This is a genomic window from Burkholderia sp. AU18528, from assembly GCF_002223215.2.
GTDB lineage: Bacteria > Pseudomonadota > Gammaproteobacteria > Burkholderiales > Burkholderiaceae > Burkholderia > Burkholderia semiarida.
Genome location: NZ_NKFC02000006.1, coordinates 1,257,242 through 1,485,886 on the forward strand (window position 1 = coordinate 1,257,242; position 228,645 = coordinate 1,485,886).

The window sequence follows — 228,645 nt, forward strand, 5'->3', positions numbered from 1 at the left end:
TGGACGGCACGCGCTACGCGATCGCGGAGCGTGACATCGACAAGCTGCCGAACGCGCCGTTCCGGATTTCAGACGCGCAGGGCAAGCCGCTGCCGAACGGCGTGATCACGCGCGACCTGTGGCATCGCTTCTACCAGAACCAGATGCAGATCGCGGGCGGCCGCAACAACCAGTTCGCCGCGTGGGCCGATTCGGGCGGCCTCGTGATGGGCCATTACCGCAATTCCGCCGACACGCTGCGGCTGTGGAATCTCGCACGGCAATACACGCTGTGCGACAACTTCTTCATGGCGGCCTTCGGCGGCTCGTGGATGAACCACATGTTCCTGATCTCCGCGCAGCCGCCGCTGTATCCGGACGCGCACAAGCATCCGCATGCGGCGAAGCTGTTGTCGAAGGTCGAAGGCGACGATCCGGCCGGCACGCGCCTGAAGCTCGCCGACGATTCGCCCGCGTCCGCGCTCGACGGCCCGCCGAAGTTCGCGGTCGACGGCCCGCTGACGCCGGACGGGTACGGCGTGAACACGATGGCGCCGCCGTACCAGCCGAGCTACGTGCCGCCGCCCGATCCGGGCAACGCCGCGTATGCGGATCCGGCCGACCATCGCGTGATGCCGCCGCAGGGCTACGCGACGATCGGCGACCGCCTGTCGGAGAAGAACATCGACTGGGCGTGGTACAGCGGCGCGTGGCAGTACGCGCTCGATCATCGCGACACGGGCACGGTGCCCGACTTCCAGTATCACCACCAGCCGTTCAACTACTTCGCGAACTACGCGCCCGGCACCGAAGCCCGCCGCAAGCATTTGCGCGACGCGGGGCTCGGCGACGAACCGTCGACCAACCACTTCATCGCCGACATCGACGCGGGGCGCCTGCCTGCCGTCACGTTCTACAAGCCGCAGGGCAACCTGAACATGCACGCGGGCTATGCGGACATCGAATCGGGCGACCGCCACATCGCAACCGTGATCGACCATATCCGGCGCGGGCCGCAATGGGAACACACCGTGATCGTGATGACGCACGACGAGAACGGCGGCTGGTGGGATCACGTCGCGCCGCCGGTCGGCGATCGCTGGGGCCCCGGCTCGCGGATCCCGGCGCTCGTGATCTCGCCGTTCGCGAAAAAGGGCTTCGTCGATCACACGCTGTACGACACGAACTCGATCCTGCGCTTCATCAGCCGCGTGCACGGCCTCGCGCCGCTCGACGGCGTGGTCCGGCGCGACAACGCGTTCGCCGCGCGTGGCGCGACGCCGCCGGGCGATCTGACGAACGCGCTCGATCTCGGCTGACAACCGGTCGACCGCGTGAAACGACGACGCCCCGGGCCACGCGACGGTGGCCCGGGGCGTTCATGGCGCTTGCAGAGCGGTGACGTCGATGCCGCTCGTCAGCCGCCGATACGCTGCTCGATCTTCTTCATCGTGTCGGTCATCTCGGCGGGCAAGCGCAGCTTCAGCATGTCGAACAGCGCCGCGTGCAGCTTCAGCTCCTCGCGCCATTCGTCCGCGTTCATCGACGTCACCGCATCGAACTGCTCGCGCGTGAAATCGAGGCCGTCCCAGTGCAGGTCCTCATACGCGGGCGACACGCCGAACGCATGCTCGCCGCCACCGCCGGTGCCTTCGAGACGGTCGAGCATCCACTTCAGCACGCGCATGTTCTCGCCGAAGCCCGGCCACACGAACTTGCCGTTCGCATCCTTGCGGAACCAGTTCACGCAATAGATCTTCGGCAGCGTCGCGCCGGCGGCCTCGAGCTGCCGGCCGAGTTTGAGCCAGTGCGCGAAATAATCGCTGACGTTGTAGCCGCAGAACGGCAGCATCGCGAACGGATCGCGGCGCACGACGCCCTGCTGGCCAACGGCCGCCGCGGTCGTCTCGGAGCCCATCGTCGCGGCCATGTACACGCCTTCGACCCAGTCGCGCGCTTCCGTGACGAGCGGCACCGTCGTCGAGCGGCGGCCGCCGAAGATGAACGCGTCGATCGGCACGCCGGCCGGGTTTTCCCAGTCGTCGTCGATCGACGGGCACTGCGCGGCCGGCGCGGTGAAGCGCGAATTCGGATGCGCGGCCTTGCGGCCGGTTTCCTTGCCAATCTCGGGCGTCCACGGATTGCCCTGCCAGTCGGTCAGCTTCGCGGGCGGCGTGTCGGTCAGCCCTTCCCACCACACGTCGCCGTCTTCCGTCAGCGCGACGTTCGTGAAGATCACGTTTTCCTTCAGCGTGGCGATCGCGTTCGGGTTGGTCTTCACGCCGGTACCCGGCGCCACGCCGAAGAAACCGGCTTCCGGATTGATCGCATACAGGCGGCCGTCGCGGCCCGGCTTCAGCCACGCGATGTCGTCGCCGATCGTCGTGACCTTCCAGCCGTCGAAGCCCTGCGGCGGGATCAGCATCGCGAAGTTGGTCTTGCCGCACGCGGACGGGAACGCGGCCGCGACGTGATACTTCTTGCCGGCCGGCGACGTCACGCCGAGGATCAGCATGTGTTCCGCGAGCCAGCCCTGATCGCGGCCCATCGTCGACGCGATGCGCAGTGCGAAGCACTTCTTGCCGAGCAGCGCATTGCCGCCGTAGCCCGAGCCGAAGCTCCAGATCTCGCGCGTTTCGGGAAAGTGCACGATGTACTTCACCGGATTGCACGGCCACGGCACGTCCTGCTGGCCGGCTTCGAGCGGATGGCCGACGCTGTGCACGCATGGCACGAAATCGCCGTCCTCGCCGAGCACGTCGTACACGTCGCGCCCCATGCGCGTCATGATCCGCATGTTCACCGCGACGTACGGGCTGTCGGACAACTCGACGCCGACGTGCGCGATCGGCGAGCCGAGCGGGCCCATCGAGAACGGCACGACGTACAGCGTGCGGCCGCGCATCGCGCCGCGGAACAGACCGTTGAGCGTCTCGCGCATTTCGGCCGGATCGATCCAGTTGTTGGTCGGACCGACGTCGTCGCGCGAAGCCGCGCAAATGAACGTGCGATCCTCCACGCGCGCGACGTCAGACGGATCGGATTGCGCGAGATACGAGTTCGGGCGCTTCGCCGGGTTCAGGCGCGTGAGCGTGCCCTGGTCGACCATCGCCTGGCACAGCGCGTCGTATTCTTCCTGCGAACCGTCACACCACACGACGCGCTCGGGCTCCGTGAGCGCCGCGATGCGCGATACCCAGTCGATCAGCTCGCGATGCTTGACGAAGGCCGGCGGAGCGATCAGCGGGCCATGTGTTGCTTCGGCCAAAGTGTTTTGCGACATGGGGATGTCTCCAGATTATTGGGCGGGGGATGGGGGATGCGGGGTGAACCCGCGAGATGGGAATGCGTGCGGAGCGCAGGGAGCGGCAGCGCGCAGCAGAACGGGACGCGCGAGCGGAGCGCGCGTCGATGCCGCGATGCGGGCGAGAGAAGGTGATGTCTCGTATATAAGCGTGCGAACGCGAGTTTCGCCATGCAAGCAACCTGCCATACAACTCCATGTCGGCCAGCATACCATCGCCGTTATTGGGCGGGCGTTGCGTTGCAGCAAGAAACCCGCTGCGCCGGCGCGCCGGCATGCGCGTTGCAGGCAGGTTCTTTTTACGGCGTCGTCGCACGCGCTTTGGGGACGAAACGCGTGTGACGACCGCCCTGCAAGGGTTTCGTACGAGCGGCAATTTCAACCTGCCGCTTGGGCAAACGAACAACGCGAACGCACGCCGTGCGAATCAGCGTTTTCGCTACTCAGGCAAACCCTGAATCAGTTGCGTACACAAACATCCTGTTCGAATCGCGATAGACACCCCCGCTCGAAACGAGGTGCCGGGCAATCACGCGCTCCACGCGTCGAATGAAAAAAAGCCAACCCGTCACGGATTGGCTTTCTGCCGCGGATATGACGATTACGCGAACTGGTTCATCGTGTTGTCCTTGCCCGCTGCCTTCAGCGCCGCTTCGCCGCTGAAGTATTCCTTGTGATCGTCGCCGATGTCCGAACCGGACATGTTCTGGTGCTTCACGCACGCGATGCCCTGACGGATTTCCTTGCGCTGCACGCCGGCCACGTAGCCGAGCATGCCCTGATCGCCGAAGTATTCCTTGGCCAGGTTGTCGGTCGACAGCGCGGCCGTGTGGTACGTCGGCAGCGTGATCAGGTGGTGGAAGATGCCTGCTTCACGCGATGCATCGGCCTGGAACGTACGGATCTTCTCGTCGGCGAGCTTGGCCAGTTCGGTGTCGTCGTATTCGACGCTCATCAGTTGCGCGCGGTCGTACGCCGACACGTCCTTGCCTTCGGCCTTCATCGCGTCGTACGCCTGCTGACGGAAATTCAGCGTCCAGTTGAACGACGGGCTGTTGTTGTACACCAGCTTCGCGTTCGGGATCACCTTGCGGATCTCGCTGACCATGCCGCCGATCTGCGCGATATGCGGCTTTTCGGTTTCGATCCACAGCAGGTCGGCGCCGTTCTGCAGCGACGTGATGCAGTCGAGCACGCAACGCGCTTCGCCCGTGCCGGCGCGGAACTGGAACAGGTTGCTCGGCAGGCGCTTCGGACGCAGCAGCTTGCCGTCGCGCTTGATGACGACGTCACCGTTGCCCAGCTGATCGGCCGACAGCTCCTCGCAGTCGAGGAACGAGTTGTATTGGTCGCCCAGGTCGCCCGGCTGGTTCGTCACGGCGATCTGCTTGGTCAGGCCGGCGCCCAGCGAATCGGTACGCGCAACGATGATGCCGTCGTCCACGCCCAGCTCCAGGAACGCGTAGCGAATCGCGCGGATCTTCGCGAGGAAGTCCTCGTGCGGCACCGTGACCTTGCCGTCCTGGTGGCCGCACTGCTTCTCGTCCGACACCTGGTTCTCGATCTGGATGCAGCACGCACCCGCTTCGATGAACTGCTTGGCCAGCAGGTAGGTCGCCTCCGCGTTGCCGAAGCCGGCGTCGATGTCGGCGATGATCGGCACGACGTGCGTGACGTGGTTGTCGATCTTTTCCTGGATCGCGGCCTTGGCAGCCGGGTCCTTCGCGGCATCCAGCTCGCGGAACAGGCCGCCCAGCTCACGGGCGTCGGCCTGGCGCAGGAACGTGTACAGCTCGCGGATCAGCGCGCTGACCGAGGTCTTTTCGTGCATCGACTGGTCCGGCAGCGGGCCGAACTCCGAGCGCAGCGCGGCGACCATCCAACCCGACAGGTACAGGTAGCGGCGTTCGGTGCTGTTGAAGTGCTTCTTGATCGAGATCATCTTCTGCTGGCCGATGAAGCCGTGCCAGCAACCCAGCGACTGCGTGTACTTGGACGGATCGGCATCGTACGCGGCCATGTCGGCGCGCATGATCTTCGCGGTGTACTTCGCGATGTCCAGGCCGGTCTTGAACTTGTTCTGGGCACGCATGCGGGCCGCATACTCGGGGCTGATGGCGTTCCACGCGCTGCCGTGGTTTTCCTTCAAGCCAGCCACTGCCTTGATGTCGTCTTGATATTGGGACATGTCTATCTCCTGGGAACGAAGCGCATTTGAGTAAAGAGTTCAGCGTGCCCGCCGCGTGTGACGAAGCGAACTGCATGGACTCAATAGTAATCCCGTCCGGCAACATTTCGGTCAAGTCTTATATAAGACATAAGATATAAATTTTTGTTGTTTTTCAATGAGATAGCCAAGCGTTTTTGCGATGCAAAACACGGTTTCAAGCGGCGGTAAAACGCGGCGGCGGGAAACCGATGCGAATTCCGCGATATGAAATCTCCTTTCGGCTGCTGGAGAACGGGCCGCGTCGGCAAGGCCGGACAGCGACGACCGCTCTCGCCTTTGTCAGGGCTGCGACAAAACGTCTATACTTGGACAATTCTTTAATCCCAGCGCGTCTGCGCCTCTGCCTGCCTCCCGGAGCGCCATGAACGACTCTCCCGTTTTCGACACGCTTTGCGACCTGCTGACTACCGCCGGCGCGCGTTTCCGCGTGCTCGAGCATCCGGCGGAAGGCAAATCCGAGGCGATTGCCGCGCTGCGCGGCACGCGCCCCGAACAGGGCGCGAAGGCGATGCTCTGCACGTTCAAGGACGGCGGCGACGCCACCGCGCTCGCGGTAATTCCCGGCCACCTGAAGATCGACTTCCGCAAGGTCGCCGATGCGGTTGGCCGGCGCAAGGCGACGCTCGCCTCGCCCGACCTCGCGGCCGCCGTCACGCGCTGCGTGATGGGTGCCGTGCCGCCGTTCGTATTCGATGCGAACGTGACGCTCGTCGTCGATCCGGCGCTGGTCGAGCGCAACGCCGAGATCGCGTTCAACGCGGGCCGCCTCGACCGCTCGGTCGTGCTCGACGCGGCCGACTACGTCCGGATCGCGCGCCCGCTGCTGGCCGACATCACGCGCCCCGAGACGACAGACGCCCCCGCCCCGCAGGAGCACGCATGAGCACGAACCGCAAACCACTGCTGTCGGAACAGGCATCGCTGATCGAGCAGGTGCAGCGCATCGCCGAAGGGCTCGGCGAGATGTTCGCGCCGTTCACCGAGGTCGTCGTGCACGACCTGCGCACGCCCGAGCACGCGATCCTCGCGATTCACAACAACCTGTCCGGGCGCGCGGTCGGCGACCCGGCGACCGAACTCGGCCTCGCGCGCATCGCCGACGACGATTTCCCGCAGGTGCTCGCGAACTATCCGAACCGCTTCGCCGACGGCCGCACCGCCAAAAGCACGTCGATCGGCATCAAGGATTCGACCGGGCGCTACGTGGCCGCGCTGTGCCTGAATGCCGACGTCACGCTGTTCCGCGGCTTCCAGGGCATGCTGAGCCAGTTCTGCCGCACGGACGGCGAAGCCGTCGTCGAAACGCTCGACCCGGCCGGCGCGGACGCGATCCGGCAGCGCATCGACGCCTTCGCGACACGCCTCGCGACGACGCCGCGCGAGCTGAAGACCGACCAGCGCCGCGAGCTGATGCAGACGCTGAAGGCGGACGGCTTCCTCGAGGTGCGCCGCGCGATGGAGATCGTGTCGCAGCATCTCGGCGTGTCGCGCGCCACCGTCTACAACGATGCGAAGTGACGCGGCGCGCCCCGCATTCCAGTTGACTGACTTTTTCGACCCCGAGCGACCATGAATTCTCCGACTCTCCCCACGTACGACGACGTCGCCGCCGCCGCGGCCCGGCTCGAAGGCCATGCGCACCGCACGCCGGTGATGACGTCGCGGACGATCGACGACGCGCTCGGCGCACAGGTGTTCTTCAAGTGCGAGAACCTGCAACGCATGGGCGCGTTCAAGTTCCGCGGCGCGTTCAACGCGCTGTCGCGCTTCAACGCGGAACAGCGCCGCCACGGCGTCGTCGCGTTCTCGTCGGGCAACCATGCGCAGGCAATCGCGCTGTCGGCGCGCATCCTCGGCATTCCCGCGACGATCGTGATGCCGCAGGACGCACCGGCCGCGAAGATAGCCGCGACGCGCGGCTACGGCGGCAACATCGTGACCTACGACCGCTACACCGAGGATCGCGAGCAGATCGGGCGCGAGCTCGCGGAAAAGCACGGGCTCACGCTGGTTCCGCCCTACGATCACCCGGACGTGATCGCCGGCCAGGGCACCGCGGCCAAGGAACTGTTCGACGAAGTCGGCCCGCTCGACGCGGTGTTCACGCCGCTCGGCGGCGGCGGGCTGCTGTCGGGCACCGCGCTCGCCACGCGCGCGCTGTCGCCGCACGCGAAGCTGTACGGCGTCGAGCCCGAAGCCGGCAACGACGCGCAGCAATCGTTCCGGTCCGGCACGATCGTGCACATCGACACGCCGCGCACGATCGCCGACGGCGCGCAGACGCAGCACGTCGGCAACCTCACGTTCCCGATCCTGCGCCGCGACGTCGACGACATCCTGACCGCGACGGACGCGGAGCTGGTCGACTGCATGCGCTTCTTCGCCACGCGCATGAAGCTCGTCGTCGAGCCGACCGGCTGCCTGGCGTTCGCCGCGGTGCGACGGATGAAGGACGCGCTGCAGGGCAAGCGCGTCGGCGTGGTGATCAGCGGCGGCAACGTCGATCTCGAGAATTTCTGCGCGCTGGTGTCGGCACCGGCCTGAGCGTCGCGGCGCGCATGAAGATCCTGTCATGCGCGCACCGCCCCGCCTCCACGTCGCGCCAGGTTTCGCGCCCCGGACTGATTACGTCGTCGTCCCGAAGTCGGTCATGAAGGCGTCTTCATGAATACGCGCGCGATCGCCGCCGCCCGGGCGCGACGGCATGCGTTGGAACCCGACCATTTCTTCAGACCTGAAACGCCGCCCGGGCACCTCGAACGCAAGCATCCGGAAAGCCGACACCGGGTAATGACGTTTTTTCGCATCCGCGCGCCCGGACGATTGACGTGCCCGACCGCGCGCCATTACCCTTGCGCGCTGATGGTTCCCAGGGATGGGATCAAAAGGGAACGCAGGCGAGGCGACGTCTCGAATCTGCGGCTGCCCCCGCAACTGTGAGCGGCGAATCCGTGCCTCCGCATGCCACTGGGAAACCGGGAAGGCCCGCACGGATGGCGACCCGCGAGCCAGGAGACCTGCCATCGACCCGAGGTCCAGCAGCCGCACCGGGCGGGGTGTCCCGATGTGCAAGCACCGCCGTTGGCGGCCGCCCGTTGCATGGACGACCCGACCTCAGGATCCGTCAGATGTCCATCGTTCCCGAATCCGCTTCCCGGCCGGAAGCGTCGCCCCGACGCGCCGTCGGCATGCATCCCCTGCCGGCCCCCGGCTCACGATCGCCGTACACGTCACACGTTTTGTCCCGCTGTCTCATGAACCTTCGTCACCTGCTTGCCACGTCCGCCGCCACCGCGCTGCTTTCCCCGCTCGCCCATGCGGCCGGCGACGCGGCGCCTGCGCAGCCCGCGGCGCCGGCGTCAGCCGCGGACCTGCCCACGATCAGCGTAACCGACACGCGGCACCTGCCCGAATCGTTCGACCGGCGCTATGCGTCGACGCAGGTGCTCACGCGCGAGGATCTCGACCGGCTGTCGCCGGCCGACCCGAGCATCACGCAGGCGCTCGCGACGCTGCCGGGCGTGACCGTCTCGCAAAACGGCGGGCCCGGCTCGTCCGCGTCGGTCAGCATCCGCGGCTCGTCGGCGAGCCAGGTCGCGGTGTTCATCGACGGCATCCGGATCGGCTCGCCGACCACCGGCATCGCGCCGTGGGCCGACCTGCCGACCGAAGCGTTCGAGCGCGTCGAGGTGATCTCCGGCCCGGCCGCCGCATCGTTCGGCAACAACGCGATGGGCGGCGTCGTGCAGCTCTTCACGCGCCGCGCCGCCAACCAGCCGAACCAGACCACCGTGTCGTTCGGCGGCGGTTCGAACAAGACGTTCGACACGCAGTTCCGCACGTCGGGCACGGTGCCGTCGACGGGGCCGCTGGCCGCGCTCGGCGGGCTCACCTATTCGCTCGGGCTGCACGACTACAACACGGCCGGCATCGATGCGACGCGGCCCTTCTTCTACGGCCACGAAGACGGCCGCAATCCGTATCACGCGCAGGATCTCGACGCGCGGCTCGGCTATGCGCGCGACAACTGGTCGATCTCGACGTTCGCGCTGTACCACCGCTCCGATCTGTCCTACGACAACAGCGGCTACGCGAATCGCGAACGCGATCACCAGTTGACGACCGGCGTCGCATTCCATCTCGACATCACGCCCGATACGCAGTTCGACCAGTCGTTCGGCTATGCGAACGATCGCCAGTTCATCTACGCGGACAACCCGGCCCTCGCGACGGACCAGATCAATTCGCAGCGCATCAGCACGTCGACGTCGCTGACCCATCAGGCGCACGGTTTCCACCTGTTCGGGCTGCCGCTGTCGGGCGAATCGAAGCTCGCGTACGACTTCACGCGCGAACAGGCGTTCCTGCCGGTCGACATTCCCGGCGGCGTGCCGACGCGCAACGATTCCGCGTTCTCGCTGCACCAGTCGGCGACGCTCGGCAACGTGACGATGTTCGTCGCCGGCCGTCACGAGATCATCGCCGGGCAAGCGGTGAACACCGGCAACGCCGCGCTGTCGTGGGCGATCACGCCGGTCTACACGGCGCGCGTGTCGTACGGCAACGCGTTCCGCCTGCCGACGTTCAACGACCTGTACTACCCGGGCTACGGCAATCCGAACCTCAGCCCGGAACGCAGCACGTCGGTCGAGGCCGCGCTCGACGCGAACACGGCGTACGGCACGTTCACCGCGGCGATCTACGACACGCGCGTCAACAACCTGATCGCGTACAACCCGGCGACGTTCTCGCCGATGAACATCGGCCGTTCGCACATTCGCGGCATCGACCTGTCGTACAAGGGAACGATCGGCCGCTCGACGCCGGTGAGCGTCGCGGTCGGGATCCTGAATCCGCAGGACGAGACCAACCAGACCTGGCTCAGCCGCCGGCCGCGCCAGACGGTCAGCCTGAACGTCGACCACACGTGGGACGAACTGAAGCTGCACGCGCTGAGCACGGGCGCGTCGCTGCTGTACGGCGGCTCGACGTTCGACGACCCGGCCAACCGGCAGTATCTGGCGTCGTACCTGACGGTGAACCTGCGAGCGTCGTACCGGATCAATTCGCACCTGACGGTGTCGGCGTCGCTGTCGAACCTGTTCGACCGGCAATACATGACCGCGTACGGCTACAACACGCTCGGGCGCACCGCGTTCGGCAAGGTGAGCTATACGTTCTGACGGCCGCACGCAGCGGCGCGACGCACCACACCGGCACGCGCGGAAAATTGACAGCGCGGCAAAAGCTAATAGAATTAGTTCTTTGACTAACCCGCATAGTATTCGTCATGGCACGCGCCGGCATTACCGTGGACAAGCTCGTCGAAGCCGGCGCGCAGCTCGCCGATGAAACCGGCTTCGAGCAACTCACCGGCGCAGCGCTCGCGCGGCATTTCGACGTCAAGCTGGCGAGCCTGTATTCCCATGTCGCGAGCTTCGACGATCTCAAGAGCCGGATCGCGCTGTTCGCGCTGCAGGAGCTGGCCGAGCGCGCCGCCGACGCGCTGGCCGGCCGCACCGGCAAGGACGCGCTGGCCGCGCTCGCCAACGTCTATCGCGACTACGCACGTGCGCATCCGGGCCGCTTCGCGGCCGCGCGCCATCCGGTGAGCGGCGGGCGCGCCACCGCAAGCGCGGGCGGGCAACTCGTCAGGATGACGGCGGCGGTGCTGCGCAGCTACGGCTTGCCCGATAGCGAACAGGCGCATGCGATCCGCCTGCTCGGCGGTTTCTTCATGGGCTACGTGACGCTCGAAAGCGCCGGCGGCTTCTCGCACAGCGCGCCGGATTCGGACGTGTCGTGGGCACGCAGCCTCGATGCGCTCGACGTGATGCTGCGCCACTGGCCTTCGGCCGCCTGACGTACCGAACGGAATCCAAGCAATGAAAGACAAACCCGACGGCGTCGTGCTGCCGAGCCGTGTCGTGCCCTTCCCGACCTCGATCAGCGACGAAGCACGCGCCGCGCTGCAACGCCTGACCGGCGACGACGGGGTGCCGCTGAATGCGTTGCACGTGATGCCGGCGCCGGACGACATCGACGCATGGATGCGCGTGAAGGCCGGTGCCGACGCGCATTACACGGCCGCGGTCGAGCAACTCGCCGGCTATTTGCGCTCGAGCGTCGAGACGATCCGCGTCGGCGATGCGGACGTGCATGTCGCGACACCCGACGCCGCGGCTTCCGGCGCCTGCGCCTACATCGATCTGCATGGCGGCGCGCTGGTCGTCGGCGGCGGCGCCGCGTGCCGCGCCGGCGCGCAGATGCAGGCCGACCGGCTCGGCATCCGCTGCTACGGCGTCGACTACCGGATGCCGCCGGAACACCCGTATCCGGCCGCGCTCGACGACTGCATCGCCGCCTATGCTTACGTGCTGGCGCATCACGCACCGGAAAACGTCGTCATCGGCGGCCGCTCCGCCGGCGGCAATCTCGCCGCCGCGATGGTGCTGCGTGCCCGCGACGAAGGCTTGCCGCTGCCTGCCGCGCTCGTGCTGCTGTCGCCGGAAGCCGACCTGACCGAATCCGGCGACAGCTTCGAGACCAACCGGCTCGTCGATGTCGTGCTGCCGGCGCCGCTGATGGCGAACAACCTGCTCTACGCGAACGGCGCCGATCTCGCGCATCCGTACCTGTCGCCGCTGTTCGGCGATTTCGCTGCCGGCTTCCCGCCGACCTTCATCCAGAGCGGCACGCGCGACCTGTTCCTGTCGAACGCCGTGCGCCTGCATCGCGCGTTGCGGCGCGCGCAGGTGCCGACGGAACTGCACGTGTTCGAGGGCATGCCGCACGGCGGGTTCATGGGCGCGCCGGAGGACATCGAGCTGAGCCAGGAAATCGCGCGCTTCGTGCATGCGCATTTGCACGGGTCGAATTGAGCCGGCGATCGACGGACGGGCACACAAGGACGACAACGGCATCGGCCGGATCGCTGGCTCCCCGGATCGAATGCGGCAAATCCCGCGGGTGACGCGATCCGGTCGCCCCGCGCCGCGCCGTGCACCTAGATCAGCCCGCGCACGCCCGCGGCGAGCTGGATCGCGCCGAATGCCGCGACGACGGCCGCCGACGCGCGCGACAGCCCGTGCATGAACGCGAACGACAGCTTCGTGCGCAGCGCGGCGGTCGCGCTGCTCAGGCACAGCCACCACGTGGCCGAGCCGACGAACACGCCGGCGACCATCCACGCCACCGTCGCCCACATCGCGCCTTCCCGTGCCCCCGGCAGCGGGCCGAGCGCCGCGAAGATCCCGACGAACGACACGATCGTCATCGGGTTCGACAGCGTGAGGCCGAACGTCGTCAGGAAATCGCGCAGGACGGTCGTCCGCGGCACGTCGCGTGGCCCGGCCGGTGCGGCCGGCGCCTGGCGCGCGATGGTCCACGCGAGCCACACGAGAAACGCGCCGCCGCCGATTTTCAGGCCGACGGTCAGCATCGGAAATGCGGTGACGATGCCCGCGACGCCCAGCGCGCCGAGCAGGCCGTAAATCGCGTCGGCGCACGCGGCGCCGATGCCCGTCGCGAATCCCGCCTGGAAACCGCGGCTCAGGCTGCGCTGAATGCACAGCATGCCGATCGGGCCGACCGGCACCGCGATCGACAGCCCCATCACGACGGATTTGATGAACAGCATCGCCTGCTCCTTGCGACATTCGGTGGATCGAACAGGCATCGTAGGGAAAGTCCGGCCCTCGCTGAATGCGGTTTTTAAGGAAGAATGGCGGCTCTACCTTAAAAACGCCCGCCGCGATGGACGATCTGGACTGGAAGATACTGGCGCTGTTGCAGGACAACGGGCGCATCAGCTATACGGAGCTCGCGCGCCAGGTTCACCTGTCGGTGCCGGCGGTGACGGAGCGCGTGAAGCGTCTTGAAGCAGCCGGCGTGGTCGAAGGCTATACGGCCCGGATCAATCCGTCCGCGGCCGGCTATCCGGTGAGCGCGCTGATCGGCATTACGGTGCCGCAACCGGCGAAAGCGAAGTTCCTCAAGCTGCTGGAGACGATTCCCGAAGTCGTCGAATGCCATCACGTGACGGGCGCGGATTCGTATGTGATGCGGTTCGTCGCCGTCAGCATGGCCCATCTCGAACAGTTGATCGAACGCATCAACCTGTACGGCGAAACGCGCACGTCGATCGTGATGTCGACGCCGCTGCCCGCGCGCGGGCTGGCACGGCCGGCGGCAAGGGCCGATATCGTCAGGAAATGAACGAGCGCGGGCCGCCCCGCCGCCCGCGGCGGTCCCACGACCGTTGACCACGGTCGCCGGTGTGGCACCGACGACACGGGCGACCATGCCGGAAATCGGCGCTGCGCTGGCCCTCGGTTACGTAGCACGTGCAGAGAAAAACCGACGGCGTCGCTCCGTGCACGCGCCGCATCCTCGTCACTGCCGCCTCGCCAGCTTCACGATCGTCAGCGTGCCGTCGACGTTTTCCACTCGAACCCGGACCTTGTCGCCCACATGCAGCGGCGGGATCATCGCCGCGTCGCCGGCCTTGAACGTCATCGTCATCGGCGGCATCCCAAGGTTGTCGAGCGCGCCGTGCTTCAGCGTCACGAGCCGTCGCGCGGCATCGATGTGCTTCACCTCCGCATCGGTCAGCTTCGTGTCCGGCGCGGACATGGTCGTGTCGCGCAGGTTCATGCCGGACATGTCGCCGCCCGCGAGCGCCGGCATGACAACGATCGCCATCGCGCACGACACGGCAACGGCATGAAAGCAGGTCTTCATCGAGCATCTCCCGTCCGGCTCGACATGCTTCTTCCGCGGGCAGGCGCCGCACCTCACACGATCAACGTCACACCGGCCCACGCGATCAGCACGACACCCAGCACACGGCCGATACGATCGCCGCCGGGCAGGACCTTTTCCACGAACACGAACAGCGACAACGCGACGATCCACACGACGTTCATCACGCCGCCGACGAACAGCAGCGCCATCAGCAACCAGCAGCAGCCCACGCAAACCGCACCATGCCGCGCGCCCAGCAGGAAACTGCCGGCAACGCCCGGGCGCCAGTGCGCGACCAGGAACGCCGCCGGCGCGCGGCATTGCCGCAGACACGCGCGTTTCAGCGGCGAGAATTGATAGAGCCCGGCCAGCGCCAGCACGAGGGCGGAAAGAAGCGCGCTCTTCGACCACAGCATCATCGCGGAGATCAGGCCAGCCGGCTGCAGCAGCGCCTGAAGCAGCGCGGCGCCGATCGAGAACGCCAGCCACGTCGTCAGATAGCCGGCCAGCAGCGCCATGGACGTGAACGCCGATCCCGCCGCTCCGTCGCCGTGCTGCCGCAGCACGCGCCGGTACAGCATCACGAGCGGGGCGGCGCCGGGCGTCATCATCGCGATCATCATCACCCACCACATCGCGATCACGGTCGGCAGCGACGGATCCATGCTGCCCATGCCGTCCGCCAGCCGATGCGGAAACAGCGCGACGGTCGTCATCTCCCGCGCCGACATGCCGGTTCCCGCACCCGTCCACAGATAGAACCAGCACAGGCCGACGAGCGCGGCCATACCGAGCAGCGTGACGACTCGCTCGCGCGCGAGCCAGGTATCGACCGGCGTCATGCCGCGGCGCGATGCCGAACCAGCCCGTGGTTGTTCAGATGCAGCCGCGCGAATTGCGCATAGGTTCCGTCGAGATTCAGCGCGATGTTGCCCTGCGAGCGCCCCGTGCCCGAACCGATCTCGGCCAGCTCGTATTCGAAACCGTGCGGCAGGTCGATCCGCACGCGGTGCTCGTCACCGGTCACCGGATTGCGGATGGGTTCGCCGGCCGCGTCGAACACGCCGTCCACGTGGATCCGGCCGCGCCGCGCATCGACATCGACGTCGAAATCGATCTTCGTGAAGATCGGCTCGAACGCGTGCTCGAGCGTCGACGCATACACGGAAAACATCGTCGCGAATGGATCGGTATCCTGACCGGTCATGATCTTCAACACGGCGTCGCGCTGCGCCGGACTGGCGCGCTCGTCGACGATCGGCTGGCACTTGCCGTGGCCTTCGTGAACGGCGCCCGGCCACTGGAACACCACCGCGATCCTGACGCCGTCGAGCACCACGTCGCCGTAATGTCCGCTGTCGATCGAAATCGCGCCCATCGCTTCGCAGTTGCCGTTGGTCGGCAGCGCATTGAACTGGCAAGGGCAACCGTATGAGCAATTGCAACTGATCATTTCGGTGCCCTGAATCTCCCACGGCGTCATGGCTCCACCTCGCGCTCTGAAACAAACGAACGCTTCGAATCTAGTGCACGCAATGGGGGAAAGCAACGCGGTCATGGCGGCGTGAAAACCCTGCGTTCCGGCCTCACGTAAGACGTTTCGGGAGGCGCTCGCCGGGCTGTTGCGAAAACCGTCGCGCCGCCCCGCTCTCACACGAACAGCGACGCGACGATCGCACACCACACCGCACCCGCGCCGCACAGAAACACGCGTCGCGCGACGAACATTCGCGACTCGTCGTCGGACGTTTTCATCGGCGATGTTGCGAGAAACGGCACGCTGGCGAGGCACGCGAAACCCGCCAGCGCGGGCACGATCACGACGAAGTCGCCGAATCGCCAGGGCAGCGCTTCGTGCAATCCCCAGTAGCCGAGAAACAGCATGCCCATCGAGAACATCGTCGCCGCGGCCGAGCTGAGCGCGACCACCGATCCTGTCGGAAATTGCACGTGAACCTCCCCTCGCGCAGTGCGCGATGCGACGCCTGTCGCCGAAGATCGCCACGATGTCGCCCGACGGCCGCGGAATCAGGCGTTCGTTTCGGGCCCGAATGCGTCGAGCGCGCCGGCTTCGCTCGCGAGCCCATGCGCGTTGTCACGAATTGACAGATTCGATCCGGTCGAGCGGGATGTCGAGCCTGCTTGATCGAGCAGCACGTGCATGACGTCGCTAACCCGGCTTCTTCGCGCCCTGCGCAACGGAAATCCACCCGACCACCGCCGCGGCGACCCAGCAACAGGTGATCATCAGGTCCAGATCCATCCAGCCCTCGAAATTCGTGCTGTTTTCGAAACTGCAGCGCTGATGGCCCCTGACCCACATGCAGCCGCTGATCAACTGCTGGATGTGCATGTAGACGCTGTACACGGCAACGGCCGAAGCGATGACGGCGACCCGCAGGCTTATGCTCTTTTTCATTGACGCTGAAGGCGTGGGATGATCTCGCGACGATCTTAAGCCAATGGCGAGGCGCGACGCAATCGATCCGGTATCGGCGCCGGTGGTGTACGCGGTGTCATGCATGCAATCGGCAGCGTACGGCGAAATCGTCGCCACGGAGTCGTTGCGCGCGATCGAGCCGGTCACGCTCGGAAACATCGACGCATTCGCTGAAGCACGATTGCGCACCCGACGGCAATCGCGCATCGGTGTTCATCAAAACCGATGGGCTCGGCGATTATCTTGCCTGAGTACGCGGACAACCATGCCGATGAAAACGCTCGTCGTGGTATGCGACCGGATGAGGTAGAAGCAGGCCGTTGACGCACTCGCGATCCTGAACGCGAGTGGCGACCGGAGCGTATGCGCAGGTGCGGGCATGGCGCTTGCATCGCGTGGTGCCCTCGCCTGCTGACATGACGCTGGCAGCGGGCCGCGCTCAAGGTTGAACGATCGCCTGCCGAGGAACGCCGCCATGACCGATACCGCCGCACTCGCCGACCACGCCCCCAAACGCCGCGGCGTGACGCTGCTCACGCTATGCATCGCCGTGCTCGTCGCCCAGGTCGATACGGCCGTCGTCAATCTCGCGACGCGCGCGATCGGCGCCTATTTCCATGCCGGTGTCGGCGCATTGCAGTGGGTCGTCGACAGCTACAACCTCACGTACGCGGTGCTGCTGCTGACGGGTGGCCTGCTCGCCGACCTGTACGGGCGCCGCCGCATCTTCATGGCCGGCACGACGATCTTCACGATCGCGTCGCTGCTGTGCGCGCTGGCGCCGTCGGTGTCGGTGCTGATCGCCGCACGCGCGCTGGCCGGCGTCGGCGCGGCGCTGTTGCTGCCGGCATCGCTTGCGATCGTGCGCGTCGTGTGGCGCGACCCGGTCGAACGCGGACGCGCGCTCGGCATCTGGGCCGCATGCAATGGCGTCGCGATGGCGATCGGCCCGACGCTCGGTGGCGTGTTGATCCGGCACTTCGGCTGGCGCAGCATCTTTTTCGTCGTCGTGCCGCTGAGCATCGCCGCGATGCTGCTCGCGATCCCGGCCGTGCCCGAGTCGTCCGATCCGCACGGCCGGCATTTCGACGGCGCCGCGCAAGTCGCGGGCGCCCTCGCGCTCGGCGCGCTCGCGTATGCGGCGATCGTGTTCCGCGAAGCGCCGGCCGCCTGTGCGATCGCCGGCTGCATCGCGGTTGCGTCGTTCGTCGCGTTCGTGGCGATCGAGCGCCGCCACGGCGAAGCCGCCCTGGTGCCGCTCGATATTTTCCTGATCAGTGCGTTTCGCGGCGCGATCGCCGCGACCACCGGCATGACGTTCGGGATGTACGGCGTGCTGTTTCTGCTGCCGCTGACGTGGCAGAGCATCGGCCGCCTCGATTCGACCGGCGCGGGCCTTGCGCTGTTGCCGATGGCGCTCGTGTTCGTCGTCGTATCGCCGTGGTCGGGGCCGCTTTCCGAGCGCATCGGCGCGCGCGCGACGACGGCCGGCGGTGTCGCCGTGATCGCAAGCGGGCTCGCCGCGATCGGCGCGTCGGCGGACGCGTCGAGCCTGTTCGGCGCAGAAATCGGCCTCGCGCTGACGGGGCTGGGGATGGGAATCGCGACGGGCCCGTTGATGACCGTTGCGGTCGGCGCCGTCGACGCGGCGCGCTCGGGCACCGCCAGCGCGCTCGTCAACGTCGCGCGGATGACTGGCGCGACGCTCGGGATCGCGGTGCTCGGCACGGCGTTCGCCGCCATGCACGGCGGCGCGACCGGCCTGCGGGTGGCGATGTTCGCCGGCGCGGCGGTTCAATTGACGGGCGCGGCGGTGGCGGCAGTTGCCGTACAGCGGTCGGCATGACGCGTGACATGCGCGCTCGGCACACGCGGCGCCGGTAAAGGCGGGAGAAACAGAAGAAGCCGCGGCGCGACAGCGCCGCCGACTACCGACGAACGGCACGCCGCGTGCCGTTCATCCGGTTCGTCCGGCCACGAGACCGGACGGGGAACGATAGGTGCGCGCTGCGCACCTATCGTGGCCGCTTAGCGGCGCGGCTGGCCGCTTCGCGGCGGACGCGGGGAATTCGCGTCCTTGTGCCGGAAGTTGATGCGGCCCTTGGTAAGGTCGTACACCGACAGTTCCAGCGTCACGCGATCGCCCGCGAGAATGCGGATGTGGTTCTTGCGCATGCGGCCCGACGCGTACGCGCCGACCACGACACCGTTTTCCAGCGTGACACGGTATTTGCTGTCCGGCAGCACTTCGTCGACGATTCCGTCCAGTTCCAGCAGTTCTTCTTTTGCCAAACCAATTCCTCCAGACAAGGTGATTGACCGCGGCCGCGGCGACTGCCCGGCGCCGGCTCCCGCAAACGGGACGGCGGCCGGCAAGCGGCCGGGATCGGTTCGTTCAGACGGGCCTCGGGCCAGTCTTGCGATCGGTGCCCGGCGCGTTGCGACGTTCGGGCGGTCGGTGGCTGCGGCGCCAGCGGCGCCGCGCAAGTCGGGACCGCGCCAGCTACGGCATGGCGGCGGTCTGCTCGGGTTGATGCGTTCAAGCGGTGATGCGCTCGCGAAACGGCATGCATTTCACGAGGGCGTTGCGTCGCATGCGGTCAGGCATGCGATGAGGGAGGCGTCACGACCGATGCATCGTGATTGTCGCGATGCATCGGTCGTGCGCATCGGAACGCACAGGCTGCCGTCGAGCGGCGCCCGCGCGATACGCTATCCGGCAGCGGCCCGCTATCCGGCAGCGGCCGCCGATGGGCGACCGATGCCGATGCGGCTTACTGCGGCGTGATGTTCGACGCTTGCAGACCCTTCGGGCCGCGCTTCACTTCGAAGCTGACCTTCTGGCCTTCGGCCAGGGTCTTGAAGCCCGTGCCGCGAATTTCCGAGAAATGGGCGAACAGATCGTCGCCGCCGTTGTCCGGGGAAATGAAACCAAAGCCCTTGGTTTCGTTGAACCACTTGACGGTACCGGTATCCACAAATACTTCCTTAATACAAATGACGAATGATGAAGATGCGCCCGCGACGGGCACAGAAAGAATCAAAGAGGGAGAGACCAACGACTGCCGCACGGTGTGCGGCCAATGATGAGCAATCGAACTTCTTGACGACTTCGGTCTCGGACACTACGCGGTCGCGGCCGTTTCGTCAAGTTCTTTTGGTGCAGCGCACAAGCGCGGACCCTCGGGCGCTGCACGGGATGCCGGCCGGCGAAGGGCGCTACATCGTCTGTTGGGACGGGGGGACCGCCCCTGCGACGCTAGTCGAATGGATTCAGCAGCCGGACGCCGGTGCGAGCGAAATCGTCGACGTTGCGCGTGACGACCGTCAGATCGTTGATCAGCGCGGTGGCCGCGATCAGCTGGTCGAGCTCATGCGTCGGATCCGGCACGCGCAAATGCCCCCACATCTGGCTGGTCTCGACATCGACCGGCAGGATGTTCGGCGCATAGCCGGACAGGATCATCGCCACCCAGGCCTCGAGCGCCGACGCCTGACTGTGATCGCCGCGATGACGGATCAGGTCGACACCGCGCCGCAGCTCGGCCACCGTCACGACCGACAGGTAAAGTGGGCTTGCGTCGGCTTCGGCCTGCCTGAAGAACGCCCGCACGCCCCGGTTGGTTCGCTTGCCCTTCCTGATTTCGCTGATGACGTTCGTATCAATCAAGTAGGCCGGGCGATCAGACGTTTTTTCTTTGGTTTTCAATGGTCTTAGGGTCCGGTTTCGGCCAGAAATCGAGTGCAGAAGTGTGCCTCATGCGGCCAGTCGAATCAACGACTTACAGTAGGGTTCCGAACAGGCTCACCGGTCCGCGTCGCCGTGCCGGCTCGCCCCGCACAGGTTCGCCAAGCAAAACATCCGACTTGCCATTCTGTACCCAATTGGGTACAATTTTGGCATGATTACTTTGCAGCGGTCAGACGAATTTAACGAGTGGCTTGCCAACCTACGCGATCAGCGCGGCAAGGCCCGAATCGCCGCCCGCCTGGTTAGCGCGCAGCTCGGCAATTTTGGCGAGTACCGCATGCTCGACGAAGGGGTCTGCGAACTGAAGATCGATTTCGGGCCGGGCTACCGCGTGTATTACGTCCGTCGCGGCGAAGTGGTCTACCTCCTTCTGTGCGGCGGCGACAAGTCGACGCAGAAGAAGGACATCAAGCGCGCGGTGCAGATGGCGCGCGAACTGACGGAGTAAACCATGACCAACTACACCGAGTTCGATGCGGCCGACTACCTCGACAACGATGAGGCGGTCGCGGAATTCCTCGCCGTCGCGGCCGAGGACCCAAATCCTGATGTGTTCCTCGCTGCCGTCGCGGCTGTCGCGCGCGCGCGCGGCATGACGAAAGTTGCAGCGGCCGCCGGCGTCGGCCGTGTCGCACTTCACAAAGCGCTGACGCCCGGCGCACACCCGCGCTACGAAACCATGCAGAAGATAATCCGGTCGCTTGGCCTTCGCATGAGCTTCACCGTCGCACACTAACAAAGAGAGAGAAGATGAGCCGATTTGAAGTTCCGAAAGAAGAATACGACCGCGTGAGTTACCACCTTGCGCAGTTGGCCAGCGAGTTCGACCGCCCAAACAAGGCCGACCAGAAAGTACGCGACAAGGCAATCTCACTCGGTGAAAAATACTTCACCGATCCGCGGAACACGACGCCGGCTGACATTTCGCAAGCCAGGGAATTTCTCAGGGGGCACAACCGCAATCCGGACGCACCGATTCCCCCGATCAAGCTGATTCAACCTGTGCCTATGCCCACTGACGACTGGATCAGCGTCGGCGATCAGCTGCCGACGATCTCGGAGAATGTCAACGAAGCGCCGGTCAAAGTTCAGCTTCTCGTGGATGACGAAGTGGTGGAATTGAATGCTTTGTTCATCAACGAGCAGTCCGGCTACAACATGTTCGACAAGCCGTGCTTCGTGATGCTCGGTCGTCGCATGGATCGACTCAATCTGGATAGCGGCGCGCCGCTCATTGCCGAATTTATCGAGCCGACCCACTGGCGCCCGCGCGAGGCGTAACGCCGGTTACGTGCTCTCGTCGGCGCCTCAATCGGCCGACGCCGATTCAGTGCCCGCGTCGCGAGCAGTTCTAGATACTGCTGCCCGAGAATCCCAAAGACGGCCCCAATACCTGTCACCGCCAGTGGCGGCAGGTCGGGGAACAACGTCAGCGCCGCGCCGGCGGCGACGCTCAGGCCGGATCCGACGATCGTACGCCCGATGATAATGCGGACCCCGGGCCGCTTCGGTTCGGCCATCATCTTCCCAAACGCGATCACGCCGCCGATCGCCGCCAGGCCGCTGACTTCCTTCCACACCTTCCAGATTTCGCTTTCGGTCGTCATACGCCCGCCGTGTACGTCGTCTTCACGCCGACCTTCCGCGCCGTGAGTGCCTGACGCCGCGGCGTCGCGCCTTCGGCCGGCACGCTGATATGCTCCCACCGGTCGTATTCGTTGATGATCTGATCGAACGGTAGTCCCGACGCAGCGATCGCACGCGCGATATCGCGCGGTGCCCCGAACCCCGAGCACTGAAAGTCGGCCGCGCGGCCTGTCAGGTGGTCGCTGTTCGGCACGCCGCCGACCGCACGATTCACGACCTGGTTGCGATAACCAGACGTGATCCGAATCGGCTTCGAGCCGAGCATCACGCGCACCTGTTCGAGCACCGGCGCGAGCCTGCACAGATTGTCCACGGCCGCCGCCGTCGGCGTGTTGTCGATCTTCCGGTCGCGTGCCGTATCGCTGCGCGTGAGTTCTTCGAGCGTGAATTGTGGGGTGAGCTGCATCGGTCCTCCTGATCGTCACGCGCCCGATCGCGCGATAGCGGCGTCGATCAGCGCGCGCAGCGCGACAAGGCCCACGCGCGCGGCCGCCGTGTCGCCGCCATTGGAAAAATCGACGATCGGCACGATCGCCGTAACGTCGCTGACGGCCGCGCCCGTGTCGCTGTCGACGACATGCTCGATCGTGCGCAGCGACACCGCGTCGACCGCGCCGGCAGCGTCGAGCTGCACGATGTAGTGCGACGGCTTCGTTACCTTCTGAAATGCCATGCCTCTCTCTAATTCACATGCGCTTCGAGCGCAAAACTCACCTGACCGCCGGGGCTCGACGGGTTGATGCAGCGGTATTCGAACTGCACGTTCGTGTCGTCGACCTGCCGCACACGCCAGTACGAGAACTGCGCTGGTGCGACCGATAGGCCGGTCATCGTCAGCCGCACGTCGCGGCGCCGGCACGGCCACAGCAGCCCATGCGCGACCGTCACCTGTTGCGCGACATCGGTATCGACCGGCAGCGCCTCAATCTCGGCGACGAAGTGCATGCCCTTCGGCCCGGTCGGCAAGCCGTTCGCCTGAATGTCGAACACGTCGCGGTCTGGAATCGGCGCGTTGCCGGCGACGTACACGGTGCCGGCGTCCGTCTGGTAGATGCGCAGCTCGACGCGGTTCGCCCCCTGATAGACGTCCGTCGGCCGCGTGTAGCTGAAGCCCGTCAGGCAGCGCACCAGCAGCCCACGCACGCGGTTCTGCGATCCGGTGATCGTCAGGCCAACGCGGCATTCACGCGCGATCAGGTCGTTGATCGAGTTGCCGACGCCGGAAATCACCACGCCGTCGAAACGGTTCAGCGTGCCGATCACCTGCGACGTGCCGACCTGGTTGTAGTTGCCCGAGATACGCAGCACAGTGCTGCCCCCGCGAAACGCCGTCGTTTCGCATGATCCCGTAGTGAGTCCCGATCTTGATATCGTTGCCCGACAGGATCAGCGAGTCGCCACCCTGCCCGCCGAAATACTGCTTCACGATGCCGATCAGGGTGCTGCTGCCGCGGATCTCGCACTGGCTGCCGTCAACTACAAGCAAGCTGCAGGACATGTTCGTGCCGATGTACATGTTCCGGCGCGCGCGGTCGCTGTCTTGCGTCCATTTCATGTCGTTCGAGTAGCAGTGGATCGGCCCGTACAAGGATCGTGTCGTCGGCGTGCATACCGGCGCGAAGCAGTCGACCGGCCGCAACTACAACCTGCGCGCGAAGGCGTGGCGCGGCGCCCGCGACTACCTGGCCGACGGCCCGGTGAGCATGCCGCCCGATCCCGAACTGAAGGCGCAGCTCGCGTCGGTGAAATACAAGTTCCGCGACGGCGCGCTGCTGATCCAGTCGAAGAAGGAATACAAGGCCGAGTTCGGCAAGTCGCCGGACCGCGCTGACGCCTTCATTCTGACGTTCCTCGCACCGACCGAAGAAGCCCGCAAGCCGCAGAGCGCGCCCGTCGCGCGCGTGCCGGCGCCCTCGAACCTCGCATGGATGGCCTGATGGCGACGAACGAAACCCTCGACCGTGATGACGTCGCCGACGTGCGCGATGAAGTCGTCGAGCGCGCGCAGCGCCGCTGGAAACGGTGGGACGAACGCGAGAGCGAGAACCGCGCGCGCAGCACGGCCGACCTGAAGTTCTGCGGCGCATGCTCGCGCTCGTCGTAGCCATCGGGCTGCAGCTCGGCCGGCAGCATGGCGATGAACTGGCGCACCTTCCACAGCAGCGACTTCGGGTCGCCCGCCTTGTCCACGTAGTCCTCTTTCCGGCTGCCGAAGCCAACGACGGTGCCGGCGTGAAACAGCCACATCCAGACCGCAACGCCGACGCACAACCACGACGCGCCGACGCCTTACGCTGGACACTTTCCTGACGATTCTGGGAGAGGCGCCGAAGGTGTCGTCGTGGCTGGAAAACGCGATGCTGCTCGCGCTGGTATCCGGTCAGGATCGGTCGACCTGCGGGCGGTGGGAGCGGTCGTGGACGCGAAACGGTTTCTCGCGCGTGACGAGGCAGAAAACCGGCGTCGTCGTCGAGATTCCCGTCTCGCTTCGGCTGGATGCGATCGGCCTATCGCTCGACGACGTGATCGCCCGCTGCAAGCGGACCGGCGTCATCAGCAAATACCTGATCCACTACACCGGCCGGAAGAATGGCACCACGCCCGGCGCGCAAGTAAGTCTGGCGACAATTTCCGCAGCGTTCGCGCGGGCACGGAAACGAGCCGGCATCGCTGACGAGAACGCGCCCTCGTTCCACGAAATCCGCAGCCTGTCGAAGCGCCTGTACGACAAGCAAGGCGGCGTCGACACGAAGGTTCTGCTCGGCCACATGTCCGACACGTCGGCTGCGCTGTACGCCAACGCGCGCGGCGTCGAACCGCTCCGCGTGCGCGTGAGTTCCTAACGAATTCTGAACAAGTTCTGAACACGCCCTTATGCGACAAGGGTTTCCGGGCGATCGAATGTTTCAATCAAAAACACGCCCGACCTCGCCTGAATCCTGAACACGTTGGAAATCCGCGTCTTCGCCAACCTCCGGCATGCTCATCAACACTTGCGCGAATGTCCGCCGCTTCGGCCGGCCGAGCGCTTCGGCCAGAATGGCTCGATGTTCGGCCTCGGCGCTCCTGCCGTTGGCCGCTGCCTGCTCACGCAGGCTTTGAACGATAGTGTCATCCACGTTACGCACCAGAAGATTTGCCATGAGTACCTCCATCCAGGTTTGCTATCAATGATAGCGTCACGAGGGTAAATTGCAAGCATTGCTATCACCCTTGTGACCGGATGGACACGGGAGCCGGCGCGAACCGGCGGCAACGGACGGCGAGCATCCGCCCCCTTTCGCCGCTGGTCCGACGCATCGACCTGCTGTCGCTCAAGGTAAGCCCGAGCGGGACGATATGGAAGCCGGCCGAACGGCCAATCTGGCACCCATCGATCACGACGCACGTCGGCCGGCGAGGAACTCAATTTGCGGCGCGGCCTAGTCGGTGACATGCGCCAAGACCGCGGGCGTCGCGTCGATTCGCGCTGAAACATCGTGTTGCATAACCGGCCGCGGGCATCGCTATCGTTTGATACCATCAGACCACAAGACCGGCGATCGAACACCGTGCGAAGCGCGCAGAAGACCTTGCATCGACGCGGACCCTCCGTGCCTGAAAATCCCGATCCAAGACACGAGACGCTCTTCAGTGGACCTTGTTACGCCAACGCTGGAAACCCTCTTCTCCCCGACACCCGACAAACTCTACTTCCCGGCCTGCCTTGCGGCCGTGGCGATCATCGCGTGGCTCGTCGCCCGACACGTACCGTTCTACCGATCGGCCGTCGACAAGTCGCTGTCGATGCGCTATCGCAATCTCGACGGTTTCCGCGGCATCCTGGCCACCTCCGTGGTCTTTCATCACTTCGCGTGCAACCAGGCGTTGCTGTCGACCGGCGCCTGGGGCGCCGGCACCGAATTCCTGCGCAATCTCGGGACGATCCCCGTCGCGATGTTCTTCATGGTCACCGGGCTGCTGTTCTGGGAACGCGCATGCCGAGGCACGCTCGACGTGCGGACTTTCTTCGTCGGACGCGTGCGGCGCCTCGCGCCGCTCTATCTGTTTTACGCGGCCGTCATCGTCGCATGCACGCTTTACTGGTTTCCCCGCAACGCCGTCGGCGCACCGACGCAGTTGCTGGCCGACCTGCTCAAGACCGTTTCGCTCGGCTGGTTCGGCGCGTTCCCGATCAACGGAGCGGAGCGCACGCCGTATCTGAGCGGCGTCTGGTGGACCCTCGCCTACGAATGGCGGTTCTACGTCGCCGTTCCGTTTCTCGCGTGGTTCGTCGCCACGCGTGCGTGGCGCAAGCTGCTCGCGCTCGCGATCGTCACGGCCTGCGCCGCGCTGTACGGGCCGCCGGGCGGCATGGCGCTGCTGTTCGCGTTCGGCGCGGTGGCCTACGAGGTGTCGCGACATCCCGCGATCCGTGCGCGGCTGGCCACGAAACCGGCGGCAACCGTCGCGCTGCTGATCCTCGCGACGTCTCCGTCCCCGGCCGAACGCTATTCGATCGAAGGCGCGCTGCCGCTGCTTCCGGTGTTTCTCTGCATCGCCAGCGGAAACACGTTCTACGGCGTGCTCAAGACCCGGCCGCTCGCGCTGCTCGGCACCACCAGTTTCAGCATCTACATGATCCACATGGTGATCGTGTACATGATCATCCATGCGTTCAACAAGTTCGTTTTCCCAATCAATTCGGCCGGCAACTCGGGCATCTGGGCGCTCGCACTCGCATGCGCGCTGATTGCCGTCTTGTGTGCGCTGCTGACTTACCGCTACGTCGAGCATCCGTTCATCGCCACGCGCAACGACGCACGCCCGGCGCGCCGCGCGCCCGAGCGAACGCGCGTCCGCCGCGTCGAGCACCGTCCGTCCGACGATGAACATGTCGTCGATGCAGTCGGCGAAACCGCTTCCCGATGACGAGCGGAATCGGTACCATCGGGCGATCGAAGTCCAGCGGCCGCCGTGCGACCATGAGGCGGCGCCGCTCACGCCGGACTTCCGTACCACCGATTTCGCCATGTCCCGGGAACCCACACATTCCGCGCTGCTCTGGATCGTCGCCGCTGCCTTCTTCATGCAGTCACTCGATACGACGATCGTCAACACGGCACTGCCTTCGATCGCCCAAAGCCTGCATGCGTCGCCGCTCGCGATGCAGCCCGTCGTGGTCGTCTACACGCTGACGATGGCGATGCTCACACCGGCATCCGGCTGGCTCGCCGACCGGTTCGGCACGCGCCGCGTGTTCTCGGTCGCGATCCTCGTGTTCGTGCTCGCGTCGATCGGCTGCGCGGCGTCGCACACGCTCGGCCAGCTCGTCGTCGCGCGCGCCGTGCAGGGCATCGGCGGCTCGATGCTGCTGCCGATCGGGCGGCTCGCCGTGCTGCGCCGCGTGCCGGGCGAACAGTACGTCGCGGCCATCGCGTTCGTGTCGATCGCCGGGCAGCTCGGCCCGATCGTCGGGCCGACGCTCGGCGGCTGGCTCACACAGGCGATTTCGTGGCACTGGGTGTTCATCGTCAACGTGCCGGTCGGTGTGGTCGGCTTCATCGCCGTGCAGCGCTACCTGCCGCACGACCAGGCGACGCAGCCGCCGCCGTTCGACTTCGTCGGCTGTGCGCTGCTGTCGGCCGCGATGATCGCGCTGTCGCTGGCGATCGACCCGCCGATGTCCGCGCATCGCGCCGCGTGGGCGGCCGCGCTCGCCGGGCTCGGGCTGGCGAGCGCGCTTGCGTACCGGCCTCACGCGCGGCGACGCACGCAGCCGCTGTTCCGCCTCGGGCTGTTCCGCGAGCCGAACTTCGGGGCGGGGCTGCTCGGCAACCTGCTGTGCCGGATCGGCACGAGTTCGGTACCGTTCATGCTGCCGCTGCTGATGCAAGTGCAGCTCGGCTATACGCCGCTGCAGTCGGGGCTGATGATGCTGCCGGCCGCGATCGCGGGCGTCATCGCGAAGCGGTGGATCGCGCCGCTCGTGAAGCGCTTCGGCTATGCGGCGTTTCTGGTCGTGAATACGGGGATCGTCGGCTGCGCGATCGCAGGGTTCGCGCTGGTGTCGGCGCGGCCCGCGCCGGTGCTGGAAGGTGCGCTGCTGATCGTGTTCGGCGCCGCGAATTCGATGCAGTTCGCGGCGATGAACGGCGTGACGCTCAAGGGGCTGTCGCATGCCGACGCCGGCAGCGGCAACAGCCTGTTCACGATGATGCAGATGCTCGCGATGGGTTTGGGCGTGTCGATCGGCGGCGGGCTCGTCAACCTGTTCGCCACTTATCGGGGCTCGACGGCGCACGGGTTCATGCTGTCGTTTGCCTGCATGGGTGCGGTGACGCTGCTGTCGTCCGTCGTGTTCCGGCGGATCGATACGGCCGCGCCGGCGGCCGGTACCGCGGCGCGCCGTTCCGCGTGATCGCGGCCGTCAGTTCACCTGGCGGCGCTCGACGACGCGCTTGAGCACCCAGCGGATCGACGAAGCGTCGGCCGGCGGCCGCGCGACGCGGTATTCGTCGACTTCGAGCGTGTACAGGTAGCCGGGCTGGTACGCAAACCCCTCGATTCCCGCGTACCACAGGCTCCATGGTTCGCCCGGGCTGCTGCGCACCTGCAGGCACTCCATCGGCGCGACGCCCGTGCAGCGCGCGGACTGCGGCGCGACATAGACGGTTTTGGTCACGGGCTTGCCGTCGGCCGCGCGAGCTGCATTCGGCGCGGTGGCCGCCGCGTCGGTCTGGCATCCGGCGACGAGCATGCTGCCGGCAATGGCGGCCGCGCCAAGCAGCGTTCGGGTCTTGTGAATCATCTGGCATGCCTCTGGAAGCATTGGAGGGCCAATTAGACGAGCCACGCGGCGAGAAGGTTCACCAACACCTTGCAGAACGCGTTCGGCCATTCCGGTTTGTCGGATGTCGCGTGCGAGCCGATACGTTACCGTCTCCCGGGCCCGCGGCGTGCATCGTCCCCGGCCACGCGATCGCAATCGACGGCCGCTTCACCGGATAGTGATCGTGTACCATCGACGCTTCCCGATACGCTTTGGCGCGCTGCCTTCGTTCGCCCGGCCACGCCCGCGCGGCTCGCGCGGCGCGTTTCCTTCGCATGACCTCATCCGCTTCGTCCGACACCGCGCTGCGCCCGCTGCCGATCGATACGCTCGCCGTGCCGGCCGCACTCGACGGACGCACGGGCACCAACCGCTCGGGCAGCGCGCATCCGCAGATCGCCGCGACCAACGACCTCGACGCCGTGCGCGCGTGGCTCGCGCGCTTCGTCGATACGCCGACCACGTTCCAGAACTACCGCAAGGAAGCCGAGCGCCTGCTGCTGTGGGCCGTGATCGCGTGCGGCAAGCCGCTGTCGTCGCTCACGCACGAGGATCTCGTCGTCTACCGGCAATTCCTGCTCGCGCCCGCGCCGGCCGAGGTGTGGTGCGCGAACGGCGGCCGCAAGCATCCGCGCGACGATCCGCGCTGGCGGCCGTTTTACGGGCCGCTGTCGGCGGCCAGTCAGCGACAGGCGCTGGTGATCCTGAACGTGATGTTCTCGTGGCTCGTGCAGGCCGGCTATCTGGCCGGCAACCCGCTCGCGTTGTCGCGACAGCGGCAGCGCCGGCCCGCGCCGCGCGTCACGCGCCATCTCGGGCAGCCGCTGTGGCAATCGGTGAAGGACGCGATCGCCGCGATGCCGCGCGACGATGCGCGCGCGTGCTTTCATGCGGATCGCGCGCGCTGGCTGTTCACGCTGCTGTATCTCGGCGGGCTGCGCATCACCGAAGCGGCCGATACGACGATGGGGCAATTCTTCTGCCGGCGCGACGCGAACGGGCACGAGCGCTGGTGGCTCGACGTGACAGGCAAAGGCGGCCGGCAGCGGCTCGTGCCGGCCACCGACGAGATGATGGCCGAGCTGTCGCGCTACCGGCGTGCGCACGGCCTGCCCGCGCTGCCGTTCGACGGTGAGCCGACGCCGCTCGTGCTCCCGGTCGGCCAGACGCGCAAGCCGCTCACGCGCGCGGCGCTGCACCGGATCGTGAAGCAGGTGTTCCGGTACGCGGCCGATCGGCTGCGCGCGAACGGCGAAGCCGGCGAACAGGCGGCGCGCGTGCTCGAACAGGCGTCCGCGCACTGGCTACGCCACAGTGCAGGCTCGCACATGGCCGACGGCCGCGTCGACCTGCGGCTCGTGCGCGACAACCTCGGGCATGTGTCGCTCACGACGACGAGCCAGTATCTTCACGCGGACGACGACTGGCGGCATCGCGAGACGGAAGAGAAGCACCGGATCGGGTGGGACTGAACACCTGGCCGGCGCACCGCGACTCGGTGAACGAGGTCGAGCCCGCCCCAAACGCGTCGTGGTTGCACTTCGCACGATTGCTTGCCGCACGCATGTCGAGCTCGCCGCGCGACGCGTCGACACGCGTGCCGTGTCAGTACACGGCGACCCAGTGCCCCGGCACCCACGCCCAGTGATTGCCGGCCCACCGGTAATGCCCCTTCGCCCACCGATAGCCGGGCGCGGGCGGCGGCGGCGCCACCTCGACGACGGGCGCGGGCTGGGGTGGCCGCACGGGCTCGACCACGCAGGCGGACATCAGCGCGGCACTCGCGCTCACCAGCATGGCCAGCGAAACGGATCGGATCTTCATTGTCGATTTCTCCCTGTTGTGTAATGAGTTGATCGGGCCGCGCGCGGCATGCACCGCGTCACGCGACCCCGCGAATCAGGCCGCTCATCGGCCGTGTCGCGCCGCTTTCCGCGAACAACGCGGACGCGGTGCGGCCCGGATCGAGCCGCAGGCTGTCGGCGGCCGCGCCCGCGATCAGCGCGTCGAGCGACGCGGTCGGCTTCAGGTCGCGCCCTTCGTACAGGTCGCCGGGCCGCAGCCCCGGCCAGTCGGCGATCACACGCCCGCCTGCGACCGCGCCGCCCGCGAGCATCGCCACCGACGCCTGCCCGTGATCGGTGCCGCCCGTGCCGTTCGCCGCAACCGTGCGGCCGAACTCGGTCGCGACCAGCACCGTGGTCTGCTGCCATGCCGGCCCGAGGCCGTCGCGCAGTGCGGCGAGCATCGTATCGAGCGCCTTCAACTGATTCGCGAGCCGCGCGTTCTGCGCGCTGTGCGTATCCCAACCGCCCGTCTCGATCATCGCGATCCGCGGCCCGTCGTCGCGCGCGAGAAACGTCGCGGCGAGCTTGCCGACGCCGGCCGGGTCCTGCCGCGCATGCGCGTCGCCGGCGAGGCCGCGCGCTTCCATCGCCGATTGCCACAACGGGCCGAGCTGTGCGTCGGCTTCGTAGAGCGCCGACACGCGCGTGAGCAGATCGTCCGGCGCGGCCGGCAAACCGGACGGCGCATACGACGCGGCCTGCACCGTGCCGCGCAGCGCAAGCGGCACGGTCGGCGCGAACGCGATTGCGCTGTCGCGCGTCGCCGGCAGCAGCGCGGCGAGCCGGTTCAGCCAGCCGTCCTTCACCTGGTACGGCGCACGGCCGCCCGTTTCGAGCACGTTCTGGCCGTCGAAATGCGAGCGGTCGCGATACGGCGACGCGATCGCATGGACGAACAGCGCGTGGCCGTCGCGGTACAACTGCGCGGTCTGCGCGAGCGACGGATGCAGCGCGAACGTGCCGTCGAGCCGCGTCGCCGCCGTGTCGATCGCGAGCGGGCCGCGCAGCGACGCATACGCGGGCTCCGCATACGGGACGACGATGTTCAGGCCGTCGGCCGCGCCGCGCTGGATCACGAACACGAAGCGCCGGTCGGTTTCGACATTCGCGAATACGATCCGCGGCGCGACGAGGATCGCGCCCGCGCCGGCGGCGGCAACGCTGAGGAATTGTCGGCGGGACAGTGCCATGGTCATCTCCGTTGGAAATCGGGCGACACGAGCAGCAGCGCGAGCGACGTCGTCGCGCTTTCGGCGCGCGCGAGCGCGGTCGCGGTCGGCGCGCTCATCGAACCGGCGAGCAGCGTGTCGCCGAGCGTGCGCGGGTCGAGCCGGTCGCCCGTACGCGCGGCGAGACGCTGCGCGATCTCGACGCGGCGCACGAGCGCGTCGGGCGCGGCCCAGCTCGCGGCGACGTCGTCGTAGCCGGCCGGCGAGCCCGGCCGCCACACCGGCTGGCCGAGCTGCGCGAGCAGCGGCGCGGCCTCGAGATCACCCGTGTCGCGCCACCCGAGCCCGCGCAGCGACGATACGGCCCACTCCCACGGCGTCTTGAACTTGCGGTTGACCGGCGCCCACGCATCGGGCGCATCGACAAGCGCGCGATAGACGGTCGGTAAATCGCCGCCGCTCGCGGCGAATGCGCGCGCGAGCCGGTCGGTCAGCGCGGGCGGCGGGTTGTCGGCAACGAAATGACGAGCAAGCTGGAACGCGATGTGCCGGCCCGTCGCCTCCGAACACGCGAGGTCATGCAGGATCGCGCGCGCCTGCGCTTCGCCCGGTTGATCGTAGGTGCGGCCCATCACCGTGCGCGTGCCCGGTTCGTGCAGATTCGGGCGAAACACGAATGCGCCGGGCGCCGCATCGCCCGGCTGCGGCCCGCGCCCGCCGGCGATGCTCCAGCCGGTCAACGCACGGGCGAATTCCGTCACGTCGGCTTGCGTGTAACCGGTACGCACGCCGAGCGTGTGCAGTTCCATGATTTCGCGCGCGAGGTTCTCGTTGAGCCCGCGCTTCGCCGACGGATTGCGTGCCTGCGCACGCAGCGCGGCCGGGCTGTCGGGGCCGACCGAGCGCGCCTGATCGAGGAACACCTGCATCGCGGGATGCTGCTCGACGGCGACGAGCATGTCCTCGAACCGGCCGAGCACGTGCGGACGGATCGCGTCGCGTTCGAACGCGCCCGCATATGCGGCCACCTGCCCCTTGTCGACCGATACCGCGAAATGGTTCGCCCAGAAATGCACGAGACGTTCGACGAACGGCGCGGACGTGGTCAGCGCGCTGTTCATGCGCGCGGCGACGGCGCTGCGATACGCGTCGTAGCCGTCGCGGCGGATCGATTGCGCGGTCGCGCGCTTCGCGGCCGCGTCGTCGCCCGTCATCGCGTTGCGGATGTTCGCGAAGCGCGTGGCAAGCGTGACCGCGTCCGGCTCGCCGGCCCATGCGGCGGGCCGCGCGTCGTAGCGGTCGAATTGCGCGACGAGTGCCGCCTTCGGCTCGGCGGGCGGTGCTTCGTCGGCCCGTGCGCCGAGACCGAAACGGTTCAGCGCGATCACGGCCGGCGTGGCGTCGTTCGGATGGTCCATGACGGGCTCTCTTGCGGTGCGTACTCACGTTCAACGCAAGCGCACCGGGAAATCCGTCGCGGGGCGGGAAAATATTTCTCGTGATCGGGGAAACGCCGGGCGGAAATCTCGCCGCACGGCGGCGCACATCGTCGACGGACAACGCCCGGGCGATGCGCCGGAACCGGCACACGCATGACGCGCGAGCAATACGCGGAGTCGCGTGCCGCCCGCGCGCGGCTTACTCGCTCGCCGATGCGTCCGGCTTCTTCCGCAGCTTCGGCGGCAGACGCCAGTTGCCGCTGTGCTGCAACCCGTCGACGAACTTCACGCGCTCGTCGGGCGTCAGCGTCGCCGCGAAATCGACGACGCTGCGCTCGACCTGCGCACGCATCGCGGTGTCGGCCGCGCGCGTGCGATCGAGCGCCGCATCGATCGCTGCGCGATCGAGTTGTGGCGCGGCGAGCAGGTCCAGCACGGTGATTCGGCCGTCGCGCCCTTCGCGCGCGAAATCGCGGCCGCTCTTGCGCGCCGCCTTCAGCGCGGCGGCGAACTCGCGCTGCCGCGCATCGGGCAATTCGTCCGCCGCGAAACGCAACGCCGTGCGCTGCGCGGGCGTGCCGCCCGCATGCAGGTCGCGATGCGTCGAGAACCATTGATATGCGCCGCCGCCGATCGCGCCGAGCATGAACACGTTCAGCACGACCGAGCCGACGAGGGTGAGTTTCCAGCCGCGTTCGGTCATTCGTCGCTCCCGTCCACGCTCGGGCTGCCGAACGTCGTCGTCAGATAGCCCGGCTCGTGCGGCGCCGGCGGCGCGCTGCCGAGCATCAGCATCGACACGGCCACCGCGCCCGCGAGCGCACCGGCCAGGCCGACGCCCGCGAACGCCGCGCCCGACCACCATACGGCGCCGCGCCGGCGTGCGCGCCGCGGCGCGGGCGCCGTCGCGACGATGCGCTCGACGAGCGACGGCGCCGGCGGCTCGACCGTATCGCACGCGAGCCACGCATCGAGGTCGGCCGCATCGTCGAGCGCCAGCAGCGCGTCGCGCGGGTTCGCGTGCGCCCACGCCTCGGCGGCCGCGCGCTCGGCGGCCGGCCAGCGCCGCGCGTCCGAGCCGTACGCGGCGACGATGGTGCGAAATCGTTCGGGTGTCATCGCTTGTCCTCGCTAGGTGGGTCGCCGGCCAGTTGCGCGCGCAGATTGCGCCGCGCACGGGCGAGCAGGCTTTCCAGCGCATCGACGGTGATGCCCATCAGGTTGGCCGCTTCCACGTTCGACATTTCCTGATAGTACTGGAGCACCAGCGCTTCCCGCTGCCTCGGCGGCAATGCAGCCAGGGCCTGGCGCACGCGCGCGTCGCGCGAACGCAGTTCCGCATGCGCGGCCGGCTCCGGTTGCGTGTCGGGCACGTCGGGCAGCGTATCGACGGGCTCCTCGCGCCGGCCCCGCAACCGGTCGTAGCACAGGTTCAGCACGACGCGATGCAGCCACGTGTCGAAGCGGGCTTCGCCTTCACGCCAGCGCGGCGCCTGATTCCAGATTCGCAAGAACGTCTCCTGCGCGACGTCCTCGGCTTCGTTCCGGTCGCCGAGCATGCGCGTCGCCAATGCGAGCAGCCGCGGCAGCTTGCGCGCGACGAGCACGCGCACCGCCGATGAATCGCGCGCGCCGACGCGCGCGACGAGTTCCGCGTCCGGATCGCGGTCGCCGCGATCGCTCAACGCCGCCGGCTCCGTCGAGCGGCGCGCGAGCGCTGCACTGTCACGGCAGAGGGAACCGCCGCCCGGCTGAAGCTCATCGTGGTGCTCTCCTTGCATGCGTCGGGCCGGCGCCGGACGGCGCCATGCCGCCCGTTCGTCAACGCCGCGCGCGTCGCGCCCGACATGGCACACGGTGTCGGCCATATCCGTTTCATCGACGTCCGGTTCGCGCCGCATGTCGATCCCGTCAGCCGGCCGCGCGAGCGTCGGCCGGCGCGCTCAATATACGACGACCGGCGCGGGCCGGTAATACACCGGACGGGCCGGCACCACGACGCAGCCGGCCAGCACGATGGCTGCGGCCGCCACGATTACGATGGTTCGAAAAGGCATCGCTTCGGCTCATGATATTGCGTGGAAAATCCGCTGCGCCGGCATCGCATGCCGGGCGGCGGCCTGCGCGTCAGGCCCAGTGACCCGGCACCCAGCGCCAGGCCGGGCCGCGCGCGGCCCAATGCCCGGGCACCCAGTGGTAACCGACGCGCACGACCTGCCAGTGTCCCGGAATCCACACGTAACGGCCTTGCCGCCAGTGCCAGTGGCCCTGGTCCCACACGTAACCGGCACGGGGCGCCGGCATCACTTCGACGCGCGGCGGTGGCGGCGCGTAAGGCGCGACGATGACGGCCTGCGCGAATGCCGCCGACGCCGCAAGCGCGGCCACGCATCCGGCAGCCAATCGCAACTGAACGGAAAGTTTCATGAAAGACTCCGAAATAACGGGCATCGACCAGAAGCGGTCGTTCATGCGTTAAACGGAGCAGGCAGAAGAAATCCGTCGCGGTGTCGGCAAATAAATTTCGGGTGCGCCCCGGCACCGATGGTGACTGGAGGCGCACAACGCGCGGTTGTCCGCACCGGCCACCACGCATGCCGGGTCGCGGTACTGTCACACCGCGGCAAAACTGCCCTTCGACAATGCATGCGACCGGGATCCCGCTCGTTTCCGGCCCAGGCCCCGGCCGTGCTCGCGCATGGCCGCACGGTTCCCCACCTCGCGCCCCATCAACGAAAACACCGACCATGTCGAACCAGGACACTCTCCCTGACCAGCCGAACGAGCCGGCCGCGTCCGTGTCGCGTCGCGGCTTCCTGAAACTCGCCGGCGTCTCCGGCCTCGCCACCGCCGCCGGCGGGCTCGCGGCTGCCCGCGCCGGCGCGTCGAACCCGGACGGCACGCCCGAACAGGTTCACCTGACGTGGGGCAACGACCCGACGTCCGAAGTCGTGATCTCGTGGGCGTCGCTCGCGCCGGCCGTGAACCCGCGCGCGCGCATCGTCGCCGACGGCGAGCCGGCGCGCACCGTGCACGGCGTCCAGCGCCTGTACACCGACGGCCTGAACGGCGAAACGGTGTTCACGTACCACGCGCGCGTGCACGGGCTGAAGCCGGATACGCGCTACCGCTACGAGATCACGGCCGACAACGACAGCCATGCCGCGCAGCCGTTCTCCGCGAATTTCTCGACCGCGCCGCGCGGCCGCGCACCGTTTCGTTTCACGAGCTACGGCGACCTCGCGACGCCGAACGGCGCGTGGGTGCTGTCGTCGCCGCAGAGCCGCTTCGCGGTGCAGGCGGTCGAGCAGTTCCAGCCGCTGTTTCACCTGCTGAACGGCGACCTCTGCTACGCGAACCTGAACCCCGCGCACCAGCCCGACGTCTGGCGCGATTTCGGCAACAACAACCAGACGTCGGCCGCGAATCGCCCGTGGATGCCGTGCCCCGGCAACCACGAGATCGAATTCAACAACGGTCCGCAGGGGCTCGACTCGTACCTCGCCCGCTACACGCTGCCGGAGAACGGCACGCACTTCCCGGGCCGCTGGTACAGCTTCCGCGTGAGCTCGGTGCTGTTCGTGTCGCTCGACGCCGACGACGTCGTGTACCAGGATGCCGCCGCGTTCGTCGGCGGCCCGGCGCCGCTCGTGCCGGCCGCGAGCACCGGCCGCCCGCCGATCGAGCCCGGTACGTCGTTCTATGTGCGCGGCTACAGCAACGGCGAGCAGACACGCTGGCTCGAACGCACGCTGCGGCACGCCGCGCATGACGACGACATCGACTGGATCGTCGTGCAGATGCACCAGGATGCGCTCAGTTCGTCGAAGACGGGCAACGGGTCCGACAAGGGCATTCGCGAAGCGTGGCTGCCGCTGTTCGACCGCTACGGCGTCGATCTCGTGCTGTGCGGCCACGATCACGACTACGAGCGCAGCTATCCGGTGCGCGGCTGCAATCACCGCGCGGGCGTCGATGCGAAAACCGGCGAAGTGGTCGAAACGCTGCAGCCGCGCCCGGTCGGCTCGAACGATCCTGACCGCACGACGTTCGACACGAGCCACGGCACGATCCACCTGATCCTCGGCGGCGGCGGCACCAGCGCGCCGCTCGACGTGTACGGCGAAAACCCGTCGACCGGCTTCGCGCAGGCGAAGGTGTTCACGAAGCCGAACCGGCCGGTGCCGGGCACCGCGCCGAACACGTTCGTGCGCCAGCCGGCCGATGCGCTCGAGGATGCGATCTGGTCCGCGCGCCGCGATACGGGCACCGGCTACGGGATCGCGGTGTTCGACCACGATCCGGGCAAGCCGGGCGGCCACACGACGATCACGATGCGCTACTACCACGCGCCGGGCGCCGACCAGCAGCCAACCGCGCAATACGAACTGTTCGAGACGATCGAGCTGAGCAAGAAGCGGCACGAGCGGTGATCGACGCGTCGGGCGCCCGCTGCGGCGGACGTCCGACGCGTTGCCGTCGAGAACGGAATACCCCGGCGCGGGTTAGACTGCCCGCCTCGCACACCGCCCCATGCAGATGAGTTTCGAATACCGCATTCACACGCCGCCTTCGGCCGCCGCATTCGATGCCATCGCCATGTGCCGCGACAAGCGCATGGCGACGTCGACGTCGATCCACACGAACGGCGGCTTGAAGTTCGCGATGCGGCCGGCGGCTGGCCGCTGATCGATCTGTCGATCGACGAAGCCGGTTTCCTCCTTGTCACCACGCTCGGCCCGATGCGGAACGCGATGCTCGACTCGATCGACCCGCGTTGTCGGAAATTGGCGCACCGTGGCGCATCGACGACGCGTGATCGGTTCGCGCGACCGAATCCGTCATACATGCCCGTGCGGCTGCAACGCCGCAACGGCCGCGCCCCCGTAAAATGCGCGTTTCCGGCGGAACCTTCGCTTGGTACCGCTGCTCGCGACAACAGCACGCGCGAGCCGACCCGAATCATCCGAAATCGAATGGGCATGTTGAAACACGCAGCAAGCATGAAACGCAAGAACCAGGCAACGCTCCTCGGGCTCGGCGCGGTGCTGTTATGGGCGTCGGTGGTCGCGCTCGTTCGCGGGGTCAGCGAAAGCCTCGGCGCGACCGGCGGCGCGGCGATGATCTATACGGTGGCGTCCGTGCTGCTGCTGTTTTCGATCGGCTTCCCCGACCTGAGCCGATTCCCGAAAAACTATCTGCTCTGGGGCGGGCTGCTGTTCGTGTCGTACGAGGTATGCCTGTCGCTGTCGATCGGCTATGCGCGCAACGGTCAGCAAGCGATCGAAGTCGCGATGGTCAACTATCTGTGGCCGAGCCTCACGCTGGTCGCCGCCATCGTGTTCAACAAGCAGCGCGCGAACCTGCTCGTCGTGCCGGGCGTCCTGCTGTCGATGCTCGGCATCTGCCGGGTGCTCGGCGGCGACCAGGGGCTCGATCCGGCCGGCATGCTGCGCAACGTCGCGGACAATCCGCTGAGTTACGGGCTGGCATTCTTCGGCGCGCTGATCTGGGCCGGTTATTGCACGGTGACCGCGCGCATCGCCGACGGCAGGAACGGCGTCACGCCGTTCTTCATGCTGGTCGCCGCGGTGCTCTGGATCAAGTTCGCGATCGAAGGCGGCGGCGCCATGACGTTCAGTTTGCACGCGGTCGCGTATCTCGTGCTGGCCGCGTCGGCGCTCGGCTTCGGCTATGCGGCCTGGAACACCGGCATCATGCACGGCAACGTGACGGTCATCGTCGGCGCATCGTACTTCACGCCGGTGCTCGCCGCCGCCCTCGCCGCGATGCTGCTCGATGCGCCGCTGTCCGCCGAATTCTGGCAAGGCGCGTCGATGGTGTGCGGCGGGTCGATCCTGTGCTGGCTCGCGACACGCGGCCGGCGTCGTGACAAGGCCAAGCCCGTGCGGACCAGCAAGCAGGCCGAGAGCAATTGCCACGGGTGACGATGGCCGGGCATTGACGGCAGGCCGGATCGCGGCTGGCCATGCGCCGAACCGCGGCCACCGCGCGCTAACTTTGCGATTCCATCGCGATCCGCATCGCCAGCCCGGCCAGCACCGTCCCCATCAGCCAGCGCTGAACCGCCGCCCAGAGCGGCCGCCCCGCGAGAAAGCCCGCGATCGAACCGGCCGCGCACGCGATCAGCGCGTTGACGCTGACGCTCACCGCGATCTGCACGCAGCCGAGCGCGAGCGATTGCGCGAGCACGCTGCCGTGCCCCGGCACGATGAACTGCGGCAGCAACGACAGGTACATCACCGCGATCTTCGGGTTCACGAGGTTCGTGATGAAGCCCATCGCGAACAACCTGATGCGGCTGTCGTGCGGCAACTCCCTGACCTGAAACGCGGAGCGCCCGCCCGGCTTCAGCGCCTGCCACGCGAGGTAGGCGAGATACAGCGCGCCGGCAACGCGCAGCGCATCGTACGCATACGGCACGGTCATCACCAGCGCGGTGATGCCCACGGCCGCGCACACCATGTAGAACACGAATCCCAGCGCGACGCCGCCGAGCGACACCAGCCCGGCGCGGCGGCCCTGGCAGATCGAGCGCGAAACCAGGTAGATCATGTTCGGTCCGGGCGTCAGCACCATGCCGAGCGACACGAGTCCGAACGCAAACAGGGTGGGCAAGGCAGGCACGGCACGCTCCTTCAGGGCGACGATCACGAGGTGCGAACAATGTATTGCATCGCGGCCATCGTCGGCATGAATAAACTGCAAGCGGCCCATGAGCGCCGCTCATCTTGCGGCCGGCCGCTACCTGCCTTTTTTCGCGCGCGTGCGAATCGTCTTTTCCGCTTTCGCACGTTGCGCGTCGACGAGCCGCACGAACGCGTCGGCGACCGCGTTGCCGGCGGTATTCCACGCCAGCCGCACGGACCGATGCAGCCGCGGCGACAGGGCCAGCACGCGGCCGCCGAACGGTGTGTACGTGAGCGTGATGCGCGGCACGATCGACACGCCCATGCCGGCTTCAGCCATCGACAGGATGGTGCGCATCTCGACCACGTTGAACGCCGCCCGAAGCGGCGCGCCGCCGCGCGCGAAGTAATCCGCGATCACCGGCCCGCACCCGGCCTTCGAGAAGATGAACGGCGCCGCGGCCAACTGCCTGGCCGACACGCTCTTGCGGCCGGCGAACATGTCGGCGGCCGCCACCGCGACGAAATCCTCGTCGAGCAGCGGCAGGTTGTGCGCGAACGTCTTCGTGCCGGCCACCACGCCGACGTCGGCCGTCCCGTCGTCGATCCACCCTTCGACTTCGCTGTCCGTGCCTTCGAGCAGCACCGCCGATACGCCCGGGTGCATCGCCTTCAACGCCTCGAGCGCGGGAACGACGAACGCCAGCGACACGCTCGGCAGCGACGCGACCACCAGCTTTCCTTCGAGCTTGCCGCGCGCCAGGCTGAACTGCTGACGCAGCATCTGCGCTTCCCGCACCACGCTCTGCACATACGGCCACAGGCGTTCGCCGGCCGCCGTCAGGACGACCGGCTGGCGGTCGCGCCAGAGCAGCTTGACCTGCGTGATGTCCTCCAGCTCCGTCAGCGCGTGGCTGATCGCGGATTGGCTACGGCTGAGCCGGTCTGCCGCGGCCGTCAGCGAGCCGAGCTCGACCACGGCAGCCAGGGCCTGCAACTGGGCAAGCGTCATCGGGTTTCCTTGTTCGAGGGCATGTATTCCGTGCATGGTATGCCGCGTTCTCTTGAATTATATTGAACCGGCCCTGCGGTCAGGCAGCGGACAGCCACGCGTCGCCACGCCGCACCATTCGATGATGCACTTCAATCCGACTGAAGGACTGCCACGCCCGGCGCCGCCGGCGTCCGGCACCACGCCCTGCTTCATTCCCGAAGACGCGCTAGACTAGCCGGATGGAACAATGCCGTTATTGCCAGAGAATCCGCGATGAATGGGATTGCCACGGCGACGAGTGCCGCCGGGCAATCGCCAAGGCGCTGCGCCGGCAGCGCGCGGGCCTGCCGATGGTCCCCGATCGCATCCGCAACGAGTTGCCGTCCGGCGCGCCGACCCAGCAGGTGATCGCGGTGCTGTCGCGGCAGCGGCTGCGCGCGCGTCGCGGCAACGAGGAACGCCGCGAGCGCAAGGAAATCGACGACGACGGGGTCTGATCCGGCCGCCCGGGGCGAGCCGTGCCGCCGCGCGACGGGCCGGCCCTTCGCCGCCCGGGCGCCCGCGCCCGCGTGACATCCCGCCCTTTCACTCTCCCGCCACTCCGTTCAATCCGCCCTCATACAACATGGGGACAGAAGACGTTCGGCCGCGACATTGTTACCGCGAAAGCAACGATCTTTCACTCAAACTCACGTTTACCCTAGGTGACCCGGCGCCTACGATGTATTCAACCGCTGACGACATGGCGTCGCATGCGGAAAGCCAATAAACATCGGAGGTCATCATGAAATCGCTCGTTTCCGCAGTCGCAGCCGCCGTCGCCCTGTCCGCCTCGTTCGGCGCATTCGCACAAAGCACCGTGACCCGCGCCCAAGTGCGCAACGAACTGGTCCAGCTCGAAAAGGCCGGCTACAAGCCGAGCCAGTCGAGCCCGTACTATCCGGCCGACGTCCAGGCCGCGGAAGCCCGCGTGCGCGGCGTCGACAACAGCGGCTTCGGTTCGCAACCGGCCGCCACCGGCGAGAGCGGCGCACCGGCCGTGCGGGTGCAAAGCCGGCACGACTCGGTCTACTTCGGCCATTAAGCGCGCCGCCGCGCGCCCGGCGCGCGCAGCCCGCACGTCGACGAGCCCGTCCCGCGACGGGCTCGTCGCGTTTCGGCCCGCCGTCAGCGGCCGCCCGACGCGACGCGACCGGTCTCGTCCGGCGCGCTGCCCCGAATCAGATCCTGGTAGCGCACGCATGCGCACTGCGCGGACGCCTTGGCCGCGTACATCGCCGCGTCGGCCTTGACGAGCAGTTCCTCGGCCGACGCGCCGTCCGCGGGGAACTCGCTGACCCCGATGCTCGCCCCGACGGCCACGCGCCGTTCGTCGAACTCCAGTTCCTCGGCCATCACGATCTGGATGCGCGTCGCGACATCGCCGATCACCGCCGGCGAATGCACGTCCGAGAGCAGCACGATGAATTCGTCGCCGCCCAGCCGGGCCACCATGTCGCCGCTGCGCAGCACGTGGGTCAACCGCTTCGCAACGGTGACCAGCGTGCGATCGCCGGCCGAGTGTCCGAGCTGGTCGTTGATCTGCTTGAAGCCGTCCAGGTCGACGAACATGACGGCCAGCCCTTCGCGTACCGCGGCCGCGTGCCGGATCGCGGCGTCCAGATGCTCCATGAACAGCATACGGTTCGGCAGCGCGGTCAGCGGATCGTGCCCGGCGAGATGCGTGAGCTCCTGCTGCTTCGCGCGCAGCATCGCGACCTGCGTGCGGATCTCGACGCGCATGCTTTCGAAACAGCGCGCAAGCACGCCGATCTCGTCGGCACGCGCGACCGGCAGCCGCTCGGCGGCCGGATCGTCGAACACATGCGTCGCCGCGCGCGCAAGCGTCTGCAACGGCCGCGTGATCGCACGCGCGAACAGGATCGCAAGGATCACCGCGAGCATGCTCGATACGAGCACCATCCTGACGATCCGTTCGCCCAGCATGCCGGCCGGCGCGAGCACGTCGCCCAGCGGGCGGGCCATCCCGAGCACGACGAAGCGATTGCCCTCGTCGTGCCCGAACGGCGTACGCACGAACGCGAACATCTGGCCCGGCGCCTCGTCGGGTTGCGCGAGGCCGTTGAGCGTCACGTTCGTGCGCGCACTGTCGAACAGCGCGTGCGTGGCGGCGAAGCGATCCTGCATCAGCACGCGCCGGCCGCGATCGAAGCCGAAGGTCTGTGACGAATCGGGATGCACGAGAAAGTCGCCCCACTCGTTCGCGAGATAGACCCCATAGTCTGGCGGCAGATCGCGTTCGAGCCGGTCGAACACGCGCGACAGCTCGACGTCGACGACGAGCGCGCCGACCGTCTGGCCCGACGCGTCGACCACCGGTGTCCCCACGCGCAGGATCGGCAGCCCTTGCGCCGCATGCGCGCCCGTCTCGTGATTGATCGCGATCGGCGACAGGTAGATATGACCGGGCGCCATCGCGAGCGTATCGAATACGTAGGAAAACTGTCCTTTCTCCTGGAATACGCTTTCCGGCAGCACGACGATGCCGCGCGCATCGCGATCGAGGCGAATGCGTTCGATCCCGAAATGCCCGCTCGCGATCAGGCGGATCTGCAGGTATTCCGGATGATTCCTCATGAAGCTGTAATACACCTGCTCGAGCCGCATGCGGCTCGCGTTGTCCGGGTGGTCGGCGCCCGCGACGAACGCGGACGACGGCAACTGCGCGAGCACGAGCGCATCGTCGGCCACGTCGGCGAGCGCGGTCGTGAAGCGCTGCCCGAGCAGTTGCGTCGACATCAGCAGGCTGTGCTGCGCTTCCTGCACGAGCATCGCGCGGTTGGCGCGATACGCGTAGTAGCCCGTCGTGCCGGACGCGATCACACCGATGCATGCGAACAGCACCGACAGCTTCGACGTGAGCCCGAGCCGGATCATTTTCCGAACTGCTCCGGCCGGTCGCCCGACACGATGCGGCTCCACAGCGATTCGCGGCGCGCGATGTCCTCCACGGGCTGAATCCAGACGAGATGCTGGCGCCCGGTCTCCACGCCGCGAGGCGGCTCGAGCGTGTTCGCGAGGCCCTGGCGCTCGGTGAGCAGCGTGCCGATCGCCGGTTCGAGCATGTAGTTGATCCACGCGAACGCGAGCTCGGGACGTTGCGCGCCGCGCGTGACGGCCCAGCAGTCTAGCCATGCCAGCGCGCCTTCGTCCGGGATCACGTAGCCGACGTCCGCGCCGGCGCGACGCAACTGCTCGACCTGCTGCGTGCCGTAGTTGCCGAACATCAGCGCCGCACGATGCCGGACAAAGAGCGCGGTCGCCTCCTCGGGCAGCGTGTAGTACGTCAGCAGGTTGCGGCGCAGGTCGATCAGCTTGCGGGCGACGGCAAGCGTCTGCGCAGGCGACAGGCGGAACGGGTCGGGATAGCCGAGCGCCAGCGCCGTAAACGAGAAATTGTGCTGCGCGCTGTTGAAGTCGAGCACCTTGCCGCGATAGCGCGGATTCCACAACTCGCGCATCGAGCGCGGCGCGGCCGGCACCTGCTTGCGGTCGTAGATCAGCCCCATCGACGAATACGTGAACGGAATCGCGTAGGACGCGCCGTCCTGCACGAGGCCGCCGATCGTCGCGAGCTGCTGGAAATTCGGCAACTGCCGCCGCCGGTTCGGGACGCGCGGCAGGTCGATCGGTGCGAGCAGGTGTTCGTGCGCATAGCGCTGGATCTCGGCCGTATTCGCGGCCAGCACGTCGTACGGGGGCGGCGATGCGCTGTGCATGCGCGCCCACAGCGCTTCGTCGGAATCGACCAGCGTCACCTCGACGCGCACGTGAAACTGCGCCTCGAATGCGCTGACGACATCGCTGTCGGCATAACCGGGCCAGGCGAGCACGCGCAGCACGTTGTCGTTGGCGGTTTCGGGAGCGGCGGCGAAGGTGGGCGGCGCGGGCGCCAGCAAGCCCAGCGTCAATACGACAAGCAGCGCGCGCACGGCGCCGCGTGCGCGCCTGTGTGCGCCGATTCCCCTGATCAATCGGACCCCGCGTGACTCGCCCCGCTGCATTCGACTGTCCTTTTTCGGGTCGATGCGATATCCCGCAACGAGACCATAAAACGCAGGGGCACGCAATCGGAACAAGCCGCACATCGCGCACGCTCGCTGGCGTCACGGCTGAACGCAACCTAATTACACGGGCCCGCGCCGCACCCCGACGCCCGCGGACGTCGCATCGCTCTTCGGCATCCAGAACTTCGCGGGCAATTTCGCGCGATCTCCATCACGGCCTGCATCTGCGTGATGAAGATCGCGAAAAGCACGTTCGTGGTACCGCTCGCGGTGGCCGACGCGCTGCCGTATCGGCTCATCGTCGGCAAGGTTGAACCGCCGCCGCGCGGCGGCGGCAAGCGACATGTCGAGCCGAAAGCGGCCCGACGCAGCAGGACGGCACGGCCGCCGCCCTGCGCTTTCCTTTTCTGGCCGCGCATCGGACAATGAGCGGCGCCCGCCGGCGCGGCGCCGCTGCGGCCCGTGCACGGCGGCGACGCGCTCCGCCCACGCCGATGAAACGCTACGAAACCCTGGCCCATACGATCGCCGACGACATCCGCAACGGCAACCTTGCCGTCGGCACGCGCCTGCCGTCGCTGCGGCAGATCATCGCGCAGCATGGCGTGAGCCAGTCGACGGTGTTTCGCGCGTATTACCTGCTCGAACAGTGGGGGTTGATCCGCGCGCGCGAACGCTCCGGCTACTACGTCGCGCCGGGCGCGCAACCGGCCGCGAGCCCGGCGGCGAAGCGCCGTACGAGCCGCGTCGGCGCCACGCGCAAGGTCGACATCAGCAACCTCGTGTTCTCCGTGCTCGATGCGGCCACGCAGCCGGGCATCGTGCCGCTCGGGTCCGCGTTCCCGGCGCCGCAACTGTTTCCGCTGCCGCGTCTGGCGAAGTCGCTCGCGCAAGCCGCGCGGCTCGTGAGCCCGTGGAGCACCGTCGTCGACCTGCCGCCCGGCAGCGAAGCGCTGCGCCAGCAGATCGCGCGGCGCTATCTCGCCACCGGCATCTCGCAGCCGATCGACGAAATCGTCGTCACGAATGGCGCACTCGAAGCACTGAACCTGTGCCTGATGGCCGTCACGCGGCCCGGCGACGTCGTCGCCGTCGAAGCGCCCGGCTTCTATGCGGCGCTGCAGGCGATCGAGCGGCTCGACCTGCGCGCGGTCGAGATTCCCGTCGATCCGCGCACGGGCCTCGATCTCGATGCGCTCGCGAACGCGCTCGACCGGCACGACATCCGTGCGTGCTGGTTCATGACCAATTTCCAGAATCCGACCGGCGTCACGCTGTCCACCGAAAAAAAGCGCGCGCTCGTCGACTTGCTCGCGGCGCGCGAGGTGCCGCTGATCGAGGACGACGTGTACGGCGAGCTGCATTTCGGCCCGGACTACCCGCTGCCCGCGCGCGCGTTCGACCGTCATGGCCTCGTGATGCACTGCAGTTCGTTCTCGAAGACGCTCGCGCCCGGCTACCGGATCGGCTGGGCCGCCGCCGGCCGGTTCGCGGAGAAGGTGCAGCGGCTCAAGCTGATGACGACGCTGTCGGCCAGCATTCCGGCGCAGGCCGGCATCGCGAACTATCTCGAGCACGGCGGCTACGACCGGCACCTGCGCAAGCTGCGCGGCGCGCTGCACGCGCAGCTCGACCGAATGGACGACGCGCTGCGGCGCTGGCTGCCGGCCGGCGTCGAATGGGTACGGCCCGACGGCGGGTATTTTCTGTGGCTCGCGTTTCCCGACGCGATCGACGCGATGGAACTGCATCGCGAGGCGATCGCCCGCGGCATCAGCTTCGCCCCGGGGCCGCTCTTTTCGGCCGCGCACGGCTTCGAGCGCTGCGTGCGCGTGAACTTCGGCCATCCGTGGAGCCGCGACATCGAGCGCGCGATCCGCGTGCTCGGCGAACTGGTCGCGCAGCCGCCGGTCCGCAAGGCAGGCTGATCGCACACGATGCGCGCGGCGCGGGGCGCGGGGCGCGTCACGGCCATGCAGCCAGGCCGCACGCGGGTTACATTGCAGGTCCTGCCGCCCTTTCCCGATTGCCCATGAGCCCACTGCCTTACGTCGATCACGACGCGCTGCTGAAACTGACGGCCGAAGCCGCGCATGTCACGCAGCCGTGCGCATGCACGAGGACCTCGCTCGCCGGCTGGACGACCCTGCCGCTGTCGCTGCCGGACACGCAACTGACCGAAGTGGCCACGCTCGTCGCGCCGGGCGAAGCCGAGCCGACCTATGCGGAATATCATCCGGCCGGCACGCGCTACGCATCGGACGACGCACCGATCGCGCCGCGCCATTTCCCGTACAACCGCTGCACCGTCAGCCGCTGCCGCACGTGCGGCCGCCTGTTCCTGCGCTACCAGGAAGGCGGCGGCTACTTCATCGACCAGCGCATCCGCGCGCTCGATCCGGCGCTCGTCGTCGACGCTTGACCTCGGAACGCGATGAACCGCAAGCAAACCGGCCGGCGCCCGACGTCACGCGGGCGCCGCCGGCGTTCAGCGCGCCGCCGTCGCCTTGCCGAACCCGCCGAGGATCTTCTTTTCGAGCGCGATGTAATCGCGGCCGAAGTGGTGATCGCCCTGCGTCTTGATCACGTCGGCGCCCGTGTTCGCGAGCGCCGGGCACATCGTGTCCGTCTCTTCCGCGCCATAGAAGCACTGCACGAGCGCCGGCGGCACCTTCGCGATCTCCGGCGCGACCTTCAGCGCGTTGTCGCTGGCGGGCATGCCGAGCCAGCCCGTCACGCGGATCTGGAAATCGGCGGACGGCGCGAAGCCGAGCAGCGACATCACCACGACCTTGTCGCGCAGGTCGGCCGGCAGCCGGTTGTACGCGAACGGCATCACGTCGGCGCCGAACGAGTAGCCGACCAGCGCCACGCGGCTCGCATGCCAGCGCGCCATGTAGGTGCGCATCACGCGGGCCAGATCGCGGCTCACCTGCGCGGGCGGCTTCTCGCTCCAGAAATAGCGCAGGCTGTCGATGCCGACCACCGACACGCCGTCGCGCTGCAGCGCCTCGGCGATCGTCTTGTCGAGATCGCGCCAGCCGCCGTCGCCCGAGATCACGATCGCGAGCCGGTCGCTGCCGCCCTTGGCCGGCAGCTCGACGAGCGGCAGGTCCGATACGTCGAGCTCGTCGCTGCTGGTGGTGACGTGCAGGTGCGACGTGACGAGCGACACGAGCTTCGCGGTGTCGCCCGCCGCCACCGTTTCGACGAAGCCCGGCATCGCGCGGCGCACGATCGTCGGATCGGGCGGACACGGTTTGAAGCGCGGATCGAGCTTCGCGGCCGGACCGACCGCGACGACACCGGCGATCGTGTTCTCCGGCGCCATCGACAGGATCTGCTTCGCGATCGCGCCGCCCTGGCCCACGCCCGCGACGATCGGCGTGAAATAGCGCGACGACTGCGCGAGACGTTCGAGCTGATGGCTGACCGCCTCGGCGTCGCCGTCGAGGTGGTGGCAGGCCTCCTGCTTCGCGGCGAGATTCGCCGCGTAACGCCCGGAATCGACGCCGACCGTCATCGCACCGGCTTTCGCGAGCGCGTCGGCCGCCTGCTGATCGGCGGCATGCCAGCCGGCCTCACGCGAGAACAGCACGACGAAACCACGCAGCGGCCCGCTTGGCTTCGTCACGGTCACGGGCCCATAGCGGCCGCCGGACACGGTTTCGGCTTTCACTGCGGCCGGCTGCGCCGCGCACGCGGCGCCGGCCAGCATCATTCCCGCGCAGGCGGCTGCCGCCCGCGCGATTCCCTTCGTCAACATCATGAACGCCGACCTCCAGCCAGCAATGACAGATCCGCGAGCGTGACGAACACGCCGACCGAGCCCGAGGCCGCGAGATAACGCGGCTCCCAGTGCGGTTCGAACTTGCTCTTGAAAGCGCGCAAGCCGCGGAAGTTGTAGAAGCGGCCGCCGAAGCGCCAGACCATCAGGCCGAGCCGGTGGAACGGCGACGGCATCTTCGCCGCGCCCATCCCCGAGAACGGCGCGATACCCAGGCTCAGCTTGCGGAACCCCGCTTCCTTCAGATGCAGCGCGAGCTGCGTAAACAGATACTCCATCGCGTACGGCGAAGCGTCCGGCAGATGGCGCATCACGCCGACCGTCGCCTCGGTGTTGAGGTCGGTCGTCATGAACGTGACGAACGCGATCGGCTTGTCGGCCTGCCGCACCAGCATCACCGATTGCGTCGCGAGATAGCCGTCGTGGAACGCGGCCACCGAGAAACTCTTCTCGCGCGCATCGCGGCTGTCGAGCCAGCCGTCGGAGATGTCGCGCAGCGCGGGCAGCGCGGCCGGCACGTCGTCCGGCGCGATCACCTCGACCGTCAGCGCATCCTTGTCGCCGCGGCGCAGCGCGTAGCGTAGATGCGAACGGTTCGATCCCTTCAGGTCGAACCGGTCGAGCGCGATATGCGCTTCCTCGCCCAGCTTCATCAGCGTGAGCCCCGCGTCGAGATACAGCGGCAACGCGTTCGCGCGCACCTGGTAGAACGCCGCGCGGCCGCTGTGCGCATGCGCGAGCGCGATGAACTTGCTGATCAGCGCCGGCCACTCTTCACGCGGCCCGACCGGGTCGTGCAGCGCGGCCCACGTGCGGCCGTTCTTCGCGTACATCAGGAACGCGCGCCGCGACTCCGAGAACAGGAACGACTTGTCGCCCATCAGCGCGAGGCCCGCGTCGCTGCATTCCTGCGCGCGGATGATCTGCTCCGCGTCGACCAGATCCTGCGCCGCGGGCTTCACGAAACGCCCGGGCGCCGGGCGCAGCAGTTGCCACAGCGCGAACAAGGCAACGAACACGCCGGCGGCGAGCGTCGCGCGCAGCGCCCGCGGCGCGCGCGCATCGAACGAGAAATGCGACCACAGCTCGCGCGTGTACGGCACGTCGCGGAACGCGAAGAACAGCACCCACACGGCCAGCATCAGCACCAGCGCCACCGACACGAACCAGCTCACGGTGAAGCGCTCGGCGAGCAACGACGAATGACGGTTGAACCGGCGGCGGCTGACGAGCAGCAGCACGAGCAGCGTCCCGAGCACGCCGGCCTCGACGAACGCGAGGCCCTTGACCAGCGACAGCGCGAGGCTCGCGAGCGTCAATGCGAAGGTCATCCACCACGCGCCGTCGAGCCGGCGCAGCAGCCCCCGCGCGACGAACAGCAGCGCGACGCCGAGCACGCTGCAGATCACCTGCGAGCCTTCGAGCACCCACAGCGGCACGATGTGACGCAGGATCGCGATCCGGTGCCAGAACGCGGGCGTCGCGCTCGAGATCACCAGCATCCCGCCGACCGCGAACGTCACGAGGCTCAGGAACACCGGCGCGAGCTGCGACACGCGCGCGGCCTGTCGCGTGACGAGCCGGCGCCGCAGCGCACGGCCTTCGAAGCCGGCCAGCAGGCCGGCCGACAGCACGAGCGGCACGCCGAAATAGATCGCGCGATACGCGATCAGCGCGGCGACCATTTCGTGCGCGGGCACTTCGCGGCCGAGCGTGAAGACCATCGCCGCCTCGAACACGCCGATCCCGCCCGGCGTATGGCCGATCATCCCGAGCAGCAACGCGGCGGCATAGACGGTAATGAAGGTCGGGAAGCCGACGGGCGCCGCCGGCAGCAACACCCACAGCGTCAGGCCCGCAGCGACGACGTCGAGCACCGCGTAGACGACTTGCGCGACGAGATCGCGCCGCGCCGGCACGTCGAACGACAACCATTTGAAGCGCGTGGCGACCGGGCGCGCGGCGTTGCCGCACAGCCCGACCAGCGCGGCGAGCACGACGAGCAACGCGGCCCCCGTCCACGTGAGCACGCCGGGCGCGACGTGCAGCATCGCGGCGAGCGCCTCCGGCACGCAGACCATGCCGACCGCCGTCATCAGCACCATCGCGAGCGCGAGCGTGCCGCTCGTGAACACCGTCATCCGGCCGATCTGGGCGGGCGTGACGCCCGATACGCCGTACACGCGGGCGCGCACCGCGCCGCCCGTCAGCGCGCCGAAGCCGGTCGCGTTGCCGAGCGCGGAGCCGGCAATCGCGCCGATCCATAGCGCGACGCGCGGCACCCTGGCCGCGACGTAGCGCAGGCCGACCGCATCGCGGGCGACGAGCGCGAGATAGCTGAGCGCCGTCGCGGCGAGCGACGCGCTCCATTCGACGACGGACATGTGACGCAACTGGCGCATCACCGACCGGTAGTCGACGGATTCCGACAGGTGCTGGAAAACCACGATCAGCAGCAGGCCGATACCGAGCGCGAGCAGCGGCGACAGCACGCGCTCGTGGCGGATCAGCGCCCGGGCACGGGCGATCACCGCCGCGGCAGGGCCGGGCGAACCAGGGTGGCGGGAAGACATAACGTGTTCAGTGGTGGTGCATAGCGTGTCGCGGCGCGGGTGGGCCGGGCGGCGACGAAAATCTCGTTGTTCTGCGTGGGCGGCCGGCCAGGACGAGGGCGGGCGGCGCCGAAACCAGAACTTACGAGTATACGGAACTTATATTACAAAATCTTTCATGTTCGCTTTGTGCGAATTTGTGATGTCTTGCGCATCAAAACCGCATAGAAATACGGCGTTCCACGAACGCAGGTGCGCATCATACCGGGAACCGGGGCGGTTTTTTCATCGGATGAACGCGTTGTGATCCATTTGGGAGAAATCTGCCGCGCCAAGCGCGGACAGTGAGGACGAAAACGCGACGGCGCCGCGCGTTTCGGAATGGGAACGAGTCGATCCGGTGCGCCCGCGCGGCGCACCGTCGGTGCGGAACTACGCTCCCGTACGCTATTTCGCCCGCTCGTGCTCGCCCAACCCGATCGCCTTGTAATCGTAGGTCGGGTAGAACTCCGTCCGGTACGCGCCCCAGGCCGTGTCCTCGAGCACGCGATTGACCTCGCGCAGCCGCGACGCCGGCAGCCGCAGCACGACGATCTGACCGATTCCCATCGTCACGGTCCAGCTCACGACTTCGACGCCCGGCGGCGGAAACGCCTTGTAGAACCCCTGCTTCGCGAGTTGCGCATTCAACTCGGCGAGCGGGCGGGATTGGTCGTGTTTCAGGAACACCGTCAGCAGCACCGCATTGTCGGTCGTCGCGACAGCCGTGCCGGCCGGCACCGTCGACGTCTGGCCAATGGCCGGTGCGCCGGAAATCGCGACGGCCGCCACCGCCGCGGCAATCACGAGCGTTCGAATCGGAAAATGCGGGAAGACGGTCATCGCGCGACTCCATGGCTTCGTGGTGGAGCCGCCATCATGCGCCGCCGGATCGATCGTTGCAGCGGGCCCGGCCGCTGCGCTTACGCCGCGCCCGCGCCGTCACGCTCGCGCAGCACGTCGATGAACGCGCGCAGCTTGGCCGGCACGTGCTTGCGGTTCACGTAATACAGCCACATCGGCGGCAGCGTCCGGCACGCACCGGGCAGCACCTCGACGAGCGTGCCGTCGCGCAGGTCCTGCTCGATCCGCTCGCGCACGAACGCGAACGCGATGCCGACTCCGGCGCGCGCCGCGTCGATCACCGCATCGTCGTCGTTCGTCACGAACACGCCGTCCGGATCGAGATCGACGTCGCGTCGCTCGTCGTGCAGCAGCCATTTGTGCAGGCGTCCGCTTTCCGAAAACCGGAAACGGATGCACGCATGCCGCGCGAGCGCGGCGATCGACTCGGGCGTGCCGTGCCGGGCAAGATAGGCCGGAGACGCGACCAGCGCACACGTCAGCGCAGGCGCGATCCGCACGCCGATCATGCCCGGCTGTAGCCGGTCGGCCAGGCGGATTCCCGCATCGAAGCCGTCCTTCGCGATGTCGACGAGTTCGTTCTCGTAGCGAATTTCGAGCCGGACTTTCGGATAGCGCTCGCGGAACGTCGCGAGCACCGGCGCGATCACGAGCAAGCGCGCGAGCGGCAGCGCGGTCACGCGCAGCAGCCCGTTCGGCTCGCTGCGCGCATCCTTCAGTTCGTCGCGTGCCTGCATGACCTGCCGGTACGCGGGTTCGGTCTGCCGCCAGTAGCGCTGGCCGGCTTCCGTGAGACTCACGCCGCGCGTGCTGCGGTTGAACAGCTTCACGTTCAACTCGCCCTCGAGCTGCCCGATCGCGAGGCTGACGGCGGCCGGCGTCAGACCCAGCGCGGCGGCGGCGCGCGTGAAGTTGCCGGCCGTCGCGACGGTCATGAACACGTGCAGCCCGGCCATCGGATCGCGTCTGCTCATCGCCTGCCCCATCATTAAAAAAACTTGAAACTGCTTCCAGCGGAATGCGGATTCTCCCATATACCGCAACTGCCTACACTGGCCCTGTCGTCTTATCGGAGCCCCTCGCATGAACCCGCTCACCGCCGCACTGCCGCTCGCCGTCGCCCGCCGCACGATCGACGCGGCGCTCGCGCATGCCGCATCGCTACAGATGGCCGGCGTCGCGATCGCCATCGTCGATGCCGGCGCGAACCTGCTCGCGTTCGTGCGCACCGACGGCTGTTTTCTCGGCGCGATCGATCTCGCGCAGCGCAAGGCGCTGACGGCGGTGCGCTTTCGCGCGTCGACCGGCGCGCTCGGCGCGATGTCGGGCGACGGCCCGCTGCGCGGCATCGAGCACAGTCACGGCGGGCTCGTCACGTTCGGCGGCGGCGAACCGCTCGTCGACGGCGACGGGCGCTGCGTCGGCGCGATCGGCGTCTCGGGCGGCAGCGTCGACGAAGACACCGCGATCGCGCGGCACTGCCGCGACCTTTTTCAGGCAACCCTTCACACCACAAGGTAAGCAGATGGCACAGAAACGCATCCTCATCACCGGCGCAGGTTCGGGCTTCGGCCGCGAAGTCGCGCTGCGGCTCGCCGCGCGCGGCCACGACGTGACGGCCGGCGTACGCACGGCCGTCGAGCTCGACGCACTGGCGGACGATGCCGCGCAGCGCGGCACCGCGGTGCGCGCGGTGAAGCTGGACGTCACGTCGGCCTACGATCGCGCCCGCGCCGCCGAATTCGACATCGACGTGCTCGTGAACAACGCGGGGGTGGGCGAAGCCGGCGCGCTAGTCGACCTGCCGGTCGAGATCGTTCGCGAGTTGTTCGACGTCAACGTGTTCGGGCCGCTCGAACTCACGCAGCAGATCGCACGCGGGATGCTCGCGCGCAAACACGGCAAGATCGTGTTCGTGTCGTCGATCGCCGGGCTGATCACGGGGCCGTTCACCGGCGCGTATTGCGCGTCGAAGCACGCTGTCGAATCCGTGGCCGAGGCGATGCATGCGGAACTCGCGCCGCACGGAATCCAGGTCGCCGTCGTGAACCCCGGCCCGTACCGCACCGGCTTCAACGACCGGATGATGGAAACGATACGTCGCTGGCACGATCCGGCCGCGCATACCGTGACGCCCGCGCGGCTGACGTTCCCGCTCGAACAGCACGACCCGGAGGAAATGATCGCGAAGATGGTCGACGTGATCGACGGCGACGGCGGCGCGTTCCGCAACCTGCTGCCGGCGGCGTCCGAAGCGTTCGTGCGCGCCGAGCAGGCGCGTGCGTGGGAGCGGCGGCAGTAAGCCGCCGGAGAAGCGGCGGCCCTCCCGCCCGCCGCTCGCGCGATTCAGTACACGTCGCGCATGTAGCGCCGCGCCTTCGAAAGCCGCGCGACGTAATCGTTCGCGGCTTCGTCCGACATGCCGCCATGCTCGGCGACGATCGCCTTCAGCGCCGTATCGACGTCCTTGGCCATGCGCGCGGCGTCGCCGCACACGTAGAAGTGCGCGCCTTCCTCCAGCCATGCGAACAGCTCGGCGCCCTGCTCGCGCATCCGGTCCTGCACGTAGACCTTGTCGGCCTGGTCGCGCGAGAACGCGAGATCGAGCCGCGTCAGGAAGCCGCTTTCATGCATCTCGCTGAGCTCGTCGCCGTAGTAGAAGTCGGTCCGCGCATGCTGCTCGCCGAAGAACAGCCAGTTGCGCCCGCGTGCGCCGCGCGCCCGCCGCTCGTGCAGGAAGCCGCGGAACGGCGCGACGCCGGTGCCCGGGCCGACCATCACGATCGGCACGTCGCCGTTCACCGGCGGCCGGAAGTGCGCGGACTTCTGCACGAACACGGGCACGCGGCCGTCGTCCGCGCGATCGGCGAGGAACGTCGACGCGACGCCTTTGCGCGCGCGCCGGCCGTTGTGATAGCGCACGGCCGACACGGTCAGGTGAATCTCGCCCGCATGCGCGCTCGGGCTCGACGCGATCGAATAGAGGCGCGGCTGCATGCGCTTGAGCATGCCGACCAGTTCCGCGCCCGACAGCTCGACCGGGTATTCGTGCAGCACGTCCGCAAGCTGTTGCCCCCACAACCATTGCTTCAGGTCGCTCTTGCGATCGTCACCGAGCAGCGACTTCAGCGCGCCGTTCGCGCTGCGCGACGCGATGAAGGCCAGCGTGTCCGGATGCGGGCGCGTGATGTCGAAGTGGCGCGCGAGCGCATCGCCGAGCCGGATGTCGCCGACGCCCGGCACCGACACCGGCGCATCGGCCTTCAGCGCGGTGACGGACAGCAGTTCGTCGACCAGTTCGGGGCAGTTGGTCGGCCATACGCCGAGCGCGTCGCCGGTTTCGTATTCGAGATTCGCGCCCTGGGTCGACAGCGATACGTAGCGCGTGTCCTTCGCGGCGCCCGGACGGTTCAGCCGCAGGTTCGCAACGAGCTTCGACGGCGCCGGATGCGCCTTCGTCGGCACCAGCCCCGACGGACTCATCCCGCCGGACGGCACCGCGTGCAGCGCGGCATCGGCCTCCTTGATGCGCGCGACGACGCGTTCGAGCCACTGATCGGCATCGTGCTGGAATTCGACGTCGCAATCGACCCGCGCGCACAGGCGCGCCGCGCCGAGTTCCGCGAGGCGCGCGTCGAGCCGGCGGCCGTGGCCGCAGAACTGGTCGTAGTTGCGGTCGCCGAACGCGAGCACCGCGAAATGCACGCCGTCGAGGCGCGCGGCGCCGCCGGCCTGCAACGCGTCCCAGAATTCGCTGCCGTTGTCGGGCGCATCGCCGTCGCCGAACGTGCTCGTCATCAGCAGCACGTATTGCGCACCGGCGAGCGACGCGACCGGATAGTCGGACATGCATGCCGTGCGGATCTCGAAGCCGGCGTTCATCAGCTTCGTCGCGTAATCCTCGGTCAGCGATTCGATGTTGCCGGTCTGCGACGCCCACAACAACGTGACCTTCGGGCGCGGGCGCACGATGCGCACGCCGCCGGCCGCGGCGGCGTCGGCCGGCAGCGCGGGCGCCGCCGCGCTCTGCGCGCCGGCAGGCAGCGCGCGGCTGAACAGGCCGGCGAGCATCCCGTCGAGCCAGAACCGCACGGGCGGCGTCAACGGCGCGCCGGCCGGCAGCACGGGCACGCCGCCGTCGCCACGGCTGGCGCTCGCCTTCAGCCCGCCGACGAGGCCGGCCACGTACAGGCGCTCGGCGTCGGTCAGCGGCGGCGGCGCGAGATCGGCGACGCCGAGCGCGGCCGCGAAAGTGTCGAGGTCTGCCATATCGAATTCCTGTGAAGCCGCGATCGGCGAGATCGCAGGCGCGGGCGGTGCATCGTCCGCGCCTGCGTCGACGCGCGCCGTGTCATCGTCGGCCGACGCGAACGCGTCCGTGTCGACGCGCGTGAGCGCGACCGCGCAATATTTCAGTTCGGGTTGCTGCGATTCCGGGTCGATCGCGTCGTTCGTCACCGCGTTGATGCACAGGTCGTCGCCGTACACGTCGTTCCAGTGCATCGGCGCGAAGCAGTTGCCGCGCCGCACGCGCTCGGTCACGACGGCCGGCAACACCGCGCGGCCGCGCGCCGAACGGATCTCGACGCTGTCCTTCGCGGCGATGCCGAGCGCGCTCGCATCGTCCGGGTGCAGTTCGACGAATGGACGCGGGTTGAGCTTGTTCAGCATCGCGACCTTGCCCGTCTTCGTCATCGTGTGCCATTGATGCTGCAGCCGGCCGGTGTTCAGCACGATCGGGAACGTGCCGTCGGGTAGTTCGGCCGGATCGACGTGCGGTCGCGCGAAAAAGCGCGCCTTGCCCGACGGCGTCGGGAACGCGATGCGCGGCGCATCGTGCCCGCCGTCGGCCGCGCGCGGCGTCTGGCTCACGCCGTCGTTCAGGTAGCGGATCGGGTGCCGCTCGCGCGCGGTGCCCGGCGCGACCGGCCATTGCACGGGCCCGTCGCGCAACGCCGCATGGCTCGCGCCGCGCAGGTCGTAGCCGGTCGCCGGATTCGAGAAACGGACGATCTCGTCGAACACGTCGGCCGCCGACGCATAGTCGAACGCGTCGCCAAAGCCCATCGCGCGCGCGACTTCCGCGACGATGCGCCAATCCGGCAGCGCATCGCCGGGCGGTGCGACCGCCGCGCGCATCAGCGTCATGTTGCGCTCGGAGTTGATCATCACGCCGTCACCCTCGGCCCACAGCGCGCCGGGCAGCAGGATGTCCGCGTAGCGGTTGGTCTCGGTATCGAGGAACGCGTCCTGCGCGATCACGAGCTCGGCCGCCTGCAGTCCGGCGATCACGTTGCGCCGGTTCGGCACGGTCGCGACCGGGTTCGTGCAGACGATCCAGCACGCCTTGATGTCGCCGGCCGCCATCCGCTCGAACAGGTCGACCGTACCGTTGCCGGTGTCCTTGCGCAGCGTGCCGGCCGGCACGCGCCACAGATTCTCGACGAAGCGGCGGTCGTCGTCGGACGCCACCGAGCGCTGGCCCGGCAGCCCCGGGCCCATGTAGCCCATCTCGCGCCCGCCCATCGCGTTCGGCTGGCCGGTCAGCGAGAACGGCCCGCTGCCCGGGCGGCAGATCTTGCCGGTCGCGAGATGCAGGTTGCAGATCGCGTTGGTGTTCCACACGCCGTGCGTGCTCTGGTTGAGCCCCATCGTCCAGCAGCTCATCCATTCCTGCGCGTCGCCGATCCATTGCGCGGCCGTGCGGATGTCGGCCTCGGCAAGCCCGGTGATCGCGGCGACGCGCTCGGGCGTGTAGTCGGCGAGGAACGCGGGCATCGCGTCCCAGCCTTCGGTGTATGCGTCGATGAACGCGGCATCGGTGCGCCCGTTCGCATGCAGCAGGTGCAGGAGCCCGTTGATCAGCGCGAGATCGGTGCCGGGCCGGATCTGCAGGAACAGGTCGGCCTTGTCGGCCGTGCCGGTGCGGCGCGGATCGACGACGACGAGCTTCGCGCCGGCCTTCACGCGATCCATCATCCGCAGGAACAGGATCGGGTGACAGTCGGCCATGTTCGCGCCGATCACGAAGAACAGGTTGGCGCGATCGAAATCGTCGTACGACCCGGGCGGCCCGTCCGCGCCGAGCGACTGCTTGTAGCCAGTGCTCGCGCTCGCCATGCACAGGCGCGAGTTCGACTCGATGTTGTTGGTGCCGACGAAGCCCTTCGCGAGCTTGTTGACGAGATACTGCGCCTCGATCGACATCTGCCCCGACACGTAGAACGACAGCGCATCGGGCCCATGCGCGTCGAGCACCGCGCGCAACCGCCGCGCGGTCTCGGCGATCGCATCGCGCGCCGGCAGCGGCACGAGGTCGTCCTCGCGCGCGCGGCGCACGAACGCACGGTCGAGCCGGCCCGAGCGGCGCAGCGCGACGTGCGCCGACGAACCCTTCGTGCACAGCCGCCCGAAGTTGGTCGGATGGTCGGCGTCGCCGGATACCTTGACGACTTCGCCGTCCTCGACGTGCAGCACCATCCCGCAGCCGACGCCGCAGTACGGGCACACGCTCTTGACGGGGGTGGCGGTCATGCGTGCTCCGGCGGGCTCAGGCCGCGACCCACACGAAACCGTCCTCGACCCGCGACGGATACGCGCTCACCGACTGCTCGGGCGCTTCCAGGCATTCGCCGGTACGCAGGTCGAAGTGCTGCTTGTACAGCGGCGACGCGACCACGACGCGTTCGCCGAGGCTGCCGATCAGCCCGCGCGACATCACGGCGGCCTGCGACACGGGATCGACGTTGTCGATCGCGAACACGCCGCCGTCGGGATGCGCGACGTGAAACACCGCGACCTGCTCGCCGTTGACGAGCGCGCACACGCCGGTGTTCGGCACGATGTCGTCGAGCGGACACACGCGGGTCCAGGACAGCGGAAGACGGTCGTTCATGATGGGCTCCTTGCTCGGTTACGGATGTCGGTCGGGGTCAGACGGTCGCCGGCTCGGCGACGACCGGAATCGCCACGGGCTTGCCGCCCGCGCGCTCGGCGGGCGTCGCGGGCCGGATCTGGCCGCGCGTCTCGACGAATTCGATCGTCGTGTCCGGCGCGTCGCTGTTCACGAAGTGGCGGAAGCGCTTGCGCGTGTCCGGATCGGTGACGGCCCGCTTCCATTCGCACTCGTAGGTGTCGACCACGTGCTGCATGTCGGCCTCGAGCTCGGCCGCGATCGCGAGCTTGTCGTGCACGACGACGTCGATCAGGTAGTCGAGGCCGCCTTCGAGGTTGTCGCGCCACACGCTGGTGCGCTGCAGACGGTCGGCCGTGCGCACGTAGAACATCAGGAAGCGGTCGATGTAGCGGATCAGCGTCGCGCGATCGAGGTCGGACGCGAGCAGTTCCGCGTGGCGCGGCTTCATTCCGCCGTTGCCGCACACGTACAGGTTCCAGCCCTTCTCGGTCGCGATGATGCCGACGTCCTTGCCCTGCGCTTCCGCGCACTCGCGCGTGCAGCCGGACACGCCGAACTTGATCTTGTGCGGCGCGCGCAGCCCCTTGTAGCGATTCTCCAGGTCGATCGCGAGGCCGACCGAATCGTCGACGCCGTAGCGGCACCACGTCGACCCGACGCACGACTTCACGGTGCGCAGCGCCTTGCCGTACGCGTGCCCCGATTCGAAGCCGGCCGCGATCAGTTCCTCCCAGATCGACGGCAACTGCTCGACGCGCGCACCGAACAGATCGACGCGCTGGCCGCCCGTGATCTTCGTGTACAGGCCGTATTTTTTCGCGACCTGGCCGACCGCGATCAGCCCTTCCGGCGTGACCTCGCCGCCCGGCATGCGCGGCACGACCGAGTACGTGCCGTCGCGCTGGATGTTCGCGAGGTAGTAGTCGTTCGAATCCTGCAGGCCCGCGTGCTCCTTCTTCAGCACGAACTCGTTGAAGCACGACGCGAGGATGCCCGCGACGGCCGGCTTGCACACGTCGCAGCCAAGCCCGCGGCCGTGCCTGGCGAGCAGTGCGTCGAACGTCGTGATGCGCTCGACGCGGATCAAGTGGAACAGCTCCTGCCGCGAATACGGAAAGTGCTCGCACAGATGGTTGTTGACCGCGAGGCCCTGCTTCTTCATCTCGGCCTTCATGATCTGCGTGACGAGCGGCACGCAGCCGCCGCACGACGTGCCGGCGCCCGTGCAGGTCTTCAGCGCGCCGAGGCTCGTCGCGCCGTCGGCCACGGCCGCGCAGATCTGCGACTTCGACACGTTGTTGCACGAGCAGATCTGCGCACCTTCCGGCAGCGCGTCGACGCCGAGCGCCGGCTTCGCCGCGCCGTCCGACGACGGCAGGATCAGGAATTCCGGCGACTCGGGCAACTCGATGCGGTTCAGCATCATCTGCAGCAGCGTGCCGTACTCGGCCGCGTCGCCGACCATCACCGCGCCGTGCAGGAACTTGCCGCAGTCGGACACCACGAGCTTCTTGTAGACCTGGCGGCGCTCGTCCGCGTACTGGTAGGTGCGGCTGCCGGCCGTCGTGCCGTGCGCGTCGCCGATGCTCGCGACGTCGACGCCCATCAGCTTCAGCTTCGTGCTCATGTCGGCGCCGGCGAACGCCGCGTCCGCCGCTTCGGCGGCGTCGCCCGCGAGCTGTTTCGCGACCACGCGCGCCATGTCGTAGCCGGGCGCGACGAGGCCGTACACCGTGCCGTTCCACGCCGCGCATTCGCCGATCGCGTAGATGTCGGCGTCGCTCGTGCGGCACGCGTCGTCGATCGCGACGCCGCCGCGCGGGCCGATCTCGAGCCCGCATGCGCGGGCCAGTTCGTCGCGCGGCCGGATGCCGGCCGAGAACACGATCATGTCGGTGTCGAGATGCGAGCCGTCGGCGAACACCATCCGGTGCGCGCCTTCGTCGCCGTCGACGATCTCGAGCGTGTTCTTGCCGGTATGCACGGTCACGCCGAGCGCCTCGATCTTCGCACGCAGCATCCGGCCGCCGCCGTCGTCGACCTGCACGGCCATCAGCCGCGGCGCGAATTCGACGACGTGCGTGTCGAGCCCCATGTCGCGCAGCGCCTTCGCGCATTCGAGGCCGAGCAGCCCGCCGCCGATCACGACGCCGCGCCGGGCCTGCGCGCCGCACGCCTGCATCGCTTCGAGATCCTCGATCGTCCGGTACACGAAGCAGCCCGCGCGATCGCGGCCCGGCACCGGCGGCACGAACGGACGCGAGCCGGTGGCGAGCACCAGCTTGTCGTACGCGAGCGTTTCGCCCGACGCGAGCGTGACGGTATGCGCGGCGCGGTCGATCGACGCGACTTGCGCGTTCAGGCGCAGCTCGAACCGCGGATGGCGCTCGAAGAAGCCGGGTTCGACGAGCGACAGGTCGTCCGCCGACTTGCCCGCGAAGAATTCGGACAGGTGCACGCGATCGTAGGCCGGACGCGGCTCCTCGCCGAGCACGGTGACGTGCGGCGCGCCCGCCGTGCCGGCTTGCGCCGCGACGCATTCGAGGAGCTTGTGGCCGACCATGCCGTGGCCGATGACGATGAGTTTCATGATGACGGTTCCTTCGGTCGATCAGTTCGCGGCGTTGGCGGCGGCGGCTAGCGCGCGATCGCGCAGCTCGGCTTCGCGCGCCTTGTGTTCTTCGCTGAAGCGCACGGCCATCGCGCAGAGCGCGGTCGCGGTGACGGCGAGGCCGAGCAGGCTCAGCGTGTGCTGCACGTCGCCGACGCCCTTCAGCAGGAAAGCCGCGGCCACCGCGCCGACGTTGCCGCCCGCGCCGACGATCCCCGCGACGCCGCCGAGCGCCTTGCGGTCGATGAACGGCACCAGCGCGTAGGTCGCGCCGCAGGCCATGTGCGTGAAGAGGCCGAAGGTCAGCATCGCGACGAGTGCGATGCCGACGCTTTGCGCATGCGAGAACCAGATCAGCCCGAGCCCTTCGCCGACGATCAGCGCGCACAGCAGCGCCGCCCGCACGTCGAGGCTGCGGCGCGCCGCGATCTTGTCGGACAGCCAGCCGCCGAGCGCGCGGGCGAACAGCGCGAGCAGCCCGAACATGCCGGCCGCGAGGCCCGCGTCCTTCAGCGACAGGCTGAAGTGATCGACGTAGTACAGCGCGGCGATGTTGTGGATGAACACCTCGACACCGAAGCACGCGCCGTACGTGACGAACAGCATCCACACGCGATAGTTGCCGCACGCGGCGAAGAAGCTCGCCCAGCCGCCCTTCTTGCCGCTGTCGATCGTCACGCCTTCCTTGCGCAGCGCGACGAAATCGCCTTGCGGGCAGTCCTGCGTGAAGCGCCAGTACGCCCAGGCCATCACGAGCATCGCCACGCCCGGCACGATCAGCGCGACGCGCCACGACGAATCCTCGCCGAAGCCGAGCATCAGGCCGGCGGCGACCAGCAGCGGCATCAGCGCCTGCGTCGCGCCCGCGCCGGCATTGCCCCAGCCGGCCGTCGTCGCGTTCGCGGTGCCGACCACGTTCGGCGCGAACATCACCGACGTGTGGTACTGCGTGATCACGAAGCCCGCGCCGATCGCACCGATGCCGAGCCGGCAGATCAGGAACCACAGGTAATCGTGCGTGAACGACACGGCGAACACGGGAATCGCGCCGAGCAGCAGCAGCCCGGCATACACGCGGCGCGGGCCGAAGCGGTCGCACAGCGGGCCGACCAGCAGCCGCACGGCGATCGTCGCGGCCACCGCGGCGATGTTGATGTTGGCGACTTGCGCCGCCGTCAGATGAAATTCGCGTGCGATCAGCGGCATCAGCGGCGCGCACGCGAACCACGCGAAGAAGCATACGAAGAACGCCATCCACGTCAGGTGGAACGCGCGCATCGGCGCGGTGCGGAGGCTGAAGAGATCGATACGGGTAGCTTTGTCGGTCATGTCATCCGCCAAACGAAAAACGGCGTCCTGCGCACCGGTCTCGTCGAGACCCGATGCGTAGGACGCCGTTGCCCATGAAGCCCGTTGCCGGGCGCGTCGGTATTCGGTGCTGCAAGCGAATCGCCGTTGATCCGCCCGAACCAGCTTACGCAAGCGACGTGCCATGTCTGCGTCAATCGCGCCGCGAGCCCCGCCGCACAAGGCGCGCCGGGCATCGGGCGCGTCACCGCGGCGCGCGGCGCGCTCTCCGTCGCGATGCACCGAGGCACAGATGTGGTGCGCTGCAGCACTGTCGCCGTGCGGGACGCGGTGCGCGCCGACGGGGCACGATGCACGCCGATGCGGCATGGGGACTGCTCGCGCGCAGCGAGCACGTGCATGCCCGCGGCCATCGCACGGTGCGCCGCGCCGCGCAACGGCCGCATCGTCGCGCCGGCTGGCCCGGATATTGCTGAACCTTCGTCACACCGGCAACGGCGCCGGTGGGCAGTCCCCGCAAACCCGGCCCGCCGCTCACGGCGGGCCCGTCAGGACAACGGCGTCCCCTCCGTGCACGGCACGGCCGGATGCCGGTGCGTTTCGACCGCCCGCCGCCGCCGAGCAACAACGCGACATCAGACCGCCGCAGCAATGCGATGCGGCACAGGAACACGACATGACGACAGGCAAAGTCACGCTGCTGGGCGCCGGGCCCGGCGATCCCGATCTCCTCACGCTGAAGGCGGTCAAGGCGCTGGCCGCCGCCGACGTGCTGCTGCTCGACGATCTCGTCGCGCCCGGCATCGTCGAACTCGCGCCGCACGCGCGCGTGATCCGCGTGGGCAAGCGCGGCGGCTGCCGCTCCACGCCGCAGGCGTTCATCGAGAAACTGATGCGCCGCTACGCGCTGCGCGGCGCGCACGTGGTGCGCGTGAAAGGCGGCGACGCGCTGCTGTTCGGGCGCGCCGGCGAAGAACTCGCGACGCTGCGCGCGGCCGCGATTCCGGTCGAGATCGTCAATGGCATCTCGTCGGGATTCGCCGCCGCCGCGAGCCTCGGCATCTCGCTCACGCACCGCGAGCACTGCCAGGGCGTCACGTTCGTCACCGCGCACCGCCAGGACCACGGCGAACCCGACTGGGCACGGCTCGCGGCGACCGGCACCACGCTCGCGATCTACATGGGGATGAGCCGCGTCGACCGCATCGCGGCGGGCCTGCTCGCCGCGCTCCCCGCGTCGACGCCGGCGGCGGCCGTGCAATGGGTCGGCACGCCCGACGAGCGCCGCTGGACCGGCACGTTGGGCGCGCTCGCGCGCGGCATCGAAGCCGCGCGGCTCGGCAGCCCGGCCGTGATCCTCGTCGGCGGCGCGATCGGCGAAGCGGCCGCGCAGGGCGCGGACGCCGAAGCGACGACCGACGCGGCGCTGGCACGGGCCGCCTGACATGCGCGGCCCCGCGCGGCTTCGGCCGCTCCCCGTTCCGTTCAGCACCGGCCGCGCGTGCGGCCGGCATGCATCGTTCGCCCCTTGCGCCGACGCGTCACTGCTCCTGTTGCCCGCCTCATGAGTTCGTCCGCCCCGCCCGCCCGCCTGCGCGTGCTGCTCGTCACCGATACCGACAAGCCGATCGGCGAACTCGGCGACGCGCTCGCGCGCCTCGGCTACGAGATGCTGAACGACGTCGCGACGCCCGCGCGCCTGCCGGCGGCCGTCGAGGAGCAACGTCCCGACGTCGTGATCATCGATACCGATTCGCCGTCGCGCGATACGCTCGAGCAACTCGCGGTCATGCATGCGACCGCCCCGCGCCCCGTGCTGATGTTCAGTCACGACGCCGACCAGGAACTGATCCGCGCGGCGGTCGGCGCGGGCGTCAGCGCGTATCTCGTCGAAGGGTTATCGGCCGAGCGTCTCGCGCCGATTCTGGAAGTCGCGCTCGCGCGCTTCTCGCACGACGATGCGCTGCGCCGCCGGCTGGCCGACGTCGAGCGCGAACTCGAGGAGCGCAAGCTGATCGACCGCGCGAAACGCGTGCTGATGGACCAGCGCAAGCTGTCCGAACACGATGCGTATGCGGCGCTGCGCAAGCGCGCGATGGATCAGGGCCTGCGCATCGTCGACGTCGCGCGACAACTGCTCGACGCGTCACCCCAGTCATGAGTGCCATGAATACCTCACCTCCCGCCGCGCCGGAACGCGCGCATCTTCGCCTCGGGTTCGTCGCGCTCAGCGACGCGGCCCCGCTGATCGTCGCGCAGCGCCTGAACCTCGGCGCGCGCCATGGCCTCACGCTCGAATTGAGTCGCCAGCCGTCGTGGGCGGCCGTGCGCGACAAGCTGCTCAGCGGCGAGCTCGACGCCGCGCATGCGCTGTACGGGCTCGTCTGCGGGCTGCAGCTCGGCATCGGCGGCCCGCAGGCCGACATGGCCGCGCTGATGGTGCTGAACCGCAACGGCCAGGCGATCACGCTGTCGCGCGGCCTCGCCGACGCTTACCGCGAAACCGTCAGCGTGCGCACCGCGTTCGCGACGCTCGGCCGCAAGCCGCTGCTTGCTCAGACTTTCCCGACCGGCACGCATGCGATGTGGCTGAACGCGTGGCTCGCGTCGCACGGCATCGATCCGCTGCGCGACGTGCGCAGCGTCGTGATTCCCCCGCCCGAGATGGTCGCGGCGCTCGCGGGCGGCGAGCTCGACGGCTTCTGCGCGGGCGAGCCGTGGCACGTGGTGGCCGAAGCATGCGGCGCGGGCCGCACCGTCGCCGTCACGAGCGAGATCTGGCCCGATCATCCGGAGAAGGTGCTCGCGACCCGGCGCGACTTCGTCGCGCTGTATCCGGCCACCGCGCGCGCACTGGTCCGCACGCTCGTCGATGCATGCGCGTGGCTCGACAGCGCCGCGCACCGCCGCGAGGCGGCCGACTGGCTCGCGTCGCCCGACGCGCTCGGCGTGCCGGCCCGGCTGATCGCGCCGCGCCTGCTCGGCGACTACGGCGCGGGGCCGTTCGCCACGCCGCCGCTGCCGATCCGCTTCCACGACGGCGGCACGGTGAACCGGCCCGATCCGCGCGAAGGCGTGTGGTTCCTGTCGCAATACCGGCGCTGGGGCATGCTCGACGGTTCGCACGACGACGCGCGTATCGCCGCGGCGATCGCGCAGACCGCGTTGTATGATGCTGCGGTCGCCGAAGGCGCGGCAGGCCCGTCGCGGGCGTGAGGTCCGAAGCCGGACGCACGAGGCGGGCGGCTCGCCCGCCCGGGCCGTTCCACGCCGGGCCGGCCGTCCGGCCGCTGCCTGCCCGTGCCGCGCGGCCGACACCGCGTTGCTACTCCGTCCCCGCCCCGAATCGATGCCGAAACCCACGCGCACGCCGCTCGACGTGCTGCTCACCGAAATCCGCGCGTGCCGTGCATGCGAGGCCGACCTGCCGCTCGGCCCGCGCCCGGTCGTGCGCGCCCATCGCGACGCACGCATCCTGATCGTCGGGCAGGCGCCGGGTGCGCGCGTCCATGCGAGCGGCATCCCGTGGGACGACCCGAGCGGCAAGCGGCTGCGCGACTGGCTCGGCGTCGACACCGACACTTTCTACGACGAGACACGCTTCGCGATCGTGCCGATGGGCTTCTGCTACCCGGGCCGCGGCGCGAGCGGCGACAACCCGCCGCGCCCCGAATGCGCGCGACTGTGGATCGACCGGCTGCTGGCCGAACTGCCGTCGATCCGGCTCACGCTGCTGATCGGCCAGTACGCGCAGCGGCATTTCCTGCGCGACACGCGCAAGGCGACGCTGACCGACACCGTGCAGGCCTGGCGCGACTACGGCCCTGCTCTCCTGCCGCTGCCGCATCCGTCGCCGCGCAACCAGGCATGGTTCAAGCACCATCCGTGGTTCGACGCCGAGGTCGTGCCCGAACTGCGGCGCCGGGTCGCGCGGCTCGTCGCGGGCTGACCGCGCGAGCGCCCGTGCCCGTCGCGCCCGGTTCGCTGTACCATCGCGGCTCAACCGCGTCACGAACAGCAGAATCCTTCATGCCCTCCACCGCCCCGCCGCGCCTGTACGGGATGCCCGAACGCAGCGACCGGCTCGATTTCTACATCCGCGACCAGGCGTCGCGCCAGGCGATCACCGAGCCGCACCGGCACGCGTATTTCCAGATCCAGTTCAACCTCGGCGGCGACACCGAGCAGCGCATCGGCGGCGTCACGCGGCCGTTTCCGCGCGGCGCGCTCGCGTTCGTGCTGCCGCACCGCGAGCACCTGATTCCGCATCCGGAAGGCGCGCACTTCATCGTGATCAATTTCAGCCAGGCGTTCCTGCGCGCCGATCTCGACGTCGATCCGCTCGATCTCGAGGACGTGCCCGCGCACCGCTTCCCCGAGCTGACGCCGTTCCGCTTCCAGGAGCACCTCGATTTCATCCTGACCGGCGACACGTACGACGAAGCGCGCCGCCTCGCGCTGTGCATGCTCGATGCCGATCGCGTGCGCACGTTCGGCTCGACCACGTTGCTGCGCGGCTACCTGCTGCAACTGATCGGGCTCGTCTGCACGCAGTACGCGGGCGCGCTCGACAAGCTCGCGCAGCGCGGCGCCCAGCGCGCCGGCCGGCGCGACGCGCTGGCTCGCGTGCTGCGCCACGTGCGGGCGAACCTGACCCGCGAGGACCTGACGCTCGCGGCGACCGCCGAAGCCGCGTTTCTCTCCCCGAACTACCTCGCGCACCTGGTCCGCAAGGAAACCGGCAGCACCTTCACCGATCTCGTGACCGAGCGCCGGATCGCGCTCGCGCAATCGCTGCTGGCCCACACCAGCCGGCGCATCGCGGACATCGCGCGCTCGGTCGGCTTCCGCGATGAAGGGTATTTCGCGCGGCGTTTCCGCGCGCGGGTCGGCGTGTCGCCGAAGGCGTACCGCGACGCGAACGCCGCGCCGCCCGGCGGCGACGACACGCCGCCGGCCGCCGACGCGTAGTTTTGTCCCGGTAAAACGCAGTTGCGTCGCATCCGCACGCACGCGCGTCGGGTATCGTTGCACGCATGCCGGCCGGTGTGCCGGCCCTCCGTCTTCCTACCGAACGAGGCCTTCCGATGTCCGCCTATGTCATCGACGCCGCCGAGCGTCCTTCCGTCGAAGTCGAACAGTCGTCCGCGCGCTTTCCGGTGCGCCGCGTCTTCTGCGTCGGCCGCAACTATGCCGACCATGCCCGCGAAATGGGCGCCGACCCCGACCGCGAACCGCCGTTCTTCTTCACGAAGCCCGCCGACGCGATCGTCCCGGCCAGCGGCACGGTTGCCTATCCGCCGCTGACGAACGATCTCCATCACGAGATCGAGCTGGTCGTCGCGATCGGCAAGGACGGCCGGTCGATCGACCCGGCCGATGCGCTGTCGCACGTGTGGGGCTACGGCGTCGGCGTCGACCTCACGCGCCGCGACCTGCAGGCCGACGCGAAGAAACTGAGCCGTCCGTGGGACTGGGCGAAGGGTTTCGACGCGTCGGGCCCCGTGACCGCGCTGCGCGCGGCGGCGGCCACCGGCCACCCGGCGACCGGCCGCATCTGGCTCGCGGTCAACGGCGACACGCGCCAGCAAGGCGACCTCGCCGACATGATCTGGCCCGTGCCCGACGTCATCGCGTACGTGTCGCGCTCGGTCGAGCTGAAGGCCGGCGACCTGATCTTCACCGGCACGCCGGCCGGCGTCGGCGCGCTGCAGCCGGGCGATCGCGTGACGGGCGGCGTCGACGGCGTCGCGACGTTCGAATTCGTGGTCGGCGCGAAGCCGTAATGCTGTTTACAGGGCGGCCTGCCCGGGCCGCCCCGCGAGATCCCGATGCCGATCAGTCGTAGCGGCGCAGGAAGGCGTCGGCGACGGCCGGCGGATTCAGCGCTTTCGCCGACGCGTTTTCCAGCGCCTCGGCCGCGTCGTCGTCGCTGATCGACACGAACAGCGTGATGGCCGCCCTGGCGTCGCCCGTGCCGAACACGCCGTCGCGATCGAGCAGCCGCAATGCCGCGATCATGTCGGCGTGCAGTTGTCGGGAAAATTCCGTGAAGCGCGACTGGACGAACTGCGGACTCAGCACTTCGTCGGCCAGCCTGCCGCAGATCGCGTTGAACGGCGACGCCTCGGCCGCCGCGTACGCCCACTCGGACACGCCCCACACGAACCACGGATCGTCGTCCGCGACCGCCTGTCGCGCGCAAATCCGGCGCAGCCCTTCGACCGAATTGGCGGCCGGCACCACCGTCATCGCGCCGCTGTCGGTGTACAAAGCAAACGCATAGAAATGCTCGTCCGGGTGCAGTGCCCGCAGCGCCCTGAAGGTCGCCCTCGCGGCATCGGCAATGTCCCGCTGGAAATCAGAAAAGTCGCTCATCGCATCCTCGTCCAGTCGCCCTTCTCGCTCGCCGGGACACGCGGCGCGCCGATCGTGCGTCATCTCCCGGCATGCGGCGGATTGTCCGCCATTCGGCCGCGCGCCGGTACCGGGGCGCACCCGCGCTCACCGCGCGGCGTCGCGTCCGTCGAATGCCCGCACGCACACGGCGGCCGCCAGCGCGATCGCCGCCGACAGCAGCATCATCGCGAGCGGCAGGTAGCCCGCGTTGGCGGGGGTCAGCAGCGCTCCCGTCAGCGACGGCAGGAACAGACTCAGCGGCAGGACCGACAGCGCGCACAGCATGATCAGCGTGGCGTGCCGCGGCGACGCCGCGGCGGAAGCGGTCGACGGGTTCGATGGCAAGCGGATGCCCTCCCGCGCACGGGCCGCGCGGCCGTGCGCAACGCAAAAAAAAGCCCCCGAACGAGTCGGGGGCGCATGGGTACCGGCGCGATCCCGCTACCGGGCCCTGCGCCTGTGGACTACTACGATCAAGCAAGCCGTTTTCATGCCGAATGGCTCCTGAATGTCATGAATGCGTGGCGGCGAACCGCCAGCGATATCGGCCGATGTTAGGCGGACCACACCAGCCGCGTCACCGCCCTAACGCGCGCGCACCGAGACGAACTTCCGCGCGTTGTTGCGCTGGATCAGCACGGCGATCACGCTGCCGCCGTTCGCTTCGAGCGACGGCACGTCGTCCGGCGTCTCGAGCAGCGTGTCGTTGAGCGCCAGCACGACGTCGCCCGGCTGGATGCCCGCGCGCGCGGCCGGGCCGTGCACCGCGTCCACCATCATTCCGACCGCGAGCCCCGTCGAACGGCGCTCGTCATCGCTCAACGCGTGCATCGTCAGCCCGAGGCGGTCGCCGTGGTCGCCTGCTTCGCCCGCGGCCGGCCCCGGCCCCAACCGTGCAGCGGCCTTCGGCGCGGCCGTGCCGATTGTCGCGGCCGGGCTGCCGGCCGCATCGTCGGCGCCGACGATCGTCAGCTTCACCGGCGCACGGTTGCGGATCACGCGCAGCGGCGCCTTCGCGCCGGGCGGCAGCGCGGCGGCCAGGTCGTCCAGTTCCGCCGAGCGGCCGATGGCCTTGTCGCCCATCTTCACGATCACGTCGCCGGGCTTCAGCCCGGCCGCGGCGGCCGGCGAGCCGGGCGCGACGCCGTTGACGAGCGCGCCGGCCGGACGCGGCAGCCCGAACGCCGCGGCCAGACCGACGCCGACGTCCTGCACGTCGACGCCGAACGCGTTGGCCGACGGCGGCGCGCCCGGGGCGGGCGCCTGAGCCGGCTGCGCCTGCATCTGCGCCTGCTGTTGCGCGCGCAACTGGGCGCGCACCTTGGCCGCGAATGCGATCGGGATGGCGAACGTCGTGCTCGCGTAGCGGTCGGCGCCCGTATAGACCTGCACCGCGATGCCGATCACGTCGCCCGCGCGATTGAACACGGGGCCGCCCGAGTTGTCCGGATTCGGCGCGATGTCGGTCTCGAAGAACGGAAACGCGCTGCCGTCCGGCAACCGGCGCGACGTCGCGCTGACGATGCCGGCCGTGACCGTGTTGCCCGATCCGTCCGGCGCGCCGATCGTCATCACCGGCTCGCCCGCGCGGACTTTCGACGAATCGCCGACGCGCACGAACGGCAGCTTCGTCGCGTCGACGTGCAGCACGGCGACATCGCTTTGCGGATCGACGGCCAGCACCGTCGCCTTGAATTCGCGGCGGTCGGTGAGGCGCACCGTCACGTCGGTCGCCTCGTCGACCACATGGGCGGACGTCAGGATCAGGCCATCGGCGCTGACGATGAAACCCGAGCCGCTGCCGGACACCGCGCGCGGCGCCGGATCGGGCGCCTGCGCCTGCGGCCCCTGCGCGGCCGGCGGCGCGCCATGTCGGAAGAACGCGGCGAGCGGATCGTCGGGATCGAGGGCGGCAAAGGCCGGGCCGCCGGTTTGCGGATCGGGGCTGGCGGCCATGACGGTCACGACCGCCGGGCCGTAGCGCTCGACGATCGCCGGGAAGTCGACCGGCATCGCATAAGGCGCGGCGGGCGGCCGCGCCTTCATCGCCGGCGGTGCGGCGTGCGGCGCGAGCGTGCCGGCAACGGCGGCGGGCGACGGCAGGATTCCGGCGAACACGCCCCCGATCAACGCGGTGCGAAGCACGGCGCGAGCAAGCGTCTGGCAAACCACGGCGCACCTCCCCCGGCAGCCGCGACGCCGCCCTGCGCGAGACGCGCAGGCGTCCGACAAGCACCGGTACACCCAACCATTTATAGCGCAAGCGCCGGTTGGGACATACGAATCGAAACCCGTATGCCGGAAGGTGTCGCGGTGGTGGAACCGCGACGGCGTTCGTTTCGAACAAACTGCGCGGTTCGTCAATCCGAATATTCACCACGCATCGCTCACTGTGCGCGTCGCCGCCACCTCATCGTCGTGGTCCGCGGCCACCCATTTGCCGGTCGCGCATTGCCGACAGACCGCATGCGGCGCACAAACAGCGAACGGTTCGTCATCGGCCTCCTTCCGTCGACGAACCGGCATCGACTCGAGTCAGTGACACGACAACACCACGACCCCGCCAACGCCTTGCGTGTTCGGCACCGCCGCCGTGTAGCCGACGGCAACGAGCGGCTGAGCCGCGTCATGTCCGACGACGATCGATTGAATCGTCGCGGGCCCGGCGGTCTTCAACACGCCGTTCAACGGCACCTGCGTGTACGTCAACCCGTATTGCGCGCTCCCGAGCTTGATCGACAGGTCCAGCGTGGTGAGCATGCGCGTGACCGGATCGAGCGTGGCCGAAGCCGACACGAGCGTCCCGTTCGTGCCGCCCTCGTTGCTCGCCACCGTGTCGGCGATCACCTGCGTACACGAAAGCGGGCCGCCCGTCGCGGGCAATGACAGCGGCGTGCCGACCGCGTAGTGCACGCCCTGCGTATCGGCATAGGTATTGCCGTCGGTATCCATCGCGCGATTCCACCGGCCGATCGCCACATCGGTGCCGACGCCCTGGATCTCGGTCACGGCCCCGTGGTCGAGTCCGAGGCAGTCGGTCGCCGCCGACGACGACGCCAGCGTCGTAAACGCGCCGCTTCCCTGCTGAACCAGGCTCGTTGCCGGCACATCGGCCGCCGTCATGTTGCGATTCTTCGCCCACTCGCTCGGCAAATTCGGCACCACGAGCACCGCGAGCTGGCCGTTGTTCGCCGCGACCGGCGACGCAGCGCCCGAATAGCTGAAGCTGCCGTTCGGGCGGCAGGCCGTGGGGACGGACGGCTGGGCCGGCGCGCCCGGCGCCGGCGTGGCGGGCGCCGGGACCGTCGGCGTTCCCGCCGTGTCGTTGTTCGACGCGTTGCTGCCCGTTTTGGCCGCGCCACCGTCATCGCCGCCACATGCCGTCAGCATCAACACAGTACTCGCCAGCCCCACCAGACAGACTTGCTTGCCCCGCATGCTTCACCTCGTTTTCTCGTTGTAGAAACCCGTCACCGCGCGCGTTCAGTTCGCGCCGTCGTCGTTTGCCATACCGGCCGGCGCCATTCGCAGCGCATCGACCGACTTGACCAGCCCCCATGCGCCGACACCGCCCAACGCAAGCGCGCCGAACCACCAGGAAGCCGGCCAGATCTCGAGCAGGCTCTCCTTGGCAAGGACGAACGGCGATTTCAGCGCGACGATCACCACGGCCGCGTTGTAGCAGGCATGAATCAACATGCCCGGCAACAGCGATCGGGTAGCCGCATAGAGTTTTCCGATCAGCAAGCCGAGTCCGAATGCGAGCACGAACTGATAGACGTTCATATGCGCAAGACCGAACACCGCGGCCGAATGGGCGATAGCCGTTCCCTCCGGATACTGTCGCAGGAAGCTGCGCAGCATCACGCCGCGAAACAGCATCTCTTCGAGTAGCGGCGCAATCACGCAGGTCAATACGATCAGGCCGAGCCCGCCGTTGACATACACTTCCCGGGCTTCATCGCGGCTGCCGCTCCACGAGAAAAACTGCCCGATGCCGACTTCCAGCACGCTCATCGCCACCACCAATGCGGGCGTAATCAGCACGACGGGCACGAGAAATCGCCCGATCGTCGTTCGCCAGGAATCGACGCCATCGTGCAGCAAGCGACGGTAGGTGAATTTGCCGTGATGAAGCAGCACCGTAAATACGAGCCCATTCGCGAGCACGCGCCCGATACTGGCGATCGCCATCGGTTGCAGGCCGGCGCCGCGACCGGCCGACCAGATGATCGAGTTCGTCACATACTCGACCATGTTCAGCACGACGACGATAAAAAACGCTTCCAGCAGATTCGGGAAGCAATAGCGGCTTGAATCCGATTTCATGTCGTTCTATACGGTTTCGCAGGCGGCATATGCGGTGGTCGCGCACTCGGATGCCTGCGGCCGATCTCGTCGCGATCGGCATTGTTATTTATTGGAGCACCCGGCCGACGCGACTCATCGCGGCCTTCGTTCTCCGATATCCAGTGACGGCACAAAAGTAACCGTTTGTTACGGAGCGAAATCGTCGCTCATCGCAGGAGCCGTGACAAGCGACATTGACCATTTTTTACGATGGAAAAGACAAAACTTTCGATTCAGGCTGCGCGGTCGGAAATCGACAATATCGAGATATCGGCCGGATTTTTAAAATATTGAATGATTCGCGGCCCGCCATGGCCTTTAAAGCGCCGGTATTGAATCCACCCGTCACGCGTGACCCGCGCCCACCCGCTCCGCGATCGCCGACACCACCCGCAACATCGGCTCGAACGCATCCGCGGACGTATTGCCGAAACCGAGCACGAGCCCGTTGCCGGCCCGCCCCGCATCGATCGCGAAACCCGACAGCGGAAACGGCCCGATGCCGTGCGCGCGCGCCGCTTCGACGATCGCGCGATCGCGATAACGCGCCGGCAGCCGCAGCGCGAGATGCAGCCCGCAGGGGCCGCCCTCGACCTGGTGCGGCACGCTCAGGCTGCTGTCGAGCGCGGCGAGCAGCTCACGCCGCCGGTCGCGATACAGCCGGCGCATCCGGCCGAGATGCCGGCCGTACTCGCCCGTCTCGATGAAATCGGCGAGCGCGAGCTGCACATGGCGCGTCCCGCCGCGCAGCATCTCCGGCAACGCCGGCCGCACGGCGGCCAGCAGCGTGTCGGGCAGCACGAGAAAACCGATCCGCAGCGCCGGAAACATCGTCTTGCTGAACGAGCCGAGATAGACGACCGGCGAATCGGGCGCGAGCCCCTGCATCGCGCCGATCGGCTCGCCGGTGTGACGGAATTCGCTGTCGTAGTCGTCCTCGATGATCCACGCGCGATGGCGGCGTGCCGCATCGATCAGCGCGAGCCGGCGCGAGATCGACAGCACCGCGCCGGTCGGGAACTGGTTCGACGGCGTCGTGTAGACGAGGCGCGGCGGCCGCTCGCGCCAGTCGTCCGGTTCCGCGCGCAGCCCTTCCGCGTCGACGGGCATCGGCACGACGTCGAGGTCGGCCGCCTGCATCGCGGAGCGCGCGCCGCGATAGCCGGGCTCCTCGACCCACACCGTATCGCCCGGATTCGTCAGCAACTGCGCGCACAGCGCGATCGCGCCCTGTGCGCCTTCGGTGATCACGATCTGCTCGGGATCGCAGCGCACGCCACGCGTGACGGCCAGGTGGCGCGCGATCGATTCGCGCAACGCGGGCTCGCCGAGCGGATCGCCGTACGCGAGCAGATCGCGGCCGGCGCGGCGCAATGCGCGATCGATCGCATGCCGCCACGCGTCCACCGGGAAATGCGACAGCGCGGGCACGCCCGGCCGGAAGCCCTCCGATTCGCCGGTGCCGACGAGGCTCGAGCGAATCCGGCCGAGCCGCTGCGCGACGGCTGGCGGCGCGGCACGCCGGCGCGGCGGCGCCGGCCGCGACAGCCCGACGACCCGCGTGCCGCGACGGTCCGACTGCAGGAAACCTTCGGCGACGAGCTGCTCGTATACCGCGGCCGTCGTATTGCGCGACACGCCGAGCGTGTCGGCCAGCGCGCGCGTGCCGGGCAGCCGCGTGCCGGCCGGCATCGCGCCGCCGAGAATCGCGTCGCGCAAGCGGCGCAGCAGCTGGCGCTGCAGCGACGGGGCGCCGGGCGTACGCGCCAGCGGCGCATCGAGCGGCAGCAACGGCGTGTCGTCGGGAAGAAAGGCAGTCGTCATCGGAACATCGCGGCGTGAAGAGGTCGGAACGGGACGGATGGTGAGCGGCGTACGGCTGGCGGCCACCGACCGTGGCACCATAAATTTGCCGCACGCTGGCGCTTCTCATGGTACCTCGCCGGGACTACGATCGTCTGCATGCCGGCATGTCGCCGGCCGCCAACCGAAGCGAGATCGACCTTGCCCACGCTCACCAACGCTTTCCAGCAGCCCATCGGCCAACCCGTTCCCGACTGGTCCGCGCGCCCGCGCCCCGAGCGCATCGCGCTCGAGGGCCGCTACTGCCGGCTCGAACCGCTCGACGCCGAGCGCCACGCGGCCGATCTGCACGCCGCGTACGCGCAGGCGCCCGACGGCCGCGACTGGACCTATCTGGCGCACGGCCCGTACGCCGACGCGTCCAGCTACCGCGACTACGCGCGCGGCGCGCAGGCGAGCGCCGATCCGCTGCACTACACGGTGATCGATCGCGCCACGGGCCGCGCGGTCGGCACGCTCGCGCTGATGCGCATCGATCCGGCCAACGGCGTGATCGAGGTCGGTTCCGTCACGTTCTCGCCGCTGCTCAAGCGCACGCCGGTATCGACCGAAGCGCAGTTCCTGCTGATGAAGTATGCGTTCGATATGCTCGGCTACCGCCGCTACGAATGGAAGTGCGACGACCTGAACGCGCCGTCGCGCAAGGCGGCCGCGCGCCTCGGCTTCCGCTACGAGGGCACGTTCCGGCAGGCGATGGTCTACCGCGGCCGCAATCGCGACACCGCGTGGTTCTCGATCATCGACGGCGAATGGCCGGACGTCCGCGCCGCGTTCGAAGCCTGGCTCGCGCCGGAGAACTTCGACGCCGAAGGCAACCAGCGCCAGTCGCTCACCGCGATCCGGCACGCACAGGCCAACGCGCGCGACGCGGCCAGCCGCGCGAACGACGCGACGCGCGTCACGGTGCGCCCGCTCGTCGCCGCCGACGAAGCCGCGTGGCGCCCGCTGTGGCAGGGTTACCAGACGTTCTATGACACCGCGCTGAGCGACGCGGTGTTCGCGACCACATGGGCGCGCCTGATGGATCCGGACGAGCCGATGTTCGTGCTCGGCGCGTTCGATGCGTCGGGTGCGCTCGTCGGGATCGTGCACGCGATCTACCACCGTTCGTGCTGGACCGAAGGGCCGTACTGCTACCTGCAGGATCTGTACACGGCGCCCGACGCGCGCGGCCAGGGCGCGGGCGGCGCGCTGATCGAGGCCGTGTACGAACGGGCCCGGGAAGCCGGCGCGAGCCGCGTGTACTGGCTCACGCACGAGACCAACACGACCGCGCGCGCGCTGTACGACAAGCTCGCGAACAACGCCGGCTTCATCCAGTACCGGCACGATCTGAAGAAATGACGTCGCTCCCCGACGGCCGATGTTCAGCCATGAACATCGGCCGGATGGCGTGCGCCACCGTCTTCCGGCGCGCCATCGTGCGCCGCACCGGCCACGCCCGGCACCGCGGCCGGACAGATCATCTCGTCGCCATTGGCCGGCACGGGCCGCCGCACCGGCCGGAACACCGGCTCGCCCGGCTCGATCGGCTGCCCGGACAGCGCGCAGCGCCCGGGCTGCAACGCGACGCGCAGGCGCCAGCGCTGCTCGCCGTAATGACACCGGCCGCTCTCGACCCAGCGCACCAGCAGCGCGTCGTCGCCCGCCTCCAGCACCGTGACGAACAGTTGCGGGCGCAACGGCGACGCCGCGGCGGCCGCGTGCTCCGGAATCGGCGTACGGCCGATCGTCACGAGCGGATGCGCGACCGCGCCGCCGCGCGACGGCATCGCATCGTCTTCGTCCAACGCCGACGCGTCGCACGACAGGTCTTCTTCGCAGATCGGGCTTTCCATGGTGTTGAGCATGCTTGGCGGCCGCGTGCAACGGGATGCCGCACGCGAGCGCAATCGGACTGGCGCACATGATACAAATTGAAGTTAACTTCAAGTAAAGAGGTAGCCTGCGCAACGGTCCGTTTCGGCGATCGCGGCAATGGCCGGCGCGACACGCGACGGCATCCTGGTCTAAGCTGGCGCCTTCGCCCTGACAACGCCGCGCCCCTACGCATGCCGACCGCCTCCCCCGCCCCGGCCACGCTGTTCCCGCTCGACGAAGCCTGGTCCGATTTCCCCCGCCGCAAGGCGGCCGTACGCGCGTTCATCGCCGGGTACTGCGCCGCGCGCGACCGGCGCGACGCGCCGCTGCACGACGGCCCGGACGGCCATGTCGTGCAGTTCGACCGCGCGATGGGCCGGCCTTTCGAGCATTTCATGATCGAGGGTGCGCCCGAATCCGGCGCCGGCCCGTTTGCCGTCGGCGCGTGGATCACGCGCTACGGCGCGGCACCGCTGCCGCCCGCGCTGCGGGGCAGGACGCGCCGGCTGACCGACGAGCATTTCATGGCCGCCGATATCGACGGGCTGTCCGGCGACGACGCGCTCGCGCAAGCGCTGGCCTGCGACACGCCGGACGCGATCCAAGCGTTCAACACGAGCGGCGCCTTCCCGCCATTCCAGCCGAATCCCGCCGCGTTCCTGTTCGCGCACCGGCTCGACGGGCAGATCGCGGCCACCGCGCGCTACGGCTTCGCGTCGCCCCGCGATATCGTCGTCGACCGCGTCGGGACGGCGGACGCATACCGGCGCCGCGGCCTCGCGACGCAACTGCTCGCCGCGATCGTCGCGCACGCGCGGCACCGCGGTGCGCGCCGCGTGTGGCTCATCTCGACCGAAGCCGGTCAGCCGCTGTACCGCGCCGCCGGATTCACGTCGCTCGCCGCGGTTGCCGTGGACGAAGTGCTCGCCTGAACGCGAAGCGGGCAACGCCCCCGTCACGTTCGTCTCGCGATTCGTCTCATCACGGTGAGACGAACGTCCCGCCGTCTCACCCCGCCCGCCGTTTCGCTATCGCAGCAGAGCCGACGCTCCGTTTCTTCCGAATCGTTGCCGGCCGCCGCAAAGCGACATGGTGCAACGCACGCCACGCGTGCTTCCGCTTGCCACGCACCGCCCTGATTCACGCTGGCCCCGTTCCTGCATACCCGTCGATCGCGCAATCGCGCGACGGGCGCCCCGGCAGCATTGCCGCGCACCCGACGACAACCCGACGGAGACAGCAACGTGAGTACACCGGCATCGATCACCCCGCCCAGCATGAAGGCCGCCGTCTGGCATGGCCGCCACGACATCCGCGTCGAAGAGGTTCCCGTTCCGCAGCGCCCGCCCGCGGGCTGGGTGACGATTCGCGTGCATTGGTGCGGCATCTGCGGCTCCGACCTGCACGAATACGTCGCCGGGCCCGTGTTCATCCCGGTCGACGCGCCGCACCCGCTGACCGGCCTGAAGGGCCAGTGCATCCTCGGCCACGAGTTCAGCGGCGAGATCGCCGAGTTGGGCGCGGGCGTGTCGGGCTTCGCGGTCGGCGACCGCGTGACGGCCGACGCGTGCCAGCATTGCGGCACCTGCTGGTACTGCCGGCACGGGCTGTACAACATCTGCGAGAACCTCGCGTTCACCGGGCTGATGAACAACGGCGCATTCGCCGAATACGTGAACGTGCCGGCCGAGCTGCTGTACAAGCTGCCCGACGATTTCCCAACCGAGGCCGGCGCGCTGATCGAACCGCTCGCGGTCGGGCTGCACGCGGTGAAGAAGGCCGGCAACATCGTCGGGCAGACCGTCGTCGTGGTCGGCGCGGGCACGATCGGCCTGTGCACGATCATGTGCGCGAAGGCCGCGGGCGCCGGGCGCGTGATCGCGCTGGAAATGTCGGCCGCGCGCAAGCAGAAGGCGCTGGAGGTGGGCGCGAGCGTCGTCATCGATCCGAAGACGTCCGATGCGATCGCCGAAGTCCGGGCGCTGACGGGCGGCTACGGCGCCGACGTGTCGTTCGAGTGCATCGGGCACACGGCCACCGCGAAGCTCGCGATCGACGTGATCCGCAAGGCCGGCAAGTCGGTGATGGTCGGCATCTTCGAGGAACCGGCGCCGTTCAACTTCTTCGACATCGTGTCGACCGAGAAGGAAGTGATCGGCTCGCTCGCGTACAACGGCGAATTCGCGGACGTGATCCGCTTCATCGCGGACGGCCGCATCGACGTGCAGCCGCTCATCACCGGGCGCATCGCGCTCGGCGACATCGTCACGCGCGGCTTCGAGGAATTGGTCAACCACAAGGACCGCAACGTGAAGATCATCGTCCAGCCGGCCGTCTCCTGACCGCACGCGCGCGCCCGCGGCATCCGCGGCATCGATTCGCGCCGCGGTGCGCAGGCCGCCGCTATGCCGTCGTAGCGTCGCCCCTGCGCGGGCGGCGCGCGTGATTCCGCCTCCCTTTCCCGCGTGGCGTGGCGCGCAACCCTCATCACCCCGGTCCGGGGCTGCCGCCATGCCGCGTTCCATCCGGACGCGGCAAGCGGAAACATTCACAACCCCGAGCCCCGCGCGATTCTTCGATATACTGGACCGAACCCTTTTCAGGGCATTGTCGAGGCAACCGGGGGCGACCACGCCTTTCGCGCGTTCGCCCCGACCTGCGTGGGATGGCGCACCGTGAAACCGCGAGCCGGACTGATACTCGAACTCTTCGTCAACCTCGTGCTGCCGTGGGTAGCCTATCGGGTCGCGCATCCGTATTTCGGCGAAACCGGCGCGCTGTACGCGTCCGCGGTTCCGCCGATCGTCTGGTCGATCGTCGAATTCATCCGCTCGCGCCGCATCGACGCGGTGGCGGCCATCGTGCTGCTCGGCATCACGCTGTCGATCGTCGGGATGGCGTTCGGCGGCAGCCCGCGCACGCTGCTGATGCGCGAATCGATCGGCTCGGGCACGATCGGCATCGTGTTCCTGCTGTCGCTGTTGCGCGAACGCCCGCTGATCTACTATCTGGCCCGCGCCACCGTGGCCCGCGAGATGGACGGCGGCGCCGCGCACTTCGAAGCCGTCTGGGACGCGCAGCCGGGCCTGCGGCAGATGCTGCGGCTGATGACGTTCGTGTGGGGCGCGATCATGACGCTCGAGATGCTGCTGCGCTGGTGGATGGTCGCCAACTGGCCGGTCGAACGCGTGCTCGTCGTGTCGCCGGTGATGGGCTACACGGTGTTCGGGTGCCTGCTGCTGTGGACGTTCTGGTATCGGCGGCGGATGCGCGTGCGCAACAGCGTCGACATCCCGGGCCGCGGCGGCGTCACGGAAACCGCCGGCCGCTGACACGCGGTGCGCCGGCTGCCCGGCCGATGCCGCCCGGCCGCGTTTCACGGCGCCTGCTGTATGATGCGCGGCGTCTCGTCCGCCCATCCGTTTCCCGTCATGTCCCTTTCGCTCCTTCCGTGTGCCACGATCTGGATCGCCCTGTTCGCGGCCGCCGCATTCGCATGGCACCGCCCGCTGCACGGCCTGAGCATCGGCCTCGCCGTGCTCGGCTATGCGGGTGCGCTCGCATTCGGCCAGCTTGCGCCGATCACGCTGGCGCCGTTCGCGCTGCTGATCGCGGCCGCGTGGGGCGTGTTGCCCGAGCGCCCGCTCGCGGTGCGCATCGTGGCGCACCTCGTCTTCGCCGCGCTGGCGATCGCGCTGAGCCTGCACCTGATTCCGGGCTTCCACAATCCGCGCGTGATCGGGCCGATCCGCTTCACGCCGGACGCCGCGCCATTCACGATGTACCTGAACTTCGACAAGCCGCTCGTCGGGCTGTGGCTGTTGTGGGTGCTGCCGTGGGTCGCCCCGGGCGTCGCGCTGTCGCACGCGCTGCGCACCGGCGTCGTGGCGGCCGTCGCCACGGCCGCCGCGTGCCTGGCCGGCGCGCTCGCGTTCGGGATGGTCGGCTGGGCACCCAAATGGCCGCCGTCGGGCTGGCTGTGGCTCGTGAACAACCTGTTGCTGGTGACGCTCGCCGAGGAAGCGCTGTTTCGCGGCTACGTGCAAGGCGGGCTGACACGCATGTTCCGCGCGTACTCGTGGGGCCCGTGGGTCGCGCTCGCGGCCGGCGCGGTGCTGTTCGGCGCCGCGCACGCGGCGGGCGGCTGGCAATGGATCGTGCTCGGCACGGTGGCCGGCGTCGGCTACGGCCTCGCGTGGCGGCGCGGCGGACTGCTCGCCGCCGCGCTCGCGCACGCGGGGCTGAACGTCGTCCACTTCGGCCTGTTCACCTACCCGATGCTCGCCGCCGCGCGCTGAACGCGGCGCAGGTACCGCCGCCGCCGCCGCTCAGTTGAACCCGGCGACCGCGTGCGGCACGTACGGGCGTTCGAGCGCGGCGATTTCATCGTCGGTCAGCTTCAGCGCGAGCGCGCCGAGCGCATCGTCCAGTTGCCGCGGCTTCGAAATGCCGACGATCGGCGCGGTCACGCCGCGCTTTTGCGCGACCCACGCCAGCGCGACCTGCGCTCGCGGCACGTTGCGCGCGGCGGCGATCGCCGCGACGGCCTCGACGACCGCCTTGTCCGCATCGGCCGTGGCGTCGTACAGCCGCTGGCCGACGTCGTCCTTCTGCTGCCGTTCCGACGATTCGTCCCAGTTGCGCGTCAGGCGCCCGCGTGCGAGCGGGCTCCACGGAATCACCGCGATGCCTTCGTCCTCGCACAGCGGCAGCATTTCGCGCTCTTCCTCGCGATACAGCAGGTTCAGGTGATTCTGCATGCTGACGAAGCGCGTCCAGCCGTTCTGCTTCGACGTGTGCAGCGCCTTCGCGAACTGCCACGCGAACATCGACGAGGCGCCGATATAGCGCGCCTTGCCGGCCTTCACGACATCGTGCAGCGCCTCGAGCGTCTCCTCGATCGGCGTGCCGTAGTCCCAGCGGTGAATCTGGTAGAGGTCGACGTAGTCAGTGCCGAGCCGCTTCAGGCTCTGATCGATGTCGGTCATGATCGCCTTGCGCGACAGGCCGGCGCCGTTCGGCCCCGGCCGCATCCGGTAGAACACCTTGGTCGCGATCACGACGTCGTCGCGCTTCGCGAAATCGCGCAGCGCGCGGCCGACGATCTCCTCGGACGTTCCGTCCGAATACATGTTCGCGGTGTCGAAGAAATTGATGCCGGCCTCGACCGCCCGCTGGATGATCGGGCGGCTTTCCGCTTCCGGCAGCGTCCACGGATGCGTGCCGCGCGACGGCTCGCCGAACGTCATGCAGCCCAGCACCAGCTTCGACACGTCCAGCCCGGTCGACCCGAATTTCACGTATTCCATTGCACGCCTCGCCAATCAGGTGGGGATTGCGGCCGGATGCGCGCCGCGCATCCGCCAGACGTCGCATGGTATCCCGCATGCCGCGAACGCGCATGACCGCGCGCCGCGTGCAGGCTGCGTGAAAGGAGGCCCCTTGAAGGATGAACCGGGTGGCCCCGGTTATCTGGCCTGGTCGGCGAGCGGCTGCAGGAACGCGGAGAAGCCGGTCAGCATGATCTGCACGCCGATGCACAGCAGCAGGAACGCCGACACGCGTTTCGCGACCTTCGTCCCTTCGCTGCCGAGGTAGCGCGCGAGCAGCGCGGAGCGGCTGTAGACCTGCCAGATCACGAGCGCGACGAGCACGGACACGGCGATCGACACGATGCTCGACAGCGCGAACTCCGACAGCTTGTGCGTGCGGTTCGCGTTCAGCGCGATCGCGGTCGCGATCGAGCCGGGGCCGACCGTCAGCGGCATGGTCAGCGGGAAGAACGCGCGCGTCATGATCGCGTTCGCGTCGATCGGCTTGACCGGCGTGTCGCCGCCGCCCGGCCCGTCCGGTTCGTTCAGCATCTGCCAGCCGGCCACGGCAACCGCGAAGCCGCCGCCGATCCGCAGCGCTTCCATCGAGATCCCGAAGAAATGCAGCACCGGCGTGCCGGCGAAGAAGGCGACCATCAGCACGACGAACGCATTGAACGCGACCTTCCGCGCGAGCAGATCCCGTTCATGCGCGGTGAGCGCCTCGGTCCGCTCGAGAAACAGGAACGCGATGCCGATCGGATTGATGATGCCGATCAGGCCAGTAAAGCCGAACAGGATCTCGGAGACAAGGCGGTTGACGATCATCGTGCGAAGCATCGGTCGGGACGGGGCCGGCAGCGCGCCGGGGGTCACGCATTGTAGTGCAAGCGCCCGTGCCCGAGACGCAAAATGCGGCCGCCCCCGGTTTCCGCGTCGATCGCCGTGGATGTTCGTCGCGCAGCCTTATTCGGCGCCCGTCTCCCACGCCGGCGGCCGCTTCGCGAAGAAGGCCGCGAAGCCTTCCTTCGCTTCCGGCGTCGCCCGCACGCGGGAGATCGTCTGCGCGGTGAACGCCGCGCGCTCATCCGACGGCGGGTACTCGCCGATCGCGTCGAAAAAGCGCTTGATCTCCATCAGCGCGTGCGGGCCGTTGCGGCCGAGTTCCGCGAGCGTCCGCTCGAGCGTGTCGTCCAGCGCATCGAGCGGCACGGCCTGATGAATCAGCCCGATCGCGACGGCTTCGGCGGCCGCGAGCTGCGTCGCGGTCAGCGCGAGACGGCGCGCCTGGCGTTGCCCGACCGCCTCGACCAGATACGGGCCGATCACGGCCGGCAGGATCCCGAAGCGCGCCTCGCTGACCGAAAAGCGCGCGTGGTCGCTCGCAATCACGATGTCGCATGCGGCGCACAGGCCCACCCCGCCGCCGAACGTGTGGCCCTGCACGCGGGCGACCGTCGGTTTCGGACATTGCCGGATCGCGCGCATCATCGCGGCGAACCGCTCGGCGTCGCGCAGGTTCGCGGCCGCGTCGTTCGCGCTCGCACGCTGCATCCACTGCAGGTCGGCGCCCGCGCAAAATGCGCGGCCGTCCGAACGCAGCACGATCGCGCGTACGTCGTCGCGCCGACCGAGCGTCGCGAACGCGTCGGTCAGCTCCGCGATCATCGTCTCGTCGAACGCGTTCAGCACGTCGCCGCGCTGCAGCGCGACGGTCGCGATGCCGCGCGCATCGACCTTGACGGCCAGGGTCTTCAATCCATCCATCGAACAGGTTTCCTCGGGTAGAACGGCATCCATCGACAATCAGGCGGCCTGGCGGCGATCGATCACGCGCCGCGCCTTGCCGGTCGCGCTCGCGGGAATGCCGCCGGCCGCGAGCACCGTCACGCCGGACGACACGCCGACCATCGTCTTGATCCGGTGCTGCAGCTCGCGCGCGAGCGCCGCGCGATCGGCGTCGGAAACGGACGCCGCCGCCTCGGAGCGCAACTCGACTGCGAGGTCGAGCCGGTCCATGTGACCGTCGCGCGACAGCGTGATCTGGAATTGGCCCGACAACTGCGGCAGCGCGACGACGATCTCCTCGATCTGGCTCGGGAACACGTTCACGCCGCGCACGATCAGCATGTCGTCGGAGCGGCCCGTGATCTTCGCGAGCCGGCGCATCGCGCGCGCGGTCGGCGGCAGCAGCGCGGTGAGGTCGCGCGTGCGGTAGCGGATCACCGGCATCGCCTCCTTCGTCAGCGACGTGAACACGAGCTCGCCCTGGCTGCCGTCGGGCAGCACTTCGCCGGTGACGGGGTCGATGATCTCCGGGTAGAAATGGTCCTCCCAGATCACCGGGCCGTCCTTCGTCTCGACGCATTCGCACGCGACGCCCGGGCCCATCACTTCCGACAGCCCGTAGATGTCGAGCGCGTCGATGCCCGCGCGCGTCTCCACTTCGTCGCGCAGCGCCTGCGTCCACGGTTCGGCGCCGAAAATGCCGATCTTCAGCGACGATTCGGCCGGGTCCATCCCCTGCCGCACCATCTCGTCGATCAGGTTCAGCATGTACGACGGCGTGACGAGGATGATCTTCGGCTCGAAATCGCGAATCAGTTGCACCTGCTTCTCGGTCTGCCCGCCGGACATCGGCACGACCATGCAGCCGAGCCGCTCCGCGCCGTAGTGAATCCCGAGACCGCCGGTGAAAAGCCCGTAGCCGAACGCGTTGTGCAGCGTATCGCCCGGGCGGCCGCCGGCCGCGCGGATCGAGCGCGCGGTCACGTTCGCCCACGTGTCGATGTCGCGCGCGGTGTAGCCGACGACCGTCGGCTTGCCAGTCGTGCCGCTCGACGCGTGCACGCGCACGACCTGCTCGCGCGGCACCGCGAAGAGGCCGAACGGATAGTTGTCGCGCAGATCGCTCTTGGTCGAGAACGGGAACTTCGCGAGATCGGCGAGCGACTTCAGATCGTCAGGATGCACGCCTGCCGCATCGAACGTGCGCCGATAGTGCGGGACGTTGTCGTACGCGTGGCGCAGCGACCACTTGAGGCGGTCGAGCTGCAGCGCCTGCAGTTCATCGCGGCTGGCGGTCTCGATCGGCTCGAGGGCGGCGGCGGGGTGCGTCGGGTGAATCATCGGGGGCTCCTCCAATGGAGTGATGTCGTTATCGTGTTCGAGGTGACGAGGGCGGTCACGACCGGAACATGCGGCCGGCCGCATGCAGCGCGGCGAGCCGCGGCGACACGCGATAGCGGTCCTCGCCGTAGCTCGCCGCCAGGTTCGACAGCACGCGGTGCACGCGGCCGATGCCGATTGCATCGGCCCACGCGAGCGGGCCGCACGGGTAGTTCACGCCCTTCTCCATCGCGAGGTCGAGATCGGCCGGCGAGCACACGCCCTGGTTCACCGTGTCGGCGGCTTCGTTCGCGAGCATCGCGACGGTGCGCATCGCCACCATGCCCGGCACGTCAGCCAAGCCGACGACGCGAAAGCCCGCCTGCTGAAAGAGCCCGACCGCATCGGCGTACGCGGCGTCGCCGCACTGGAGCGCGCGCGTCAGCGCGACGAGCCCGGCCTGCGCGTAATCGCGCGCGAGGTCGACGAGCACGAGATCGGCCACGCCGGTTTGCGCGGCACGCGCCGTGGCCGTCCGGCCGTCGGTCAGCGCGATCGACGCGCGGCCGGCCGTTGCGAGCAGTTCGTCCGGCTGCGCGCCGGCCTGCCGGACGCCGTCGATACGTTCGGCCAAGCGTGCGTGCAACGCGGCGGCCGGGCCGTCCTGCGCAAACAGCACGACGTCGGCCGGCGCGGCGCGCGGCGGTTCGAGATCGGGGGCGGGCGGCGTCGCGCCGTCCGCATACGAATAGAAGCCGCGCCCGGACTTGCGCCCGAGAAAGCCCGCGTTCACGAGTTCCTGCTGGATCAACGACGGCGTGTAGCGCGGGTCGTTGAAATACGCGCGGAACACCGACTCGGTCACCGCGAAGTTCACGTCGTGGCCGATCAGGTCCATCAGCTCGAACGGCCCCATCCGGAAGCCGGCGGCTTCGCGCATCACCGCGTCGATCGTGGCCGGCGCGCCGCCCTGCTCGTTCAGCACGCGCAGCGCCTCCGCGTAATACGGCCGCGCGACGCGGTTCACGATGAAGCCCGGCGTCGATTTCGCCATCACCGGTTGCTTGCCCCATGCAGCGGCGGTCGCAACGAGCATCCGGGCGATATCGGGCGCGGTCGCGAGCCCGCTGACCACCTCGACGAGCGCCATCAGCGGCGCCGGATTGAAGAAATGCAGGCCGGCGACGCGCTGCGGCACGCGCAGCCCGGCCGCGATCGACGTGATCGAGATCGACGACGTGTTGGTCGCCAGCACGCACGCGTCGTCGACATGGCGCTCGAGGGTCGCGAAGATCTCGCGCTTCACGTCGAGCCGTTCGACCGCCGCCTCGACGATCAGCGCGGCGCCCGCGAAATCGGCCAGCGCGCGCACCGCGCGGATCCGGTTGCCGGCCGCGTCGGCCTGCGCCGGTTCGAGCCGGCCCTTCTCCGCCAGCCGAGCGAACTGTGCACGGATGCCGGCCAGCGCCTTGTCGCAGGCCGCTTCGTTCAGGTCGTACAGCAACACCGGATGGCCGGCCGCCGCCGCGACCTGTGCAATGCCCGCGCCCATCGCGCCGGCGCCGATCACGCCGATGACGGCCGACGGCGCCAGCGCGCCCGAGTTCACCGAATGTGCAGAGGAAACAGCCATCGATTGCGATCCGTCATGAAGTGGGAATGCGATCGATTATAAACCGACCGGTCGGTAGATTTATGTCAGGGCGAGCCCGAATTTGTCGTGCAAGAGGGCATGACGAAAACCGCAACGACAAAAAAATCGAAAGAGCACGGCACTTTTTGCAAACCGAAAGGTCAATGTAAGATCTCGAATATGAGATAGCGACCCCGCAACGCCTGATAAAATTCGACAAATTGCCGGATTGAAGGGGGAAACGCGTGTCGCGCCGTCACCGCCGTCCATCGCCGGCCGTCCTTATGGGGGCGAATCGAGCCACCGGCCCGCGCGTCGCCACCCATGCTTGTCTCGCTGTCCGCGGGCAGCCGCATCGAACCGTTTCGTCCCGCGACGGGCTTCGGCCCGCCCGCGCCCCTCGCCGCCTCGCGGCAGCGAACCGGGCAGCGCCATTGCGCGCTGCCGCCCTTCGGTTTCATCGTCCTCGTTCGGCGGATAGTACGGCCGGGCTTCATCAACCCGTGACGGCGCGTCGCGCGCCGCCACTCGCATAAGGAACCCCTCATGCCGCTCTCGTCCAACCAGCTCCCGCGCTGGACCCTCTGGGCCCCGCTTGCCGCCTGGCTGGTGCTCGCGCTGTCGCGCGTCGTGCCGGCCGAAGGCCTCGTCATCGCGGTGTTCGCGGCCGCGCTCGCCGGCGCCGTGTTCTCCGCCGTCCACCATGCGGAAGTCGTCGCGCACCGCGTCGGCGAACCGTTCGGCACGCTCGTGCTCGCGGTTGCCGTGACCGTCATCGAAGTCGCGCTGATCGTGTCGGTGATGCTCGGCGCGGGCCCCGAGAAATCGGGCCTTGCCCGCGACACCGTGTTCGCCGCCGTGATGATCATCTGTAACGGTATCGTCGGCATCTGCCTGCTGGTCGGCGCATGGAAGCACGGCGAACAGGATTTCCAGGGGCGCGGCGCGAGCAAGGCGCTCGCGGTGCTCGCGTCGCTGTCGGTACTGTCGCTCGTGATGCCGAACTACCTGAACGCCGCGCCGGGCCCGTTCTTCTCGAAATCGCAGCTTGCGTTCGCCGGCGTCGCGTCGCTCGTGCTGTACGGCGCATTCGTGTTCGTGCAGACCGTGCGCCACCGCGACTACTTCCTCGCCGAGCACGACAGCGCCAACGAAGCGGTGCACGCGGCGGCGCCGAGCAACCGCACCGCGGCCATCAGCATGGTGCTGCTGTTCGCGAGCCTCGTCGCGGTCGTGCTGCTCGCGAAGCTGCTGTCGCCGGCCGTCGAGCACGCGGTGCTGAAGCTCGGCGCGCCCGAAGCCGCGGTCGGCATCGTGATCGCCGCGCTCGTGCTGCTGCCGGAAGGGCTCGCGGCCGTCACCGCCGCGCGTGCGAACCGGTTGCAGACCAGCATGAACCTCGCGCTCGGGTCGGCGCTCGCGAGCATCGGGCTCACGATTCCGACCGTCGCGGCCGTGTTCATCTGGGTCGGCCAGCCGCTCACGCTCGGGATCGGCGCGATGGAAACCGTCCTGCTCGCGCTCACGCTGCTGGTCAGCACGCTCACGCTGAGCCAGGGGCGCACGACGGTGCTGCACGGCGTCGTGCACGTCGCGCTGTTCGCCGCGTACCTGTTCCTGTCGATCACCCACTGACGGGCCTGTGCCGCGGCCCGGCGGATGCGCTCCGCCGGGCCGCGTGCACGTCTTCGAGCCCCGCCCTCATCCCTCGCTTCACCCCGCCGTCAGCGGGCCGCCATCGCACGTCGCGCCACGCGGAACGGGCGAGCAAGCGCCGCTAGACGCCCGCGTCGTCCGTGCTTTCGGTCAGAAACCGCTCGACCATCGCGTTGAACACCGGCAGCGCCGGGTTGTCGTTGTCCGCGCGCCAAGCGAGATACAGCTCCGCCGCCACGTTGACGCCCGCGAGCGGCCGGAACACCACGCCGTCGACATGAAGCTCGCGCGCCGACGCCGGCACCAGCGCCGCGCCGAGCCCCGCGCGCACGAGGCCGAGGATCGTATGCGTCTGGCCGACGTAGTGCAGGTAATTCGGCAGCCGCCCGGCGCCCGCGAACATCCCCGAGATCATGTCGTGGAAATACTTGCCCTCGTTCGGCGAATACGCGATGAACGGCTGCCGGTCGAGCTCGTCGGGGCCGATCTGCTCGTAGGCCGCGAGCGGCGCGCCTTCCGCGACCGCGACGAGCATCGGCTCGCGCTGCACGAGCCGGTATTCGAGCGGCTGGCGCGCGGCGCGCTGGCGCACGAAACCCGCGTCGAGCATCCGCGACGCGAGCGCGTCGATCTGCACGGTCGACACCATCTCCCGCAGTTCGACGTCGACGTCCGGCAGCGCGTGCGCCGCATGCGCGAGCAGCACCGGGATCATCCGGTACGCACTGACGGCCGTGAATCCCAGCGTGATGCGCCCGGCCCCGCCGTGCGCGACGCGCTGCGCGGCCTGCTCGGCGCGCGCGGAGAATTCGAGGATGTGCCGCGCATCGCGCAGGAAGCGCTCGCCGGCCGCGGTCAGGCTGACCTGCCGGCTGCTACGCTCGAGCAGCGCGATGCCGAGCGCGTGCTCGAGCAACTGGATTTGCCGGCTGAGCGGCGGCTGGGTCATGAAGAGCCGCCGGGCCGCGCGGCCGAAATGCAGCTCTTCGGCAACCGCGACGAAGCAGCGAAGCTGGTGCAGTTCAATCATTCAAATCTTGAATCAATCGATAGTCTTTTGATGTTAGACGCATATCGATGCGATTTCTATACTCGGTTCCACCTGATGCGCGGCCCGCGCCGCGCACGACGACCGAGACCTTCATGACCATCGACATCCTGCTGACCCAGCCGCTCCCCGACGCGATCGACGCCGAACTCGCCGCCCGCTACACCGTGCACCGGCTGTATGCGGCCGAGCAACCGGAAGCACTGCTCGATCGCGTGGCACCGCGTATTCGCGGCGTCGTGACGGGCGGCGCGAACGGCCTGTCCACCGCGCTGATGGAGCGGCTCGGCGCGCTCGAGATCGTCGCGATCAACGGCATCGGCACCGACGCGGTCGATCTCGATCGTGCCCGGGCGCGCGGCATCCACGTGACGACGACGCCCGACGTGCTGACCGACGACGTCGCCGACATGGCGCTGGGGCTGATCCTGATGACCCTGCGCGACCTCGGCGCCGGCGAGCGGATCGTGCGCGCCGGCCGCTGGGGCAAAACGGCCCAGCCGCTCGCGACGCAGGTCACGGGCAAGCGGCTCGGCATCGTCGGGCTCGGCCGCGTCGGACGCGCGATCGCGCAGCGCGCGCAGGCGTTCCGGATGCCCGTCAGTTACTTCGGGCCTCACGAGCATCGCGACAGCGGCTATCGCTACGTGCCCGACCTCGCCGCGCTCGCGCATGACAGCGACGTGCTCGTGATCGCGGCCTCGGCCGATCACGGCAACGTGCTCGTGACGGCCGACGTGCTCGCCGCGCTCGGCCCCAAAGGATTCCTGATTAACGTCGCGCGCGGCAAGCTGGTCGACGAAGCCGCGCTCGTGCGCGCGCTGGCCGACGGCACGATCGCCGGCGCCGGTCTCGATGTGTTCGCGCACGAACCGCACGTGCCGGCCGCGCTGCTCGAACTCGACCGCGTCGTCGTGCAGCCGCACCGCGCGAGCGCCACGCATGAAACGCGCGAGGCAATGGGCCGCATCGTGCTCGCGAACCTCGCCGCGTGCTTCGCGGGCCAGCGCCCGCCGACCAGCGTCACGCACTGAGCGCGGCGCCGCCCCTTCCATTACGACACGGATGCCTCCGCACGACGGAGGCCAGGAGACACGCATGTCCAATCGATCCAGCGGCGCCGCCGTCGCCGCCTCGCCCGCCGCATCGCGCACGATCGGCCGCGTCCGTTATGCGGTCCTCGCGCTGATTTTCTCGGTTACCGTCGTCAACTACGCGGACCGCGCGACGATGTCGATCGCCGGCACCGGCGTCGCGCACGACCTCGGGCTCACGCCCGTGCAGCTCGGCGTCGTCTTTTCGGCGTTCGCCTGGGCCTATGCGATCGGCCAGATTCCGGGCGGCTGGCTGCTCGACCGCTTCGGCGCAAGGCGCGTGTACGGCCTGAGCCTGTTGCTGTGGTCGGTATTCACGATGCTGCAGGGCACGGTGGGCGCGTTCGCCGTGCACGGCGCGGCCGCGACGCTGGCGCTGTTCGTCATGCGCTTCATGCTCGGGCTCGTCGAATCGCCGGCGTTTCCGGCCAATTCGCGGATCGTCGCATGCTGGTTCCCGACGGCCGAACGCGGCACCGCGTCGGCCTTGTTCAATTCCGCGCAATACATGGCCGTCGTGCTGTTCACGCCGGCCATGGCATGGCTCACGCATGCGCTCGGCTGGGAACACGTGTTCCAGTGGATGGGGCTGCTCGGCATCGCGCTCGCCGCGCTGTGGTTCGCGTGGTATCGCGAGCCGCACGGCCACCCGCGCATGACGAACGCGGAGCGCGACTACCTGCGCGCCCACGGCGCGCTCGTCGATCTCGAGGCGAACCGTATGCGCGAGCGGCCGCGCGCGTCGTGGCACGACGTGTCGCAACTGTTCCGCCACCGGAACCTGTGGGCGATCTACATCGGCCAGTACTGCATCACGGCGCTCACCTACTTCTTCATCACGTGGTTTCCGATCTATCTGATCAAGGGGCGCGGAATGACGATCATGGAAGCCGGCTGGGTCGCCGCGCTGCCGGCGATCTGCGGCTTCACGGGCGGCGTGCTCGGCGGCGTGCTGTCGGACTGGCTGATCCGGCGCGGCATGCATCCGTCGAAGGCGCGCAAGACGCCATTCGTCGCGGGGATGGCGATGGCGACGCTGCTCGTGCTCGCGAACGGCGCATCATCGAACGCGGCCGTGATCGCGCTGATGACGGTCGCGTTCTTCGGCAAGGGGCTCGCGGCGGTCGGGTGGGCCGTGCTCGCCGACACGGCGCCGGAAGGCATGGTCGGGCTGAGCGGCGGCGTCTTCAACGGCCTCGGCAACATCGCCGGGATCGTCACGCCGCTCGTGATCGGCTACTTCGTCGCCAGCACGGGTTCGTTCGCCGGTGCGCTGTGGTTCGTCGCCGCGCACGGGCTGATCGGCATGGCCGCGTACGGGTGGCTCGCGGGCCGCTTCGAGCGGATCCGCATCGCGCCAGCCGCATGAACGCCGCGGCGGCACACCGGCGCGGTCACGCGCGCAGGCGGCCGCCCGGCATGTGCTCCGTCGTCAGCCGGTCGAGCTCGCGCAGATCGTTTTCCAACGCGGGCGTGAGCGTCGTACGCAGGTGATCGAGGAAGGTCCGGATCTTCGCGTCGAGATAGCGGCGCGTCGCGTAGACGGCATAGACGCTCACCGTCTGCAGCCGGTACGCCGGCAGCACGCGGATCAGGCGCCCTTCGCGGATATCGTCGAGCACCGTATACAGCGCCACGCACGCGATCCCGCGCCCGGCACGCACCGCGACGCACAGTGCGTCCGGCACGTTGACCTGGAACGGCGCCGGCTGCAGCTCGTAGACGGTTTCCTCGCCGTCGCCGCGCTCCAGGCGCCATTCACTGGCCGGCGACGCGGGCGTGTCGAGGCGCAGGCACACGTGGTTCGGCAGGTCGTCGGGCGTCTGCGGCGTGCCGTGCCGCGCGAGGTATTCGCGCGACGCGACGAGCACGCTGCAGCTCGTGCCGCAGATCTGCGCGACATAACCCGAATCGGGCAACTGCGACGCCGTCACGATCGACACGTCGTAGCCCTCCTCGACCAGATTCGGCATCCGCTGCGCCAGCGTCAGCTCGACCGACACGTCGGGGTTGTCCTCCTGGTACCGGACGATCGACGACACGACATGACTCTTCCCGAGCCCCGTCATCGCATGAATGCGCATCTTGCCGCTCGGCCGCAGCAGCGCGTTGCGCGCCTCCGCGTTCGCGTAGTCGAGCTCCGCGAGGATCGATTTCGCGCGCTCGAAATAGCGCTCGCCGCTTTCGGTCAGGCCGAGATGGCGGGTCGTGCGATGCAGCAGGCGTGTCTGTACGTGGGCTTCGAGATTCGAGACCGCGCGCGACACCTGGGCGGTGGTCGCGTCGATTTCCTTCGCGACCGCGGTAAAACTGCCGGCTTCGACAACGCGCACGAACAGGCGCATGTTTTCGAGCATGTCCATTGAATTGGCTTGGGGAGAGTCAGTGGGGAGACGTCGGCGGCGCTCGCGTCAGGTGGGTAACGGAACGCGGGCGCGAAGAGCCACGTCGAATCGAGCGCCGTGCCGGGGAGAAGGCGGGAGAGCGGGCATCGAGGACAGGGTTCTGGCATGACGGGGGGAATCGAGTGCGCCGAATTGTACGCCGCTGCGGACAAATTTGCGCGGTTACGCGTGCACAAGCTCCCATCCGATGAAAGGTTTTCGCAAGATTCGTGCATCACGCGCGGCCAACGCGCCTGATGCGGCGCGACAATTTGTATCACAACGCGATATAATCCCGTGCTTGTCGCCGCGCCTCCGCGTTGCCGTTTTTACCGCTTACCCCCATGTCGCCAGGCTCCTACCCGTCGCGCCGCACGTTGCGGCAATGGCTGCACAGCTTCATTCCCCATCCGATGGCACTCGGCTGGCGCGAACGCCTGCGCTCGTGCACCGGCGCGCTCGTGGGCATTGCGACGGTCGGCGTCACGATGCGGCTATTGCCCGGCGTGCCGGGCCTCGTGCCGCTGCTCGTCGCGCCGATGGGCGCGTCGGCCGTACTGCTGTTCGCGGTGCCGGCAAGCCCGCTCGCGCAGCCGTGGTCGATCATCGGCGGCAATCTCGTCGCGGCGACGGTCGGCGTCGCGTGCGCGCAATGGATCGCCGATCCGGTCACGGCCGCCGCGGTCGCAATCGCCTGCGCGATCGGCGGGATGTTCGCGCTGCGCTGCGTGCACCCGCCGTCGGGCGCCGTCGCGCTCACGGCCGTGGTGGGCGGCCCCGCGATCCATGCGCTCGGCTTCGGCTTCGTCCTTCAGCCGATCGCGCTGCAATCGGCGATCCTGCTGTCGGCCGCGCTCGTCTATCACGCGCTGACCGGACACCGCTACCCGCACGGCGGCGTGCGCCCCGAAGCGAAACCGCAGGCCGGCGCCGCCGCGCCGGCGCGCGGTGGCTTCACGCGCGGCGACCTCGACGCGGTGCTCAAGCGCCGCGGCGAATGGCTCGACGTCGATCCGGACGATCTCGAAACGCTGCTGCGCGAAACCGAAATGCAGGCTTATGCGCGCACGTTCGGCCAGTTGAAGTGCGCCGACCTGATGACGAAGAACGCGATCGAGGTCGCGCCGTCCACGTCGATCACGGCCGCGCTCGCGCTGCTCGACCGCCACCGCGTGAAGGCGCTGCCCGTGGTCGACGGCGAAGGCCGCCTGACCGGCATCGTCACGCGCGCCGACCTCACGCGCCCGTTGCGCCGTTCGACCCCGCTGTGGCAACGCCTGTCCGCACGGTTGCCGCGATCGTTCGGCGGCCAGCCCGCGAGCGTCGCGTCCGTGATGACGCGCGACGTCGCGGCGGTGCCGGAAACGATGCCGATCACGGCGCTCGTGCCGCTGTTCACGCATTCGGGCCACCACCATATTCCGGTCGTCGATGCGTCGCGCCGGCTCGTCGGCATCATCACGCAGACGGATCTCGTCACGGGCCTTTATCGGCAGACCCAAATGCTCGAGGCCGCGTAGCGCACGCCCCGTCACTGTCCGCGGAACGCGAAACGTGAAACGCGCCCGTTCCGCCCGATTTCGTCCATTTATATCACGTTATGATATATTTACCGCCACCGTAACCGAATGCCCGACCGCCCCCGATGAACGATACCCGACGCGCACTGACGAAAAGCGATTTCCAGCAACTGTCCGAGTTCCGCTACCAGATGCGCCGCTTCGAGCGCTTCTCCGAACGTGCCGCGCAAAGCGAAGGCGTGACGCCGCTGCAATACCTGCTGCTGCTGCACATCAAGGGCTATCCGCATCGCGAATGGGCGACCATCGGCGAACTCGCGGAACGCCTGCAGGCGCACCACCACGGCGTCGTGGCGCTGGTGACGCGCTGCGAAGCGCTCGGACTCGTGAAGCGCAAGCCGAGCGAAGCCGACCGCCGCCAGGTCGAAGTCCATCTTGAAGCGGCCGGCGAAACGCTGCTCGCCCGTCTCGCGGCCATGCATCGTGCCGAGCTGAAGTCGCTCAAGGGCACGTTCCAGGTTCCCCAAATCGATTACTGACCCCTGCCACTCCGATGAACGCACCGCACAAACGCGATTTCTCGACCAACGAACGCCTGCCCAGGATCGCGTTGCTTGCCGCCGGGATCGGCCTGCTCAGCACGCTTGCCGCGTTCGTGCTGTTGAGCCTGATCCACCTGTTCACGAACCTGTTCTTCTTCCAGCAACTGTCGTTCGCCGATCGTTCGCCCGCGAACAACACGCTCGGCGCATGGGTGATCGCGGTCCCGGTGATCGGCGGGCTGATCGTCGGGTTGATGGCGCGTTTCGGTTCGGAAAAGATCCGCGGCCACGGCATTCCCGAGGCGATCGAGGCGATCCTGTTCGGCAAGAGCCGGATGTCGCCGAAGGTCGCGATCCTCAAGCCGCTGTCGTCCGGCGTCGTGATCGGCAGCGGCGGCCCGTTCGGCGCCGAAGGCCCGATCATCATGACGGGCGGCGCGCTCGGCTCGCTGATCGCGCAATGCGTGCACGTGACCGCCGCCGAGCGCAAGACGCTGCTCGTCGCCGGTGCGGCCGCCGGCATGACGGCCGTGTTCGGCACGCCGGTGGCCGCCGTGCTGCTCGCGGTCGAACTGCTGCTGTTCGAATGGCGTCCGCGCAGTTTCCTGCCGGTCGCGCTCGCGTGCGCGGTGGCCGGTTTCGCACGCGCGGTGTTCTTCGGCGTCGATCCGCTGTTTCCGCTGACGACGGCCGCGCCGACGCCCGTCGCGCTGCTGTCGTGCATCGTCGCGGGCGTGCTGTCGGGCCTGCTCGCGTGCGGCTTGTCGGCCGCGCTCTACCGCGTCGAAGACGCCTTCGCGAAGCTGCCCGTGCACTGGATGTGGTGGCCGGCGATCGGCGCGATCGCGATCGGCGTCGGCGGCTGGCTCGAGCCGCGCGCGCTCGGCGTCGGCTACGACGTGATCGGCGACCTGCTGCACCAGCACATCGCGCTGAAGATCGCGCTCGCACTGCTGATCGTGAAGGCCGTGATGTGGGTGATCGCGCTCGGCTCCGGCACGTCGGGCGGCGTGCTTGCCCCGCTGCTGATGCTCGGCGCCGGTCTCGGCACCGTGCTGTCGCCGCTACTGCCCGGTGGCGATCCCGCGCTGTGGCCGCTCGTGTGCATGGCCGCGACGCTCGGTGCGACGCTCGGCGCCCCGCTCACCGCGATCGTATTCGCCTTCGGTCTCACGCACGACACCAACGCGCTGCTGCCGCTGCTCGCGGCGACGCTCGTCGCGCACGGCTTCGCGACCATCGCGATGAAACGCTCGATCATGACGGAAAAGATCGCGCGCCGCGGCTACCACATCTATCGCGAATACGGTGTCGATCCGCTCGAGCGGCACGACATCGGCGAAGTGATGACGTCGGCCGACCGGCTCGTCGCGATCGACGGCGCGGCCACGCTCGATACCGTCGAAGCGCAATACTTCGGCGCGAAACAGACGCACCGTGCGTACCCGGTCGTGCAGCACGGCCGGCTGCTCGGCCTCGTCGATCGCGCGACGCTCGATGCACAGCGCGCGCAGGCCGGCGCCGACACGCCGATCTCGGCCGCGTTCGCCGAGCGCGCACCGGCCGTCGCGTTCGCGCACGAAACCTGCCGTGTCGTCGCGTCGCGCCTTGCGATGCTCGGCCTCGAACGCCTGCCGGTGGTCGCCGACGAGCAATCGCTGCGCATCACGGGCATCGTGTCGCGCAGCGACCTGATCAAGCCGGCGCTCCAGCACTTCGACGACGAACAGAAGCGCGAGCGCTTCCGTCCGGTCGTTCCGGTCAACCTGCGCGACGTCGGCTCGCGCAAGGCCGGCTGACATCACCCGCGTGCGCGGCGCTCTGCCGCGCGCATCGCTTCCTCGCCCGCGCACTGCTCCACGATGCGGCGCGCCCGTGGCGCGCCGCATCGCCTCACTCCGTTGCTTTCGCCCGTTTAAAGTTGGTTAACAATCCGGCCGACGAAAGTTTGTCATCATCGTGCTCATGCGACGGGGCCATCCATCAGCCATTCCACTTCGTCATCCAATAAAGAGTCGCGGCGCGGCATGCGCACACATGCCGGCCGCCGCGGCCGTCACGTCACCACACCACGACCGGGCAGCGCGCCGACCGACGCATGACGTCGAGCCGTACACGACGCATGCCGCGCCGCAGCAACATGCGCAGCATTCGAGCCGCCGTTTGGCAAGCGCGTTAACAACTTGTTTCGGAATGACCGGAACCGTGCGTGCCCAACGCGATCTCACTTGCACGCAGCACTGCTGCGCATCCCACTCAATCAATCACGACTCGAGGGAGATAACGTGAACGTGAAATACTTACCGCTCATCGCATTGACCGTGGCAATTTCTGCTCATGCGGCCGAACCGGCCGTGCAGAACGTGGGACAAAGCCAGAAAGCAGCGCCGGACGTCTCGGCATGCATCGCCAAGACGTGGGCCGACAAGTCGCAACAACAAGTGATCTCGCAGAACGTGCTGGCCAACGGCCTCGCGACCGACGTGTACGCACCGGGCCAGCAGCCGCCGAACGGCGCCGCCGCGATGGTTCGTCCGTCGTGGAAGCCGGATGCGAAGACGTGGGTCGGCGTGCGCGGCGACGCAGCGGCCGCCGGCGACATCAGCGCCTGCCTGTAACGAAGGCTGGCGCACCGGATGGCCTTGCGCCATCCGCTTGCAACGGGCCCCGCTTCGGCGGGGCTTTTTCTTTGCCGCGCGAAAAGCGCGTTACAGGTAGCTGCACACGTAGTCGAGCGTCTCGATCACCTCGATGTCGAAGCGGCTCTTGCCCGGCACCGAGAACGATTCGCCGGCGCCGTAGGTCTGCCATTCGCTGCTGCCGTCGAGTTTCACGCGGCACTTGCCGGCCTGCACTTCCATCAGTTCGGGCGCATCCGTGCCGAAGTTGAGCGCGCACGGCAGGATCACGCCGAGCGTCTTGCGCGTGCCGTCCGGGAAGAGCACGGTATGCGACACGCACTTGCCGTCGAAATAGACGTTCGCGCGCTTGACGACCGATACGTTGTCGAATTGGGTTGCACTGGTCATGTGATGCCTCTGATTGCTGGATGCCGGATGGCGATGGATTTGAAGGCCGGCCGAAGCGGCGGGCCGGCCGCTATGATACCGGCTCGCGCGGCGGGCGCCGCAATGGTACGCGGCCAGCGCGTGCCGGCCCCAGGATCGTCAGGATCACTACGCGATCCGCGCAAGGCGCCCTTTCATCGCAGCCCCTTGCGTCGCGCGGAATCGCGCAGGCAATCGAGCAGCATCGCCGCGGCCGGCGTCAGCGGGCTGTCGCGGCGCGTGACGACCTGCACCGATACGCCCGGCAAGCGCTCGCGAATCGGCAGCACCGCGAGCTGGTCGCGCGCCCATTCGCCTTGCAGCAACTGTTCCGGCATCGATGCGATCAGGTCGCAACGCGTCATCAGGCTGTGCGCGAGACCGAAGCTCGGGCATTCGACGACGCGCGCCGGCACCGGCAGCCCGTACGCGACGAACGAGTTGAACAGCACCTGCGTCGAGCTTTCCGGCGACGGATTCATCAGCCAGTCGGCCTCGACGAGATCGGCGAGCGACGTGGCCGACGCGAGCGGATGCCCTTTGCGCGCGACGATCAGCGAACGGCTCGCATAGAGCTCCGCATGATCGAACTCGGCCGCCAGCAATTCGGGCACGACGACCACCACCGCAAAATCGAGCGAACCGTCGTGCAGGCGCGGCAGCGCGACACCGGGAAACCCTTCGATCAGGTTGACGCGCGCCACTGGAAAGCGGCGCCGGAACGCACGAAACGCGTCGGGCAGGATCGTGACCGCCGCCGCCGGCGTGATCGCCGCCGAGACGGAACCCGTCATCGCCCCCTGCGCCTGCTCGATGTCGTCACGGGCGCGCTGCATTTCGGCGACGATCAGCCGCGCGCGCACCTGCAACTGCTGGCCGAACGCGGTGAGTTGCACGCCGCGCGCGGTGCGCACGACGAGCGATACGCCGAGCGCGATCTCCAGTTCCTTGACCGCCTTCGTCAGCGCGGCCGGCGACACGTTCAGGCGCCGCGCGGCCGCGCGAATGCTCCCTTCCTCCGCGGCGGTGACGAACGCTTTCAGCTGATGGTATTTCATGGGGCGATGCGTGATCCGTGGAAACCCTGTGCGCCGTACCGCGCAGGGGGTTCAGGGTATTCCCGAGCGGCAACTGACGGTGTGCACCAAAGCAATTTAGCAGCTTCTGGTACGCAAAAGAAATTTATATGCTTGGTCGTCATATGCGCGTCAAATGCCCCACCAGCCCCACTGGAGAGACCATGCTGCAAGCCGTGAACCCCGTCATCCCCGGCATCGCCGCGATCGCCCCCGAGCTCGTCGAAGTACGCCGCCGCATCCACGCCCATCCCGAACTCGCATTCGAAGAGACGCTCACGAGCGACCTCGTCGCCGAGCTGCTCAGCGGCTGGGGTTACGACGTGCATCGCGGCATCGGCAAGACGGGCGTGGTCGGCGTGCTGCGCGAGGGGCAAGGCACGCGCACGGTCGGCCTGCGCGCCGACATGGACGCGCTGCCGCTCGCGGAAACCACGGGCCTGCCGTACGCCAGCCGCCATGCGAACAAGATGCATGCATGCGGCCATGACGGCCATACCGCGATGCTGCTGTGCGCGGCACGCCACCTCGCGGCCACGCGCCAGTTCTCCGGCACGCTGAACCTGATCTTCCAGCCGGCCGAGGAAAACTTCGGCGGCGCGAAGGCGATGATGGACGACGGCCTGTTCGACCGTTTCCCGTGCGACGCGATTTTCGCGATCCACAACATGCCGGGCCGCGCGGCCGGTGACATGGCGTTCCGCACCGGCGCCGCGATGGCGTCGGCCGACCGCGTGACGATCACGCTGCGCGGCGTCGGCGGCCACGGCGCGATGCCGCATTTCGCGCGCGATCCAATGTCCGCCGCCGGCAGCATCATGGTCGCGCTGCAGACGATCGTCGCGCGCGAGGTCGATGCGCAGCATGCGGCCGTGATCACCGTCGGCAGCGTGCAGGCCGGCGAGACGTTCAACATCATTCCGGAAACCGTCGTGATGAAACTGTCGGTGCGCGCGCTGAACGCGGACGTGCGCGCCCTGCTCGCGCGCCGCATCGAAGCGCTTGCGAGAGGCCAGGCGGAAAGCTTCGGCGTCACCGCGGAAATCGACTACGACTACGGCTATCCGGTACTCGTCAATCACGCGGAACCGACCGCGTTCGCGGCCGGCATCGCGCGCCAGATCCTCGGCGCGGAACGCGTCGAAACCGAAGCGGCGCCGCTGATGGGCAGCGAGGACTTCGCATTCATGCTCGAGGCGCGCCCCGGCTGCTACGCGTTCATCGGCAACGGAGTCGGCAGCAAGGGCGGCTGCATGGTCCACAACCCCGGCTACGACTTCAACGACGACATCCTCGCCATCGGCGCGAGTTACTGGGTTCGCGTCGCCGAAGCCTGGCTCGCGGCCTGAACGCCCTTCACCACGCAGTTTCGCGCTAACCGGGAGAACCCCATGGAAACGTCCGCCCTTCCGTTCGCCGGCACGCCGGTCGATGCCCGCGCCGCCGCGAGGAAACGCCGGCTGATCGCGGCCGCCGCCGTCGGCAACGCGCTCGAGTTCTACGACTTCACCGTCTACAGCTTCTTCGCGATCCTGATCGGCAAGCTGTTCTTTCCGGTGCATTCGTCGTTCGGGCAACTGATGCTCGCGGTCGCGAGCTTCGGTGTCGGCTTCGTCACGCGTCCGCTCGGCGGGCTCGTGATCGGCATGTATGCGGACCGCGCCGGCCGCAAGAAGGCGATGATCCTCACGCTGCTGCTGATGGCGCTCGGCACCGCGACGATCGCGGTCGCGCCGACCTTCGCGCAGATCGGCATCGCCGCGCCGCTGCTGCTCGTGCTCGCCCGGTTGTTGCAGGGCTTCGCGTCGGGCGGCGAAGTCGGTGCGTCGACGACGTTGCTGCTCGAACAGGCGCCGCAGCATCGGCGCGGTTTCTATGCGTCGTTCCAGTTCTCGAGCCAGGGGCTCGCCGCGCTCGCGGGCGCGCTCACCGGCGTCGCGCTGACGTCGACGCTGACGGCCGCGCAACTCGAAAGCTGGGGCTGGCGCGTGCCGTTCATCATCGGCACGCTGTTCGTGCCGCTCGGCTACTGGCTGCGCAAGACCGTCGAGGAAGTGCCTGCTGCCGCGCCTGCTGCTGCCGCACATGCATCCGTGGAAAAAGTCGCGTCGCTACCGCTCGCCGACGTGCTGCGTCATCACGGCAAGGCCGTGTTCGCAGGCCTCGGCGTGACGATCGGCGGCACGTCGATCCACTACATCATCGTGTTCTACATGGCGATCTACGGCGTGCAGGTGCTGCACCTGCCGACGTGGCTGTCGATGACGGCCGGCTGCGTCGCCGGGGCGATCCTGATGCTCGTGACGCCGATCGGCGGCCATCTGTCCGACGTGTACGGGCGCAACCGGATCGTATGGTGGACGCGCATCGTGCTGATGGCCGCGATCTACCCCGCGTTCATCGCACTGAATCGCTGGCCGGGCGCCGCGTCGCTGCTGTCGATCATCGCCGCGCTGTCGATCGTGCATGCGATCAACATCGGCGCGACGGGGGCGATGCTCGGCGAGTTGTTTCCGCGGGCGGTGCGGGCGACCGGCGGTGCGCTCGTGTACAGCGTGGGCGTCGCGATCTTCGGCGGCTTCGCGCAGTTCTTCGTCACGTGGCTGATCGCGGCGACCGGCAATCCGAATGCGCCTGCGTGGTATGCGATCGGGTGTGGCGTCTTCACGCTGCTCGCGATTCGCTACATGGACGAGAAGGCGGGGAAGGCGCTCGATTGAGCGTTGGGGGGATGCGCGATGTGCGAAGCGTCATTGACGTCGCGCGCGCCCATCGGGCATCATTGACCAATGCACAACGCCACGATCACCCTTTCGACGACCACGCGCACGACCGCCTTCGGCGGGCCCGTGCGGCGAGTGCGCGCAGGATCGTAGCGTCACCGATTCCACAGGCCCCGCCGGTTCCGGACGGGGTCTTTTCGTTTCTCCGTCTGCGTCGGCCACTCAAGAGAAACGCCATGTCCGAAGCCCCTTCCCCGAAACGCGCACTGCTCGTGATCGGCATGCAGGTCGGGCTGTTTCATGGCCCCGATCGTCCGCATGACGGCGCACGCGTGCTGGCCAACATCAATCGGCTGATTCGCCGCGCGCATGAAGCCAGTGCGCCCGTGTTCGCCGTGCGCCACATCGGCCCGGCCGGCTCGCCGATCGCGCCCGATGCGCCGCTGGCCGCGCTGCTGCCGGAGCTCGCTATCGATACGGCGCGCGACATCGTGTTCGACAAGACCCGGCCGAGTTGCTTCGCAGGCACGCGGCTCGCCGAGTGGCTGCACGCGGCTGGTATCGGAGAAATCGTGATTGCCGGGATGAAGACGCAGTACTGCGTCGATACCGCGTGCCGTGCGGCCACCGATCTCGGGTTTCGCGCGGTGCTCGTTGCCGATGCGCATACCTGCATGGACACGCCCGCGCTGCCGGCCGAGCGAATCGTCGCGCATCACAATGCAACGCTTGGCGGGCCGTTCGCGGTGCTCACGCCGACTGAGGCCTGCCTGTTCTGAGGCAAGGCGCGAGACGAGCCGTAAAGGCCTCAGCAAAACCCCATCGCGCGCGTCGCCTTGATACACGACGATGCGTCGCGAACTGAAACAACTTTCCTCGAGAACGTCACGTCTCCGGACAGAAATTGGCTGAGCCGTTGGTCGAAGTGATATGAAAACTTGATCAGGTCGATGGTGTTCCGGAAGGTTTCCTTGGGCAGCTTGCCCTTCATCACCGAATGAATAAAGCGCTTGATCAGATGTAGCGCTCTCACGCGAAACGAAACCTCCACCCTCAAGATCAATGAACACTTGACGAGCAGCGTCCGCTCCGCTTTCACGCCGTTTGCCGATCGTTCCTCGATGTATATGCATCCAACTCGAGCGCGTACTCATATTCTGAGTAAAAATCCCGCAGAGGCGTCATCATACGTCGCGTGCGCTGTAGCTCTTTTGCGAAGTCCTCGTTGCTGCTCGTGCGTTCGAGAATGAGAAGCAGTTGAAATACCGAGAGACTCCAGGAAGTAGAGAAGGGAAACGGTGTGTCGAAGACAGACTCCTTCGCGCGACTCGCTGCATCTTTCAGCTTGCGAAACCAGTCATGCAGAGCATCGAACTCCTTTTGTCGCTTGGAGTTTATTGCGATGAATTGATTAACGCATCCCGCAAACAGGAACTTTTGCAAGAATGGCCGATCGTGAAGGCTTCCAAGATCGCCACGCGTTATTGATAATTTGAGAACTTCCCGTGATCCTAGGGTAAGCGGCGCTGCCGACGTCCCTTGATTCAACGTTATCGTGCCCTGCTCCAGAAGCACAGCGTGTCGCTCCATCGCTTGCGCTTGCGGTCGCACGACCGCCTGCCCGAGGTCTGACAGGGCCGCGACGTCATCGCCGGATCGTGCTTGTCGTCGCAACATCTTGCTCTTCAACTCGAAAACGATCACGTGGTTCGCCGTCTCTACAACCGCATCACATTCGCCTTTCGATCCGTTCGCCTGGTATTCGCCGTGCAGCACAGAGACGCCATGTTGCTCGAGTTTTACGCGAACGAAGTCCTCAAATAGCGGACCGACAACTTTCTCGTCAAAGCTGCCTTTCTTCCAATTTTTTCGACACCATTGCAGCGCCGCATTGACCGTGGCGCGAGCCGCGAGCGGCGGGATCTGCATGAAAAACGTACCGTTGTTCAGTAGCAGCGGGTGAAACGCCGCATCTACAGCGTTGTCCTCTGGCGGAAACGTCAGAGATTGGTTGGCGCCCGATACGTGCGTGAATACGTTGAGGAGCAGGTTCGCAGCGGGCGTAAGATCCAGATTTGTCGCAAACGCAATGCTTTCCGGCGGGACTCGGACAAACTCCTGCGTCACGCCATCTGCGCACGCCCGCTCGCATGCTCGCAAGATAACTCTGGCAGCCGCCAGTATCTGGGCCGACGTCGTGCCATGCTCGTCTTTCAGCTCGGCTAGTGGCTTCTGGGATATCGTCCATTCCAGATACTCACGCGCGTGGGCGGGTTTCGCTTGCGTCAAAAGAAACGTTGCATCGTATACGATTGACTTTTGCATGATGCGGACCATGTCCACATTTCTCGCAAACGCCAATTCGAAAGTTCCCACCGACAGGTCGAGCATCGCAGTTGCCCAAGTCACAAGGTCAACAAGCTCGGCAAGCATAGCTTCAGGAGAGGGCGCGGTCGGGGCCAGCGAAAAGTATCGCAAGCCGAGTTGGTACAAATACGCCAATGGCAGGTCGGGCTGCGCGTTCACTTGAATGGTTTGACCATTGCGCCCAAGCTTGTATCGACCTGTTACCGCACTATACGTACGCGCAATTGCGCCCGCTGCACTTGAAGCCAGAATGGCACCCAGAGAGGCCGATTTTCGCTCAATATCTTCTGCAAGCCGCCGCGTCTCGGCCGGGGATATGTGCATTCCTCCATCGACCGGCAGATCGATCTGATAGCCCGACTTCCTCAGTCCATTGATGGCTATCGAGAGGCAATTCACGCGCGCGTTTGACTGCCATACCAGATCGACTGGCAGTCCACTTTGGCTCGCCGCATACACTGCTGCGAGCTCCACGGCGCGCTCCCAGTTGCTAGTCACGTCAGGATAATCCCCTCGTTGACGAAGCGCCTGTTGGACTGCCTCAGCTACCCCGAGGTATGGATCTGCAGGTTCCTGCTCGCACAAAAATCGCACTCCGAGATCGTCGACGATGCGGACGAGCTCAGATAGCGCCTGATCACTCTCTTTCGCGGTAAAGCATGCGCGGATTTGTTCGAGCAGCTTGTCGCCTTGACTATTCACCGCACCCGACGACGTGGTGATGTGGGCGTCGACCAGCGACTTAAATGTCTTCAGATCCATAGCGTTGGAATTGTCCTGTCAGAGTCATTTGATTTGGATCAACGCAGCGACACCGTAGATCCTCCCTGATTGCTTTCGCGTCGGAGTAGCAACCGTCAGATTGTCTCGCCGATTTCGAGGAAACCAGATGATTATGGAGCAGATGCAACAGATCGCCCTGCGGCAACGGCGACCGTCCACGATATAGTCTGAATCAGACTGCGCTTTCATTAGGACGGTAGTGCTGCTTTTGAGATACAAACCGGCCACTCAAATAACGACACTGTAGGATAGGCGTGTGCCCGTTATTGGCCGTTCTAAGACACCCCAGTAGCCGCTTGCACTGCAGCACCTTCTCAGCGTAGCCCTCTGCTAAATCAACCGCGGAGTGCAGATACCTGAATTTCAGCTTGCAAAAAACGTCAACGAATGTGAATCTACCAAGCGGTCTTTATCGGTATATCGGTAGTGGTGTGATACCCCGCAGCCGGTCATCCGGCCATCAGATCAGCTACAAAACGGCGGACGACCAACCTGCCGTTTCCATGCAGGATCAATTCCCCAAGTCCGCCCGCTGTCGGTCATGATGCGTCGACACCAGTACGCACGCACCTCAACGCCCCAACAAGCCCCCTAAACGCAAAAAGGCACGGACCTTCATCGCCCATGCCTTTTTCCCCTACACGAACCACCTCATTCAGAACGTGTGCATCATCCCCACATACGCGCCGGTCTGCGACTCGCCCGTCATCGGACTCGTCCCTGACGTCGCATCGCGCGGCGACGCAATCAGCGAAAAGTTCGAATTGCCGCCATTCCGCACATACGCGACCGTCCCATACAGGAACGTGCGTTTCGACAGGTTGTACGTGGTGCCGAGCACGTACATGATCGCGTGACCCGACGGATCGTGCGACGCATCGCCGCCGCCGTCGCCCACCTTCACGTAGTACCCGCCGCCCGTCACCGCCCATTGCGGCGTCGCCGTATACGTCGCACCGAGCCAGTAATGATCGGCACGATCGGCCACCCCCGCCGGGCTGTCCGGCGCCTGGTAGTGCGTATACGCCCCCTGGATCTTGAACTTCGACACCTTCACGTTCGCCCCGACGAAGTACTCGCGCGACGCGGTGAAGATGTTGCTGAACTTGCCGTTGTTGTCGCGCAGTTCGTCGTAGATGCCGCGCACGTCGAGCACCGGCGAGTGGTACGAGATCATGATCCCGTCCGAGCGGCCGAAATCGTCGGCCGCACCGTAGTTGAACCCGCGCGACTGGTTGCCGAACGCGTATTGCGCCTGCACGTCGAAGCCGCCGATCACCGGGCTGTGATATTCGATGTTGTTGCTGCTTTGCGGCCAGTTGCGGCCACGCACGAGCGACGCCGACGAAAACGCCTGCTGGACGAACGGATCGAATTCCCACACGCCGTCGCTGTCGATGAACAGGTTGCGGCCGGCCTGCAACTGGCCCCACGTGTCGCTCTTCAGCCCGACGTATGCGCGCCGTGACCACATGCGCCCGCCGCCCGTCTGGCCGTTCATCACCTGGAACGCGGTTTCCAGGTTGAAGACCGTCGACAGCCCGCCGCCGAGATCCTCGACGCCCTTCAGCCCGAACATGCTGGTGCCCCAGTCGCCGCTTTCCGCGCTCCAGCGCGTGCCGCTGCCGCCGTTCGGCTTCGCGATGTGGTTCAGGTATTCGACGCCGCCGTCGATCCGGCCGTACAGCGTGACGCTCGTCTGTGCAAACGTAACCGCCGGCGTGGCGGCCGCAATCAGCCATGCGAAGTATTTGAGTCGCAAAATGATGCCCCCTCGAAGTCTCGACCGTCCGACGCGCGCCCCATGCACGCGCCTCGGGTCTGCTTAGCCGCGATCGATCGAAAAACGTCCGGGGCCGGCCGCGCAGAGCGCGAGCAAGCCGCCCGAGATCGCGATGTTCTTGTAGAAGTGAATCATGTTGTTGATCTGCTCGCCGCCCGTCATCGTCCAGTAGTGATGGCCGATGATGCCGGTGCCGATCGTATACAGCGCAAGCAGCAGCGCGAGCGCGCGCGTCTGGAAACCGACGAGGATCGCGATCCCGACGAACAGCTCCATCACGACGGAGATCGCCGCCGAGATGATCGGCGCCGGTGCGCCCTCGCTGCCCATGAACGCGATCGTACCGGAGAAGTCGACAATCTTCTTCCAGCCGAACATCACGAACAGGATCACGAGCAGAATGCGGGACAGCAGCAGCAGCACATCGCGCTGGGACGCGAGAAACGGTTGATTCGGTGTCATGGTGTGATCAACGAAAACGATGCGCGCAACCGCACGCACCGGATTGCCTGTGAACCGGAGCGGGCGGCCACCCGCGCCGCCCGCTCCGCTCTGCAACAACCGGCATCGGGGCCCGCCCGATGTGCTGTGCTCCTCCTCTTTTATGTTGTCGCCCTGCTTCGTCGCGCGCCGCGTCAGCGCAGCTTCGCGACGTCCTGCTCGGTCACCTTCGCGGCCGGATTGCCGAACTGCCCGGTCAGGTAGTTCGTCAGCGCGGCGATCTGCGCGTCCGACAGCTCGTGGCGGAACGCCGGCATCCCGACGTCCTCGCTACCGGCCTTGCGCTGCACGCCGTTCAGGATCACCTGCACGAGGTTGGTCGGATTCGACGCGCCGACCGTCGAGTTGTGGAACAGCGGCGGGTAGTAACCGTCCGGCGTGCCCTTGCCCTGCATCTGGTGACAGGTCGCGCAGTTGCCGAGATACAGCCGCGCCGGGTCGATACCCGACGACGCGAGCGCGACGCCGCGCAGCTTCAGGCCGTCCTCGGCCGGCTTGCCCCACGACGAGCGCGACTGCTTCGCGTCGCCGCTGGCCACGGCCGGCACCGTACGGATGTACGTCGAGATCGCGCCGATGTCGGCTTCGGTCATCTTCGAGAAGCTGTGCTCGATCGCCTCCGCCATCGGGCCGGCTGCCTGCGCGAGGCCCGGCACGCTGCCGGTGCGCAGGTACTGGACGAGCTGCTGCTGCGTCCAGCCGCCGATCCCCGCGTTCGGGTCGGACGTGATGTTGTAGCCGTCCCAGCCCGCGAGCACCGAGCCCGACAGGAAGCTCCCGCCCGTTTCGTCGAGCGACTTCTCCTGCATCGCGATGCCGCGCGGCGTGTGGCACGTGCTGCAGTGCGCGAGGCCCTGCACGAGATACGCGCCGCGGTTCCATTCGGCGCTCTGCTCGGGCTTCGGCTGGTACACGCCGTCCTTCAGGAACAGCCAGTTCCAGATCTTCAGCGGCCAGCGCATGCTCAGCAGCGCGGGGATCTCGTTCTTCGGCGGCGCCTGCTTGACCGGTTCGACGCCGTGCATGAAGTACGCGTACAGCGCCCGCACGTCGTCGTCGTTGATCTTCGCGTACGACACGTACGGCATCGCCGGATACAGGTTGTCGCCGTTCTTCGACACGCCGTGACGCACCGCGCGCTCGAAATCGTCGAACGTCCAGTTGCCGATACCCGTATCGGGATCGGGCGTGATGTTGCTCGTATAGATCTTGCCGAGCATCGGCACCGGCATGCCGAGACCGCCCGCGAACGGCTTGCCGCCTTTCGCGGTGTGGCAGGCCATGCAGTCGCCGGCGACCGCGAGGTATTCGCCGCGCTTGACCTGCGCCGGATCGGCCGAATCGGCCGCGCGTGCGAGGCCGGGCAACGCAAGGCAGCCGGCCAGGAGGAAGGTGAGAGTAGATTTCCGCACGGTCAGACTTCCTTCTTCAGCGTGTCCGACATCCGCAGCGCGAGCGCCGCGATCGTCAGCGTCACGTTCACCGTACCGACGGTCGGCATCGTCGAGCTGCTCGAGATGAACAGGTTCGGATGGTCGAACGTGCGGCAGTCCTTGTCGACGACCGAGTCGCGCGCATCCGCGCCCATGATCGTCGCGCCGGTGATGTGGTTGTTCGGCGCGAACTCGTCGTTGAAGACGACGTCGGTGCCGCCGAGCACCTTCGCGGCCGTCGCGTAGACCTCGCGCGTGTGCACGGCGCCGCGCTTCACGTAATCGTCGATCGCATACGTGATCTCCGGGCGCGGGATGCCGATCGCGTCGGTGGCCGTCTTGCTCGGCACGATGCGGTTCTCGGGCTGCGGCAGGATTTCGTGAAAGCAGTCGAACTGCACGTAGCGCGCGGAACGGTCGCGGATCTGCGCGTCGAGTTCCTCGTGCTTCATCAGCTTGCCGGCCTTGAAGATCTTCTGCGTCTCCTGGTTGATGCGCGACATGTTCGACAGGTGGATCTTCTTCGCGGCTTCGGTCGCGCGGAACGGGCCGTCGCGGAAACCGATCAGCGACGTCATCTCCTGCGGGCCGCGGCCCGGCCACAGCTTCTCGCTCGCGTAGAACGACACGCCGGTGCCCGGATGGTCCATCAGGTTGCGGCCGACCATGTCGGAGCTGTTCGCGACGCCGTTCGGGAAATCGCGGTTCGCGGACATCAGCAGGATCTTCGGCGTCTCGATGCCATTCGCGGCGAGCACGAAGTACTTGCCCTCGACGCGATGGTCGGCGCCCGTCTTGTCCTTGTAGATCGCGGCGACGATGCGCTTGTCCGGCCCGGTCTCGAGCTTGTAGACCACCGCGCTGTCGATCAGCTTCGCGCCGGCCTGCTCGGCCTTCTCGACGTGGACGATGCCGTTGTACATCGCGCCGATCGGGCAGATCGGCATGCAGTTGTTGTTCCCGCAACAAGTCGGCCGGCCGTCGTACGGGCGGCTGTTGCGCGCGACGGGCTCGGTCACCACGTGGAACTTCGGGTCGTAGCCGTTCAGCGCGCTCTTGATGGTCTGCTCGTTGAACGACAACGGCAGCGGCGGCATCGGGTACGCCTGCTTGCGCGGCGAGTACAAATCTTCCTCGGGGCCCGGGCCCCACACGCCGAGCTCTTCCTCGGCACGCTGATAGTAATGCTCGAGATCGTCGTACTGGATCGGCCAGTCGCGGCCGACGCCGTACACCGTCTTCATCTTGAAGTCGTTCGGGATGAAGCGCCACGCCGACGCGGCCCAGTGCCACGTCGTGCCGCCCACCGCGCGGATGTACTGCGAGTTGAACTTGTGCTCGCCCTTCAGGATCAGGTAGTCGTTCGGCGGGCCGTATTCCGGATGCGGAGCCCACGGGCTCGACGGGTACGGCGCCATGAAATCGGTCTTGTCGGGCTGGTTGCGAAAGCGCTCGACGATTTCCCAGCGCGGCATGCGCGGGCCGGCTTCCAGCAGGATCACGGACTTGCCCGCCATCGCGAGCTGGTGCGCGACGATCGCGCCGGCGACACCGGACCCGACGACGACGATGTCGGCCTTTTGCGTATCGGTATCGGCCATCAGGCTTGCCTCTCGATCGGTTTTTCGGCCCAGAAGCCGGGTTTGTTGGGGCAATACGAAGGGATCACGAGGGTATCGGACACCACGCTGAACATTAATGCTTCTTCGTAGGTAATCACGACGTCGTCGACGATGCCGAGATACCACGCGCCGAGAATCGTCAATGCGAGCGATTCCTGGTCGGGATTCAGCGAGCCGGATGCGAGCGCGCCGGCAAGTTGCGGCAGGCTGTCGGCCGTCTTGAACGAGCCCTTCTGCAAGGCCTGCAGATAGCGCTGACCGGTCACGCGGCTCAGCCCTTTCTTGCCGGTCAATGCTTCGGAAAGCGTCATGAACGTATCGAGCGGCGCGGTGCCGGGATCGTCGGCGAGGGCCCGCAACGCCAGCGAGCCCGTGAGGCCCGCCGCCGTCAGCGCCAGTGCGCCCTGCAGCCATTGACGCCGCGTGATGCCGGTTGCGGCTGCGTCGTCACGACGCGATTGGGGGGTGTTGTCGTTGTGCATGTTTCCTTCTCTCGAACACCGGATTCGGGAAAACCACGCTTGATATTTCTCAAACATTGGCGCGGACCTGAAATGTACGCGCACAAATCGAATCGAACAATCTTTTTATAGTTCATTAAATGTTCCGCAATCCGGCGTAATCGACATTTCGCTGCATTTTTGTGTCGTCGACGCGACAAATCTGCGGCACGCCTGCCCGTGTCGCGCGCCGACCACACACTGCCCCTGCACGCCGCGCTGCGCGCGCACGGCGGTCGGTTAGAATCCCGTGCAATCAAACAGAAAGCTTCCCTCCGAGGGCAATCGAGCGATGAAGCAACGCGACAAGCACAACAAAGAAACCAACCAGACCAACCACACGATCCGGCTGCTCTGGCGCATCGGCGCCGTCGCGGCGCTCGGCGGCGCCATGGCGCTGTCGCTGCATGCGGGCGCGGCGCGCACGGTGAGCGTGTCGCCGCAAGGCACCGTCACCGAAGTCCGGCAGAGCGTCGTCAAGTTCGACGAAGCGATGGTCGCCTTCGGCTCGGCCTCCGCGCCGAATCCGGCGCGCATGACCTGCAACGATTCGACGGCCGCGCGCGGCCAGGGCCACTGGCTCGACGACAAGACCTGGGTTTACGATTTCGAAAGCGACCTGCCGCCCGGCGTGCGCTGCTCGGTCGCGCTCAACGACACGCTGCGCTCGGTCGCCGGCAACGCGGTCAGCGGCCCGCGTCGCTTCACGTTCCAGACGGGCGGCCCGTTTCCGGTATCGGTGCGCCCCGGCTCGCGCGAGATCGAGGAGCGGCAGGTCTTCGTGATGAAGCTGAACGGCCCGGCCGAGCCGCGCTCGGCGCTCGCGAACATCTGGTGCGAAGCGGCCGGCATCGGCAACCGCATTCCCGTCATGGCGGCCGACGACGAGACGCGCAACGCGCTGCTCGATCACTTCGGGTGGAAGAAGGAGGCGGCGCGCGTGCTGACGCTGTCGTGCTCGCAGGCGCTGCCCGCGAGCGCGAAGATGCAGCTCGTGTACGGCAAGGGCGTCGCGAGCCCGAGCGGCATCGCGAACGACACCGAACGGCGCTTCGATTTCACCGTGCGCGCACCGTTCGCCGCGAGCTTCTCGTGCGAGCGCGAAAACGCGAAGGCACCCTGCACGCCGCTGCGCCCGCTCACGCTGTCGTTCAACGCACCGATCTCGCGCAAGCAGGCCGAAGCGATCAAGCTGCGCGGCCCCGACGGCTCGCTGTCGCCCACCTTCGCGGCCGACGATCGCAGCGAGGAAGTGACGACCGTCACGTTCAACCCGCCGCTGCCCGCGCAGGCCGGCCTGACCGTCGAGCTGCCGTCCGGCCTGCACGACGTGACCGACCGGCCGCTGTCCAATGCCGACCTGTTCCCGCTCGCGACGCGCACCGCGCCGATGCCGCCGCTCGCCAAATTCTCGTCGGGCACCTTCGGGATCGTCGAGCGCTTCGCCGAACCCGATACGCCCGCGCTGGTGCCCGTCACGCTGCGCAACGTCGAGGCCGACCTGCATATCGCCGGCCTCAATGCTGGCGGCGCGCAATTCGCGAACCTGAAGGTCGAGAACGACACCGCGATCCGCCAATGGATGCGCACCGTCGATCGCTTCGACAACTGGTCGATGACGGCCGGCTCGATCGACGACCAGATTCCCGGCCTGCTGGAACGCAAGGGCCAACACCCCGTGTACGTGCCGCTCGAGGCCGGCGAAAAGCAGCCCGCGCCGAAGAACCGCCGCATCGACGTGCGCTCGCTGTCGCTGCTGACGGGCGAGCCCGGCGCGCAGGTGCTGACGCTGCCGAAGGCCGACCCGAAGACGCTGCGCCCGTTCGAGGTGGTCGGCGTGCCGATCGACAAGCCCGGCTTCTACGTGCTCGAACTCGCGTCGCCCGCGCTCGGCCGCTCGCTGCTCGCGAAGCCGTCGAGCATGTACGTGCGCACGACCGTGCTCGTCACGAACCTCGGCGTGCACCTGAAACAGGGCCGCGAGAACAACCTCGTGTGGGTCACGACGCTGGACAAGGGCAAGCCGGTGCCGAACGCGCAGATCCGCGTGTCGGACTGCAACGGCGACGAGATCGCGGCCGGCAAGACCGACGCGCAGGGCCTGCTGAAGATCGACGGGCCGTTCGAGCCTAAGCGCGCGTGCAACGCGTCGGAAACCTTCAACGACTATTTCGTATCGGCTCGCGTCGACGATCCGAAGACGGGCCCCGACATGGCGTTCGTCAGCTCGGGCTGGAACCGCGGGATCGAATCGTGGCGCTTCAACGTGCCGACCGACACCGACAGCGCGCCGACCGTGCGCGCGCATACGGTGTTCGACCGCACGCTGCTGCGCGCCGGCGAAACCGTGTCGATGAAGCATTTCATCCGCACCGAGACGCTGCAAAGCCTTGCGTTCCCGTCGCAATACCCGACGCGCGTGACGATCCGCCACCTCGGCACGGGCCAGACCTACAAGCTGCCGCTCACGTGGGCGGCCGACCACAGCGCGGACTCGCAGTTCACGCTGCCGGCGGCCGCGAAGCTCGGCGAATACGGCGTCGAGCTCGAAGGCGGCCCGGAAGATGCGCCGACCGCCACCTACTACAGCGGCAGCTTCCGCGTCGAGGCGTTCCGCCTGCCGGTGCTGAAAGGCTCGATCGGCGCGCGCGATGCGCAGAAAAGCCCGCTCGTCGCCGTGAAGGAAGCGCCTCTCGCGGTGCAGATCGACTACGTGTCGGGCGGCGGCGCATCGAACCTGCCGGTGCAGGTGTCGGCGCTGATGAAGTGGGCATCGCCGCCGTTCGCCGATCGTTTCGAGGATTTCAGCTTCACGCCGTATCGTCCGGACACGAACGACGGCAACGCCGACGACGATGCGCAGGACGGCGACAACACGTCGTCGTCGGCATCGAGCAACGATCCCGACGCGACGAAGCTGATCGCCGACAAGCTGCCGCTGACGCTCGACCGCAACGGTGCGGGCACGGTCACGCTCAAGGGCCTGCCCGATGTCGACGCACCGAAGCGCATCGCGCTGGAGGCGACGTTCGCCGACCCGAACGGCGAGGTGCAGACGATCCGCGGCGACACGATCCTGTGGCCGGCCGCGGTGGTGGCCGGCATCAAGGCCGGCCGCTGGGTGTCGGTCGGCCAGCGCGTGCCGGTGCAGGCGCTGGCGGTCGACCTGCAGGGCAAGCCGCGTGCGTCGGTGCCGATCGAAATCAAGGGCATCGCGCGCATCACGACGTCGTCGCGCAAGCGGATGGTCGGCGGCTTCTATGCATACGACAACAAGAGCGATACGCGCGACCTCGGCGTGCTGTGCTCGGGCAAGACCGACGACAAGGGCCGCATGGCCTGCGACGCGACGCTCGATCAGGCCGGCAACGTGCAACTGATCGCGGTCGCGAAGGACGGCGACGGCCGCACGTCGAATGCGTCGACGTCGGTATGGGTCACGCGCGAGGACGAACTCTGGTTCGGCGGCGACAACACCGACCGGATCGACGTGATCCCCGAGAAAACGTCGTACGAACCGGGCGAAACGGCCCGCTTCCAGGTGCGCATGCCGTTCCGCTACGCAACCGCGCTCGTCGCGGTGGAGCGCGGCGGCGTGATGGAAACGCACATCGTCGAGCTGAACGGCAAGAACCCGACCGTCGACCTGAAGGTCGGCGAATCGTGGGGGCCGAACGTCTACGTATCGGTGCTCGCGCTGCGCGGGCGGATTCGCGAGGTGCCGTGGTACTCGTTCTTCACGTGGGGCTGGAAGGCGCCGGTCGAATGGGCGCGCGCGTTCTGGCGCGAAGGTCGGCACTATGAGGCGCCGACCGCGTTCGTCGACCTGTCGAAGCCCGCGTTCCGCTACGGGCTCGGCGAGATCAAGGTCGGCACCGGCGTGCATCGCCTCGGCGTGACCGTGACGACCGACGCGACGCGCTACACCGTACGCGGCAAGGCGCAGGCGCACGTGAAGGTCACGCTGCCGAACGGCCAGCCCGCACCGGCCGGCACGCAGATCGCCATCGCGGCCGTCGACGAGGCGCTGCTCGAACTGATGCCGAACAACAGCTGGGACCTGCTCGACGCGATGCTGCGCCGGCGCGCATACGGCGTCGAGACGGCCACAGCGCAGATGGAAATCGTCGGCCGCCGCCACTTCGGCCGCAAGGCCGTGCCGGCCGGCGGCGGGGGCGGCAGCGCGCCGACCCGCGAGCTGTTCGACACGCTGCTGCTGTGGAACCCGCGCGTGACGCTGGATGCCAACGGCAGCGCAACCGTCGAGGTGCCGCTGAACGACGCGCTCACGCGCTTCCGGATCGTCGCGATCGCGGCGGTCGGCCCCGACCGTTTCGGCACGGGCAGCACGTCGATCCGCAGCACGCAGGATCTGCAACTGATCTCCGGCCTGCCGCCGCTCGTGCGCGAAGGCGACGCGTTCCGTGCGCAGGTCACGCTGCGCAACACGACCGACCGCGCGATGCAGGTCGTCGTGACGCCGCGCGTGACGGGCCTCGACGTCGCGCCGCAGACCGTGTCGCTGGCGGCGAATGCGGCGACCGAGGTCGCGTGGACGATCACCGTGCCCGAGCAGGCGCTCGATGCGGCCGGTGCGCTGAACTGGCGCATCGAGGCGGCCGAGCAAGGCGGCAAGCGCGCGTCCGATGCATTGGCCGTCGCGCAGAAGGTCGTGCCGGCGCTGCCGGTCACGGTGCAGCAGGCGACGCTCGCACAGGTCGACGGCACGTTGACGGTGCCCGTCGCGGCCCCGGCCGGCGCGGTCGGCAACGCGCAAGGCATACCGCGCGGCGGCATCGCCGTATCGCTGCAGTCGAAGCTCGCCGACGGCCTGCCCGGCGTGCGGCGCTGGTTCGAGCGCTATCCGTACCGCTGCCTCGAACAGCAGACGTCGCGTGCGATCGGGCTGCGCGACGCCGCGCAATGGCAGGCGCTGATCGCGCGCATGCCTGTCTACCTCGACAGCGACGGGCTGGCGAGCTACTTCCCGCCGTCGTCCGACGATTCGCACCACGGCAGCCCGACGCTGTCGTCGTACCTGCTCGTCGTGTCCGACGAAGCCAGCCGTCTCGATCCGCGCTTCGCGTTGCCGGAAGACCTGCGCACGCAGCTCGAGGCCGGGCTCGCGCGCTTCGTCGACGGCCGCATCGAGCGCAACGCGTGGGCGCCGCGCCAGGATCGCGACCTGCGCAAGCTCGCCGCGATCGAGGCGCTGTCGCGCTACGGCGCCGCACAGGGCCGCATGCTCGGTTCGATCGAGATCGCGCCGAACCAGTGGCCGACGTCGGCGGTGATCGACTATCACGCGATCCTGACGCGCGTGAAGGACATCCCGCAACGCGACGAGAAACGCGCGCAGGTCGACCAGATCCTGCGGGCGCGCCTCACGTACCAGGGCACGCAGCTCGTGTTCTCGACCGCGCGCGACGACGACCTGTGGTGGCTGATGACCAGCAACGAGACCAATGCCGCACGTCTCGCGCTGGAATTCGCGGGCGACCCGGCATGGAAGGATGAAATGCCGCGCGTGACCGCCGGCCTGCTCGCGCTGCAACGCCAGGGTGCGTGGCAGACGACGACGTCGAACGCGCTCGGCCTGCTCGCGGTCGAGCGCTTCTCGCGCACCTACGAGAGCACGCCGGTCGCCGGCGCGACGAAGGTGGCGCTCGGCGGCGACGCGCGCTCGATCTCGTGGTCGCAGCCGGCATCGGCCGCGCCCGCCGATACGCCCGCGTCGGCCACGCCCGCGACCCGCGCGGCCGCCGCGCGCAGCGTGCTGATGCCGTGGCCGCGTGCGTCGCAGGGGCCGGCCACGCTGTCGGTCACGCAGGACGGCACCGGCCGCCCGTGGGCGACCGTCGAGAGCCTCGCGGCCGTGCCGCTGCGCGCGCCGTTCGCGGCCGGCTACCGGATCACGAAGACCGTCACGCCCGTGTCGCCGGCCGTCAACGGCGTGCTGACGCGCGGCGACGTCGTGCGCGTGCATCTCGACATCGATGCGCAGAGCGACATGACGTGGGTCGCCGTCAACGATCCGATCCCGGCCGGCGCGACGATCCTCGGGTCGGGCCTCGGCCGCGATTCCGAAGCCGCGACACAGGGCGAGAAGACGCCCGACGGCGCATGGCCGACGTTCATCGAGCGCGACTTCGACGGCTACCGCGCGTATTACGACTATTTGCCGAAGGGCAAATTCTCGGTCGAGTACACGCTGCGGCTGAACAACGTCGGCACGTTCGGGCTGCCGCCGACACGTGTCGAGGCACTGTATGCGCCGTCCGTGTACGGCCTGTGGCCGAACCCGCCGATGACCGTGAAGCCGGCCGACGCGGGCAAGTAACGAGACCGCGATGATCGATCTGGCTTTGCCGCGGCCGGCGCGTTTCGCCGGCCGCGTATTCGTCGCCGTCGTGCTGGCCGCCCCGCTCGTCGCGCATGCGCTGCCCGGCTACGACGACGTGCGCCGCAACTGGCGCAGCTCCGACTGGGTGCTGCTCGCGCGCGACGGCACGCCGCTGCAGCGCACGCGCGTCGACCTCACCGAGCGGCGCGGCGACTGGGTATCGCTCGCCGACGTATCGCCCGCGTTCCGCGAGGCGATCGTCGTGTCCGAGGACAAGCGCTTCTACGAACACAGCGGCGTCGACTGGCGCGGCATTGCCGGCGCCGCGTGGGGCAACCTGTGGAACGAGCGCACGCGCGGCGCGTCGACCGTCACGATGCAGCTCGCGGGGCTGCTCGGCGATTCGCCGCGCCGCTCGGGCCAGCGCTCGCTGCCGCAGAAGGCCACGCAGGCCGTGAACGCGCTGTGGCTCGAACGCAGTTGGCGCAAGGACCAGATCCTCGAGGCCTACCTGAATCTGGTGCCGTTCCGCGGCGAGACCATCGGGCTCGGCGCGCTGTCGCAGGTGCTGTTCGGCAAGGCGCCGTCGGGCCTCGACGCGCGCGAGGCCGCGATCGCCGCCGCACTCGTGCGTGCGCCCAATGCGGCGCCGGCGAAGCTCGCCGAGCGCGCATGCCGGATCCTGCGCGACATGCAGGCCGGGCAGGCATGCGCGTCGCTCGACGGCTACGTGCAGCTCGTCGTCGCACGCCCGGCCAATGCCGTACGCGACGAGGGCGCCGCCCTCGCCCCGCACTTCGCGCGGCGCATCGCGGCCGAGGTCAGGCCGGCGGCCGGCGCGCAGGTCCGCACGACGCTCGACGCGCCGTTGCAGCGCTTCGCGCGCGACACGCTGATGCGCGCGTTGACCGAACTGAACGCGCCCGCGCACCGGCGCAACGTGCAGGACGGCGCGGTCGTCGTGATCGACAACGCGACCGGCGAGATCCTCGCGTGGGTCGGCTCGTCCGGGGCGCTGTCGAGCGCGCGCGACGTCGATGCCGTGCTCGCGCCGCGCCAGGCCGGCTCGACGCTCAAGCCGTTCCTCTACGCGCAGGCGATCGATGAAAAGAGGTTGACGGCCGCGTCGCTGCTCGACGATGCGCCGATCAACCTCGCCGCCGGCGGCGGCCTGTACATTCCGCAGAACTACGACAAGGATTTCAAGGGCTGGGTGAGCGTGCGCAGCGCGCTCGGCGGCTCGCTGAACGTGCCGGCCGTGCGCGCGCTGGTGCTCGTCACGCCGCACCGCTTCGCGCGCACGCTGACCGCGCTTGGCCTGCCGCTCGCGCAGGAAGGCGATTACTACGGCTTCAGCCTCGCGCTCGGCAGTGCGGACGTCACGCTGCTGTCGCTGACCAACGCCTACCGCGCGCTCGCGAACGGCGGAGTCGCGCGCAAGGTCGTCGACCTGCCGGCCACGGCACCCGCGCCGGCATCCGGCGCATCGGCGCCTGCGCGGCCGGACGCCGGTACGCGCGTGTTCAGCGAGGCGGCCAGCTTCGTCGTGACCGACATCCTGTCCGACAACAACGCGCGCGTGCGCACGTTCGGCTTCGACAATCCGCTCGCGACGCGCTTCTTCTCGGCGGTCAAGACCGGCACGAGCAAGGACATGCGCGACAACTGGACGATCGGTTTTACGTCGCGCTATACGGTCGGCGTGTGGGTCGGCAATGCGGACGGCTCGCCGATGTGGGACGTGTCGGGCGTCACGGGCGCGTCGCCCGTGTGGTCGGCCGTCGTCGGCTACCTGCACCGCGACCTGCCGAGCCGTGCGCCGCGTGCGCCGGCCGGCGTCGAGACGCGCCGGATCGCGTTCGAGCGCGACATCGAGCCGGCCCGCAACGAATGGTTCGTCGCGGGCACGGCGGTCGACACGATCCGGCTCGCGGCGCCCGCCACGCCGGGCAAGGACGGTGCGCGTGCGCCGCTGACGATCGGCGCGCCGACCGACGGCACGATCTTCGCGATCGATCCGGACATTCCGCCGAAGAACCAGCGGATCTGGTTCGAACGCTCGGCCGGGCGCGCGACGAAGTTCGCGTGGCGGCTCGACGACAAGGTGATCGGGCACGCCGACCGCGTCGCGTGGCTGCCGTGGCCCGGCAGGCACCGGCTCGAACTCGTCGATGCGCGCGGCAACGTCGCCGATGCGATCGGCTTCGAGGTACGCGGCGCGTTCGCGAAGCCGGCCGCGCGCAAGCCGTGAGGCGGCGGGCCGGTCTTGCTGGCCGGCTACATTCGCTTTTACGCCGGTTCAGGACATAGAATTACAGTAGCGCCGCATTCCCGATGCGCACCGGTTGCCTCATTCTCTCGATCGCCCGCGACCATGAACCTTCGCCTTACGCGCTTCACCCGCCCCGCGCTGGGCGCATTGTGCGTCGCAACATTCGCCGCCCTCCAGGCCTGCAACGGTGAAGCCTGCTTCGGCGTCGACGCGTGCTTCAACGACAACACGCAAACCGTCTCGCTGTCAGGCACGGCCGCGACGGGCGACGCGCTCGCGAGCGCGCAGGTGGCGGTCAATTGCGCGGCGGGGTCGGCCACGACGCTGACGGACGGCGGCGGCAACTACCGGGTGACGCTCAACGCCGCGCTGCCATGCGTCATCACCGTGGCGTCGGGCGGCGTGAGCCTGCATTCGCTCGCCTACGCGGGCGGCACCTTCAATACGACGCCCGAGACCGAGCTGATGCTCGTCTATCTCGCGGCGCAACTCGGGACGAACACGGCCGGGCTGATCGGCAATTTCCAGGGCACCCTGCGCTACCAGCGGGCGATGAACAGCCCGGACACCGTGCAGGCCGCGCAATCGGCCGTGGTGACGAACCTGCAGCAGCGCTATGCGGTCACGCTGGCCGTACCGGCGTTCCTGACCACGTCGTTCGTGGTCGGGCAACCGGGCGTCGACAGCGATCTCGTCGCGCTGGCCAAGGCTGGGGCGATCGATTCGAACGGACTGCCGGATCCGGTTGCCGTGTCGCTGTTGCAGCAGGCCGGCGCCGCGCATCCGCTGTAAGGAACACGAGACGAGACGGGACAGGAATCGACCGTCAGGCGTTCGCTTCGCGCGCGTCGTCGGCCAGCAGCGCCCAACGCTCGTGGTCGCGCCATTCGCCACCGATGCGCAGGTAGCGCGGCGAAAACCCCTCTTGCCTGAACCCGAGCCGTCGGACCAGCGCGATCGATGCATGGTTGCCGGGCTGGATATTCGCTTCGAGCCGGTGCAGCCCGAGTTCGCGGAACGCGACGTCGACCGCCGCGCGCACCGCGTCCGTCATCAGCCCCTTGCGGCTGAGATTCGCCATCCCGTAGTACCCGAGATAAGCGCTCTGAAACACCCCGCCGACGATCTCGTTGAGATTCACCACGCCGACCACCGCGCCCGACGCCCGCTCGCGCGCGACCAATCCGACGTTCGGCCCCGTCAGGCAGCGGGCGAACCATTGATCGAACCCGCTCTGGTCGATGAACGAATCGACCCACGGCAAATGGTGATTCCGGCTCGCGCGGTTGGCGGCGATGAGGTCGGCGGCGTCGGACCGGGCGACGCGATTCAGCAGGATCCGGTTCATCAGTCGATCTCGAGCCGGCGCTTACGCCGCCTCGCCACTCCCGCACACGACCGGCGCCGCCTGCTGCCGCGACAGATGGCGCAGCAGCTTCGTCACCATCCACACGACGATGAACGACAACGCGACGAAGAACACCGCAAGCGGCGTCAGCACGTGAATCGACACGAAACCGGCCAGGCCCATCATCGCGGACGACACGAGCAGCAGCGCGCAGCCGAGAATCGCGCTCGTCAGGCCGGCGATATGCGGAAACAGCGAATTGCCCTTGGCCATCAGCGTCGGATACATCGCGCCCGCGCAGAAACCCATCACGAGCACCGGCGTCGCGAGCGTCCACACGCGCAGGCCGACGGTCAGCGCGAGCACCAGCATCGCGATCGACGCGCCCGCCATCACGCGCGCGCCGATGCGCAGCCGCTGCTCGGCGCTCGGCAGCCCGCGGCCGTGGATCCGGTTCGACAGGCCGCCGAGGAAATACATGAGGCCGATGCCGAGCGCGAGGTAGCCGAAGAAGGTCGGCGGCTTGTGCAGCGTGGTCTGCACCATGAACGGCCCGACGATGTTGAACACCAGCAGGATGCTGTAGCACAGCCCCTGTGCGAGGAAGCAGCTCTGGAACACGGGGCTCGCCAGCACCTTGCCGGTGTTCGCCATCAGCGTGCGCGGCTCGAGACGCACCGGCTTCGGCAAGGTTTCGCGGTAGCGCCACAGCAGCGCCCACATCGCCAGCGAGTAGACCAGCAGGAACACGAGGCACGCGCGCCAGCCGAACCATTCCTGCAGGTGCGCACCGATCACCGGCGCGATGATCGGCGCCAGCCCCCATGCGATCGACATGTACGTGAACGCATGCATCAACGCCTGGCCGGAGAACGAATCGGTGATGATCGCCTTCGCCAGCAGGTTGGTGGTCGCGATCCCGAAGCCCTGCAGGCAGCGCGCGAGCACGAACGTCTCCAGGTTCGGCGCGCCGAGCGACAGCAGGCAGCCGATCGTGTAGATCACGAGCCCGAACGCGAGCACGCGCTTGCGTCCGTACGCATCGGCAATCGGCCCGAAGATCAGCTGGCCGAGCGCGTAAGCGGCCATGTAGCCGGACACGCTCGACTGGATCGCCTGCGGCGTGGTCGCGAACGAACGTGCCATGTCGGGCAGCGCGGGCACGTAGATGTCGATCGCGAGTTGGCCGGCGGACGCGAACAGGCAGATCAGGAACAGCAGGAAGCGCGGCGAATTCGACTCGCGCGCCGGAGTGAGCGTGGCGTTCATGACGACTGGGAAGGAGGTCGGGCAGCAGTGCCGCGCCGTCAATGTTCGCATGGCGAACATGCGTGCGGGGGTGGCGAATTCCGTATTGTGCCTGTTGTTGCACCGGGCGACAGGATTCCCCCTGGCGCGGGCGAGGTTGAATGCCGATCGCGGCACGTCCCGACATGCGCCGATCGGGCCGGCGGGCGGCGATTTTAATGTTGATTTAAGCCGACGGCCGCATTGTTTCGGGTGGCTCACTCCGTGAGCCGTACGTCATTGTTGATTCGATCAGTCTCGTTCGATGGAGATACGAAGATGCGATTCCGTTCGTATATGGCGGCGGGCGCGCTGGCGCTGGTGCCCGTGTTCGCGCTGGCCGGGCAAGCCGGCGCGGCGGCCGCCGCCCAACCGATGTTCGTCAATGTCAACGGGCAGGCCGTGCCCGTGAAGGCCGAAACGCGGGTCGTCCAGACGGCCGTCGGCCCGATGAAGGTCAGCACGTGGAGCTGGCACAGCCCGCAAGGCGGCGCGAGCTTCGAGATGCAGACGGCGTCGTCGGGCGGCATGCCGTCCGCGGCGGCGTTGCGGCAAATCCAGGCCGCGCAGTACCGGATGCAGGCGGCGCAGGCGCAGATGGTCGCGATGCAGCAGCAGATGATGGCGCTCCAGCACATCGCGCTCGCCAACGCGCTCGCGATGCCGATGCCGCAGCCCGTCGGGTTCGCGATACCGGCGTGGGCCGCTCCTCAACCGGTGCTCGTCATCGTCCCGGCGCAGCCGCCGATGCCGTCGGCGGCCCCGGCAACGCCGGCCGCTCCCGTCGCACCGGCCGCACGCGGCCCGGAAATCAAGGCCTGACGCGATTCGCGCCACTCGGCGCGCCGCGCCCGAACCGCCGGCACGTGCCGGCGGTTTTTCTTTGAGACGGCCGGATCAATACTGCGCCTGATCCGTCGGATTCTTGAACAGTTGCTTCATCTCCGGCGACAGCGGATAGTTGAGGCTCACGCCCTTCGGCGGAATCGGCCGCATGAACCACTGATCGTAGAGCTTCTCGGCCGCGCCCGAGGTCTGCATCTTCGCGATCACGCCGTCGACGACGCGCTTGAACGCCGGATCGTCCCTGCGCATCATGCACGCGTAGTTTTCGTGAACGAGCGGCGTGCCCGCGACCGTATACGCGCCCGGGTTGCGGTCCTTCGCGATCTCGCCGTACAGCAGCGGCTCGTCCATCACGAACGCCACCGCGCGGCCCGTCGTGACGTTCATGAACGCTTCGGCGTGATCCTTCGCGCTGATGATCGTCATGTTCATCGCCTTCTCTTCGTTCAGCTTGCGCAGCAGGCGCTCGTCTGACGTGCCGGCCGTCGTCGCGACCGTCTTGCCGGCCAGGTCCGCGAAGTCCTTCACGCCCGAATCCTTGCGCGTGCTGAAGCGAATGCCGTACAGAAAGATGCTGTTCGAGAACGCGGCCTGCTTTTGCCGCTCGAGCGTGTTCGTCGTCGACCCGCATTCGAAGTCGATCGTCCCGTTCTGCAGCAGCGGAATGCGGTTCTGCGACGTGATCGGGATTTCCTTCACCGCGAGGTTCGGCAGGTTCAGATCCGTCTTCAACTGGTCGATGATGCGCGACGCGATGTCCCGCGAGTAGCCGATGTTCTTCTGCTGGTTGTCCGAATACGAGAACGGCACCGACGACTCGCGAATGCCCAGCGACACGACGCCCGTGTCCTTGATCTTCTTCAGCGTACCGGTAAGGGCCTGCGCGTGCGCGGCGCCGGCCAGCGCACAGGCCAGCGCGACAGCCAGCCAACGGAAGCGGTGATCCATGCTTTTCTCCTGACGAAACCTTGATCGAATCGCGATCCTACGCCCGACAAAATTCGCCCCGCATCGGGGAAAGCGTCAAGCGCCCTCAGTCACGCGCCTCACCGTGAGGCATCGTTTCCGCGACGCGCAAAAGCGCCTGCGGCGCACGTTTCGCCGGGCCCGCTGCCTGCAATCTTGCACCCCATGAACAGGTCGCCCGTTCCAAACGCGCGTTCATGCTGCAAGACAGCATCGCAACCGTTTGCGTGTCGCGCCTTTTTCGCACAAAACATACTCAAGAAGCCGCCTCATCAGCCGTTACCCAATGCATGGCGCGTCGCAGCAGCGCTGCGTGCGCCCGACAAGAACAAGGTCCGGTTTACGCCGGACCGGGCACCACCGCCGGCACGACGGTTATCTACGAGGATCGACTTTCAACATGAAAGCCAAACGCTTCAATTTCGCGCTGGCCCGTTCGGCCCATGCGCGCATGCTCGCCGGTATGCTGTCCGCCGCCGCGCTTCTGCCCCTCGCCGGTTGCGGCGGAGGCGGCGGCGGCGGCAGCGACCCGTCTCCGTCCAACGCGTCACCTGCACCGGCGCCCGCGCCGACGCCCGCTCCCACGCCGGCACCCGCGCCCGCCCCGACCACTCCGCCGGCGTCGTCCGGCGGCAATGCGTGCTCGTCGCAGCAGGCCGCCGTGCAGATGGCCGCGCAGACGACGCCGGTCGAGCCGCCGGTCGATCACCTCATCGTCAAGCTGAAAACGCTGACGGCCACGCGGGCGATGGCGGCCGTCGACGACGGTTCGAGACTCGACGCGGTGATCCAGCGCGCGATGACGCGCTGGACGGCGCCGGTGACCGGCAGCGCACGCGCGTACGCGAGCACCATCGCGCAAACGCCGGTGAACGTTCAGGTCGAGCGAACGATCTCGAACGGCGCGGCCGTGCTGTCGCTCGGCCAGCGCATGGCCGCCACCGATGCCGCCGCGCTCGCAGAGGCGTTCGCGGCCGACAGCGACGTCGACTACGCGGAACCGGATCACCCGATGCAGATCCGCGACACGCCGAGCGACCCGCTCTACAACCAGCAGTGGTACCTGTCCGATCCGACCGCCGGCATCAACCTGCCGCCCGCATGGAACGTGACCAAGGGTTCGCCGACCGTCGTCACGGCCGTGCTCGATACCGGCTACCGGCCGCACGGCGACCTCGTCGGCAATCTGATACAGCAAGGCTACAACTTCATCAGCAACATCAACACCAGCAACAACGGCTCGAGGCGCGGCCCGGACGCAACCGATCCGGGCGACTGGGTCACGCAGCAGGAACTCGACGACGTCAACGGCCCGTTCTATCACTGCGCGAGCCAGCCGAGCAACAGCAGCTGGCACGGCACGCGCGTGATGGGCGTGATCGGCGCGACCGCCAACAACGGCACCGGCGTCGCCGGCGTGTCGTGGCTCGGCCAGATCCTGCCGGTGCGCGTACTCGGCAAGTGCGGCGGCGTGACGAGCGACATCGCCGACGGCATGCGCTGGGCAGCCGGCATTCCGGTGTCCGGCGTACCGACGAACCCGCGCCCGGCGAAGATCATCAACCTGAGCCTCGGCGGGGTCGGCGCGTGCAGCACGACGTTCCAGCGGGCGATCGACGACGTGACCGCGAAAGGCGTGACCGTGATCGTCGCGGCCGGCAACGACGGCCTGTCGACCGGGCTCGACCAGCCCGCGAACTGCCGCGGCGTGATCACCGTCGGCGCGACCGACGCGACGGGCCGACGCGCATCGTTCAGCAACTTCGGCGCCGACGTCGCGCTGAGCGCACCGGGCGTCAACATCCTGTCGACGTCGAACGCCGGCACGACGACGCCGGGCTCGGACACCTATGGCCCCGCGACCGGCACCAGCCTCGCGACGCCGCAGGTGACGGGAGTTGCCGCGCTAATGCTGTCGGTGAACGGCAACCTCACGCCCGCGCAGATCATGCAGAAGCTGCAAGGCGGCACGCGCGCGGCGAAGCTCTCGGCCGGCACGTCGTGCACCGCGATGCCGGCAGGCTCGGGCATCCTCGATGCAGCGGCCGCCGTCGCGACCGCGAACCAGTAACCGGCATCTCGTTCGACGCGGCCGCGCGCATGCCGACAAGGTGTGCGCGCGGCTGTTTCATTGCGGGTTGTCGGGCGCGACCGCGAACATGCACCCACGCGATCAAGCATCTCGAAATAACGCCCGACAAAAGGGTTGACGCTTCGCACGGCGAGCCATTACCATCGCCCCCGTCTAGTTACATGGAGTGTTCTGTGAACACCGATGCGAGTTGTAGTTGGTGCATGACCAACTTGACTGCTGCCTGAGGAAAACGCGCAGAGCCTCGTCTTCTGCCGCATCCCGGGAAGCAGGATGCGGCGCCCTTCCGGCCTGACTACCGGCCCGATCTCCCGCCGAATTTTCGATGTTGTCGAATGCACGCGACGCGCCGTCGCGCGTGTGCGTTCGTGCCGCGCGCGACGCCAGCCGCGTGCGCCCTCCGTTCGCGTGCCGTCCGGCCGCGCGCCTCGTTGCGCGCGCCGCTGCCGATCGCCCGTGCCGACCATTCGCAACCGACAGGAGTGCAGATGAACTCAGACGACAGTAGTCGATTACCGCTCGCCGGTGCGACGCCGCGCATCGACACGCTGTGCGCCTCTCGCGCGCCGGCGAGCGTTCCCGCCTTTACCGATCCACAGCCGATCGCGCCTGACGCGACGCGGCGGGGAGCGTTCGTGCGTCGATAACGTCACGGCCGCTCCCCGCCCGCCGCCTCGTGCGCAAGGAGCGACTCATGACGACACGACACAACACCTCGCACAACAAACAGCGCGGCTTCATCAAGGCCGGCGCCGGCCAGCAGAACGAACCGCGCATCATGCGCGCCGCGCGGGAAGCGGCCCGCCCGCTCGAAGACACGCTGAAGTCGCTGCGCACCAGCACGCGCGGCCTCACCTACGATCAGGCCGCCGACCGCCTGCAGCATGACGGCCCGAACGAAATCGCGCACGACAAGCCGCCGCACTGGAGCCGCCAGTTGCTGCTCTCGTTCCACAACCCGTTCGTCTACGTGCTGCTGGTGCTGGCCGCCATCAGCTTCTTTACCGACGTCTACTTCGCGGCGCCCGACGATCGCGATTACGTCGGCATGACGATCCTGCTGACGATGGTCACGATCAGCGCGCTGCTGCGCTTCGTGCAGGAATTCCGTTCGCTGCGCGCGGCCGAGAAGCTCAAGGCGATGGTCCGTACGACGGCCACCGTGCAGCGCGCGGTGACCGACACGGCCGAGCCGTCACGCCGCGAAGTGCCGATGCGCGAGGTCGTCGTCGGCGACATCGTGCATCTGTCCGCCGGCGACATGATCCCCGCCGACGTGCGCCTGCTCGCGTCGCGCGACCTGTTCATCAGTCAGGCCGTGCTGACCGGCGAGGCGCTGCCGGTCGAGAAGTACGACACGCTCGGCGCGGTGGCCGGCAAATCCGCGGGCGCGCCCGCGGCCGGCGCGGCCAACGACGCACCGGCGTCGCTGCTCGATCTCGAGAACGTCTGCTTCATGGGCACCAACGTCGTCAGCGGCACGGCGACGGCCGTCGTCGTCGCGACCGGCGAGGACACGTACTTCGGCTCGCTCGCGCGCAACGTCGTGAGCCACAAGCGCATCGAGACGAGCTTCGACCGCGGGGTGGCGAGCGTGAGCTGGCTGCTGATCAAGTTCATGTTCGTGATGGTGCCGATCGTGTTCATGATCAACGGCCTGACCAAGGGCGACTGGCTGAGTGCCCTCACGTTCGCGCTCGCGGTGGCCGTGGGCCTCACGCCCGAGATGCTGCCGATGATCGTCAGCGCGAACCTGGCGCGCGGCGCGGTCGCGATGGCGCGCCGCAAGGTCGTCGTCAAGCGGCTGAACTCGGTGCAGAACTTCGGCGCGATGGACGTACTCTGTACCGACAAGACCGGCACGCTCACGCAGGACAAGATCATCCTCGAACACCACCTCGACCTGTCCGGTCACAAGAACGAGGACATCCTGCGGCTCGGCTGGCTGAACAGCTTCCACCAGAGCGGCCAGAAGAACCTGATCGACATCGCGGTCGTCGCGCGCGCCGACGAGATCGGCGAACGCGTGAAGCCGCAGGGTTACAAGAAGATCGACGAACTGCCGTTCGATTTCGTGCGGCGCCGCCTGTCGGTCGTCGTCGAGGATACGCACGGCACGCACCTGCTGATCTGCAAGGGCGCGGTCGAGGAAATGCTGGCGGTCTCCACGCACGTGCAGGACGAAGACGGCGTGCGCCCGCTCGACTTCGTGGCCCGCAAGCGATTGCTCGAACAAGCCACCGCGTACAACGAGGACGGCTTCCGCGTGCTCGTGCTCGCGACGCGCACGATCCCGCGCGGCGACGAACGCGCGCAATACCGCACCGCCGACGAACGTGATCTCGTCGTGCGCGGCTTCCTGACCTTCCTCGATCCGCCGAAGGAATCGGCCGCGCCGGCGCTCGCCGCGCTGCGCGAGAACGGCGTCGCGGTGAAGGTGCTGACGGGCGACAACGCGACCGTCACGATGAAGGTGTGCCGCCAGGTCGGCCTCGCGCCGGGCAAGCCGATGCTCGGTACGGAAATCGACGCGCTCGACGATGCGACGCTCGCGCAGGCGGTCGAACGCACGACCGTGTTCGCGAAGCTCACGCCGCTGCAGAAGGCGCGCATCGTCAAGGCGCTGCAGGCGAACGGCCACACGGTCGGCTTCCTCGGCGACGGGATCAACGATGCGCCCGCGCTGCGCGACGCGGACGTCGGCATCTCGGTCGACAGCGGCGCCGACATCGCAAAGGAAACCGCCGACATCATCCTGCTCGAAAAGAGCCTGATGGTGCTGGAGGAAGGCGTGATCAAGGGCCGCGAGACGTTCGGCAACATCCTGAAGTACCTGAACATGACGGCCAGCTCGAACTTCGGCAACGTATTCTCGGTGCTCGTCGCCAGCGCGTTCCTGCCGTGGGAGCCGATGCTCGCGACGCAACTGCTCGTGCTGAACCTGATCTACGACACGTCGCAGATGCTGCTGCCGTGGGACAGGATGGACCCCGAGTTCCTGAAGAAGCCGCGCAAGTGGGAAGCCGGCAACATCGGCCGCTTCATGCTGTGGGTCGGGCCCACGTCGTCGGTGTTCGACATCACGACGTACGTCCTGATGTGGACCGTGTTCGGTGCGGGCGCGCTGTATCACCTGAACGGCGGTTCGGGCGGCCAGATCGTGATGAATTCGGGCTGGTTCATCGAGAGTCTCGTGTCGCAGACGCTCGTCGTGCATCTGCTGCGCACGCAGAAGATCCCGTTCCTGCAAAGCACGGCGTCGCTGCCGGTGCTGCTGTCGACCTTCACCGCGATCGCGATCGGCTGCTGGCTGCCGTTCTCGCCGTTCGCGGAGGCGATCGGCTTCATGCACCTGCCGGGCACTTACTGGCTGTGGCTCGCCGCGACGATGGTCGGCTACATCGTGCTCGCGCAGATCGTCAAGACGATCTACGTGCGCCGCTACAAGCAGTGGTTCTGATGGCGCGCCGATGACGACGTGCCGGCCCGTGCACTACCCGCGCGGGCCACACGACCGGACCTGCCGTCGTTCGGTGACGAACGGGCCGCCTCAGCGGCCCGTTTTTCATTCATTGGGCGTCGTTCGCGCCGAACAGTTGCACGCACACCGCGCGCCCTTCGTCGGTCAGCGCCGCGCTGCCGGTACCGTCCTCGTTCAACGTCGTCGCGCTCAGGCCCGCGGCGTCGAGCTGCGTCAGTACACGGCGCAGCGTGCTCATCGGCAGTTGCGTGCGCTTCGCGATCTTCGGCAACGACCAGGTCTTGCCGGCCGGATCGCTCGCGGCTTCGTTCAACGTCGCCAGCGTGGCAACGAGGGCGGGATCGAGCGGGGATTCGTCGGATTCTGAAGTCATCGGTTCGGGTTCGTCGGCCGGCGTCGGGCCGGCATGCATGGAGAAAACGATCGCGGACACTATACGCCGCGTCACGCGCCCTTGAGCGCCGCGCGCATGAACGACACGAAACGCGCGGTGACGGGATCGTCGCGCTCGGACCGCCATGCGAGCCCCACGCGCCACTTCGCGTCCCGGCCGTCGAGCGGCAGCACCGTCGCGTCGCGCAAAAGATACCGCGCACTGGACGGGATGAACGCGACGCCGACGCCGGCCGCGACAGACGTCAGCACCGACTGCACGTCTTCCGCCTGCTGCATCACGTGCGGCACGAAGCGGCGCTCGACGCACCACCGGTCGATCTGCGCGGCCAGCCCCGGGCCGCGCGCACGCTGCAGCGCGATGAAGCCGATTTCATTGAGCACGTCGAGGTTGGCCGGCACGCGCTTGAAGCCGAGATGCGGCGGCACCGCGAGCGCGAGCGCTTCGTCGGTCACCTTGAACGACGACAAGCCTTCGTCGGAAGGCAGGCGCAGGAAACCGGCGTCGAGCTTGCCGGCGCGCAGCCGGCGCGTCTGTTCGGACGACGACAGGTCGCTCAGCGTCACCGCGATACCCGGATTGCAGCGACGGAACTCGGCGATCAGTTTCGGCACGAGCGTCAGCACCGACAGGCAGATGCCGAGCCGCAAATGTCCGCGCTGCCCGCTCGTCGCTTCCCGCGCACGCGCCAGGATTTCGTCGGCATCGCGCACGAGCGCCTGCGCGTCGGGCAGGAACCGTTCGCCGAACGGCGTGAGTTCCGCGCCATGCCGGCCGCGCTCGAACAGCTTGCCGCCGAGGCTCGCCTCGAGTGCGCCGATCTGCTTGCTGAGCGCGGGCTGGCTCATGTGCAGTGCATCGGCCGCACGGCTGAAATGGCACAGCTCGGTGACCGTCAGGAACGTGCGCAGCAGTTTCAGTTCCATTCTTTCGTGGAATCATAACGATTGAAATATTCATTTTACCGATCGAACGCAATGGCGTTCAATACGGACATGCCCTTCCCGGAACCCACTTTCATGTCCGTCGATCAAGCTGCCGACTGCGTAGCCGAGCCACCATGCGATGTCGCGGACGCAAACGCATGCGTCGTCACCGCCGATACGCGCGCACCGAAACGTCGTACCGAACGCACCGACGGGCGCAGCCGCCGCTTTCGCTTCGGCGATGCGCTGGACGACACGCCGCCGCGCGCGGTGACGGGTTCGATCGCGGTCAGTTTCGCGGTCGTATCGCGGCGAAACTGGCCGCGCTGACCCGCACATCTGCTCGCCTTCTGTTCGCGTTCTGTCCCACGCGCATCGCTGCCCGACAATTCGAAAACGATCGGAATCCTCCCGTATCACGCGTCATTGCGCGTCATCGAATCGTCATCGCTCCGCGATCGACCGTATAATTTCCCGCACCCGCCGACCGCCCATGCATCCGCGCAGCCGCATCGCGCGTGAAAAGGAGACTTTCGCTTGACCGGCCTCATCGCGCGCGTGCCTCGCGCCCGGATCACCCTGATCCTCGCCCTGTCGTTCCTGCTGCTCGCATTCGCCACGAATGCGTCCGCGCAGCGCGTGCAGCCGCATCGCACCGCCCATGCGCAGCCGCATGCACACACGAAGGTCGTCAAGAAGCAACCCCATCGCAAGAAAAAGGCCGTCAAGCATCGCCGCTCGCGCGTGACGCATCAGGCGGCCAAACGCCACGCGGCACCCGCGCCGCAGCAGCGGCGCGCGAAACGCACGACCGCCGTGCGGCCGCGCCCGGCCGCGAAACCGACATTGCTCGCCAGCTGCGGCTACACCCCGCGCGCGGTCGGGACGCTGCATTCCCGCGCGGCCTACGTGCTCGACGTCGATTCCGGCACGCCGCTGCTGGCGCGCAACGCACGCACCGTGCGGCCGATCGCGTCGATCTCGAAACTGATGACGGCGGTCGTCGCGCGCGACGCCGATCGGCCGCTGAACGGCGTGCTGCGCGTGACCGCACGCGACCGCGACACGATCAAGTTCACCGGTTCGCGCCTGCAGGTCGGCTCGGAACTGTCGCGCCGCGAGATGTTCCATATCGCGCTGATGTCGTCGGAGAACCGCGCGGCCGCCGCGCTGAGCCGCGACTACCCGGGCGGGCGCGCGGCGTTCGTCAAGGCGATGAACCGGAAAGCGCGCCAGCTCGGCATGCGGCATACGCACTTCCGCGAGCCGACCGGCCTGTCGCCGCACAACGTGTCGACGGCGGAAGACCTCGCGCGGCTCGTCGGCGCGGCCGCGCGGGATCCGCTGATCCGCTATTTCTCGACCGATCTGTCGACCACCGTGCGCCCCGGCGACGGCGAACTCGTGTACGTGAATTCCGACCCGCTCGTGCGCTACCGCCGCCTGCCGATCCGGCTGCAGAAAACCGGCTTCATCAACGAATCGGGGCACGGGGTCGTGATGCGCATGCGCGTGAAAGGCCGCCGCGAAACGGTCGTGCTGCTCGGCGCACCGACGCGTGCCGGCGTTTCGAGCGACGCAATCAGGATCCATCGCTGGCTGTCCTGTTCGATCCAGTAAACGCGTACGGGCAGCCGGCGCGTTCACGCCACGGGAGCGACGCCATGCAGCACGAATACCGCTTCAACGCATTCGGCCGGCTGCTCGCCGTCGTGCGCACGGACGGCCGCTGGGCCGTATTCGATCTCGGCGCCGAAGGCAAACGGCGCCCGGCCAATCTGCAGATTCCATCCGCGCTCGCCGCGGACGAACTCGGCCAGTACCTCGGCGATCTGCTGCACGAAAACGCGACCCCGCGATACAGCGAAGTCGTACGGGTCGTGCATCGGCGCATGTAATCGCGTGCTGCCGGTGCCGCCGGCCGGCGATCAATTCGACAGCTAAACTTGCAAGTTTAGCTGTCGTGTTCTAAGATTCGCCGCATGAACCCGCCACGCAAACCCGGCGTTTCCGCCGAAACCGTCGCCGCCGACCTTACCCTCGCGGTCGGCCAGCTCATCCGCCGGCTGCGCTCCGAGGTCGATTCCGCAGGGCTCGGCATGTCGCAGACGAGCGCGCTCGCGCGGCTCGATCGGCACGGGCCGATGACGACCGCCGATCTCGCGCGCGCCGAAGCGATGAAGCCGCAGTCGATGAAGGCGATCCTCGCGAGCCTCGAGGAAGACGCGCTCGTCGAGCGCGAACCGCATCCGACCGACGGCCGCCAGATCCTGTTCAAACTCACCGCGGCCGGCCTCGACGCGCGGCGCAAGCGCAATGCCGCGAAACACAGGTGGCTCGGCGCGGCGATCGAACAACTCGATCCGCAAGACATCGACACGCTCGCGGCGGCCATCCCGCTGATCCGCCGCATCGGTGAGCAATGAACCCGGCCGGTGCGCCGCTCGGCAGGCGCGCGCCCGGCTTTCTTCGCCCTTTCCCCGGAGCCCCATCATGAGCGCAACCCGTCTCGACACGAACACGGCGCTGGTCGTCATCGACCTGCAGAAAGGCATCGTCGCCCTCCCCACCGCGCATCCGGTCGCACCGGTGATCGCGCACGCCCGCGAACTGCTCGACGCATTCCGCAGCCGTGGCCTGCCGGTCGTACTGGTCAACGTCGCGGGCGGCGCGCCGGGCCGCACCGAGCAACCGCCGCGCACGGCGCAACTTCCCGCCGACTGGACCGAACTCGTACCCGAACTGAACCGCCAGCCAGGCGACCACGTGGTGACGAAGCACACCTGGGGCGCCTTCACCGGCACCGGTCTCGACGCGCATCTGAAGGCAGCCGGCGTCACGCAGATCGTGCTGGCCGGCGTCGCGACGAGCATCGGCGTCGAATCGACCGCGCGGCAGGCGCACGAACTCGGCTATCACGTGACGCTCGCCGTCGACGCGATGACCGACCTCAATGCCGACGCGCACGTCAACAGCGTCGAGCGGCTGTTCCCGCGCCTCGGCGAGACGGGCACGACGCAGGACATCGTCGCGCTGCTCGACCGGCGCGGCGCGTGAGCGCCCCACGCATCCAGCCGGCGCCGGGCCATGCGTCCGGCCGGCTCGATCCGTCGATCTGGAAAGTCAGCGCGGTCGCGACGCTCGGTTCGCTGCTGTCGCAACTCGATGCGACGATCGTCAACGTGTCGCTGTCGAGCCTCGCGACCGACCTGCATGCGAGCCTGTCGACGATCCAGTGGGTGACGAGCAGCTACCTGCTCGCGCTGACGCTGGTGCTGCCGCTGAGCGGCTGGCTCGTCGATCGCATCGGCGTGAAGGCGCTGTACCTGTGGTGCTTCTCGGCGTTCACGCTGACGTCGGCGCTGTGCGGGCTCGCGTGGTCCGCGCCGTCGCTGATCGCGTTTCGCGTGCTGCAAGGCGTCAGCGGCGGCTTGCTCGCGCCGATGGCGCAGATGATGATCGCGCGCGTCGCCGGCCAGCAGATGGCGCGCGTGATCGGCTACGCGGCGGTGCCGGTGCTGCTCGCGCCGATCCTCGGCCCGGTCGTGGCCGGCGCGATCCTGCAACACACGTCGTGGCGCTGGCTGTTTCTGGTGAACCTGCCCGTCGGCGCGCTCGCGCTCGCGCTGGCGGTACGGTTCCTGCCCGGCGACCGGGACGATGCGCCGCGGCGCGAACTCGACTGGATCGGCCTCGCGTTGCTGTCGCCGGGCCTCGTGTTGTTCCTGTACGGCGTCGAGCGGATCGGCGCGATGAGCGGCATCGCGGCGGTCGCAGGCTCGGCGCTCTTGCTCGTCGCGTTCGTGCGCTTCGAGCGCCGCCGGGGCGAGCGTGCGCTGATCGATCTCGCGCTGTTTCGCTCGCGCGTGTTCGGGGCGGCGGCCGGCACGCAGTTCCTGTCGAACGGTGCGCTGTATGCAGGCCAGATGCTGATCCCCGTATTCCTGATCCAGGCGTGTGGGCGCTCGCCGGGCGAGATGGGCTGGCTGCTCGCGCCGCTCGGGCTCGGCATGCTCGTCACCTATCCGTCGATGGGCGCGCTGACGAGCCGGTTCGGCGTACGCCGGCTCGCCGCCGGCGGTGCCTTGCTCGCACTCGCCGCCACGCTGCCGTTCGTGTTCCTCGCGCTGACCGGCTACGATCCGCTCGTGCTCGTACCGGCGCTGTTTCTGCGCGGCATGGGCCAGAGTGCGATCGGCGCACCGTCGATCGCCGCCGCGTATGCGTCGGTCGAGCGCCGCAACCTGCCGATGGCAACCACGTCGCTCAATATCGTGCAGCGGCTCGGCGGCCCGACGTTCACGACGCTATGCACGCTGTTTCTCGCGTGGCGGCTGCAGGCCGAATCGGTCGCGGCGGGCGGCACGCAGGGCGTCGCGTATGCGTGGGCGTTCGGCCTGCTGTGCGCGCTGCACGCGGCGAGCTTCGTGACGACGCTGCGGCTGCCGTTGCGCTCGGCCGGTGCAGGCGCCGGCGACCGACGGGCCGGCAACGCACCGGCCGGTTCGCGCTGAACACGGGCCGCGCCGCGTGCGCGGCCTTCCGCTACGGCAGCCACATCGGCACGATCGACGCCGCGAGCAGCACGCCGAGCCCCGCATTCAGGCAACGCCACTGCCGCTCCGTGCGCAACACGCGCGCGAACAGCAGCCCGGCGAAACACCACAGCGACAGCGACGCCATCGCGGCCACGCCGAATGCAAAGCCGAGCAGCACGCCGAGCCGCGCCGGCCCCGACGCGAGCGCCGCGAACGACGCGGCCGCGCCGAGCGTCATCGCCCAGCCTTTCGGGTTGTGCCACAGCATCCACACGCCGCTGACGAACCCCTGCGGCCGGTGCACGTCGACATCGAGCCGCGGCTTGCCGCCACGTCCGATGCGCACGGCGAGCCACATCAGGTACGCCGAACCGGCCGCCCTCATCGCGAGCTGCAACGCGGGCAGCGCGAGCAGCACACTGCCGAGCCCGGCGGCGGCCGCCGCCGCCATCGACGCGAGGCCCGCGGCGATGCCCGCCATCAGCGGCAGCGAACGCCGATAGCCGAAATGGGCGCCCGATGCGGTCGCGAGCGTCGTCGCGCCGCCCGGCGTCACGGTGGACACGATCACGAACAGCACCAGCGGCAGATAGTCGTGAAGCGGCACGAAGGCTCCCGGTCGTCGTTGCTGAAGCCTCGTTTTTACCTGCGATTCCTCCATTACGACAGCGAAAGCTTTTTATGCCTTGCATTAGCATTCATAATGCGACGCATGGCACGCAATCTCGACCTCGCGCTGCTGCGCGCATTCGTCTCGGTGGCCGATCATCGCAGCATGACGGCGGCCGGCCACGCGCTGCACCTGACGCAGGGCGCGATCAGCCAGCAGGTCGCGCGGCTCGAAATGCTGTCGGGCCCGCTGTTCGTCCGCGAGCATCGCAATCTGCTGCTGACGGCCGCCGGCGAGCGGCTGCTCGAACAGGCGCGCCGGCTGCTCGCCGTCCACGATGCGCTGCTCGCCGACCTGAGCGCCGGTGCGGTGGAAGGCGCGGTGCGTCTCGGTGCGCCGCAGGACCTGGTCGGCACCTGTCTCGCGCCGATCCTGAGAAGCTATGCCCACGCGCATCCGCAGGTCGCGCTCACGCTCGTGTGCGCGGCATCGCCGGAGCTGCGGCGCGGGCTCACGCACGGTGACCTCGACGTCGCGCTGATCGAGGCGCCGGTCGGATCGTCGCGCGGCGAGTGCATCGCCGTCGACCGGCTGGTGTGGGTCGGCGCGAAAGGCGGCACCGCGCACCGGCACTCGCCGCTGCCGGTATCGATGGTCGCGCAGACCTGCGCATTCCGCCCGACGGTGCTCGATGCACTGCGCGGCTGCGATCGCCCGTGGCGCACCGTGTTCGAGAACGGCAGCTTCGATGCCACGGCCGCGACCGTGCGCGCCGATCTGGCCGTGACCGTCTGGCTCGCGTCCACCGTGCCGCCCGATCTCGACATCCTGCCGGCCGGCAGCGGCCTGCCCGCCCTGCCGAATTTCTCGATCAACCTGCACGTGCCGCGCGGCCAGCACACACCGGCCGCGACGGAACTGGCCCGCTGCCTGCGCAACGGTTTCGCACGCCTGCGCGCGCTCGCGTAGCGTCGCCGCGCCAGGGCCTGTCCATGCCAATGACAGGCTTGCGCAGGCCCTACACCGTGCCCGGCTCCTGCGGCGCGGGCGTCGTGCCCGCCGCCTCCAGCGCCTGATGCAGCGTGGCAAAGATGCACGACGCGCCGACCACGTCGGTGATCCCGTGACGATCCATGTCAGCGCGCAGATAGCGGCTCACGCGCCCGAACAGCACGCCGACGCCGCGCGCATGCAGCGCCCGGACGAGATCGATCAAGGTCCGCGCGGCCGAATAGTCGACATCGGTGATCGCGCCCGCATCGACGACGAACCAGCGCGGCGGCACCGGCGCCGCGTCGACGAGCGCGGTCACTTCGGCAGCGAACAGATGATCGTTCGCGAAGAACAGGTCGGAGCCGAACCGGTAGACGATCAGCCCGGGCGCCGTCATCGCGCCGCGCCGGGTGGGCACCGGCTGCCACCGCCCGTTGCCGGCGACGGGTTCGAGCACCATCGTGTGCGGCTGGTAGCTGTGGCGCACGTGCCGCATCAGCGACAGCGCGACGGCCAGCAGGATGCCCTGCTCGACGCCGACGGCCACGACGGCCGCGGCCGTGACCAGCGCGAGCGTGAATTCGCCGGGACTTTCCTGGCGGATCGCCGCGAGGCTGCGCACGTTGATCAGCCCGAGCGCGATCGTGAACACGATGCCCGCCAGCACCGCGTGCGGCAGGTACTGCAGCGTCGGGCTGAAGAACAGCAGCACGACGGCGACAACCGCGGCGAACGCGAGATGCCCGATCTGACTGCGCACGCCCGCGCGGTCGGCCATCGCCGTCTGCGTCGGGCTGCCGTTGACGACGAACGCACCGCCGAGCGCCGCCGCCGCGTTCGCGGCCGCGAGCCCGAGGATGTCGGCATTGGTGTCGACGGCCTCGCCATACTGCTGCGCGAACGCGCGCGCGGCGGCCGCGCTCTGCGCGATGATCATCACGAAGCACGAAGCGGCGACCGGCACGAGGTCGAGGCACTGCTGCCATGTGACGGACGGCCAGCGCAGCGGCGGCAGCCCGCCCGCCACGGGCCCGAGCACCGCGATGCCGTGCGCGGCGAAGCCGAACGCGGCGCTCGCGGCGATGCTGCCGGCGACCGCGATCATCGGCATCGGCACGCGCGGCAGGAACCGCTTGCACGCGAGAATCGCGGCGACGACGAGCGCCGCGAGCGCGAGCGTCGGCCGGTGCGCGTGAACGAGGTGCGTGACGACGTAGTGGAGTTGCGCGAGGCTGCGCGACGCCGGGTACGGCACGGACAGGCCGAGCATGTCGCCGAGCATCGCGATCGACACCTGCACGCCGACGCCGGCGAGGAAGCCGACCAGCACCGTGCGCGACAGGAAATCGGCGAGAAAGCCGAGCTTGAAGATGCGCGCGAGCAGCAGCATCGCGGCGGTCAGCAACGCGATCATGCCGGCCAGCGCCGCATAGTCGGCGCTGCCGGCCGGCGCCATCGACGACAGCCGGCTCGCGAAAATCGTCGCGGTCGCGGAATCGGCGGCGACCACGAGATGGCGCGACGCGCCGAAGCACGCGAACGCAACGAGCGGCAGGAACACCGTGTAGAGCCCCGTGACGGCCGGCATGCCGGCGATGCGCGCGTAGCCGAGCACCTGGGGGATGTCCATCGACGCGAGCGACATGCCCGCGAAGATGTCGCGGATGGCGCCCCCGCGACGGACCGGGAGGATGCCTTTCAGCAGCCGCACGCGCGACGGACGGCTTTCGTTGGAATCTTGCATGCGTGAAATGCGTCAGGTCGAAGTGACGGGAGCCACGAACGGGTGCGCGACGGTGTTGCCTGTCGCTCACCGTCGCCGGACGGACTGCGCGCCAATGCGAACGGCATGCCGGCAGCGCCTGCGACGTCCGCATGATTGCATGGATCGCCCATCGAGCGCATCGACGCGCGAAGGCCTGCGTCATGACGTCCAGCCGATCGCCCTCCTGCGTCCGCCATGCCGGGCAAGCGGCTCGCACGTCAGCGTGCGGTGATGCGGATTGCCTCTTCCTTCACGTCGATGCAGAGGATACCTGCGCAATGGTGAGCCGATACGGGAGCCGCTCGACATGTATTTGCGATACGCATCCGGAACCCGATGGCACAATCACGGTCCCTTTCATATGCCCTTCACCGGGCGCGCGCCGCGTCGCGGCGCCGATTCAACGCACAAGAAGGACCCAGCCTGCCCCTATGCCCCTGAACGAATCCTGGTTGACGCCGCTCGTCGGCATCGTCGTCCTGCTCGCCGCCGCCGGTGCAATCACCGCCGTCGTCCATTTCCTGCTGTTTCGCGTGGTCGCGCGGCTCGCGCGGCTGTCCGCCACGCGCGTCGACGACGCGCTGTTCGAATTCGGTGCCTTCAAATGGTTGAACCGCATCGTCCCGTTCGTCGTGATCAAGCTCGGGCTCGGCGCGGTGCCCGGCGTTCCCGGCTTCGTCGTGCAGGTCGTCGACAAGGTGCTGTTCGCGTTGATCGTGTTCCTCGTGACGATGACCATCAGCGCGACGCTGTCCGCACTCGAACATACGCACCGCACGTCCCGACGCGACCAGCCGCGGCTGTCGCTGAAAGGCGCGATGCAGCTCGTCAAGCTCGTGATGTTCATCACGGCCGCGCTCGTCGTGATCGGCGACGCGACCGGCAAGCAGATCGGCCTGCTGCTGTCCGGCATCGGCGCGATGTCCGCGGTGCTGATGCTGATCTTCAAGGACACGCTGCTCGGCCTCGTCGCCGGCGTGCAACTGTCGTCGAACGACATGCTGCGGATCGGCGACTGGATCACGATGCCGTCGGCCGGCGCGGACGGCACGGTCATCGACATCACGCTGAACACTGTCAAGGTCGCGAACTTCGATCACACGATCATCACGGTGCCGACCTGGAAACTGATCACCGAGAGCTACCAGAACTGGCGCGGGATGACCGAAGCGGGCGGTCGCCGCATCAAGCGCGCGTTGTTCGTCGATGCGACGAGCGTGCGCTTTCTCACGAACGACGAGATCGAACGGCTCGAACGCCTGACGCTGCTGAAGGACTATCTGGCGGACAAGGTCGATGCGATCGAGCAATGGAACGGCACGCTCGGCGCGGCCGGCGAGTGCCCGGCGAACCGCCGCCAGCTGACGAATCTCGGCACGTTCCGCGCATACGTCGCGAACTACCTGAAGGGCCATCCGCGCATCCGCCGCGACATGATGAACATGGCGCGACAGTTGCCGCTCACGGCCGAAGGCATCCCGCTCGAGCTGTACTGCTTCACCGATACGACGACATGGGTCGACTACGAGACCATCCAGGCCGACCTGTTCGACCACCTGATCGCGGTGCTGCCCGAGTTCGGGCTGCGCGTGTATCAGCATCCGTCGGGCTTCGACATGCGGCAGATGGTCGACGCCGCGCAAGCCGGGCCGCACACGCGGCGCGCGGCCTGATACCGGCCGCGGCGGCCGGCCGCCGCGCGGCAACGCTCAGCGCGCCGCGCACTCCGACGCGAGCCGCCCCAGCACCTTCAGCGCGTCCTCGATCTGCCGCGACCACGGGTAGCTGTAGTTGAGCCGGATGAAGTGCCGGTAATCGGTGCCGGCCGAGAACATGTGCCCGGGCCCGACCGTGATCCGCTGCGCGAGCGCGAGCGTGTACAGCTTCATTGCATCGACCCGCGGCGGCAGCTCGACCCACAGCACGTACCCGCCCTGCGGCTGCGACAGCCGCGTGCCTTCGGGGAAGAAACGCCGCACCATCGCGCTCATCAGGCTTGCCTGCTGCGCATACTGCTTGCGCATGCGCCGTAGATGAAAATCGTAGCCGTCGTGTTTCAGGTACTCGGCGATCGCGAGCTGCTCGATCGCGGGCGTCGCGAGCGTGTTCAGGAATTTCAGCTTCTCGACCTGGTCGCGGTAACGGCCCGGCATCGCCCAGCCGATCCGGTAGCGCGGCGACAGGCTCTTCGTGAACGACGCGCAATGCAGCACGAGCCCGTCGCGATCGAACGACTTCAGCGCGCTCGGCGCCGTGTCGCCGAAGTGCAGCTCGTGATAGACGTCGCTCTCGATCGCCGGCACGTCGTGCTTCGCGAGCAGCTCGACGAGCGCGCGCTTGCGCGCATCGGGCATCTGGAAGCCGAGCGGATTCTGGAAATTGGGCATCACCATGCATGCGGCGATGCGCTCGCGCGCGAGGACCCGCTCCAGCGCGTCGAGATCGATGCCGTCGCCCGGGTGCGTCGCGACTTCCAGCGCGCGCATGCCCATCCGCTCGATCGCGTGCAGCATCGCGTAGAACGTCGGCGACTCCACCGCGATCGTGTCGCCCGGCTTCGCGACCGCCTGCAGGCACAGGTTGATCGCCTCGGTCGCGCCGATCGTCATCACGATCTCGCCCGGCTCGACCGCGACCCCGCGCTCCGCATAGCGCCGCGCGATCTGGCGAATCAGTTCCTGGTTGCCCGGCGGCAGATCGTCGATCACGCCCCAGCGCGTGCGGCGCCGCCCGATCGCCTGCGCATAGCGCGCGAGGCGCTGCACCGGAAATTGCGACGCGTCGGGGTACGGCGAGCCGAGCGGCACCGCGTCGTCGCGCGCGATCGAGCGCAGCGTCGACAGCACGAGCCGGCTCACGTCCACGGCCGACGGCTCGGCGGCCGGCGCGGAAACATGCAGCTCGGCCTCGGCCGGCGCCGCCGTGCGCGCCCGTACGAAATAGCCCGACTGCGGCCGGCTCTCGATCAGGCCGCGGCTTTCCAGCACGAGGTACGCGCGCAGCACGGTCGTGACGCTGAGCTGCTGCTGCCGGCTCGCGTGCCGCACCGACGGAATCCGCTCGCCGGGCCGGTACACGCCCCGCTCGATCTGCGCCTGGAGATCGTCGGCCAGTTGTTCGTAACGCTTCACGCGCCTCCCTTTCAACTTCCCTTCAGCAACACAGTTGCGATCCGCACGGGATGAATGGCCGAAACTGTACTCTTTTTTGAAGTGAACAGGTGTACACACAGCCGCACGGGCGCCGCGCGTACTCTGCACGCATCGACCCCGACACCCGGCATCATGAAAAAGAAATCCGCGACTGCGCGCATCGAACCGTACACCCACCCGGCCGCCGGCTGGGGCGCGCTGAAAGCCGTCACGATCAACCTGATCAAGGAAAAGGTCGCCGGCGGCAACTACCGTACGCTGCTGCGCCAGAACCAGCCGGACGGCTTCGACTGCCCGGGCTGCGCGTGGCCGGACCGCCAGCACGCATCGACGTTCGAATTCTGCGAGAACGGCGTGAAGGCTGTGGCCGCGGAAGCGACGAGCAAGCGCGTGACGCCCGAATTCTTCGCCGCGCACACGGTGACCGAACTGCTCGAACAGTCGGATTTCGAGCTGGAGCAGCACGGCCGGCTCACCGACCCGATGGTGTACGACGCGCGGACCGATCGCTACGTGCCGATCGCGTGGGACGATGCGTTCGCGCTGATCGCGCGCCATCTGCGCGCGCTGCCCGACCCGAACCAGGCCGCGTTCTACACGTCCGGCCGCGCAAGCAACGAAGCCGCGTTCCTCTATCAGTTGTTCGTGCGGCTGTACGGCACGAACAACTTCCCCGACTGCTCGAACATGTGCCACGAGGCGACGAGCCGCGGGCTGCCGGCGTCGGTCGGCGTCGGCAAGGGCACGGTCACGCTCGACGATTTCGAGCATGCGGACATGCTGCTGATCTTCGGCCAGAATCCCGCGACCAATCACCCGCGGATGATGGGCGAGCTGCGCGAGTGCGCGAAGCGCGGCGCGACGATCGTGTCGATCAACCCGCTGAAGGAGCGCGGCCTCGAACGCTTCGCCGATCCGCAAAGCCCGCTCGAGATGCTGACGATGTCGGGCACGAAGATCGCGTCGACGTTCATCCAGCCGACGATCGGCGGCGATTTCGCGCTGATCAAGGGGATGGCCAAGCGCGTGCTCGAACTCGACGACGCCGCGCGCGCCGCCGGGGCGCCGCGCGTCGTCGACACCGCGTTCATCGGCGAGCACACGGCCGGCTTCGACGCGTTCGCCGACGATCTGCGCGCCGAAAGCTGGGCCGCGCTGACCGCCGAAAGCGGCGTGCCGTACGAGCAGATCGATGCGCTCGCGCAGCGCTACGCGCGCAGCGAACGCGTGATCGCGACGTGGGGGATGGGCATCACGCAGCACAAGCATTCGGTCGCGACGGTGCAGATGCTGACCAACCTGATGCTGATGCGCGGCAACATCGGCCGCCCCGGCGCCGGCCTGTGCCCGGTGCGCGGCCACTCGAACGTGCAGGGCAACCGCACGGTCGGCATCGAGGAAAAACCGTCGCAGGCGTTCCTCGACCGGCTCGGCCACGTGTTCGGTTTCGAACCGCCGCGCCATCACGGCTACGACGTCGTCGAAACGATCGAAGGCATGCTCGACGGCCGCGTGAAGGTGCTGATCGGCCTCGGCGGCAACTTCGCGATGGCGACGCCCGACACGCCGCGCACGTGGGAAGGCATGCGCCGCTGCGAACTGTCCGTGCACATCACGACCAAGCTGAACCGCAGCCATCTGATCCACGGCCGCGACGCGCTGATCCTGCCGACGCTCGGCCGCACCGAGATCGACCTGCAGGACAACGTCGCGCAGGGCGTGACGGTCGAGGATTCGATGAGCATGGTCCACGTGTCGTACGGGATGAACAAGCCGGCGTCGCCGAACCTGATGTCGGAGCCCGCGATCGTCGCGCACATGGCGCACGCGCTGTTCGGCAGCGACAAGATCGACTGGCTCGCGTACAAGGACGACTACGCGAAGATCCGCGACGCGATCGAGGCGACGCTCGACGGCTTCTACGACTACAACACGCGCATCGCGCGGCCGGGCGGCTTCCACCTGCGCGTGGCGTCGCGCGACCGCGAATGGCTGACGCCGACGGGCAAGGCGAACTTCATCGCGCATGCACTGCCGACCGACACGCCGATCCAGCGCGCCCGCGCGCTGCACGGCAAGCGGCTGATGACGCTGATGACGACGCGCTCGCACGATCAATACAACACGACCGTCTACGGGCTCGACGACCGCTACCGCGGCGTGTTCGGCCAGCGCCGCGTGGTGTTCGTCAACCGCGACGATCTCGCGATGCTGGGCCTTGCGGCCGGCGACTGGGTCGACATGGAAACCGTGTGGCACGACGGCATCGAGCGCCGCGCGAACGGCTTCCTGCTCGTCGAGTACGACATCCCGCGCGGCTGCATCGGCGCGTACTACCCGGAAACCAACCCGCTCGTGCCGCTCGACAGCGTCGGCGACGTGTGCAACACGCCGACGTCGAAGTCGCTGCCCGTGCTGCTGCATCGCGCGGCCGCGCCGGCCTCGATCGCCGCCTGACGGAGCGCGGCGAAGATCGTTCGTCCGCGCGCGCACCGGCTGCGGAGGCTGCCTGCCCCGAACCGCGAGCCGCTGCCGGCGGAGGCGACGCCCGACCCGCCCTGCCGCGTCACCTGACCCACCCCGCCCAATCGCGACGGCCACGCAGGAAACCGCCATGCTCGGCGGCCGCGTCCGCGATCCGATGCAGCAGGACCACGCCGCTCAGCAACGCATGCGCGGCGTCGCCGTCGCGCGCGGCCACGCGACGCCGCAACACGCGGGCCGCTGCGGCGCACGTGTGTTCGAGCCGCGCGAAATCCGCCTGAACGATGCGCCCCCGCACCACCGCTGCCGCACGGCGCACGGCCGGTTCGTGCGTGGCCAGTTCGGCGAGCGACAGCAGGCTGTCGCCGAGTCCCCAGATCGCGAGCAGATCGCGCATGTCGCGCTCGATCAGCGTCTGCGGCAGGCTGCCCGCGAAGCCGAGCTCGCGCGCGAGACGGTCGGCCGTGCGGCTCAACCATGCACTCGCGGGCCACGCACGCGGATCGCGCGCGATCCCGGCCAGATCGCGGCGCACCGCGCGATGCAGGCGGCGCCGGCTGGTGCCGGGATCGCCGGGAAACACCAGCGCGAAGATCAGCGCGCCGAACGCGATACCGAGCAGCGTCGCGAGCGCGCTGTTCAGGAACGCGGTATCGCCGATGCGCGTCGTGTTGTCCGGCGACGTGAAATTCCAGAAGAAGATCGAGAACGCGCTGCCCATCGCCGCCGTGCGCGGATGGCGCATCGCGATCCCGGTGCCGATCAGGAATACGCCGAGGATGTAGGCGAGCATCTCGAAGCCCGACACCGCAGGCAGCAGCGCGAAGTTGCAGACGACGCCCGCGACCGCCGCGCATGCGGTGCCTTTCAGGAAACCGACGATCGCCCGCACCGAACTGGGACGTGTCGAGAACAGTGCGCTCACCACGGCCGTGATCGCGACGAACCCGCCCCCCGCCGGCCACGCGGTGAAGATCCAGATCGCCGACGCCGCCAGCACCGCGATGAACGCACGAACGCCGTTGTGGCACGCGAGCACCGGATCGCGGTGGAACGCATAGCGCACGCGTGCGGGCGGCGGCACCGGACGGTCGAGCAATGCCTGGCTCGCGAATGCGCGGCCGAAACCGCCGAGCAGCGCCGACAGCCGGTCGAGCGTGAGCAGGCGCGACGTGTCCGTGCCGGCCGGCACGGCCGCTTCGACACGCAACGCGTCGTCCACGCGCGCGCGTAGCGCCACTATCTCGTGCCCCGAGTCGCCCGACACGGCGACCCGGTCGAGCACGCTTGCCGCCTCGTCGACGAGCGGTTCCGGCGCGTCGCCGCTGCGCGCCGCATGCTCGCGGATCGCCTGCCCGGCGGCCTGCGCGGCGAGCACGCCCAGCGCCGCCACGCGCAGATGGCCGATCATGTTACGCACGGGCGGTGCGCCAGCCGCCGCATATTCGGCTGCCGTATCGAGTTCGAGCGCGTCCGCGAACAGCCGGTGGACGGCCGCGTCGTTCGGCTCGCGGCGCAGCGCGCCCGCGCCGACCGCCGCCGCGCGGTCGAGATAGCGCGCGAGCCGCGTGCGGACCTCCTTCAGCGGCGCGCCCGGCGCGAAGACCGTTTCAAACAGCGCACCGCACAGGATGCCGACCACCACGTACAGAAACCGCGCGACCGCGATGTCGAACGCATGCAGCGGCGCGGATACCGCGTCCATCGCGACGATCGCGGCCGTATAGCCCGCGAGCACCGCCGCATACGCACGAAAATTCCGCTGGAACGTCGCGATGCCCGCGCACAGGCCGATCCACGCGGCGAGCGCGGGCAGGAACAATTGCGGCGTCTGCGCGAATGCGCTGGTCAGCGCGAGCGCCACGGCCGCACCGATCGCGGTGCCGAGAATCCGGTACTGGCTCTTCGACAGCCCCATCCCGCGGCTGCCCTGCGCGACGATCCACACGGTCGACGCGGCCCAGATCGGGTCGTCGAGATTCATGCGGAACGCGATATGGAGCGCGAGCAACGACGCGGCGGTATTGCGCAATGCGAAGCCGAGCGCGCCCGGCGGCAAGGTGGGCCATGCATCGCGCAGCGCGGCGCGGATGGCCGCAATCGGCGGCAGGCCGGGGACGGAAAATTTCATGCGTCGAGCATACGATCGTGCGGCACGCGCCACTACCGGGGAAAACGGAATGCGGTATTGCAGTGCACGGAATAATCGGGACAACTGACATGAAAATGCAGAGGCAGGACCGACAACGGTAAGATGCGCGCAGGCTGAACACGTAACAAATTTGTATGGACCTCGATAGCATCCGAATATTCTTGCGCGTAGTGGAGCGCGGCAGCTTCACCGCCGCGTCCGTGGAACTCGACATGCCGCTCAGTCGCGTGAGCCGCAAGGTCAAGCACCTCGAGGACGATCTCGGCGTGCAACTGCTGTACCGGACCACACGCCGCGTGTCGGTCACCGAAGCCGGGCGCGATTACTACGAGCGCTGCCTGCGCGCCGAGGACATCCTGCTCGACGCGGACCGCCAGGTCCGCACGCTTCGCACCGACCCCGAAGGCACGCTGCGCGTGCTGGTGCCCTATGCGATCGGCCTGTTCCAGCTCGAACCGGCGCTCGCCGAATTCCGCCGGCGCTACCCGCTCGTGCAACTGGTGCTGATCTACGACAACAGTCCACTCGACCTCGTCGAGCATGGCTTCGACGTCGCGCTGCGCGCGGGTCTGCTGAACGATTCGGGTTACGTCGCGCGCTCGCTCGGCTGGTCGCATGCGAAGCTCGCCGCGAGCCCCGCCTACCTGGATCGCACCGGGCGGCCGAGCACGCCGAACGATCTCGCGCAACACGACATCCTGTTCGTCGGCCGCGATGCGCCGGGCCTGACGCTGCGGCTCAGCAACTCCAACGGCGATCGGGCCGACGTCCCGGTGCAACCCGTGCTGATCTCGAACGAATCGGTGACGGTGTTGCGCCAGGCCACGAGCGGCGGCGGCATTGCGCTGATCTCCACGCATTTCACCGCACGGAAGCTCGCGAGGAACGAGCTCGAGATCGTGCTGCCCGACTGGCATCGCACCAACGACGTCGAGTTGCACGCGCTCTACCCGCGCCGCGCGACGCTCGACAGCAAGGTGCGTGCGTTCGTCGAGTTTCTGACGGAACTGTTCGCCACCTGGCGAACCGCGCCGTAACCGGCCTCGCACGGCCGGCAATCGATGCACGTCGACTACATTATTGCGACGCAGGAAAGGAATTAATGAGCGCGCAGGCGTTGATCGTCGTTCTCCGCATGGTTAGCCTGTGACGATGAAAAACGACCACACACGCGACGGCAGCCACGTGCCCGCTGCCCGCCGACGCATCACGCGCGTCGCACCCTCCTGACCGGCGATAGTCCGCCCCGCGAAGCCGGCCCCGGCTTCGCCATTCCGATCACCGATCGAACCGTACGCCGCACGCGACGGCGCCGCTCGCCCGACCGCCGGGCGGCGTCCGTCCGTCGGTTTCGCGCTTCGCCGCGCGCCTGCCCGTCGCGTGCATGCGCGGCGGACGGCGCGCGCCGTATGGCCTTCATCCATCACGCAGGAACCCCATGTCATCTCCGTCACCCCAGGCACCGCTGTCGGGCGGCAAGCTCGCGATCGGCACGATCGCGGTATCGCTCGCCATGTTCATGAACGTGCTCGATTCGTCGATCGCGAACGTCGCGATCCCGACGATCTCGGGCGACCTCGGCGTATCCGTCGATGAAGGCACGTGGGTGATCACGATCTTCGCGGCCGCGAACGCGGTATCGATTCCGCTGACCGGCTGGCTCACGCAGCGCTTCGGCCAGGTACGCCTGTTCGTCGCGTCGATCCTGCTGTTCGTGTTCGCGTCGTGGCTGTGCGGGATCGCGCCGAACCTGCCGACGCTGCTCGCCGCGCGGATCCTGCAAGGCGCGGTCGCGGGGCCGCTCGCGCCGCTGTCGCAGGCGCTGCTGCTCGGCGCATGGCCGCGGCAGAAGTCGTCGACCGCGCTCGCGCTGTGGTCGATGACGGCGCTCGTCGGCCCGATCGCCGGGCCGTCGCTCGGCGGCTGGATCACCTACGACTACAACTGGTCGTGGATCTTCTACATCAACATCCCGGTCGGCTTCTTCGCGGCGGCCGTCACGTGGTTCGTGTTCCGCGATCGCGAATCGGCCACGCGCCGCCTGCCGATCGATACGGTCGGCCTGCTCCTGCTCGTGCTGTGGGTCGCGTCGCTGCAGATCATGCTCGACAAGGGCAAGGATCTCGACTGGTTCAATTCACCCGTCGTCGTCGCGCTGGGCATCGTCGCGCTGATCGGCTTCGCGTTCTTCCTCGTGTGGGAGCTGAACGAGGCCAACCCGATCGTCGACCTGCGGCTCTTCACCCAGCGCAACTTCGCGGGCGGCACGATCGCGATCTCCGTCGCGTACGGGATGTTCTTCGGCACACTCGTGCTGCTGCCGCAATGGATGCAGGGCTATCTCGGCTACCGCGCGGTCGATTCGGGGCTCGCCACCGCGCCGCTCGGGCTGTTCGCGATCCTGCTCACACCAGTCATGGGGCGTCTGCTGCCGCGCACCGACCCGCGCTATATCGCGACGCTCGCGTTCGTCGGCTTCGCGGTCGTGTTCATGATGCGCACGACGTTCTACACCGACGTGTCGCGCTGGGATCTGGTGCTGCCGACGCTGCTGCAAGGCATTCCGATGGCGATGTTCTTCGTGCCGCTGACGTCGATCATCCTGTCGGGGCTGCCGCCGGAGAAGATTCCGGCCGCGGCCGGCCTGTCGAATTTCGGCCGCACGTTCTGCGGCGCGGTGGGGACGTCGCTGATCAGCAATGCGTGGAACGATCGCACGATCCTGCATCACGTGCGGCTCACCGAACAGGCGAGCGTCACCAATCCGGTCTTCACGCAGCAGCTCGACACGACCCGTTCGCTGCTGCACCTGAGCCCCGATTCGGCGCTCGCGTTCTTCAATGCATCGGTCGATTCGCAGGCGGCCGTGATGGGATTGAACGACATCTTCTACGTGTCGGCGATCATCTTCATCGCGATCATCCCGCTGATCTGGATCACGAAACCGGTGCGCTCGGGCGGCGGCGATGCCGATGCGGCGGCGGCCGGCGCGCACTGATCGGCGTTCGTTGCGCGGGACGCAGCGCCTGCGTCGCGCGGGCCGCGGAACTCGCCCGTCATGGCGGCACCATCGTCAGGCGCCCGTGCGGCAGCGAGCCCGTGTTGTATCGAATCGTTTCAACGCGCCAACGGCGTCGGATGCCGCGGGTATACTCCGTCGTCAGCCGCCTGCCGTCTCGTCGTCCGTCAAAAGCGGCCCGATTCCGGGCGGTTTCGTCGCGAAGCTTCGCGTTTCGCCACCCCGCGCCCCAGCCTCGACACGAGACACCCGACGCCGACCATGAAACGATTCCTGCTGCTCCTTCCCGCCGCGCTGCTCGCCGCCTGCGGTTCCGCGCCCTCGTCCGACTCCGCCGGCTCGGGCGCCGCGCCGATGATCTACGTGTCGTCGCAACGTCCGGCCTACGCGGTCGCGAACTGCCTCGACAGCCGCCTGTCGGGCACCGAGCAATCGCAGCACAACGGCGTGACCGACATCGCCGTCGGCTCGAATTCCTACTTCGTCACGCTGACGCCGTCGGGCAGCGGCTCGGTGATCAAGGTCGTGCGCGGCTCCGGCAACGAGCCGGCCGAGGAAGCGATGCGCTTCGCGATCGCGCGCTGCGCGATCTGACGCCCCCGGCGCCGGGCGCCCGCCCGACCCGCCGCTGTGCGCCGCCCGGCGCGCGTGCCGAATATTTTCATCCGGGTGCCCGTCGATGAGAGAATCGCACCACGATTCCCTTTCGATGGAGCCCGCATGAAGCACCTGCTGTCCCGGCTGTTCGTCAGCGCCGCGCTCGTCGCGCTTGTTCCGGCGCTGCCGGCGCAGGCAGCCACGCCGCCCGGCATCTTCGTCGTCGCCACGCAGCTCGGCGAATTCACGACCCTCGACCCGAGCGGGATCTACGAGCTGGTGCCGTCCGAATACGTCGCGAACACCTACGAGCGGCTGGTGCGCGTCGACCTGAAGGACCCGACGCGCTTCGACGGACAGATCGCGCAATCGTGGACGGTCGGCGCCGACGGCGTGACCTACACGTTCAAGCTGCGCCCCGGCCTCACGTTCCATTCCGGCAACCCGGTCACCGCCGACGACGTCGCGTGGTCGCTGCAGCGCACCATCCTGCTCGACAAGGGGCCGGCCGGCGTGCTCGCCGATCTCGGCCTCACGAAGGCGAACGTGACGCAGAAGGTACGCGTGGTCGATCCGCAAACCGTCGTGCTCGAAACCGACCGCAAGTACGCGCCGAGCTTCGTGCTCAACGTGCTGAGCGCGTGCCCGGCATCGGTCTTCGACAAGAAGCTGCTGCTGTCGCACCAGCAAGGCAACGATCTCGGCAGCGGCTGGCTGCGCACCAACGACGCGGGCTCGGGCCCGTACCAGCTCGTCAAGTGGACGCCGAACGAGACCATCGTGCTGCAGCGTTTCGACAAATACCGCACGCCGTACCCGATGAAGCGCGTGGTGCTGCGCCACGTGCCCGAAGCCTCCGCGCAACGGCTGCTGCTGGAGAACGGCGACGCCGACGCCGCGCGCAACCTGAGCCCCGACAGCCTCGCCGCGCTGTCGAAGGCCGGCAAGATCAAGGTCGCGTCGTGGCCGGTGTCCGCCCTGCTGTACCTGAGCCTGAACACGAAGAATCCGAACCTCGCGAAGCCCGACGTGCAGCAGGCGATGAAGTGGCTCGTCGATTACGACGGCATCCAGCGCAATATCGTCAGCACGACGTACAAGGTGCATCAGACCTTCCTGCCCGAAGGCTTCCTGGGCACGCTGAACGCGCGGCCGTACAAGCAGGACGTCGCGAAGGCGAAGGCGCTGCTCGCGAAGGCCGGCTTGCCGAACGGTTTCGACGTGACGATGGACATGCCGAACGACTATCCGTACCTCGAGATCGCACAGGCACTGCAGGCGAACTTCGCGCAGGCGGGCATCCGCGTGAAGCTGATCCCGGGCGACGCGAAGCAGGCGATCGGCAAGTACCGCGCGCGCCAGCACGACATCTTCATCGGCGAATGGTCGCCCGACTACATGGACCCGAACAGCAACGCGCGCGGCTTCGCGTGGAATCCGGACAACTCGGACCAGTCGCCGACCAAGATGCTCGCATGGCGCAACGGCTGGGACATTCCGCAACTGACGAAGGACACCGAGGCCGCGCTCGTCGAGCCGTCGCCCGCGAAGCGCGCGCAGCGTTACGAGGCGCTGCAGAAGGCCGTGCTCGCGAACTCGCCGTTCATCATCATGTTCGAGAAGGTCGTGCAGGTCGCCACGCGCCCCGGCGCGACCGGGCCGGAAATCGGGCCGATCAACGACCTCGTGTCGTACCGCACGCTCGCGAAGTAATCGCGGCCGCCCGCGCTGGCCGCGACGCGCGTCGGCGGCCGGCAGTGCCACGCGATCCGGCGGCCGCGCGGGGCGCCGGACATGCGGCAGCAGGCGGCCGCCCGCACCCGTTCAATTGAATGCCGCCCACACCAGGTATGCATTCAGCCCGACGATCACGACCGTCGCCGCGCCGGCGACGATCCGCAGCGGCATCCGCATCGCGTAAGCGCCCATCACGTCCGTGCGCGCCGACAGCAGCAGCAGCGCGATCATCGGCATCGGCAGCACGAAGCTCAACACGACCTGGCTCGCCACCATCGCGCGCGTGACGTCGCAGCCCAATGCCACCACCACGAACGCGGGCGCGATCGTCACCGCGCGCCGCACCCAGATCGACATGCGGCGGTGGATGAAGCCCTGCATCACGACCTGCCCCGCCATCGTGCCGACCACCGAGCTCGACACGCCCGACGTCAGCAACGCGACGAGAAACAGCGCGCCGGCCGCCGGCCCGAGCACCGGGATCAGCGTGTGACAGGCGTCGCCGATGTCGGTCATGCCCGGCGCGGCCGCATGAAACGCGGACGACGCCATCATCACCATCGCGAGATTCACGAACCCGGCGAGCCCGAGCGCGACCACGACCTCGCGGTTCGAGAAACGCACGAGCCGCCGCCGCTCGGCGTCGTCGCGCGGCGCGGTGCGATCCTGCGTGAGGCCCGAATGCAGATACAGCGTGTGCGGCATGATCGTCGCGCCGATGATGCCGACCGCGATCGTCAGCGCCGCATGATCCGGAATCTGCGGGACCACCAGATGGAACGCGGCCGCATGCCAGTCCTGCGGCGCGATCAGCAGTTCGCCGAGATAGCACGCGCCGATCACGCCGACCAATGCCGCGATCGCCGCCTCCAGCGGCCGGAAGCCGCGTTTTTCGAGCGCGAGGATCGCGCAGGTCGCGAACGCGGTCGCGATCATCCCCGCGAACAGCGACAGATGGCACAACAACCCGAACGCGAGCGCGCCGCCGAGGAATTCGGCGAGATCGGTCGCCATCGCGGCGATCTCCGACGCCACCCACATGCCCCACACGACCGGCGCGGGGAAGCGGTCGCGGCACAGCTCGGCGAGATTGCGGCCGGTCACGATGCCGAGCTTCGCCGACATCGCCTGGAACAGCATCGCGATCGCGTTCGCGGCCAGCACGACCCACAGCAGCCGGTAGCCGTACGCGGCGCCGGCCTGGATGTTGGTCGCGAAGTTGCCGGGATCCATGTAGCCGATCGATGCGATCACGGCCGGGCCGACGAACGGCAGCAACGCGGCGACGCCGGTGCGGCGCCCTTCCAGCGCGGCACGCGCCGCGCCGTCGGTCTGCTCGGTGGACAGTCCCGGCAGCGCAAAGCCGCCGGCAGGTTTGCTCGGGACGGGAATCATGGCAAGTATTCCGTTCGAATGAGGACGGCTGATTCAGGGATCGCGCCCCGCCACAACCAGCATGCCGCGTGCCGGCCATGGCAGGACGCCGGCGGCGTCACAGCGGCACGACGTCGGGACGGTTGCGCGGAAACCGTGCGATCACGTCCGGCGCGATGTTCAGGTGCGCTTCGACGAGCTTCGGCGGCGTGTGCGCGAGCCAGTCGGACAGCGACACCTCCGCATAGCGGTCGGTCTTGAAGATCTCGAGGAATACGAGGTCGGTCTTGCCGGTGTTCTGCACGTAGTGCCCGAGGCTCTTCTTCACGTAGCCGACGTCGCCCGCGCGGAAGTCGGCCGTCTGCGCCTTCGGCCCCGTGTCGAACACGGTCATCCGCGCCTCGCCTTGCAGGTAGTACTGCCATTCGTCGGCGTTCGGGTGCCAGTGCAACTCGCGCATGCCGCCCGGGTGCACGGTGACGAGCGCCGCCGCGACGGTCGTGGATACGTTGAAGTTGGTGCTGTCCGCGATCCGCACCTCGCCGCCGCGCGTCTTCCTGACCGGTTTCATGTCGCCGAGCGAAAAGACGAACGGATGCGGCGGCGCGCCCGCCGACGCGGCCGACGCGCGCTGCGCGTCCGCGAGCGGGCCCGGTTCGTCGCCCTGGAAGATCCACAGGTTGTCGAGCGGCACGTTCCGGAACGCATCGGCCGGCACGCCGAAGTTCAGCGCGAGCACGTCGGGCGGCGTATGCGCGATCCAGTCGGTCAGCAACAGCGTGTTGAATTCCGATGCGCGGCCGTTATCGAATGCGAGCAGGAATTCGGCGCCGTCGCTGCCGATGCCCTGCAGCGAATGCGGCAGGCCGGGCGGGAAATACCAGAGGTCGCCGGTCTTGACGTCCTGCACCGACGGCCGCCCGAGTTCGTCCAGCACCGTGATCCGGCAGCGGCCGTCGAGCATGATCGCCCACTCGGCCTGCTGGTGCCAATGCATCTCGCGAATGCCGCCGCGCGTCAGGCGCATGTTGACGCCGGAAATGGTTTCGGAAATCGCGAAATCGTCCTGCGTGACTTCGCGCGCCCATCCGCCATTTTGAATGCGTTTATGCGCATTATTGAAAGACGCCCAGAATAACGGCATCCCGTTGATATCGGTGGCCGGCGGATCCTGAAAGGACGGGAATTGATTGGCGATGGCCGGATTTTTAGGCCCCGGATCGGTCAGGCTCTGGCGGTTGCGCGCATTCACCGCGCCTTCCGGCGGGCTGTCCGGATTACCGAACGAGGCGGCCTTGGCGGTTACCGCGATGCCCGCGGCGGCAATCGCGCCGGCCGTGCTCGTCAACATCTTGCGTCGAGAAAGATTCGTCATGATTTCCTCTTATTCGTGCAATCGAGAGAATTTCCATTACGGAATACTTGCCGCTTTTTCGAATTACCGAAAATCAAACATCCCGTGACGCAAGTTAAATACAAAACCATCTAAAAATTAAATGAATTATTAATCTTGATTGATGAGTTAAACTGATCGACTTTAATTTTGTAATTATTGCGATGCAGCAGGCTGTAAATGGCGGCAAGCTGTGCTCGATATGCGCACCGCGCGATTGCCGCCCGATGCCATCGATTCGGGTTTCCTGGCGCGCAAACCGGAATGGAAAAATGCGGATGCGCCGGCTTTCACCGGCCCGGAGCGGAACCGGGGCGGGTCACTCCCGCGACATGTCGGCGAGTCGTTGCGCGGCGAAGCGCAATCCGCCGAGAATGCGTTCGGCGATCCTCGCCGGAAATCCGGCCGGCAGCGCCGCGCCGACCGATTCGATCACCTGGGGCGTCATCGCGACGAGCCGTTCGACGATCGGTGTCGCGATATCGCCAAGCAGGCAATGCTCCGCCATCGCAGTGAAGTGCCGGCGCGTGATATCGCGCATCGCGTAGTGCTTGCGCTTGCCGTGCACCGCCATCGCGAGCTTCGCCTTGTGCCACGACCACTGGTTCGCGCCATCTCCCTCGACCGGCCAGATCGACATCACGTCGTAGAGCGGCGTCAGACGGAAGCGGCCGCCCGGCAGCAGGCGCAGACTGAAGTTCTTCGCATGCCCGTCCGGTGCGGCAAGCATCCAGAACACCACCAACGCGGTGAACAACGTGTCGAGGTCGGCCTGCGCCGTTTCCGACCGGCGCAGGATGCCGGCCAGATCGGGCACCCCGGGGCCACCCTGCGATTCGTATTTCAGATGCGGCGGCACGCCGAGCGCCTGACAGAAATCTTCTTGCGGCAAGCGCAACAGCCAGCCGCCGTCACGATGCAGCGCGCGATCGAAGCGCGTGACCGACAGCACCTTGTGTTCGCCGAAACGCACGATGTCGGCCTCCGCCGTCGGCAGGCCGAACGCACGCAGGATCGCGAGGCACAGCCATTCGTTTTCGACGGATGTCGTCAGATCCGCACGCTTGTTGCCGACCAGCCCGAGCGGCAACTTCAGAATATGCGTCGTCGGGGTCGCGCCATGCGGACGCATCCATCGCCCGTCGTGAAACAGCAGCGCGGTCTTTTCCTGCGCGCCGGCCAGCGACAGGCGGAAATCGTCGTCGTCCTGCGCACCGCCCGCCGCCCCGCTCGCCTGATCGAGCACGCGCGCCACCTCGTCGTCGGACAACGGCGTGCCGTCGATCCGGTCATGGCCTGCCGGGGTTTCATCCTCGCCGAGCAACTGCACCGCGCCGACGCAGTCCCGGCCGAGCGCGGCGAGCAGATCGAACGGCTCGATCGTCGCCGTGCCGAACCGCGATGCAAGCCGCCGACGAATTGCATCGCTGTCCGGCAGCAGATTGTCGAAGTAGTGATTGACGCGCTCGCCGCGCAACGGCGCATCGCCGACGCCGAACGGCAGCGACAGCGACAGCGGGCGGCCGGCGTCCGACTGTTTCCAGCCGGCGTCGTACAGCAGTTCCATGCCGCCGCGCGCGGGAATCCGCCAGATTCCCACCCGCACGCCGTTGGCCCAGATCGATAGCGCGCGGCCGTGCGATTTGCGTCCCATCGATTACCAGTCGACGTTGGCAGCGTCGCGCCCGTCCTTCGTGCGGATGCTGAGCTCGAGACCGTACAGCGCGGTCAATTCGAGCAACTGCCTGAGCGACAGGCTTTCGGTGCGCGTGGTTTCGAGCGACGACAGGCGCGACTGGCCGACGCCGATGCGCGCCGCCGCTTCGGCTTGCGTCAGCCCCTTGGCCTGACGTGCGGACGACAGGATTTCAGCCAGTTGCGCGGGGGTATTGACGATGAGATTCACGGGGATGGGCTCGGTATACGATCCATGCAGTATATCTCTGTGAGAAATAAACGCAAATTATTCCCGTCAGACATAAACGCGTAATATGTCTGTCAGGAATAATCCGTCATGCGGGCCACCCGTCTCCGCTCATCGGGTGTTCCCCGCCCCTATCATCGTGAGCCAGCCATAGTTTTTATTCGCTGGCGCCAATGATTTTGGTTTTGTCAGATAGATGACATCGAATCATCAAATGACAACGATCTAACAGCCGATGATCTGCGCGTTCGCCCATACCGTCGAGTCCCGCTATGCCGAGCTGACGCCGACCGCCAAGCGCATCGCGAGCTACATGCTCGCGAACCTCGATCGGCTCGGCCTCGAGACCGCCGACCAGATCGCGCAGCAAGCCGGCACCAGCGGCATTTCGGTCGGGCGTTTCCTGCGCAGCGTCGGCTACCGCAATCTCGACGACCTGAAACGCGAACTGCGCGGCGGCGGCGATCGCCCGTGGATGATCACCGACCGGCTCGACGAGTACCGCCGCGCCAGCGCCACGCAAACGGCCGCCGGCGAGCGCAACAGCAACAGCAATGGCAGCACGCTCGCGTCGTCGCTCGAGCGCGAGCTCGACGCGATCCGCCACGTGTACCGCCTGGCCGAAGGCCCGGTGTTCGCGCAGGTGGCCGACCGGATCGCGCATGCCGACGCCGTGTTCATCCTCGGCATCCAGTCGACGCGCGGCATCAGCAACGCATTCAGCAGCTACCTCGAATACCTGCGCCCGCGCGTGTTCTATTCCGACGGCCAGTCGGGTTCGTACGTCGATTCGCTGAATTCCGAGTTCGAACGGCCGTACTGCATCGTCACCGACACGCGCGCGTATTCGCGCAGCGCGCGCCGCTATTGCCAGGCGGCCGCCGAGCGCGGGCAGCCGTTCGCGCTGGTCACCGATCTGTATTGCCCGTGGGCGCGCGAATGGCCGGCCGATCTGCTGCAGGTGAAAACCGACGTCGGCCAGTTCTGGGATTCGCTCGCACCGCTCACCTGCCTGTTCAACCTGCTGATCACGGCCGTGGTCGACCGCCTCGGCCCCGCGATCGACCGGCGCGTCGCGCGCAACCGCGAACTGCAGCGCACGTTCGACCAATTCGAATCCTGAGCGAAGCCGCCCCGCCGATGAACGATTACCGCCTCGTCGAAATCACGCCCGCCACGCATCGCGTCGACATCGATCTCGTCTATGCGACCGACCGCAACCTGACCGGCAAGCCGATCTACCGCCGCGCGCACTGCCTGCTGCTGGCGCCGGCCGAAGCCGCATTGCGCCGCGCGGTCGACGTCGCCGCGCAGGCCGGCTTCACGCTGCGCATCTACGACGCCTACCGGCCGCCGCAGGCGCAGCAGGTGCTGTGGGACTTCCTGCCCGATCCGAATTTCGTCGCCGATCTTGGGCGCGGCTCGAATCACAGCCGCGGCACCGCGCTCGACCTGACGCTCGTCGGCGCGGACGGCAAGCCGCTCGACATGGGCACGGGCTTCGACGAGATGGTCGCCGCGTCGGGTCATTTTCACGCGGGATTGCCCGAACACGTGCAACGCAACCGGCTGCTGCTGCTCGGCGTGATGCACGCGGCCGGCTTCGCGCACATCGACAGCGAATGGTGGCACTACGAACTGCCCGGCTCGCACGCGTTGCCGCAGATCGACAATGCGGCGAGCGGCCCGTGGCGCCTGATGTAGCGGCAGCGCACGCCCCCTTTTTCATGCACGTTCACGTTCAACGACTCAAACGACAGATGGAGAAGCGCCCATGAAATTCCCGACCTCCCGGCTCGTCGCGGCGCTGGCCGCCGCGTCCGTATTCGCCGCCGTTCCGCTTGCCGCCGCCCACGCGGAAACGCCGAAGGACATGTTCGTGATGGCCACGCTGCTCGACGAATTCACGACGCTCGACCCGGGCGAAATCTACGAACTGGTGCCGGAGGAATACGTCGCGAACACGTACGACCGGCTCGTGCGCGTCGACCTGCGCGATCCATCGAAATTCAACGGCGACGTCGCGCAATCGTGGACGGTGAGCCCCGACGGCCTGACCTACACGTTCAAGCTGCGTACCGGCCTGAAGTTCCACTCGGGCAACCCGCTGACGGCCGACGACGTCGCGTGGTCGATCCAGCGCGCGGTGCTGCTCGACAAGGGGCCGGCCGCCGTGCTGACCGGCATCGGCCTCACGAAGGCGAACGTCGTCGCGAACGTGAAGAAGCTCGACGACGCGACGGTGTCGGTCACGACCGACCGCAAGTACGCGCCGACCTTCGTGCTGAACGTGCTCGGCTCGTGGCCCGCGTCGGTGCTCGACAGGAAGCTGCTGCTGTCGCACCAGCAAGGCAACGACTTCGGCAACGCGTGGCTGAAGACCAACGAAGCCGGCTCCGGCGCATACAGGCTCGTCAAATGGACGGCCGGCGACAGCCTCGTGCTGCAACGCTTCGACGGCTACCGGCTGCCGCTCGCGATGAAGCGCATCGTGCTGCGCCACGTGCCCGAAGCGGCAAGCCAGCGCCTGCTGCTGGAAAACGGCGACGTCGACGCGGCGCGCGACCTGAGCCCCGACGATCTGGCGTCGGTCGTGAAGTCGGGCAAGGCGAAGGTGGCGGCATCGCCGCAGGCGACGCTGCTGTATCTCGGCCTGAACACGAAGAACCCGACGCTCGCGAAACCCGACGTGCAGGAAGCGCTGAAATGGCTCGTCGACTACGCGGGTATCCAGGGCAACGTCGTGAAGACGACCTACAAGGTGCACCAGACCTTCCTGCCCGAAGGCTTCCTCGGCACGCTGAACGCGAACCCGTACAAGCTCGACGTCGCGAAGGCGAAGGCGCTGCTCGCGAAGGCCGGCGTGCCGAACGGCTTTTCGGTGACGATGGACGTGCGCAACGACTATCCGTACACGGAGATCGCGCAGGCCGTGCAGGCGAATTTCGCGCAGGCCGGCATCAAGGTGCAGCTGATCCCCGGCGACAACAAGCAGACGCTCGCGAAATACCGCGCGCGCCAGCACGACATCTACATCGGCGAATGGTCGGCCGACTACATCGATCCGCACAGCAACGCGCAGGGTTTCGCGTGGAATCCGGACAACGCCGACAAGTCGAGCTATAAAATGCTGGCCTGGCGCAACAGCTGGGACATCCCGCAACTGACGAAGCAAACCGACGCCGCGCTGGCCGAACCGGCCGCCGCGAAACGCGCGCAGCTTTACCAGACGATGCAGAAGGAAGTGCTCGCGCGCTCGCCGTTCGTGATCATGTTCGAGAAAGTCGCGCAGGTCGCGACGCGGCCCGGCGTGAGCGGGCTCGAAGTCGGGCCGATCAACGATCTCGTGTCGTACCGCAACCTGAAGAAGCAATAAGATTCGCCGCATGTCGACTCCCGCCTCCTCCCTCGAAGCGCTGCGCACGCTGCCCGCGCGGCGCCCGGCCGTACGCTGGGCGCTGCGCGTGCTGCGCTGGGCGATCACGCTCGCCGTCACGTTCGCGGGGCTGCTCGCGCTGACGTTCGTGATCGGCCGCAAGGTGCCGATCGACCCTGTGCTCGCGATCCTCGGCGATCGCGCGTCGGCCGAAGCGTACGCGGCCGAGCGCATCGCGCTCGGGCTCGACAAGCCGCTCGCCACGCAATTCCTGATCTACGCGCGCGACGTGCTGCACGGCAATCTCGGCGTGTCGCTGCTGACCGCGAACCCGGTGCTCGACGATATCCGGCGCGTGTTTCCGGCCACGCTCGAACTGGCGACGATCGCGACGCTGATCGGCATCGCGATCGGCGTGCCGCTCGGCGTCGCGGCCGCGGTGAAGCACAACCGGCCGATCGATCACGTCGCGCGCTTCGTCGGGCTGATCGGCAATTCCGTGCCGGTGTTCTGGCTCGGGTTGATGGGGCTGCTGCTGTTCTATGCGCGGCTGCACTGGGTCGGCGGCCCCGGCCGGCTCGACCCGGTGTACGACGGCATGGTCGATCCGCGCACCGGCAGCCTGCTGCTGGATGCGGCGCTCGCGGGCGAGTGGGACGTGTTCCGCAACGCGGTATCGCACATCGCGCTGCCGGCCGCGATCCTCGGCTACTACTCGGTCGCGTATCTGAGCCGCATGACGCGCTCGTTCATGCTCGACCAGCTGAGCCAGGAATACATCGTCACCGCGCGCGCGAAGGGCCTGTCCGAGCGCCGCGTGATCTGGCGGCATGCGTTCGGCAACATCATGGTGCCGTTGCTCACCGTGATCGCGCTCACGTACAGCAACCTGCTCGAAGGCTCGGTGCTGACCGAGATCGTGTTCGCGTGGCCGGGGCTCGGCTCGTACCTGACCGGCGCGCTGCTGAACGCCGACATGAACGCGGTGCTCGGCGCGACGCTCGTGATCGGCGCGATGTTCATCACCGTCAACCTGCTGACCGACGCGCTGTACCGCGTGTTCGATCCGCGTGCGCGCTGAGGGCCGCTTCGACATGACCGTTTCCATCCTGCTTGTTGCTCCCCCCATGCCGAAGGCGACCCGACCATGAATGCCGAGCGTCTCACCCTGCGCGCGTGGCTGCTTTCCGATGCGCCCGCGTCGCGTTCGCAGGCCGCGTTCGGCCTCGCGTACCGACGCTGGCGCCGGTTCGCCACGAATCCGCTCAACCTGTTCGGGCTCGCGATCCTGCTTGCGCTGATCGTCGTCGCGATCGTCGGCCCGCTGATCATGCCGCACGATCCGCTGCGCCAGGTGCTGTCCGACCGGCTGCTGGCGCCCGGCTCGCCGTCGCACTGGTTCGGCACCGACCAGCTCGGCCGCGACATCCTCTCGCGGCTGATCGCCGGGTCGCGCCTGACGCTCGGCATCGCGCTGCTCGTCGTCGCGATCGTCGTGCCGATCGGCCTCCTGATCGGCACGACAGCCGGCTATTGCGGCGGCTTCGTCGACAGCGTGCTGATGCGCATCACCGACATCGCGCTCGCGTTCCCGAAGATCGTGCTCGCGCTCGCGTTCGCGGCCGCGCTCGGCCCCGGCGTGATCAACGCCGTGGTCGCGATCTCGATCACCGCGTGGCCCGCGTATGCGCGGCTCGCGCGCGCCGAAACGATCCGCATCGCGCAAGCCGACTACATCCACGCGGCGCGGCTGCAAGGCGCGTCGGGCCCGCGCATCCTGCTGCGCTACATCATGCCGCTGTGCATGTCGTCGGTGATCGTGCGCGCGACGCTCGACATGGCCGGCATCATCCTGACCGTCGCGGGCCTCGGCTTTCTCGGCCTCGGCGCGCAGCCGCCGAGCCCCGAGTGGGGTTTCATGGTCGCGTCGGGCCGCAACGTGCTGCTCGACGCGTGGTGGGTCGCGACGCTGCCCGGCATCGCGATCCTGCTCGTGAGCCTCGCGTTCAACCTGCTCGGCGACGGGCTGCGCGACGTCTTCGATCCCCGTCATGGAGCGTGACATGCCGACGAATTCCACTACCGCGCCGGCGCCGCTCTGCGAGATCGACGGGCTGAAGATCGGCTTTCGCGGGCACGACGGCAGCGTGACTGACGCCGTGCGCGACCTGTCGCTGACCCTCGCGCCCGGCGAACGGCTCGGCATCGTCGGCGAATCGGGCTCCGGCAAGTCGCTGACGGGCCGCGCGCTGCTCGGCCTGCTGCCCGACGTCGCGCGCTTTTCGGCGCGCACGATGCGCTTCGCGGGGCACGACCTGCTCGCGATGTCGCCGCGCGAGCGCCGGCGGCTGTGCGGCAGCCAGATGGGGATGATCCTGCAGGACCCGAAATATTCGCTGAATCCGGTGATGACGGTCGCGAAGCAGATGGGCGAGGCGTTCCGCCTGCACGAGCCCGGCTTGCGCGGCCGCGCGCTGCGCGAACGGATCGTCGAGGCGCTCGCGGCCGTGCAGATCCGCGACCCGGCGCGCGTCGCCGATGCGTATCCGCACGAGCTGTCGGGCGGCATGGGTCAGCGCGTGATGATCGCGATGATGGTGTCGACCGGCCCGCGCCTCTTGATCGCCGACGAGCCGACGTCCGCGCTCGACGTCGCGGTGTCGATGCAGGTGCTCGCGGTGCTCGACGCGATGATCGCGCGCCACGGCACGGGCCTGATGTTCATCAGTCACGACCTGCCGCTCGTGATGTCGTTCTGCGACCGCGTCGCGGTGATGTATGCGGGCCGCGTGGTCGAAACCTGCGCCGCGCGCGACCTGCGCGACGCTTCGCATCCCTATACGCGCGGCCTGCTCGCGGCCAACCCGCCGCTCGCGAACCCGCCCGACGAACTGCCGGTGCTGCGGCGCGATCCGGCATGGCTCGATTCCGCACCGCCCGCCTTCGCGCCCGCCAATCGACAGGAGCCCGCACGATGATCGACGTCGATCACGCATCGATCCGTTTCCCGACCCGCACGGGTCACGTCGACGCCGTGCGCGACGCGAGCTTCGCGGTGCGCGACGGCGAAGTGTTCGGGCTGGTCGGCGAATCGGGTTCCGGCAAGTCGACGCTGCTGCGTGCGCTGACGGGCCTCGTGCCGCTCGCGTCCGGCAGCCTGTCGATCGACGGCCGCCCGGTGGGCGGCACGCCCGATCGCGCGTTCCGCCGCCACGTGCAGATGGTGTTCCAGGATCCGTACGCGTCGCTGCATCCGCGCTTCACCGTCGATCAGACGCTGCGCGAGCCGCTGTCGATCCATGCGATCGACGACCCCGATGCGCGGATCGCCCGCGCGCTCGCGGAGGTCGGCCTCGGCCCCGCGTTCCGCTTCCGCTATCCGCACCAGTTATCGGGCGGCCAGCGGCAGCGCGTGGCGATCGCGCGTGCGCTGATCGTCGAGCCGCGCGTGCTGCTGCTCGACGAGCCGACGTCCGCGCTCGACGTATCGGTGCAGGCCGAGATCCTCAACCTGCTGCGCCGCCTGCATCGCGAACGCAACCTGACGATGATCCTCGTCAGCCACAACCTCGCGGTGATCGGCTTCCTGTGCCAGCGCGTCGCGGTGATGCAGCACGGCGAGATCGTCGAGCAATTGCGGGTCGAGGACGTGCGCGCCGGGCAGGTCGTACGCGACTACACGCGCACGCTGCTGAACGCGACCGAAGGCTATCGACGGCTCGATCCGGCGGCCGGTGTGCCGACCGCCTGACATCCGCACGACGCGCCGGCATGCGATACTCGGCACGCCGCGCACGGGTTCGCCGTCGCAGGGAACCCCGGTGCGCCGGGCGAGTCCATTTCCTTTCGTCAACAACTCAACAGCAACAGGGGGCATCCATGCTGCAATTCATCGAAACCCTGGTCGTCGGGCTCATCGTCGGCCTCCTCGCCCGCGCGTTCAAGCCGGGCGACGACAAGATGGGTATCCTGATGACCATCGTGCTCGGCGTCGTGGGTTCGCTGGTCGCAGGCTACATCGGCCGCGCGGCCGGCTGGTATGCGCCGGGCCAGGGCGCCGGCTGGATCGCGTCGATCATCGGCGCGATCGTGCTGCTCGTGGTCGTCGGTGCGATCCGCAAGCGCGCGGGCTGAACACCGCCCGCCGCGCGCCAGCGCAACACGGCCGCTCGCCCCGCGCGAGCGGCCGTTTTCTTTTGGCGAATCGTCATTCTCAGGATTGCCGATTCGTTGAGCCCTCAACGATTTACCTGCAAATCCCGCATCCATTGACGGGTGTCCACCGAGCTTACGTCATCGGCAATACCCCGACTTGCGGCCGCACAATTTTGAGATAAATTGATTGAAGAAACACGGCGTCGTTTGCTCGTCGTCGTTGTTTCCGGTTTCCCACTCAAGAGGTTCGATGAAATTGCCGTTTACGCATACAGCACCGCAGCGTTGACGGACTGCCATTCGAGCGGCCTCGCTGCGACGCGCTTCCTCTCTGGAGCCTGTCATGAAGCATCGCCTGTTCGCCGCCTCGTTCGCATTGGCTGCCTCGCTTCTGGCGCCTTCCTCGTCCTTTGCCGAAGGCGCATCCGGCATCATCCACTTCACCGGCATGATCGTCGAGCCGCCCTGCTCGTTCGCGCCCGACACGGCCAACGCCGCCCGCATACGCGCCGATTGCCCGCGGCCCGCGACCGGGCAGATCGCGTTCGTCGACGCGGCGAGCCAGCAGGCCGTCAAGACCACGACCTTTACCGAGGCTTCGGGCGCAATCGTTTTACCGAAGCGCGCGGGCAACAGTCGTGCGCCGATGATCGCCGTCGTGACCTACCAGTAAAGCCCGCCGCGGCCGCACGTCAGTCGCGATGGCGCGCGATCCAGTCGCTGAACGCGCGAATCTTCTGCTGGCCGCCGAGGTTCTCGGGATAGACGAAGAAGTAGCGCGCGCCCGTCTCGAGCACGATGTCGAACGGCCGTTCGAGCCGGCGCGCGCTGACGTCGTCGTCGACGAGCGTCACGTCGCCGATCGCGACGCCGAAGCCCTGCATCGCCGCGTTCGTCGCGAGATCGAGCGTGTCGAACGTCGGCCCGCGCGCGGGATCGACGCCACGCTCGCCCGCATGGTCGAGCCATGCGCGCCAGTCGCGGTGGTCGCGCGTCGGATGCAGCAGCGTATGGCGCGCGAGATCGCCGACCGCATCGAGCGGCGACGCTTGCCGCAACTCGGGCGCGCAAACGGGTGTCAGCCGCTCGTCGAACAGCGGCAGCGCGACGACGCCCGGGCCGGGCGAGGTCCCGTAGACGATCGCCGCATCGAACGGTTCGCTCGAGAAATCGACGACGTGCTGCCACGCGGTCGTGATCTGCACGTGGAGATCGGGATGTTCGCCCTGGAAACGCATGATGCGCGGCAGCATCCAGCGGATCACGCAGGTCGGCACCTTCAGCGCGAGATCGGTGCGCTGCCGCGTGAGCTTCATCGAGATGTCCTCGATCCGCGCGAAGCTCTCGTCGACCACCGGCAACAACTGCTCGCCCTCGGCCGTCAGCGTGAGGCCCTTCGCATGCCGCCTGAACAGCGGAAAACCGTAATGCGCCTCGAGCGTCTGGATCTGCCGGCTCACCGCGCCCTGCGTGATGCACAGCTGCTCGGCCGCGCGCGTGAAGCTGCGGTGGCGAGCCACCGTCGAGAAGATCTGCAGCGCGTGCAGGGGCGGAAGTCGGCGCATGGCGAACGGGAAACGGGAAACGGCGCGGATGGGCCGCGCGCCGACGCCGGCGCGCGCTGACCGACACGATAAGCCAAACGCCGGCTTTGCGCGAGACGCCGGATACTCAGGCCGTCGCGGTAAGCGCGCCCGCCGCGATGCGCGCCGCCGATGCGACGACGTCCGCGCGCGCCGCGGCAGTCGCCTCCGGCTGCGTGAACGACACGGCCATCACGATCGGCGCGCGCGACGGCGGCCACAGCACCGCGATGTCGGTCGTCGTGCCGTAGCCGCCGGTGCCGGCCTTGTCGGCAACGCGCCAGCCGGGCGGCACGCCAGCCGCGATGCCGGTCGCGCCGCGCGCGCCGCCGACCATCCATTCCGTCAGTTGCGCGCGCTGCGGTTCGCGCAGCGTGTCGCCGAGCAGCAGCCGCTGCAGCGTGTCGACCATCGCGACCGGCGTCGACGTGTCGCGCTCGTCGCCGGGCGCGGCCTTGTTCAGCTCGGGTTCCCAGTGATCGAGGCGGAAGGTGGTGTCGCCGCTTTCGCGCGCGAACGCCGTGACGGCCTGCGGGCCGCCGAGCACGCCCATCAGCAGGTTGCCCGCGCCCTTGTCGCCCGACTGCAGCATCGCCGCGCACAGCTGCGCGATCGTCATGCCGGTGTCGACGTGGCTTTCCGTAATCGGCGAGCCGGACACGATTTCATAGCGACGGTACAGGATGCGGCGCGGCAGCAGCGATGCGTCGAGCGCGCCGCGCGCGAGCATCGCGGCGGCCGCCATGACCGCATACGTGCCGCACAGCGGGAAGCGCTCGCGCGCGTGGTGCGCGATGCGCACGCCGTTCGACGTATCGAGCGCGGCGACGCCCAGCCGCCCGTTCGAGGCCTTTTCCAGCGCGGCGAGTTCGGCTTGTCCAGTATGGGCGCGCCCCTGGTCGGCGACCGGCGCCGACGTGCATGCGGCAACGCACGGCGCGGCAACGGCGGCAAGCAACAGCGAGCGGCGTGTCGGAGAATGTTCCATGGATGAGATCTGTTCTGTCGGAAACGGTGGCGCGAAGCAACGCGGCCGCGCATCGGCGACGCGCGACCGTTCACGCCGACGGCCGGCCCGCGACGGCATTCGCCGCGCATCCCCGAAAGACGCCCGTCGGCCCCGCGATGGCGGGATTCGCATGAACACCTAGCGTAGCAGCGACCGCCGCCGCGTTCCAGCGCGACGGCCGCGCTTCACCCTTGCGACGAAGGCAGGTACGGCATCGGATTCACCGGCTTGCCGTCGCGTCGCACCTCGAACAGCAGCGCGACGCGCGAGTTGTCGAGGTCGCCCATCTCGGCGATCGCATCGCCCTGATGCACGATGTCGCCCGTCTTCACGAGCAGCTTGCGGTTGTGTGCATACGCGGTCAGGAAATCCGCGTTGTGCTGGACGATGATCAGGCTGCCGTAATCGTTCAGGCCGGTGCCCGCATACATCACGCGGCCGTCGGCCGCGGCGCGAACCGGGTCGCCCGGCCGGCCGGCGATCTGGATGCCGCGGTTCTGCCCGGGCCGGAACCCTTCGACGATCTTGCCGGTTGCGGGCCACTTCAGCGCGACGCCGCCCGCATGGCGCTTCGTTTCCTTGACGACCTGGCGGTCGCTCGCGGTCGACGCGGTGGCTTGCGGATTGGCCGGCGAAGCGGCCTGATTATCCGCCGCGCCATTGCCCGCCACAGCCTGCGTGCCGGCCGCGCCCGCGGGCGGCAGCGGCTGCTGCTTGACGATGCGCAGGACCTGCCCCATGCGCAGCCTGCCGTTCGCGGCCAGCTTGTTCCAGGTGCGCAAGTCGGCCACGCTGCACTCGTTCGCGGATGCGATGCCCGTCAGCGTGTCGCCGCGCTTCACGACGTACTTTTTCGCGACGAGAATCGGCGCGGCCGGCATAGGCGCGGCCGGCTTAGGCGCGGCCGGCATAGGCGCGGCGGGCATCAGTCCGGCCGACGGCGCGGCAGGCCGGCTCGAATCGGAAGGCTGCCCCGCCAGCGTGTCGCTCGGCGCAACGGACTGCGTACTTGCACAACCGGCCATGACGAGCACGGCGGCCAGGCCCGACAGCCACGCCGCCTTGCGGTGAATCTCGCGCGTTTTCATGGACGATCCGACTCCGGTTTGACAATCTTTCAAGCATCTCAAAAACGGAACGGCCGACGTGTAACCGGATGCAAACAATGATGACAAACGATCACGGAGCGGATGCCGGCCGGCATGCGTTACCGGTAATACGGTCCGGTCCGGAAAAACTTGATGGTCCTTTCGGAGAAAAACGGAAGAATTTTCGTCGCAAAAAACTATGGCAACTTCGTTTTCATAGACAAACGCGCGACGTTCATCGCAACCATGCGACGAATTGGGCACCGGCCCACGCGACGCCGACGCACAGGAACAGCAGATGCAGCGCGATCTTGAACGACACGCCCCATGACGAATCGATCCGCATGACGGGCTCCCCGGTTGATGTGCGTTCATGATCGGCCATCGATCGCGCCCCGGAAATGCGGAAGCGGCGAACCGGGTCTCAGGCCAACCCTGAGACCGCCGCCGCGGTTCCTGCTAACTTATCGGCCATTCCCCCATCGCCTTGCCATCATGCGCTTCGACCTGACCGACCTGCGGCTCTTCCTGAACATCTGCGAGGCCGGCACGATCACGAGCGGCGCCGAACGCACGCACATCACGCTGCAGGCGGCGAGCGAGCGCATTCGCGGGATGGAGGACGAACTGGGCGTGCCGCTGCTGCACCGGACCAAGTCGGGCGCGCAGGCGACCGATGCGGGCCGCGCGCTCGAACACCACGCGCGCACCGTGCTGCAGCAGATCGATCACATGCGCGGCGAACTGCAGCAATACGGCCAGGGGCTGCGCGGCCATATCCGGCTGCTGTGCAACACCGCATCGCTGAGCGAATACCTGCCCGACGCACTGGCCGATTACCTGCCGCGCCATCCGAAGCTGTCGATCAGCGTCGAGGAACGCTCGAGCCAGGAGATCGTGCATGCGATCCGCAACAAGACGGCCGAGATCGGCATCGTCGCCGATTCGGTCGGCCTCGGCGGGCTCGAACAAAAGCCGTTCCGCGAAGACTGGCTGATCGTCGTCGTGCCGGCCGCGCATCCGCTCGCGTCGCACGACAAGATCGCGTTCGACGACATCGCGGGCGAAGACTTCATCGGCCTCACCGACGGCAGCGCGCTGCAGGTGCATCTCGCCGACCAGGCGCGCGCGCTCGGCAAGCGGATCCGCTATCGCGTGCAATTGAAGAGCTTCGACGCGATCTGCCGCGTGATCGCGAGCGGCGTGGGCATCGGCATCGTGTCGCGGCATGCGGCCGAGCGCGCGATGCAGACGATGGACGTGCGGCTCGTCGAGCTGTCCGATCCGTGGAGCCATCGGAAACTGACGCTCTGCGCGCGGTCGTTCGATGCGCTGCCGAAGTACACGCGCGAGTTCGTCGCGTTTTTGTCGGGCGCCACGCCGCCGCGGTAACGCGCACCACATTCGACTCATCCGATCGACATACGGAGACATGGCCATGACCGATACCGATCTCGCCAGCCGCTATCGCGCGTATATCGACTGCCTGAACCGGCAGGACTGGCCGTCGCTCGGCGAATACGTATCCGACGACGTGATCCACAACGACCGGCCGCTCGGCCTCGCCGGTTACCGCGCGATGCTGGAACAGGACTTCCGCGACATCCCCGATCTGCGTTTCGAAATCCGGCTGCTCGTGTGCGAGCCGCCGCGCGTCGCGTGCCGCCTTCGCTTCACGTGTTCACCGAAAGGGACGTTCATGGGGCTCGCCATCGACGGCCGCAAGGTCACGTTCGCCGAGAACGTGTTCTACGAGTTTCATGAAGGCAAGATCCGCCAGGTGTGGTCGGTGATCGACAAGGCGGCGATCGAGAAGCAGCTTTGACGTCGTCGGAACGGCAGGTCGTCGCGCGCGCCGGGCGGTGGCCGGCGGCCGCTCATACGCATTGCGATTCTTATGGATAACGTTTTCTCTCTTCACACATCGGGAATCCGTTTCCACGCGTTGCGGCCGCGCGCCGCTTCCAGGCCGTTGTCGCGTCCGATGTCCGCTCGATCATCGACAAGAAGCCCGGCGTTTTTTCCCATAATCCGACTCCCCCTTCCGCACCGTTCCTTCCGGCCATTCGGGTTTCTACCGGCGCATCCGACGTGAAAGTTCATTGACATCACGTCGTTCGATGCCTAAATTTGGAAAACGTTTTCCAATGCTCGAGCGCGACGCCAGTCACGGCCCGCGCAGGGGGAACGCTCGCCCGCTCGATGTGTGATTCAGGCCGTCCGTCTTCAGGGAATCAGGATTGCAAGGCGGAAGCCGGGTACGGGCCCGAGTGCGGCAACGGCAACCCGTGCCCGTCCTTCATCACTATTCGAAACTGGAGACACCATGCATCCGCGCAGCAGATTCGCGCTCGGCGCAGCGCTCAGCGCCCTTTCCGTCGTGCTCGTCACGGCGTGCGGCGGAAACGACGTAACCGACACGCCGGCGCCGCCCCCTTCGTCCACCCCGCCCGCGCTCGCACCAAACTCGCTGCAGGCGCTCGTCTATGGCGCGCCCGACACCAGCGTGCCGGCCGGCACGAACGTTCCGGCCACGATGATGGGCCAGATGCGCGCGCTGTTCGACCTGATCCGGAAATCGCCGGACTTCACGCAGGTCGTGATGGATCTCGGCGACGGCACGCCCGTCCACGTGCTCGACACGAACACCGGCGACAAATTTCTGCCCGGCAAGCTCGCGCTCGGCCTGTCGTACATCCTGATCGACATGAAGGCGAAGAACGACCCGCAATACGCGAGCTACCTCGCGACGTACCAGACGATCACGACCGCGATGATGGCGCAGTCGGGCGGCAACTACGCGTATGCGAACACGTCGTGGGGCGAGTACTACTACCTCGTCGCGCTGAACAACCTGAAGGCCCACGGGATGCTCAACGAAGTCTTCAGCGACGCGATGCTCGCGACGCTGCAGCAGCGGCTCACCTTCTGCGACATGTTCGGCCCCGATGCGAGCGGCAAGACCAGTACGTGCCCGGCCGCCGGCACGCCGATCGACATCGCGTCGCTCAACACCGCGCAGAACTACTATGCGGTGTCCTACGGCATCGCCGGGCTGCGCCAGAAGCTCGGCTGGAGCAGCCCGTCGTTCGCGTCGAAGACGGATCCGGCCGTCGCGACGATGAGCGCGCGCGATGCGCTGCTGTACACGCTGACGAACCACATCCGCAACGACTCGTCGGGCGGGTTCTCCGACGAAGCGTCGAACACGCACACGACCTACTACGACCAGGCGCGCTTCGACCGCTACAGCACGCTGCTGATCGGCGAAGTGGTCGAGCGCACGTTCGAGATGGGCAACGAAGCGAACCTCACGCCGGAGCTGAAGGGCTATCTGCGCAAGTCGGTCGACCTGATCCTGCCGCAGTTGAACACCGACGGCCAGGGCTTCAACTACGGCCGCTCGATCGGCCCGTACGGCGATTCCGCGTTCATGGAAGTGCTGACGGCCGCGGCCAATGCCGGCGTGCTGACCGATCGCGAGAAACAGGTCGCGTACGCATTCATCTACCAGGCCGCGCGCCGATTCGACACGTACTGGTACGACCCGGCGCTGTCGACGCCGTCGGTGAACATGTGGGTCAAGGGCCGCGGCACCGATACGTATCGCGGCAAGCCGCGCGTGATGGGCGAGAACTTCAGCCTGCTGCACCAGTATCTGTACGTGAACGCGTGGTGGAACAAGCTCGGCTTCGGCGGCAAGGCTCCGATGGCCGATGCGGACTACCGCGCGTGGCTCGACGCGCTGCCGCGCTACACGCTCACCTGGTACAACCAGCCGGGCGACGCCGCGCATCCGTACAGCGCCGCGCTGCTCACCGTGCGCGACGGCCGGCGCGTGATCAACCTGAACCTCAGCCAGGCGCCCGACTACAACGCGTACACGCCGTATTACCCGGTGCCGTTCTCCGACAAGCTGATCTATGGCACGACCGACCTCGGCTATGCGCTACTGCTGCCGCAGGTGACGTACAACGCGAAAACCTACATTCCCGTCACGTACTACAAGAACCTGAACGTGCAGCAGAGCAACGGCCAGGTGATCGTGTCGTTCGATACGACGAAGTTCCGGCTCGCGTCGAAGAACGCCGCGTACACGACGGATCTCGACCTGCAGGTGCACACGGTGCTGACGTTCGCGCACGGCATGATTTCGCGCACCGATACGCTGAGTTCGGGCACGCTCGCCGGCAACCTCGCGGTGGAGACGGACTTCACGTCGTTTGCGGATTTCGCGTCGACGCAGGCCAATGGCGACGGGATGTCGGTGACGTACGCGAACAGCGCGGCGACCGGCTATGCGACGTCCGGCTTCGACAACTGCGCGCTGTCCGCCTTCGACACGGCGAACGGCACGACGAATCCGCTGTCGACGACGCCGATCGGGCAACTGCATTCGAACTTCGCGTGCACGACGAAGCCGTTCGCGCTCGGCGCGGGCGCGTCCCGCACCGTCGGGTGGACGCTGAGGTACGCCGATCCGGCGTAAGCGGCACGACCGCCACCCCGTGACCGTTCCCGAAGCCGGTTGCCGAAACCGGCTTCGGGATCATTCAGCGTTCGGGCGCACGTTCACCACCACCCCGACCCCGCCATATACGCGCCAAGTGCAACCAGCCCGACGAAGAAGCAACGCTTGAACATCTTCTCGCTCATCACGCGTCGCGCATATTGGCCGCCGGCCATTCCCGCCAGCGCGGGCACGAGCGCGAGCGCCGATACGCCGAGATCGACCGTCTGCAATGCGCCCGTCACACGCAACTGCAGGCCGAGCACGATCGTCGACGCGGTAAACGACAGCCCGAGCGCCTGGATCAGATCGTCCTTGGACAGCCGCAGCGCCTGCAGGTACGGCACGGCCGGCACGACGAACACGCCGGTCGCGGCCGTCACGACGCCCGTCAGGTAGCCGACCAACGGCGACAGCCATTTTTCGTGGCGCCCCGGCGCGGGCAGCCGTGCGGCCGCCAGCCCCCATAGCCCGTAAAGCGCCAGCACCACGCCGAGCGCCGCGTGCGTCCACGTGCTGCCGGCCGCGAGCGCCGGCAACCCGCCCGTCAGCGTGCCGACCGTCAGGCCGGCGAGCAGCGGCCACAGCCGGCGCAGCAGCGCGCCGAACGACGGGCCGAGCCACATCTGCCACACGTTGGTGATGAACGACGGGACGAGCAGCAGACTTGCCGCGGCCGACGGCGGCATCGCGAGCGTCAGCAGCCCCATCGCGATCGTCGGCAGCCCGAGACCGATCATCCCCTTGACCGCGCCGGCCAGCAGGAAAACCAGCACGACGATCGTCAGCGTATGCATTTGCATGGAGGCATTCCGTCCGTTGAGTACGGCGCCGATGGTGCCTGCCTGCCATGCCGCCCGCCATCTGGTTTTGCCTGAGGCTGGCTCGGGCTCGCCGGACGGAGCGCTCAGGCGCGTCGATCCGGCCCCGTGAATCACCCCTGGCCCTGCTCGCTGTCGAGGTGCGCCATCTGCGCGGCCGGATAACGCTCGCCGGCAGCCGCCCCGGCGGGGACCGCCGCTTCGATACGCGTGAGATCTTCGACCGTTAGTTGCAATTCAGTCGCCAGCAAACCGTCCTTCAATTGCGTGCGTTTGCGGGCGCCGACCAGCGGCACGATGTCGGCGCCGCGCGACAGTACCCACGCGATCGCGACCTGCGCCGGATTGCTGCCCTTCTCGTCGGCGATCGCGCGCAGCGCGTCGACGAGCGCGAGGTTGTGCGCGAGATTCTCGCCCTGGAAGCGCGGGCTCGCCGCGCGGAAATCGCGCTCGCCCTGCCGCGCCGCCGTCCAGCGCCCGCCGAGCAGCCCGCGCGACAGCACGCCGTAGGCCGTCACGCCAATGCCGAGCGCGCGGCACACGGGCAGGATCTCGGCCTCGATCCCGCGCGACAGCAACGAGTACTCGATCTGCAGATCGGCGATCGGCGCGACGGCGGCCGCGCGGCGGATCGTGTCCGCGCCGGCTTCGGACAGCCCGATATGGCGCACGTACCCGGCCTTCACGAGATCGGCGATCGCGCCGACCGTTTCCTCGATCGGCACCGCCGGATCGACGCGGGCCGGGCGATAGATGTCGAGGTAATCGGTGCCGAGCCGCTTCAGCGAATACGCGACGAAGTTCCGGATCGCCGCGGGCCGCGCGTCGTAGCCGGCAAACCCGCCGGCCGGATCGCGCAGCGCGCCGAATTTCACGCTGATCCGCACCTGGTCGCGCGTACGGCCGCGCAGCGCGTCGCGAATCAGCATCTCGTTATCGCCCATCCCGTAGAAATCGCCGGTGTCGAGCATCGTGATGCCGTGGTCGAGCGCCGCGTGCAGCGTCGCGATGCTCTCGTCGCGATCGGCCGGCCCGTAGAAATCCGACATCCCCATGCAGCCGAGCGCGATCGCCGATACCTGCGGGCCCGTGCGGCCCAGTTGACGCATGTCCATGTCCGTTTCCTTCAAATGGTGAGTGGATGGAACGGATTCTGGCCGCGTGACGCCGCGCGATAAACGCGAAACGCTCCACCAAACCATTCGACGCTGATTAACAATGGAGCCTGTTCCTTTCCCGCCAAGGTTCTCGCCCGCATGGACCATCTGCAAGCAATGCGCATCTTCGCGCGCGTCGCCCATCTCGGCAGCTTCACGAAAGCGGCCGAGCAACTCCAGCTGCCGCGCCCGACGGTCAGCAACGCCGTCCAGTATCTGGAAAAGCACCTGAAGGTCCGGCTGCTGCAACGCACGACGCGGCGCGTCGCGTTGACCGCCGAGGGCGCGACCTACTACGAGCGCTGCGTGCGGTTGCTGGCCGATCTCGACGACGCGGAAACGCTGTTCGAGGACGCCGGCGCGTCGCCGCGCGGCGTGATCCGCGTCGACCTGCCCGAACGTTTCGCGCTGAATCACGTGATTCCGGCGCTGCCGGATTTCCACGCGCGCTACCCCGACCTGCGCATCGTGATCAGCACGACCGACCGCTTCGTCGATCTCGTCGCGGACGGCATCGACTGCGCGGTGCGGGTCGGCGTGCTGTCCGACACGTCGCTCGTCGCGCGGCGCGTCGGCGAGATGGCCCAGCTCAACTGCGCGTCGCCCGCCTATCTCGCGCGCCACGGCACGCCGCGCTCGCCGGACGATTTGCCGGACCACGTCGCGGTCGGTTATTTTTCGAGCCGCACGGGCCGCGAACTGGACTGGGAATATGCGGACATGGATTCGGGCGAGATGCGCACCGTCAAAATGCACAGCGTCGTGTCGGTCAACAGCTCGCAGGCGTATCTCGCGTGCTGCGTCGCGGGCCTCGGGCTGATCCAGGCGCCGCGCGACGGGCTCGCGCCGCTGCTCGCCGACGGTTCGCTGGTCGAGGTGCTGCCGGAATGGAATGCGGCGCCGCTGCCCGTGTCGGTGGTGTTCCCGACCGGCCGGCACCTGGCGCCGCGCGTGCGGATCTTCGTCGACTGGCTCGCGCAAACGCTCGGCGGCACGCACCGGGCGGACTGACGGCGGCCCGTACCGGGGCATGCGCCCCGACGCCGGCGCACTCAGAACTTGTGGCGGATCGCGGCGCGCACCGAGAACTGGTTCGACGACGACGACGGGCCGTCCGTCCCGACGACGTAGCCGCCGTCGGCCGCCGTGCCCGTCTTGTCGCCGGCCGCCTTCTGCCACGCGCCCTGCAGGTACACGTCGGTGCGCTTCGACAGGCTGTAGTCCGCCATCAGGCCGACCGTGTGGTACTTCGGCTTGAACGAGCCGGCCGCGGCGTCGTACTTGCCGTCCGTGTACACGTACTGCGCGCCGAGGTAGAAATCGGGCGTGAGCTGGTACTTGCCGTTGACTTCGAAGTTCTGGAACTTCGTCGCGGTCAGCCCGAGGCCGGCGAACGTCGACGCCGGCAGGTAGACCGTCGATACCGGGTTCTTCACGTCGGTCTTCGTATAGACGAAGCCGACCGTGGCCGGGCCGAACGTATAGTTGACGCCGCCGCCGAAGATGCGCAGCCGATCGGCGACGAAGTTCGCGTCGTCGGCCGCGATCGCGCCCGCGTTGCCGATGCCCGGGTTGTTCGCCTGCAGGTACGCGGCGGCGACTTGCAGCCCGGCGAGCGAATACTGCGCGCCGATGCTGTACTGGCGGTTGTTCGAGAAGCCCGTGCTGTTGCTGAAGCTGTACGTGCCGCCCAGCGTCAGGCCGTTCCAGTCGGGGCTTGCGTACTTGACCGTGTTGTTGACGCGAAACGAGTTGTCCGTGTTGTCGTTGTCGAACGGGTGCGAGAACAGCGTGCCGCCCCAGTTGCCGTTCGCGGTCAGCGGCGCGAGATAGTCGACGACGGAATCGTACTGGCGGCCGAAAGTCAGCGTGCCGAAGCGCGACTCCGACAGCCCGACGAACGCCTGACGGCCGAACATGCGACCGCCCTGGCCGAGCCGGCCGTTATTCACGTCGAAACCGTTTTCCAGCGTGAAGATCGCCTTCAGCCCGCCGCCGAGATCCTCGCTGCCCTTCAGGCCCCACCGGCTGCCCTGCGCATAGCCGCTCGCGAGCTGGTAGTTGGTCTTTCCGACCCCATTGACGTTGACGTTGTTCGTGTAATTGAAGCCTTCGTCGATCAGGCCGTACAGCGTCACGCTGTTCTCGGCAAAGGCCGGCGCGGCGCAAGCGGCGAGCGCGGCGGCAAAAATGGCGTGCTTCTTCATGACGAATCTCCGGAGCCGGGGGCCGGGCGGGCCAAACGCCCGGCGCATGTTCGATCTGTTGTATGTGTGGCCCGCAGGGCGGACGACGCGGTGTGCGGCCGCGTGAGGACAAAATGGTGTCACGTCGGAAATCGTCCGTCCATCGGGTACCGGTCATCGCGCGCAAAGCGTTGCGCTCGTCCAACTGCCGGGTTGCGCGCACGGCCCGACCGCGCTTGTCGGCGGCGGCAGGCCGGCCCGCCATCCGCGTAAACCCGATGGGCGCCGCATCGGTGGCACAATGCGCATCCGTTCGCCATTTCTTCACGAAGTCATGCTTGACCCCGATTCATGCGCGGCGCGTACCGGCCGTGCCCGCGGCCCGCGCCGAAAGGCGCTCCGATGACCGCGCCGGCCCGGGCCGGCCGCTACGCCGAGCTCGATTTCTTCCGCGGCCTCGTGCTGCTCGTCATCGTCGTCGACCACATCGGCGGCAGCATCCTGTCGCGCGTGACGCTGCACGCGTACGCGCTGTGCGACGCGGCCGAGGTGTTCGTGTTCCTCGGCGGCTTCGCGACCGCCATTGCGTACAACTCGCTCGCCGAGCGGCACGACGAAGCCGCCGCGCGCCAGCGCTTCATCCGGCGTGCGTTCGAGATCTACCGCGCGTTCCTCGTGACGGCCGGCCTGATGCTGCTGATCACCGCCGCGCTGAATGCGCTGGCGATCGACGGCCCGAACATGCCGACCAACGATCTCGACGGGCTGCTGCACAAGCCGCTCGCCGCGCTGCGCGACATCCTGCTGTTCCGCCGCCAGCCGTACCTCGCGTCGGTGCTGCCGATGTACGCGTTCTTTGCGCTGCTCGTCCCGCTCGCGCTGCCGCTCGCGCGCACGCAGCCGTGGCTGATGCTCGCGTTCAGCGGATCGCTGTGGTACGCGGCGCCGCACGTCGCGCGCTTCTTGCCGACCGTCGAAGGCGCGCCGTGGGATTTCAACCCGTTCGCGTGGCAGTTCCTGTTCGTGCTCGGCGTGATCGCGCGCTGCCAGCCCGTCTACCAGACTCTCGCGCCCAGGCCGCAGGGCTGGCTGCTGACGGCCGCGTCGCTCGCGGTCGTCGCGGCCGGCGCATACTACCGGCTGCGCATCGAGCCGTTCCCGACCGATCCGTCGATCAAGCAGAACCTCGGCGCGCTGCGGCTCGTGAACTTCCTCGCGATCGCGTGGCTCGCCGCCAAGCTCGTGCACCTCGGCTGGATGAAGAAGGTCGCGCACGCGATGCCGTGGATCGGCACGATCGGCCGGCAGGGGCTGCTGTGCTTCGTCGCGGGCACCGGCATCTCGCTCGCGGTCGATTCGCTGCTCTACCAGGCGACCGAAGGCTATCTCGACGTGCCGCTCGGGCTGGCAGCCGACGCCGTCGCGATCGGGCTGCTGTATCTCGTCGCCAAACTCTACGGGCCGCTCGTCGCGCGGCTGCCGTTCCGTTCGCGGCCATGACGCGCCGCGCCGTCATGCGCCGCTGCGACGATAGCCGGCGCCTCTCCTGAAACGATTCGCCATGCGCCGACTCGCCCTTCCGTTCGCCCTTGCCCTGATCGCCGGCGCCATCGCCACCGCCCATGCCACGCCGCCGGCGCCCGCGGCCGCGGTATCGCCCGCGCCGCCCGCCGTGCAGACCGCGACGACGCCGTCGGCCGCGCAGGAGCCGTCGGTCAATCCGGGCAGCAGCGTCGTGCTGCGCACGTTCCGCTCGGCGTCGCTGAAACGCGATTGGTCGTACACGGTCTACCTGCCGCCCGGCTACAACCCGGAAGGCGCGCGCTATCCGGTGATGTACCTGCTGCACGGCAACGCGGGCAACGCGAACGACTGGGTCACGCAGGGCCGGCTGCAGGCCACCGCCGACACGCTGATCGAACGCCACGACATCCCGCCCGTCGTGATCGTGATGCCGCAGGGCGGCACCGACTGGTACGTCGACCGCAAGGAGAAGATGCAGAGCGCGTTCCTCAACGACCTGCTGCCGGAAGTCGAAGCGCACTTCGCGGTGTCGAACCAGCGCGCGGGGCGCGCGATCGGCGGCGTGTCGATGGGCGGCTTCGGCGCGCTGCGCTTCTCGCTGCTCGAGCCGGGGCTGTTCTGCGGCGCGATGCTGCTGAGCCCCGCGATCTATGCGAACGAGCCGCCGCTCAATTCCGCCGCGCGCTACGTCGGCGTATTCGGCGACCGGCAGTTCGATCCGCGCGTGTGGCACGAGCTCAACTACCCGGCGCTGCTGCGCGGCTATTTCGCGCGCAACTGGCGCGTGCCGATGTTCATCGCGGCCGGCGACGACGACCTGACGATCCAGGCGGAATCGAGCGTGCTGTACACACAGCTGCGCCGGGCGCAGAACCCGGCCGAGCTGCGCATCGTCGACGGCGGGCATATGTGGGACGTGTGGCGCGGGTTGCTCGGGCCGGGGTTGAAGTATGCGCTGGAGTGTGTGAAGTGACGGCCGAGGGAGCGTTGCTCCGCCCTGCCGCTCGCTCGGCTCCGCGTTGAGCGAAAGCCACGGTATCCAGCGTGCGCTTCACGATGTCGCTTGAATCCGTACCCGCCGCATTTCGACTACATTGCCAAAGTGGCGATGCCATCGGTCGTCGCCTGCCTCCCCTACTCGACCCGCAGGAAATCAAGCCATGTCTGACTCGAAGAAATTCGCCGCCGTCACGGGCGCCGGCTCCGGCATCGGTCGCGCAGCGGCCGTCGCGCTCGCCCAGGCCGGTTTCACCGTCGCGCTGCTCGGGCGCACGGAGGCGTCGTTACGCGAAACGCGGAACGCCATCCGCACCGCCGGCGGCGACGCGCAGGTATTTCCCGCCGACGTGACCGACGAAGCATCGGTCGACCACGCTTTCGCGCAGATCGCACAGCAATTCGGCCGGCTCGACGTCCTGTTCAACAACGCCGGCCGCAACGCCCCGGTCGTTTCCCTCGGCGACTACGAACTCGACGTATGGAACAGCGTCGTCGCGACGAACCTGACCGGCGTCTTTCTGTGCGCGCGGGCCGCGTGGCGGTTGATGAAGGCGCAAACGCCGCAGGGTGGCCGAATCATCAACAACGGCTCGATCTCGGCGCACGCGCCGCGCCCCGACACGATCGCGTACACGGCGACCAAGCACGCGGTGACCGGGATCACCAGGTCGCTCGCGCTGGACGGTCGCCGGTACAACATCGCGTGCGGCCAGATCGACATCGGCAACGCGGCCACGTCGCTCACGGAACGGATGACGCAAGGCGTCCCGCAAGCGGACGGCAGCCTGGCGCCGGAAGCGCGGATGGACGTCGCGCATGTCGCGAACGCGATCGTCCAGATGGCGAATCTGCCGCTCGATACGAACATACTGAACATGACGATCATGGCGACCGCGATGCCGTTCGTCGGTCGCGGGTAACACGCGCCGCGGTCCGCGCCGGAAGGCAGCGTTCACGTACGGGCGGCGACCGCACCGCGCCGTCGCGACGGCGCTGAATGCGAGCCCGTCGCGACGCAGATTGGTTTCAGTGAGGCAGGCCGATCGCCTGCCGCTCGTCCTCGAGCAGTTGCGTCAACGAACCGTGCAACCGCTCAACGCTGTGCGGCGGTAGCGCGAAGCTTGCCCATCCGAGCCCGCTGTGACGCAGCAACAGCACCGCGCCGCCCTGCAGCGGATGGCGCTCGGCATACCAGCAGGGGTCCATTTCGGTCACGAATGGCTGCTCGTGCGGCGGACGTTCCGGTACGGCAGGCTGCATCGACGCGCGCAGCAGGCTCAAGTACTGGATGACTGCGTCCACGTCTTCCGGATCGAGCACTGCCGCGCCACGCTCAATCGACATCAGCACGACGAGCTTGCCGTGCTCCTCGATCATCTTGATGCTCAACGGTTGTGCCATCTTCGTCGTCCTTGCCGCGGTTACGAGATCTCATTATCGACCTCGGTACAGGCTGGCCGCCTGAAGATTTGTGATCCATGCATGAATCTTTTTTTAGAAATCTTCAGAAAGCGCGTCGCGCTGTCGTCCATCCGGCTCCACCGCTTTCTAAACGAAATTTCATCCGGCCAGCACCGTTTTTTTAGCGTCCCGCCCCCGCGTGCCTTCCATAATGGATTCGCTGCCCGCCCCCGCAGGCGCAGCGCGATGCGTCGACGCAGCCCGCCGAAGACGGACGCGCCGCCCCGCATTTCCGGCAAATCACTCCTCGCCGATCATGAACCAACTGCAAGCGATGCGTGTCTTCACGCGTGTGGTCGAGTTGTCGAGCTTCAGTCTCGCCGCACGTCAGCTCGGCATGTCGGCCGCCGCGGTCACGCGCAGCGTCGGCATGCTCGAGGCCCATCTGAACATGCGCCTGTTGAACCGGACCACGCGCAGCCTGTCGCTCACCGAGCCGGGCCGCGAATACCTCGACGGCTGCCGCGCGATCATCGAGAAGCTCGACGAGATCGAATCGAACCTCGCGCAGGTCAATCGCGATCCGCACGGTACGCTGCGCATCGCCGCGTCGGCCACCTCGGTTGCGGCCGGGCTGTGCACGCTGCTGTCCACGTATCGCATCGCGCATCCGCGCGTGCGATTCGACGTGACGACATTCGATATCCAGGTCGACATGGTGGAAGGCGGCTACGACGTGTGCTTCTGTGACGATCACCGCCTCGTCAACTCGACCTTCGTGTCGCGGACGTTGACGAGCGTGCGCGACGTGGTCGTCGCGTCCCCCGACTACCTCGCGCGGCACGGCACGCCTGTCGAGCCGGTCGAACTGAATACGCACAGCCTGCTGACCGTGTCGAACGGCGCCGCGCGCAACTGGGAGTTCTCGGCTACCGACGGCGCCTGCCGCATCTATACCGGCAATGCGCTGGCATCGACCAGCAACACGATGGTGCGGATCGCGGCACTCAATCACATGGGTATCGCGCAATTGCCGCATCCGCTCGTGGCCGACGATCTCGCACGCGGCACGTTGGTGCCGATTCTCGAACGCTACGAAGCGAACGGCGGCCCGCGCCGCCTCTCGATGCTCTACCCGAGCCGCAATTATCTGTCCACGAAAGTGCGCAGCTTCATCGACTACGTGGTCGACCACTATCGCACGCCCGGGCGCATCGCCATGCAGCTTGCCGCTGCGTGACTTCGCCGGGTCGCGCACGCCATGGCACATATCCTGACGATCGAAGACGATCCGCTGATCGCGGATCGCATCGCGCACTCGCTGCGTGCCGAAGGCCACCAGATCGACGTCGCGCGCACCGGCCGCGACGGCATGGCCCGCGCGATGAGCGCGCACTACGACGTCGTGACGCTCGATCGCATGTTGCCCGACCTCGACGGGCTGACGATCCTCGCGACGATGCGCGGCGTCGGCCTCGATACGCCGGTGCTCGTGATGAGTGCGATGTCCGACGTCGATCAGCGTATCCAGGGGCTGCGCGCCGGCGGCGACGACTACCTCGTCAAGCCGTTCTCGCTCGAAGAAATGTGCGCGCGCATCGACGTGCTGATTCGCCGGCGGCCGCGCGGCACGCACGTCGACACGGTGCTGCGCGCCGGCGAGCTGGCGCTCGACCTGGTGCGGCGACGCGCGACGCTCGGCGCGCACGAGCTCGCGCTGCTGCCGACCGAGTCCCGCGTGCTCGAATTCATGATGCGCAACGCCGGCCGCGTGCTCACGCGCACGATGATCTTCGAAGCCGTGTGGGGGTGCCGTTTCGATCCCGGCACGAACCTGATCGACGTGCACGTCGGCCGCCTGCGCAAGAAGGTGAACCGGCCTGGCGCGGCGCCGCTGATCCGCACGATCCGCGGCTCGGGCTACCTGCTCGGTTGAGTCCGTCCGCCACTTAAAACTTGTTTCATCTTTTTAGCGACCCGCTGTTAGGGGCTGCTCCGCAGAATGCGGTCATCGGATGCGCATCGGTATTTTCCCGAAGACGCGCACGTCCGGCTCTTCTTCACGACGCTTTTGAACGGAGCAGCACCTCATGCTGAAAATTGTCCGGCTCGCGCTCACGCGGCCCTATACGTTCGTCGTACTGGCGCTGCTGATCCTGATCGCGGGCCCGCTCGCGGCGATCCGAACGCCCATCGACATCTTTCCGGACATCCGCATTCCGGTGATCAGCGTCGTGTGGAACTACGCCGGCCTGCAGCCGGACGACATGTCCGGACGCGTGATCACGTACTACGAGCGCACGCTCGGCACGACGGTGAACGACGTCCAGCATATCGAGTCGCAATCGTTCCGCGGCTACGGCATCGTGAAGATCTTCTTCCAGCCGACCGTCGATATCCGCACGGCGACCGCGCAGGTCACGTCGATCTCGCAGACCGTGCTCAAGCAGATGCCGCCCGGCACCACGCCGCCGCAGATCCTCAACTACAACGCATCGACCGTGCCCGTGCTGCAGATCGCGCTGACCAGCAACACGCTCGACGAACAGAAGCTGGGAGATTACGCGGTCAACTTCATTCGGCCGCAGTTGCTGTCGGTGCCCGGCGTCGCGATTCCGACGCCGTACGGCGGCAAGACACGCGAAGTACAGATCGACCTCGACCCGCAGGCGCTGCAGTCGAAAGGGCTGTCGGCGCAGGACGTCGCGCACGCGCTCGCGCAGCAGAATCAGATCATCCCGGCCGGCACGCAGAAGATCGGCCGCTTCGAATACAACATCAAGCTCAACAACAGCCCGCTCTCGCTCGACGCGTTGAACGACCTGCCGATCAAGTCGGTCGGCGGCACGACGATTTATATACGCGACGTCGCCCACGTGCGCGACGGCTACCCGCCGCAGGGCAACATCGTGCGCGTGGACGGCCGCCGCGCGGTGCTGATGAGTATCCTGAAGAACGGCTCCGCATCGACGCTCGACATCATCGCCGGCGTGAAGGCGAAGCTGCCGCTGGTCGAACAGACGCTGCCGCCGGGCCTGAAGCTCGTCACGATGGGCGACCAGTCGACCTTCGTGAACGGCGCCGTGAGCGGCGTGGCGCGCGAAGGCATCATCGCCGCCGCGCTGACCTCGCTGATGATCCTGCTGTTCCTCGGCTCGTGGCGTTCGACGCTGATCATCGCCGCGTCGATCCCGCTGGCCGTGCTGTCGGCGATCGCGCTGCTCGCGGCCACCGGCGAGACGCTCAACGTGATGACGCTCGGCGGCCTTGCGCTCGCGGTCGGGATCCTCGTCGACGATGCGACGGTGACGATCGAGAACGTGAACTGGCACCTCGAACAGGGCAAGGACACGCGCACCGCGATCGTCGACGGCGCGAAACAGATCGTGATGCCGGCACTCGTCTCGCTGCTGTGCATCTGCATCGTGTTCGTGCCGATGCTGATGCTCGACGGCATCTCGCGCTTTCTGTTCGTGCCGATGGCCAAGGCGGTGATCTTCTCGATGGTGTCGTCGTTCGTGCTGTCGCGCACCTTCGTGCCGATGCTCGCGCAATACCTGCTCAAGCCGCACGCATCGGCCGGCCACGCGTCGGGCGAACTGGCCGCGGTGATGGATCCGCACGCGGGCCATGGCGGCGCGCACGAGGTCCCGCCGTCGCGCAATCCGCTGGTGCGCTTCCAGCGTGCATTCGAGCGCCGCTTCGAAGCCGTGCGCGCGTCGTACCGGATCCTGCTGGGCCTCGCGCTCACGCGCCGCAAGCCGTTCGTCGTCGCCTTCCTCTGCATCGTGGCCGCGTCCTTCCTGCTCGCGCCGTCGCTCGGTCGCAACTTCTTCCCGACCATCGACTCCGGCGAGATCGCGCTGCACGTGCGCGCGCCGGTCGGCACGCGTGTCGAGGAAACCGCCGCCGAACTCGACCGCATCGAAAACACGATCCGCGGCGTGATTCCGCCCGCGCAGTTGCGCGAAGTGATCGACAACATCGGCCTGCCGAACAGCGGGATCAACCTGACCTACAACAACAGCGGCACGCTCGGGCCGCAGGACGGCGACATCCTGATCTCGCTGTCGCGCGATCACGCGCCGACCGCCGACTACGTGCGCACGCTGCGCGAACGCCTGCCGCGCGCCTATCCGGGCACCACGTTCTCGTTCCTGCCCGCCGACATCGTCAGCCAGATCCTCAACTTCGGCGCACCGGCCCCGGTCGACCTGCAAGTGGCCGGCCCCAACCAGCAGGCCAATCTCGCCTATGCGCGCGAGCTGTACCGCAAGCTGCGCCTGATCGCGGGCGTCGCCGACCCGCGCATCCAGCAGGCCAGCACCTATCCGCAGTTCACGGTGACGGTCGACCGCACGCGCGCCGACCAGCTCGGCATCACCGAGCAGGACGTGACGAACTCGGTGGTCGCGACGCTGGCCGGCACCAGCCAGGTCGACCCGACCTACTGGCTCAATCCGCGCAACGGCGTGTCCTATCCGATCGTCGCGCAAACGCCGCAGTACAGGATGACCACGCTGTCGGCGCTGCAGAACCTGCCGGTCACAGGCGCGAACGGCCAGTCCCAACTGCTGGGCGGTCTGGCCACGATCACGCGCGGTGTCGGCAACGCGGTGGTGTCGCACTACAACATCGAGCCGCTGTTCGACATCTACGCGACCACCCAGGGACGCGACCTCGGCGCGGTCGCGGCCGACATCGACGATATCGTCAAGGCCACCGCGAAGGACGTGCCCAAGGGCTCGACCGTCACGCTGCGCGGCCAGGTGCAGACCATGAACGGCGCGTTCGCCGGCCTGCTGCTCGGCCTCGTGGGCGCGATCGTGCTGATCTACCTGCTGATCGTCGTGAACTTCCACTCGTGGGCCGACGCATTCGTGATCGTCTCGGCGCTGCCGGCGGCGCTGGCCGGCATCGTCTGGATGCTGTTCACCACGCATACGCCGCTGTCGGTGCCGGCGCTGACCGGCGCGATCCTGTGCATGGGTGTCGCCACCGCCAACTCGATCCTCGTCGTCAGTTTCGCGCGCGAGCGCCTGGCCGAAACCGGCAACGCGCTGGCCTCCGCGCTCGAGGCCGGGTTCACGCGCTTCCGCCCGGTGCTGATGACCGCGCTCGCGATGATCATCGGCATGGCGCCGATGGCGCTCGGCCTCGGCGACGGCGGCGAGCAGAACGCACCGCTCGGCCGCGCGGTGATCGGCGGCCTCGCATGCGCGACGATCGCGACGCTGTTCTTCGTTCCCGTCGTGTTCAGCCTCGTGCATCGGCGCGATGCGCTCAAGCACGACGGTTCCCGCGCTTACTCCCCTTCCGCGTCCGGAGCTTCCCATGTCCACTGAGATCGATATCAAATCGCCGAAACGGCTGCCCAACCTCAAGCTCGTCGCCACGCTCACCGCGCTGATTACGGTCGGCATCGTGGCGACCGGCATCATCGGCCGCGCGCACGCGAAACAGGAAATGACGACCTGGTCAGCCGAGCAAGCGGTGCCGACCGTGGTCGCGTACACGCCGTCGACCGGCGGCGACGGCGCCACGCTCGTGCTGCCCGGCCATTTGTCCGCATTCGAGAGCGCGCCGATCCATGCGCAGGTGTCGGGCTACCTGCATGCGTGGTACACCGATATCGGCGCGCACGTGAAGTCGGGGCAACTGCTCGGGCTGATCGATACGCCCGAGCTCGACCAGCAACTGCTGCAGGCGCGCGCCGATCTGCAGAGCTCGCTCGCCAACGAGAAGCTGGCCGCTTCCACGGCCGCGCGCTGGACGAGGATGCTCGCGCAGGATTCGGTGTCGCAGCAGGAAACCGACGAGAAGACCAGCGACCTCGCGGCCAAGCAGGCGATCGTCGCCGCCAACGAGGCCAACGTGCGGCGCCTCGAGGCGCTGGAGGCGTTCAAGCGCATCGTCGCGCCGTTCGACGGCGTCGTCACCGCGCGCAAGACCGACATCGGCCAGTTGATCTCGGCCGGCGGCGGCGCCGGCCCGGAGCTGTTTGCCGTGTCCGACGTGCACCGGATGCGCGTCTACGTGAGCGTGCCGCAGAACGAGGCCGCCGCGATCCGGCCCGGCATGACGGCCACACTGACCGTGCCGGAGCATCCGGGCGAGACCTTCCGGGCGACGCTCGCCGACACCGACGACTCGATCGCCGATTCGACCGGCACGCTGCTCGTGCAGTTGATGGTCGACAACCCCGACGGCAAGCTGATTCCCGGCGAATACACCGAGGTGCATTTCGCGCTGCCGGCCGGCAGCAGCCACGTGCTGACGATTCCGGCCAGTTCGTTGATCTTCCGGCAGGCCGGCCTGCAGGTCGCCGTGGTCGGCAAGGACGATCGCGCGGTATTCAAGCCCGTGACGATCGCGACCGACCTCGGCACGCACGTGCAGATCGCGACCGGCCTCGCGCCGGACGATCGCGTGATCGACAACCCGCCCGACTCGCTCGCCGCCGGCGATCCGGTCAGGCTCGCGGCGCCGGCTCGCACCGTCGCGTCGGCCGCGCGCGATACGGAGCGTGCGCATGGCTAACCGGCTTCGGCTTTGCGCGACGCTCGCCGGCGTCGCGTTCCTCTGCGCGTGCTCGTTCGCACCTGCCTATCATGCGCCGCACCCCGCGCTGCCGGCCAGCTTCAAGGAAGCGGGCGGCTGGCAGCCCGCGAAGCCGGCCGACCGCATCGCGCGCGACGGCTGGTGGAAGGCGTTCCGCGATCCCGTGCTCGACCGGCTCGAAGCACGGGTGGCCGCGGCCAACCCCGACGTGGCCGCGGCCGTGGCCCGCCACGACGAGGCAACCGCGCTGTTCGATCAGGCGCGCTCGGGCCTGTTCCCGACCATCGGCCTCGGCGCGCAGGTCTCGAGCAACCGTCAGTCGGCCATGCGGCCGTTGCGCGGCTCGAACCAGCCGAATGTCTATGGCGACAACACGCTCGACGCCGGCTTCGACTACGACCTCGACCTGTGGGGCAAAGTCCGCAACGAAGTCGCGGCCGGGCGCGCCGACGCACAGGCCAGCGCCGACGATCTCGCGTCGGTCCGACTGAGCTTGCAGGCCAGCCTCGCGAGCGCGTACTTCAGCCTGCGCGGGCTCGATCAGCAGCAACAGTTGCTGGCCGATACGATCGACACGTATCAGCGCGCGCTGCGCCTGACGATGAGCCGGCACGCAGGCGGCATCGCGTCCGATCTCGACGTGTCGCGCGCGCGGACGCAGCTCGATTCGGCCCGCGCGTCGGCCGAGGACGTACGGGCGCGGCGCGCGCTCTACGAGCACGCGATCGCGACGCTCACGGGCGTACCGGCATCGTCGTTCTCGCTGGCGCCGGATTTGGACGCGGCGTATCTGCCGGCGATTCCGGCCGGCATTCCCGCGACGCTGCTGCAGCGGCGCCCCGACGTCGCGGCCGCCGAGCGCCGCATGGCCGCCGCCAACGCGAAGATCGGCGTGGTGCGCGCGGCGTTCTTCCCCGACGTCACGCTCGGGCTGGTCGGCGGCTACCAGAGTTCGGGCCTCGGCCACTGGCTCCGCGCGCCGAACGAGATCTGGTCGATCGGGCCCAGCCTCGCGCTGACGCTGTTCGACGGCGGCCGGCGCCAGGCGCTCACCGACCAGGCGCGCGCGCAGCTGGCCGAGAACGGCGCGAAATACCGCGCGGTGGTGCTCGATGCGTGCCAGCAGGTAGAAGACAACCTCGCCCTCACGCACCACCTCGGCGACGAAGCCGAGCGCGAGCAAGAAGCGCTCGACGCGGCCGAACGCACGTTGCAGCTGTCGATGTCGCGCTACCGGGACGGCGTCGTCAGCTATCTCGACGTGGTGACGGCGCAGACCACCGAACTCGATACGAAGGTCGCGATGCTGGAGCTGGACACGCGCCGGCAACTGGCGGCGGTGGGGTTGATCGCCGCGCTGGGCGGCGGGTGGTCGACCGATGAAGCCGCATCCGGAGCGCAGGCGCCGGCCGCGACGCCGGCCCGTTCAGCGAACTGAATCCCTTGCGGCATGAACGAGGCGTGTCGCATTTCAAGGCACCCGTCGCGATGACGGGTGCCGCTTTTTACGTCGGCCCGACCGCTCAGAACTTGTGACGGATACCGGCCGCGACCACCGCCTGACGATCGTTGCCCGATGCCGCCAGGTTGAAGATCCCCGCGTGGCCGAGCACCGCGACGCCGTCCGCCCCCGTCACGCGCTGGTACACGCCTTCCAGATAAAGGTCGGTGCGGCGCGACAGCGCATAGTCGGCCTGCAGCATGAACTGGTTCCACTTCGGCGCGATGCCGCGGCCCGCCTCGTCGAAGCGGCCTTGCGTGAACGTATAGGCGCCGCCCAGCGAGAAAGCCGGCGTGAGGCAATAGCGCGCATTCAGTTCGTAGTTGCTGAAGGTCAGCAACTGGCCGTTCACCGTGCCATACGACCCGCCTTGCGACAGTTCTCGCGGGTCGTTCAGGATCGTTCTCGTATAGACCAGGCCGACCGTCGCATGGTCGAACGCATAGTGCGCACCAGCGCCGAACGTGCGCCAGCGGCCGCCGGCCAGCATCGCATCGCCATCCGCGCTGCTCAGCGAACCGCCGGTGTTCTGCGGCTTGCTCACGCCGCCCGGCTGGTCCGACTGCAGGTACGCGACGGCGACGGCGACCGGACCGTTCGCATACTGCGCGCCGACGCTGTACGCGTTGTCGTTGCTGAACCCGCCACCCTGATTGCTGAAGCCGTAAGCGCCGCCGAACGTGAAGCCGCCATAGTTCGCACTGCGGAACTTCACCGCGTTGTTCATGCGCGTGTCGTTGGCGAGGTTGTCGTTGTCGTACGGATGATCGGCGAGGTTGCCGCCGAATCCCGACCCGGTCGCCGACAGCGGCGCGACGAAGTCGACCAGGAAATCGTACTGGCGGCCGAGCGTCACCGTGCCCCACTGGCGGCTCGCGAGGCCGACCAACGCCTGGCGGCCGAACACGTCGCCGCCGTTGCCGAACTTGCCGTTCGCGACGTTGAAGCCGTTCTCGACGGTGAACACGGCCGCGAGGCCGCCGCCGAGATCCTCGTTGCCGCGCAGCCCCCAGCGCGACGTGCTGACGTTGCCGTTCTGCACGCCATAAGCGGGCCCCGAGCCCGCGGCCGATTTCTGGTTGCTGATGTAGTCCAGGCCCGCGTCAATCGTGCCGTACAGCGTCACGCTGCTCTGCGCATGCGCCGCGCCCGCAAGCAGGCATGCGACCGCCGCCGGAATTGCCAGATATGTCTTCATGATGGTTTCGTTGGAGTGGATCGGTCCGATCGCATCGTCGGCCCGGGCGGCGTGGCCGCGCGTGCGCGATGCGATGGCGCCCAATTTAGGCAGCGGGCATGACAGCGCCGTTATCGAAACGGCCCGCAAAATGAAACCCGCTTCATCTTCACGACATACCTGCTTCATGTCTGCGCGAATGCGCGCCGGTGCATGAATTTCTTTTCACGTTGCGCATGCCGATCCGCTAACGTCCCTCCTCTATGCTTGTCCTCAACCCGCGCGCGGCACCCGCACGCCGCGCCGGGGGATGAACCCAGTCAATCATCATGAGGACTCCCGACATGAAAACCGCCAACATCGTCGCCGCCGCCATGCTCGCCGCGATCGGCACGCTGTCCGCTCCCGCGTTTGCACTGACCGGCAGCCAGCCGATCCACATGTCCCCGGCCGCCACCAAGGACGGCGCGCCCGGCGCTCAGGCTGCCGGCCAGTGGGTGCCGCCTTACGGCCAGCCGATCCACGAGAAGACGCGCGCCGAAGTCCATGCCGAGCTCGTGCAGGCCGAACAGGACGGGCAGCTCAAGTACCTGAACTCCACGCTCTATGCGCATTGAGACGCGTGACGGTGCGGCCGGGCGCGGCGCCCCGCTCACGCGGCCCGCGTCACCAGCGGCGACGCCGCGCGTCCACCCGATTGCTCGCCATCCATGAAGCTTCGTTCGTTGTTCGCTCGTTCTGCCCGTCTCGCGCTCCTGGCGATGGCTGCCTGCGTCGTGTTGTCCGGCTGTGCGTCCGCGCGGCCCGACGGCCCCGGCGATTGCGTCGGCCCAGCCGATTTCTGCGTGCCGTTCTTCGGCTCGTAAACGAACGAGACGGGCGCGCTGCCGGTGGCAGGGCGCCCGTCACGTCATGTTCGTCGCGCGGCCGGAACCGCGCGCTCAGGCGTCCGGCAGCGTTACCTGATAGCCGTAGCGGCTTACCGTATCGATGCGGACGTCGGGCAGATGCCGCGCGAGCTTGCGGCGCAGCCGCGACACCACGAGATTGACGCTCGATGGATCGACATCCTCCTTGTCCTGCCAGACATACCGGATCAACTGGTCGCGTGGCACCGGCGCGTTCGGATGGCGCATCAGGCATTCGAGCAGCAGGAATTCCCGGCGCGTCACGGCGACGCGCAGCTTGCCGTTCTTGAGTTCGCGCGCCAGTGTCTCGACCGCGGACGCACGCGCGACCGGCCGGTCCGCATCGCGCGGCCCCGCGAGCCGCTGCAGCGCCTGCATGCGTTCGTGCAGCTCGATGAACGAATACGGCGCGCAGAAACACGCATCGGCGCCCGCGCGCAGCACATGAATGCGTTCGCGCGCCGACGCCTCGCCGATCAGCACCACGAGCGCGGCGCCGCCGCCGTCGGCAACGAAACGCGGCAGCATCGCGATCAGCGCGGCATCGCCGCCGGGCTCGAACGCGGTCGCGACGATCGCGTCGAACGCCTCCTGCGAGGCGAGGAACAGGCCGTCGCGCGGATCGTCGGCGCGCTGCACGCTGTGCCCGCTTTCCTGCAGCGCCTTGTGCAGCCACGACGCTTCCGGATGCGGCGAAGTCACGAGCAGGACACGCATCGTCAACCGGCCTCGCGGCGGAAATACGCAGGCACGTGCGGCCTCGTCCGGACGGCCGTCATCCCAGCGACCTCGGCCAGCATTCGATCGTCACGCGCGTGCCGGGCTCGGCATTGCCTATGCGCAACGTGAAATCGTGCACGTTGACGACCGTCGACACGATGCTCAGGCCGAGCCCCGCCCCGGCGAGATGCCCCGTACGGCGGCTGCGGTACCGATACCGCAACACCGCCTCGCGCTCGTCGGCCGCGATGCCCGGGCCATTGTCGATCACGTCGATGCGCGGACCGCACGGCGTGTCGTGAAGCTCGAGGCGTACCGTATCGCCCGACGTCGTGTACTTGAGCGCGTTGTCGAGCAGATTGCTCAGTGCCTCGAACAAGAGGGCGCGATCGCCGTGTATCCGCGCGACCGGTTCGACGGCCTGCACGAAGCGGATCGCGCGACTGTCCGCGAGCGGTTCGAACAACTGCCCGACGTCCAGCACCAGATCCTCCAGCGACAGCTCCGCGAACCCGCCTCGCCGCTGCAACGAGCCGATTTCGGCGATACGCAGCATCGCCCGGAAACGGCCGAGCAACACGTCGGTCTCGTTGCGCGCACGCGAAACGAGATTCGCCAGCACGGCATCGTCGAACCGCGCCGCACGCTGCGCCGCCTGCGCGAGCAGCGTGTGCACGTGCGCGAGCGGGGTTCGCAAGTCATGCGCGATGCCGTCGCAGACACCCTTGACCTCGTTCATCAGGCGCTCGATCTCCTCGAGCATGTGGTTGACGAGATGGGACAGCAGATCGATCTCGTCGTGTCCGCCGACCGGCAGCCGCTGGCCGAGGTCGCCCTGCGCAATGCCCTGCGTGATGCGCCGGACCTCTTTCAGACGCCGCATTTGCCGCACGCTGAGCATCAAGCCGCCCACGACGCCCGCGCCCAGGCAAAGCAGCCCGCCGCCGACCAGCGCCTGGATGATCGCCGCGCGGATCCGCAGGATATGCGTGAGGTCGCGACCGAGCACCAGCACGTCGCCGTTCGCACGCCGCTCGGCCATCGCGCGCACGACCGGCGGCACCTGGTCTCCCGAGATCGGCATCGTGTGATCGAGCGTCACGCCGTTGCGGGTCGGCCGCATGCCCGCGGGCAACGCCAGCACATCGCCGGCAATATGCCTGCCGTCCGCGGTAAAGAGTCCGTAGTAGTTGGTGTGCATTCGCTCGTGCTCGATCCGGTGCTGGATCGCGGCGGGAAGCTGGCCGTCCTGTATCGAATCGAAGTAGATCATCTGCCAGTCGATCACCGTATCGGTTTCCCGCTCCATGTCGTGCGTGATCACCGATGCGATGAAACCGAGCAGCAGCATGACCGACACGGAGAACGTGACCGCATAGACCGACACGAGCCGAAACGTACTCGAATACCAGCGTCGCGCGGGTGCCGGGTGGACGTGATGCGCGACGGACGCCACGGGATCCGGCTCAGCCAAGGCGATACCCTGCACCGCGTACCGTCTGGATCATCTGCTTCGCATCGGGTGGATCGATCTTCCGGCGCAACCGGCCCATGTGCACTTCGATCAGGTTCGTGCCGGGATCGAAGTGATAGCCCCATACGGCCTCGAACAGCATCGTCCGCGTGATGGTTTGCCCGGCATTGCGCATCATGTATTCGAGCACGCGATATTCGGTCGGCAGCAACACGATTTCTTCGCCGTCGCGAAACACCTTGCGCGAGATCAGGTCGAGCTTGAGCGGACCGACGACCAGCGTCGTGTCGAGCGCGGCCGGCGCGGCGTGGCTGCGCCGCAGCAGCACCTCGAGGCGAGCGGCCATTTCCTCGGGATCGAACGGTTTGGTCAGGTAGTCGTCGCCACCCGCGCGCAACCCGCGAACCCGCTCGTCGACATCGCCGAGCGCACTCAGCATCAGCACGGGGGTGCGCACGCCGACGCTGCGCATCGTGGTCAGGATCGTGAGACCGTCGACGACCGGGAGCATCCGATCGAGCGTAATCACGTCGAACTCGTTGCCGAGCGCGCGGGCCATGCCGTCGCGCCCGTTCGCCACCCATTCGACCGTAAAGCCACGCCTCTCCAGCTCCCCGACTATTTCGTTCGCGGTGATTTCGTCGTCTTCGATCGCGAGTACGTGTGCGATGGCCGCTCGGCCCTCGGCCGGCTCGTCAGGCAGCGCGGGCTCGTTCACCGGGAAAGCTGATGATGCCATGTACGATTCTCGTCTTCGTCGAAAGGGAGTTGCGTGTCGATACCCAACGGTCGAACGTGCTCGAGTCGAGCTTATACGCGCACGCGTAAAAGATGCGCATCCGCTTCATGAAGAAAGTTTCATGTCCGGCAACATCGCGCGCCGGCCGTCGTGGACACGCGCCGTACGAAGCGCCGCAACGCGACATCAGCCCTGGTGCGATCGTGTGCCCGATTTGTCCGCGCGATGCGATGCGAGATCACGTGCGGCATCGCTCGCACGATCCCGCTGTTCGGCTTTAGCGTGCGCGAGCGTCACATCGGCGACCGCGAGCCCGGTGCCCTGCACCTTCGCGAACGCCGGTAGCGACGCACACGCCAGCGCGACGAGTCCAGCCATCATGACGATTGACTTCATTGCATTCCCTCCTTGTGCGCGGCATCGATCGATGCGTCGCTCGACGATACGCCGCTGTTCCTAACCATCCGGAAACACGCGCATGAAGGATTCTTTAACTTCCCGTGCATCCGGCAGCCCGTGCATGGCACGATCCGGGCTTGCCTAAAACATGTTTCATCATCGCGCTGCGGTTTAGATAGCCCTCCCTCCGTAATCTTCGTCCTGCGGCCGACGCAGGCTCCCTGCCGTGCGGCCTCGACCCAACGCTATCCAGGAGCCGAAGATGAATCATCCCGTCCGTTACCTCGCTTGCGCCGCGATGCTCGCATTGAGCGTCTCCGCACATGCCGAGACGAAACTCACGTCGGCGCAATGCCACGACTATCCGTTCGTGCACGCGAAAGGCCCGGTCTCGCACCGGCAGCTCGTCAATGAACTGAACGAGCTGGAGTCGGTCGGCTACAACCCGTCGTCCGGCGACGAAAGCAGCTATCCCGACGATATCGATTCGGCACAGGCGCGCCTGATGCAGAAATACCGGCAGGATTGCCTCGGGGCCGCCAATACCGTCGCGTCGAGCGGTAACTGAATCCTCTCCGGCAACCGTTCTCCGAGTTTGCGCGCGAGCCTCGCGGCCGCGCGCTTTTTTTGAATTGATCCGACTCGATCGTCGACGGTGATCGGCAGATCGCCACGTGGATCGACTTTTCCGACATGCCGACGTTTCACGCTAATAAAATCTCGATGTCAACCGGAGGGAGATTTAAAACAACATGTCGCAACGCGTGCGATAGCCGTCGAGACTCCACAGCGCCCCATCTTTTCGCACGACATTTAGCGGTACATGACACTTTCGAATACTGAAAGATTGTCTTTCCGTGCACGTTGCGGCGACTGCTTTTCCTCTGCCTACACTGCCTCGTCCTCCGATATCGCATCTCGGGACGACATCGACGTCAGCGCTATCCGGTGCCGACTATCCAACCACACCATCAGAGCAACTAAATGAAACGTCAATCGATGAAATTGCGCTGGCTCGCATTCGCGCCGGCACTCCTGCTCGCCGGTGCGGCGCACGCACAGCAGAGCGTCACGCTATACGGGCTGATAGACGAAGGCCTCAACTTCACGACCAACGCAGGCGGTCATCGCGCATGGCAGCTGTCGAGCGGAGACACATTCGGCAGCCGCTGGGGCTTGAAAGGCAGTGAAGATCTCGGCGGCGGCGACAAGGCCATCTTTCAGCTCGAAAACGGCTTCAACGTGAACAGCGGCAAGCTGGGTCAGGATTCGAGCATGTTCGGCCGTCAGGCGTTCGTGGGCCTGTCGTCTTCACGCTATGGCACGCTCACGCTCGGACGCCAGTACGACACCAGCGTCGACGCGCTTGGCTTCGGCGGCATCACGGCGGCCGGCAACTGGGCGGGCGACATCGCGACCCACCCGTTCGACAACGACAATACGGACTGGGATTTCCGCGTCGACAATGCCGTCAAGTATGTGACCCCGACATACCGGGGACTCACGGCCGAAGCGATGTACGGCTTCAGCAACCAGCCCGGCGGATTCTCGAACAATCGCGTGTGGGGCGCCACGCTGAACTACCAGAACGGCAACCTGACCGCGGCGGCGTCCTACCTGAAGCTCGACAATCCGGGGCTCGCGGCGGGTGGCGCGGTCACCGGTGGCGATCTCTTCAACGGGTCGTCGCAGCAGGACATCGGCGTAGCGGCTTCCTACCAGTTTACCCACGTACTCGTCGGCGCCGCGTGGTCCCATGTCGATGTCTACAACCCCGTCGGCAATGCATGGATCGACAATACCGCGCTGCGCAATGGCGCGACGTGGAATGCATGGAAATTCGACAACTTCGAACTCAACACGCAGTACTACTTCACGCATGCCATGTGGCTGGGAGCGGCCTACACGTTCACCATGGCGCATCTGTACACGTCCGACACGAAATATGTGCCCAAGTGGCACCAGATCGCCCTGATGCTCGACTATGACCTGAGCAAACGCACGTCGCTGTATCTGCAAGGTGCGTGGCAGCATGTCGTCAGCGCGCGTACCGGGACCAGCTTCGACGAGGCACAGATCGTGGATGCGTCGGCTGGCGCGTCGTCAGGGCCGAACCAGATGGTCTATCGCATGGGCATGTTGCATCGTTTCTAGCCGCCTGACGCCCGCATCGGAACTTGCGCAGCGCGGCGCCGGTGCGGGCGCCGGCGGGTCAATCGAAATCGATGCGAATCAGCATCCCGGCCAGGATATCAAGCAAGGTCGACCGGACTTGCCGCTGCCATGAAACACCGGCTTCCCGACTATCGCGTGGCACACGCATCGACGGGCGAACCCGAAACCGATACGCCCCATCGATGGCTTCACGATCGACTTGTCAGCACCGCCTTTCGACCGTCGATCGATTCGTACGCCATGGCGTCGTCAATCCGATCAAGGCTGAATTCCTGGCCGACGCGCGTCCTGAACACCGGGTCGCCGATCATGCCCTCGAGCGCACTCAGAGCAGCCACCAACCTGTCGTGCTCTCGCACCGTCCGGCTTTCGAAATTGCTGAAACGCCGCATCGACAGATCCTTCGTCATGAAAAGCGGCGCCGACACGGGAAACGGAACGGGGCCGGCCATCGTGCCGTAGAAATATATCGACGAGTGCATCGGCAAACAGGTTGCCATCTGGCCGGTCAGCACACCGCCCACGCCATCGAATACAGCCGTCGTTCCAAGCTCGGAGGACAGCTTTCCGAGCGTGTCGACATAGTCTTCATCGGTGCGCACGACATGCTCGATACCGCGGCGTTGCAGCGCCTCCTGCGCCGCCCGCCCCCTCACCATGGAGATCGTCGGCATGTTTCTCCGACGGGCGAGTGCCGCGAGCGCCAGCCCGGTTGCCGAGTTCCCCGCCGTGGCGATCACGCCCCGGTGCCCGGCCTCGGCAATCGTTTCGAGAAACGCGTAGGCCGTCATCACGTTCACGAGCGACCCGCAGTAGTCGCGTGCGCTGACGTGTTCGGGCAAGATCAGGCAGCTCGTGTACGGCACCTGCGCTTTTTCGCACCACAGCCCGATGTTGTACGCGCTACGGTTCAGCGAGCGATAGATGGCGACGCGTCTACCCATATAACGCGCGGGAACGCCGGCCCCCGTCGCCACCACCGTCCCGGCGCCGGAAGCGCCCCATACGTCGTACTGGCTCGCCGCGAGCGCGTTGCTACCCTCGGCACGCGCACGCAAAAACAACTTGTCGCCATGGTTGATCGCAGATGCCTCCATGTCGATCAGCAGATGGCCTGCTTCCGGCCGGCTCGGTGGCCGGATATCCTGTACTTCCAACGAGCGTTCAGCGGTAACGCAGATAGCTTTCATGACGCGTTTCTCCAGCGGCAAACAGTGATGGCGGTAACTGCACAGGCCGTAACTTAAACAAGTGCGCCTGTTGCCGAAACGCGGCCGCCCGGCATACCATCGATTCCAGTACAGAATGGATCGATACGAATACCCATGGATCGCCTGAATGCAATTCGCCTGTTCGTTCGACTGGTCGAATGCGGCAGTTTTTCCGCTGTAGGGCGAGAGGAAGGCATTGGACAACCGACCGTAAGCAAGCAGATTGCCGCGCTGGAGGAGTATCTCGGCGCTCAGTTGGTGTTGCGAACGTCGCGTCAGGTAGTGATCACCGCGGCAGGCCACGCGTTCTATGAATCGGCCAAGCCCTTGATGGAGGGCTTCGATTCGCTGGAATCATCGGTCGGGACGCGACAGCAATCTCCACAAGGCCTGGTTAAATTGACGACGGCGCCCGCCTACGGCCGCCTATGCGTGACGCCATTGCTTCCCGGTTTTTTTCGACAATATCCGCACGTTGCGCTCGAATTATCCGTATCCGAGCGACAGGTTGATCTGGTCGGCGAAGGATTGGACCTGGCGATCCGCCATGGGCCACTGATGGATTCCTCGCTGACAGCGAGAAAACTATCGGAGACGGAATCGCTGCTCGTCGCCAGTCCGGGCTATCTCGCGGCCAAAGGCAAGCCTACCCGGCTGGCCGATCTGGACGGACATACAGGCGTCGTCTTCGCTCGAAACCACGAGCGCCGCCCTTGGCGCTTCAAGGTCGGAAGGGAAACCGTTCATCGGGTTCCGCAGGGATCGTTTTTGACGGGCGACGCAGAGCAGGTGCGCGCAGCGGTCCTGCACGGGCTCGGCATTGCGCAGGCCCCACGATGGCTCTTCGGAGCCGAAATCGATGCCGGACAAGTCGAAGTCCTCCTGCCTGAATTTCAGCCGGAACGCATGGCAACCCACCTCGTCTATCCAGCCGGTCGACGCGTACCGGCGCGAGTCAGGGTGGTGATCGATTATTTGATGTCGACGCTCGGAACGTGACGGTGGTACTTGCAAGCGCAAGGCGTCAGCAATCGGGGACGACAAACCCCGCTTCATCCTCGTATCGAACCACGTCGGGCCGCACACGAAACGGCTTGTATACGATAGGGGTTACACGCCCTTGTACCGATCGCCGGAAACAAGACTACCCTTTCATACTTCGATCCCAAGGAGGCTCGTTGCCGAACGCTGCGGTCAGGTAGTCAACGAACCGTCGAACCTTGAGCGGTATGCGCCGCGCACTCGGGTAGACCGCCTGTATCGCCAACTCGGTCGCTCGGTAGTTCGGCAGCAGGGCGACGAGCTCGCCTCGCCGCAGATGCTCGCCGAAGACGAACGTGGGGCCGTACGCGACGCCAGCCCCCGCCAACGCGGCAGACATGAGCATTTGGGTGTTGTTGGCGGCGACTCGACAGGGCCCTTCGATCACATGCGCGCGGTTTTTCGCATCGAATAGCGTCCAATCTCCGGCCGAGACGGCTTCGCTGAAGACGAGCCGCTGTGCATGACGTAAATCACTTGGCCTACGCGGTGTTCCATGCCGCTCGATGTACGCGGGGGACGCGCACATAACCATTCGACATGGCGCGATGCGACTTGTAACGAGCCCGTTGCCCTGAAGCTTCCCGATCCGGATGGCGACGTCGATACCGGCCTCCAGGAGGTCGACATAACGGTCGCCGAGCAGCACTTCCACGTTGACCTGCGGGTGCTCCTCGAGATAGCGGGCAGTAACCTCGCCCAAGTGCATCGCACCGAACGTGACAGGCGCCGCGATTCGCAACACGCCGCGCGCCGTGCGTTGCGAATCGTGCGCTTCCCGGCCGGCGTCTTCAAACGCTTCCAGAATTTGCTTGCTGCGAACGTAGTATGTCTGACCGATATCGGTCAGACTCAAGCGCCGCGTGGTTCGTTGTAGCAGCCGCGCATTCAGTTGGGCTTCGATCGCACTCACATGTTTTCCCGCCATGGCCGGCGACAACCCGAAACGCCGCGCGGCCGCAGCCAGACTGCCCTCTTCGACCGCAGCGACGAACACGCCAAGGCTGGTCAATCGGTCCATTTTTGCATCAAGCTGATTCGATCACGTCATTATCGACTGCCGCTATCCTGCGTGCAATTATCAAATTTCGGGCTCGACGCTACGATTGCCTCATCCAACCGAGAAGAGGCAGCGCAAATGGAAATCGAAGTGAATGGCACGCGAATCCACGTCACCCAAGCCGGCCACGGCGATCCTGCCCTGGTGTTCCTGCATTACTACGGCGGCTCGTCGCGGACATGGCAACGTGTGACAGACCGGTTATCGAGCCGATATCGCACCGTTGCCACCGATCATCGGGGCTGGGGCAAGTCCGCTGCACCAGCGGATGGCTATGGCATTGCCGATCTCGCGGCAGACGCCGAGGGCATCATCGAGACATTGGATTTGCAACGCTACGTACTCGTCGGTCATTCCATGGGCGGCAAGGTCGCGCAGTTCATCGCGTCGCGACGGCCGAACGGGCTTCAAGGCCTCGTGCTCGTCGCGCCATCCCCCCCGTCGCCGATGCTGCTTTCCGCTGAAGAACGTGCGACGCTGACGGACGCCTATCGATCGCGCGAGTCGGTCGAATTCGTCATCGACCACGTACTCACCGCCAAACCGCTCGACGCCGCCTGTCGTGAAATGATCATCGAGGATAGCCTGAACGCTGCGCCGCAAGCTAAAGCCGCTTGGCCGGAGGTGGCAATGCGCGAGGATATCCGTGCCGCGGTGGCTTCGATCGACGTTCCGACGATCGTCATCTCCGGCGAACTGGACCAGGTGGATCGCGTGGTCACGTTACGGACGGAACTGTTGCCGCGCATTCCGCAGGCGACCATGCACGTTCTTCCCGGTGTCGGCCATTTGGCGCCGCTAGAGGCACCGGCCGAAGTTGCGCGAATCATTGAAAACTTTCTTGCTGCATGATCTCGCCGCGATTGTCGATCAGCACGAGCGTGTTGTACGGTGACTCGCGTGGGCGCACTTCGTGGCGCTCGCCCGTGATCGAGAACACACCCCACACGTTGGCCTTGCGGCACGCCGCCGCGATCTCGGCATCGCCCCGCGCACGGTGAACAAGCATCTCGAACACCTGTTCCGCAAGTTGCATGTCGAGACCCGTGCGGGGGCGGCCGTCGCGGCGCTCAAGATGCTCGAGCGCACGTGAAAGGATCGGATCGCGGAATTGCCCCGTTCCCCAGCCCGGGCTGCTCGCCCCGACATGATTTTGTAGACTTGATCTTTTGCTCCGGTTCTGGATAATTGTTCATGCCTCACGCGACATGCTCATTTGTAGCGCTCGCCACGAGACCCTAGTCCGCCAGCCCCTCCCGGCTGGCCTCCCCGTTTCGGCGCCTGACCGACCGGTCCGCCGAAATACCGACACGATTCCATCCGGCAACGGCGGAATCGTTCGCCTGCAACGCAGGCCGTGAAGCGCCAGAGGAGACACTGGCGCCTTGCTCCAAGTGCGGCTTCAGATCGTGCTCAACCAGAGGAATCGTCGCGCCCTCGACCCAAACCGGTTTGGATGGGCCGTGAGCGATTTCCCCACTCGGTGACCGACATGACCAGGCAATCACCCCCCGTAAAAACCGGAAGTCCTTCTCATCGGCGCGTGCCATTTGCCCGGCGCGGCGGCATGCCGTCCTGCCACGTCCACGCGCTCGCCTGAGCGTCCGTCCGCGCCGTCCCGCTGCGCGACTCGATCGAAGCGCCGCCGCACATGCGGTGGCGACTGTTGCCGCAGCGGACACATGCCGTCACGTCACGCGTTCGTTCGCCCATGCAACGAACCGCATCACGAGGAAAACCGTCATGGCTTCTGATTCCGCCCTTCCCGACACACCCGCGGCCCGCCCCCGGCCCACGCCGTCCGCCTACATGCGTACGGTCGCATCGATCGCGGCGATCGCCGGCGGGCTCTATGGATACGACACCGGCATCATTTCGGGCGCGCTGCCCCTCATCGCGCGAGACTTCGGCCTCGACTACCGCGCGCAGGAACTCGTCGCCGCGGCGATCCTGCTCGGCGCGGTGATCGGTGCGCTGGCCGGCACCCGCATGTCGGCCGCGCTCGGACGCCGCAAGACCATCACGATCGTCTCGGCGATCTATGCGGCCGGCGTGCTGGCTGCCGCGCTCTCGCCCGACGTGTGGTCGCTTGCCGCTGCCCGGCTCGTGCTTGGATTCGCGGTCGGCGGCTCGACGCAGATCGTGCCGACCTACATCGCCGAACTCGCGGAGCCGGACAAGCGCGGCCGCCTGGTCACCTACTTCAACGTGTCGATCGGCATCGGCATCCTGCTCGCGGCATTGATCGGCGTCGCGGGTAACGACCTGTTTTCCTGGCGGGCGATGATCGGCATCGCGGTCGTCCCGTCAGTGATCCTGATGATCGGCATGACGCGGCTGCCGCGCAGCCCGCGCTGGCTCGTGGAGCAGGATCGCATCGCCGACGCGCATGGCGAGTTGTCGAAGGTGCGGGAATCTCAAGCTGCCGTCCGGCACGAGATTGCCGATATTCGGGATGTGGTCGAGCGACAGCAGAACAGCGCGACATCGGGCTGGCGCACGATGCGCGAGCCCTGGGTGCGCCCCGCCCTCGTTGCGGGCCTCGGCGTCGCCGCGTTCACCCAGCTCAGCGGCATCGAGATGATGATCTATTACACGCCGACGTTCCTTCGCGACGCGGGGTTCGGCGCGTCGGCATCGCTCTGGGCCGCGCTCGGCGTCGCCATTACGTATCTCGTGATGACCTTCATCGGCAAGCTGATCGTCGACCATGTCGGCCGCCGCACGCTCAGCCTGGCGACGCTGCCCGTCGCGGCAGCCAGCCTCGTGCTGCTTGGCTGCCTGCTGCGCGGCGACGTCGCCTTGCCCATGCAGCAACTGTGGATCGTCATCTGCCTGATCGCGTTCATGGTGTTCAACGCCGGTGGTATCCAGGTCATCGGCTGGCTGACGGGCGCGGAAATCTACCCCGTCGCGATCCGCAACCAGGCCACCGGCGCGCACGCCGCGATGCTATGGGGCTCGAACCTGCTGCTGACCGGCACGGCGTTGACCGTGACCCAATGGCTCGGTGTCGGCGGGGCGATGTGGGCGTACGCGTGCCTCAACGCGCTCGCATGGGTGTTCATCTACTCGATGGTGCCGGAAACGCGCGGGCGCAGCCTCGAGGACATCGAGCGCGCATTGAAGCGCGGAACGTTCGGGCCGCGCCATTCATGAGCGAACCGGTTCAAGCGAGCCGCGTCTTTCCCGCCTTCTCGTCACGGAAACCAACATGAACGAACTCATTGCCACGCGCCAGCTTTCGGATCATGCGCTGATCAGCGATTGCGACGGCGTGCTCGTCGATAGCGAGGCCATCGCCGCACGCATCATCGTGACGCGCCTCGAGCATCTCTGGGGGCTCGCCGGCCTTCGCGACGTCGTGCGTCCCCTGCTCGGCATGCGAGCCGAGCAACTGCTGCGCACGGTCGCAACCATCGTCGATCGGCCGCTCGACGACGACACGGTCGACGCGATCCGCATGGACGTGCACGCAAACGCGGTGAATGCGCCGGCCATCGACGGCGTGCGCGACGCGTTCGCCGCCATCCCGCTCGTCAAGGCGTGCGCGAGCAACAGCGATCTTGCCTACGTGCGCAGCGTGGTCGACCGGATCGGCCTGGCCGACATGTTCGGCGAACGCCTGTTCACGGCCGACCAGGTGCCGTCGCCCAAGCCCGCACCCGACGTCTATCTGGCCGCCGCCCGTCGCATGCATGTCGCGCCCGAACGGTGCGTCGTCGTCGAAGACAGCGCGACGGGGACGGCCGCCGCGATCGCCGCCGGCATGACCGTGCTCGGCTTCGTGGGCGCCGCGCACGCGGCACGAACGCAAACGGACAAGTTGCACGCCGCGGGTGCATACGTCGTATTCAACGACATGGCCGCGCTGCCGTCGCTCGTCGAACGCTGGCTGCGGCGCATGCACGACACGACGCCCGCGTTGCGCGAACGCGCCTGACCTTCCTCATCGAGAAACACCTCGCGATCATGAACGACAACGCATCCCCTCCGGCGCGCGAAGAGGGCCCGCTCCATCCGCTCTCCAACGCAACCCTCGGACGCGCGGCGCCGCACGTCGCCGTTCCCGCGTACGACCGTCGTCGCCTGACCGCAGGCATCGCGCATATCGGCGTCGGCAATTTCCATCGCGCCCATCAGGCGCGCTACATCGACCATGTGCTGCATCTGCCCGGTCACGCAAACTGGGCAATATGCGGAATCGGCCTCGGTAACGGCCCGGCCTCGGTCGCAAAGGCCGACGCGCTTCGCGCGCAGGATGGCCTCTATACGCTGACGGAATTCTCGAGCGACGGCGCGGCAGCCGTGCGCGTCATCGGTGCGATGATCGAGTATCTGCACGCACCGGCCGATCCGGAAGCCGTACTGACCCGGCTTGCCGATCCGGCGATCCGGATCGTATCGCTGACCATCACGGAAGGCGGTTACAACCTCGACGAGACGACCGGCGCATTTCGGTTCGATACGCCCGACGTCGCGCACGATCTTCTGGGAGGACCACCGCGTACCGCGTTCGGGTTCATCGTCGAAGCGCTCAGACGGCGCCGGGCCGCCAACGTGCTGCCGTTCACCGTGATGTCCTGCGACAATCTGCGCGGCAACGGCGATACCGCGCGACGCGCGGTGCTCGATTTCGCGCGGGCGGTCGACGTCGATCTCGCTGCCTGGATCGAGCGTTACGTCGCGTTCCCGAACAGCATGGTCGACCGGATCGCGCCGCAGGTGACGGACGCGGTCCGCCTGCACGTCAACCGGTTGTCAGGCATCGACGACACGGCGCCCGTCGTTGCCGAAGCATTCTCGCAATGGGTGGTCGAGGACAGTTTCAGCGCCGGACGCCCGGCCTTCGACGCGGCGGGCGTCGAATTGCGCGACGACGTCCATGCGTACGAAGCCATGAAGGGGCGCATGCTGAACGCTTCCCACATGTTGCTCGCTTACCCGGCGATTCTGCTGGGACATCGCTTCATCCACGACGCCATGGCCGATCGCGATCTCGCCGCGCTGCTCGACACCTTCCTTGCCCGGGACGTCGCCCCGATCCTCACGCTGCCGCACGGCGTGTCCGCGGCCGCTTATGCGGGAAATACGCTCGCGCGCTTTCGCAACGCCGCACTGGGCGACCAGTTGCTGCGCGTCGCGCACGACGGCGCGTCGAAGATCCCGGTATTTCATGAAAAGACCATCGGGGCACTGCTCGCGCGCAACGGCGACATGCGCCGTGAAGCCCTGCTGCTGGCCTGCTTCCAGCATTACCTGCAGGGTGTCGACGATCTCGGCAACGCGTTCGTCGTCAGTGAACCGCAATTCGATGCAGCGGATCTCGAGCGCGTGCGAAGCGGCGACCCGCTCGCGATCCTCGACTCAAAGCCGTTCGCCGCACTCGGGCTCGATACCAACGCGGGATTCGTCGGGCTATTCCGCACGATGCAGACAGCCGTGGCAACACGCAGGACGCGCGATGCGATCCGGCTGGCGCTCGATTCTTCAGACGCCTGAACAACGTATCGCTTCCCGAACATCGGTGGCGCGAACGCTGCTGTCGGACCCATGCGGCCGTGCCTCTCCGGTATTTCGTCCGAACAGCGCGTCCTCGAATGCCCGGTTGAGTTCGCTCAACTTCGCGTCGAGCCGAGCCAGTTCCCGGTGGGCCGGTAACGGAGGATCACCGGCTATCGCGCGCGTTGCGTGCCCGACGTTCGCATCCGCGTCGCGTCGCACCGGGCTGCTGCGATCCAGATCGCTCATCAACGCATCGATTCGCGTGGCGAGGGCGGCGCGCGCACGCCACTCGACGGCGGCCACCGCGCCACCGGCTTCAATAGGCAGAAGCGTCGCCACGATTCGGCCATGAAGCCAGCAGACCAGCAGCGTGTCCGACAACCGTCGGGCATCGCCGGATACGCGGAGCATGCGCCACGCGGCCAGCGGCCTGATCGCCATGCGCACGTCGTGAAAACGGCGATCGGCCGCGCGCGTGTGCGCGGCCCCCGGCCGCGTGCCGTCGTCGTGTTCGTGCACGAGTTCGCGCAGCGCCGCCAACAGGCCGTGCGAGCGCGTCGCGATGTGGCGCGACGCCGCCAGCGGCATCACCAGCATCGCCGCCGCGAGCGAAACCGCGCAGCCGATCAACACCTCCCCGATCCGCAGTTCCGCCAGCGCGCCGATCTCGAACCCGAGTTGCGCATAGACGAGGCCGATCAGCACCGTGAGAAAGAAAACGCCGCGCCCATAGGCGTGCAGGATGTGGTACGCCCAGGCGAACACGCACACGCCCATGACGACCGCCACGAGCGCATTCGCATGATGAACGGCTCCGACGACGAGTACGCTCGCGAGCGCGCCGGCGAGCGTGCCGGCGACGCGTTGCGCGCCGCGATAGATCGTGTCCGCGCACGAATACGTGCCAAAGAACACGACGAACGTGCTGAGCACCGCCCACATCCATCGCTCCGACGACAGCGTCTCGCCGATCAGCATGGCGGCACACGCAGCTGCCGCGGCGCGGAACGCCGGCAACCATGCAAGCGTGCGCCAGCCGGCGCTCCACCGCACCGCACGCGCGGGCCGCGGCATCGCGGGCGCAGGTGCGGCGGCCATGCCCGCCGCCACTGCGTCGGCGACGCAATCGAAGCGGACGATCGCGCCGCGTAGCGCCGCGGCGGCGGCATCGGTCCGATCGTGGTTCAGCACGCGCCGGGCCGACGCGATCTCCAATGCGACGAGCGCGGTGTGCAATGCATGCGCGTCGTGTTCATCGAGTGTCGATGCATGATGCTCGAGCGCGATGGCGGCTTCGTTCAGCGCCAGTAGATGGGCGATCGCATTCAGTGAGCCGGCGTGCGACACGTCGCTGCGTGCGATGCACGCCGCCTGCAGCGATACCGAGCGCGCGATGCGCCGGGGCGTGGGCGCCGCGTGCACCGGCAACAGCATCCGGCACACGAGCACGACGCTTGCGGGGCCCGCGATCGACATTGCCAGCATGCGGCTCGCCTGTAACGCGGTCGGATGCAGATAAAGGCCGAGGTAGTACATCGCGATCGCGAGAAACGCACACCCGATCGCGCGCGGCCCGCGGGTCTGGCACAGCATCGAACAGAACAGCACGGTCACGAAACCCGCCTTGCCGACGGCGGGCCACGCGCTCACGACGGCGGCCGCGGCGAAACTCGTGCATGCGACGCCGTACTGCCACGCAAGCGATTCATACCAGTCCAGCCGATGAGCATCGCGCAGAAAGAGCGGCGCGATCATCGCGAAAAGTATGCCCACGGCGCCGGTGGTGATCGCCAAACCGAGGTGCAGCGCCGACGCAATGCCGAGCGCGCCGGCAAGCATGCTCGCCAGTGCGGCGCGCGCCCCGCCCAGCAGCCGATGAAGACCGGGGTCGACGATAAGCAGGCGGTCAATGGCCCGCGACAACGAAACAACCGACATGATCGAAGCATTCCAGGAGGCAGCGCGGCGACTTCCGGCCGGGATACCGGCCGAGCTTTCATGGCGGCCATCGCGGGTCGCGCGGGCCGCCTTGCCGAATTCAAAACACGCGGTCCACCCAGCCGTGGCGATCGGCTTCGCGCCCGTTCTGGATATCGAGCAGCGCCGCCTTCAGGCGCGATGTGACCGGTCCCGCGCCCCCTTCGCCGATCGTGAAGTCGTACGCGCGGCCCTTCACCCGGCCGATCGCCGTCACGACCGCCGCCGTGCCGCACGCGAACGCCTCGACCAGCCGACCGCTGCGCGCATCCGCCTGCCACTGCTCGATCGTGTAGCCTTCCTCCCGCACCGTGTAATTCAGTTCCCGGGCCAGCGTGATCAACGACGCGCGCGTGATGCCCGGCAGAATCGTCCCGTTCAGCGGCGGCGTCTGGATCGACCCGTCGTCGAACACGAAGAACACGTTCATCCCGCCCAGCTCCTCGATCCAGCGGCGTTCGACCGCATCGAGAAACACCACCTGCTCGCAGCCTTCACGGATCGCCTCCGCCTGTGCGGCCAGGCTCGCCGCGTAGTTGCCGCCGCATTTCGCGTCGCCCGTTCCGCCCGGCGCCGCCCGCGTGTAGTGCTCGGACACCCACAGCGTCACGCCCGACGCGCCGCTCTTGAAGTACGCGCCGACCGGCGTCGCGATCACGCAGTACAGATACTCAGGCGACGGCTTCACGCCGAGCACCGCCTCCGTCGCGATCATGAACGGACGCAAATACAGCGCCGCGCCGTCGAACGCCGGAATCCAGTCGCGATCGGCCCGGACCAGCGCACGCACCGATTCGACGAACATCGCCTCAGGCAACGGTGTCATCGACAGCCGCTCGGCCGAATGGCGAAAGCGCCGTGCATTCGCATCGGGACGGAACAGCGCCGCGCCGCCGTCCGGCAGCCGATAGGCTTTCAAGCCCTCGAAGATTTCCTGCGCGTAGTGCAGCACGAGCGTCGCCGGATCGAATCGGAACGGTTCGCGCGGCCCGATTTTCGCTTGATGCCACCCTTGTTCCGCCGAATACCGGATCGTCACCATGTGATCCGTGAAGACCCGGCCGAAACCGGGATTGGCGAGCAGCGCGGCGCGCTCCGCCGCCGCGACAGGGTGAGGATTTTGTTCGAATTCGAAATGCTGGACGGAATCGGTGCTCATCGTTTGCCCCTTGATCGGCAGCGGGACCGTCCCGGCTGCTACGGGCAAAAATTTATCGCAGAAAAAATAATTTCAGGTTGCGTGTTCGACTTAAGATGGGCGCGATTTGGCAATTCCGTGCCTCAAGAAGCGAACATTCGGGCACCGCGTGCCTCAACCCAATCTGTCGGATCAATGGCGATGATCGAGCTGGACGAAATGGACCGCCGCATTCTGCGCGTGCTCCAGGAAGATGGGCGAATCCAGAACGTGGAACTGGCGCAGAAAGTGGGCTTGTCGCCGTCGCCGTGCCTGCGTCGCGTCAGGCAGCTGGAGCAGGCCGGCGTCATCGAGCGCTACGCGGCGCTGCTCGACGCATCGAAGATCGGCGCGGGGTTGACCGTCTTCGTCCGCATCTGGCTGACGAGCCAGGACGCGAAAACCGTCGACCGTTTCACGGAGGCGGTTCAACGTCTTCCGCAGGTTCTCGAGTGCCACCTGATGGCGGGCGATTGCGATTGCCTGCTGCGCGTCGTGACGGCCGACATCGACGCCTATCGGAAACTCCAGATAGACCACTTGACCCGGATCGACGGCGTGCAGAGCGTGAAGACCGAGATTCCGATGCAGAGGATCAAGCAGACTTCCGTGCTTCCGCTTTGATCGCGCATGCGGTGCAGCGCTCCGCGGATCGCGGGGTGTCGCCGACGACGGCGGGTCGGTCACCCGCCGCAGCGCGATCGATCGGTTCCTGTCGACCCGGAACGCGTGTCGGCGACCGAGCGGCATGTATCGAATCATCACGCGCGACCGGATGAATGCGCGTATCGTTCGCGAAGCCGCGCAGGTTACGCGAACGGCATGGGCGTCAGAAATGATGCAGCAGCGCGATACGCGCGACATATTGATTCGGGCCCGACGAAATGTCGGCCGCGCCCGGAATGTACGCGTAGTCGAAGTCGGTTCCCGTGTGCGCGTTCATCGCATGCTGATAGACGCCCTCCACGAATACCGACGTGCGTTTCGACAAGTCGTAATTCAACTTCGTGCTCAGTTGATGCCACTTCGGATTGAACGCGCCGACCGTCGACGCGACGCGGGCCTGGGTGTACGTGTATGCCGCGCCGACGTAAAACGCGGTCGTGAAATGATAGAGGCCGTTCACCTCGAAGTTGTCGAACTTCCACGATTTCCACGCACCGCCCGCTGGCTGCGTCGTACCGGTGAAATATGCGTTCGAAGTCGGGTCGTAGACGTCGACGTGCGAATACGTGAATCCCACCAGCGCCTTCGAGAACGCGTAATTCACGCCGATGCCGATGTTCTGCTGCGACGATGCGTCGAACGTGTTGTCGCCGGTGATCGCCCCGGTCGAATCGGCATTGCGTGCGTGATCGATCTTCAGATACGACGCGCCGACCGTCAGCCCGCCCTGCTGGTATTGCAGCGCGGCGCCATACAGGCGGTTGTTCGCGAAGCCGCCCGCCTGATTGCTGAATCCATACATCGCCTCCGCGGTCACGCCGTGCCACACCGGCGACACGTACTTGACCGCGTTATTCACGCGGAACGAGTAGTCGGTGTTGTCGTTGTCGTACGGATGCGAGAACAGGTAGCCGGTCCAGTTGCCGTTCGCGGTGAGCGGCGAGAAGAGGTCGACGCTCGGATCGTACTGGCGACCGAACGTCAGCGTGCCGTATCGATCCGACGCGATGCCGACGAAGGCCTGGCGGCCGAATTCCCGACCGCCCTGGTTCATTTTCCCGGTGTTGACGTCGAAACCGTTCTCGAGCGTGAAAATCGCCTGGTAGCCTGCGCCAAGGTCTTCCGTACCCTTGATACCCCAGCGGCTGCCGTAGTCATAGCCGCTTTGCAGTTGCACGGTTCCGTGGCCGCGTGCGTTGCTCGTGTAGTTGATACCGTCCTCGATCTTGCCGTACAGGGTCACGCTGCTCTGCGCATGCGCGGCTGCAGCAAGCAACGCGGCGGGCGCGATGATCCCCCAACGCTTGTTCATGATGATTTTCCCCCCCAGGGTTTTTGGTTTGCCGGTCGTAACGCTTGCGCGCTGCGTATGTGCCGCGTCGACACGCCTCGGCGATGCGACGGGCGCAGTGTAATGAGCCGATTTTCCGCTGTTAGCCCTTCGCCGCGGGAAGGTGCTCTTCAAAATGGGGGGTATGTGTCAGCGCGGAAAACGGCTAGCCGGCCGTTGAAATCGGCCCGCGGCCGCTCGGCGCACCCCGGATCGGGAAGGCAACGAATCGCGGACACGTTTCGATGAAAAACGTGAGCCCGGATCACGTCGCTTTCCGGATGACCCGAAAGACGACGAGCGGTACCAGAAAGAACGGCATCCGGTCTGCCCGCCGCGACAGCAAGAGAGAATCCGGAAAGGCCGGCCGATCTCCGTCCGGTTGCAAACCGCAACCGGACGATCGACAGGCCGATCAACCTCAATTGCTGAAGATCAGACCGCGAGCGGCGCCATTGACGTAAATCCGGCCGTATGTGTTCCAGTCGCCGGCCATCACGCCGGAGTCGCCGAACTGGTGCGCGTCATCGTTGAAGCGCGCCCACGTCGCGCCACCGTCGTCGGAATGGTAAATGCCCCAGACGCCGTTCAACGTGCCTTCCACATAGACCGCGGCCGAGTACGGCGAACCGGTCGGCGCCTTGCCCAACGCGATCACGGTGGCGCCCGGCGTGTCGTTGGTCGACGCAAAGGCGCCGAGCTTCGTCCACGTCGCCCCCGAGTCCATCGAGTGGTACACGGCCGTGCCGTCGGCCAGCCAGAGATCGCCCTCCGCGTTCGGATTGACCGCCATCGACGTATCCCGCCACGCATTCCAGGCCAGGTTCGCGTTCACGGAGCCCTGGCTCAGCGCGAACGTGTGGCCGCCGTCGTTCGACACGTAGATCTTGCCGCGCTGCCAGCTCCACGGTGCGCCGCCGGAGTCGTAGGCATAGACCTTGTTCGGGTTCTTGCGGTCCGCGGCCAGGCGGTAGGCACGCGGGAAGCCGTTCCAGGTGGCACTGAACGCCGGCAGGTTGGTCGCCGTCCAGCTGGCGCCATTGTTTGTCGTGAACGACGGGACCGAGTCCGGCGGCGCCCAGGTCACGTTGTTGCGGGACGGGACGACCAGGTTGCCCACGTGGCTCTGGCTTGCCGCGGCGCCGTTGGGCAGCGACGCGAACGTCGCCCAGCTATTGCCGCCGTCGCCCGACCAGAAGCCCCTGGTCGCATGGCCGTTGGCGTTGTCGACGCCCGCGGCCGCGATGTACGTCGGATCGGACCACGACATATCGGCCGAATTGCCGTTGCTCCACGTGTTCAACGGGCCTTTCGTCGGCCTCGTCGAGAGATCTGTATTGACCCACGTGCCGATGTCGCCGGCGCTGTTGATGAAGTTGTACGACGCACCGGGCGGCGCCGTGACGAGGGCCAGCGTCACGGTTTCCTCGAGGTTGTCGACCTTGGGGCGCCAGGTTGGCGTGGGCGACGAGGCGTTCATGGTTTCACAGATGCCGCCGCCGTGGACGTGCATGATGTGATCGCGATTGGCGGGGTCGATGGTGACGCCTTCCACCCAGCCGGCGCAGCCATCCGAGGCAATGCCGGTATGCGGCATGCCGGCCTCGATTTCGCGCCACGTGCTGCCGCCGTCATCGGATAGCTGGATGGTCTTGCTGGTGTCGCTCCAGCCGGTCATGCCCAGTGCGATGCGGGCGGACGGGCCCAGACCGGAAACGGACAGGCCGCCAAAGCCGTTGCCGGTGGAGCGGTTGAGCAGCGTCCAGTTGCCGTTGTTGCTGCCGCCGAACCTGTAGAGATAGCTCGGTCCGCCGATGCCCTGGCCGACGCCCGCGTTGAACACCACGTAAAAGTTGCCGTCGGAAGTGCGCACGACGTGCGGGATGTAGTAGCCGGACACCGTCGGCGGGACGGGCACCGGCGTCCACGAGAAGCCGCCGTTGGTGGACTTGTACAGGGTCGACGTCAGGCCCGCCGCGTTCGCGTAGTCGGGGGCGACGGTGGCCCACATGATCCAGGTCGGCTGGCCGCTGCCCTTGCCCGACGTATCGAAGATCACCTGTTCGACGCCGATCGGGGAACCGCCGCCGCTGATCGTGGCGGAGGACAGGCCCGAGACCTGCGCCCAGGTACGGCCCGAATCGGCACTCTTCCACAGGCCGGCCGTGCGCGATCCGTAGAACAGCGTCGACGGATGGTTCGGGTCGACCTGCAGGCGCTCGCCGGTGGCCCGGCCGTTGTCGTTGCCGCCTACCGGAAACGGCACGTCATAGTGCGTCCAGGTGTTGCCACGATCGCTCGAGATGTAGATGCGGCCGTTGTGACCCTGCGTCACGGTAATGCCGGTCATCATGTAGACGAGCTGGTCGTCGTTCGGATCGAGCGCGAGACTTTCGACGCCGTGGAAATCGCCCTCGCCTGCGCCGAAACCGATGCCGTCGGTGATGGGCATCCACGTCGAGTTGGTCGCGTTCCAGCGGTACGCGCCGCCGACGTCGGTGCGTGCGTACAGCAGGCTCGCGTTGGCTGGATGGTAGATCAGGCCGGTGACATAGCCGCCCCCGCCCCACTTGACGCTGGTCCAGCTGGCCGCCGGCAGGTTGCTGCCGCCGCCATTTGCGCCGGTCTGGCTGCGATTGGCGGCAAAATTGGTCACGCCTGTCGTGCTATCGGCCCCGCCCCCGCAGCCCCATAGCGTACACGCCATCGCCGCGGCGGCAATCCATCGTTGTGAAAACACGGTCATCGGAGAAATCCTTGAAGGAAGATGATCAATTCGCCATGAGCGATGCAATCTGCGCAGCGCTGAGCGCACCGCGATAGAGGCGGAAATCGTCGATCAAACCGTTGAACGTGGCGTCGGCACCGTATTGCGATTTGCCCAGCCAGTTCTGCGTGGTGCGGCCAAGACGGAACGGCGCCTGGAACATCGCCGTGTTGGTGCTGACGGGCGTGCCGTCCACGTACATCGTGCCGGTCGAACCCGATAGCGTGACGGCCACGTGCACCCATCGCTTGCTCGGCAGCGCGGTGGGGGCGTCGATGATCTGTTCCGGAGGGCCGTCGCCGGGGCCGTTGGCCGTCATGGCGAAGCGCATGCCGGCCCAGCCGGTGCGCGACTGCCCGCGCGGCGTGAACATCATGTAGCGGTGAAAACCGGTGCCGAAGTCGAACAGGCGTGCCCACGTTTGCGAACCGTTCCAGAACACCCAGCTCGCGATGGTGAAGTCCGACACATCGGCCAGCAGATCGTCGGGCAACGCCACATACGCGCCCGAGCCGTTGAGCGAGACCGCGTTGCCGCTGCGCCCCACGGCCCACGTTGCGCCGTTGAGCGTGCCATTGCGCCCGTTGCCCGAGCTGTCGGCGGCCGTGACGCCGCCGCCTTCATCGAATGCGAGGTGCACGAGCAGTTGCTGCGCCGTGATCACTTTCACTTCGTTGGAGAGCGCCGATTCGCCCGCAATCGTTTGCGCCGTCACGACATAAAAATACGTGCCGGCAGCGGCTGGCAGATCCGTATAGGTCAACAGGTCGGTGATGCCGCTCTGGATGGTGCTGTACGGTCCGCCGGCCATGGTGGCGCGCTTGACGGTGTAGCTGACGGCGTTGCTGCTGCCCCACCACGACAGCACTACCTTGCCCGCGCTGGCATAGCCGGTCAGGCCGGTCGGCGTTGGGGCCGGGGCGCCGGGATCGAGCGTGCAGGTGAGCGTGCCGTAGCCGAGCTGGTCGAAGCCGCCACTGTTGGGGCCGTAGTTGCCGCCGCCGCCTTCCGGCGCCACCAGCTCGGCGGCGCGCCTGGTGTAAGGCGCCGCCAGACCTTTGCGGTTGATGTAATGGTTGGCCACCAGCGCCCAGCAGGGCCGCCCGAGGGCGCCGCCTTGCCCGCCGGTGGAGAACTGCGTCTGGATGACGCCGGCGCTGTTCTGGTACGTGACGAAAGGCACCGTGTAGAACGTGCCGTCCGCCTGCTTCAGGTTAGCCTTGGCCACGTATTCCGCGCCCGCCAGAAAGCGATTGTTGTCATAGCCGTACAGGTCGATGCCCTGGTTCCACGCCATCTCGCAAATGGCGCCCGTCAATGCAATGCCGAGCGTGCTGTGGCCCTGGTCCCGGCCGGCTTCCTGCCATTGCCCGAGGTTGCCGGGGTGCAGGTAGTACACGGCTTGCCGGATACAGCCATTACTGCCACCGGACTTGAAATGGGTGACGGCCTCGTCGACGAGTTCGGCATCGTCGCACAGCACGCCGATGGCCAGGACACACGCGATGTTGGCCAGGCCCCAGTTGGCCCAGTAGTGCGTGTCCATCGCGGTGTCGATACGGGTCAGGAAAGCATGGCTGACCGGGTAGAAGACATTGCGCATCATGGCCTGAAACGCGGCGAGTCCGGCCGGACTCCAGCCGCTGTAGCCGCGCATGATTTCGGCTGCGTTGGCGAACTCGTAGCCGTAGATGCCGGCGGCGAGCGCCACGTCGCTGCCGCCAAGCGTCGTCAGCGTCGACGCCCATTGGTCCAGATACTCCACGGCCTTGTCGGCATAGCGTGTGTCGTTCGACACCTTCCAGCGCAGCGCGTCGCCATAGGCGGCGGCGATGTCGTTGTAGAGGGCGCCGTAGTTCTGACCATGCGTCGGATCATTGCCGCGATAGATGCCGACCTGCGGGTTCGGCTTGTTCGTCAGGCGCGTGTGACCGTTGGCGACGAGCACGTTCCAGCTATCGATCCACGGGGAAGCCTGCGCGGCGACTTTAGCGCGCATGCGTTCGAAATCAGCGTCGGTATGCAGCAAGCCAGGATGCTTGAAGGTGCGGGTTTGGGCAGCGCCTGCCGACGTCGCCCCTGCATCGCTACCGTCAGAAGCCGGAGCAACTCCGGACGCCTGGCCGCTGCTGGTTGCCGATGTACGCTCGCCGTCTGTAACCGCGCTACCTCCGTCGCCGCCGCATCCGGCCACAAGCGTTGCACCGAGCCCCATCACGAAATGGCGTCGTGCAATATTCTCGATGCCGCCGAGTGGAACGATTTCCTCGGACAGCAGCGTCGCTGCTCCCTTGTCTCGCATGTCTGGATCCTCTGTTTTTTTGCTATGGTCGAAGCGACAAAATGTACTAACCATTCCGTATTTATCGGAACGGGTAGCATTCTATCCAGTGCGACCGGGATCCAATCAAGCGAAAAAAAACAAATTCATCAATGACACGGACGTGTCACATCGGTGATGCAGGGATCGAGGGATGCGCGAAGTGGTTGGGCAGAATCAAGCAAAGGTCGTCACCGTTTGCGGAGTAAAAATGTCACTTCATCGGTCGACACCGACGCGGAATCGGTAAACTCTCCCGGAATCGTGTCTTTTCGTTGGACGAAATAAAATCGTCAGCGACCGCGGTGTCGCGAAGAGCGGTGTCATTTCCGCTGCCGTGCCTGCATCACCGCCCTACCGCCCCAGAACCCGCTCCACCAACTTCACGAAGTAACTCGCCCCCACCGGCAGCAACGCATCGTTGAAGTCGTAACTGGCGTTATGCAGCAGGCACGGCCCGCCGCCGTGCCCATGCACGCGATGATCGCCCGCCCCATTCCCAAGGAATGCATAACAACCCGGCTTCTCGCGCAGCATGAACGAGAAATCCTCCGCCGCCATGGTCGGATCGACGGCTGCGTTCACATGCGCGTCGCCCACCAGCTCGCGCATTACCGCCACCGCCACCGCCGTCTGCTCGGCGTCGTTCACGGTGGCCGGATACTGGCGCTGGAAATCCACCTCGCTCTCGCAATCGAAGGCCGCGGCCGTCGCGGCCACCACGGCGCGCATGCGCGTCTCGATCAGGTCGAGCGTCGCATCGGAGAAGGTCCGCACCGTGCCGCCGAGCCAGGCATCGGTCGGCACCACGTTCATCGCCTCGCCTGCATGCACCTGCGTGACCGACAGCACCGCGCCGTCGATCGGATTGCGGTTGCGCGTGACGATTCCCTGCAGGGCGCTCAGCACCTGCCCCGCCGCGAACACCGGATCGCGGCCCAGGTGCGGCATGGCCGCATGGCAGCCGGCACCGCGCAAGTCGATCCGGAACAGGCTGGTCGACGCCATCAGCGGCCCCGGCCGCACCGCGAAATCGCCGGCCGCGATGCCGGGCCAGTTGTGCAGCCCGAACACGGCATCCACGGGGAAACGCTCGAACAGGCCGTCCTCGATCATCGCGCGCGCGCCGCCGCCCGCTTCCTCGGCCGGCTGGAAGAACAACTGCACGGTGCCGTCGAACTCGCCATGCCGGGCCAGATGGCGCGCGGCCCCCAGCAGCATGGTGGTGTGCCCGTCGTGGCCGCAGGCATGCATCGCGCCGGGCACCGTCGACCGATGCGCGAAGGTGTTGGCCTCCTGCACGGGCAGCGCATCCATGTCGGCGCGCAGGCCGATCGCACGCGCACTGTCGCCGCGCTTCAAGGTGCCGACCACGCCGGTGCGGCCGACGCCGCGCGTAACGGCGTAGCCCCATTGCTCGAGCCGCCCGGCAACGAGTTCGGCGGTGCGGAACACGTCGTAGCCCACCTCGGGATGGGCATGGATATCGCGGCGTAGCGCCGTCAGTTCGTCGGCGTGCGCGACGATGGAATCGATCAGTTTCATGCGGATGGGAGCGCTTTTGTCAGGTCGTCGCGGCACGGCGGCGGGCCGGCCCATGCCGCCCGCCGCCGTGCCGCGAGGCATCGGATCAGATATGGAACAGTTGCGCCACCAGGGTCGCGCCGATGAAGGTGCCGGCATTGGCCACGAAGGACACCAGCACGATGCGCCAGCCGAGCCGGCGGAAGGCCGGGATGTCCTTGGCGATCGACAGCCCCGCGAACACCAGCATCGGCGTGGTCACCCCGAGGAAATCGTTGTGCGAGCTGAGCGCGGCGATCTGCGATGCCCACGGGGACCACGGCGAGGTCAGGAACATCGCCACCACCGACACCCAGCAGACCGCCGGAATCCGGCGCCCCGTCACGCGCGCCAGCGCATCGCCGACGATCGTCGCGCCCACCATGATCGCGATTCCCGGCAGTCCCGCCAGCGGTGTGGTGCCGTGGGCGATCCAGTCGCACACCAGCGCCATCGCGGCCGTCACGGTCCAGGCGAGCAGCTTGCCGCCGTAGCCGAGCGCGGGCGCCTCGGTCCGCACCTCGCCCAGCGACGGGCTGGCCGCCTCGGGCTGCGCCGAGGCCTTGGTGGTGCGGCCGATCAGCGGCTCCAGCACGCGATAGCCCCAGACCGCCAGCGGCAGCGAGATGAACAGCGTGAAGTACGTGCCGATGGTGGTGGTGATCAGGTTGCTGGCCGCGGCGAACGCGAGCACCGATTTCGCCGTCTCCGGGTCCTGCTGTGCGGCGATCGCGCCCGAGGCGGCCGCCATCATGCTGCCCGAGCCGACACCCGAGCCCATCGCCAGCGCGAGCGGATCGAAGATGCCGAGGCTGGTCACGAAACCCGCGAACACGGCGATGAACACCGCACCGAACACGGTGCCGGTCAGGTACTCGGCCAGCACGCCGCGGCCCTCGGCCGAATCCATGCCGTATTTCTCGCCGATGATCGCCAGGCTCGGCTCGCGGCCCACCGAGAACGTCGCGCCAATCGCCTCGCGCTTGATGCCGAGCAGCAACGCGAGCGGCAGGCCGAGCAGGATGGTGCCGACGAAGTGGCCGAATTCCTGGAAGGCCAGCGCCCAGCCCGCCGACGCCAGCTTGGGCAGCGCGCTGCCCACCATCAGCCCGAGCTTGGAGACGAACAGCAGCAGCGCCGGCTGCAGGATCGCCGCCGCGAAGAACTGGTCGGGCACGCTCAGGCGCGCGCTGCCGTTCCAGCGCGCGCTGGCGAGCCCCACCGCCGCGCCGAGCAGCAGCGCCCAGATCATCGGCAGCAGCACGACCTTGCCTGGGCCGAGCTTGAACGTGAACGAGCCGATCCATTCGGCGACCAGCAGGATGCCGGCCGCGTAAAGCAGGACCTTGGCGGTGGCCGCGCCGCCCAGCTCGCGGCGCTCGATACCCAGTGCGTGTTCCATGACGAGTCTCCCCTTGAAGCCCGGCTGCCGTCGAATGCGGGCCGGTGGTTACAGATAACCGAACGCGGTGGGCGGCGCTTCGGCCGTCTCGACCCAGACGCTCTTGGTCTGCGTGTATTCGTACAGCGCCTCGACCCCGCTCGAGCGGCCGTAGCCGCTCATGCCGTAGCCGCCGAACGGCGACGCCACATTGATGGTCTTGTAGCCGTTGACCCAGAAGGTGCCGGCATTCACCTGCGCGGCCACGCGATGCGCGCGCGCCACGTCGGTGGTCCAGGCCGCGCCGGCCAGGCCGAAGTCGGTGTCGTTGGCGATCGCGATCGCCTCGTCCTCGGTGTCGAACGGGATGGCGGCCACCACCGGCCCGAAGATCTCGGTGCGCGCCACCTCCATCGCGTTCGACGCGCCGGCCAGCACGGTGGGCGCCACGAAGTAGCCGCCGCGGCCCTCCGCGACGCGCTCGGCCGAGCCGCTGGCGAGCGTGGCGCCAGCGGCCACACCGCGCTCGATCATCGACATCACGTGGTCGTACTGCTTGCGATTGTTGATCGGGCCCACTTCGGTCGCCTCGTCGAGCGGCGCGCCGACACGGATCTTCTTCGCGCCGGCCGCCACCATCGCGACGAATTCGCCGTAGACCGCGCGCTGCACCAGCAGGCGCGAGCCGGCCACGCAGCTCTGGCCCGCGCCGGCGAAGATCGCCGCCTGGGCGGTCAGCGCGGCGCGCTTGAGGTCGGCGTCGGCGAACACGATATTGGCCGACTTGCCGCCCAGTTCCAGCACGCAGGGCAGCACGCGTCGCGCGGCGGCCTCGGCGATGCGCGCGCCGGTGGCCGGCGAGCCGACGAACACCACCTTGCCGACCACGCGATGCGCGATCGCGGCCTGCCCGGCGGTGTGACCGAAGCCGGCCAGCACGTTGACGAGGCCGCGCGGCAGCCCGGCCCGCTCGCCGAGCCTGGCGACCGCGAGCGACGTGAAGGGCGTCAGCTCCGAGGGCTTGAGCAGCACGCCGTTGCCCATCGCCACCGCGGGCGCCACCTGCCACCCGCAGGTGAATACCGGCGCGTTCCAGGGCGTGATCTGCAGCACCACGCCGGCCGGCTCGCGGCGCGTGTAGTTGAGGTGCGAGGTCGGCACCGGAATCACGCTGCCGTAGAACTTGTCGGTCCAGCCCGCGTAGTACTCGAACATTTCGGCGACCTTGCCCACCTCGCCGCGGCAGTCGCGAATCGGCTTGCCCGAGCCCAACGCCTCCAGCCGCGCGATCGCCTCGGCCTCGGCACGGATCGCGCGCGCCACCTCCTGCATCACGCGGCCGCGCGCGGCATGCGTGAGCGCCCACCATTCGCGCTGCGCGCGGCGCGCGCTTTCTGCGGCATGGTCGATCACGGCTGCGCCGGCGTCGCGATAGGCGAGCGTTTCGTCGCCCGTCGCCGCATCGTAAAGCTGGATCGTGTCGCCCTGGCCGGCGACGAGTTCGCCGTCGATATACGAGCCGATCGTGGCGGCACCGGGGAAGAAATGCGCGAAGGCGGCGAGCAACTGGTCTGCGTGCTGGGTCATGTCGGGTTTCCGTACAGGTGAGTCGAGCGGGATCGTGGCGCGGGCGGCCCGGCCTCAGGCCGGGTCGAGGAAGTCGACGATGCGGTTGAAGTCCTCGCCGTCGGCGACGGATGGCTCGCTGGCGGCCCACACGCGCGCCGCCTCGCGCGCCACCGGCGCGACGCTGTCGAACTGGTCGAGCAGGCCCAGCGCGAGCCGCACGTCCTTGCGCATCAGCTTCATCGTGAAACCGGAATCGAATTTGCCGTTGAAGATCCAGGTCGGGTAGTTGGTCAGCGTCGCGCTGTTGCGGCCGGAGCCGCCGTTGAGCGCCTCGACCAGCTTTTCCGGATCGACGCCGGCCGCGCGCGCGGTGCGTACCGCCTCGCTGGCGGCCAGCAGGTGCACGCCGGTCAGCAGGTTGTTGAGCAGCTTGGTGACGTGGCCGGCGCCCACCGGGCCCACATGCACGCGCTTGGCGCTGATCGTCGCGAGGATCGGCTCGATGGCCGCGATATCGCTGTCCGAGCCGCCCAGCACCATGGTCATGGTGGCGGTGGCCGCGCCCTTCGGGCCGCCGCTCACCGGGCCGTCGACGAAGCCGATGCCGCGCTCGGCCAGCGCCGCCGCCACGCGCCGGGTGCTGTCCGGATCGGCCGTGGTGGTGTCGATCACGATCGTGCCCGGTCTCGCGCTCTCGAGCACGCCGCCCGCGCCCAGCACCACCGCCTCGACCACCGCCGAGGTCGGCAGCGACAGCAGCAGCACGTCGGCGTCGCGCGCGATCCCGGCCACCGAATCGCGCGCCGACAGTACCGCCTGTTCGGCCAGCGCGAGCGCCACGCCGGGCGCCGCGTCGTAGCCGAGCACCGTGTAGCCGCCGCGCCGCAGCGAGCCCGCCATGCCGCGCCCCATGTTGCCCAGACCGATCACGCCCACCGTTTTCATCCGACGACTCCCGATAGCTGTTGGTTCGAGGCCGGCGCGCCAGCTTGCGCCCGCCTTGCATGACCACGATGTTCGGCCCGGCGATCCGTATAATCAATCAACGCCAATATTGAGATTGTTCTCTTTTTTAGAACGCCAGGATCATGAGCGAGACCCTTACCGACAGCCGCATCGTCTATTTCTACGAGGCCGTGCGCTGCGGCACGATCCGCGCCGCGGCCGACTGGCTCGACGTGGCGCCCTCGGCGGTGAGCCGCCAGATCGGGTTGCTGGAGAAGGAGCTCGACGCCACCCTGGTGGAGCGCCACGCGCGCGGCGTGACGCCCACCGAAGCGGGACGCTGCGTGATCGAGTATTTCCGCGAGCAGCTCGCGCACCGCGACGACCTGATCTCGCGTCTGCAGGAACTGCGCGGGCTCAAGACCGGCGAGGTCAGCCTGGTGCTCGGCGAGGGCTTCGTCTCGGATCTGCTGGCCGGGCCGATGCAGCAGTTCTGCCGGCAGTTCCCGGGGATCCGCGTCAACCTCGACGTGGGCAGCACCAACGACGTGATCCGCAAGATCTCGAACGACGAGGGCGAGATCGGCCTGGTGTACAACCCGCCGGCCGAGCCCAAGGTGGTGTCGCGCGCGTCGAAGCGGCAGCCGATGATGGCGATCGTCGGCCCCGATTTCCCGCGCCGCACCCACAAGGTGCTGACGGTGCAGCAGCTCGCCACCTACCCGCTGGCGGCCACTCACCCGTCCTACGGTACGCGGCAGATGATGGAAGCCGTGGAATACGCCGAGCGCGTGCGGCTCACGCCGGTCGTCACCACGAATTCCTTCGCGATCCTGAAGGAATTCGTGAAATCGGGGCTCGGTATCTCGGTGATGCCGGCCTTCGCGGTGACGGCCGAACTGCAGGCCAAGGAGTTGTTCGCGATCGAGATCGCGCATCCGATCCTCGAGAACGCCGAAGCGCACATGGTCACGCGCGTGGGCCGCAAGCTCTCGGTGGCCGCCAACAAGATGCTGCAGATGATGACGGGGCAGATGCGGGCGTTTCGTTAGCGGGGGCGGCTCGTACGCCGTCCGGCGACGCGAGGCCGGGCTTGGAGACGGTTTGCCCAAGACCGCTGATTCCGCTGCAAGGTGTTCCGGCAGATCACAGCTGCAGCCGAATTCGAGAAAAGCTTCATGGTCATGGGCACATGACCAAAGTCAAACGCCGTCAAACATCCGGATCCTGAATCCGCGCCGACTGAATCACCACCAGCGTATCGCCCGCCTCGATCCTGCACGGCGGATCCTCGTAAAACGAATAGATCTTCCCGCAGCGATCGAGCCCGACCACGATCGCGCCCGGCACCACGTTCGTCAGGCAGCCGATCTCATGCGGCAACGCCTCGCGCTCCAGCAGCGTCGCGCGCCCGCGCGTCGACAGCATGTCGTTCACGAACGGCACGATGTAGCGGCTGTGGACCGCATCCGCGAGCAACAGCGCGCCGATCTTCGTCGACGACACGATCACGTCCGCGCCGGCCTGCCGCAATTGCCGCTGGTACAGGTTCTCCTGGATCCGCACGACGATCTTCGTATCGGGCGCGATGCTGCGCACCGACAGCGTCAGCAGGATCGCGGTCGGATCGTCGGTCACCGAAATGATCACGGCCTTCGCCGCGCGCACCTGCGCCTGCTGCAGCAGATCCTCGTGCGCCGGATCGCCGAGCAAGCCGGTCACGCCGAGCGACGTCGCCGCCTCGAGGGCCTGCTGCTGCGAATCGATCACGATGATCGTCGCCGGATCGACGCCGCTTTCCAGCAACTCGCGCACCGCGATCGATCCCGACAGGCCATAACCGCACACGACGATGTGATCGGACAGTTGCTTCTGCAGGCGTTTCATGCGGAATTCCTCGATGACGCGCTGGATCACGAACTGATACGCCGTGCCCAGGAAAATGAACCAGATGCCGATACGGATCGGCACGATGAAGAACGCATCGAGCAGGCGCGCGCGCGCCGTGACGGGCACGATATCGCCGTAGCCGACCGTCGCGACCGTGACCATCGTGAAGTACACGAGATCGGCCACCGTCATCGGCGTGCTCTTGGTCGAATCGCGCAGGCCGTCGCGATCCAGATACAGCACGAGGAACGCAAGCGTGCACAACAGCACGACCGCGCCGAGACGGAACAGCAGCGTGCGCTGCGGCGACGTCGCCGGGCGCGTGAACAGCGTGCGCGCGCGCGGCGCCTGCCACGGGTTGCGGGCGCGACGCAGGCGCATGCGCAACGAGCGGCGCTGATCGGATGGCGTGGCCAACGGGGAATCTCCTGAAGGATGCGGGCTCGATTCTACGACGGGAACGCACGCGCGCAGCCGTCACAGCATGCTGCGCGGCCGCACCATCGTCCCGTCGACGAAACGCCGCGCGCGAAACGCCGACAGATCGAGCGACGGCGCGCCCGTGTCGATCCATTCGGCGAGCAGCCGGCCGACGATCGGCCCCATCGCGAAACCGTGCCCGCAGAACCCCGTCGCGATCGCGAGCCCCGACGGCGTACCCGGTGCATCGATCACCGGGATGCCGTCGGGCAGCACGTCGATCAGGCCGGCCCACGCCTCGACGATCTGCGCATCCTTCAGCGCAGGAAAGATCGCCTTGAGCTTCGCGAGCGCGCGCGGCGCATGCGCGCGATTCGGCTGCGGCTGCGGATCGCGCGGCTCGATCGGTCCCGTCGCGCCGCCGATGCGCGCGAGCACGTCGCGCCATGCGGACGCATTCAGGTGCAGCCGGAATTTGTCGCGTTGCGACCAGAATTGCGGCCAGAAGAGGCTCAACCCGCGCAGGTGGCCGAGCGTCAGATCGACGTCGACCTGCATGTCGTCGGCAAGATTGATCGCGCCGTTCGTGCGCTGCCGGATGCCGAGACCATGGCCCCACATCGTCGCCGCGGACACCGGCGGAACCACGTTGGTGCGCATGCAGGTGCCGCGCACGGCCTGCTGCGGCAGCCGGATGCCGACGCCGTCGAGCAGCCGGAAACTGGTCGCGCCCGCCGCGCAGATCACGCGCCGCGTGCGGATCGCGCCGCGCTCGGTCGCGACGCCGACGACCGCGCCGCCGGCCGTCTCGATCGCCGTCACGCCGCAGCCTTCGAAGAAACGCGCGCCCGCCTCGGTCGCGCGCGCCGCGAATGCGGCGGCCACGCGACGCGGCTCGGCCTGCCCGTCGGTCGCCGTATACAAGCCGCCGAGGGTACGGGCCTGCGCCGACAGCCCGCTCACGCGTTCGTCGATCTGGGCGCGCGTCAGCGTGCGCGTGTCGAGCCCGTGTTCGCGCGCCACGGTGAGCCACGCCTGGAACGACGCCCAGTCGTCTTCGTTGTCCGCCATGTAGAGGCAGCCGCCCTGCCGCCATTCGAGATCGAAGCCGAGCGCCTGCTCCAGGCCTTCCCAGATCCGCATGCCGGCCATCATCAGCGGCACTTCGGCGGATTCGCGCCCCTGCTGCCGCACGAAGCCCCACGCGCGCGTCGATTGCTGGCCGGCGATGCGCGACTTGTCGAGCACGACGGCTTTCAGGCCGCGCAGGCCGAGGTAGTAAGCGGCCGCGCAGCCCATGATGCCGGCGCCGGCGATCACGACGTCGGCTTCGGTCGGAAACGCCGTTTCGGCGTGAGTCAATGCGTCGTGCAGCGGATAGGTGGTGGTCATTGTTTTCTGTTGGTAATCGGTGCATGGCCGGCAAAGCTTATCGCGGCAACGTCATCCGATGAAGCGAGCGTCGCGCAACGATCCCGGGCGCCTTGCGCATCCGCACACGACAGCCCGCTCGCGTCTTTCCGGCCGTCCCCGTTTTTTCGGCTTGACGCCCCCGGATCGTCACGCGACGATACTGGATATCCATACAGTATCGTCGCAGCAAAATGATCCTCCCCCCATTCGATCCGCCCAAGCTGAACGACCTCACCGAATGGTGGACGCAGTGCACCTACGCGGACGTCCAGCGTCTGATACTCGAAGTGCAGCACCTCCGCCTGACGCTGTGGGAGTTGAAAGCCCACGTCGCGGACGCATCGCGCCGCATCCGCATGCTCGATCCGGACATGCTCGCGCATGGGTCCGCGCTTCGGCGGCTCGGCTACCTGCTCGACAAGGAGATCGAGCGCGCCAATCCGATCGGACGCACGCGCGACGTGTATGCGCCGTTTTCGGACGAGTGGCGGGCTCGCGCGGCACTGCGCTGCGCATTGCGCGGGCAGCCCGAGCCGGCCGACGCAGGCACGCTGCCGCGCGCGATTCCGGAATTTCAGCGCATCACCTGGGCCGAGCTTCGCGATCGCTGGCGTCACCTGAGCGACAGGAAATCGAATCGACAGAACGTCGAGCAACGGATGGTGCTCGAGATCGCCCGTCAGCGAACCGTGATCCTCGCGCGGGCGCGCAAGCTGGTCGACGCCGCGATCGCCGAGGCGGCGGCAGAGGGAAACCGGTTATTCGCGCTGGATCAGCTCCAGCGGCTCCTGGCGGTCGAGCGGGAGGACGGCGAACCGTTCATGTACATGCCGCCGTAGCGCGAACGCCGTGAACGACGGTCTGCATGCACAAAGTGGACATTCGCAGCCTCCAATCGCGTTGCCTTCGGACGATCGATATCTCACGACGGGAGCCGGCAATCTACGAATTTCCGGGGGCATTCGCAATATTCAGGCAGGAATTCCGGCCGTTCGGGGCGCCGCACGCGCTGCACTACGCATAGCGGCTCAGCCATTCTTCGGAGAATCGTTTCGCGTACGCGACGGCCTCGGCTTCGGTGTCGAATTCACCCAGCTTGCGGAACGCGGCTTCACGGCTGAAACCCACCTTCGTGACCTCGACCTGCGCGGCGTATTTGCCGGCCTCCGTCACGCGCGGCTCGCAGTTCATCTCGTAGCCGCGCATCAAGAATTTCTTCTGCATCGGTTCAACACTTTTTTGAGACGGCGAAATCGTAGCACGCAGCGCCGCGGGCGCCAAAAAATGTATCCGCGCTGGTTTCACTAGAAGAAACCATCGATTGTTCGTCCTGCAACTGCTTCGGCCGTTCGCCGCGCGATATCCTCCGAACATCCCGGCCGGGCGTGATCACGCCCTGCATTGGTGCGTCGCGTTGCGATTACCTGCCGCCTCGTGGGGAATCGCGCGACGGCCCATGGGAATGCAGCCCAAAGGTGCCGAACGCACCGTCGCGCGCACGCGCCGACGCAGGCCCGGCGTAACTTCATGACACACCTTTCACACAAACGCACCTTTCACCACACTGAATGACGACCATTTTGCGGTAAAGTTATCTTTTCCGTGCGTGGCCGGTCGGCTCGCCATTGGACGTCATGAAGACTGTCCGCCGAGACTGCCGCAAGGCGTCGTTCTGAACGTCACGATCCGTTCCCGTAGCATGACCACTGAAGCAATCACCACGGATTCCCTCGCGGTTGCCGAGCGCGTGCGCGAGCTGATGACCCGCAACGGCATCGGCAAGCGCCAGCAGACTACCGAGCTGTGCCGCATCCTCGATCTGAGTTTCTCCCAAGGCCACCGCAAACTGCGCGGCAGCAGCCCCTGGACGCTCGCGCAGATCAAGAAAGTCGCCGAAGCGTACGGCGAACCCGCCGCCCAGCTGTTCGGCGCGCAAACGCTCGACCCGGGCATGGTCGGCGCCTATAGCCAGGAAGCCGTCCTGTATGCGGGCGTCGCCGAGATTCCATGCACCGCCTGGATCGGCGCGCCGCTCGAAGCCGGCGCGCGCCCCGAGTTCGTCGCGTACGAACAGAACGGCCGCTGGCGCGTGCTGCGCCATACCGGCGTGCTGTACCAGAACGCATACGACGTGCACAAGATCGAGATCTATCCGCGCCGCGCGGAAAGCGACAAGCTCGTCGTCGCGGTAATCGACCCCGATCGTGTCAGCGCAACCGAGCTGTGCCGCTATCTCGAACGGCAGGGTTTCGCGACGGCCGCGTTCGACGGTCTCGCGGCATTCGTCGACGCGCTGCAGGGCCAGGCTTTCGACGCAGTCCTGACCGAATGGCTGTTCGACGACGGCACGGCCGCCACCGCGATCAAGGCCGTGCGCACGTCCGACAACCCGGGCGCGCCGGTTTTCGTGCTGACGGGCGCCCTGCTCACCGGCCGCGCGAGCGAAGCCGACATCAGCGAAGTGATCCGCGCGTTCGATGTGGTGTGCTACGAAAAGCCCGCGCGCATGGCGATCCTCAGCGCCGATCTCGCGAAGCGGCTCGCGCGCGGCTGACGTTCGCCGGGCCGGCCGCCCGTCGAACGGCCAACGCCCGCGCGGCGCCGCGGGCATGAACCGGTTCCTCAGTACAATAGCCGCACCCGTTCACGCCCACGCCGGCATCCGCCGCCCGACGCCATGGCCCGCCTCATCCCCGACGACTGGAAAAGCCTCGCCGCGACCGGCGCGGCCGAACGCGAGCGCGAAACGCTCGCCGCGCTCGAACACGCGCTGCCCGACAGCTACACCGTGTATCACGGCGTCCACTGGACGCGCGCCGATCAGGCGTTTTCGGTATTCGGCGAAGCCGCGTTCGTCGTCGTGAGCCCGGCCGGCCGCGTGCTGCTGATCGAGCAGAAGGCCGGCTTCCTGCGCGAGACCCCGAAAGGGCTCGTGAAGGTCTACCTGCAAAAGGAGCGCAATGTCCCGATCCAGCTCGCACGCACGCAGGAGACGCTGCACCGGCGCCTGACGGCCGCGCTCGGCGCGGGCGTCTACGGCGTCGAGGCGCTGCTGTACTGCCCCGACTACTCGATCCGCGACGCGTCGATCGCCGGCGTCGCGCCCGAGCGCATCGTCGATGCGTCGCGCAAGACGCAGCTCGCGCAAGTGATCCTGCAGATCCTGCCCGAGGACGACGAACACTTTCCGAACGCGCCGAAGCTCCACCATTTCCTCGCGGACGAGCTCGCGCTCACGCCCGACACGAGCGCGCTCGTCGGGCAGGCCGGCACGCTCGTCACCCGGCTGTCGGGCGGGCTCGCCGCATGGGCGCGCCAGCTCGACTTCGCGCCGTTCCGGCTGCGCGTGACCGGTACGGCCGGCTCGGGCAAGACCCAGCTCGCGGTCCAGGTGATGCGCGACGCCGTCGCGGCCGGCAAGTGCGTGCTGTATGTGTGCTTCAACCGGCCGCTCGCCGACTACATCGCGCGCATCGCGCCGCCCGGCGCGAAGATCGCGA

Annotated in this window: 205 protein-coding genes, 3 pseudogenes and 1 riboswitch (2 of these 209 only partly in view); of the genes and pseudogenes, 107 read left to right on the forward strand and 101 right to left on the reverse strand. The window is 67.6% G+C overall.

Going from position 1 to position 228,645, the window contains the following annotated elements:
* Positions 1-1,298, forward strand: the 3' portion of a protein-coding gene (locus CFB52_RS22515) for an acid phosphatase (protein WP_059574353.1). Its footprint begins 367 nt before the window's first position; 1,298 of the gene's 1,665 nt are visible here — the last part of the coding sequence; the start codon falls outside the window, past its left edge; it ends in the stop codon at positions 1,296-1,298.
* A 98-nt stretch (positions 1,299-1,396) separates the two neighbouring features.
* On the opposite strand, the gene CFB52_RS22520 is transcribed toward CFB52_RS22515, so the two are convergent.
* Both CFB52_RS22520 and CFB52_RS22530 read right to left on the reverse strand, forming a co-directional pair.
* Positions 1,397-3,262, reverse strand: a complete 1,866-nt coding sequence (locus tag CFB52_RS22520) for a phosphoenolpyruvate carboxykinase (GTP) (protein ID WP_099317481.1) — start codon at positions 3,260-3,262, stop codon at positions 1,397-1,399.
* Positions 3,263-3,884: 622 nt separating this feature from the next.
* The gene (locus CFB52_RS22530) at positions 3,885-5,471 is read right to left on the reverse strand and encodes an isocitrate lyase (RefSeq protein WP_059574351.1); all 1,587 of its coding nucleotides are present in this window, start codon (positions 5,469-5,471) and stop codon (positions 3,885-3,887) included.
* 403 nt (positions 5,472-5,874) lie between these two features.
* Here CFB52_RS22530 and CFB52_RS22535 point away from each other — a divergent pair, with 403 nt between their 5' ends.
* The 6 genes from CFB52_RS22535 to CFB52_RS22560 all read left to right on the forward strand — a co-directional run bounded on the left by CFB52_RS22535 (position 5,875) and on the right by CFB52_RS22560 (position 12,394).
* Complete coding sequence (locus CFB52_RS22535; RefSeq protein WP_099317482.1) at positions 5,875-6,396, forward strand: YbaK/prolyl-tRNA synthetase associated domain-containing protein; 522 nt, start codon at positions 5,875-5,877, stop codon at positions 6,394-6,396.
* Positions 6,393-7,031, forward strand: coding sequence for a transcriptional regulator (locus tag CFB52_RS22540; RefSeq protein ID WP_060310914.1), 639 nt, complete (start codon positions 6,393-6,395; stop codon positions 7,029-7,031). The genes CFB52_RS22535 and CFB52_RS22540 overlap by 4 nt, the downstream gene beginning before the upstream one ends.
* A gap of 51 nt (positions 7,032-7,082) precedes the next feature.
* On the forward strand, positions 7,083-8,057 hold the full coding sequence (locus CFB52_RS22545; protein ID WP_099317483.1) for a threo-3-hydroxy-L-aspartate ammonia-lyase: 975 nt from the start codon (positions 7,083-7,085) through the stop codon (positions 8,055-8,057).
* Between the two features lie 302 nt (positions 8,058-8,359).
* A riboswitch (cobalamin riboswitch) is annotated at positions 8,360-8,553 on the forward strand.
* Between the two features lie 214 nt (positions 8,554-8,767).
* Positions 8,768-10,696 carry a TonB-dependent receptor domain-containing protein gene (locus CFB52_RS22550; protein ID WP_099317484.1) on the forward strand — a complete coding sequence of 643 codons (1,929 nt, stop codon included), beginning with the start codon at positions 8,768-8,770 and terminating at the stop codon, positions 10,694-10,696.
* Positions 10,697-10,824: 128 nt separating this feature from the next.
* The gene (locus CFB52_RS22555) at positions 10,825-11,376 is read left to right on the forward strand and encodes a TetR/AcrR family transcriptional regulator (RefSeq protein WP_257220613.1); all 552 of its coding nucleotides are present in this window, start codon (positions 10,825-10,827) and stop codon (positions 11,374-11,376) included.
* Positions 11,377-11,398: 22 nt separating this feature from the next.
* Positions 11,399-12,394, forward strand: a complete 996-nt coding sequence (locus CFB52_RS22560) for an alpha/beta hydrolase (RefSeq protein WP_060310910.1) — start codon at positions 11,399-11,401, stop codon at positions 12,392-12,394.
* 125 nt (positions 12,395-12,519) lie between these two features.
* Here the strand turns inward: CFB52_RS22560 and CFB52_RS22565 are convergent, their stop codons facing one another.
* The gene (locus CFB52_RS22565) at positions 12,520-13,152 is read right to left on the reverse strand and encodes a LysE family translocator (RefSeq protein WP_099317485.1); all 633 of its coding nucleotides are present in this window, start codon (positions 13,150-13,152) and stop codon (positions 12,520-12,522) included.
* Between the two features lie 116 nt (positions 13,153-13,268).
* On the opposite strand from CFB52_RS22565, the gene CFB52_RS22570 reads away from it, so the two are divergent.
* Positions 13,269-13,730, forward strand: coding sequence for an Lrp/AsnC family transcriptional regulator (locus CFB52_RS22570; RefSeq protein ID WP_059585082.1), 462 nt, complete (start codon positions 13,269-13,271; stop codon positions 13,728-13,730).
* A 177-nt stretch (positions 13,731-13,907) separates the two neighbouring features.
* Here CFB52_RS22570 and CFB52_RS22575 read toward each other — a convergent pair whose 3' ends face one another.
* From CFB52_RS22575 to CFB52_RS35410, 6 genes are all read right to left on the reverse strand, one after another.
* Positions 13,908-14,255, reverse strand: a complete 348-nt coding sequence (locus CFB52_RS22575; protein ID WP_099317486.1) for a copper-binding protein — start codon at positions 14,253-14,255, stop codon at positions 13,908-13,910.
* A gap of 53 nt (positions 14,256-14,308) precedes the next feature.
* Positions 14,309-15,100: a DUF2182 domain-containing protein gene (locus CFB52_RS22580; protein ID WP_099317487.1), complete on the reverse strand. Its 792-nt coding sequence runs from the start codon at positions 15,098-15,100 to the stop codon at positions 14,309-14,311.
* On the reverse strand, positions 15,097-15,741 hold the full coding sequence (locus CFB52_RS22585; protein WP_099317488.1) for a DUF1326 domain-containing protein: 645 nt from the start codon (positions 15,739-15,741) through the stop codon (positions 15,097-15,099). Before CFB52_RS22585 ends, CFB52_RS22580 begins: the two co-directional genes overlap by 4 nt.
* A 167-nt stretch (positions 15,742-15,908) precedes the next feature.
* Positions 15,909-16,208, reverse strand: a complete 300-nt coding sequence (locus CFB52_RS22590; protein WP_059585078.1) for a hypothetical protein — start codon at positions 16,206-16,208, stop codon at positions 15,909-15,911.
* 78 nt (positions 16,209-16,286) lie between these two features.
* Positions 16,287-16,421, reverse strand: a complete 135-nt coding sequence (locus tag CFB52_RS35170; protein WP_257220614.1) for a hypothetical protein — start codon at positions 16,419-16,421, stop codon at positions 16,287-16,289.
* Between the two features lie 7 nt (positions 16,422-16,428).
* Complete coding sequence (locus tag CFB52_RS35410; protein WP_373680979.1) at positions 16,429-16,857, reverse strand: hypothetical protein; 429 nt, start codon at positions 16,855-16,857, stop codon at positions 16,429-16,431.
* Between CFB52_RS35410 and CFB52_RS35415 the strand changes: the two genes are divergently transcribed.
* Positions 16,781-17,008, forward strand: coding sequence for a hypothetical protein (locus CFB52_RS35415; protein WP_180278240.1), 228 nt, complete (start codon positions 16,781-16,783; stop codon positions 17,006-17,008). The genes CFB52_RS35410 and CFB52_RS35415 overlap by 77 nt on opposite strands.
* Before the next feature lie 165 nt (positions 17,009-17,173).
* Positions 17,174-18,544: an MFS transporter gene (locus tag CFB52_RS22600; protein ID WP_099317489.1), complete on the forward strand. Its 1,371-nt coding sequence runs from the start codon at positions 17,174-17,176 to the stop codon at positions 18,542-18,544.
* A gap of 182 nt (positions 18,545-18,726) precedes the next feature.
* Here the strand turns inward: CFB52_RS22600 and infA are convergent, their stop codons facing one another.
* The 3 genes from infA to CFB52_RS22615 all read right to left on the reverse strand — a co-directional run bounded on the left by infA (position 18,727) and on the right by CFB52_RS22615 (position 20,368).
* A complete protein-coding gene (infA, locus tag CFB52_RS22605) occupies positions 18,727-18,990 on the reverse strand; it encodes a translation initiation factor IF-1 (RefSeq protein ID WP_006483034.1) in 264 nt (87 codons plus the stop codon).
* A 482-nt stretch (positions 18,991-19,472) separates the two neighbouring features.
* Positions 19,473-19,676, reverse strand: coding sequence for a cold-shock protein (locus CFB52_RS22610; protein WP_006483056.1), 204 nt, complete (start codon positions 19,674-19,676; stop codon positions 19,473-19,475).
* A gap of 281 nt (positions 19,677-19,957) precedes the next feature.
* Positions 19,958-20,368 carry a type II toxin-antitoxin system VapC family toxin gene (locus CFB52_RS22615; protein ID WP_099317490.1) on the reverse strand — a complete coding sequence of 137 codons (411 nt, stop codon included), beginning with the start codon at positions 20,366-20,368 and terminating at the stop codon, positions 19,958-19,960.
* A 232-nt stretch (positions 20,369-20,600) separates the two neighbouring features.
* Between CFB52_RS22615 and CFB52_RS22620 the strand changes: the two genes are divergently transcribed.
* Genes CFB52_RS22620 through CFB52_RS35175 form a run of 3 tightly spaced genes read left to right on the forward strand, consistent with a single transcriptional unit; the run spans position 20,601 to position 21,730 of the window.
* Complete coding sequence (locus tag CFB52_RS22620; RefSeq protein ID WP_099317491.1) at positions 20,601-20,897, forward strand: type II toxin-antitoxin system RelE/ParE family toxin; 297 nt, start codon at positions 20,601-20,603, stop codon at positions 20,895-20,897.
* Between the two features lie 3 nt (positions 20,898-20,900).
* Entirely contained in the window at positions 20,901-21,185 is a 285-nt protein-coding gene (locus CFB52_RS22625; RefSeq protein WP_060310902.1) for an addiction module antidote protein, read from the forward strand.
* Positions 21,186-21,199: 14 nt separating this feature from the next.
* A complete protein-coding gene (locus tag CFB52_RS35175; protein WP_257220615.1) occupies positions 21,200-21,730 on the forward strand; it encodes a hypothetical protein in 531 nt (176 codons plus the stop codon).
* A 68-nt stretch (positions 21,731-21,798) separates the two neighbouring features.
* On the opposite strand, the pseudogene CFB52_RS35420 reads toward CFB52_RS35175, so the two are convergent.
* From CFB52_RS35420 to CFB52_RS22645, 4 genes and pseudogenes are all read right to left on the reverse strand, one after another.
* A pseudogene (locus CFB52_RS35420) lies at positions 21,799-22,056 on the reverse strand (hypothetical protein); the annotation flags it as partial.
* The gene (locus CFB52_RS22635) at positions 22,053-22,502 is read right to left on the reverse strand and encodes a D-Ala-D-Ala carboxypeptidase family metallohydrolase (protein WP_099317493.1); all 450 of its coding nucleotides are present in this window, start codon (positions 22,500-22,502) and stop codon (positions 22,053-22,055) included. The pseudogene CFB52_RS35420 and the gene CFB52_RS22635, both read right to left, overlap by 4 nt.
* Before the next feature lie 15 nt (positions 22,503-22,517).
* Positions 22,518-22,769, reverse strand: coding sequence for a hypothetical protein (locus tag CFB52_RS22640; protein WP_099317494.1), 252 nt, complete (start codon positions 22,767-22,769; stop codon positions 22,518-22,520).
* Positions 22,770-22,777: 8 nt separating this feature from the next.
* Positions 22,778-23,404: a hypothetical protein gene (locus CFB52_RS22645; RefSeq protein WP_099317495.1), complete on the reverse strand. Its 627-nt coding sequence runs from the start codon at positions 23,402-23,404 to the stop codon at positions 22,778-22,780.
* Positions 23,405-23,700: 296 nt separating this feature from the next.
* On the opposite strand from CFB52_RS22645, the gene CFB52_RS22650 reads away from it, so the two are divergent.
* Genes CFB52_RS22650 through CFB52_RS22660 form a run of 4 tightly spaced genes read left to right on the forward strand, consistent with a single transcriptional unit; the run spans position 23,701 to position 24,939 of the window.
* Positions 23,701-24,033 carry a hypothetical protein gene (locus CFB52_RS22650; protein WP_099317496.1) on the forward strand — a complete coding sequence of 111 codons (333 nt, stop codon included), beginning with the start codon at positions 23,701-23,703 and terminating at the stop codon, positions 24,031-24,033.
* Positions 24,033-24,200 carry a hypothetical protein gene (locus tag CFB52_RS34725; protein WP_155644490.1) on the forward strand — a complete coding sequence of 56 codons (168 nt, stop codon included), beginning with the start codon at positions 24,033-24,035 and terminating at the stop codon, positions 24,198-24,200. The genes CFB52_RS22650 and CFB52_RS34725 overlap by 1 nt, the downstream gene beginning before the upstream one ends.
* The gene (locus CFB52_RS34325) at positions 24,182-24,406 is read left to right on the forward strand and encodes a hypothetical protein (protein ID WP_124862030.1); all 225 of its coding nucleotides are present in this window, start codon (positions 24,182-24,184) and stop codon (positions 24,404-24,406) included. The genes CFB52_RS34725 and CFB52_RS34325 overlap by 19 nt, the downstream gene beginning before the upstream one ends.
* Before the next feature lie 23 nt (positions 24,407-24,429).
* Positions 24,430-24,939, forward strand: a complete 510-nt coding sequence (locus CFB52_RS22660) for a tyrosine-type recombinase/integrase (protein ID WP_257220616.1) — start codon at positions 24,430-24,432, stop codon at positions 24,937-24,939.
* 63 nt (positions 24,940-25,002) lie between these two features.
* On the opposite strand, the gene CFB52_RS22665 is transcribed toward CFB52_RS22660, so the two are convergent.
* Positions 25,003-25,239 (reverse strand): hypothetical protein, encoded by a 237-nt coding sequence (locus tag CFB52_RS22665; RefSeq protein ID WP_059585143.1) that lies wholly within the window; start codon positions 25,237-25,239, stop codon positions 25,003-25,005.
* Between the two features lie 490 nt (positions 25,240-25,729).
* Between CFB52_RS22665 and CFB52_RS22670 the strand changes: the two genes are divergently transcribed.
* Together CFB52_RS22670 and CFB52_RS22675 are read left to right on the forward strand one after the other, a co-directional pair.
* A complete protein-coding gene (locus CFB52_RS22670) occupies positions 25,730-27,007 on the forward strand; it encodes an acyltransferase (RefSeq protein ID WP_257220617.1) in 1,278 nt (425 codons plus the stop codon).
* Between the two features lie 100 nt (positions 27,008-27,107).
* Positions 27,108-28,496 carry a DHA2 family efflux MFS transporter permease subunit gene (locus tag CFB52_RS22675; protein WP_099317911.1) on the forward strand — a complete coding sequence of 463 codons (1,389 nt, stop codon included), beginning with the start codon at positions 27,108-27,110 and terminating at the stop codon, positions 28,494-28,496.
* Between the two features lie 9 nt (positions 28,497-28,505).
* On the opposite strand, the gene CFB52_RS22680 is transcribed toward CFB52_RS22675, so the two are convergent.
* Positions 28,506-28,886 (reverse strand): DUF4377 domain-containing protein, encoded by a 381-nt coding sequence (locus tag CFB52_RS22680; RefSeq protein WP_099317498.1) that lies wholly within the window; start codon positions 28,884-28,886, stop codon positions 28,506-28,508.
* 296 nt (positions 28,887-29,182) lie between these two features.
* On the opposite strand from CFB52_RS22680, the gene CFB52_RS22685 reads away from it, so the two are divergent.
* Positions 29,183-30,379 carry a tyrosine-type recombinase/integrase gene (locus tag CFB52_RS22685; protein WP_099317499.1) on the forward strand — a complete coding sequence of 399 codons (1,197 nt, stop codon included), beginning with the start codon at positions 29,183-29,185 and terminating at the stop codon, positions 30,377-30,379.
* A 133-nt stretch (positions 30,380-30,512) separates the two neighbouring features.
* On the opposite strand, the gene CFB52_RS22690 is transcribed toward CFB52_RS22685, so the two are convergent.
* From CFB52_RS22690 to CFB52_RS22720, 7 genes are all read right to left on the reverse strand, one after another.
* The gene (locus CFB52_RS22690) at positions 30,513-30,731 is read right to left on the reverse strand and encodes a YXWGXW repeat-containing protein (protein WP_059585069.1); all 219 of its coding nucleotides are present in this window, start codon (positions 30,729-30,731) and stop codon (positions 30,513-30,515) included.
* Positions 30,732-30,789: 58 nt separating this feature from the next.
* A complete protein-coding gene (locus tag CFB52_RS22695) occupies positions 30,790-31,944 on the reverse strand; it encodes a DUF1501 domain-containing protein (protein ID WP_099317500.1) in 1,155 nt (384 codons plus the stop codon).
* Positions 31,945-31,946: 2 nt separating this feature from the next.
* Positions 31,947-33,341, reverse strand: a complete 1,395-nt coding sequence (locus CFB52_RS22700) for a DUF1800 family protein (RefSeq protein ID WP_099317501.1) — start codon at positions 33,339-33,341, stop codon at positions 31,947-31,949.
* Positions 33,342-33,561: 220 nt separating this feature from the next.
* On the reverse strand, positions 33,562-34,065 hold the full coding sequence (locus tag CFB52_RS22705; protein WP_060009371.1) for a periplasmic heavy metal sensor: 504 nt from the start codon (positions 34,063-34,065) through the stop codon (positions 33,562-33,564).
* Complete coding sequence (locus tag CFB52_RS22710) at positions 34,062-34,481, reverse strand: hypothetical protein (RefSeq protein WP_060310888.1); 420 nt, start codon at positions 34,479-34,481, stop codon at positions 34,062-34,064. Before CFB52_RS22710 ends, CFB52_RS22705 begins: the two co-directional genes overlap by 4 nt.
* On the reverse strand, positions 34,478-35,263 hold the full coding sequence (locus CFB52_RS22715) for an RNA polymerase sigma factor (protein WP_081066381.1): 786 nt from the start codon (positions 35,261-35,263) through the stop codon (positions 34,478-34,480). Before CFB52_RS22715 ends, CFB52_RS22710 begins: the two co-directional genes overlap by 4 nt.
* A gap of 226 nt (positions 35,264-35,489) precedes the next feature.
* Positions 35,490-35,789 carry a YXWGXW repeat-containing protein gene (locus CFB52_RS22720; RefSeq protein WP_059585141.1) on the reverse strand — a complete coding sequence of 100 codons (300 nt, stop codon included), beginning with the start codon at positions 35,787-35,789 and terminating at the stop codon, positions 35,490-35,492.
* A 320-nt stretch (positions 35,790-36,109) separates the two neighbouring features.
* Here CFB52_RS22720 and CFB52_RS22730 point away from each other — a divergent pair, with 320 nt between their 5' ends.
* Positions 36,110-37,795 carry a metallophosphoesterase family protein gene (locus tag CFB52_RS22730; RefSeq protein WP_099317502.1) on the forward strand — a complete coding sequence of 562 codons (1,686 nt, stop codon included), beginning with the start codon at positions 36,110-36,112 and terminating at the stop codon, positions 37,793-37,795.
* 126 nt (positions 37,796-37,921) lie between these two features.
* Here the strand turns inward: CFB52_RS22730 and CFB52_RS34730 are convergent, their stop codons facing one another.
* Positions 37,922-38,158 (reverse strand): hypothetical protein, encoded by a 237-nt coding sequence (locus CFB52_RS34730; RefSeq protein ID WP_060310887.1) that lies wholly within the window; start codon positions 38,156-38,158, stop codon positions 37,922-37,924.
* A 207-nt stretch (positions 38,159-38,365) separates the two neighbouring features.
* Here CFB52_RS34730 and yddG point away from each other — a divergent pair, with 207 nt between their 5' ends.
* Positions 38,366-39,310: an aromatic amino acid DMT transporter YddG gene (gene yddG / locus CFB52_RS22740; RefSeq protein ID WP_144029754.1), complete on the forward strand. Its 945-nt coding sequence runs from the start codon at positions 38,366-38,368 to the stop codon at positions 39,308-39,310.
* A gap of 67 nt (positions 39,311-39,377) precedes the next feature.
* Here the strand turns inward: yddG and CFB52_RS22745 are convergent, their stop codons facing one another.
* Both CFB52_RS22745 and CFB52_RS22750 read right to left on the reverse strand, forming a co-directional pair.
* Complete coding sequence (locus CFB52_RS22745) at positions 39,378-40,010, reverse strand: LysE family translocator (RefSeq protein ID WP_099317913.1); 633 nt, start codon at positions 40,008-40,010, stop codon at positions 39,378-39,380.
* Between the two features lie 117 nt (positions 40,011-40,127).
* Positions 40,128-41,024, reverse strand: coding sequence for a LysR family transcriptional regulator (locus tag CFB52_RS22750; RefSeq protein ID WP_099317503.1), 897 nt, complete (start codon positions 41,022-41,024; stop codon positions 40,128-40,130).
* Positions 41,025-41,245: 221 nt separating this feature from the next.
* Between CFB52_RS22750 and CFB52_RS22755 the strand changes: the two genes are divergently transcribed.
* Together CFB52_RS22755 and CFB52_RS22760 are read left to right on the forward strand one after the other, a co-directional pair.
* A complete protein-coding gene (locus CFB52_RS22755; RefSeq protein WP_006478949.1) occupies positions 41,246-41,503 on the forward strand; it encodes a hypothetical protein in 258 nt (85 codons plus the stop codon).
* Between the two features lie 287 nt (positions 41,504-41,790).
* Positions 41,791-42,090 (forward strand): DUF4148 domain-containing protein, encoded by a 300-nt coding sequence (locus CFB52_RS22760; RefSeq protein WP_099317504.1) that lies wholly within the window; start codon positions 41,791-41,793, stop codon positions 42,088-42,090.
* An 83-nt stretch (positions 42,091-42,173) separates the two neighbouring features.
* On the opposite strand, the gene CFB52_RS22765 is transcribed toward CFB52_RS22760, so the two are convergent.
* Both CFB52_RS22765 and CFB52_RS22770 read right to left on the reverse strand, forming a co-directional pair.
* Positions 42,174-43,943: a GGDEF domain-containing protein gene (locus CFB52_RS22765; RefSeq protein WP_099317505.1), complete on the reverse strand. Its 1,770-nt coding sequence runs from the start codon at positions 43,941-43,943 to the stop codon at positions 42,174-42,176.
* Complete coding sequence (locus CFB52_RS22770) at positions 43,940-45,070, reverse strand: PotD/PotF family extracellular solute-binding protein (protein WP_099317506.1); 1,131 nt, start codon at positions 45,068-45,070, stop codon at positions 43,940-43,942. Before CFB52_RS22770 ends, CFB52_RS22765 begins: the two co-directional genes overlap by 4 nt.
* 234 nt (positions 45,071-45,304) lie before the next feature.
* Here CFB52_RS22770 and CFB52_RS22775 point away from each other — a divergent pair, with 234 nt between their 5' ends.
* From CFB52_RS22775 to CFB52_RS22785, 3 genes are all read left to right on the forward strand, one after another.
* Complete coding sequence (locus tag CFB52_RS22775; protein ID WP_060310882.1) at positions 45,305-45,502, forward strand: hypothetical protein; 198 nt, start codon at positions 45,305-45,307, stop codon at positions 45,500-45,502.
* 65 nt (positions 45,503-45,567) lie between these two features.
* The gene (locus CFB52_RS22780) at positions 45,568-47,001 is read left to right on the forward strand and encodes a PLP-dependent aminotransferase family protein (RefSeq protein WP_099317507.1); all 1,434 of its coding nucleotides are present in this window, start codon (positions 45,568-45,570) and stop codon (positions 46,999-47,001) included.
* A 104-nt stretch (positions 47,002-47,105) separates the two neighbouring features.
* A complete protein-coding gene (locus CFB52_RS22785) occupies positions 47,106-47,495 on the forward strand; it encodes a hypothetical protein (protein ID WP_059585056.1) in 390 nt (129 codons plus the stop codon).
* A gap of 66 nt (positions 47,496-47,561) precedes the next feature.
* Here CFB52_RS22785 and CFB52_RS22790 read toward each other — a convergent pair whose 3' ends face one another.
* The 4 genes from CFB52_RS22790 to CFB52_RS22810 all read right to left on the reverse strand — a co-directional run bounded on the left by CFB52_RS22790 (position 47,562) and on the right by CFB52_RS22810 (position 53,289).
* Positions 47,562-48,842: a virulence factor family protein gene (locus CFB52_RS22790; protein ID WP_099317508.1), complete on the reverse strand. Its 1,281-nt coding sequence runs from the start codon at positions 48,840-48,842 to the stop codon at positions 47,562-47,564.
* On the reverse strand, positions 48,839-51,433 hold the full coding sequence (gene mprF / locus CFB52_RS22795) for a bifunctional lysylphosphatidylglycerol flippase/synthetase MprF (RefSeq protein ID WP_099317509.1): 2,595 nt from the start codon (positions 51,431-51,433) through the stop codon (positions 48,839-48,841). The genes CFB52_RS22790 and mprF overlap by 4 nt, the downstream gene beginning before the upstream one ends.
* A gap of 426 nt (positions 51,434-51,859) precedes the next feature.
* Complete coding sequence (locus CFB52_RS22805) at positions 51,860-52,294, reverse strand: hypothetical protein (protein WP_099317511.1); 435 nt, start codon at positions 52,292-52,294, stop codon at positions 51,860-51,862.
* 80 nt (positions 52,295-52,374) lie between these two features.
* Positions 52,375-53,289 (reverse strand): LysR family transcriptional regulator, encoded by a 915-nt coding sequence (locus CFB52_RS22810; RefSeq protein ID WP_099317914.1) that lies wholly within the window; start codon positions 53,287-53,289, stop codon positions 52,375-52,377.
* 109 nt (positions 53,290-53,398) lie between these two features.
* Between CFB52_RS22810 and CFB52_RS22815 the strand changes: the two genes are divergently transcribed.
* Together CFB52_RS22815 and CFB52_RS22820 are read left to right on the forward strand one after the other, a co-directional pair.
* Positions 53,399-53,836, forward strand: coding sequence for a heme-binding protein (locus CFB52_RS22815; protein WP_060310878.1), 438 nt, complete (start codon positions 53,399-53,401; stop codon positions 53,834-53,836).
* Positions 53,837-53,840: 4 nt separating this feature from the next.
* Complete coding sequence (locus tag CFB52_RS22820; protein WP_099317512.1) at positions 53,841-54,617, forward strand: SDR family oxidoreductase; 777 nt, start codon at positions 53,841-53,843, stop codon at positions 54,615-54,617.
* 44 nt (positions 54,618-54,661) lie between these two features.
* Here CFB52_RS22820 and CFB52_RS22825 read toward each other — a convergent pair whose 3' ends face one another.
* From CFB52_RS22825 to CFB52_RS22840, 4 genes are read right to left on the reverse strand one after another with little or no spacing between them, the layout of a single operon-like run.
* Positions 54,662-58,849, reverse strand: coding sequence for a bifunctional nitrate reductase/sulfite reductase flavoprotein subunit alpha (locus tag CFB52_RS22825; protein ID WP_099317513.1), 4,188 nt, complete (start codon positions 58,847-58,849; stop codon positions 54,662-54,664).
* 16 nt (positions 58,850-58,865) lie between these two features.
* Positions 58,866-59,210, reverse strand: coding sequence for a nitrite reductase small subunit NirD (nirD, locus tag CFB52_RS22830; protein WP_059585049.1), 345 nt, complete (start codon positions 59,208-59,210; stop codon positions 58,866-58,868).
* A 37-nt stretch (positions 59,211-59,247) separates the two neighbouring features.
* Entirely contained in the window at positions 59,248-61,821 is a 2,574-nt protein-coding gene (gene nirB, locus CFB52_RS22835) for a nitrite reductase large subunit NirB (protein WP_099317514.1), read from the reverse strand.
* A 21-nt stretch (positions 61,822-61,842) separates the two neighbouring features.
* Positions 61,843-63,171, reverse strand: a complete 1,329-nt coding sequence (locus CFB52_RS22840) for an MFS transporter (RefSeq protein WP_099317515.1) — start codon at positions 63,169-63,171, stop codon at positions 61,843-61,845.
* A 655-nt stretch (positions 63,172-63,826) separates the two neighbouring features.
* Between CFB52_RS22840 and cobA the strand changes: the two genes are divergently transcribed.
* From cobA to CFB52_RS22875, 6 genes are all read left to right on the forward strand, one after another.
* Positions 63,827-64,594 (forward strand): uroporphyrinogen-III C-methyltransferase, encoded by a 768-nt coding sequence (gene cobA / locus CFB52_RS22850; protein ID WP_059585046.1) that lies wholly within the window; start codon positions 63,827-63,829, stop codon positions 64,592-64,594.
* A 120-nt stretch (positions 64,595-64,714) separates the two neighbouring features.
* Entirely contained in the window at positions 64,715-65,311 is a 597-nt protein-coding gene (locus CFB52_RS22855; RefSeq protein WP_059639544.1) for an ANTAR domain-containing response regulator, read from the forward strand.
* A gap of 5 nt (positions 65,312-65,316) precedes the next feature.
* Positions 65,317-66,366: a CmpA/NrtA family ABC transporter substrate-binding protein gene (locus tag CFB52_RS22860; protein ID WP_099317516.1), complete on the forward strand. Its 1,050-nt coding sequence runs from the start codon at positions 65,317-65,319 to the stop codon at positions 66,364-66,366.
* Between the two features lie 133 nt (positions 66,367-66,499).
* Entirely contained in the window at positions 66,500-67,099 is a 600-nt protein-coding gene (locus CFB52_RS22865; protein ID WP_099317517.1) for a uracil-DNA glycosylase family protein, read from the forward strand.
* 80 nt (positions 67,100-67,179) lie between these two features.
* Positions 67,180-68,121: a helix-turn-helix transcriptional regulator gene (locus CFB52_RS22870; protein WP_059585042.1), complete on the forward strand. Its 942-nt coding sequence runs from the start codon at positions 67,180-67,182 to the stop codon at positions 68,119-68,121.
* A gap of 116 nt (positions 68,122-68,237) precedes the next feature.
* Positions 68,238-68,936, forward strand: a complete 699-nt coding sequence (locus tag CFB52_RS22875) for a fumarylacetoacetate hydrolase family protein (protein WP_099317518.1) — start codon at positions 68,238-68,240, stop codon at positions 68,934-68,936.
* Between the two features lie 52 nt (positions 68,937-68,988).
* On the opposite strand, the gene CFB52_RS22880 is transcribed toward CFB52_RS22875, so the two are convergent.
* From CFB52_RS22880 to CFB52_RS22905, 6 genes are all read right to left on the reverse strand, one after another.
* Positions 68,989-69,528, reverse strand: coding sequence for a DUF4303 domain-containing protein (locus CFB52_RS22880; protein ID WP_059585135.1), 540 nt, complete (start codon positions 69,526-69,528; stop codon positions 68,989-68,991).
* Between the two features lie 126 nt (positions 69,529-69,654).
* The gene (locus CFB52_RS35425; protein WP_089465788.1) at positions 69,655-69,894 is read right to left on the reverse strand and encodes a hypothetical protein; all 240 of its coding nucleotides are present in this window, start codon (positions 69,892-69,894) and stop codon (positions 69,655-69,657) included.
* Between the two features lie 240 nt (positions 69,895-70,134).
* Complete coding sequence (locus CFB52_RS22890; protein WP_099317519.1) at positions 70,135-71,721, reverse strand: trypsin-like peptidase domain-containing protein; 1,587 nt, start codon at positions 71,719-71,721, stop codon at positions 70,135-70,137.
* Positions 71,722-72,084: 363 nt separating this feature from the next.
* Entirely contained in the window at positions 72,085-72,987 is a 903-nt protein-coding gene (locus CFB52_RS22895; RefSeq protein ID WP_257220621.1) for a hypothetical protein, read from the reverse strand.
* A 45-nt stretch (positions 72,988-73,032) separates the two neighbouring features.
* Positions 73,033-73,878 carry a CPBP family intramembrane glutamic endopeptidase gene (locus tag CFB52_RS22900; RefSeq protein ID WP_099317521.1) on the reverse strand — a complete coding sequence of 282 codons (846 nt, stop codon included), beginning with the start codon at positions 73,876-73,878 and terminating at the stop codon, positions 73,033-73,035.
* A gap of 366 nt (positions 73,879-74,244) precedes the next feature.
* Positions 74,245-75,723 (reverse strand): PLP-dependent aminotransferase family protein, encoded by a 1,479-nt coding sequence (locus tag CFB52_RS22905; RefSeq protein WP_099317522.1) that lies wholly within the window; start codon positions 75,721-75,723, stop codon positions 74,245-74,247.
* A gap of 180 nt (positions 75,724-75,903) precedes the next feature.
* Here CFB52_RS22905 and CFB52_RS22910 point away from each other — a divergent pair, with 180 nt between their 5' ends.
* The gene (locus tag CFB52_RS22910) at positions 75,904-77,106 is read left to right on the forward strand and encodes a GNAT family N-acetyltransferase (protein WP_099317523.1); all 1,203 of its coding nucleotides are present in this window, start codon (positions 75,904-75,906) and stop codon (positions 77,104-77,106) included.
* A gap of 23 nt (positions 77,107-77,129) precedes the next feature.
* Here the strand turns inward: CFB52_RS22910 and CFB52_RS22915 are convergent, their stop codons facing one another.
* Positions 77,130-77,612 carry a DUF3331 domain-containing protein gene (locus tag CFB52_RS22915; RefSeq protein ID WP_099317524.1) on the reverse strand — a complete coding sequence of 161 codons (483 nt, stop codon included), beginning with the start codon at positions 77,610-77,612 and terminating at the stop codon, positions 77,130-77,132.
* Positions 77,613-77,813: 201 nt separating this feature from the next.
* Between CFB52_RS22915 and CFB52_RS22920 the strand changes: the two genes are divergently transcribed.
* The 4 genes from CFB52_RS22920 to CFB52_RS22940 all read left to right on the forward strand — a co-directional run bounded on the left by CFB52_RS22920 (position 77,814) and on the right by CFB52_RS22940 (position 81,920).
* Positions 77,814-78,554, forward strand: coding sequence for a GNAT family N-acetyltransferase (locus CFB52_RS22920; RefSeq protein WP_099317525.1), 741 nt, complete (start codon positions 77,814-77,816; stop codon positions 78,552-78,554).
* 345 nt (positions 78,555-78,899) lie between these two features.
* The gene (locus CFB52_RS22930) at positions 78,900-79,964 is read left to right on the forward strand and encodes a 2,3-butanediol dehydrogenase (protein WP_059585032.1); all 1,065 of its coding nucleotides are present in this window, start codon (positions 78,900-78,902) and stop codon (positions 79,962-79,964) included.
* Positions 79,965-80,297: 333 nt separating this feature from the next.
* Positions 80,298-80,954, forward strand: a complete 657-nt coding sequence (locus CFB52_RS22935) for a VC0807 family protein (RefSeq protein ID WP_059585133.1) — start codon at positions 80,298-80,300, stop codon at positions 80,952-80,954.
* Positions 80,955-81,053: 99 nt separating this feature from the next.
* Positions 81,054-81,920 (forward strand): CPBP family intramembrane glutamic endopeptidase, encoded by an 867-nt coding sequence (locus tag CFB52_RS22940; protein ID WP_099317915.1) that lies wholly within the window; start codon positions 81,054-81,056, stop codon positions 81,918-81,920.
* A gap of 30 nt (positions 81,921-81,950) precedes the next feature.
* Here the strand turns inward: CFB52_RS22940 and CFB52_RS22945 are convergent, their stop codons facing one another.
* The 5 genes from CFB52_RS22945 to CFB52_RS22965 form a co-directional block, all read right to left on the reverse strand.
* A complete protein-coding gene (locus tag CFB52_RS22945) occupies positions 81,951-82,931 on the reverse strand; it encodes an aldo/keto reductase (protein WP_099317526.1) in 981 nt (326 codons plus the stop codon).
* Between the two features lie 159 nt (positions 82,932-83,090).
* Positions 83,091-83,762, reverse strand: a complete 672-nt coding sequence (locus CFB52_RS22950; RefSeq protein ID WP_059639557.1) for a MarC family protein — start codon at positions 83,760-83,762, stop codon at positions 83,091-83,093.
* Positions 83,763-83,900: 138 nt separating this feature from the next.
* Positions 83,901-84,701, reverse strand: coding sequence for an enoyl-CoA hydratase-related protein (locus CFB52_RS22955; RefSeq protein ID WP_099317527.1), 801 nt, complete (start codon positions 84,699-84,701; stop codon positions 83,901-83,903).
* Positions 84,702-84,740: 39 nt separating this feature from the next.
* Entirely contained in the window at positions 84,741-86,063 is a 1,323-nt protein-coding gene (gene paaK, locus CFB52_RS22960; RefSeq protein WP_099317528.1) for a phenylacetate--CoA ligase PaaK, read from the reverse strand.
* A gap of 55 nt (positions 86,064-86,118) precedes the next feature.
* Positions 86,119-87,675, reverse strand: a complete 1,557-nt coding sequence (locus tag CFB52_RS22965) for a 3-hydroxyacyl-CoA dehydrogenase (RefSeq protein ID WP_099317529.1) — start codon at positions 87,673-87,675, stop codon at positions 86,119-86,121.
* 324 nt (positions 87,676-87,999) lie between these two features.
* Here CFB52_RS22965 and CFB52_RS34735 point away from each other — a divergent pair, with 324 nt between their 5' ends.
* Together CFB52_RS34735 and CFB52_RS22975 are read left to right on the forward strand one after the other, a co-directional pair.
* Entirely contained in the window at positions 88,000-88,182 is a 183-nt protein-coding gene (locus CFB52_RS34735) for a hypothetical protein (RefSeq protein WP_059585026.1), read from the forward strand.
* Positions 88,183-88,221: 39 nt separating this feature from the next.
* Positions 88,222-89,310, forward strand: coding sequence for a calcium:proton antiporter (locus CFB52_RS22975; protein WP_059639561.1), 1,089 nt, complete (start codon positions 88,222-88,224; stop codon positions 89,308-89,310).
* 142 nt (positions 89,311-89,452) lie between these two features.
* Here CFB52_RS22975 and CFB52_RS22980 read toward each other — a convergent pair whose 3' ends face one another.
* Entirely contained in the window at positions 89,453-90,361 is a 909-nt protein-coding gene (locus tag CFB52_RS22980; RefSeq protein ID WP_059585024.1) for a LysR substrate-binding domain-containing protein, read from the reverse strand.
* A 113-nt stretch (positions 90,362-90,474) separates the two neighbouring features.
* Here CFB52_RS22980 and CFB52_RS22985 point away from each other — a divergent pair, with 113 nt between their 5' ends.
* Positions 90,475-91,413, forward strand: a complete 939-nt coding sequence (locus CFB52_RS22985) for a 2-hydroxyacid dehydrogenase (RefSeq protein ID WP_099317530.1) — start codon at positions 90,475-90,477, stop codon at positions 91,411-91,413.
* A gap of 64 nt (positions 91,414-91,477) precedes the next feature.
* Positions 91,478-92,842 (forward strand): MFS transporter, encoded by a 1,365-nt coding sequence (locus tag CFB52_RS22990; protein WP_099317531.1) that lies wholly within the window; start codon positions 91,478-91,480, stop codon positions 92,840-92,842.
* A 25-nt stretch (positions 92,843-92,867) separates the two neighbouring features.
* Here the strand turns inward: CFB52_RS22990 and CFB52_RS22995 are convergent, their stop codons facing one another.
* Positions 92,868-93,836 carry a LysR family transcriptional regulator gene (locus tag CFB52_RS22995; RefSeq protein ID WP_059585023.1) on the reverse strand — a complete coding sequence of 323 codons (969 nt, stop codon included), beginning with the start codon at positions 93,834-93,836 and terminating at the stop codon, positions 92,868-92,870.
* Between the two features lie 365 nt (positions 93,837-94,201).
* Here CFB52_RS22995 and CFB52_RS23000 point away from each other — a divergent pair, with 365 nt between their 5' ends.
* The 4 genes from CFB52_RS23000 (at position 94,202) to CFB52_RS23015 (ending at position 98,537) form a co-directional block, all read left to right on the forward strand.
* A complete protein-coding gene (locus CFB52_RS23000; protein ID WP_099317532.1) occupies positions 94,202-95,377 on the forward strand; it encodes an HPP family protein in 1,176 nt (391 codons plus the stop codon).
* Positions 95,378-95,502: 125 nt separating this feature from the next.
* A complete protein-coding gene (locus CFB52_RS23005) occupies positions 95,503-95,916 on the forward strand; it encodes a MarR family winged helix-turn-helix transcriptional regulator (RefSeq protein ID WP_059585021.1) in 414 nt (137 codons plus the stop codon).
* Positions 95,917-95,930: 14 nt separating this feature from the next.
* Positions 95,931-97,718, forward strand: coding sequence for a chloride channel protein (locus tag CFB52_RS23010; protein WP_099317533.1), 1,788 nt, complete (start codon positions 95,931-95,933; stop codon positions 97,716-97,718).
* Between the two features lie 486 nt (positions 97,719-98,204).
* Entirely contained in the window at positions 98,205-98,537 is a 333-nt protein-coding gene (locus tag CFB52_RS23015; RefSeq protein WP_179231799.1) for a hypothetical protein, read from the forward strand.
* A gap of 90 nt (positions 98,538-98,627) precedes the next feature.
* Here CFB52_RS23015 and CFB52_RS23020 read toward each other — a convergent pair whose 3' ends face one another.
* Together CFB52_RS23020 and CFB52_RS23025 are read right to left on the reverse strand one after the other, a co-directional pair.
* A complete protein-coding gene (locus CFB52_RS23020) occupies positions 98,628-98,948 on the reverse strand; it encodes a pyrimidine/purine nucleoside phosphorylase (RefSeq protein WP_040140021.1) in 321 nt (106 codons plus the stop codon).
* 173 nt (positions 98,949-99,121) lie between these two features.
* Positions 99,122-100,024: a LysR substrate-binding domain-containing protein gene (locus CFB52_RS23025; RefSeq protein WP_099317534.1), complete on the reverse strand. Its 903-nt coding sequence runs from the start codon at positions 100,022-100,024 to the stop codon at positions 99,122-99,124.
* Positions 100,025-100,206: 182 nt separating this feature from the next.
* On the opposite strand from CFB52_RS23025, the gene CFB52_RS23030 reads away from it, so the two are divergent.
* The 3 genes from CFB52_RS23030 to CFB52_RS23040 all read left to right on the forward strand — a co-directional run bounded on the left by CFB52_RS23030 (position 100,207) and on the right by CFB52_RS23040 (position 103,544).
* Positions 100,207-101,391, forward strand: a complete 1,185-nt coding sequence (locus CFB52_RS23030) for a M20 aminoacylase family protein (RefSeq protein WP_099317535.1) — start codon at positions 100,207-100,209, stop codon at positions 101,389-101,391.
* 42 nt (positions 101,392-101,433) lie between these two features.
* A complete protein-coding gene (locus CFB52_RS23035) occupies positions 101,434-102,762 on the forward strand; it encodes an MFS transporter (RefSeq protein WP_099317536.1) in 1,329 nt (442 codons plus the stop codon).
* A gap of 239 nt (positions 102,763-103,001) precedes the next feature.
* Positions 103,002-103,544 carry a cysteine hydrolase family protein gene (locus tag CFB52_RS23040; protein ID WP_099317537.1) on the forward strand — a complete coding sequence of 181 codons (543 nt, stop codon included), beginning with the start codon at positions 103,002-103,004 and terminating at the stop codon, positions 103,542-103,544.
* Between the two features lie 29 nt (positions 103,545-103,573).
* On the opposite strand, the gene CFB52_RS23045 is transcribed toward CFB52_RS23040, so the two are convergent.
* The 7 genes from CFB52_RS23045 to CFB52_RS23080 all read right to left on the reverse strand — a co-directional run bounded on the left by CFB52_RS23045 (position 103,574) and on the right by CFB52_RS23080 (position 111,736).
* Positions 103,574-103,864 carry a hypothetical protein gene (locus tag CFB52_RS23045; RefSeq protein ID WP_180278242.1) on the reverse strand — a complete coding sequence of 97 codons (291 nt, stop codon included), beginning with the start codon at positions 103,862-103,864 and terminating at the stop codon, positions 103,574-103,576.
* Entirely contained in the window at positions 103,861-105,894 is a 2,034-nt protein-coding gene (locus CFB52_RS23050) for a hypothetical protein (protein ID WP_124862140.1), read from the reverse strand. Before CFB52_RS23050 ends, CFB52_RS23045 begins: the two co-directional genes overlap by 4 nt.
* A 676-nt stretch (positions 105,895-106,570) precedes the next feature.
* A complete protein-coding gene (locus CFB52_RS23060) occupies positions 106,571-107,677 on the reverse strand; it encodes a porin (protein ID WP_099317540.1) in 1,107 nt (368 codons plus the stop codon).
* Between the two features lie 63 nt (positions 107,678-107,740).
* Positions 107,741-108,160 (reverse strand): DoxX family protein, encoded by a 420-nt coding sequence (locus CFB52_RS23065; protein ID WP_060310849.1) that lies wholly within the window; start codon positions 108,158-108,160, stop codon positions 107,741-107,743.
* 173 nt (positions 108,161-108,333) lie between these two features.
* Positions 108,334-109,611: a cytochrome c gene (locus CFB52_RS23070; RefSeq protein WP_059585013.1), complete on the reverse strand. Its 1,278-nt coding sequence runs from the start codon at positions 109,609-109,611 to the stop codon at positions 108,334-108,336.
* A 2-nt stretch (positions 109,612-109,613) separates the two neighbouring features.
* The gene (locus tag CFB52_RS23075; RefSeq protein ID WP_059585012.1) at positions 109,614-111,233 is read right to left on the reverse strand and encodes a GMC family oxidoreductase; all 1,620 of its coding nucleotides are present in this window, start codon (positions 111,231-111,233) and stop codon (positions 109,614-109,616) included.
* On the reverse strand, positions 111,233-111,736 hold the full coding sequence (locus tag CFB52_RS23080; RefSeq protein WP_059639572.1) for a sugar dehydrogenase complex small subunit: 504 nt from the start codon (positions 111,734-111,736) through the stop codon (positions 111,233-111,235). The genes CFB52_RS23075 and CFB52_RS23080 overlap by 1 nt, the downstream gene beginning before the upstream one ends.
* Before the next feature lie 310 nt (positions 111,737-112,046).
* Between CFB52_RS23080 and CFB52_RS23090 the strand changes: the two genes are divergently transcribed.
* From CFB52_RS23090 to CFB52_RS23100, 3 genes are all read left to right on the forward strand, one after another.
* Entirely contained in the window at positions 112,047-118,094 is a 6,048-nt protein-coding gene (locus CFB52_RS23090; RefSeq protein WP_099317541.1) for an alpha-2-macroglobulin, read from the forward strand.
* Between the two features lie 10 nt (positions 118,095-118,104).
* Positions 118,105-120,348, forward strand: coding sequence for a penicillin-binding protein 1C (pbpC, locus tag CFB52_RS23095; RefSeq protein WP_099317542.1), 2,244 nt, complete (start codon positions 118,105-118,107; stop codon positions 120,346-120,348).
* A gap of 123 nt (positions 120,349-120,471) precedes the next feature.
* Entirely contained in the window at positions 120,472-121,161 is a 690-nt protein-coding gene (locus CFB52_RS23100) for a hypothetical protein (protein WP_099317543.1), read from the forward strand.
* 34 nt (positions 121,162-121,195) lie between these two features.
* Here CFB52_RS23100 and CFB52_RS23105 read toward each other — a convergent pair whose 3' ends face one another.
* Positions 121,196-121,717, reverse strand: a complete 522-nt coding sequence (locus CFB52_RS23105) for a GNAT family N-acetyltransferase (RefSeq protein ID WP_099317544.1) — start codon at positions 121,715-121,717, stop codon at positions 121,196-121,198.
* Between the two features lie 21 nt (positions 121,718-121,738).
* Positions 121,739-122,986: a multidrug effflux MFS transporter gene (locus CFB52_RS23110; protein WP_060968833.1), complete on the reverse strand. Its 1,248-nt coding sequence runs from the start codon at positions 122,984-122,986 to the stop codon at positions 121,739-121,741.
* Between the two features lie 297 nt (positions 122,987-123,283).
* On the opposite strand from CFB52_RS23110, the gene CFB52_RS23120 reads away from it, so the two are divergent.
* Positions 123,284-123,826: a hypothetical protein gene (locus CFB52_RS23120; protein WP_099317545.1), complete on the forward strand. Its 543-nt coding sequence runs from the start codon at positions 123,284-123,286 to the stop codon at positions 123,824-123,826.
* Between the two features lie 75 nt (positions 123,827-123,901).
* Here the strand turns inward: CFB52_RS23120 and CFB52_RS23125 are convergent, their stop codons facing one another.
* Positions 123,902-124,798 carry a glutamate/aspartate ABC transporter substrate-binding protein gene (locus CFB52_RS23125; RefSeq protein WP_059585004.1) on the reverse strand — a complete coding sequence of 299 codons (897 nt, stop codon included), beginning with the start codon at positions 124,796-124,798 and terminating at the stop codon, positions 123,902-123,904.
* Positions 124,799-125,216: 418 nt separating this feature from the next.
* Here CFB52_RS23125 and CFB52_RS23130 point away from each other — a divergent pair, with 418 nt between their 5' ends.
* The 3 genes from CFB52_RS23130 to mgtA all read left to right on the forward strand — a co-directional run bounded on the left by CFB52_RS23130 (position 125,217) and on the right by mgtA (position 130,368).
* Positions 125,217-126,887 carry a S8 family peptidase gene (locus tag CFB52_RS23130; protein WP_099317546.1) on the forward strand — a complete coding sequence of 557 codons (1,671 nt, stop codon included), beginning with the start codon at positions 125,217-125,219 and terminating at the stop codon, positions 126,885-126,887.
* A gap of 509 nt (positions 126,888-127,396) precedes the next feature.
* Entirely contained in the window at positions 127,397-127,555 is a 159-nt protein-coding gene (locus CFB52_RS34740) for a hypothetical protein (protein WP_180278243.1), read from the forward strand.
* A 47-nt stretch (positions 127,556-127,602) separates the two neighbouring features.
* The gene (gene mgtA / locus CFB52_RS23145; protein WP_099317548.1) at positions 127,603-130,368 is read left to right on the forward strand and encodes a magnesium-translocating P-type ATPase; all 2,766 of its coding nucleotides are present in this window, start codon (positions 127,603-127,605) and stop codon (positions 130,366-130,368) included.
* Between the two features lie 109 nt (positions 130,369-130,477).
* On the opposite strand, the gene CFB52_RS23150 is transcribed toward mgtA, so the two are convergent.
* The gene (locus CFB52_RS23150) at positions 130,478-130,762 is read right to left on the reverse strand and encodes a transcriptional regulator (protein WP_099317916.1); all 285 of its coding nucleotides are present in this window, start codon (positions 130,760-130,762) and stop codon (positions 130,478-130,480) included.
* Positions 130,763-130,833: 71 nt separating this feature from the next.
* Entirely contained in the window at positions 130,834-131,709 is an 876-nt protein-coding gene (locus CFB52_RS23155) for a LysR family transcriptional regulator (protein ID WP_059585000.1), read from the reverse strand.
* A gap of 51 nt (positions 131,710-131,760) precedes the next feature.
* Here CFB52_RS23155 and CFB52_RS23160 point away from each other — a divergent pair, with 51 nt between their 5' ends.
* From CFB52_RS23160 to CFB52_RS23185, 6 genes are all read left to right on the forward strand, one after another.
* Positions 131,761-132,039 carry a hypothetical protein gene (locus tag CFB52_RS23160; protein ID WP_099317549.1) on the forward strand — a complete coding sequence of 93 codons (279 nt, stop codon included), beginning with the start codon at positions 131,761-131,763 and terminating at the stop codon, positions 132,037-132,039.
* A gap of 207 nt (positions 132,040-132,246) precedes the next feature.
* Positions 132,247-133,329 (forward strand): serine hydrolase, encoded by a 1,083-nt coding sequence (locus CFB52_RS23165; RefSeq protein WP_099317550.1) that lies wholly within the window; start codon positions 132,247-132,249, stop codon positions 133,327-133,329.
* A 44-nt stretch (positions 133,330-133,373) separates the two neighbouring features.
* On the forward strand, positions 133,374-133,607 hold the full coding sequence (locus CFB52_RS23170) for a hypothetical protein (protein ID WP_099317551.1): 234 nt from the start codon (positions 133,374-133,376) through the stop codon (positions 133,605-133,607).
* 84 nt (positions 133,608-133,691) lie between these two features.
* Positions 133,692-134,135 (forward strand): MarR family winged helix-turn-helix transcriptional regulator, encoded by a 444-nt coding sequence (locus CFB52_RS23175; RefSeq protein ID WP_060968827.1) that lies wholly within the window; start codon positions 133,692-133,694, stop codon positions 134,133-134,135.
* A gap of 67 nt (positions 134,136-134,202) precedes the next feature.
* Positions 134,203-134,766: an isochorismatase family protein gene (locus CFB52_RS23180; protein WP_099317552.1), complete on the forward strand. Its 564-nt coding sequence runs from the start codon at positions 134,203-134,205 to the stop codon at positions 134,764-134,766.
* Positions 134,763-136,223 carry a DHA2 family efflux MFS transporter permease subunit gene (locus CFB52_RS23185; RefSeq protein WP_099317553.1) on the forward strand — a complete coding sequence of 487 codons (1,461 nt, stop codon included), beginning with the start codon at positions 134,763-134,765 and terminating at the stop codon, positions 136,221-136,223. The genes CFB52_RS23180 and CFB52_RS23185 overlap by 4 nt, the downstream gene beginning before the upstream one ends.
* 31 nt (positions 136,224-136,254) lie before the next feature.
* Here the strand turns inward: CFB52_RS23185 and CFB52_RS23190 are convergent, their stop codons facing one another.
* A complete protein-coding gene (locus tag CFB52_RS23190) occupies positions 136,255-136,908 on the reverse strand; it encodes a LysE family translocator (protein WP_180278244.1) in 654 nt (217 codons plus the stop codon).
* A 42-nt stretch (positions 136,909-136,950) separates the two neighbouring features.
* Between CFB52_RS23190 and CFB52_RS23195 the strand changes: the two genes are divergently transcribed.
* Complete coding sequence (locus tag CFB52_RS23195; RefSeq protein WP_059584992.1) at positions 136,951-137,826, forward strand: LysR substrate-binding domain-containing protein; 876 nt, start codon at positions 136,951-136,953, stop codon at positions 137,824-137,826.
* A 49-nt stretch (positions 137,827-137,875) separates the two neighbouring features.
* Here CFB52_RS23195 and CFB52_RS23200 read toward each other — a convergent pair whose 3' ends face one another.
* A complete protein-coding gene (locus CFB52_RS23200) occupies positions 137,876-139,594 on the reverse strand; it encodes a SulP family inorganic anion transporter (protein WP_099317554.1) in 1,719 nt (572 codons plus the stop codon).
* Between the two features lie 452 nt (positions 139,595-140,046).
* On the opposite strand from CFB52_RS23200, the gene CFB52_RS23205 reads away from it, so the two are divergent.
* Positions 140,047-141,288 (forward strand): mechanosensitive ion channel family protein, encoded by a 1,242-nt coding sequence (locus CFB52_RS23205; protein WP_059584990.1) that lies wholly within the window; start codon positions 140,047-140,049, stop codon positions 141,286-141,288.
* A 36-nt stretch (positions 141,289-141,324) separates the two neighbouring features.
* Here the strand turns inward: CFB52_RS23205 and CFB52_RS23210 are convergent, their stop codons facing one another.
* A complete protein-coding gene (locus tag CFB52_RS23210) occupies positions 141,325-142,746 on the reverse strand; it encodes a PLP-dependent aminotransferase family protein (RefSeq protein WP_059584989.1) in 1,422 nt (473 codons plus the stop codon).
* 153 nt (positions 142,747-142,899) lie between these two features.
* Between CFB52_RS23210 and CFB52_RS23220 the strand changes: the two genes are divergently transcribed.
* The gene (locus CFB52_RS23220; RefSeq protein WP_059584988.1) at positions 142,900-145,224 is read left to right on the forward strand and encodes an FdhF/YdeP family oxidoreductase; all 2,325 of its coding nucleotides are present in this window, start codon (positions 142,900-142,902) and stop codon (positions 145,222-145,224) included.
* A gap of 109 nt (positions 145,225-145,333) precedes the next feature.
* On the opposite strand, the gene CFB52_RS23225 is transcribed toward CFB52_RS23220, so the two are convergent.
* Positions 145,334-147,382, reverse strand: coding sequence for an FUSC family protein (locus CFB52_RS23225; protein WP_099317555.1), 2,049 nt, complete (start codon positions 147,380-147,382; stop codon positions 145,334-145,336).
* A 155-nt stretch (positions 147,383-147,537) separates the two neighbouring features.
* Here CFB52_RS23225 and CFB52_RS23230 point away from each other — a divergent pair, with 155 nt between their 5' ends.
* From CFB52_RS23230 to CFB52_RS23255, 4 genes are all read left to right on the forward strand, one after another.
* Entirely contained in the window at positions 147,538-148,440 is a 903-nt protein-coding gene (locus CFB52_RS23230; protein ID WP_059584986.1) for a LysR family transcriptional regulator, read from the forward strand.
* A 401-nt stretch (positions 148,441-148,841) separates the two neighbouring features.
* Complete coding sequence (locus CFB52_RS23240) at positions 148,842-150,401, forward strand: DHA2 family efflux MFS transporter permease subunit (protein WP_059584984.1); 1,560 nt, start codon at positions 148,842-148,844, stop codon at positions 150,399-150,401.
* A gap of 282 nt (positions 150,402-150,683) precedes the next feature.
* Entirely contained in the window at positions 150,684-151,016 is a 333-nt protein-coding gene (locus CFB52_RS23250; RefSeq protein ID WP_059639596.1) for a hypothetical protein, read from the forward strand.
* 126 nt (positions 151,017-151,142) lie between these two features.
* Positions 151,143-152,732, forward strand: a complete 1,590-nt coding sequence (locus tag CFB52_RS23255; protein ID WP_099317556.1) for an ABC transporter substrate-binding protein — start codon at positions 151,143-151,145, stop codon at positions 152,730-152,732.
* A 111-nt stretch (positions 152,733-152,843) separates the two neighbouring features.
* Here the strand turns inward: CFB52_RS23255 and CFB52_RS23260 are convergent, their stop codons facing one another.
* From CFB52_RS23260 to CFB52_RS23275, 4 genes are all read right to left on the reverse strand, one after another.
* On the reverse strand, positions 152,844-154,151 hold the full coding sequence (locus CFB52_RS23260; RefSeq protein WP_099317557.1) for an Nramp family divalent metal transporter: 1,308 nt from the start codon (positions 154,149-154,151) through the stop codon (positions 152,844-152,846).
* Positions 154,152-154,248: 97 nt separating this feature from the next.
* Positions 154,249-155,505, reverse strand: a complete 1,257-nt coding sequence (locus CFB52_RS23265; RefSeq protein ID WP_059639599.1) for an oxalate decarboxylase family bicupin — start codon at positions 155,503-155,505, stop codon at positions 154,249-154,251.
* 337 nt (positions 155,506-155,842) lie between these two features.
* Positions 155,843-157,177, reverse strand: coding sequence for a type II toxin-antitoxin system HipA family toxin (locus CFB52_RS23270; protein WP_099317558.1), 1,335 nt, complete (start codon positions 157,175-157,177; stop codon positions 155,843-155,845).
* Between the two features lie 3 nt (positions 157,178-157,180).
* A complete protein-coding gene (locus CFB52_RS23275; protein ID WP_099317559.1) occupies positions 157,181-157,429 on the reverse strand; it encodes an XRE family transcriptional regulator in 249 nt (82 codons plus the stop codon).
* A gap of 253 nt (positions 157,430-157,682) precedes the next feature.
* Between CFB52_RS23275 and sapR the strand changes: the two genes are divergently transcribed.
* The 9 genes from sapR to CFB52_RS23320 all read left to right on the forward strand — a co-directional run bounded on the left by sapR (position 157,683) and on the right by CFB52_RS23320 (position 165,651).
* Entirely contained in the window at positions 157,683-158,570 is an 888-nt protein-coding gene (gene sapR / locus CFB52_RS23280) for a sap1 transcriptional regulator SapR (protein ID WP_099317560.1), read from the forward strand.
* A 17-nt stretch (positions 158,571-158,587) separates the two neighbouring features.
* Complete coding sequence (gene ddpX / locus CFB52_RS23285) at positions 158,588-159,151, forward strand: D-alanyl-D-alanine dipeptidase (RefSeq protein WP_060009330.1); 564 nt, start codon at positions 158,588-158,590, stop codon at positions 159,149-159,151.
* A 70-nt stretch (positions 159,152-159,221) separates the two neighbouring features.
* A complete protein-coding gene (locus tag CFB52_RS23290) occupies positions 159,222-160,823 on the forward strand; it encodes an ABC transporter substrate-binding protein (protein WP_060968811.1) in 1,602 nt (533 codons plus the stop codon).
* Positions 160,824-160,833: 10 nt separating this feature from the next.
* Positions 160,834-161,904 carry an ABC transporter permease gene (locus CFB52_RS23295; protein WP_059584974.1) on the forward strand — a complete coding sequence of 357 codons (1,071 nt, stop codon included), beginning with the start codon at positions 160,834-160,836 and terminating at the stop codon, positions 161,902-161,904.
* Positions 161,905-161,970: 66 nt separating this feature from the next.
* Positions 161,971-162,885 (forward strand): nickel transporter permease, encoded by a 915-nt coding sequence (gene nikC / locus CFB52_RS23300; protein WP_059584973.1) that lies wholly within the window; start codon positions 161,971-161,973, stop codon positions 162,883-162,885.
* A 1-nt stretch (position 162,886) separates the two neighbouring features.
* Positions 162,887-163,801: an ABC transporter ATP-binding protein gene (locus CFB52_RS23305; RefSeq protein ID WP_099317561.1), complete on the forward strand. Its 915-nt coding sequence runs from the start codon at positions 162,887-162,889 to the stop codon at positions 163,799-163,801.
* Entirely contained in the window at positions 163,798-164,574 is a 777-nt protein-coding gene (locus tag CFB52_RS23310; protein WP_099317562.1) for an ABC transporter ATP-binding protein, read from the forward strand. The genes CFB52_RS23305 and CFB52_RS23310 overlap by 4 nt, the downstream gene beginning before the upstream one ends.
* Positions 164,575-164,702: 128 nt before the next feature.
* Positions 164,703-164,957, forward strand: coding sequence for a GlsB/YeaQ/YmgE family stress response membrane protein (locus CFB52_RS23315; RefSeq protein ID WP_059639606.1), 255 nt, complete (start codon positions 164,703-164,705; stop codon positions 164,955-164,957).
* Positions 164,958-165,321: 364 nt separating this feature from the next.
* Positions 165,322-165,651: a hypothetical protein gene (locus CFB52_RS23320; RefSeq protein WP_059639607.1), complete on the forward strand. Its 330-nt coding sequence runs from the start codon at positions 165,322-165,324 to the stop codon at positions 165,649-165,651.
* A 19-nt stretch (positions 165,652-165,670) separates the two neighbouring features.
* On the opposite strand, the gene CFB52_RS23325 is transcribed toward CFB52_RS23320, so the two are convergent.
* The 3 genes from CFB52_RS23325 to CFB52_RS23335 all read right to left on the reverse strand — a co-directional run bounded on the left by CFB52_RS23325 (position 165,671) and on the right by CFB52_RS23335 (position 168,658).
* A complete protein-coding gene (locus tag CFB52_RS23325) occupies positions 165,671-166,543 on the reverse strand; it encodes a LysR substrate-binding domain-containing protein (RefSeq protein WP_059584968.1) in 873 nt (290 codons plus the stop codon).
* Positions 166,544-166,649: 106 nt separating this feature from the next.
* Positions 166,650-167,549, reverse strand: a complete 900-nt coding sequence (gene bla, locus CFB52_RS23330) for a class A beta-lactamase (protein WP_099317563.1) — start codon at positions 167,547-167,549, stop codon at positions 166,650-166,652.
* Between the two features lie 206 nt (positions 167,550-167,755).
* Positions 167,756-168,658, reverse strand: coding sequence for a peptidoglycan DD-metalloendopeptidase family protein (locus tag CFB52_RS23335; RefSeq protein WP_099317564.1), 903 nt, complete (start codon positions 168,656-168,658; stop codon positions 167,756-167,758).
* A 495-nt stretch (positions 168,659-169,153) separates the two neighbouring features.
* Here CFB52_RS23335 and CFB52_RS23340 point away from each other — a divergent pair, with 495 nt between their 5' ends.
* From CFB52_RS23340 to CFB52_RS23350, 3 genes are all read left to right on the forward strand, one after another.
* A complete protein-coding gene (locus CFB52_RS23340; RefSeq protein WP_059584965.1) occupies positions 169,154-170,050 on the forward strand; it encodes a LysR substrate-binding domain-containing protein in 897 nt (298 codons plus the stop codon).
* Between the two features lie 46 nt (positions 170,051-170,096).
* Positions 170,097-170,483: an ester cyclase gene (locus tag CFB52_RS23345; protein ID WP_059585129.1), complete on the forward strand. Its 387-nt coding sequence runs from the start codon at positions 170,097-170,099 to the stop codon at positions 170,481-170,483.
* Positions 170,484-170,984: 501 nt separating this feature from the next.
* On the forward strand, positions 170,985-173,147 hold the full coding sequence (locus tag CFB52_RS23350) for a hypothetical protein (RefSeq protein ID WP_059584964.1): 2,163 nt from the start codon (positions 170,985-170,987) through the stop codon (positions 173,145-173,147).
* Between the two features lie 83 nt (positions 173,148-173,230).
* On the opposite strand, the gene CFB52_RS23355 is transcribed toward CFB52_RS23350, so the two are convergent.
* Positions 173,231-173,971 carry a sulfite exporter TauE/SafE family protein gene (locus CFB52_RS23355; protein WP_059584963.1) on the reverse strand — a complete coding sequence of 247 codons (741 nt, stop codon included), beginning with the start codon at positions 173,969-173,971 and terminating at the stop codon, positions 173,231-173,233.
* Positions 173,972-174,102: 131 nt separating this feature from the next.
* Positions 174,103-175,104: an aldo/keto reductase gene (locus CFB52_RS23360; RefSeq protein ID WP_059584962.1), complete on the reverse strand. Its 1,002-nt coding sequence runs from the start codon at positions 175,102-175,104 to the stop codon at positions 174,103-174,105.
* 141 nt (positions 175,105-175,245) lie between these two features.
* On the opposite strand from CFB52_RS23360, the gene CFB52_RS23365 reads away from it, so the two are divergent.
* A complete protein-coding gene (locus CFB52_RS23365; protein ID WP_059584961.1) occupies positions 175,246-176,157 on the forward strand; it encodes a LysR family transcriptional regulator in 912 nt (303 codons plus the stop codon).
* A gap of 41 nt (positions 176,158-176,198) precedes the next feature.
* On the opposite strand, the gene CFB52_RS23370 is transcribed toward CFB52_RS23365, so the two are convergent.
* The gene (locus tag CFB52_RS23370; protein ID WP_059584960.1) at positions 176,199-177,353 is read right to left on the reverse strand and encodes a porin; all 1,155 of its coding nucleotides are present in this window, start codon (positions 177,351-177,353) and stop codon (positions 176,199-176,201) included.
* Between the two features lie 381 nt (positions 177,354-177,734).
* Here CFB52_RS23370 and CFB52_RS23380 point away from each other — a divergent pair, with 381 nt between their 5' ends.
* From CFB52_RS23380 to CFB52_RS23390, 3 genes are all read left to right on the forward strand, one after another.
* Positions 177,735-178,832 (forward strand): OpgC domain-containing protein, encoded by a 1,098-nt coding sequence (locus CFB52_RS23380; RefSeq protein WP_059585128.1) that lies wholly within the window; start codon positions 177,735-177,737, stop codon positions 178,830-178,832.
* A gap of 61 nt (positions 178,833-178,893) precedes the next feature.
* On the forward strand, positions 178,894-179,829 hold the full coding sequence (locus CFB52_RS23385) for an esterase family protein (protein ID WP_059584959.1): 936 nt from the start codon (positions 178,894-178,896) through the stop codon (positions 179,827-179,829).
* A gap of 187 nt (positions 179,830-180,016) precedes the next feature.
* A complete protein-coding gene (locus tag CFB52_RS23390; RefSeq protein WP_059584958.1) occupies positions 180,017-180,775 on the forward strand; it encodes an SDR family oxidoreductase in 759 nt (252 codons plus the stop codon).
* 106 nt (positions 180,776-180,881) lie between these two features.
* On the opposite strand, the gene CFB52_RS23395 is transcribed toward CFB52_RS23390, so the two are convergent.
* Positions 180,882-181,256, reverse strand: coding sequence for a hypothetical protein (locus tag CFB52_RS23395; protein ID WP_059639618.1), 375 nt, complete (start codon positions 181,254-181,256; stop codon positions 180,882-180,884).
* Between the two features lie 316 nt (positions 181,257-181,572).
* Here CFB52_RS23395 and CFB52_RS23400 point away from each other — a divergent pair, with 316 nt between their 5' ends.
* The 5 genes from CFB52_RS23400 (at position 181,573) to CFB52_RS23420 (ending at position 189,255) form a co-directional block, all read left to right on the forward strand.
* Positions 181,573-182,496, forward strand: a complete 924-nt coding sequence (locus CFB52_RS23400) for a LysR family transcriptional regulator (protein WP_089465611.1) — start codon at positions 181,573-181,575, stop codon at positions 182,494-182,496.
* Between the two features lie 21 nt (positions 182,497-182,517).
* Positions 182,518-183,192, forward strand: coding sequence for a response regulator transcription factor (locus tag CFB52_RS23405; protein WP_099317565.1), 675 nt, complete (start codon positions 182,518-182,520; stop codon positions 183,190-183,192).
* A 154-nt stretch (positions 183,193-183,346) separates the two neighbouring features.
* Positions 183,347-186,601, forward strand: coding sequence for an efflux RND transporter permease subunit (locus CFB52_RS23410; RefSeq protein ID WP_099317566.1), 3,255 nt, complete (start codon positions 183,347-183,349; stop codon positions 186,599-186,601).
* Positions 186,591-187,796 carry an efflux RND transporter periplasmic adaptor subunit gene (locus tag CFB52_RS23415; RefSeq protein ID WP_099317567.1) on the forward strand — a complete coding sequence of 402 codons (1,206 nt, stop codon included), beginning with the start codon at positions 186,591-186,593 and terminating at the stop codon, positions 187,794-187,796. The genes CFB52_RS23410 and CFB52_RS23415 overlap by 11 nt, the downstream gene beginning before the upstream one ends.
* Entirely contained in the window at positions 187,789-189,255 is a 1,467-nt protein-coding gene (locus CFB52_RS23420) for an efflux transporter outer membrane subunit (protein WP_099317568.1), read from the forward strand. The genes CFB52_RS23415 and CFB52_RS23420 overlap by 8 nt, the downstream gene beginning before the upstream one ends.
* 85 nt (positions 189,256-189,340) lie before the next feature.
* Here CFB52_RS23420 and CFB52_RS23425 read toward each other — a convergent pair whose 3' ends face one another.
* A complete protein-coding gene (locus tag CFB52_RS23425; RefSeq protein WP_099317917.1) occupies positions 189,341-190,516 on the reverse strand; it encodes a porin in 1,176 nt (391 codons plus the stop codon).
* Positions 190,517-190,839: 323 nt separating this feature from the next.
* On the opposite strand from CFB52_RS23425, the gene CFB52_RS23430 reads away from it, so the two are divergent.
* The gene (locus tag CFB52_RS23430; RefSeq protein ID WP_059584951.1) at positions 190,840-191,112 is read left to right on the forward strand and encodes a DUF4148 domain-containing protein; all 273 of its coding nucleotides are present in this window, start codon (positions 190,840-190,842) and stop codon (positions 191,110-191,112) included.
* Between the two features lie 324 nt (positions 191,113-191,436).
* Here CFB52_RS23430 and CFB52_RS23435 read toward each other — a convergent pair whose 3' ends face one another.
* From CFB52_RS23435 to CFB52_RS23450, 4 genes are all read right to left on the reverse strand, one after another.
* Positions 191,437-192,120 carry a response regulator transcription factor gene (locus CFB52_RS23435; protein WP_099317569.1) on the reverse strand — a complete coding sequence of 228 codons (684 nt, stop codon included), beginning with the start codon at positions 192,118-192,120 and terminating at the stop codon, positions 191,437-191,439.
* Positions 192,121-192,178: 58 nt separating this feature from the next.
* On the reverse strand, positions 192,179-193,510 hold the full coding sequence (locus CFB52_RS23440) for a HAMP domain-containing sensor histidine kinase (RefSeq protein ID WP_230961890.1): 1,332 nt from the start codon (positions 193,508-193,510) through the stop codon (positions 192,179-192,181).
* Positions 193,511-193,589: 79 nt separating this feature from the next.
* Positions 193,590-194,267 (reverse strand): response regulator transcription factor, encoded by a 678-nt coding sequence (locus tag CFB52_RS23445; RefSeq protein ID WP_059639975.1) that lies wholly within the window; start codon positions 194,265-194,267, stop codon positions 193,590-193,592.
* Between the two features lie 255 nt (positions 194,268-194,522).
* A complete protein-coding gene (locus CFB52_RS23450) occupies positions 194,523-194,732 on the reverse strand; it encodes a hypothetical protein (protein ID WP_059639626.1) in 210 nt (69 codons plus the stop codon).
* A gap of 265 nt (positions 194,733-194,997) precedes the next feature.
* Between CFB52_RS23450 and CFB52_RS23455 the strand changes: the two genes are divergently transcribed.
* The gene (locus CFB52_RS23455) at positions 194,998-195,303 is read left to right on the forward strand and encodes a DUF4148 domain-containing protein (RefSeq protein WP_099317570.1); all 306 of its coding nucleotides are present in this window, start codon (positions 194,998-195,000) and stop codon (positions 195,301-195,303) included.
* 416 nt (positions 195,304-195,719) lie between these two features.
* Positions 195,720-196,889 (forward strand): porin, encoded by a 1,170-nt coding sequence (locus CFB52_RS23460; protein WP_099317571.1) that lies wholly within the window; start codon positions 195,720-195,722, stop codon positions 196,887-196,889.
* 209 nt (positions 196,890-197,098) lie between these two features.
* Here CFB52_RS23460 and CFB52_RS34745 read toward each other — a convergent pair whose 3' ends face one another.
* Entirely contained in the window at positions 197,099-198,100 is a 1,002-nt protein-coding gene (locus CFB52_RS34745) for a zinc-binding dehydrogenase (protein WP_099317572.1), read from the reverse strand.
* Positions 198,101-198,235: 135 nt separating this feature from the next.
* Between CFB52_RS34745 and CFB52_RS23470 the strand changes: the two genes are divergently transcribed.
* Complete coding sequence (locus CFB52_RS23470) at positions 198,236-199,120, forward strand: LysR family transcriptional regulator (protein WP_059584945.1); 885 nt, start codon at positions 198,236-198,238, stop codon at positions 199,118-199,120.
* A gap of 145 nt (positions 199,121-199,265) precedes the next feature.
* Here the strand turns inward: CFB52_RS23470 and CFB52_RS23475 are convergent, their stop codons facing one another.
* Positions 199,266-200,183 (reverse strand): LysR family transcriptional regulator, encoded by a 918-nt coding sequence (locus CFB52_RS23475; protein WP_099317573.1) that lies wholly within the window; start codon positions 200,181-200,183, stop codon positions 199,266-199,268.
* A gap of 117 nt (positions 200,184-200,300) precedes the next feature.
* Here CFB52_RS23475 and CFB52_RS23480 point away from each other — a divergent pair, with 117 nt between their 5' ends.
* Positions 200,301-201,074: an alpha/beta fold hydrolase gene (locus tag CFB52_RS23480; RefSeq protein ID WP_099317574.1), complete on the forward strand. Its 774-nt coding sequence runs from the start codon at positions 200,301-200,303 to the stop codon at positions 201,072-201,074.
* Here the strand turns inward: CFB52_RS23480 and amiE are convergent.
* Positions 201,064-201,195 (reverse strand): annotated as a pseudogene (amiE, locus tag CFB52_RS23485) (aliphatic amidase); the annotation flags it as partial. The gene CFB52_RS23480 and the pseudogene amiE overlap by 11 nt on opposite strands.
* A 3-nt stretch (positions 201,196-201,198) precedes the next feature.
* On the opposite strand from amiE, the pseudogene CFB52_RS23490 reads away from it, so the two are divergent.
* The 4 genes and pseudogenes from CFB52_RS23490 to CFB52_RS23505 form a co-directional block, all read left to right on the forward strand.
* Positions 201,199-201,315, forward strand: a pseudogene (locus CFB52_RS23490) (LuxR C-terminal-related transcriptional regulator); the annotation flags it as partial.
* A 650-nt stretch (positions 201,316-201,965) separates the two neighbouring features.
* Positions 201,966-203,381: a sugar porter family MFS transporter gene (locus CFB52_RS23495; RefSeq protein WP_089465618.1), complete on the forward strand. Its 1,416-nt coding sequence runs from the start codon at positions 201,966-201,968 to the stop codon at positions 203,379-203,381.
* A 55-nt stretch (positions 203,382-203,436) separates the two neighbouring features.
* Positions 203,437-204,165: an HAD family phosphatase gene (locus CFB52_RS23500; RefSeq protein WP_099317575.1), complete on the forward strand. Its 729-nt coding sequence runs from the start codon at positions 203,437-203,439 to the stop codon at positions 204,163-204,165.
* Between the two features lie 29 nt (positions 204,166-204,194).
* Positions 204,195-205,724 (forward strand): mannitol dehydrogenase family protein, encoded by a 1,530-nt coding sequence (locus tag CFB52_RS23505; RefSeq protein WP_099317576.1) that lies wholly within the window; start codon positions 204,195-204,197, stop codon positions 205,722-205,724.
* Here the strand turns inward: CFB52_RS23505 and CFB52_RS35180 are convergent.
* The gene (locus CFB52_RS35180) at positions 205,713-206,963 is read right to left on the reverse strand and encodes an FUSC family protein (protein WP_257220622.1); all 1,251 of its coding nucleotides are present in this window, start codon (positions 206,961-206,963) and stop codon (positions 205,713-205,715) included. The genes CFB52_RS23505 and CFB52_RS35180 overlap by 12 nt on opposite strands.
* Before the next feature lie 49 nt (positions 206,964-207,012).
* Here CFB52_RS35180 and CFB52_RS35185 point away from each other — a divergent pair, with 49 nt between their 5' ends.
* A complete protein-coding gene (locus CFB52_RS35185) occupies positions 207,013-207,246 on the forward strand; it encodes a hypothetical protein (RefSeq protein WP_257220623.1) in 234 nt (77 codons plus the stop codon).
* A 519-nt stretch (positions 207,247-207,765) separates the two neighbouring features.
* On the opposite strand, the gene CFB52_RS23515 is transcribed toward CFB52_RS35185, so the two are convergent.
* The gene (locus CFB52_RS23515; RefSeq protein ID WP_060310796.1) at positions 207,766-208,863 is read right to left on the reverse strand and encodes a branched-chain amino acid aminotransferase; all 1,098 of its coding nucleotides are present in this window, start codon (positions 208,861-208,863) and stop codon (positions 207,766-207,768) included.
* Between the two features lie 183 nt (positions 208,864-209,046).
* Between CFB52_RS23515 and CFB52_RS23520 the strand changes: the two genes are divergently transcribed.
* On the forward strand, positions 209,047-209,505 hold the full coding sequence (locus tag CFB52_RS23520; protein ID WP_060311668.1) for an Lrp/AsnC family transcriptional regulator: 459 nt from the start codon (positions 209,047-209,049) through the stop codon (positions 209,503-209,505).
* Positions 209,506-209,710: 205 nt separating this feature from the next.
* On the opposite strand, the gene CFB52_RS23525 is transcribed toward CFB52_RS23520, so the two are convergent.
* The 7 genes from CFB52_RS23525 to CFB52_RS23555 form a co-directional block, all read right to left on the reverse strand.
* Positions 209,711-210,859: a porin gene (locus CFB52_RS23525; RefSeq protein ID WP_059584936.1), complete on the reverse strand. Its 1,149-nt coding sequence runs from the start codon at positions 210,857-210,859 to the stop codon at positions 209,711-209,713.
* A gap of 439 nt (positions 210,860-211,298) precedes the next feature.
* Positions 211,299-213,623, reverse strand: a complete 2,325-nt coding sequence (locus CFB52_RS23530; RefSeq protein WP_099317578.1) for a dockerin — start codon at positions 213,621-213,623, stop codon at positions 211,299-211,301.
* A 25-nt stretch (positions 213,624-213,648) separates the two neighbouring features.
* Positions 213,649-215,946 (reverse strand): LamG-like jellyroll fold domain-containing protein, encoded by a 2,298-nt coding sequence (locus tag CFB52_RS23535; RefSeq protein WP_180278245.1) that lies wholly within the window; start codon positions 215,944-215,946, stop codon positions 213,649-213,651.
* Positions 215,947-216,318: 372 nt separating this feature from the next.
* Positions 216,319-217,509, reverse strand: coding sequence for a M20 aminoacylase family protein (locus CFB52_RS23540; protein ID WP_099317580.1), 1,191 nt, complete (start codon positions 217,507-217,509; stop codon positions 216,319-216,321).
* Between the two features lie 85 nt (positions 217,510-217,594).
* Positions 217,595-218,929: a DUF3100 domain-containing protein gene (locus tag CFB52_RS23545; protein WP_099317581.1), complete on the reverse strand. Its 1,335-nt coding sequence runs from the start codon at positions 218,927-218,929 to the stop codon at positions 217,595-217,597.
* 48 nt (positions 218,930-218,977) lie between these two features.
* Entirely contained in the window at positions 218,978-220,495 is a 1,518-nt protein-coding gene (locus CFB52_RS23550; protein ID WP_099317582.1) for an aldehyde dehydrogenase, read from the reverse strand.
* 54 nt (positions 220,496-220,549) lie between these two features.
* A complete protein-coding gene (locus tag CFB52_RS23555; RefSeq protein ID WP_099317583.1) occupies positions 220,550-221,422 on the reverse strand; it encodes an NAD(P)-dependent oxidoreductase in 873 nt (290 codons plus the stop codon).
* A gap of 143 nt (positions 221,423-221,565) precedes the next feature.
* Between CFB52_RS23555 and CFB52_RS23560 the strand changes: the two genes are divergently transcribed.
* Positions 221,566-222,474 (forward strand): LysR family transcriptional regulator, encoded by a 909-nt coding sequence (locus tag CFB52_RS23560; RefSeq protein ID WP_059584929.1) that lies wholly within the window; start codon positions 221,566-221,568, stop codon positions 222,472-222,474.
* A gap of 160 nt (positions 222,475-222,634) precedes the next feature.
* Here CFB52_RS23560 and CFB52_RS23565 read toward each other — a convergent pair whose 3' ends face one another.
* Positions 222,635-223,729, reverse strand: a complete 1,095-nt coding sequence (locus tag CFB52_RS23565; protein WP_059584928.1) for a TrkA family potassium uptake protein — start codon at positions 223,727-223,729, stop codon at positions 222,635-222,637.
* A 60-nt stretch (positions 223,730-223,789) separates the two neighbouring features.
* Positions 223,790-225,124 carry an FAD-binding oxidoreductase gene (locus CFB52_RS23570; protein ID WP_060310784.1) on the reverse strand — a complete coding sequence of 445 codons (1,335 nt, stop codon included), beginning with the start codon at positions 225,122-225,124 and terminating at the stop codon, positions 223,790-223,792.
* A gap of 212 nt (positions 225,125-225,336) precedes the next feature.
* Between CFB52_RS23570 and CFB52_RS23580 the strand changes: the two genes are divergently transcribed.
* Positions 225,337-225,984 (forward strand): hypothetical protein, encoded by a 648-nt coding sequence (locus tag CFB52_RS23580; protein ID WP_099317584.1) that lies wholly within the window; start codon positions 225,337-225,339, stop codon positions 225,982-225,984.
* A 175-nt stretch (positions 225,985-226,159) separates the two neighbouring features.
* Here the strand turns inward: CFB52_RS23580 and CFB52_RS23585 are convergent, their stop codons facing one another.
* On the reverse strand, positions 226,160-226,369 hold the full coding sequence (locus CFB52_RS23585; RefSeq protein ID WP_059584925.1) for a hypothetical protein: 210 nt from the start codon (positions 226,367-226,369) through the stop codon (positions 226,160-226,162).
* A gap of 475 nt (positions 226,370-226,844) precedes the next feature.
* Between CFB52_RS23585 and CFB52_RS23590 the strand changes: the two genes are divergently transcribed.
* On the forward strand, positions 226,845-227,699 hold the full coding sequence (locus CFB52_RS23590) for a helix-turn-helix domain-containing protein (protein ID WP_059584924.1): 855 nt from the start codon (positions 226,845-226,847) through the stop codon (positions 227,697-227,699).
* Between the two features lie 123 nt (positions 227,700-227,822).
* Positions 227,823-228,645 carry the 5' end (the start) of an ATP-dependent helicase gene (locus tag CFB52_RS23595; RefSeq protein ID WP_099317585.1) on the forward strand. Its footprint extends 851 nt past the window's final position, so 823 of the gene's 1,674 nt are visible here — the first part of the coding sequence; it begins with the start codon at positions 227,823-227,825; its stop codon lies beyond the right edge, outside the window.

Excerpts from the sequence above, each read along its gene's own strand:
- CFB52_RS22770 (WP_099317506.1), bottom strand. The coding sequence starts at position 45,070 with ATGCAGCGGGGCGAGTCACGCGGGGTCCGATTGATCAGGGGAATCGGC.
- CFB52_RS34740 (WP_180278243.1), top strand. The coding sequence starts at position 127,397 with ATGAACTCAGACGACAGTAGTCGATTACCGCTCGCCGGTGCGACGCCG.
- CFB52_RS23555 (WP_099317583.1), bottom strand. The coding sequence starts at position 221,422 with ATGAAAACGGTGGGCGTGATCGGTCTGGGCAACATGGGGCGCGGCATG.
- CFB52_RS23025 (WP_099317534.1), bottom strand. The coding sequence starts at position 100,024 with ATGAAATACCATCAGCTGAAAGCGTTCGTCACCGCCGCGGAGGAAGGG.
- mgtA (WP_099317548.1), top strand. The coding sequence starts at position 127,603 with ATGACGACACGACACAACACCTCGCACAACAAACAGCGCGGCTTCATC.
- CFB52_RS23290 (WP_060968811.1), top strand. The coding sequence starts at position 159,222 with ATGAAATTCCCGACCTCCCGGCTCGTCGCGGCGCTGGCCGCCGCGTCC.
- CFB52_RS22680 (WP_099317498.1), bottom strand. The coding sequence starts at position 28,886 with ATGATTCACAAGACCCGAACGCTGCTTGGCGCGGCCGCCATTGCCGGC.
- CFB52_RS23360 (WP_059584962.1), bottom strand. The coding sequence starts at position 175,104 with ATGGACATGCGTCAACTGGGCCGCACGGGCCCGCAGGTATCGGCGATC.
- nirB (WP_099317514.1), bottom strand. The coding sequence starts at position 61,821 with ATGAAACTCATCGTCATCGGCCACGGCATGGTCGGCCACAAGCTCCTC.
- CFB52_RS23580 (WP_099317584.1), top strand. The coding sequence starts at position 225,337 with ATGATCCTCCCCCCATTCGATCCGCCCAAGCTGAACGACCTCACCGAA.
- CFB52_RS22520 (WP_099317481.1), bottom strand. The coding sequence starts at position 3,262 with ATGTCGCAAAACACTTTGGCCGAAGCAACACATGGCCCGCTGATCGCT.
- CFB52_RS23150 (WP_099317916.1), bottom strand. The coding sequence starts at position 130,762 with ATGACTTCAGAATCCGACGAATCCCCGCTCGATCCCGCCCTCGTTGCC.
- CFB52_RS22730 (WP_099317502.1), top strand. The coding sequence starts at position 36,110 with ATGTCGAACCAGGACACTCTCCCTGACCAGCCGAACGAGCCGGCCGCG.
- CFB52_RS22700 (WP_099317501.1), bottom strand. The coding sequence starts at position 33,341 with ATGGACCATCCGAACGACGCCACGCCGGCCGTGATCGCGCTGAACCGT.
- CFB52_RS23065 (WP_060310849.1), bottom strand. The coding sequence starts at position 108,160 with ATGACACCGAATCAACCGTTTCTCGCGTCCCAGCGCGATGTGCTGCTG.
- CFB52_RS23255 (WP_099317556.1), top strand. The coding sequence starts at position 151,143 with ATGAAGCACCTGCTGTCCCGGCTGTTCGTCAGCGCCGCGCTCGTCGCG.
- CFB52_RS22565 (WP_099317485.1), bottom strand. The coding sequence starts at position 13,152 with ATGCTGTTCATCAAATCCGTCGTGATGGGGCTGTCGATCGCGGTGCCG.
- CFB52_RS23395 (WP_059639618.1), bottom strand. The coding sequence starts at position 181,256 with ATGGCACAACCGTTGAGCATCAAGATGATCGAGGAGCACGGCAAGCTC.
- CFB52_RS22825 (WP_099317513.1), bottom strand. The coding sequence starts at position 58,849 with ATGACCGCCACCCCCGTCAAGAGCGTGTGCCCGTACTGCGGCGTCGGC.
- CFB52_RS23455 (WP_099317570.1), top strand. The coding sequence starts at position 194,998 with ATGAATCATCCCGTCCGTTACCTCGCTTGCGCCGCGATGCTCGCATTG.
- nikC (WP_059584973.1), top strand. The coding sequence starts at position 161,971 with ATGAATGCCGAGCGTCTCACCCTGCGCGCGTGGCTGCTTTCCGATGCG.
- CFB52_RS22535 (WP_099317482.1), top strand. The coding sequence starts at position 5,875 with ATGAACGACTCTCCCGTTTTCGACACGCTTTGCGACCTGCTGACTACC.
- CFB52_RS23035 (WP_099317536.1), top strand. The coding sequence starts at position 101,434 with ATGGAAACGTCCGCCCTTCCGTTCGCCGGCACGCCGGTCGATGCCCGC.
- CFB52_RS22905 (WP_099317522.1), bottom strand. The coding sequence starts at position 75,723 with ATGACGACTGCCTTTCTTCCCGACGACACGCCGTTGCTGCCGCTCGAT.
- CFB52_RS22560 (WP_060310910.1), top strand. The coding sequence starts at position 11,399 with ATGAAAGACAAACCCGACGGCGTCGTGCTGCCGAGCCGTGTCGTGCCC.
- CFB52_RS35415 (WP_180278240.1), top strand. The coding sequence starts at position 16,781 with ATGCAATCGGCAGCGTACGGCGAAATCGTCGCCACGGAGTCGTTGCGC.
- CFB52_RS34725 (WP_155644490.1), top strand. The coding sequence starts at position 24,033 with ATGGCGACGAACGAAACCCTCGACCGTGATGACGTCGCCGACGTGCGC.
- CFB52_RS23540 (WP_099317580.1), bottom strand. The coding sequence starts at position 217,509 with ATGAAACTGATCGATTCCATCGTCGCGCACGCCGACGAACTGACGGCG.
- CFB52_RS23190 (WP_180278244.1), bottom strand. The coding sequence starts at position 136,908 with ATGGAGGAATCGCAGGTAAAAACGAGGCTTCAGCAACGACGACCGGGA.
- CFB52_RS23225 (WP_099317555.1), bottom strand. The coding sequence starts at position 147,382 with ATGAAATTTTCCGTCCCCGGCCTGCCGCCGATTGCGGCCATCCGCGCC.
- CFB52_RS23390 (WP_059584958.1), top strand. The coding sequence starts at position 180,017 with ATGTCTGACTCGAAGAAATTCGCCGCCGTCACGGGCGCCGGCTCCGGC.
- CFB52_RS22780 (WP_099317507.1), top strand. The coding sequence starts at position 45,568 with ATGAAACGCTACGAAACCCTGGCCCATACGATCGCCGACGACATCCGC.
- CFB52_RS23450 (WP_059639626.1), bottom strand. The coding sequence starts at position 194,732 with ATGAAGTCAATCGTCATGATGGCTGGACTCGTCGCGCTGGCGTGTGCG.
- CFB52_RS23315 (WP_059639606.1), top strand. The coding sequence starts at position 164,703 with ATGCTGCAATTCATCGAAACCCTGGTCGTCGGGCTCATCGTCGGCCTC.
- CFB52_RS23230 (WP_059584986.1), top strand. The coding sequence starts at position 147,538 with ATGGACCTCGATAGCATCCGAATATTCTTGCGCGTAGTGGAGCGCGGC.
- CFB52_RS23370 (WP_059584960.1), bottom strand. The coding sequence starts at position 177,353 with ATGAAGAAGCACGCCATTTTTGCCGCCGCGCTCGCCGCTTGCGCCGCG.
- CFB52_RS22805 (WP_099317511.1), bottom strand. The coding sequence starts at position 52,294 with ATGACCGTCTTCCCGCATTTTCCGATTCGAACGCTCGTGATTGCCGCG.
- CFB52_RS22790 (WP_099317508.1), bottom strand. The coding sequence starts at position 48,842 with ATGATGTTGACGAAGGGAATCGCGCGGGCGGCAGCCGCCTGCGCGGGA.
- CFB52_RS23205 (WP_059584990.1), top strand. The coding sequence starts at position 140,047 with ATGCCCCTGAACGAATCCTGGTTGACGCCGCTCGTCGGCATCGTCGTC.
- CFB52_RS22965 (WP_099317529.1), bottom strand. The coding sequence starts at position 87,675 with ATGGCTGTTTCCTCTGCACATTCGGTGAACTCGGGCGCGCTGGCGCCG.
- CFB52_RS23250 (WP_059639596.1), top strand. The coding sequence starts at position 150,684 with ATGAAACGATTCCTGCTGCTCCTTCCCGCCGCGCTGCTCGCCGCCTGC.
- CFB52_RS22710 (WP_060310888.1), bottom strand. The coding sequence starts at position 34,481 with ATGACACCCGAACGATTTCGCACCATCGTCGCCGCGTACGGCTCGGAC.
- CFB52_RS22820 (WP_099317512.1), top strand. The coding sequence starts at position 53,841 with ATGGCACAGAAACGCATCCTCATCACCGGCGCAGGTTCGGGCTTCGGC.
- CFB52_RS23470 (WP_059584945.1), top strand. The coding sequence starts at position 198,236 with ATGGATCGCCTGAATGCAATTCGCCTGTTCGTTCGACTGGTCGAATGC.
- CFB52_RS23425 (WP_099317917.1), bottom strand. The coding sequence starts at position 190,516 with ATGAAGACATATCTGGCAATTCCGGCGGCGGTCGCATGCCTGCTTGCG.
- CFB52_RS22875 (WP_099317518.1), top strand. The coding sequence starts at position 68,238 with ATGTCCGCCTATGTCATCGACGCCGCCGAGCGTCCTTCCGTCGAAGTC.
- CFB52_RS35185 (WP_257220623.1), top strand. The coding sequence starts at position 207,013 with ATGGCGGCTTCGTTCAGCGCCAGTAGATGGGCGATCGCATTCAGTGAG.
- CFB52_RS22620 (WP_099317491.1), top strand. The coding sequence starts at position 20,601 with ATGATTACTTTGCAGCGGTCAGACGAATTTAACGAGTGGCTTGCCAAC.
- CFB52_RS22940 (WP_099317915.1), top strand. The coding sequence starts at position 81,054 with ATGTCCCTTTCGCTCCTTCCGTGTGCCACGATCTGGATCGCCCTGTTC.
- CFB52_RS22625 (WP_060310902.1), top strand. The coding sequence starts at position 20,901 with ATGACCAACTACACCGAGTTCGATGCGGCCGACTACCTCGACAACGAT.
- CFB52_RS23265 (WP_059639599.1), bottom strand. The coding sequence starts at position 155,505 with ATGACGAATCTTTCTCGACGCAAGATGTTGACGAGCACGGCCGGCGCG.
- yddG (WP_144029754.1), top strand. The coding sequence starts at position 38,366 with ATGAAACGCAAGAACCAGGCAACGCTCCTCGGGCTCGGCGCGGTGCTG.
- CFB52_RS23110 (WP_060968833.1), bottom strand. The coding sequence starts at position 122,986 with ATGAACGCCACGCTCACTCCGGCGCGCGAGTCGAATTCGCCGCGCTTC.
- CFB52_RS23345 (WP_059585129.1), top strand. The coding sequence starts at position 170,097 with ATGACCGATACCGATCTCGCCAGCCGCTATCGCGCGTATATCGACTGC.
- CFB52_RS22815 (WP_060310878.1), top strand. The coding sequence starts at position 53,399 with ATGAACCCGCTCACCGCCGCACTGCCGCTCGCCGTCGCCCGCCGCACG.
- CFB52_RS23400 (WP_089465611.1), top strand. The coding sequence starts at position 181,573 with ATGAACCAACTGCAAGCGATGCGTGTCTTCACGCGTGTGGTCGAGTTG.
- CFB52_RS23535 (WP_180278245.1), bottom strand. The coding sequence starts at position 215,946 with ATGCGAGACAAGGGAGCAGCGACGCTGCTGTCCGAGGAAATCGTTCCA.
- CFB52_RS23525 (WP_059584936.1), bottom strand. The coding sequence starts at position 210,859 with ATGAACAAGCGTTGGGGGATCATCGCGCCCGCCGCGTTGCTTGCTGCA.
- CFB52_RS23505 (WP_099317576.1), top strand. The coding sequence starts at position 204,195 with ATGAACGACAACGCATCCCCTCCGGCGCGCGAAGAGGGCCCGCTCCAT.
- CFB52_RS22775 (WP_060310882.1), top strand. The coding sequence starts at position 45,305 with ATGAAGATCGCGAAAAGCACGTTCGTGGTACCGCTCGCGGTGGCCGAC.
- CFB52_RS22540 (WP_060310914.1), top strand. The coding sequence starts at position 6,393 with ATGAGCACGAACCGCAAACCACTGCTGTCGGAACAGGCATCGCTGATC.
- CFB52_RS23170 (WP_099317551.1), top strand. The coding sequence starts at position 133,374 with ATGCAGCACGAATACCGCTTCAACGCATTCGGCCGGCTGCTCGCCGTC.
- CFB52_RS22975 (WP_059639561.1), top strand. The coding sequence starts at position 88,222 with ATGCCGCTCTCGTCCAACCAGCTCCCGCGCTGGACCCTCTGGGCCCCG.
- CFB52_RS23380 (WP_059585128.1), top strand. The coding sequence starts at position 177,735 with ATGACCGCGCCGGCCCGGGCCGGCCGCTACGCCGAGCTCGATTTCTTC.
- CFB52_RS22870 (WP_059585042.1), top strand. The coding sequence starts at position 67,180 with ATGCCCTCCACCGCCCCGCCGCGCCTGTACGGGATGCCCGAACGCAGC.
- CFB52_RS22840 (WP_099317515.1), bottom strand. The coding sequence starts at position 63,171 with ATGACCGACAAAGCTACCCGTATCGATCTCTTCAGCCTCCGCACCGCG.
- CFB52_RS22785 (WP_059585056.1), top strand. The coding sequence starts at position 47,106 with ATGAGCCCACTGCCTTACGTCGATCACGACGCGCTGCTGAAACTGACG.
- CFB52_RS22930 (WP_059585032.1), top strand. The coding sequence starts at position 78,900 with ATGAAGGCCGCCGTCTGGCATGGCCGCCACGACATCCGCGTCGAAGAG.
- CFB52_RS22635 (WP_099317493.1), bottom strand. The coding sequence starts at position 22,502 with ATGCAGCTCACCCCACAATTCACGCTCGAAGAACTCACGCGCAGCGAT.
- CFB52_RS35170 (WP_257220614.1), bottom strand. The coding sequence starts at position 16,421 with ATGCACGTGCTGCTCGATCAAGCAGGCTCGACATCCCGCTCGACCGGA.
- CFB52_RS23030 (WP_099317535.1), top strand. The coding sequence starts at position 100,207 with ATGCTGCAAGCCGTGAACCCCGTCATCCCCGGCATCGCCGCGATCGCC.
- CFB52_RS34735 (WP_059585026.1), top strand. The coding sequence starts at position 88,000 with ATGCTTGTCTCGCTGTCCGCGGGCAGCCGCATCGAACCGTTTCGTCCC.
- CFB52_RS23130 (WP_099317546.1), top strand. The coding sequence starts at position 125,217 with ATGAAAGCCAAACGCTTCAATTTCGCGCTGGCCCGTTCGGCCCATGCG.
- ddpX (WP_060009330.1), top strand. The coding sequence starts at position 158,588 with ATGAACGATTACCGCCTCGTCGAAATCACGCCCGCCACGCATCGCGTC.
- CFB52_RS23200 (WP_099317554.1), bottom strand. The coding sequence starts at position 139,594 with ATGCAAGATTCCAACGAAAGCCGTCCGTCGCGCGTGCGGCTGCTGAAA.
- CFB52_RS23590 (WP_059584924.1), top strand. The coding sequence starts at position 226,845 with ATGACCACTGAAGCAATCACCACGGATTCCCTCGCGGTTGCCGAGCGC.
- CFB52_RS23325 (WP_059584968.1), bottom strand. The coding sequence starts at position 166,543 with ATGCGCCGACTTCCGCCCCTGCACGCGCTGCAGATCTTCTCGACGGTG.
- CFB52_RS23340 (WP_059584965.1), top strand. The coding sequence starts at position 169,154 with ATGCGCTTCGACCTGACCGACCTGCGGCTCTTCCTGAACATCTGCGAG.
- CFB52_RS23005 (WP_059585021.1), top strand. The coding sequence starts at position 95,503 with ATGAACGATACCCGACGCGCACTGACGAAAAGCGATTTCCAGCAACTG.
- CFB52_RS23020 (WP_040140021.1), bottom strand. The coding sequence starts at position 98,948 with ATGACCAGTGCAACCCAATTCGACAACGTATCGGTCGTCAAGCGCGCG.
- CFB52_RS22750 (WP_099317503.1), bottom strand. The coding sequence starts at position 41,024 with ATGACGCTTGCCCAGTTGCAGGCCCTGGCTGCCGTGGTCGAGCTCGGC.
- CFB52_RS23040 (WP_099317537.1), top strand. The coding sequence starts at position 103,002 with ATGTCCGAAGCCCCTTCCCCGAAACGCGCACTGCTCGTGATCGGCATG.
- CFB52_RS22600 (WP_099317489.1), top strand. The coding sequence starts at position 17,174 with ATGACCGATACCGCCGCACTCGCCGACCACGCCCCCAAACGCCGCGGC.
- CFB52_RS22980 (WP_059585024.1), bottom strand. The coding sequence starts at position 90,361 with ATGATTGAACTGCACCAGCTTCGCTGCTTCGTCGCGGTTGCCGAAGAG.
- CFB52_RS23355 (WP_059584963.1), bottom strand. The coding sequence starts at position 173,971 with ATGCAAATGCATACGCTGACGATCGTCGTGCTGGTTTTCCTGCTGGCC.
- CFB52_RS23585 (WP_059584925.1), bottom strand. The coding sequence starts at position 226,369 with ATGCAGAAGAAATTCTTGATGCGCGGCTACGAGATGAACTGCGAGCCG.
- CFB52_RS35410 (WP_373680979.1), bottom strand. The coding sequence starts at position 16,857 with ATGTTTCCGAGCGTGACCGGCTCGATCGCGCGCAACGACTCCGTGGCG.
- CFB52_RS23385 (WP_059584959.1), top strand. The coding sequence starts at position 178,894 with ATGCGCCGACTCGCCCTTCCGTTCGCCCTTGCCCTGATCGCCGGCGCC.
- CFB52_RS22685 (WP_099317499.1), top strand. The coding sequence starts at position 29,183 with ATGACCTCATCCGCTTCGTCCGACACCGCGCTGCGCCCGCTGCCGATC.
- CFB52_RS22720 (WP_059585141.1), bottom strand. The coding sequence starts at position 35,789 with ATGAAACTTTCCGTTCAGTTGCGATTGGCTGCCGGATGCGTGGCCGCG.
- CFB52_RS23430 (WP_059584951.1), top strand. The coding sequence starts at position 190,840 with ATGAAAACCGCCAACATCGTCGCCGCCGCCATGCTCGCCGCGATCGGC.
- CFB52_RS23475 (WP_099317573.1), bottom strand. The coding sequence starts at position 200,183 with ATGGACCGATTGACCAGCCTTGGCGTGTTCGTCGCTGCGGTCGAAGAG.
- CFB52_RS23125 (WP_059585004.1), bottom strand. The coding sequence starts at position 124,798 with ATGGATCACCGCTTCCGTTGGCTGGCTGTCGCGCTGGCCTGTGCGCTG.
- CFB52_RS23480 (WP_099317574.1), top strand. The coding sequence starts at position 200,301 with ATGGAAATCGAAGTGAATGGCACGCGAATCCACGTCACCCAAGCCGGC.
- CFB52_RS22765 (WP_099317505.1), bottom strand. The coding sequence starts at position 43,943 with ATGATCCGGCTCGGGCTCACGTCGAAGCTGTCGGTGCTGTTCGCATGC.
- CFB52_RS23570 (WP_060310784.1), bottom strand. The coding sequence starts at position 225,124 with ATGACCACCACCTATCCGCTGCACGACGCATTGACTCACGCCGAAACG.
- CFB52_RS23405 (WP_099317565.1), top strand. The coding sequence starts at position 182,518 with ATGGCACATATCCTGACGATCGAAGACGATCCGCTGATCGCGGATCGC.
- CFB52_RS23270 (WP_099317558.1), bottom strand. The coding sequence starts at position 157,177 with ATGGGACGCAAATCGCACGGCCGCGCGCTATCGATCTGGGCCAACGGC.
- CFB52_RS23560 (WP_059584929.1), top strand. The coding sequence starts at position 221,566 with ATGAGCGAGACCCTTACCGACAGCCGCATCGTCTATTTCTACGAGGCC.
- CFB52_RS23080 (WP_059639572.1), bottom strand. The coding sequence starts at position 111,736 with ATGCACAACGACAACACCCCCCAATCGCGTCGTGACGACGCAGCCGCA.
- paaK (WP_099317528.1), bottom strand. The coding sequence starts at position 86,063 with ATGATTCACCCGACGCACCCCGCCGCCGCCCTCGAGCCGATCGAGACC.
- CFB52_RS22530 (WP_059574351.1), bottom strand. The coding sequence starts at position 5,471 with ATGTCCCAATATCAAGACGACATCAAGGCAGTGGCTGGCTTGAAGGAA.
- CFB52_RS22865 (WP_099317517.1), top strand. The coding sequence starts at position 66,500 with ATGCCGAAACCCACGCGCACGCCGCTCGACGTGCTGCTCACCGAAATC.
- CFB52_RS22545 (WP_099317483.1), top strand. The coding sequence starts at position 7,083 with ATGAATTCTCCGACTCTCCCCACGTACGACGACGTCGCCGCCGCCGCG.
- cobA (WP_059585046.1), top strand. The coding sequence starts at position 63,827 with ATGACGACAGGCAAAGTCACGCTGCTGGGCGCCGGGCCCGGCGATCCC.
- CFB52_RS35175 (WP_257220615.1), top strand. The coding sequence starts at position 21,200 with ATGAGCCGATTTGAAGTTCCGAAAGAAGAATACGACCGCGTGAGTTAC.
- CFB52_RS23310 (WP_099317562.1), top strand. The coding sequence starts at position 163,798 with ATGATCGACGTCGATCACGCATCGATCCGTTTCCCGACCCGCACGGGT.
- CFB52_RS22705 (WP_060009371.1), bottom strand. The coding sequence starts at position 34,065 with ATGACCGAACGCGGCTGGAAACTCACCCTCGTCGGCTCGGTCGTGCTG.
- CFB52_RS22945 (WP_099317526.1), bottom strand. The coding sequence starts at position 82,931 with ATGGAATACGTGAAATTCGGGTCGACCGGGCTGGACGTGTCGAAGCTG.
- CFB52_RS22880 (WP_059585135.1), bottom strand. The coding sequence starts at position 69,528 with ATGAGCGACTTTTCTGATTTCCAGCGGGACATTGCCGATGCCGCGAGG.
- CFB52_RS23305 (WP_099317561.1), top strand. The coding sequence starts at position 162,887 with ATGCCGACGAATTCCACTACCGCGCCGGCGCCGCTCTGCGAGATCGAC.
- CFB52_RS23420 (WP_099317568.1), top strand. The coding sequence starts at position 187,789 with ATGGCTAACCGGCTTCGGCTTTGCGCGACGCTCGCCGGCGTCGCGTTC.
- CFB52_RS23335 (WP_099317564.1), bottom strand. The coding sequence starts at position 168,658 with ATGAAAACGCGCGAGATTCACCGCAAGGCGGCGTGGCTGTCGGGCCTG.
- CFB52_RS23495 (WP_089465618.1), top strand. The coding sequence starts at position 201,966 with ATGGCTTCTGATTCCGCCCTTCCCGACACACCCGCGGCCCGCCCCCGG.
- CFB52_RS22640 (WP_099317494.1), bottom strand. The coding sequence starts at position 22,769 with ATGGCATTTCAGAAGGTAACGAAGCCGTCGCACTACATCGTGCAGCTC.
- CFB52_RS23195 (WP_059584992.1), top strand. The coding sequence starts at position 136,951 with ATGCGACGCATGGCACGCAATCTCGACCTCGCGCTGCTGCGCGCATTC.
- CFB52_RS23545 (WP_099317581.1), bottom strand. The coding sequence starts at position 218,929 with ATGGAACACGCACTGGGTATCGAGCGCCGCGAGCTGGGCGGCGCGGCC.
- CFB52_RS23160 (WP_099317549.1), top strand. The coding sequence starts at position 131,761 with ATGGCGTTCAATACGGACATGCCCTTCCCGGAACCCACTTTCATGTCC.
- CFB52_RS22950 (WP_059639557.1), bottom strand. The coding sequence starts at position 83,762 with ATGATCGTCAACCGCCTTGTCTCCGAGATCCTGTTCGGCTTTACTGGC.
- CFB52_RS23500 (WP_099317575.1), top strand. The coding sequence starts at position 203,437 with ATGAACGAACTCATTGCCACGCGCCAGCTTTCGGATCATGCGCTGATC.
- CFB52_RS22570 (WP_059585082.1), top strand. The coding sequence starts at position 13,269 with ATGGACGATCTGGACTGGAAGATACTGGCGCTGTTGCAGGACAACGGG.
- CFB52_RS23180 (WP_099317552.1), top strand. The coding sequence starts at position 134,203 with ATGAGCGCAACCCGTCTCGACACGAACACGGCGCTGGTCGTCATCGAC.
- CFB52_RS22575 (WP_099317486.1), bottom strand. The coding sequence starts at position 14,255 with ATGAAGACCTGCTTTCATGCCGTTGCCGTGTCGTGCGCGATGGCGATC.
- CFB52_RS23120 (WP_099317545.1), top strand. The coding sequence starts at position 123,284 with ATGCGATTCCGTTCGTATATGGCGGCGGGCGCGCTGGCGCTGGTGCCC.
- CFB52_RS22690 (WP_059585069.1), bottom strand. The coding sequence starts at position 30,731 with ATGAAGATCCGATCCGTTTCGCTGGCCATGCTGGTGAGCGCGAGTGCC.
- bla (WP_099317563.1), bottom strand. The coding sequence starts at position 167,549 with ATGGAACATTCTCCGACACGCCGCTCGCTGTTGCTTGCCGCCGTTGCC.
- CFB52_RS22550 (WP_099317484.1), top strand. The coding sequence starts at position 8,768 with ATGAACCTTCGTCACCTGCTTGCCACGTCCGCCGCCACCGCGCTGCTT.
- CFB52_RS23050 (WP_124862140.1), bottom strand. The coding sequence starts at position 105,894 with ATGGATCTGAAGACATTTAAGTCGCTGGTCGACGCCCACATCACCACG.
- CFB52_RS22585 (WP_099317488.1), bottom strand. The coding sequence starts at position 15,741 with ATGACGCCGTGGGAGATTCAGGGCACCGAAATGATCAGTTGCAATTGC.
- CFB52_RS23000 (WP_099317532.1), top strand. The coding sequence starts at position 94,202 with ATGTCGCCAGGCTCCTACCCGTCGCGCCGCACGTTGCGGCAATGGCTG.
- CFB52_RS23435 (WP_099317569.1), bottom strand. The coding sequence starts at position 192,120 with ATGCGTGTCCTGCTCGTGACTTCGCCGCATCCGGAAGCGTCGTGGCTG.
- CFB52_RS22855 (WP_059639544.1), top strand. The coding sequence starts at position 64,715 with ATGAGTTCGTCCGCCCCGCCCGCCCGCCTGCGCGTGCTGCTCGTCACC.
- CFB52_RS23100 (WP_099317543.1), top strand. The coding sequence starts at position 120,472 with ATGAACCTTCGCCTTACGCGCTTCACCCGCCCCGCGCTGGGCGCATTG.
- CFB52_RS34745 (WP_099317572.1), bottom strand. The coding sequence starts at position 198,100 with ATGAAAGCTATCTGCGTTACCGCTGAACGCTCGTTGGAAGTACAGGAT.
- CFB52_RS22760 (WP_099317504.1), top strand. The coding sequence starts at position 41,791 with ATGAAATCGCTCGTTTCCGCAGTCGCAGCCGCCGTCGCCCTGTCCGCC.
- CFB52_RS23530 (WP_099317578.1), bottom strand. The coding sequence starts at position 213,623 with ATGACCGTGTTTTCACAACGATGGATTGCCGCCGCGGCGATGGCGTGT.
- CFB52_RS23075 (WP_059585012.1), bottom strand. The coding sequence starts at position 111,233 with ATGGCCGATACCGATACGCAAAAGGCCGACATCGTCGTCGTCGGGTCC.
- CFB52_RS22755 (WP_006478949.1), top strand. The coding sequence starts at position 41,246 with ATGGAACAATGCCGTTATTGCCAGAGAATCCGCGATGAATGGGATTGC.
- CFB52_RS22715 (WP_081066381.1), bottom strand. The coding sequence starts at position 35,263 with ATGCGGCGCGAACCGGACGTCGATGAAACGGATATGGCCGACACCGTG.
- CFB52_RS23365 (WP_059584961.1), top strand. The coding sequence starts at position 175,246 with ATGGACCATCTGCAAGCAATGCGCATCTTCGCGCGCGTCGCCCATCTC.
- CFB52_RS22985 (WP_099317530.1), top strand. The coding sequence starts at position 90,475 with ATGACCATCGACATCCTGCTGACCCAGCCGCTCCCCGACGCGATCGAC.
- CFB52_RS23460 (WP_099317571.1), top strand. The coding sequence starts at position 195,720 with ATGAAACGTCAATCGATGAAATTGCGCTGGCTCGCATTCGCGCCGGCA.
- CFB52_RS22955 (WP_099317527.1), bottom strand. The coding sequence starts at position 84,701 with ATGGATGGATTGAAGACCCTGGCCGTCAAGGTCGATGCGCGCGGCATC.
- CFB52_RS22665 (WP_059585143.1), bottom strand. The coding sequence starts at position 25,239 with ATGGCAAATCTTCTGGTGCGTAACGTGGATGACACTATCGTTCAAAGC.
- CFB52_RS23350 (WP_059584964.1), top strand. The coding sequence starts at position 170,985 with ATGCATCCGCGCAGCAGATTCGCGCTCGGCGCAGCGCTCAGCGCCCTT.
- CFB52_RS22920 (WP_099317525.1), top strand. The coding sequence starts at position 77,814 with ATGCCGACCGCCTCCCCCGCCCCGGCCACGCTGTTCCCGCTCGACGAA.
- CFB52_RS22915 (WP_099317524.1), bottom strand. The coding sequence starts at position 77,612 with ATGCTCAACACCATGGAAAGCCCGATCTGCGAAGAAGACCTGTCGTGC.
- CFB52_RS22995 (WP_059585023.1), bottom strand. The coding sequence starts at position 93,836 with ATGGACATGCTCGAAAACATGCGCCTGTTCGTGCGCGTTGTCGAAGCC.
- CFB52_RS23550 (WP_099317582.1), bottom strand. The coding sequence starts at position 220,495 with ATGACCCAGCACGCAGACCAGTTGCTCGCCGCCTTCGCGCATTTCTTC.
- CFB52_RS23295 (WP_059584974.1), top strand. The coding sequence starts at position 160,834 with ATGTCGACTCCCGCCTCCTCCCTCGAAGCGCTGCGCACGCTGCCCGCG.
- CFB52_RS23320 (WP_059639607.1), top strand. The coding sequence starts at position 165,322 with ATGAAGCATCGCCTGTTCGCCGCCTCGTTCGCATTGGCTGCCTCGCTT.
- CFB52_RS22675 (WP_099317911.1), top strand. The coding sequence starts at position 27,108 with ATGTCCCGGGAACCCACACATTCCGCGCTGCTCTGGATCGTCGCCGCT.
- CFB52_RS22695 (WP_099317500.1), bottom strand. The coding sequence starts at position 31,944 with ATGGCACTGTCCCGCCGACAATTCCTCAGCGTTGCCGCCGCCGGCGCG.
- CFB52_RS23105 (WP_099317544.1), bottom strand. The coding sequence starts at position 121,717 with ATGAACCGGATCCTGCTGAATCGCGTCGCCCGGTCCGACGCCGCCGAC.
- CFB52_RS23415 (WP_099317567.1), top strand. The coding sequence starts at position 186,591 with ATGTCCACTGAGATCGATATCAAATCGCCGAAACGGCTGCCCAACCTC.
- CFB52_RS22895 (WP_257220621.1), bottom strand. The coding sequence starts at position 72,987 with ATGCGGGGCAAGCAAGTCTGTCTGGTGGGGCTGGCGAGTACTGTGTTG.
- CFB52_RS23175 (WP_060968827.1), top strand. The coding sequence starts at position 133,692 with ATGAACCCGCCACGCAAACCCGGCGTTTCCGCCGAAACCGTCGCCGCC.
- nirD (WP_059585049.1), bottom strand. The coding sequence starts at position 59,210 with ATGAACGACCGTCTTCCGCTGTCCTGGACCCGCGTGTGTCCGCTCGAC.
- CFB52_RS23515 (WP_060310796.1), bottom strand. The coding sequence starts at position 208,863 with ATGAGCACCGATTCCGTCCAGCATTTCGAATTCGAACAAAATCCTCAC.
- CFB52_RS23260 (WP_099317557.1), bottom strand. The coding sequence starts at position 154,151 with ATGATTCCCGTCCCGAGCAAACCTGCCGGCGGCTTTGCGCTGCCGGGA.
- CFB52_RS23240 (WP_059584984.1), top strand. The coding sequence starts at position 148,842 with ATGTCATCTCCGTCACCCCAGGCACCGCTGTCGGGCGGCAAGCTCGCG.
- CFB52_RS22860 (WP_099317516.1), top strand. The coding sequence starts at position 65,317 with ATGAATACCTCACCTCCCGCCGCGCCGGAACGCGCGCATCTTCGCCTC.
- pbpC (WP_099317542.1), top strand. The coding sequence starts at position 118,105 with ATGATCGATCTGGCTTTGCCGCGGCCGGCGCGTTTCGCCGGCCGCGTA.
- CFB52_RS23010 (WP_099317533.1), top strand. The coding sequence starts at position 95,931 with ATGAACGCACCGCACAAACGCGATTTCTCGACCAACGAACGCCTGCCC.
- CFB52_RS22810 (WP_099317914.1), bottom strand. The coding sequence starts at position 53,289 with ATGAGCAGACGCGATCCGATGGCCGGGCTGCACGTGTTCATGACCGTC.
- sapR (WP_099317560.1), top strand. The coding sequence starts at position 157,683 with ATGATCTGCGCGTTCGCCCATACCGTCGAGTCCCGCTATGCCGAGCTG.
- CFB52_RS23155 (WP_059585000.1), bottom strand. The coding sequence starts at position 131,709 with ATGGAACTGAAACTGCTGCGCACGTTCCTGACGGTCACCGAGCTGTGC.
- mprF (WP_099317509.1), bottom strand. The coding sequence starts at position 51,433 with ATGTCTTCCCGCCACCCTGGTTCGCCCGGCCCTGCCGCGGCGGTGATC.
- CFB52_RS23220 (WP_059584988.1), top strand. The coding sequence starts at position 142,900 with ATGAAAAAGAAATCCGCGACTGCGCGCATCGAACCGTACACCCACCCG.
- CFB52_RS22900 (WP_099317521.1), bottom strand. The coding sequence starts at position 73,878 with ATGAAATCGGATTCAAGCCGCTATTGCTTCCCGAATCTGCTGGAAGCG.
- CFB52_RS22580 (WP_099317487.1), bottom strand. The coding sequence starts at position 15,100 with ATGACGCCGGTCGATACCTGGCTCGCGCGCGAGCGAGTCGTCACGCTG.
- CFB52_RS23090 (WP_099317541.1), top strand. The coding sequence starts at position 112,047 with ATGAAGCAACGCGACAAGCACAACAAAGAAACCAACCAGACCAACCAC.
- CFB52_RS23410 (WP_099317566.1), top strand. The coding sequence starts at position 183,347 with ATGCTGAAAATTGTCCGGCTCGCGCTCACGCGGCCCTATACGTTCGTC.
- CFB52_RS22990 (WP_099317531.1), top strand. The coding sequence starts at position 91,478 with ATGTCCAATCGATCCAGCGGCGCCGCCGTCGCCGCCTCGCCCGCCGCA.
- CFB52_RS34325 (WP_124862030.1), top strand. The coding sequence starts at position 24,182 with ATGCTCGCGCTCGTCGTAGCCATCGGGCTGCAGCTCGGCCGGCAGCAT.